This is a genomic window from Leptospira andrefontaineae (assembly GCF_004770105.1).
Taxonomy (GTDB): domain Bacteria; phylum Spirochaetota; class Leptospiria; order Leptospirales; family Leptospiraceae; genus Leptospira_B; species Leptospira_B andrefontaineae.
The window spans coordinates 57,672-232,272 of record NZ_RQEY01000026.1 but is presented as its reverse complement, the minus strand read 5'-3'; the positions used below and the strand labels follow the sequence as shown (position 1 = coordinate 232,272).

166 protein-coding genes, 6 tRNA genes and 1 riboswitch are annotated in these 174,601 nt (G+C 40.0%); of the genes, 74 read left to right on the top strand and 98 right to left on the bottom strand.

What is annotated here, in order from left to right:
- Positions 1-973: 973 nt before the first annotated feature.
- Positions 974-1,630 carry a hypothetical protein gene (locus EHO65_RS19595; protein ID WP_135776224.1) on the bottom strand — a complete coding sequence of 219 codons (657 nt, stop codon included), beginning with the start codon at positions 1,628-1,630 and terminating at the stop codon, positions 974-976.
- 183 nt (positions 1,631-1,813) lie between these two features.
- Positions 1,814-2,518 (bottom strand): DNA-3-methyladenine glycosylase I, encoded by a 705-nt coding sequence (locus EHO65_RS19590; protein WP_135776223.1) that lies wholly within the window; start codon positions 2,516-2,518, stop codon positions 1,814-1,816.
- A 137-nt stretch (positions 2,519-2,655) separates the two neighbouring features.
- Here EHO65_RS19590 and EHO65_RS19585 point away from each other — a divergent pair, with 137 nt between their 5' ends.
- Positions 2,656-3,096: a carboxymuconolactone decarboxylase family protein gene (locus EHO65_RS19585; protein WP_135776222.1), complete on the top strand. Its 441-nt coding sequence runs from the start codon at positions 2,656-2,658 to the stop codon at positions 3,094-3,096.
- Between the two features lie 91 nt (positions 3,097-3,187).
- Here EHO65_RS19585 and EHO65_RS19580 read toward each other — a convergent pair whose 3' ends face one another.
- Both EHO65_RS19580 and EHO65_RS19575 read right to left on the bottom strand, forming a co-directional pair.
- Positions 3,188-4,762: a methyl-accepting chemotaxis protein gene (locus EHO65_RS19580; protein WP_135776221.1), complete on the bottom strand. Its 1,575-nt coding sequence runs from the start codon at positions 4,760-4,762 to the stop codon at positions 3,188-3,190.
- 96 nt (positions 4,763-4,858) lie between these two features.
- A complete protein-coding gene (locus EHO65_RS19575) occupies positions 4,859-5,983 on the bottom strand; it encodes a hypothetical protein (RefSeq protein WP_208744168.1) in 1,125 nt (374 codons plus the stop codon).
- 69 nt (positions 5,984-6,052) lie between these two features.
- Here EHO65_RS19575 and EHO65_RS19570 point away from each other — a divergent pair, with 69 nt between their 5' ends.
- Entirely contained in the window at positions 6,053-6,976 is a 924-nt protein-coding gene (locus EHO65_RS19570; RefSeq protein WP_135776219.1) for a hypothetical protein, read from the top strand.
- Here the strand turns inward: EHO65_RS19570 and EHO65_RS19565 are convergent.
- The 5 genes from EHO65_RS19565 to EHO65_RS19545 form a co-directional block, all read right to left on the bottom strand.
- Positions 6,973-8,199: a hypothetical protein gene (locus EHO65_RS19565; RefSeq protein ID WP_135776218.1), complete on the bottom strand. Its 1,227-nt coding sequence runs from the start codon at positions 8,197-8,199 to the stop codon at positions 6,973-6,975. The two genes, EHO65_RS19570 and EHO65_RS19565, sit on opposite strands and share 4 nt — an antisense overlap.
- 84 nt (positions 8,200-8,283) lie before the next feature.
- The gene (locus tag EHO65_RS19560; protein WP_135776217.1) at positions 8,284-9,207 is read right to left on the bottom strand and encodes a DMT family transporter; all 924 of its coding nucleotides are present in this window, start codon (positions 9,205-9,207) and stop codon (positions 8,284-8,286) included.
- A 1-nt stretch (position 9,208) separates the two neighbouring features.
- Positions 9,209-10,723 carry a M14 family zinc carboxypeptidase gene (locus tag EHO65_RS19555; protein ID WP_135776216.1) on the bottom strand — a complete coding sequence of 505 codons (1,515 nt, stop codon included), beginning with the start codon at positions 10,721-10,723 and terminating at the stop codon, positions 9,209-9,211.
- A gap of 140 nt (positions 10,724-10,863) precedes the next feature.
- Positions 10,864-11,313: a DUF2147 domain-containing protein gene (locus EHO65_RS19550; RefSeq protein WP_135776215.1), complete on the bottom strand. Its 450-nt coding sequence runs from the start codon at positions 11,311-11,313 to the stop codon at positions 10,864-10,866.
- Between the two features lie 59 nt (positions 11,314-11,372).
- Complete coding sequence (locus EHO65_RS19545) at positions 11,373-11,822, bottom strand: DUF2147 domain-containing protein (protein ID WP_135614008.1); 450 nt, start codon at positions 11,820-11,822, stop codon at positions 11,373-11,375.
- A 210-nt stretch (positions 11,823-12,032) separates the two neighbouring features.
- Here EHO65_RS19545 and EHO65_RS19540 point away from each other — a divergent pair, with 210 nt between their 5' ends.
- The 3 genes from EHO65_RS19540 to EHO65_RS19530 all read left to right on the top strand — a co-directional run bounded on the left by EHO65_RS19540 (position 12,033) and on the right by EHO65_RS19530 (position 16,351).
- Positions 12,033-13,190, top strand: coding sequence for a hypothetical protein (locus tag EHO65_RS19540; protein ID WP_135776214.1), 1,158 nt, complete (start codon positions 12,033-12,035; stop codon positions 13,188-13,190).
- Between the two features lie 119 nt (positions 13,191-13,309).
- Entirely contained in the window at positions 13,310-14,200 is an 891-nt protein-coding gene (locus EHO65_RS19535; protein ID WP_135776213.1) for a formylglycine-generating enzyme family protein, read from the top strand.
- Between the two features lie 63 nt (positions 14,201-14,263).
- Complete coding sequence (locus EHO65_RS19530) at positions 14,264-16,351, top strand: PP2C family protein-serine/threonine phosphatase (RefSeq protein WP_135776212.1); 2,088 nt, start codon at positions 14,264-14,266, stop codon at positions 16,349-16,351.
- Position 16,352: 1 nt separating this feature from the next.
- Here the strand turns inward: EHO65_RS19530 and EHO65_RS19525 are convergent, their stop codons facing one another.
- A complete protein-coding gene (locus EHO65_RS19525; RefSeq protein WP_135776211.1) occupies positions 16,353-17,447 on the bottom strand; it encodes a S26 family signal peptidase in 1,095 nt (364 codons plus the stop codon).
- Positions 17,440-18,357 (bottom strand): class 1 isoprenoid biosynthesis enzyme, encoded by a 918-nt coding sequence (locus EHO65_RS19520; protein ID WP_208744167.1) that lies wholly within the window; start codon positions 18,355-18,357, stop codon positions 17,440-17,442. Before EHO65_RS19520 ends, EHO65_RS19525 begins: the two co-directional genes overlap by 8 nt.
- 362 nt (positions 18,358-18,719) lie before the next feature.
- On the opposite strand from EHO65_RS19520, the gene EHO65_RS19515 reads away from it, so the two are divergent.
- Positions 18,720-18,932 carry a hypothetical protein gene (locus EHO65_RS19515; protein ID WP_135776209.1) on the top strand — a complete coding sequence of 71 codons (213 nt, stop codon included), beginning with the start codon at positions 18,720-18,722 and terminating at the stop codon, positions 18,930-18,932.
- 48 nt (positions 18,933-18,980) lie between these two features.
- Here the strand turns inward: EHO65_RS19515 and EHO65_RS19510 are convergent, their stop codons facing one another.
- Complete coding sequence (locus EHO65_RS19510; RefSeq protein ID WP_135776208.1) at positions 18,981-19,715, bottom strand: hypothetical protein; 735 nt, start codon at positions 19,713-19,715, stop codon at positions 18,981-18,983.
- A 51-nt stretch (positions 19,716-19,766) separates the two neighbouring features.
- Positions 19,767-21,356, bottom strand: a complete 1,590-nt coding sequence (gene thiC / locus EHO65_RS19505) for a phosphomethylpyrimidine synthase ThiC (RefSeq protein WP_135776207.1) — start codon at positions 21,354-21,356, stop codon at positions 19,767-19,769.
- Between the two features lie 115 nt (positions 21,357-21,471).
- Positions 21,472-21,564, bottom strand: a riboswitch (TPP riboswitch).
- Between the two features lie 341 nt (positions 21,565-21,905).
- Here thiC and EHO65_RS19500 point away from each other — a divergent pair.
- Positions 21,906-22,799 (top strand): porin OmpL1, encoded by an 894-nt coding sequence (locus tag EHO65_RS19500; RefSeq protein ID WP_135776206.1) that lies wholly within the window; start codon positions 21,906-21,908, stop codon positions 22,797-22,799.
- 256 nt (positions 22,800-23,055) lie between these two features.
- A complete protein-coding gene (locus EHO65_RS19495) occupies positions 23,056-23,949 on the top strand; it encodes a porin OmpL1 (protein WP_135776205.1) in 894 nt (297 codons plus the stop codon).
- A gap of 1 nt (position 23,950) precedes the next feature.
- Here the strand turns inward: EHO65_RS19495 and EHO65_RS19490 are convergent, their stop codons facing one another.
- Positions 23,951-24,652 carry a protein-L-isoaspartate O-methyltransferase family protein gene (locus EHO65_RS19490; RefSeq protein ID WP_135776204.1) on the bottom strand — a complete coding sequence of 234 codons (702 nt, stop codon included), beginning with the start codon at positions 24,650-24,652 and terminating at the stop codon, positions 23,951-23,953.
- A 39-nt stretch (positions 24,653-24,691) separates the two neighbouring features.
- Between EHO65_RS19490 and EHO65_RS19485 the strand changes: the two genes are divergently transcribed.
- A tRNA-Phe gene (locus EHO65_RS19485) sits at positions 24,692-24,764 on the top strand.
- A gap of 8 nt (positions 24,765-24,772) precedes the next feature.
- Here the strand turns inward: EHO65_RS19485 and EHO65_RS19480 are convergent.
- Positions 24,773-25,012: a hypothetical protein gene (locus tag EHO65_RS19480; protein WP_008593308.1), complete on the bottom strand. Its 240-nt coding sequence runs from the start codon at positions 25,010-25,012 to the stop codon at positions 24,773-24,775.
- Between the two features lie 154 nt (positions 25,013-25,166).
- Here EHO65_RS19480 and coaE point away from each other — a divergent pair, with 154 nt between their 5' ends.
- From coaE to EHO65_RS19445, 7 genes are all read left to right on the top strand, one after another.
- Positions 25,167-25,793: a dephospho-CoA kinase gene (gene coaE, locus EHO65_RS19475; protein WP_135776203.1), complete on the top strand. Its 627-nt coding sequence runs from the start codon at positions 25,167-25,169 to the stop codon at positions 25,791-25,793.
- Positions 25,790-26,455 carry an SPOR domain-containing protein gene (locus tag EHO65_RS19470; protein WP_135776202.1) on the top strand — a complete coding sequence of 222 codons (666 nt, stop codon included), beginning with the start codon at positions 25,790-25,792 and terminating at the stop codon, positions 26,453-26,455. Before coaE ends, EHO65_RS19470 begins: the two co-directional genes overlap by 4 nt.
- Before the next feature lie 87 nt (positions 26,456-26,542).
- Positions 26,543-27,193 carry an FFLEELY motif protein gene (locus tag EHO65_RS19465; RefSeq protein WP_135776201.1) on the top strand — a complete coding sequence of 217 codons (651 nt, stop codon included), beginning with the start codon at positions 26,543-26,545 and terminating at the stop codon, positions 27,191-27,193.
- A 95-nt stretch (positions 27,194-27,288) separates the two neighbouring features.
- Positions 27,289-27,972, top strand: coding sequence for a hypothetical protein (locus EHO65_RS19460; protein ID WP_135776200.1), 684 nt, complete (start codon positions 27,289-27,291; stop codon positions 27,970-27,972).
- Positions 27,973-28,002: 30 nt separating this feature from the next.
- The gene (locus tag EHO65_RS19455) at positions 28,003-28,821 is read left to right on the top strand and encodes a CPBP family intramembrane glutamic endopeptidase (RefSeq protein ID WP_135776199.1); all 819 of its coding nucleotides are present in this window, start codon (positions 28,003-28,005) and stop codon (positions 28,819-28,821) included.
- A gap of 145 nt (positions 28,822-28,966) precedes the next feature.
- Entirely contained in the window at positions 28,967-30,538 is a 1,572-nt protein-coding gene (locus EHO65_RS19450; protein ID WP_135776198.1) for a methyl-accepting chemotaxis protein, read from the top strand.
- An 80-nt stretch (positions 30,539-30,618) separates the two neighbouring features.
- Positions 30,619-30,700: transfer RNA gene (locus EHO65_RS19445), tRNA-Leu, on the top strand.
- 388 nt (positions 30,701-31,088) lie between these two features.
- On the opposite strand, the gene EHO65_RS19440 is transcribed toward EHO65_RS19445, so the two are convergent.
- Together EHO65_RS19440 and EHO65_RS19435 are read right to left on the bottom strand one after the other, a co-directional pair.
- Positions 31,089-31,799 carry an IspD/TarI family cytidylyltransferase gene (locus tag EHO65_RS19440; protein WP_135776197.1) on the bottom strand — a complete coding sequence of 237 codons (711 nt, stop codon included), beginning with the start codon at positions 31,797-31,799 and terminating at the stop codon, positions 31,089-31,091.
- Positions 31,774-33,045 carry a diaminopimelate decarboxylase gene (locus tag EHO65_RS19435; protein ID WP_135776196.1) on the bottom strand — a complete coding sequence of 424 codons (1,272 nt, stop codon included), beginning with the start codon at positions 33,043-33,045 and terminating at the stop codon, positions 31,774-31,776. The genes EHO65_RS19440 and EHO65_RS19435 overlap by 26 nt, the downstream gene beginning before the upstream one ends.
- A 77-nt stretch (positions 33,046-33,122) precedes the next feature.
- On the opposite strand from EHO65_RS19435, the gene EHO65_RS19430 reads away from it, so the two are divergent.
- The 7 genes from EHO65_RS19430 to EHO65_RS19400 all read left to right on the top strand — a co-directional run bounded on the left by EHO65_RS19430 (position 33,123) and on the right by EHO65_RS19400 (position 42,037).
- Complete coding sequence (locus EHO65_RS19430) at positions 33,123-34,190, top strand: zinc dependent phospholipase C family protein (protein ID WP_135776195.1); 1,068 nt, start codon at positions 33,123-33,125, stop codon at positions 34,188-34,190.
- Between the two features lie 18 nt (positions 34,191-34,208).
- Positions 34,209-36,683, top strand: a complete 2,475-nt coding sequence (locus tag EHO65_RS19425) for a penicillin-binding protein 1A (RefSeq protein WP_135776194.1) — start codon at positions 34,209-34,211, stop codon at positions 36,681-36,683.
- 73 nt (positions 36,684-36,756) lie between these two features.
- On the top strand, positions 36,757-37,167 hold the full coding sequence (locus tag EHO65_RS19420) for a bactofilin family protein (RefSeq protein ID WP_008593196.1): 411 nt from the start codon (positions 36,757-36,759) through the stop codon (positions 37,165-37,167).
- Positions 37,168-37,259: 92 nt separating this feature from the next.
- Entirely contained in the window at positions 37,260-38,381 is a 1,122-nt protein-coding gene (locus EHO65_RS19415) for a peptidoglycan DD-metalloendopeptidase family protein (RefSeq protein WP_135776193.1), read from the top strand.
- A gap of 9 nt (positions 38,382-38,390) precedes the next feature.
- A complete protein-coding gene (locus tag EHO65_RS19410; protein WP_135776229.1) occupies positions 38,391-39,479 on the top strand; it encodes an alpha/beta hydrolase in 1,089 nt (362 codons plus the stop codon).
- Between the two features lie 307 nt (positions 39,480-39,786).
- Positions 39,787-41,163 carry a histidine kinase dimerization/phosphoacceptor domain -containing protein gene (locus EHO65_RS19405; protein WP_135776192.1) on the top strand — a complete coding sequence of 459 codons (1,377 nt, stop codon included), beginning with the start codon at positions 39,787-39,789 and terminating at the stop codon, positions 41,161-41,163.
- Between the two features lie 43 nt (positions 41,164-41,206).
- Positions 41,207-42,037 carry a crotonase/enoyl-CoA hydratase family protein gene (locus EHO65_RS19400; RefSeq protein ID WP_135776191.1) on the top strand — a complete coding sequence of 277 codons (831 nt, stop codon included), beginning with the start codon at positions 41,207-41,209 and terminating at the stop codon, positions 42,035-42,037.
- Between the two features lie 65 nt (positions 42,038-42,102).
- Here EHO65_RS19400 and EHO65_RS19395 read toward each other — a convergent pair whose 3' ends face one another.
- The gene (locus tag EHO65_RS19395) at positions 42,103-42,282 is read right to left on the bottom strand and encodes a hypothetical protein (protein ID WP_167482067.1); all 180 of its coding nucleotides are present in this window, start codon (positions 42,280-42,282) and stop codon (positions 42,103-42,105) included.
- Between the two features lie 113 nt (positions 42,283-42,395).
- Between EHO65_RS19395 and EHO65_RS19390 the strand changes: the two genes are divergently transcribed.
- Positions 42,396-43,244, top strand: a complete 849-nt coding sequence (locus EHO65_RS19390) for a tetratricopeptide repeat protein (RefSeq protein ID WP_135776189.1) — start codon at positions 42,396-42,398, stop codon at positions 43,242-43,244.
- On the opposite strand, the gene EHO65_RS19385 is transcribed toward EHO65_RS19390, so the two are convergent.
- Complete coding sequence (locus EHO65_RS19385) at positions 43,245-43,940, bottom strand: FecR family protein (protein ID WP_135776188.1); 696 nt, start codon at positions 43,938-43,940, stop codon at positions 43,245-43,247.
- A gap of 112 nt (positions 43,941-44,052) precedes the next feature.
- Positions 44,053-44,436 (bottom strand): TfoX/Sxy family protein, encoded by a 384-nt coding sequence (locus EHO65_RS19380; protein ID WP_135776187.1) that lies wholly within the window; start codon positions 44,434-44,436, stop codon positions 44,053-44,055.
- A gap of 142 nt (positions 44,437-44,578) precedes the next feature.
- Between EHO65_RS19380 and EHO65_RS19375 the strand changes: the two genes are divergently transcribed.
- Complete coding sequence (locus EHO65_RS19375; protein WP_244243592.1) at positions 44,579-45,766, top strand: helix-turn-helix transcriptional regulator; 1,188 nt, start codon at positions 44,579-44,581, stop codon at positions 45,764-45,766.
- Here the strand turns inward: EHO65_RS19375 and EHO65_RS19370 are convergent.
- Positions 45,703-46,245 carry a hypothetical protein gene (locus EHO65_RS19370; protein WP_135776186.1) on the bottom strand — a complete coding sequence of 181 codons (543 nt, stop codon included), beginning with the start codon at positions 46,243-46,245 and terminating at the stop codon, positions 45,703-45,705. The two genes, EHO65_RS19375 and EHO65_RS19370, sit on opposite strands and share 64 nt — an antisense overlap.
- Before the next feature lie 135 nt (positions 46,246-46,380).
- Positions 46,381-46,701, bottom strand: coding sequence for a DUF1330 domain-containing protein (locus tag EHO65_RS19365; protein ID WP_135776185.1), 321 nt, complete (start codon positions 46,699-46,701; stop codon positions 46,381-46,383).
- Between the two features lie 230 nt (positions 46,702-46,931).
- Here EHO65_RS19365 and EHO65_RS19360 point away from each other — a divergent pair, with 230 nt between their 5' ends.
- Positions 46,932-48,383 (top strand): flavin-containing monooxygenase, encoded by a 1,452-nt coding sequence (locus EHO65_RS19360; RefSeq protein ID WP_135776184.1) that lies wholly within the window; start codon positions 46,932-46,934, stop codon positions 48,381-48,383.
- A 27-nt stretch (positions 48,384-48,410) separates the two neighbouring features.
- A complete protein-coding gene (locus EHO65_RS19355) occupies positions 48,411-49,250 on the top strand; it encodes an SDR family NAD(P)-dependent oxidoreductase (protein ID WP_135776183.1) in 840 nt (279 codons plus the stop codon).
- A gap of 102 nt (positions 49,251-49,352) precedes the next feature.
- On the opposite strand, the gene EHO65_RS19350 is transcribed toward EHO65_RS19355, so the two are convergent.
- The 8 genes from EHO65_RS19350 to EHO65_RS19315 form a co-directional block, all read right to left on the bottom strand.
- The gene (locus tag EHO65_RS19350) at positions 49,353-49,715 is read right to left on the bottom strand and encodes a response regulator (RefSeq protein ID WP_135776182.1); all 363 of its coding nucleotides are present in this window, start codon (positions 49,713-49,715) and stop codon (positions 49,353-49,355) included.
- Positions 49,716-49,718: 3 nt separating this feature from the next.
- Positions 49,719-50,561, bottom strand: coding sequence for a CheR family methyltransferase (locus tag EHO65_RS19345; RefSeq protein WP_135776181.1), 843 nt, complete (start codon positions 50,559-50,561; stop codon positions 49,719-49,721).
- 5 nt (positions 50,562-50,566) lie between these two features.
- The gene (locus tag EHO65_RS19340) at positions 50,567-51,655 is read right to left on the bottom strand and encodes a protein-glutamate methylesterase/protein-glutamine glutaminase (protein WP_135776180.1); all 1,089 of its coding nucleotides are present in this window, start codon (positions 51,653-51,655) and stop codon (positions 50,567-50,569) included.
- Positions 51,656-51,658: 3 nt separating this feature from the next.
- The gene (locus EHO65_RS19335; RefSeq protein ID WP_135776179.1) at positions 51,659-53,269 is read right to left on the bottom strand and encodes a methyl-accepting chemotaxis protein; all 1,611 of its coding nucleotides are present in this window, start codon (positions 53,267-53,269) and stop codon (positions 51,659-51,661) included.
- A gap of 9 nt (positions 53,270-53,278) precedes the next feature.
- A complete protein-coding gene (locus tag EHO65_RS19330; RefSeq protein ID WP_135776178.1) occupies positions 53,279-53,722 on the bottom strand; it encodes a chemotaxis protein CheW in 444 nt (147 codons plus the stop codon).
- Between the two features lie 3 nt (positions 53,723-53,725).
- A complete protein-coding gene (locus EHO65_RS19325; protein WP_135776177.1) occupies positions 53,726-56,257 on the bottom strand; it encodes a chemotaxis protein CheW in 2,532 nt (843 codons plus the stop codon).
- Between the two features lie 4 nt (positions 56,258-56,261).
- Positions 56,262-57,554: a response regulator gene (locus tag EHO65_RS19320; RefSeq protein WP_135776176.1), complete on the bottom strand. Its 1,293-nt coding sequence runs from the start codon at positions 57,552-57,554 to the stop codon at positions 56,262-56,264.
- A gap of 494 nt (positions 57,555-58,048) precedes the next feature.
- Positions 58,049-58,225 (bottom strand): YegP family protein, encoded by a 177-nt coding sequence (locus EHO65_RS19315; RefSeq protein ID WP_135776175.1) that lies wholly within the window; start codon positions 58,223-58,225, stop codon positions 58,049-58,051.
- Between the two features lie 188 nt (positions 58,226-58,413).
- Between EHO65_RS19315 and EHO65_RS19310 the strand changes: the two genes are divergently transcribed.
- A complete protein-coding gene (locus tag EHO65_RS19310) occupies positions 58,414-59,493 on the top strand; it encodes an MBL fold metallo-hydrolase (protein ID WP_135776174.1) in 1,080 nt (359 codons plus the stop codon).
- A 16-nt stretch (positions 59,494-59,509) separates the two neighbouring features.
- On the opposite strand, the gene EHO65_RS19305 is transcribed toward EHO65_RS19310, so the two are convergent.
- The 4 genes from EHO65_RS19305 to EHO65_RS19290 form a co-directional block, all read right to left on the bottom strand.
- Positions 59,510-60,331 (bottom strand): hypothetical protein, encoded by an 822-nt coding sequence (locus EHO65_RS19305; RefSeq protein WP_135776173.1) that lies wholly within the window; start codon positions 60,329-60,331, stop codon positions 59,510-59,512.
- Positions 60,332-60,436: 105 nt separating this feature from the next.
- Positions 60,437-61,456 carry a 4-hydroxy-2-oxovalerate aldolase gene (dmpG, locus tag EHO65_RS19300; RefSeq protein ID WP_135776172.1) on the bottom strand — a complete coding sequence of 340 codons (1,020 nt, stop codon included), beginning with the start codon at positions 61,454-61,456 and terminating at the stop codon, positions 60,437-60,439.
- Positions 61,453-62,409: an acetaldehyde dehydrogenase (acetylating) gene (locus EHO65_RS19295; RefSeq protein WP_135776171.1), complete on the bottom strand. Its 957-nt coding sequence runs from the start codon at positions 62,407-62,409 to the stop codon at positions 61,453-61,455. Before EHO65_RS19295 ends, dmpG begins: the two co-directional genes overlap by 4 nt.
- 28 nt (positions 62,410-62,437) lie before the next feature.
- A complete protein-coding gene (locus EHO65_RS19290; RefSeq protein ID WP_244243591.1) occupies positions 62,438-62,620 on the bottom strand; it encodes a fumarylacetoacetate hydrolase family protein in 183 nt (60 codons plus the stop codon).
- A 54-nt stretch (positions 62,621-62,674) separates the two neighbouring features.
- Here EHO65_RS19290 and EHO65_RS19285 point away from each other — a divergent pair, with 54 nt between their 5' ends.
- Positions 62,675-63,550 (top strand): VOC family protein, encoded by an 876-nt coding sequence (locus EHO65_RS19285; protein WP_244243590.1) that lies wholly within the window; start codon positions 62,675-62,677, stop codon positions 63,548-63,550.
- Positions 63,551-63,560: 10 nt separating this feature from the next.
- Entirely contained in the window at positions 63,561-64,514 is a 954-nt protein-coding gene (locus EHO65_RS19280) for a fumarylacetoacetate hydrolase family protein (protein WP_135776169.1), read from the top strand.
- Here EHO65_RS19280 and EHO65_RS19275 read toward each other — a convergent pair.
- On the bottom strand, positions 64,507-65,427 hold the full coding sequence (locus EHO65_RS19275) for a DMT family transporter (protein ID WP_135776168.1): 921 nt from the start codon (positions 65,425-65,427) through the stop codon (positions 64,507-64,509). The genes EHO65_RS19280 and EHO65_RS19275 overlap by 8 nt on opposite strands.
- A 9-nt stretch (positions 65,428-65,436) precedes the next feature.
- On the bottom strand, positions 65,437-65,835 hold the full coding sequence (locus EHO65_RS19270; RefSeq protein WP_135776167.1) for a MerR family transcriptional regulator: 399 nt from the start codon (positions 65,833-65,835) through the stop codon (positions 65,437-65,439).
- Positions 65,836-65,939: 104 nt separating this feature from the next.
- On the opposite strand from EHO65_RS19270, the gene EHO65_RS19265 reads away from it, so the two are divergent.
- Entirely contained in the window at positions 65,940-66,827 is an 888-nt protein-coding gene (locus tag EHO65_RS19265) for a pirin family protein (RefSeq protein WP_135776166.1), read from the top strand.
- Between the two features lie 37 nt (positions 66,828-66,864).
- Here the strand turns inward: EHO65_RS19265 and EHO65_RS19260 are convergent, their stop codons facing one another.
- A complete protein-coding gene (locus tag EHO65_RS19260) occupies positions 66,865-68,142 on the bottom strand; it encodes a PilZ domain-containing protein (RefSeq protein WP_135776165.1) in 1,278 nt (425 codons plus the stop codon).
- Positions 68,143-68,318: 176 nt separating this feature from the next.
- On the opposite strand from EHO65_RS19260, the gene EHO65_RS19255 reads away from it, so the two are divergent.
- Positions 68,319-68,846: a hypothetical protein gene (locus EHO65_RS19255; protein ID WP_135776164.1), complete on the top strand. Its 528-nt coding sequence runs from the start codon at positions 68,319-68,321 to the stop codon at positions 68,844-68,846.
- Positions 68,846-69,634 (top strand): enoyl-CoA hydratase/isomerase family protein, encoded by a 789-nt coding sequence (locus tag EHO65_RS19250; protein WP_100724823.1) that lies wholly within the window; start codon positions 68,846-68,848, stop codon positions 69,632-69,634. Before EHO65_RS19255 ends, EHO65_RS19250 begins: the two co-directional genes overlap by 1 nt.
- Positions 69,635-69,636: 2 nt before the next feature.
- Here the strand turns inward: EHO65_RS19250 and EHO65_RS19245 are convergent, their stop codons facing one another.
- The 5 genes from EHO65_RS19245 to EHO65_RS19225 all read right to left on the bottom strand — a co-directional run bounded on the left by EHO65_RS19245 (position 69,637) and on the right by EHO65_RS19225 (position 75,246).
- Positions 69,637-70,890: a hypothetical protein gene (locus tag EHO65_RS19245; protein ID WP_135776228.1), complete on the bottom strand. Its 1,254-nt coding sequence runs from the start codon at positions 70,888-70,890 to the stop codon at positions 69,637-69,639.
- A gap of 88 nt (positions 70,891-70,978) precedes the next feature.
- Positions 70,979-71,740 carry an LIC_10740 family protein gene (locus tag EHO65_RS19240; protein WP_135776163.1) on the bottom strand — a complete coding sequence of 254 codons (762 nt, stop codon included), beginning with the start codon at positions 71,738-71,740 and terminating at the stop codon, positions 70,979-70,981.
- Positions 71,721-72,812: an N-acetylmuramoyl-L-alanine amidase family protein gene (locus EHO65_RS19235; protein WP_135776162.1), complete on the bottom strand. Its 1,092-nt coding sequence runs from the start codon at positions 72,810-72,812 to the stop codon at positions 71,721-71,723. The genes EHO65_RS19240 and EHO65_RS19235 overlap by 20 nt, the downstream gene beginning before the upstream one ends.
- Entirely contained in the window at positions 72,779-74,449 is a 1,671-nt protein-coding gene (locus EHO65_RS19230; protein WP_135776161.1) for a DEAD/DEAH box helicase, read from the bottom strand. Before EHO65_RS19230 ends, EHO65_RS19235 begins: the two co-directional genes overlap by 34 nt.
- The gene (locus EHO65_RS19225) at positions 74,446-75,246 is read right to left on the bottom strand and encodes a class I SAM-dependent methyltransferase (RefSeq protein ID WP_135776160.1); all 801 of its coding nucleotides are present in this window, start codon (positions 75,244-75,246) and stop codon (positions 74,446-74,448) included. Before EHO65_RS19225 ends, EHO65_RS19230 begins: the two co-directional genes overlap by 4 nt.
- Before the next feature lie 137 nt (positions 75,247-75,383).
- Here EHO65_RS19225 and EHO65_RS19220 point away from each other — a divergent pair, with 137 nt between their 5' ends.
- Genes EHO65_RS19220 through EHO65_RS19200 form a run of 5 tightly spaced genes read left to right on the top strand, consistent with a single transcriptional unit; the run spans position 75,384 to position 78,555 of the window.
- The gene (locus tag EHO65_RS19220) at positions 75,384-75,842 is read left to right on the top strand and encodes a RidA family protein (RefSeq protein WP_135776159.1); all 459 of its coding nucleotides are present in this window, start codon (positions 75,384-75,386) and stop codon (positions 75,840-75,842) included.
- Positions 75,839-76,411 carry a hypothetical protein gene (locus EHO65_RS19215; RefSeq protein ID WP_135776158.1) on the top strand — a complete coding sequence of 191 codons (573 nt, stop codon included), beginning with the start codon at positions 75,839-75,841 and terminating at the stop codon, positions 76,409-76,411. Before EHO65_RS19220 ends, EHO65_RS19215 begins: the two co-directional genes overlap by 4 nt.
- A 9-nt stretch (positions 76,412-76,420) precedes the next feature.
- A complete protein-coding gene (gene modB, locus EHO65_RS19210; RefSeq protein ID WP_135776157.1) occupies positions 76,421-77,101 on the top strand; it encodes a molybdate ABC transporter permease subunit in 681 nt (226 codons plus the stop codon).
- 15 nt (positions 77,102-77,116) lie between these two features.
- Positions 77,117-77,881 carry a molybdate ABC transporter substrate-binding protein gene (gene modA / locus EHO65_RS19205; RefSeq protein WP_135776156.1) on the top strand — a complete coding sequence of 255 codons (765 nt, stop codon included), beginning with the start codon at positions 77,117-77,119 and terminating at the stop codon, positions 77,879-77,881.
- Entirely contained in the window at positions 77,881-78,555 is a 675-nt protein-coding gene (locus EHO65_RS19200) for an ATP-binding cassette domain-containing protein (protein ID WP_135776155.1), read from the top strand. The genes modA and EHO65_RS19200 overlap by 1 nt, the downstream gene beginning before the upstream one ends.
- Here the strand turns inward: EHO65_RS19200 and EHO65_RS19195 are convergent.
- The 11 genes from EHO65_RS19195 to EHO65_RS19145 form a co-directional block, all read right to left on the bottom strand.
- Positions 78,552-78,884 (bottom strand): metal-sulfur cluster assembly factor, encoded by a 333-nt coding sequence (locus tag EHO65_RS19195; RefSeq protein WP_100724813.1) that lies wholly within the window; start codon positions 78,882-78,884, stop codon positions 78,552-78,554. The two genes, EHO65_RS19200 and EHO65_RS19195, sit on opposite strands and share 4 nt — an antisense overlap.
- A gap of 65 nt (positions 78,885-78,949) precedes the next feature.
- Complete coding sequence (gene chrA, locus EHO65_RS19190; protein WP_135776154.1) at positions 78,950-80,104, bottom strand: chromate efflux transporter; 1,155 nt, start codon at positions 80,102-80,104, stop codon at positions 78,950-78,952.
- Between the two features lie 54 nt (positions 80,105-80,158).
- The gene (locus EHO65_RS19185) at positions 80,159-80,989 is read right to left on the bottom strand and encodes an AraC family transcriptional regulator (RefSeq protein ID WP_135776153.1); all 831 of its coding nucleotides are present in this window, start codon (positions 80,987-80,989) and stop codon (positions 80,159-80,161) included.
- Between the two features lie 78 nt (positions 80,990-81,067).
- Positions 81,068-81,505: a PIN domain-containing protein gene (locus EHO65_RS19180; protein ID WP_135776152.1), complete on the bottom strand. Its 438-nt coding sequence runs from the start codon at positions 81,503-81,505 to the stop codon at positions 81,068-81,070.
- Positions 81,506-81,805 (bottom strand): type II toxin-antitoxin system Phd/YefM family antitoxin, encoded by a 300-nt coding sequence (locus EHO65_RS19175; RefSeq protein WP_135776151.1) that lies wholly within the window; start codon positions 81,803-81,805, stop codon positions 81,506-81,508.
- Positions 81,806-81,860: 55 nt separating this feature from the next.
- The gene (gene sufU, locus EHO65_RS19170) at positions 81,861-82,286 is read right to left on the bottom strand and encodes a Fe-S cluster assembly sulfur transfer protein SufU (protein ID WP_135776150.1); all 426 of its coding nucleotides are present in this window, start codon (positions 82,284-82,286) and stop codon (positions 81,861-81,863) included.
- Positions 82,270-83,511, bottom strand: coding sequence for a cysteine desulfurase (locus EHO65_RS19165; protein WP_135776149.1), 1,242 nt, complete (start codon positions 83,509-83,511; stop codon positions 82,270-82,272). Before EHO65_RS19165 ends, sufU begins: the two co-directional genes overlap by 17 nt.
- 27 nt (positions 83,512-83,538) lie before the next feature.
- Entirely contained in the window at positions 83,539-83,853 is a 315-nt protein-coding gene (locus EHO65_RS19160; RefSeq protein WP_135776148.1) for a non-heme iron oxygenase ferredoxin subunit, read from the bottom strand.
- Positions 83,853-85,034 (bottom strand): SufB/SufD family protein, encoded by a 1,182-nt coding sequence (locus EHO65_RS19155; RefSeq protein ID WP_135776147.1) that lies wholly within the window; start codon positions 85,032-85,034, stop codon positions 83,853-83,855. Before EHO65_RS19155 ends, EHO65_RS19160 begins: the two co-directional genes overlap by 1 nt.
- Before the next feature lie 4 nt (positions 85,035-85,038).
- Positions 85,039-85,800, bottom strand: a complete 762-nt coding sequence (gene sufC, locus EHO65_RS19150) for a Fe-S cluster assembly ATPase SufC (RefSeq protein WP_135776146.1) — start codon at positions 85,798-85,800, stop codon at positions 85,039-85,041.
- A gap of 78 nt (positions 85,801-85,878) precedes the next feature.
- On the bottom strand, positions 85,879-87,123 hold the full coding sequence (locus EHO65_RS19145; RefSeq protein WP_135776145.1) for an EAL domain-containing protein: 1,245 nt from the start codon (positions 87,121-87,123) through the stop codon (positions 85,879-85,881).
- Positions 87,124-87,347: 224 nt separating this feature from the next.
- Here EHO65_RS19145 and EHO65_RS19140 point away from each other — a divergent pair, with 224 nt between their 5' ends.
- Positions 87,348-88,313 carry a DUF2804 domain-containing protein gene (locus EHO65_RS19140; RefSeq protein WP_135776144.1) on the top strand — a complete coding sequence of 322 codons (966 nt, stop codon included), beginning with the start codon at positions 87,348-87,350 and terminating at the stop codon, positions 88,311-88,313.
- A gap of 119 nt (positions 88,314-88,432) precedes the next feature.
- Here EHO65_RS19140 and purQ read toward each other — a convergent pair whose 3' ends face one another.
- From purQ to EHO65_RS19105, 7 genes are read right to left on the bottom strand one after another with little or no spacing between them, the layout of a single operon-like run.
- On the bottom strand, positions 88,433-89,092 hold the full coding sequence (purQ, locus tag EHO65_RS19135) for a phosphoribosylformylglycinamidine synthase subunit PurQ (RefSeq protein WP_135776143.1): 660 nt from the start codon (positions 89,090-89,092) through the stop codon (positions 88,433-88,435).
- Complete coding sequence (gene purS / locus EHO65_RS19130) at positions 89,089-89,337, bottom strand: phosphoribosylformylglycinamidine synthase subunit PurS (protein WP_008593368.1); 249 nt, start codon at positions 89,335-89,337, stop codon at positions 89,089-89,091. Before purS ends, purQ begins: the two co-directional genes overlap by 4 nt.
- Positions 89,313-90,182 carry a phosphoribosylaminoimidazolesuccinocarboxamide synthase gene (locus tag EHO65_RS19125; protein WP_135776142.1) on the bottom strand — a complete coding sequence of 290 codons (870 nt, stop codon included), beginning with the start codon at positions 90,180-90,182 and terminating at the stop codon, positions 89,313-89,315. Before EHO65_RS19125 ends, purS begins: the two co-directional genes overlap by 25 nt.
- Complete coding sequence (locus EHO65_RS19120; protein ID WP_135776141.1) at positions 90,179-91,327, bottom strand: PP2C family protein-serine/threonine phosphatase; 1,149 nt, start codon at positions 91,325-91,327, stop codon at positions 90,179-90,181. Before EHO65_RS19120 ends, EHO65_RS19125 begins: the two co-directional genes overlap by 4 nt.
- A 52-nt stretch (positions 91,328-91,379) precedes the next feature.
- Positions 91,380-92,063 carry a cytochrome c biogenesis protein CcsA gene (ccsA, locus tag EHO65_RS19115; protein ID WP_135776140.1) on the bottom strand — a complete coding sequence of 228 codons (684 nt, stop codon included), beginning with the start codon at positions 92,061-92,063 and terminating at the stop codon, positions 91,380-91,382.
- 46 nt (positions 92,064-92,109) lie between these two features.
- Positions 92,110-92,778, bottom strand: a complete 669-nt coding sequence (locus tag EHO65_RS19110) for a heme exporter protein CcmB (RefSeq protein ID WP_135776139.1) — start codon at positions 92,776-92,778, stop codon at positions 92,110-92,112.
- Positions 92,775-93,398, bottom strand: coding sequence for an ABC transporter ATP-binding protein (locus EHO65_RS19105; RefSeq protein WP_135776227.1), 624 nt, complete (start codon positions 93,396-93,398; stop codon positions 92,775-92,777). Before EHO65_RS19105 ends, EHO65_RS19110 begins: the two co-directional genes overlap by 4 nt.
- Here EHO65_RS19105 and EHO65_RS19100 point away from each other — a divergent pair.
- Positions 93,398-94,441, top strand: a complete 1,044-nt coding sequence (locus EHO65_RS19100; protein ID WP_135776138.1) for a tetratricopeptide repeat protein — start codon at positions 93,398-93,400, stop codon at positions 94,439-94,441. The genes EHO65_RS19105 and EHO65_RS19100 overlap by 1 nt on opposite strands.
- Positions 94,442-94,504: 63 nt before the next feature.
- On the top strand, positions 94,505-95,128 hold the full coding sequence (locus EHO65_RS19095) for a hypothetical protein (RefSeq protein WP_100724795.1): 624 nt from the start codon (positions 94,505-94,507) through the stop codon (positions 95,126-95,128).
- 85 nt (positions 95,129-95,213) lie between these two features.
- On the opposite strand, the gene EHO65_RS19090 is transcribed toward EHO65_RS19095, so the two are convergent.
- Positions 95,214-95,900 carry an ATP-binding cassette domain-containing protein gene (locus EHO65_RS19090; RefSeq protein ID WP_135776137.1) on the bottom strand — a complete coding sequence of 229 codons (687 nt, stop codon included), beginning with the start codon at positions 95,898-95,900 and terminating at the stop codon, positions 95,214-95,216.
- A gap of 52 nt (positions 95,901-95,952) precedes the next feature.
- Between EHO65_RS19090 and EHO65_RS19085 the strand changes: the two genes are divergently transcribed.
- Together EHO65_RS19085 and EHO65_RS19080 are read left to right on the top strand one after the other, a co-directional pair.
- On the top strand, positions 95,953-96,849 hold the full coding sequence (locus tag EHO65_RS19085; protein WP_167482066.1) for a hydroxymethylglutaryl-CoA lyase: 897 nt from the start codon (positions 95,953-95,955) through the stop codon (positions 96,847-96,849).
- Between the two features lie 23 nt (positions 96,850-96,872).
- On the top strand, positions 96,873-97,784 hold the full coding sequence (locus EHO65_RS19080) for a TIGR02757 family protein (protein ID WP_135776135.1): 912 nt from the start codon (positions 96,873-96,875) through the stop codon (positions 97,782-97,784).
- Here the strand turns inward: EHO65_RS19080 and EHO65_RS19075 are convergent.
- From EHO65_RS19075 to EHO65_RS19060, 4 genes are all read right to left on the bottom strand, one after another.
- Positions 97,763-97,837 (bottom strand) — tRNA-Glu (locus tag EHO65_RS19075). The two genes, EHO65_RS19080 and EHO65_RS19075, sit on opposite strands and share 22 nt — an antisense overlap.
- A gap of 18 nt (positions 97,838-97,855) precedes the next feature.
- Positions 97,856-97,928 (bottom strand) — tRNA-Lys (locus tag EHO65_RS19070).
- Positions 97,929-98,044: 116 nt separating this feature from the next.
- Positions 98,045-99,319 (bottom strand): adenylosuccinate synthase, encoded by a 1,275-nt coding sequence (locus EHO65_RS19065; protein WP_135776134.1) that lies wholly within the window; start codon positions 99,317-99,319, stop codon positions 98,045-98,047.
- 67 nt (positions 99,320-99,386) lie between these two features.
- The gene (locus EHO65_RS19060; RefSeq protein WP_208744165.1) at positions 99,387-100,418 is read right to left on the bottom strand and encodes an ATP phosphoribosyltransferase regulatory subunit; all 1,032 of its coding nucleotides are present in this window, start codon (positions 100,416-100,418) and stop codon (positions 99,387-99,389) included.
- Between the two features lie 197 nt (positions 100,419-100,615).
- Between EHO65_RS19060 and EHO65_RS19055 the strand changes: the two genes are divergently transcribed.
- Positions 100,616-102,628, top strand: a complete 2,013-nt coding sequence (locus EHO65_RS19055; RefSeq protein ID WP_135776132.1) for a 1-acyl-sn-glycerol-3-phosphate acyltransferase — start codon at positions 100,616-100,618, stop codon at positions 102,626-102,628.
- Between the two features lie 73 nt (positions 102,629-102,701).
- On the opposite strand, the gene EHO65_RS19050 is transcribed toward EHO65_RS19055, so the two are convergent.
- The 3 genes from EHO65_RS19050 to EHO65_RS19040 form a co-directional block, all read right to left on the bottom strand.
- Positions 102,702-103,376 carry a TetR/AcrR family transcriptional regulator gene (locus EHO65_RS19050; protein WP_135776131.1) on the bottom strand — a complete coding sequence of 225 codons (675 nt, stop codon included), beginning with the start codon at positions 103,374-103,376 and terminating at the stop codon, positions 102,702-102,704.
- 74 nt (positions 103,377-103,450) lie between these two features.
- Positions 103,451-105,058: a xylulokinase gene (locus tag EHO65_RS19045; protein WP_135776130.1), complete on the bottom strand. Its 1,608-nt coding sequence runs from the start codon at positions 105,056-105,058 to the stop codon at positions 103,451-103,453.
- Positions 105,059-105,328: 270 nt separating this feature from the next.
- A complete protein-coding gene (locus tag EHO65_RS19040; protein WP_135776129.1) occupies positions 105,329-106,423 on the bottom strand; it encodes an L-dopachrome tautomerase-related protein in 1,095 nt (364 codons plus the stop codon).
- 438 nt (positions 106,424-106,861) lie between these two features.
- Here EHO65_RS19040 and EHO65_RS19035 point away from each other — a divergent pair, with 438 nt between their 5' ends.
- Positions 106,862-108,115, top strand: coding sequence for an MFS transporter (locus EHO65_RS19035; protein WP_135776128.1), 1,254 nt, complete (start codon positions 106,862-106,864; stop codon positions 108,113-108,115).
- Positions 108,116-108,236: 121 nt separating this feature from the next.
- Here EHO65_RS19035 and EHO65_RS19030 read toward each other — a convergent pair whose 3' ends face one another.
- On the bottom strand, positions 108,237-109,508 hold the full coding sequence (locus EHO65_RS19030) for an NADH:flavin oxidoreductase/NADH oxidase family protein (protein WP_135776127.1): 1,272 nt from the start codon (positions 109,506-109,508) through the stop codon (positions 108,237-108,239).
- A 134-nt stretch (positions 109,509-109,642) separates the two neighbouring features.
- Between EHO65_RS19030 and EHO65_RS19025 the strand changes: the two genes are divergently transcribed.
- A complete protein-coding gene (locus tag EHO65_RS19025) occupies positions 109,643-110,275 on the top strand; it encodes a TetR/AcrR family transcriptional regulator (RefSeq protein WP_135776126.1) in 633 nt (210 codons plus the stop codon).
- 385 nt (positions 110,276-110,660) lie between these two features.
- Here EHO65_RS19025 and EHO65_RS19020 read toward each other — a convergent pair whose 3' ends face one another.
- Both EHO65_RS19020 and EHO65_RS19015 read right to left on the bottom strand, forming a co-directional pair.
- Entirely contained in the window at positions 110,661-111,893 is a 1,233-nt protein-coding gene (locus EHO65_RS19020) for a hypothetical protein (protein WP_135776125.1), read from the bottom strand.
- A 107-nt stretch (positions 111,894-112,000) separates the two neighbouring features.
- Entirely contained in the window at positions 112,001-112,441 is a 441-nt protein-coding gene (locus EHO65_RS19015) for a hypothetical protein (RefSeq protein ID WP_135776124.1), read from the bottom strand.
- A gap of 131 nt (positions 112,442-112,572) precedes the next feature.
- Between EHO65_RS19015 and EHO65_RS19010 the strand changes: the two genes are divergently transcribed.
- Positions 112,573-113,187, top strand: a complete 615-nt coding sequence (locus EHO65_RS19010) for a flagellar assembly protein FlaA (RefSeq protein WP_244243589.1) — start codon at positions 112,573-112,575, stop codon at positions 113,185-113,187.
- A gap of 32 nt (positions 113,188-113,219) precedes the next feature.
- Here the strand turns inward: EHO65_RS19010 and EHO65_RS19005 are convergent, their stop codons facing one another.
- Positions 113,220-114,245, bottom strand: coding sequence for an NAD(P)-dependent oxidoreductase (locus tag EHO65_RS19005; RefSeq protein WP_135776122.1), 1,026 nt, complete (start codon positions 114,243-114,245; stop codon positions 113,220-113,222).
- A 112-nt stretch (positions 114,246-114,357) separates the two neighbouring features.
- Here EHO65_RS19005 and EHO65_RS19000 point away from each other — a divergent pair, with 112 nt between their 5' ends.
- The 3 genes from EHO65_RS19000 to EHO65_RS18990 are packed head-to-tail and all read left to right on the top strand — an operon-like array spanning position 114,358 to position 117,973.
- On the top strand, positions 114,358-115,419 hold the full coding sequence (locus EHO65_RS19000) for a lipase secretion chaperone (protein ID WP_135776121.1): 1,062 nt from the start codon (positions 114,358-114,360) through the stop codon (positions 115,417-115,419).
- The gene (locus EHO65_RS18995; protein WP_135776120.1) at positions 115,416-117,185 is read left to right on the top strand and encodes an apolipoprotein N-acyltransferase; all 1,770 of its coding nucleotides are present in this window, start codon (positions 115,416-115,418) and stop codon (positions 117,183-117,185) included. The genes EHO65_RS19000 and EHO65_RS18995 overlap by 4 nt, the downstream gene beginning before the upstream one ends.
- 17 nt (positions 117,186-117,202) lie before the next feature.
- A complete protein-coding gene (locus EHO65_RS18990) occupies positions 117,203-117,973 on the top strand; it encodes a ribonuclease H-like domain-containing protein (RefSeq protein ID WP_135776119.1) in 771 nt (256 codons plus the stop codon).
- On the opposite strand, the gene EHO65_RS18985 is transcribed toward EHO65_RS18990, so the two are convergent.
- Positions 117,970-119,004 (bottom strand): MBL fold metallo-hydrolase, encoded by a 1,035-nt coding sequence (locus tag EHO65_RS18985; protein ID WP_135776118.1) that lies wholly within the window; start codon positions 119,002-119,004, stop codon positions 117,970-117,972. The genes EHO65_RS18990 and EHO65_RS18985 overlap by 4 nt on opposite strands.
- A gap of 44 nt (positions 119,005-119,048) precedes the next feature.
- Positions 119,049-120,191, bottom strand: a complete 1,143-nt coding sequence (locus EHO65_RS18980; RefSeq protein ID WP_135776117.1) for an LBF_2804 family protein — start codon at positions 120,189-120,191, stop codon at positions 119,049-119,051.
- 152 nt (positions 120,192-120,343) lie between these two features.
- On the opposite strand from EHO65_RS18980, the gene EHO65_RS18975 reads away from it, so the two are divergent.
- Both EHO65_RS18975 and EHO65_RS18970 read left to right on the top strand, forming a co-directional pair.
- Positions 120,344-121,090, top strand: coding sequence for an LIC10920 family plasminogen-binding lipoprotein (locus tag EHO65_RS18975; protein WP_135776116.1), 747 nt, complete (start codon positions 120,344-120,346; stop codon positions 121,088-121,090).
- Between the two features lie 209 nt (positions 121,091-121,299).
- A complete protein-coding gene (locus tag EHO65_RS18970; protein ID WP_135776115.1) occupies positions 121,300-121,836 on the top strand; it encodes a hypothetical protein in 537 nt (178 codons plus the stop codon).
- A gap of 62 nt (positions 121,837-121,898) precedes the next feature.
- Here EHO65_RS18970 and EHO65_RS18965 read toward each other — a convergent pair whose 3' ends face one another.
- From EHO65_RS18965 to EHO65_RS18950, 4 genes are all read right to left on the bottom strand, one after another.
- A complete protein-coding gene (locus EHO65_RS18965) occupies positions 121,899-122,858 on the bottom strand; it encodes a polyprenyl synthetase family protein (RefSeq protein WP_135776114.1) in 960 nt (319 codons plus the stop codon).
- Positions 122,859-122,947: 89 nt separating this feature from the next.
- The gene (locus EHO65_RS18960; RefSeq protein ID WP_167482065.1) at positions 122,948-123,847 is read right to left on the bottom strand and encodes a transglutaminase-like domain-containing protein; all 900 of its coding nucleotides are present in this window, start codon (positions 123,845-123,847) and stop codon (positions 122,948-122,950) included.
- Positions 123,848-124,049: 202 nt separating this feature from the next.
- The gene (locus EHO65_RS18955) at positions 124,050-124,874 is read right to left on the bottom strand and encodes a transketolase (RefSeq protein WP_135776112.1); all 825 of its coding nucleotides are present in this window, start codon (positions 124,872-124,874) and stop codon (positions 124,050-124,052) included.
- A gap of 17 nt (positions 124,875-124,891) precedes the next feature.
- On the bottom strand, positions 124,892-125,275 hold the full coding sequence (locus tag EHO65_RS18950) for a hypothetical protein (protein WP_135776111.1): 384 nt from the start codon (positions 125,273-125,275) through the stop codon (positions 124,892-124,894).
- A gap of 87 nt (positions 125,276-125,362) precedes the next feature.
- Between EHO65_RS18950 and EHO65_RS18945 the strand changes: the two genes are divergently transcribed.
- The 4 genes from EHO65_RS18945 to EHO65_RS18930 all read left to right on the top strand — a co-directional run bounded on the left by EHO65_RS18945 (position 125,363) and on the right by EHO65_RS18930 (position 128,125).
- Positions 125,363-125,435 (top strand) — tRNA-Thr (locus EHO65_RS18945).
- A gap of 61 nt (positions 125,436-125,496) precedes the next feature.
- Positions 125,497-125,578: transfer RNA gene (locus tag EHO65_RS18940), tRNA-Tyr, on the top strand.
- Positions 125,579-126,317: 739 nt separating this feature from the next.
- Positions 126,318-126,797, top strand: coding sequence for a DUF4405 domain-containing protein (locus EHO65_RS18935; RefSeq protein WP_135776110.1), 480 nt, complete (start codon positions 126,318-126,320; stop codon positions 126,795-126,797).
- 8 nt (positions 126,798-126,805) lie between these two features.
- On the top strand, positions 126,806-128,125 hold the full coding sequence (locus EHO65_RS18930; protein ID WP_135776109.1) for an amidohydrolase family protein: 1,320 nt from the start codon (positions 126,806-126,808) through the stop codon (positions 128,123-128,125).
- A gap of 15 nt (positions 128,126-128,140) precedes the next feature.
- Here EHO65_RS18930 and EHO65_RS18925 read toward each other — a convergent pair whose 3' ends face one another.
- The 3 genes from EHO65_RS18925 to EHO65_RS18915 are packed head-to-tail and all read right to left on the bottom strand — an operon-like array spanning position 128,141 to position 133,309.
- On the bottom strand, positions 128,141-129,733 hold the full coding sequence (locus EHO65_RS18925; protein WP_135776108.1) for a hypothetical protein: 1,593 nt from the start codon (positions 129,731-129,733) through the stop codon (positions 128,141-128,143).
- Positions 129,723-132,404: a transglycosylase domain-containing protein gene (locus EHO65_RS18920; RefSeq protein ID WP_135776107.1), complete on the bottom strand. Its 2,682-nt coding sequence runs from the start codon at positions 132,402-132,404 to the stop codon at positions 129,723-129,725. Before EHO65_RS18920 ends, EHO65_RS18925 begins: the two co-directional genes overlap by 11 nt.
- Before the next feature lie 47 nt (positions 132,405-132,451).
- On the bottom strand, positions 132,452-133,309 hold the full coding sequence (locus EHO65_RS18915) for a ChaN family lipoprotein (protein WP_135776106.1): 858 nt from the start codon (positions 133,307-133,309) through the stop codon (positions 132,452-132,454).
- A 122-nt stretch (positions 133,310-133,431) separates the two neighbouring features.
- On the opposite strand from EHO65_RS18915, the gene EHO65_RS18910 reads away from it, so the two are divergent.
- Positions 133,432-134,130 carry a dienelactone hydrolase family protein gene (locus EHO65_RS18910; RefSeq protein ID WP_135776105.1) on the top strand — a complete coding sequence of 233 codons (699 nt, stop codon included), beginning with the start codon at positions 133,432-133,434 and terminating at the stop codon, positions 134,128-134,130.
- Between the two features lie 97 nt (positions 134,131-134,227).
- On the opposite strand, the gene EHO65_RS18905 is transcribed toward EHO65_RS18910, so the two are convergent.
- The 6 genes from EHO65_RS18905 to EHO65_RS18880 all read right to left on the bottom strand — a co-directional run bounded on the left by EHO65_RS18905 (position 134,228) and on the right by EHO65_RS18880 (position 141,783).
- Entirely contained in the window at positions 134,228-134,773 is a 546-nt protein-coding gene (locus tag EHO65_RS18905; protein WP_135776104.1) for a glutathione peroxidase, read from the bottom strand.
- A 90-nt stretch (positions 134,774-134,863) separates the two neighbouring features.
- The gene (locus tag EHO65_RS18900; RefSeq protein WP_135776103.1) at positions 134,864-137,164 is read right to left on the bottom strand and encodes a neutral/alkaline non-lysosomal ceramidase N-terminal domain-containing protein; all 2,301 of its coding nucleotides are present in this window, start codon (positions 137,162-137,164) and stop codon (positions 134,864-134,866) included.
- A 294-nt stretch (positions 137,165-137,458) separates the two neighbouring features.
- Positions 137,459-137,890, bottom strand: a complete 432-nt coding sequence (locus tag EHO65_RS18895) for a YiiD C-terminal domain-containing protein (protein ID WP_135776102.1) — start codon at positions 137,888-137,890, stop codon at positions 137,459-137,461.
- A 142-nt stretch (positions 137,891-138,032) separates the two neighbouring features.
- Positions 138,033-139,358: a thiolase family protein gene (locus EHO65_RS18890; RefSeq protein ID WP_135776101.1), complete on the bottom strand. Its 1,326-nt coding sequence runs from the start codon at positions 139,356-139,358 to the stop codon at positions 138,033-138,035.
- Between the two features lie 183 nt (positions 139,359-139,541).
- The gene (locus EHO65_RS18885; protein WP_135776100.1) at positions 139,542-140,867 is read right to left on the bottom strand and encodes a thiolase family protein; all 1,326 of its coding nucleotides are present in this window, start codon (positions 140,865-140,867) and stop codon (positions 139,542-139,544) included.
- Positions 140,868-140,919: 52 nt separating this feature from the next.
- Positions 140,920-141,783 (bottom strand): thioesterase family protein, encoded by an 864-nt coding sequence (locus EHO65_RS18880; protein ID WP_135776099.1) that lies wholly within the window; start codon positions 141,781-141,783, stop codon positions 140,920-140,922.
- 154 nt (positions 141,784-141,937) lie between these two features.
- On the opposite strand from EHO65_RS18880, the gene EHO65_RS18875 reads away from it, so the two are divergent.
- On the top strand, positions 141,938-142,549 hold the full coding sequence (locus EHO65_RS18875; RefSeq protein ID WP_086447102.1) for a TetR/AcrR family transcriptional regulator: 612 nt from the start codon (positions 141,938-141,940) through the stop codon (positions 142,547-142,549).
- 6 nt (positions 142,550-142,555) lie between these two features.
- On the opposite strand, the gene EHO65_RS18870 is transcribed toward EHO65_RS18875, so the two are convergent.
- Positions 142,556-143,428 carry a hypothetical protein gene (locus EHO65_RS18870; protein WP_244243588.1) on the bottom strand — a complete coding sequence of 291 codons (873 nt, stop codon included), beginning with the start codon at positions 143,426-143,428 and terminating at the stop codon, positions 142,556-142,558.
- A 188-nt stretch (positions 143,429-143,616) separates the two neighbouring features.
- Between EHO65_RS18870 and EHO65_RS18865 the strand changes: the two genes are divergently transcribed.
- Both EHO65_RS18865 and EHO65_RS18860 read left to right on the top strand, forming a co-directional pair.
- Positions 143,617-144,228: a hypothetical protein gene (locus tag EHO65_RS18865; RefSeq protein ID WP_135776098.1), complete on the top strand. Its 612-nt coding sequence runs from the start codon at positions 143,617-143,619 to the stop codon at positions 144,226-144,228.
- 125 nt (positions 144,229-144,353) lie between these two features.
- On the top strand, positions 144,354-146,255 hold the full coding sequence (locus tag EHO65_RS18860; protein WP_208744163.1) for a CASTOR/POLLUX-related putative ion channel: 1,902 nt from the start codon (positions 144,354-144,356) through the stop codon (positions 146,253-146,255).
- 1 nt (position 146,256) lies between these two features.
- On the opposite strand, the gene EHO65_RS18855 is transcribed toward EHO65_RS18860, so the two are convergent.
- From EHO65_RS18855 to msrB, 3 genes are all read right to left on the bottom strand, one after another.
- Entirely contained in the window at positions 146,257-147,153 is an 897-nt protein-coding gene (locus tag EHO65_RS18855) for an esterase/lipase family protein (RefSeq protein WP_135776096.1), read from the bottom strand.
- A 108-nt stretch (positions 147,154-147,261) separates the two neighbouring features.
- Positions 147,262-148,107, bottom strand: coding sequence for an isocitrate lyase/PEP mutase family protein (locus tag EHO65_RS18850; RefSeq protein ID WP_135776095.1), 846 nt, complete (start codon positions 148,105-148,107; stop codon positions 147,262-147,264).
- A 15-nt stretch (positions 148,108-148,122) separates the two neighbouring features.
- The gene (msrB, locus tag EHO65_RS18845; RefSeq protein ID WP_208744172.1) at positions 148,123-148,518 is read right to left on the bottom strand and encodes a peptide-methionine (R)-S-oxide reductase MsrB; all 396 of its coding nucleotides are present in this window, start codon (positions 148,516-148,518) and stop codon (positions 148,123-148,125) included.
- A 357-nt stretch (positions 148,519-148,875) separates the two neighbouring features.
- Between msrB and EHO65_RS18840 the strand changes: the two genes are divergently transcribed.
- Positions 148,876-150,639, top strand: a complete 1,764-nt coding sequence (locus tag EHO65_RS18840; protein WP_135776093.1) for an acyl-CoA dehydrogenase family protein — start codon at positions 148,876-148,878, stop codon at positions 150,637-150,639.
- A gap of 34 nt (positions 150,640-150,673) precedes the next feature.
- Here the strand turns inward: EHO65_RS18840 and EHO65_RS18835 are convergent, their stop codons facing one another.
- Both EHO65_RS18835 and EHO65_RS18830 read right to left on the bottom strand, forming a co-directional pair.
- Positions 150,674-152,149, bottom strand: coding sequence for a TolC family protein (locus EHO65_RS18835; RefSeq protein ID WP_135776092.1), 1,476 nt, complete (start codon positions 152,147-152,149; stop codon positions 150,674-150,676).
- Positions 152,127-155,264: an efflux RND transporter permease subunit gene (locus EHO65_RS18830; protein ID WP_244243595.1), complete on the bottom strand. Its 3,138-nt coding sequence runs from the start codon at positions 155,262-155,264 to the stop codon at positions 152,127-152,129. Before EHO65_RS18830 ends, EHO65_RS18835 begins: the two co-directional genes overlap by 23 nt.
- 170 nt (positions 155,265-155,434) lie before the next feature.
- Between EHO65_RS18830 and EHO65_RS18825 the strand changes: the two genes are divergently transcribed.
- Genes EHO65_RS18825 through crcB form a run of 3 tightly spaced genes read left to right on the top strand, consistent with a single transcriptional unit; the run spans position 155,435 to position 157,315 of the window.
- Positions 155,435-156,184, top strand: coding sequence for a biotin--[acetyl-CoA-carboxylase] ligase (locus tag EHO65_RS18825; RefSeq protein ID WP_135776090.1), 750 nt, complete (start codon positions 155,435-155,437; stop codon positions 156,182-156,184).
- Position 156,185: 1 nt separating this feature from the next.
- Positions 156,186-156,962 carry a type III pantothenate kinase gene (locus EHO65_RS18820; protein WP_135776089.1) on the top strand — a complete coding sequence of 259 codons (777 nt, stop codon included), beginning with the start codon at positions 156,186-156,188 and terminating at the stop codon, positions 156,960-156,962.
- Positions 156,959-157,315 (top strand): fluoride efflux transporter CrcB, encoded by a 357-nt coding sequence (crcB, locus tag EHO65_RS18815; RefSeq protein WP_135776088.1) that lies wholly within the window; start codon positions 156,959-156,961, stop codon positions 157,313-157,315. Before EHO65_RS18820 ends, crcB begins: the two co-directional genes overlap by 4 nt.
- A gap of 13 nt (positions 157,316-157,328) precedes the next feature.
- Here the strand turns inward: crcB and EHO65_RS18810 are convergent, their stop codons facing one another.
- The 3 genes from EHO65_RS18810 to EHO65_RS18800 form a co-directional block, all read right to left on the bottom strand.
- The gene (locus tag EHO65_RS18810; protein WP_135776087.1) at positions 157,329-157,919 is read right to left on the bottom strand and encodes a WG repeat-containing protein; all 591 of its coding nucleotides are present in this window, start codon (positions 157,917-157,919) and stop codon (positions 157,329-157,331) included.
- A gap of 15 nt (positions 157,920-157,934) precedes the next feature.
- Positions 157,935-158,420 carry a crossover junction endodeoxyribonuclease RuvC gene (locus tag EHO65_RS18805; RefSeq protein ID WP_008593400.1) on the bottom strand — a complete coding sequence of 162 codons (486 nt, stop codon included), beginning with the start codon at positions 158,418-158,420 and terminating at the stop codon, positions 157,935-157,937.
- A 229-nt stretch (positions 158,421-158,649) separates the two neighbouring features.
- A complete protein-coding gene (locus EHO65_RS18800) occupies positions 158,650-159,399 on the bottom strand; it encodes a YebC/PmpR family DNA-binding transcriptional regulator (RefSeq protein ID WP_135776086.1) in 750 nt (249 codons plus the stop codon).
- A 929-nt stretch (positions 159,400-160,328) separates the two neighbouring features.
- On the opposite strand from EHO65_RS18800, the gene EHO65_RS18795 reads away from it, so the two are divergent.
- Genes EHO65_RS18795 through EHO65_RS18785 form a run of 3 tightly spaced genes read left to right on the top strand, consistent with a single transcriptional unit; the run spans position 160,329 to position 163,897 of the window.
- Positions 160,329-161,057 carry a LytR/AlgR family response regulator transcription factor gene (locus tag EHO65_RS18795; RefSeq protein WP_135776085.1) on the top strand — a complete coding sequence of 243 codons (729 nt, stop codon included), beginning with the start codon at positions 160,329-160,331 and terminating at the stop codon, positions 161,055-161,057.
- Positions 161,054-162,460 carry a sensor histidine kinase gene (locus EHO65_RS18790; RefSeq protein ID WP_135776084.1) on the top strand — a complete coding sequence of 469 codons (1,407 nt, stop codon included), beginning with the start codon at positions 161,054-161,056 and terminating at the stop codon, positions 162,458-162,460. The genes EHO65_RS18795 and EHO65_RS18790 overlap by 4 nt, the downstream gene beginning before the upstream one ends.
- 27 nt (positions 162,461-162,487) lie before the next feature.
- A complete protein-coding gene (locus EHO65_RS18785) occupies positions 162,488-163,897 on the top strand; it encodes a pectin acetylesterase-family hydrolase (protein ID WP_135776083.1) in 1,410 nt (469 codons plus the stop codon).
- A 50-nt stretch (positions 163,898-163,947) separates the two neighbouring features.
- Here the strand turns inward: EHO65_RS18785 and EHO65_RS18780 are convergent, their stop codons facing one another.
- Positions 163,948-164,829 (bottom strand): bile acid:sodium symporter family protein, encoded by an 882-nt coding sequence (locus EHO65_RS18780; protein ID WP_135776082.1) that lies wholly within the window; start codon positions 164,827-164,829, stop codon positions 163,948-163,950.
- A gap of 292 nt (positions 164,830-165,121) precedes the next feature.
- On the opposite strand from EHO65_RS18780, the gene EHO65_RS18775 reads away from it, so the two are divergent.
- Positions 165,122-165,655, top strand: a complete 534-nt coding sequence (locus EHO65_RS18775) for a PaaI family thioesterase (protein WP_135776081.1) — start codon at positions 165,122-165,124, stop codon at positions 165,653-165,655.
- Here EHO65_RS18775 and EHO65_RS18770 read toward each other — a convergent pair.
- Positions 165,612-167,432, bottom strand: coding sequence for a sodium:solute symporter family protein (locus EHO65_RS18770; RefSeq protein ID WP_244243594.1), 1,821 nt, complete (start codon positions 167,430-167,432; stop codon positions 165,612-165,614). The genes EHO65_RS18775 and EHO65_RS18770 overlap by 44 nt on opposite strands.
- Positions 167,433-167,571: 139 nt before the next feature.
- Between EHO65_RS18770 and EHO65_RS18765 the strand changes: the two genes are divergently transcribed.
- The 6 genes from EHO65_RS18765 (at position 167,572) to EHO65_RS18740 (ending at position 174,553) form a co-directional block, all read left to right on the top strand.
- Complete coding sequence (locus EHO65_RS18765; protein ID WP_135776079.1) at positions 167,572-168,795, top strand: aspartate kinase; 1,224 nt, start codon at positions 167,572-167,574, stop codon at positions 168,793-168,795.
- A gap of 40 nt (positions 168,796-168,835) precedes the next feature.
- The gene (locus EHO65_RS18760; protein ID WP_425269366.1) at positions 168,836-169,888 is read left to right on the top strand and encodes a putative peptidyl-prolyl cis-trans isomerase; all 1,053 of its coding nucleotides are present in this window, start codon (positions 168,836-168,838) and stop codon (positions 169,886-169,888) included.
- Positions 169,889-169,924: 36 nt separating this feature from the next.
- Positions 169,925-171,484 carry a spiro-SPASM protein gene (locus EHO65_RS18755; RefSeq protein WP_135776077.1) on the top strand — a complete coding sequence of 520 codons (1,560 nt, stop codon included), beginning with the start codon at positions 169,925-169,927 and terminating at the stop codon, positions 171,482-171,484.
- The gene (locus EHO65_RS18750; RefSeq protein ID WP_135776076.1) at positions 171,459-173,039 is read left to right on the top strand and encodes a cytidylyltransferase domain-containing protein; all 1,581 of its coding nucleotides are present in this window, start codon (positions 171,459-171,461) and stop codon (positions 173,037-173,039) included. The genes EHO65_RS18755 and EHO65_RS18750 overlap by 26 nt, the downstream gene beginning before the upstream one ends.
- Before the next feature lie 362 nt (positions 173,040-173,401).
- The gene (locus EHO65_RS18745; RefSeq protein ID WP_135776075.1) at positions 173,402-174,139 is read left to right on the top strand and encodes a TetR/AcrR family transcriptional regulator; all 738 of its coding nucleotides are present in this window, start codon (positions 173,402-173,404) and stop codon (positions 174,137-174,139) included.
- A gap of 33 nt (positions 174,140-174,172) precedes the next feature.
- Positions 174,173-174,553 carry an iron chaperone gene (locus EHO65_RS18740; protein ID WP_135776074.1) on the top strand — a complete coding sequence of 127 codons (381 nt, stop codon included), beginning with the start codon at positions 174,173-174,175 and terminating at the stop codon, positions 174,551-174,553.
- The last annotated feature ends 48 nt before the right edge of the window (positions 174,554-174,601 follow it).

Genomic DNA, 174,601 nt, shown 5'->3' with positions numbered 1-174,601 from the left:
GTAAACCACGCCAAGCCCTCTAACTTCCAAAAGTTTCTTTGGAATGCCGTTAGAAAGGGCTGCATCTTTCGATATTATTGTAGAATGAGAGTAGCTCTAATTTGTTTTCTTAGTGTTCGAGATTATTAATATTATGGCGAACTCATCACCATAATCTAATCTCAGCTAATAAAAAATTTTAATTTCTCATTCGCAGTTATATTTGTTGTTAAAGAACTGATTATTTGCCGCAGCGAGTTTTTCTTTTTGAGGGAAGAGGACTTCCGTCTTTTTAACTCGTTTGGCTTTGCCGGCGATTTCCCATACGGAAAAGGCCGTAAAAACCAATGTAGAGAATTGATGCGACCGGTCAAGGAAAAACGTAGATAATTCATTCGATTTTTTACGGGGAAAAAACGAGGATTTTCTAAAAAATCCCCTCTGCAATGTAAAGAAAATGCCGAACAAGAGCATACATTAGAAATCTATAAAATATTTCCAAGTAGAGTAAGGGCCAGCTACTCTCCTTCTTTGTAGGAACTCCAACAAGATATCGATCAAAAAAGGGAATTGTGCAAATTACAAAAGTGTGCTAAGGCGGTTTTTGTAAGGAAAACGGGTACCACCGACCCGGCCCCCACCCAAAGAGGGTGGGGATTTTCTTTTCCAACTTTAGAATATGGATTCCGCGTTCAGGAAAGATATTAAATCAAAAGATCCGATCCGTCTAACCGGGGTTATTTAGATTGGTCGGCCAATAAAGCAAGAAGTAGGAACAAGGGAAAAGATAGAGTAAAGTTTTTCATGTGTGTGGATTTCCAATATACAGTTTTATTTTTTAAAACGATTTTTTAATTATCTATGAAGCATTAAGATTCTATAATGCGATAGCGATGCGAAGTGCTTTAGTCCGGGCTTCGCCCGGATGAGCGCGAGCGAACACATAGCAGCGCGACTCCCGCGAAGCGGGAGGATCGCCCAAAACTTGGATCAATCAATCGCAGACCTGTAAAGATCCGCTATTCTGAAAAGAATAGATGTCTCCGTCCTCGAGCCCAATTGCCCATCCATTTGTATCGAAGAACATATTGGTTCCTCCAATACTAATACTACTAGGGCGCTTATTTCCAGGGTCATACGAATAATTCGCACTGATCCCATCTACGTCCAAAGGAAATCCGTTTAAGTCATAATCTCCATAAACTCGATCGTTAGAGTCAATCGCGTTGAAAGCAGATACTAGGCGGTGAGCAAAGTCATACGTGTATATAAAATTATACGAAATGTTGGTCGGGTTGGAAGCACTCACAGTCTTATTCCTAAGAAGTCCTCTTTGAGAAGGGAAAAACCCAAAACCTTGACCCCCACCACCAGGAGGATTTACGACTCCCAATAATGCACCTTCGATAGAAGAATATGTTCTGTATTGAATGCTCGGCCCATCGCTGCAGATATATGTTTTACCCGAGACAGAGCAACTAAACTCTACGAGAGGATCTCCACCGGAATCAAATACGGTGGTATTTTTCGGAAAGTTCATACATTTCTTATTTAATAGCAATGCAAGAACAGCATTCTGATCATCTGATGAGCCATCACAATTTGCGAATATTATAAGAGGGAGAAGTAACCCTAAAGCGTAAATTTTCATATATAGATCCCTGAACAATTTGGTAAAAAACTTTTTTAGTTTCAACCAACCGGGATTCTAACATGGGTGGGCTTAGGGAACAAGATCGGCTTCTACTAGGAATTATTCCATTTCTTAGTAGAAATACCGAAAGGTTATAACCCCCTCACGGATTCTCGTAAAGGAGGATTGTCTATCTTCGGATCAATAGTCTTCCTCCATTTCTGCAGAATAGTTTTCTCCGATCGAAAACGCACAAATACGGGATATATGGGTATATGATAAGCCAGTTTCGTCGGCCCAAGTATTAAATTGTTTTTGGATTGCTGCCAGATCTTTTTTGGATTTTCCAGTCGAAGACAAAGGAAGACCTACATCACGTAAACATAATATAACGTCGGAAGATAGGATAAAAGAATCCCTTCCTATAAAGCGCAGGAAATATTGGCCGGTATTACCTCCTAATCTTGAACCACGTTTGGAAAGAAAATCCAAAAGCCCGACCTGATCCTGGATAGGCCAATCCGCCAGAAATTTTCCGAAACTACCATGTTCCTGGGCAATTTCCACGACAAACTGTGCATTCTTTCTTACCGATGAGATCTTTTGTGCATTACGTATGATTTTTTCATTCGATCCTAAAGCATCCCAAAATCGGTTCGGTTGTTTCAGTAATTTTGTAGGATCGAATCCTAAGAACACTTCTTCAAATCCTGGCCATTTATTTTCCACGACCTTCCAAACAAAACCGGCGGAGAATACTCGTTTTGCCATCTCACTGAGTACACGATCATCGGAGAGACGACTCAGTTTATTTTTCGGATTTACTTTGGGAAGAAGCGATTGCAGGGCTTTTTCTCCACCTTTTCTTTTGGCTGCCCGCTTTTGGATCTTGTCAAAAGAGCTCATTTACACTCCTAAACATAAACGATAAGATCATAAAATAAAATACCGGTGAAAAGTACGAATTTACTCAGCAAAGGAAAAATTCAATCAGCTGTCACATCCCCACACTTCGAGCGTCTTTCTTTTAAAAGAGGAAACAAATGAACGCAAGATTCAATTACGCCAAAGTATATCCCCAAGTTTTGGAAAAAATGATGGAGATGGAAAACTTTGCTAAAAGCTCAGGGATCGACATCAAACTTTATGAGTTAATCAAGATCCGAGCTTCTCAGATCAACGGTTGTGCTTTTTGTATTAATATGCACACAGTGGACGCCAGAAAATTAGGAGAAGAAGAAAGAAGGATCTATCTTCTAAACGCCTGGAAAGAAGCTCCTTATTATACTGAAAAAGAAAGAGTCGCTTTGGAATTAACAGAGTATGTAACTAAAATTTCAGAGAATGGAGTTCCGGATGATCTATATGCAAGAGTTAAAGCTCAGTTCGAAGAAAAAGAGTTTATCGCGTTAATCGTAGTGATTAACACAATCAATTCCTGGAATCGAATCGCCATTTCTACCGGGATGACCGCTCCGAACTAAAACCCTAGTCTGTTTAAAACTTCATACGTACCTTTGGATCGACTTTCAATCGAAGGACGTATGAAATATTTATCAGATTCTAACAAATATTCTAATCTAATTTGGTTGCTTCTAATGTTTTCGTTAAAGATTGGGAAGTAACTTTTAATCTTTCCAAACTAGTTCTGAGTTTTTCAGTAATCTCAGACATCTCCATGGATCTTTTGCTTAAATATTCTATCCCGTTCAGGATCTGCTTTGCTCCATTCGATTGTTCTAATGTAGAATTTTTCATTTCTTTAGCAAGATCGCGGATATGTTTATTCTTATCTTCCACTTCGGTGGAGAGACTTTTTTGTTTATCTACCGAATCCCCTACTTGAGCTAATGCTTCTCCAATGGAACCAATTCCAGAAGTCAATTCACGGAAAGCTTGGACTAATTCTCCGAATTTTTCCGAACTTGTGTCGGAAGCTTCTCCCAAGGCACCGATCTGTTTTACGATCTCTTTTGCATTTCGAGAAGAAGAATCAGCAAGTTTACTCACTTCCTCAGCAACTACTGAGAACCCTTTTCCTGCTTCTCCCGCTCTCGCCGCTTCAATTGCTGCGTTCAAAGAAAGTAGATTTGTCTTTCCAGCGAGATCCTGGATCACTACTAAAATTTTACTAACTTCTTGGACTGTACCTTTAAATTGAGAGAATACATCTAACGCAACTCGTACTGTGCCCTCACCTTCTATCGCTGTGGCTGCTGAACCTTCTCCCAAACTTCTGGCAAAAGAAACTGCCTCGAATACTCGGACCATTTGATCTTTCCACTTGTCTATAGAAGTAGAAGTATCATCTCCAAATTCATCCTGTTGTTCAGCCATTTTTGCAATGGATTCTATACTTGCTCCCATCTCTTCCAAAGTGGCGGATGTTTCCTCTACCATACTCGCCAGATCGCGGCTGCTATCCTCGTTTGCCCTCGCTACATCTTCTACATCTATTAAAGATTTACGAAGTTCTTCTGCTACTGTTTCGGAACTTTGTAGGATTTCCTTTGCAGAAGTATAATTTCTTATGGCTCTTTCTTCTGCGTTTTGGGCTTCTTCCACCAATCTTCTCACAAACTTAGTTGCATAAGAGATAGTAACTCCGAACGCGAATAAAAATACCCCCATCAAAATTACAAGGGGAGATCTCAATCGGATCATTCCATCATAGCCCATGGTAAGGAGTTGTGGGTTTAGAATGGTGAGTGCCATCGCCATCGAAGTGAATTGCACTGCTAAAACTGTAGAGGTGATAAAAGTAAATCTAGGATTGAACCTGAAAATAGTCCCTGCTAAAATTAAAAAATAGATCCCATAGTTAGCCGGACTCAAAATCCCATTCGGTTTCCATTGGTCTTCTGTTCCGAAATATCCGACCTGCACGATCGCATAACCTATAAATTCCATGAATACTGTCGCGTATTTCAGCCAAGGTCTGTAACCGAAAAACTTCATTACAAAAATGGAAAAGAAGATGATGAAGGAATAAGCTATAATCCCGCCTATATAATAACCTAAAACCGCTTGGATCCCGCTTTTCCAAACAAGTCCGAATGCAGTTCCGAAAATAAAAACTATGGTTAAAAAAATCCGCAGATAATTTGCGGCAACTTCCCCTTGGCGCTCCAATTCCAAATTTCTATTCATTATTCCTCGGTTAGGCGGTTTTAGTTTTCCGCCCAAAATCGCTTCAAATCGACCGAGTGTCAAGCAGGGATATTATGCAGATCTAAATTAGAAGAATTAAAAGTCGATTGGGACCATCAAAGCAAGTTCAAGCGTGCTCATGTGGATCGTATATCCTGAATCTTTGAACAACGGTCCATGCCAACTTAGCCTGGCTTTTACAAATCCGAATTTAGGAGTTTCTACATAGATCATATAAGCGAAAACTTGTCTGTCCTTAGCATTGATACTTGTCCTAGACAATGCGCTCAAAGCCAATAACTCCAGAGGAGTATACTTATCTTGCAAATTTGCATAAACTAAAATTGATATTATATCGGTAGAAAAATGAGTGCCCTGGCTTGCGAGATATGCCCCCATCAATTCTAAATTATTTCCTTGGCTTAAATTTAATAAAAGATAATTGAATACGGGATCTCCTCTTCTCATATCCACTAGGCCGGAACTTAATTGTATAAAACTCAATGTGTTAAGAAATGTATCCCTGTCCCCCATTGCTCCATACATTTTCCCGATCGTTTCTCCCGGATCCCTAAAGTCTACATTCCCTCTCATTCTCATATCTGCGAGCCCGAAACCAAAACCCATACGAAATCCATCCACTTCCGGATTTCCCCAATAAAACGTAGGTATTATATAATTATAATCTACTTTTACATTAGTTCCTAAATCTGCTGTAACTGAATTTTTATCATTCTTCCCGGAGCTACTGCTGCTGCTACTCGAAGAAGAGGAACTTGAATCGGAGGATGATCCTGTATCGGGAGCAGGAACAGAATAAGATTGTTTATCGAATTCTTTTCTGGCTGAATGGAAGAGAAATTGAACTCCAAATGCTTCGTTTATCTTATAATCCTTACTTCTGATATCAAAAAAGAAATTCGGCCTCTGAGATTCCGTAGTCATCGCAGCAGATCTTCCTCTTCCACTGATATCTAGATCGGAAATAATATCGTAACTTCCCCCCGGTTGTATGGAGAAAAATTTGGCTTTAGGAGTTTTAGGAACACCTAAGTCCCTATCGAACTTATTTGCCTTTTGTCCAGAATCATAATGGTCCCTGATCTCTTTTAAAACATCCTCATCCAAATCTGTTTTTGAAGGAGAAGCGAAAATGTGGACTGGAAATAAGATACAGAATAAAAGTAAAAAAGAAAATTTTGCCTGGATGTTTCGCTTCATGTATATAAAGAAGAATATTGCTTCTTTCAATCTAATCTGAGTCAACTAACAAAACGGATTGAATAAGTAATGCTATCATTTAAGATGGAACCAATGGATTGGAGATTTAGATCATTAATTATATTTATTATATCCTTCCTAAGCTTAGCTTGCCTAAAAACATTTCCAGTATTGGAAGAACCAGCACCAGGTGAAGAAGGTTTAGTCGCTTTTGGGCTAATCGTCGCCAAAGGTGGTATCTCAAACGGGATATTCAGAGGAATAGAAGAATCCATTTCGAAAGAAACATATATCTCTTCTGTTGCAGGTGCCAACTTTCGCATCAACTTAGAAGATTTAGGCAAGGAAATGGAAGGGGACGGGAATTACAGATTTTTATGGGTCCAAAAATTACAATTGGGCAAATCAGAAGAAGGAGTTCCTAGATATTTCGTAGTCACCAGACTTCCGCAAAATCAATCCCTAGTATTAGACAGCGCCTCTTATACTTACACAACTACCCACACTTATACAACCGTAAACAAATACGGCCATGTGCAGACTCATACATATACAGTTCTTCATTCCAATTCCATCCGAATAGAATACGATCCATTAGAAAAATCTAAATTTTCTTTTTCCAATCCAGGAGGATTAGAGATACGATTTATAGGAAATTTCATCGCCCACCCAAAAGGTATAAATTTATCTTTTGGAGGTCCTTATACAGGCACTTATGTTCTAACAAACGTAGATACATATCTGAAAGAAAATCCTGATTCGGCTTCCGTTTTTAAAAATAGATTTTATGGCAAAGAAGAAGTAAACGAAAAAGGTGCGGAGATCCATTTTCTAAAAAGATTTATCAAAGAAAATCGATCTCGTTATTGGCAGGATATCGCTATCAAAAAACTTTTTAGATTGGATCCGAAAACAAAAGAAGCCGTGATCAAAGCAAAGATCAGAATTCCTGCTCAGGACTTAAGTTCCGAAAATCCTGTCCAACAAAATTAAGGTTTAGAGATCAGAGTATTGATCGTTCCACTAAAACCCGTTAATAAGATCGTCCAAGAAGAAGGTTCTAATCCTGTTTCGGAATACACTATTCTTCCTGACCTCCCAGCACCTACGAATTGTTTTACGTAGGAATTATAAGTCACACTTAAAAAATCAGGCATTCCATTATCATAAGTGCAACTCCCGAGAGATTCGTAAGGATTCCAATTGGTTCCTCCATCCGTGGAGTTCATCCAAGTGCAAGCATCGCCCAACGCAACTATCAGATTTCCTTTATATGCAGCGGAATTTAATAATATGCCATAGGTGCCTAAAATTTCATTTGTGACAACTTCCACCCAATCACCGCCGGACAATTTTCGATTCACATAGTTTGCGCTATCACCTTGTCCGAAAGTAAATCTGGAATGATTTGGTCCCCCATAAAACCAGGATGTATTCGGATTATAATTGGGAGGAGAACTTGGAAACTCTGCATATCCCATATAACCCGGAAGATCAGTATCCGCCACCCAAACCCCGGAAGAAGAATTATATTTTAAGATCGCATCGGAATAAGAACCTGTTTCTCCCGAGCATCTGGCGACTCCATTGTCTATTTCCAAATAACAGGTAGTTATAAGACCACCATCCACCGTTGGAGTCGGTCCTAATTTTCTGAATGCCCAGTTTATTCCATCCAAACTGACTAGTCCGTAATAGTCTTCGTTTGCACCGGTACCCATCTTATGACCGGAAGTGAAGAATAATCCAACACCTCCCACAGCACCGTATACGACAGACCTAAGAGGAGTATTAGAATAACTTGATGGACTCGGAGTCGGGCAAGTATGTCTTACCCAATCCACACCGTTTGCGCTACTCCATAGTCCACAATTATTCGCATTAGTTTGATAAGTGCTTGTCAAAGTCCCGACTGCCACCCATCTTCCATTTCCCTGAGCCAATCCATAGATCACTCCGCCGGAACAACCTGTAAACGGAGTGGAAGCGCCTTGCGAAATATTCCAACTGATCCCATCATCAGAAGTAAAAAGAGAACAATTGTCTCCAGCGGCCATATACTCCGGCCCTGCGTCTCTCCCGCTGTTAATCGCTACGGACAAAGTAATGTCCATGAGAAGGCCGACAGGAGATTTTGCGGAATCTATATCGATTGATTTTGCCTGATTGCAAGCCCAGAAAGAGAAGAAGAATAGAACGAAATAAATACGCTTCATGGCAAGGTACTCCCAGCCTCTATTCTACAAACCAGAGTCTAAAAACTTGCTAAATTTTCACTCAAATGAGGGATAGAACAAGCTCTAAAACTTTTTTTCTCGACCCAATAGTTCAGCTAACAGAACACCTGTGAGCACAAAACTACATCCGATCAAACCGGTTGCATCTAATCTTTCTTCTAACGTAAAATAGGCAAGAATCGCGGAGAAGACCGGCTCTAAAGAAAATATAAGCCCTGCTCTTGTAGGAGAGATCCCTTTTTGGTATTTTGTTTGTAAGAACGTAGTTCCTACGGACGAGATCAAACCATTATAAAATAAAGCCGGCATTACCCTCGAATCCATTTTGATAAACAAAGGTTCGAACTCTGTCCAATGTAAGATGAATGCCAAAAGAAAAGCAAATACACTGGTCACCAATGTTTGGGACAAAAGAAGAATGTCCAAAGGACAGGACTTACTAGCTTTATCCACATAGATAATATAAAGAGAAAAGAAAAACGCTCCGCCTAAAGTAAGAACATCTCCTAGATGATAAGATATTATAAATTTATGATCTTCTCCCACCGACTCGGCAGAAAGGAAAAATAAACCGAACATTACTACGATCACTCCGAGTAAGTTCCCTGAGCTTGGCATACGTTTTAAAAATAAAGTTTGTAAGATCGGAGTGATAACAACCAAGGTCCCGGTCAAAAATCCGGACTTGGTAGCGGTCGTGTATTTTAATCCGATCGTCTCGAAAGCAAATCCCATAAACATCCAGAAGCCCAATAGGAATGCCAAGAAGTATAAAGATTTATTTGTTTTCCAATCCGGATAAGAAACCGGGTTCTTTCTATTTTTAAGAAGAATATAAATTACAAAAACAAATGTTGCGATCGCAAATCGGATCCCTATAAACAAACAGGAAGAAATGGATACTAAACTTAGTTTTGTAGCGGAGAAGGTTCCACCCCAAATCAAGGTACAAAAGATTAAGGCAGCCTCGTTTTTATATCTGTTCATCCTATTGAGCCGGGGCCTTCTTCCTTAAAACTATATCAACCGCTTTCCAAGATCTCCAAGTAGTTCCTTCCCAGTTAACGGTTTCATATCCTTCTTTTTCGACTTTTAACTTAATACCGCGGATACCCGGAAAGGATTGGAAGAACATACCATCTTCTTTACGAGATGTCCTCACTTCTCCATGGTAAAAAAGAAGCTTATCAAATTTGATATTTGCCACTAATGGACTCCCATGTTCGTCCTTGATCTTGAAGTAAAGTTTACTTCCATCCGCAATTTCTTCCAAAAGGATCGTCCAAGCAGGCCTCAAAGATTCTACAATTTTAGGAACATCCGAATAAGGCGGATTCAAATGAGAAGATTCTATTAAATAAGCAAGAGTTCCGTATTTAAAGAAATAATAATCTTGGTCTACTCCATCCACACCGTAGATATTTTTTTTAGCGCTGAAATTGTGATTTGGATTTTTACTCTCTACGGAAGAAGCGATTCTTTTTCCCAAACTCCAAACCAGATCGGGTTCCGGATTAGAAGTCCCATCTATCGTATACGGAACTAAGATACAATTCGCAAATGCATGATAACTGATAGAAGCGGCAAACCTCTCCTTCTCCGCTAAATTCATCATTGCTTGTGTTTCAGGTTCAGAGCCTGCATAAGGTCCTCTGAAAAATACACTATTAGATACGGAAGAAGTTTGATTTGATTTTGTCTTTCCCCAGAAGAATGGATAGTTACGATTGATATCCACTCCTGGATTATCTTTTTCAGTTACCTGTCCCCAACCTGGATATCCGTTCTTTCTTCCCATAGACATATTCTCATGCCAAAACACACGAGAACCGTCCGGGTTCACGATTGGGACTACCCAGATCTTCAACTTTGCAAAAATATCGGAATACTTCTTCTTATGAGCTAAAAGTTCATAGATCACATCATAACAATGTTCCACAGAAACAACTTCGTTGGAATGATGTGCACAATTGAATAGAACTGAAATTTTATCTTCATCCGGGATATTCGTATCAGTGAGTAAGATCGCGGGGATCTCTCTTCCTCTAGCCGATTTTCCGATTATCTTATACTGAGAATGTTTCGGAAAAAGTTTATGCACCCAGAATAGATAATGAGAATTTAATATATTATCCTTATAACCTTTTTTGATATCCGCTAATGCAAAGATGGATTCTGATAATGAATCCTGGTAATTTCCGGAATAATATTTGAAAGGCATCCCTTTCGCGATATTGATCCCTTCTTTAGGAAAACCGTAAGCCTTCAGTTTATCCCTGTGGATCACCGCATAACTATGATCCTTCTCTATAAATGTATAAGGAATTTCCCAAGAGGTGACCTTCTCAAATTCCTCTCTGGCGTTTTTATCAATTTTTAAAAGAATAGAGATAGCCCCATCGTTCAATGGGCGAGAAGGAATGGTTTCCCTAAGAATAGAACAGGAAACTATATAAGAATAAAATAAGAAGCCGAGTAGAAAGACCCGAAAGAAGCCCGTCACAGTTTAAATTTCGGAAAACGAATCGGAAAGAAAAGAAAGAATTCAGTTATTGAAAGGAATAATTATAAACTTAAGGAAAGAAGAAAACGGTTTAAACTCGGGAAAAGGCGAACCCTTCCCCGAATCAAATGATCTGAAGATTATTTTTTCTGCCAGAATTGGGAGCGACCAATCAGAGAGAATCCGATATAACCACGGACTTCTAATTTTTTTCCGCCCTCGGTTGCTTTTAGGCTACATTTATACCAAGTTCCGTCATTTGGATCTAAAATACGTCCGCCGGTCCATTTGTCCCCGTCAGCTCCTAATCCTTTGATGATAACCATTCCTAGGATAGGTTTATCTTTTTCAGGTCCGTCACATTCGGTACAACGAGCAGGTTTTCCATCTTTATCATTTGGATCGATAAGGCTTAGGATCTTTCCGAAAATTTTTCCGTCCTTCTCATAGATCTCAACTGTAGATTCTTCTTTCGTTCCAGCATCGTTGAATGTTCTCCATACTCCCGTAACAGGAGCAGGATCTGCGGAAAGACTGAATGCTCCCGCAAAAAATAATACGAATAAGAATATTGCGCCCGTTCTCTTCATCAAATCACCTCGTTAAAATAGAAATAAAACGGGGAGAATCCTCCCCGCTACTTGGAATTTTATTTTTTAAGCCAAGTTTGAGTTCTACCGATCAATGAAAAACCGATGAACCCTCTAACGTTCAATTTAGCACCACCGTCAGTGGCTTTTAGTTTGCATTTATATGTTTTGCCGTTGTTCGGATCCATGATGGTTCCGCCGGTATACTCGTCATCATCTAGACTCAAACCTTTGATAATAACAAGACCGATAACCGGTTTGTCTTTATCTGCACCTTCACATTTGGTGCAAACTTTTGGTTTGCCATCTTTATCCAAAGGATCTCTTAAGCTAGCAATCTTTCCATAAATTTTGCCACCTTGCTCGTAGAGTTCTACTACGGACTTTTCTTTACCGTCTTCGTCATCTATAGTCTTCCATTTTCCGACTACTGGAAGCGCATCAGCAAATACAGATTCGCCAACTAAAAACGCCGCCAAAACGACAAATAAAACGAGTGATTTTTTCATTTTTGATTAACCCCTTAACGTTTGTATTGAAATCGGTTATATTTAGTCTTCTTTGGAACCTAGCAAGCAAACTATTCTTTGAACCATTTTTTTTGCTCAAAAACCCGAATTTTGTAATAAAGAGATAGGGTTTTACGCAAAAACATGCAGTCTTATAGGTTAATCTAGTAGAGAACCCAGGTTTTTTCCCGTTTTTACAGAGTATTTATTATGATTTTGAATCGTTTTCTCCCCTATTTGAGAGTATTTCTATCTGTCCTTATTTCTGTTTTCTTTCTATTTTATTGCTCTCAGGAAGATAAAAGTTCCAAAGCAAACGATTTGGTCGCATTATCCTTACTTACGAATAGGGACCAAATTGCAGAGGCTTTAAGTTCGGCTATGGATCCAGTATCCGGTTCCATGGAAGGTTTAAGCGGAGAAGGTGCATCAGTTGCAATCCGAGGAAATCAAATCGGTTGGCCGGAAAGGATCAGCTCTTTAGGACATCGACTTTGGAATAAAGGACCTGATTTCGGAGAACTTGAAGCTTATAATTTTTCATTCAACTGTTGGGGAGGAGGAAATTACTCCAGACAAGTAAACTCTACGGATGCAAACGCGTACGACTTCTTAGATTATATTTTGGATGGAAACGATCCTTCTTCTTCTTTCTTAGTTTCTAAAGAATTTGGGAATTGCAGATTTTTACCTTTTAGCAATTGGGTAATCGATGGGCTAACTGAAAATATTTGGAGCAATCTTTCCGCTTCTTCTCCATTCGTACAAAACGGTACGAATCTGAAAATTGGAGTAAATCGTACCATCGAAAACTCATTCCAAGGAGTTTCAGTAAAGGTGACCGGAACAGGCGCACCACTTTCTTATGCTGCGGGAACTCCAACAACCAATCTAGCTTACTCTTTGACTTGGAATAATATTCTCACTGGAACTTCTCCTGGAATTTCTTCTTATTCGCAAGACGTTTCCGTTTTGAGAGAAGGTTACTCCGGATCGAATCTTATCTTTTCTCACCAGGTTTCTTCTTTGAGTTCTCTACAGTACGGAGCGGATAGAAGCGACTCTAATCCTTTATCCTGGTACCGACTCTGGAGTGCGGGTTCCTTACAAGTAGTCCATGTAGAGAAAAATTTCACATTAACACTTTCAGTAGATGAACCTGTGAAATGGAAATACATAGATTGTCTTCCTAGAGCAGGAAAAGTATCCTTCACCTTGGCTGGGGATCTGACTGGGACAGGAACCATCTCCTTCTCCGGTGGCTCCGGCTATTACGTTTACACTATGACTGATTCCAACGGGAACAATTCTACTGAACAAGGAAGTATAGATTTTTCCTCTTGTAGCGTTCCACTTTTTATCCTGTAAAAATTTCCGGTCAAAAACTTTTGAATTAGGGAAGAAGGTCCTTTCTTCCCGATCAATTTTTCTCTTGCATAAGAACCTACCCGGTCGAATCCTCTTGGGAAAGGATTCTTCCAGGTTTGATGAACTCATACTCCTTTCGTCCGATCCATTTTATTATTTTATTTTTATCCATAATCTTTCTAGCAGCTCCTCATGTGCTTGGGTCTCCTGACCCGAGCAAACCCTGCTACGGAAAAAAGATCAAAGGAATGCAGTGTATTCCGGAAGGATATTTTATCAGGGGTAGTAATACTCACGATCCGGACGAAGCACCCGAACAAAAAATTTATATCAGCGACTTCTTCATAGATCTTTACGAAGTCACAAATGAAGACTTTAGCAAATGTATAGAAGAAGGTTCCTGCAAAGACTGCCTCTTTAACGGTACCTGCGATTATATCGGTCCCGCCTACGGTGATCTCTATCTAAAACCAAAACAGCCTGTACTTGGAGTGAGTTGGTATACTGCAAAAGAATATTGTGAATGGGTGGGTAAAAGACTTCCGACAGAAGCGGAATGGGAAAAGGCAGCCAGAGGTCCTAAAGGAAATTTATTTCCTTGGGGGAACAAACCTGCAAATTGTAAGTTAGCCGTCATCGAAGAAGACGAAAGAAAAGGTTGTGTTTATAAAAAAATCAATCCTCCAAATTTAATGCCCACTGCTCCTGTAGGAAGTAGGCCGGCAGGAGTGTATGGATTATTTGATATGGCCGGAAATTCCTGGGAATGGGTCCAAGATTGGTACTCCGAAAATTACAAAGTATGTGGAGAATCTTGCAGCGGGAAAGATCCGAAAGGACCTTGCGAAGGAGAAGATAACTGTCCGGGTTTTGATAAAAAAACCTTAAAAGGCGGATCTTGGTGGTGGCCCTCAAGTTATGCAAGGGGTTCTAAAAGAAGAGCACATGTTCCTCAAAATTATCCGGAATATCATCATTTTGGGTTCCGTTGTGCAAAAGACGCAGGTTAAAAGGCTATACAACGGACCATGCTCTTATAAACAAACGTAAGAAGCCAAAAATGGTTATGCGAAATGAAAATAAAAAATCTAAAGAAACCTATCGTTTCTCTCTTGCTGGCCCTCCTACTGGGATGTGGATCTTCCGGCCCCGACCCAATCTCTGGAACGGAAACCCCATCAACAAATTGGGAACAAGATAAAAGTCCTTATATAATTTCTAATTGGGCATTTTCTGAAATTCCCGCGGGAAATTTTTTCCACGGACATTTCCCTGTTTTACCGGGACAAAATTCTGAAAATCCTTCCGGCCAGGATTCATACAAAATAGAATCTTTCTTAGCCGCACCTTCTAATATCTCGAACTATAATCCAAAACAAAAGGATCCCTCTTTCGTATTCTTCCACTCGGTTAAAAGAAGTAAGAACGATCTGGATATATTACTTTCTGCTTATATACCTTTTTGTCCATCCGGTTGTTATCTAGGAGTAAAATCGGAAGGAAAAGAACAGATGATCGTGCCAGGAGAATCGGAAGATTCCTCCAAACCCAGGATCGTAGTCATTCCTTTCCAAAACGAAGAAGTTACTCTGGCACTACAATTATTTCCTTTCAATGGGCCAAGGAACATGATGGAAGATCCTGTAGTGGGCAGTTTTTCAGAGATACAAACCGTATATCTACTAAAAGCGCTTAGAGTATTATTATTCAGCTCCTTGGAGTTTTTTTCTTTCTTCTTTTTTGCGTTTATTTATATCAGAAGGCCCCAAGATAAATTTAATCTATCCTTTTCTCTTTTAAACTTATCTTTAGCGATCTGGTATCCTGCCTACGAAGGATGGTTCCAATATATAGTGGATTCTCCTTGGACCTGGGTGATTTTCGGATATTCTCTGGGAGCATTTCTCCCCATTTTATTTTATGAATTTACAATTGGGATTTTCCAGGCACCCAGAAATGTTCCCGGAAGAATATTACAATTTCTTTTTATTCTTCTGACTATCTGGCCTTCATTGGAATATGGGATCACAGGAGGGCACCAATACTTCGGAAAAATCGCCTTCCATATATTCTTAGTCATATTAGTATTCTTTTATATGAATACTCTATATATATTTTTCAGATATAGATGGAGTAGCATTCTTTCCTTCAGATGGGTGGTCACAGGTTTAATTTTAGTTGCGGTATCGTCTTTTTATACTGTTCTAAGTTTTGCAGGTTTCGGCCAGGCACAACCCTGGGTGAATGAAAGTTTTTTAGGCCTAACATTATTATTCAGCTTAGCTCTCGCCAAAAGATACGCGGAAGTTTTTAGAGCATTAGAAAAATCGGAAGGTAAACTTAAATCCTTAAACGAATCCTTAGAAACAAAGGTGGAAGAAAGAACTCAAATTATAGAACTCCAAAAAGCGGAACTTGTACAAAAAGGAAGAATTTTAGCGAAAGATCTTTCTATTGCAGGAAAGATCCAGAATGCACTTCTACCTAGAGAACTTCCAGTTATACCGAATGCAAAGATCTCATATAGATACAAACCGATGATGGAGATAGGGGGAGACTTATTGGATGTGATCTATGATCCTTCTACAAGTTCTTTAGGAATGTTCATCGGAGATGTCACCGGCCATGGAGTTTCCGCCGCACTTTTAGCATCCATGTTAAAAATGACCCTGGGAGATTGGTCCATTCTTTTGCAAGATCCATCTTCTCTTCTTTTACATATTCGTAATCAATTCGAAGGAAAACTAGATGGTCATTTTATCACTGCAACCTTAGTGACCGTGGATCTCAGATCAGGCAAAACATTGATCGCGAATGCAGGACATCCGGAGTGTCTTGTTTTAAGAAAAGGTGGAGTAGTGGAATTTTACAGACCTAAAGGTGTCGCAATTTACGAAGCAATCCCAACCACTTACCAAACGGAATCAGTGGATTTGCGACCCGGAGACAAGGTAGTTTTATACACAGATGGAATTCCTGATTCCAGAAATACGGAAGGAGAATTTTTCGGAGAAGATCGTTTGTCTGATTTACTTAGAAAAAATTCCGATCAATCTCCCGAAGATCTCTGTGACTCAGTCATTCATGGTGTGCAAGCATTCCAAGGGGAATTTCAAAACCAAGATGATATGGCTTTATTAGTCGTGGAATACTTAGGTTAATTTAATTGGAGCCTATGTTTTTCCAGCGGATCCGGGCTTTATTAAGTTTCTGAAAAGTTTTTTCACATTCCAGATGCCTAGAAAGTTTAATAGATCCTTCTTCCAGATCCCTACATTCTGAATCTCTCCAATTGATGGAAAATATTCGAATAGAAATTTTTCCGACTATATCCTTTTTTTCTAATGGAGGATAGAAGATAGGGACAATCCCATAGGTCCGATTATCTTCCAAGGCTACATATTGATCGTTGCCCAGAGTGATAACTTTGAATGGAAAATATAAAAAAAGAGAAAAAACAGACTGGGGATTTTCTTGAGAATAAACAGTTTTATAAGTTTTTCCTAAATTCGTTTCATCCAGGGAATGATTCAGATTAGTCCTTTCTCCATTCTCATCCAGATTTACAAAATCACGATTGAATTCTCCGGAGCGGATTGGTATCCCATTCACAAAAATTTCAGTCAAAGCAGGAAGATTTTCCTGGGAATATTTATAAGAAACCGTATCTCGAGGCAAACCAATAATTCGAGAAGGAAGAATTACATTTTCTTCCGTTCTTTTTAAGATTGGCTCTCCTCTTTTCAGTTCAAAACCCGATTTTTGGACTATGACAAAATCTCCTCTTTGAAAATTAGGCTCCATCGAATCCGATCTGATTTCATAAACGTCTATCCAGAATTCTCTTACAAGTTTGGTTCCGAAATACGAAACCGCCATTGAGAACATTAGAAAAGCAGCAAATATGTAAATTTTTCCGTAAGGAAAGAATAAGAAAAAATTTTTCTCTTCTTCGTATTTAAAATAACTCTTTCGGGTGAAATAGAAAAGTGCAAATGGATAAACAAATATTCCTAATACAAAAATCCAAAAGAGTAAATATGATAAAAAACCTCCGCCTAAAAATCGAAAGAGAGATAAAATTAAAATAGGAGAAAAATAAACAACCGAGGTCAAAATAACGGAAGAGCGAATATCTTTTAAGATCCAAAAGCCGGTCGGTGGTAAGAACAGATTTAAAATAAAAGAAAAAGTAAATCTCACTGAAGAAAAGACGGCAAAAGAAGAGAATATCTTCTTCCTAAAAGATTCAGGCACGGCTTGGTTCCGTAATTTTTAAGGAAAGTAAGGAATTTGCATATTTAGGTAAATGTAGATCTTCTGCGAGTTTTGAAGCTTCATTCAAATAAGAATTAATTAGATCGGAGATCTGTCTTTCTAATTGTATCTCTTCTAAAAGTCCTAAAATTTCCCGTTTTTTATCCCTTTTCCAATCTTGCCTTTTGTCTTCCGGAAGGAAATAGATCATAGAAGATATATCTTCATTCTCCAAATCCTCGCTTAGATCCTGATAATCATCCAAAAGTCTCCAAGCCACTCCAAAAAATTCATACATTCTTCTTACATGTTCTGCTTGGTCTTTAGAAAAGAAAGACCTGGCAAGTAAGTAGGGCTGTAAGGACCAAATTCCCATTTGAGAACGAAATCTAGAAAGATGAGCCTCTAAACTTTCTGCAATTCCTAGATCTACGATGGATTTGAAATATCTATCTATGAACTCCTCTGCGATCAAAACACCGTCATGCACTTCTCTACCGAATAATTTGCTGGATTGTGCGTATCTGGTCCATGCCTCTGTCCTAAGTTGCAGAATGATATGATTCGCTCTTAATGAGCCGTCTGTTAAATGATCGTCCAGAGAATGAAGTAATAACGCAGAAGAATGAGATTCTAGAAGTAAGGTGAGCCAAGGATTTTCCCAAGGCAAAGCATGAGCGGATTCGTTAATCCAATATAAAATGGAATAACTTGGACTATAATATTTTCTTAAAAAATTAAATCCTTCCGTTACGCTATTTTGGGAATATTTATATAAGAATAAGACTGCCTCCGTTCTGAGAGAAATTGGCAATCCATAACAAATACTTAAAGCAGAACGATTCAGTAACTTGCAGAATTCTTCCGCCTCTCCGTGGTTATCCGAAAGACCGAAATCAAGCCTTTGCATGGCCACATATTGGAGAATTTTCTTTTTTTTACCATTTATTTAATTTCTTCTAAGAAATTTTTGTGATAAATAAGGTTTTTTGAAGATTCTTTCCCGAAACAATATTCCATTTTAGTATTTTAGAATTTAATAACGGTTTTACCCCAATCCAGGTAAGCAGTTTTTCGAACATTGAATATATTAATGGATTATGTCCCTTATTTTAGCGAGGAGTTCGAAAAACATACGTTATACTCCTTGTTAATCGAAATTCAATATTCTTAAGATTATAAAATCGGAATGCAGATTCCGCAATTTTCATAATATTGTTCTTGCGAATTTTAAATCCAAAACAGATTTTCCTGAGATCGGTGGGAAATAGTTTGAGAACTTTTTTAGATTTTGTTCATACGGAAAAAGCAAATCACCCTCAATTCATGCTTAGCATACAAAAAGAAGATCCGAATCTTTTGCAAAATTGGTTCCAAACGATAGGATATGATGTTTCTACTTGGGAATGTTCCAAGGTGATTGAAACATTTAAGACCACAGCAAGTCATAAAACAAAGGACGCGAGAACTTCCAACATCCATTAAAATTTTATAATAGATGGCCCAAAGGTCATGGAAGCATATAATTGGTTTTCAGATCGCTATCCCGAATAATATCTGTAGCTGAGCTCCATATGGATTCTGATGAGACCGAGCTTCCTTTTCAGGTTCTTGCCAATCTTTTTGTAATTGTCTATAGTCCCAACTTGTATTGGTGCCATAAGAACCTCTTTGTTCATGAGTGGTTCTTTCCGGATAAAATAGGATATTCCCTCCTACATGGATAAAAAATCCGGAAGTAAAAATATATCTAAAGCCTGCCCCCGCAGAAAGGAAAAGTTTTTGTTGGGAAATATTCCAAGAGTAGTCCCTATAATTCCCGCTCGGAACATAGGTCTCCGTTTTTCTTTGTTTTTCAGAATAAGTTTCCAACCCTCCCCCTGCTGCAAAATAATAAGGGCCGGAAAAAGGGAACCATTCCATCTGAAGAGCTAATTGTCTTTGGATCTTTTCCGAATTTGTAAGAGTGAATATTCCGGAAAGATCGGTTTGTACACCATTTACATCCAAATCAAATCTTTGGATCACTCTTTGTTCCTGCCACTGGAAAGAAGTAGCCAATTTAGAAGAAAATTGGATCCCTGAACCGAACCAACTCAGACCGTTTGCAGTAAAACCTCCAATAAAGAATTTTCTCGAACTTCTTCTTCCGGCCTGCTCCAATTCACCTGGAACAGGAGCAAGATCATTATTCCCCTGGGCGAAAGCCGCAGGTGCAATTAATAAGAAGAATACGAAAAAAAGTTTTTGAACGAGTTTTTGTTTCATACGGGTCCGTCCAGCCGAGCCAGGATTCCAAATTTCTTTGGAAAGGTCAAGCTACTCGGAGGAGACGTAAACAGTTCCGCCTTTATTCAAAAATTCTTCCGATTTTTCTTTGAGCCCTTCTTCCATGGCCTTCTCGTCCGAAATCCCTTTCTCTTCCGCGTATTTTCTAAGTTCCTGGGTTAGATGCATGGAGCAGAAATGAGGTCCGCACATTGAACAAAAATGCGCAGTTTTCATTCTATCCTGAGGAAGTGTCTCATCATGAAATGATTGAGCAGTATCCGGATCCAAGGAAAGTGCAAATTGATCATCCCATCTGAATTCAAATCTTGCCTTACTCAACAGATCATCTCTTTCTTTTGCACCGGGATGTCCTTTTGCAAGATCGGCCGCATGCGCAGCGATCTTATAAGCGATCACACCTTGTTTTACATCTTCTTTGTCAGGAAGTCCCAAATGTTCTTTTGGAGTTACATAACAAAGCATAGCAGTTCCATGCCAACCAATCATCGCAGCACCAATTGCAGAAGTGATATGATCATAACCCGGGGCAATATCAGTCACCAGAGGCCCTAATGTATAAAATGGGGCCTCTTTACAAATTTCCATCTGTAAGTCGACATTCTCTTTGATCTTATCCAATGGAACATGTCCAGGACCTTCTATCATTACTTGGATATCTTCTTTCCAAGCAATTTGAGTAAGTTCTCCTAATGTTCTTAATTCCGAGAATTGTGCCTCGTCGTTTGCATCTGCAATACTTCCCGGACGTAAACCGTCACCCAAGGAAAAGGACACTCCATATTTTTTCATCACCTTGCAGATTTCTTCAAAGCCGGTGTATAGGAAATTTTCCTGGTGATGGGCGAGACACCATTTTGCAATGATAGAACCGCCTCTGGAAACAATACCTGTCACTCTTTTAGAAGTCATTGGGATATATCTGAGAAGAACTCCGGAGTGAATGGTGAAATAATCCACACCTTGTTCCGCCTGCTCTTCTAATGTTTCCAAAAATACGGAAAGACTTAAATTTTCGGCCTTACCTTTTACTTTCTCCAAGGCCTGGTAGATCGGAACGGTACCGATCGGAACAGGAGAATTACGAATGATCCATTCTCTGGTCTCGTGGATATTTTTTCCTGTGGAAAGATCCATCACTGTATCGGCTCCCCACTTGATTGACCACCTCAACTTCTCCACTTCTTCTTCAATGGAAGAAGAAAGAGCAGAGTTACCGATATTTGCGTTAATTTTTACTAGGAAGTTTTTGCCGATGATCATTGGTTCTAATTCGGGATGATTTTTATTAGAAGGAATGATCGCTCTTCCTCTCGCGATCTCACTTCTTACAAATTCAGGATCCATTCCTTCCCTAAGCGCCACATATTTCATTTCTTCGGTTATCAATCCCTGTTTTGCGAAATACATTTGAGAATGATTTTGAACCGGAGAAGGACCCGAATTCCTTTTTTGGATCCATTCTCCCCTAAGTTTAGGAATTCCAGCCTTCCAATCGGAAGGATTCCATCCATCTTTCCAAGGACCTTCCGTAGTATAAGCGCTGTAAACGGACCCGTTGCTTAAGCGTATCTCTTTTCGAGGTATTTCGAATGGAGTTGTAGTTTGATTGGATTCCATAATGTTTCTCCCATGTCGGGGGAAATTCCGGAATCTGAAATATGAGGAAAAGAAAAAGGACGCGGGAAGAAGTCCATGCGAAATTTGTAATCTTTCGCGGACCTATATCTCGAACGTTTGTTTTTTTCCGTTTCCCTTCGCAGGCATTATCCTGATCAGGTTCCGGGGACTCTCTCAGAGACTTTTGGTCCCACCCCCAACGGTTCTTCTCCATTGGATTCCTAAATTCTAGTCTTGCAAGGAGTTTTTCCGAAACTTCTCACTTGAATTCGTGAGAAAGAACTCACTGATTTTTCTCAAAGTTTAAAAATCAAAATGAACGAACGGACGTTAAGATTCGCGCGAACGGGGAAGTGAATATTTATTTTTTACAACAAATGTTCAAAATAAAATCCTATATAACGGACTTTTTTATTTTATCCAGAATATCTGTTTGACACCCAGGTCCGCATCGATATTGTCCTGTCCAATGCTTGGGCCCCACTATAGACATAAATGGTCCAGGTGAAAAATCACTCTACTATACGAAAAGTTTAAGGAGCTATTTAAATGGTTCGTAACATCACGAAAGCTTTGCTAGTTTTCGCCGTACTATGTTCTTCATTCGGCTTAAGCGCAAAGTCTTACATCACTGGAGGCCTCGGTCTCCAATTTGACCTTGGATCATTGGGCGATACAATTGCAACCGACGGTTTGGATTCTTCCACTAACTATAGCACTACTGCTACTGATGGAACTCCGGGAGCGCTTCCTCGTCGCGCAATCATCCCTGAAAACCGTCTGTTAAGTTTGCAACACACAACAATGGGATTAATCAGCGCTAAAACCAGTGGAGCAATGACCGGTCTCGTTATGTCCTTAGGATATGAGCAAGACTTCGGAAAAGCTTTTTTCTGGAGAGTGAATGCACACTACACTCGTAAGGTTATGGGTGGAGATACTAATGCAAAATTTTTAGGACAAGGGTTCTATGATATCACTTGGGACTACCATGCAGTTCAAGTTCCAGTTAACGTAGGTATCAAACTTTCTGTAACTGAAGATACATCTTTCTATATTGGAGCAGGGGTTCACTACTTCAACGGTGGATGGAGTTTAGCAGGAAGCAACCGCTTAAGTTCTGTTCATGACGCTCTTGTTGCAGCAGGTGTTAGTAGCACTACCCTCTTGGGACTGGTTGCTGATGGAACTAACCCTCCTGCGAACTGGGAAAAAACAACATTCCAAGTTTCTGGAGTTGCTCCAAACTGGTTGATCGGAGCTCAATCTAGAATTTCCGACAAAGGTCATATCTATATGGAAGTTGAAACTCTATTCTCCTTCAAATATGGTATTGCTCACCCAAGATCAGAAGGTGGAGCACAAGGTTTAGCGCCTTCCGTTGCTTATCCTCAAGTTCTTGGTGGAAACCAGTACAGATTCGGATACAAACACGAGATCTAATCAAAGATCTTTGTTTGGATGCAAAGGCTCTCCAAAAGGAGGGCCTTTTTTATTTTCTCACCTTTTTTAAAACGTTAGTTTTCTTCCTAAATTAATAAGCGAAATATAAGTTTCCCTATCCCCAAGGGAATAAATGCCTTTTGAAAATTTTATCACATAACAATCATGTAATACGTAATAACTAAAAAAAGATGGCTCTTCTGAGGTGTTTCCTTTCCCAGTGAAAATGTATTAAAACTCAGCTTGGAGACAGTTCATGATACAAACCACCAGCAGAATATTTCTGATCCTTCTATTCCTAATACCTGGAATCTATTTAAACGCAAAATCATATGTGATGGGTAGTGCAGGACTACAATTTGATTTGGGGGATTTAGGAGGCACTATCTCCACTGATGGTTTGGATTCTTCCACTAATTACAAAGCTACTGCGACGGATGGAACTCCAGGAGCACTTCCTCGACTTGCCGTCATTCCGGAAAATCGTCTACTTACATTACAACATTCTTCCGCTGGTTTGATCAGTGCTAAAACAAACGGCGCAATGACCGGGCTTACTCTTTCCTTAGGATATGAGAGCGATTTTGGAAAAGCTTTCTTCTGGAGAATAAATGCACATTATACTCGCAAAATCATGGGCGGAGATACTGAAGCGAAATTTGCAGGACAATCTTTCTATCATATGACCTGGGACTATAATGCTATCCAAATTCCAGTAAACGTTGGGATCAAACTTTCCGTTTCAGAAGATGCTGCAATTTATATCGGAGCAGGAGTTCATTACTTCAAAGGTGGATGGAGTTTAGCCGGACATAACCGTTTGAATGATGTACATGAATTTTTGGTAAATGCAGGTATTACGGATACTACTGTTCTAGGCTTAGTTGCAGATGGAACAGCCCCTTCCGCGAATTGGGAAAACACAAAATTTAATGTTTCTGGAATCGCTCCGAACTGGCTCATGGGAGCCCAAGCAAGGATCTCAGACAAGGGGCATATCTATATGGAAATGGAAACGTTATTTTCCTTTCAATATGGAATCGCTCATCCAAGCTCAGAAGGTGGAATTGTAGGCTTAGCACCAAGTGTCGCCTATCCTCAAGTTTTAGGCGGAACCCAATATAGATTCGGTTATAAACACGAGATCTGAGTTAAACTAAATCTGTTCTTCCCAAGAGTGGCACAAACTTCACAGGCAATCGATTCGTTTCTTCAAATCGATTCTGTCTTTTTTTTAGTGTAAGAAGTAGTTGGACTTCTTCTTTCCATTCTACCGGAAGAACTGCGATCCCTTCTTCCGGAAGAGATTCGAAAACCAAACTTCCTGGTCCCGGAATTTTTGGAAAACATGCGGAAGATACAAACTTGGAAAATTTTCCTTTTGTTTTAGTAAGTAGTAACGCGTCTCCGAGTAGGATCTTATTTCTTTTCGTAAATCCAGGAGACCAACTTTCTAAAACTCCCAAGGATCTTTCATATAATTCAGGAACGATCTCCAAAGAGAGAAGTTTCGCTCCGAGCAAATCCAAAATTGCAGCCAAATATCCGGAACCTGTGCCTATTTCTAAAATTGTATCCCCGGATCTTACCTGGAGTTGGTTAGCGATATAAGCTACTATATATGGTTGGGAAATAGTCTGTTCTTCCCCGATCGGAACTGCTTTGTCTTCGTAGGAATATTCTCTGGTTTGTTCAGGAAGGAAAATATGCCTGGGAACTTTTAGAAATGCAGAAAGTAAATTCGGGTCCTTGATCCCTCTTTCAGAGATTTGTGTTCGGACCATTCTCTCTCTTGCAAGAACAGTCCCCGCATCATCAAATTTGGAGACGAAGCCTAAATCAGGATTTTCCATTGACGTATAGGCCCTGCTCAGTATTTTGGTACTGGGTTCGGCTTTGTAGCTCAGTCGGTAGAGCAGAGGACTGAAAATCCTTGTGTCGGCAGTTCGATTCTGCCCGAAGCCAAAACCCTCTTATCCGTTCTTCCTTTCCTCTCCCAGTTTCCATAATTCTGTAAATACCAGATCTTCTACTTGTTTACAAAGTTCGGGCTTATATAATTTTTTCACCGGCGGTTTAGGATATATATGTATCTCATCCGTGTCCGGTATATATGTAAGCATCCGTAAAATCTGGTCCTCCCCTTCGATCTCGTACATCGTGTAGGACATCCCCTTAGCTGGGATGATTTGAGAAGTTTCCAAGTATTTCATGATTCTACTGCTCTATCAAGTATAGATCTTTTGGAAAGAGATTTATTCTTCCTTGCAAAGGGCAATCGCCGTTGGAGTTCCAACATACCTATTCCTCATAAAGCTATATGTTAAAAAGCTTGTACTAAAAAGCCTTTTCATATAATCTTTCCCAATGACTCGGTCCTCTCTTAGAACTGACGGGGCTTTTCTTGTCGGGATCACTGGGATGATCGGTGGTGGGAAATCCACTGCGACCCGTATCCTAGAAGAATTGGGCGGAGTAAGGATCAGCGCTGACGAGATTGCACGTAAATATACGGATCCGGACAGCCCGATCTCTAAGGAACTGATCGATTCCCTGGGACCGGAAATTTTGGATGAGTCCGGCAAGATAGATCGTAAAAGGATCGCAAAGTTGGTGTTCGGAAGCCCCGAAAAACTGAAGATCCTAAACTCTTTGACCCATCCAAGGATACGTAAGGAGTTTTTAGAAGTCCTGGGCAGCCTGAAACAAGGTGACCTGGTATTGTGGGAAGTCCCACTTCTATTCGAAACGGACTCTTACACTCTTTGTGACGCAACGGTTTGTGTGATCTCGGACCCGGAAGTTTCTTTAAACAGAACGGTCGAAAGGGACGGGATCAGCAGAGAAGAAGCGGAAGCCAGGGCAAAAAGCCAGCTTTCACTTCAGGAAAAAGCAAAGAAGGCCGACTATTCCATTAAGAACACAGGGGATTTGCAGGACCTTCGTAAAGAATGCGAATATTTGTACGCTGAGTTAAAAGGAAGAATGAAATGAAGGAAAAAATTTTCTACGTCATCAATCTGGACAATAAAAGGATCTCCCTACTCTCTCTATTTTTAGTGGGACTTCTTTTTTCATTCTTCTTCTTAGGAGTTTCCGTAGGTAGAAAGAGAGGCCAAGTGCAAGACGACCTGGCTCTGAACTCCAATAGAGATAATATACAATCCTTATCTTCTTCCACCGTGAACCAAGCGATGGAAGAATCATCCGTAACTTCTACGATTAAAAAAGAAGAAGAAGTTAAATTTAGAAATCTTCCTCCCGGTGCGGAAGTTGTAGATCTAAGATCTGAAGTTTCTCCTGCAAAAAAAGAAGAACCATCTAAGATAGAAGTAGAAGCTCCATCTTCTTCTCATCCGGAGAAAAAATTAGTCCGGAAAGAAAAGGAATCTAAAAAATCAGTTCACACTTCTCCTCGTAAGGCGACGGTTCACAAGGCTGATAACGATTTTTTTGTTCAAGTAGCTGCATTTAAAACCAAAGAAAAGGCGGATGAACTCAAGTCGTCTTTAGGTGGGAAGTCCTACGTGAAAAAAACCAAAAATGGTTATTTTACTGTTCGTATGGGAAATTTTCCGTCCAAAGAAGACGCTGAAAAATCCATGAAAAAACTTCCTGGTAATTTGAAAGAAAACGCTTTGGTCTCTAAGGAATAATTTTTTTTCCATATTCTGTCGGCCGATCTTCTATATTTTTTCAATTGACCTAGGAACCGTGAAACCTCAAGTTCGTTGTTAACAGAAATGGATCTGAAAGAACTCGAACCAGTTCGTCTTGCCGTCGTCAGATCCACAATCGAAAGATTGCGTCATACATATTCGGATCTTTTAACCTCGATTAAGGGATACGACGGAATCCCAGGCTTCTTCGAAAACAATCTCTACGCTCCCACCAATAAGGAAGAAAGAGACAATGCACTCGAAAGTTTGTACGAAAAATTAAAAACTGTCGCCGGTAAGGCGATGACAGACAATATCCATCAGATTATTCTACTAAACAAACTCACTGACTCTTTGGATTTTGACACCGCAAAAGTGATCATTGAAAACAATCTCATGGAGAACGGAGTGATCCCTCAAGAAAATCTTTACGCTGCATTAGGTGCAGCAGGCAGATTCGAGGATAGAAGGACACAGATCGGAATGGTAGGAGATACTCTAAAGTTTTTCTTCTCTCTTTCCAAACTTCCCATGGTAAAACTCATCATGGCACCGATCAAAGTTGCAGCATCTATGGTAGGAGCCACTTCTTTGGTAGATACTATGGAAGCAGGCTATAATCTATCTTCAAAGATCAAAGATTTACAACCATTCATTGATTCATTTATAGATAGAGAAAACAGACTTTTAGGTAAACTGATCAACGGCGAAAAACACGAGCCGATCCAATTTTAATTTTTCCAAAGAACTCCGTCCGGATTCCCTCTTGCCTTTTTTTAGATTTCCTAGATCCTTTGCTCCGGCCGGATCTTTGGCCTTGGGGCAAACTCATGTTTATAGGACATTATAGTGTTTCTTTCGCTTCTAAAAAAGCGGAACCTAAAACTCCTCTTTGGGCGAGTTTTTTGGGAGTTCAGTTCGTAGATATTCTGTTTATGATCTTTATATTATTCGGGATCGAAGGGATTAGATTCGTTCCCGGTTTTACAGAAGTAAATAATTTCGATCTTTATTATATGCCGATCACTCATAGTTTAGTGGGGGGGATCGGTTGGTCTATCCTATGTTTTCTGATATTTAAATTCGTTTTTTTAAGATCCAAACCATATTCAGATTCTTTAAAGAATAAAATTTCAGGACTTATCGGTTTAACAGTTCTTTCTCATTATTTCCTGGATCTTCCGATGCATACAAAGGATCTGCCGATCCTATTTGATTCAGGTCCTAAGATCGGTTTCGGACTTTGGCATAATAGAACTCTTTCAATCGCCACAGAAGTAACTCTTACATTGATCGGTTTGGTCTTATATTTTAGAGCGACTAAGCCCGGTCCAACATTCGGTGGAAAATACGGAATGCAGATCTTTGGCGGAATACTTTTGGTTTTAGCGATCGCCACCCCATTCTTCCCTCCTCCTCTTACAATTCCTGAATTTTCTATCCAGGCTCTTGTAGGTTATGTTCTTCTTGCTTGGGTTGCCGGTTGGTTAGATGGCAAACGATTGCCGGCATGATCCTGATCTTATTAGGTGATTTTTTAAACTTTGCAAAATAAAAATTATCCATTCTTAGGAGCGCTTGGCCTTTGCTTCTTAGTTATAGTTACAGGTTTCGGAATAGGGATCGTGTTTGCGATCCTTCAATCCGTTACGAAATTGAACTTAGATGCGAAGGTGATCGCAGCAATCGGTAACTCTGCTTCTTTCGGACTAGCGATTTGGTTCGGACTTCAATTTTCTAAAAAAGAATATTCTGAAGTTTTAAGGCTTCGATCTCCAAAAGTTTTAGAAGTAATTAGTTTCGCGATCACTGCCATCGGTTTTTCATTCCTTCTTTCCGAGGCAGATAATCTGTTTTCGATGTTAGTTCCTAAGCCCGACTTCATCATAAACTTATTCCAAGGGTTATTCGATGGGCAGAATATACTTTTATCTGCGATTTTACTTTCTGTAGTAGCTCCACTGACGGAAGAGTTCATGTTTAGAGGAGTGATCTTGGATAAATTTTTAAAACAGTATTCGGTTACTGCTTCTTTCCTTCTCTCTTCTTTCTTATTTGGGCTGATCCATTTGAATCCTTGGCAATTTATCGGATCCAGTATTTTAGGCATCTATATGGCCTGGGTGGTTTATAAAACGGATTCAATATGGAATTCTATTATTATCCATGCAGTCTTTAATGGGATCCCGCTTATAGTTTTGCACGGACTCCAACTTGAGATCCCTGGTTTTTCAGCTCCAATTGTAGGAAAAATTCAGATCCTTCAACCTCTCTGGCTAGACCTTTTGGGTTTACTGATTACTTGTTTTGGATTATCTTTTACATTCTTTTTGTTTAAAAATAGGAATGAAAAAACTGCATAAGCTAACAATCCGAAGGTTTGTTTTTTCTATTCGAATTACAACTGTGTAGTTTTTTCGTTTTTAGAAGTCGAACAATATTGGCCGAAACCTCTTGGCCATTCGTATATTCGGATCACTCCGATAGAATTAGAAAAGGCAAAAAATAATGGCGGCAAACTCCATCCAAACTACAAATTTTTCAGAAAAAGGAGCGGTTAGTATCAATCGGATTCGTATCGGATTCTCGATAGTAATGCTTGCAGTAAACGTTCTAGCTTTATTCTCTCAAGGAACTAGTTCTCAAAACAGCACATTTATAAACTTTTTGATCGAACTTACAATCTTCGGATACGGGGTTGCTCAGATCGTTCTTCTGAAAAAAGGAAAACTAAAAGGCTCCTTCGTAACTTTATGCGTATTCTTGGACATTCTGATGTATTCCTTGATCTTCATTACGGTCACAGTATATGCAGCCAACAAAGAGGCGATGGTTGGAAACCTAAAAATGCCATTCTTTATCATGTTGTATTTTTTTGTGATGATCTATTCCGGACTTCTTCTTTCTCCTAGAACAACTTTGATCGTCGGATATTTGGCATTGATCGGAACATTCTCCATGGATTATTTTGCATGGTTGAACGGAGTAGAATTTAAATATAACACCGATAAAGCCGACGAGATCTCCGTATTTTTCGAGATCATACGATTCGTATTTTTTATTTTAGGAATTCATATCCTAACTTCGGTAGTTAAATTTTTAGTTTCGGTTTCAGACGTAGCGATCAAGTCCACAGTCGATGCAGAAGCTAAAACTGCCGAAGCAGAGAAAACAAAAGACAGAATCACAGACGAAGCAACCACACTGAACAAAAATACTTCAGAGATGAAAAACGAAATGGATACTCTGAACTCTGAGATCCAAAGTCAGGTCTCCAGTATGGAACAAATCAGTGCTTCGCTCGAAGAATTAGCAGCTTCCACAGACAGCGCCGCAGAATTTGTTAAGGCCCAGTTCGGAAAGATAGAAGAATTAAACAAAGAAAGTGATACATTAAACTCTATCTTAAAAGATGTGCGTATTTCCACAGACTCCTTATCCAAAACAACGGAAGAATCCAAAGGTTATAGTAAAGATGTTTCCGGCGCAATGGAAGTATTGGGAAATAATTTCGGAGAAGTAAGTAAATCTTTCCAAAAAGTCCAAGACGTTAACGATATCATGAGAGAGATCGCAGACAGGACCAATTTACTCGCGCTAAACGCTTCTATCGAGGCGGCAAGAGCGGGAGAGCACGGAAAAGGATTCGCGGTAGTTGCACAGGAAGTAGCGAAACTTGCGGATAGTGCTTCTGAAAACGCAGCCACAATCTCCAAAATTATCGGCGAAGCGGCAAAACTTATCACAAACGGAAACACTGCGGCAGAAGAAACAAAACGAAAGGTTTCCGTCCAAGAATCCGGATTTACTTCCGTGGTAGATAACCTGAACCAATTAAGATCCAGAGTGGAAAACCAAGGAAAAATCCATGAGTCCTTCTTAAAATCTTTCCGCGAACTATTCGACTTATCAAGACAAATCGAGTCTATCGCGAGCGAACAGAAGAATGGAACCAAAGAAGTGGTCCAGGCTCTTTCTTCCATTGAACAATCTTCGAATATTATCTCCGAAGGTTCGAATAGAATGAGAGCCAGCTTGGAAGAACTTTCGGAACAGTCCAAGAGATTGGTAGTTCAGTAAAGTTTTGCCGGGCGGTTTTTAGAAGTTCAATATTCTTGACTTCCCGGCATCCGTTGAAACACTGACTTTCGTAACCCGTCGCGAGTGTGGTGAAATTGGTAGACACGCCAGATTTAGGTTCTGGTGCAGTAATGTGTGGGGGTTCGAGTCCCTCCACTCGCAAAAAGTTCTTCTTCAAGAACAAAACAATCCAACTAAATCAATAAAATCCTGAGGGACTCGAACGGCTGAGTCGGAGAGCGAAAATAGCTCGCGTAACGAGCGTACATTTTCGCGTCCGAAGCACAGGATGTGCTGAGGCCGACGAAGCACGCCGCGGAACCAAGTCGAGCAGGATGCGAGACTGTGTAGCGGGCGAGTCCCCTCCGCATTCTACAATGAAAGTTTTACGCAAAAAATCCACATATAAAACATTATAAATTTATAATATTGTATACCAAACTTCGAAGGTAAATTTTTCACCCCCACCCGCGAAGGATCGAGCCGGGGTCAAAAAATCGTGAATGCGATTTTTTGACCGGAGGTGAGAGCCTGGCCCGAAGGGCGCGGCCTATTCTTTCTTCCAGCTTTGAAACAAAGGCAAAATCGCTTCGGCTAAGGCAAGGTCCGACTTTTCTGTAATTTTAAGATTATACGGATTGGATTCCACTAATTTGGACCCGATCCCTTGTCCTTGAGTCCAGGTGCATAGATCTGTAGGCTCTGCTGAATACGTTTTTTCCAGGATCTTCTTCAGTATATCTCCGCGAATTCCTTGGGGAGTTTTCATAAACCAGATCTTATCGCGGTTTAAAAACTTGAGACTGTCTTTTTCTTCTTCCAAAACCGTTTCATGATTTTTGGAAGCAAGTGTTGCCACTCCGAATTCTTCCGTTGCACTTGATAATCTGTCTAGATCATCCGATGAAACAAAAGGTCTAGCTGCGTCGTGAATCAAAATGATATCATTTGCAGAAAATTGAATACTGGATATTCCGGCTAATGTGGATCCGTGTCTAGTATCTCCGCCTTCTACAATTCTATCTCTTTCTCTAAGAAATGGAGAACAGAGTGTTTCCGAATCCAGGATATAATCTTTATGAGATACTAGGACAATACTTTTGGTTTTTCCCCAATCCAAAAAAGTTTCCAGACTATGGAGTAAGATCGATTTTCCGTTTAATTCTAAAAATTGTTTCGGAAGATCAGACTTCATTCGGGAGCCTGTTCCTCCCGAAAGAAGTAATAGATAAATATTACCCGAGGGAAACCAGGAGTTCATTTTCTAGGATTTGTTCCAGAGTTTGTCTTTGTCTTACAAGTTTAGTCGTTCCGTCTGTATCGATCAATACTTCAGAAGTTTCAGGATAAGAATTATAGTTCTTAGTAGACATAGAAGAACAATAAGCTCCCGCTCCTTCCATCACTACTAAGTCTCCGATCTCAGGAGTATGTGTGGTCCTAAGTTGAGGTCCACCGCCTTCTTCCTGTGTGATCAAGTCTCCACTTTCGCAGCAATGTCCTACAAATACAAAGTCTCCAGTCTTTTGTTCGGAGTTTTCTTTCTGTGGAATAACTATTAGCGGATGTTTTGCCGCGTATAACGCAGGTCTTGTATTCACATCCATTCCCATGTCTAGTTTCACAAAAGTATATCCACCATCTCCAGTATAGACGATATCATCCACCTGAGTGAGGATTGCTCCGTTATTCACCATTAAGAAGGAGCCGGGCTCTATTTCCATCTTGAGTTGGATGCCTTTCTCTTTAGCGAAATTTTCAAAGAGTTCTTTTACAGGTTTTCCGATGCTTTGAGGATCGGTAGTTTTTTCACCGATCATTCTTCCTACCTTGAAACCTCCGCCCAGATTCACTGTTCTACAATCCGGAAATTGAGCTGCGATCTCTAAGGTATAATGTGCTACTGCCTTCCAAACTTCCGGATCGGAACCGGAACCTATATGAGTATGGACTCGAACCAGTTTGAGTCCGTATTTAGAAACGATCTCTTTTACTTTTCCGATCTCTTCATGCCAGATACCGAAGGAGGATGTTCTACCTCCTACGTCTGTCTTCTTAGTAGCTCCGGAACCTAAACCTGGATTAAAACGAACGCTTACTTCTTTACCTGGGAAGTTTTTTCCAAATTCTTCCAATTGCCTAAGAGAACATGCGTTGAATTGAACTCCTTGTGGGATCAATTCCTTTAAGGATTTAGCCAATTGTTGGGAAGTGAGTAGAATATCGGAAGGTTTAAATCCAGCAAGTATCGCACGTTTCACTTCGTGCTCTGAAGATGCATCTATATGTATGCCCTTCTTCTTTAATATTTCCAGAACCGTGCGCCCCGGATTGGCTTTCATTGCAAATCGAACGGTCAGACCGAAAGCGTTAGGAAATGCGAGAGCATCATCGCAACTTTTTTCAATTCCTTTACGAGAGTACACAAAAAGTGGGGTCCCGAAATTTGTTGCGATTTTTCTAGCTTCTTCGGGGGTCAAAAATTTAAGATTTTCTATTGATTGCATAGGGTTAGAGGGTTTTCTAGATCCTTCTAGGCCATCTTTTAGAGCGGTCCGGGTTTTTTCAAAGGCAAAATTCCGATATGGCAGGCAAAATCACTCATCTCGAAGCTCTTTCCCAAGTCTGCAAACATCTGGATCACGGAACTGCAGAACAAAGGAAGATCGCAAAACTTTTAAGAGAAGAAGGCACCCGTAAGTTTGCCAATATAGGTGCGATCGCTCCTGACATTTTTTATTTTTATCATGTTCTTTCTCCCGTTCGGACCAAGAAAGCGCTTCCATGGGGAGACTTAAGCCATCACGAAAACGTTTTGGAATTGATCCTCAACTTTTTAGATGGTGTCCTCACTGTTGAGGAAGGGATTTATAGAGATCGTTTTCTAGCATTCACTTTAGGTTATATTATTCACTGCGCTGTGGATATCGTTACTCATCCTTATATCTTTTTTATTTCCGGAGATTATTATAGTCCGGATAAACAGATCAGCTCCAAAGCCCAATACAATCATATGAGAGTAGAGTTCGCTTTGGATTCTTGGCTTCTGGATTTCAGATGGGGAATGACTCCTAAAGCATATGATTTTGTGCAACATGTGGATGTGATCTTCAAAGGAAAAGACGGGAAGAAAAAAATGGATCCTATGCTTTGGAACTTTTGGCTAAAAGGTTTAAAAGCAACCTTCCCGAAAGAATTTAAAGAAAAGTATATTGGCTCCGAAGAAAAGATCATTCCTGGAGATATCCTAAACGAATCTTTCTTAGGTTATTTGTATTTTCATAGATACTTGGATTCCAGAAGTAAGATAATAAGAGCGGCCCTCAGCTTTTTAGATAAGATCACATTGCATAAAGTAAATTCTTCCGTTCTAATGCTTCCTCTAAAGGAACATATAGATAAAAGGATCATGAACGAAGAAAAAAGAGAATGGTCTTATCCTGCAGACCCGAACTTGATCCGTAATGATTCTTTCGTGGAGTTGATCAACAAAGCATGTGACTCTGCAAAAGATGCAGTTACAAATGCTTGGGGTTATGTTCACGACAAAACTTCTCGTTCTTCTATGATCAAAGAATACCAGGGATATAACTTGGATACAGGACTTAGATTCCACGGCATTGATAAGATGCGCCAATTTTCGCCTTTATAAAAAGCAGAAATAAACCAAATGAAACACGAACCCGTAGATTTTTTCACAAGATATTTCGTAGTAATTTTTAGGGACAGGGTCCAATCCCGTTTGGATTCTTCCGATCCTGTCCGTAAACTAATCTATCTTGTTTTGGGACTTATCTTCTTAAACGGATTTTTATTCGTATTCTCTATCAAAGATATTTGGCAGGTCCCTAAGGCGGACCGTTACGAAAAACCTTCCCTACTCTTTGGGCTCAATACGGAAGGGAAATACGAACCTATCGCGGAGTTCTATAGATTTTCGAGAGTAGTGATCACTGACGAAGATCTTCCAGGTGGTTTCGAAGACAATAAGGTCATCCGTTGTTTTGTTTCTACGGAAGATAATAATTTCAGATCTCATAAAGGTCTGGATCTTCGCGGGATTTTCAGAGCAACCATGGTCAACCTTCTTGCGGGAAGAGTGAAAGAAGGTGCATCTACGATCACCCAACAGGTTGCGAGATTAAAATTCTTAAACACAGAAAGATCTTTTTTGCGTAAAGCAAGAGAAGCTTGGCTTGCACTTCTTCTTGAATTGGTATTCGATAAGAAAACCTTAATAGGGATCTATCTAAACGAGATCCCACTCGGTCATGGAACAATCGGTGTCGGAGCCGCGGCAAAATTCTATTTTAGAAAAGATATCAAAGATCTAAGCTGGGGAGAAGCTGCACTTCTCGCAAGTTTAACCACAAGACCAAAGGAATTTTCTCCCTTAGTAAATCCCAATACGTCGGCTTCTAAGGTAAGAGTTGTATTCAAAAAACTGGTAGAAAACGGGATCCTAGATGTAGAGACTGCGGAGAGAGAATTCGAAGCATTCTCCGAATATTATATAACCTTAAATCGTTCCCCTAACGATTCCGCATTCTCCGATCGTCTTAATAAATTCCCTTATTTTACGGAATATGTGCGTAAGAACCTGGCTCGTTATATCCCTTCCCAACAGATATATGAGGGCGGTTTAAAGATCTATACTACCCTAAATATTCAGCACCAATCCCAAGCAGAAAAGGCTATGGCTGCAGGTTTGAAACAGCAGACACAATTGTCCAACCAGAGGGCCTTTACTAAAATTGACTCATTCGAAGATTCTTACGGTTCTACCTATAAACTTTTAGCCGAACTTCATGATCTTCCCGAATTCAAATTTAAGATCTCCCGTTCTTACAGAACATTCAATAGGGCTTGGCAGGAAGAATTCAGAGACGACCTATCCTTCTTAAATTTGATCTCGGGCACGGAGATGTTGGGAGAAGCAATCGACTGGAATTATAAAACCCAAGCAACAGAAGATCATTTACTTCCTGTAGAAGGTGCGTTAATCTCCATTCGTCCGGATACAGGTTATATCACAGCGATGGTAGGAGGTTCCGGATTCAGATCGGATAACCAACAGATCCGCGCATTCCAAGCATACAGACAACCAGGTTCGGCATTCAAACCTTTAGTGTATGCTTCTGCGATGGAATACTATCATGAACATCCGGATGATAAGAAGAATGTTACTGCTGCTTCTCTATTCGATGATTCTCCGCTTCAATACGTTCTGGAAGATGGAGATGAATGGAACCCAAGCAATTATTCTGGAGAATATTCCGGATTCATTCGTTTAAGAGAAGCACTAGAACTTTCCAGAAATAGTGTTGCAGTTCGATTATTGGAACATACAGGTTTAAATAATCTTCTACCAAGACTAGAAAAACTTTTACAGGTAGAAAATAGAAATCTTCCAAGAGACTTTTCAATCGCATTAGGAAGTTTTGAAGTTTCTCCGTATGAACTCGCAAGATCCTACGCAGTTTTTGCTTCCGGAGGAAAACAAGTTTTTCCTCTTAGCGTTTTATATGTGGAAGACGAACAAGGAAATCTGATCAAAGATTTCAGAAAAGAATTCGAATCCAAAGAAAGAAAAAGATTACTCTCTCCTGAAACAAGTTACGTGATCACCTCCATGATGGAAGATGTGATTAAAAAAGGAACCGGAACAGGAGCCAGATCTTACGGACTCACTCGTCCTGCCGCTGGAAAAACAGGAACCACAAATAATTTCAGAGACGCATGGTTCGCAGGATATACTCCCGAACTTGTAGCGGTCGTTTGGGTGGGATACGATACTGGAACACTTTCACTCGGCCGCGGAATGTCAGGTGCAGTTGTTGCCGCTCCTATCTGGGGAAGATTTATGGCGAATGCTCTCTCTCACGAAAAATCGAGATCATTCGATTTCGGAGACGCAAAAATTGTGCGAAGGACCATCTGTTCTATCTCCGGAAAACTTCCTGGTTCTCATTGTTACCAAACGGAAGAAGAAGTATTCGATAAGGACACAGTCCCAAAAGAAGTTTGCGAAGACCATCGTGGAATGACAGAACCGGATCCGACTCCTACCCATACTACAGACCCGGGAACGACTAAAAAGAAAAAACCGAATCTCTTCGAAGGCGATGAAGACGTAATCCGGTAAGTTCTAATACAAAAAGAGTTGTCGATTTCGGAACCGCCCACCAAATAGATGAATCAGCAGTCAGGAGTAACAGATGGCCATCGGTAAGGATAATAATAACAGCGTAATCGGCCCGGGTTCCATATTTGAGGGCAAATTCTATATCGCTGGTTCCCTACGTATCGACGGAAAATTCGAAGGGGAAATTAAAACCGACGACGCATTATTTATTGGAGAAACCGGTAAGGTCCGCACTAACATATCCGCAAGAGAAGTGATTGTAGCAGGAACCTTGATCGGAAACATTAAGGCGGAAACAGAAGTCCGCTTAGAAGAAACTGGACGTCTCTTAGGGGATATTATCGCTCCTGCTCTTTCCCTGGCAAAAGGTGTGGTAGCTAAAGGTAATATTACCGTGACTGGCGGCCAAAAGAAAGACGTTAAAAAGATCGTGGAAGAATCTTTTGGCGGCACAAGGACACTGGACAACGGAAAGGAAGAATAACTCTTAAATCCCGAGTTCTTTTTCCCACCTCTTAGATTTGTTCGAATCAAAAACTCGGGTGGTTCTCCACCCGATCTACCGATACTGATAGTATGATCTTCAAGAAGCCCAGGCAATTGACCGCAGGAAAAGAAATCCTCCGGACAGATAATTTCACCCTGATCTACCTGGGCGCCTTCCATTTCCATTATTCCTTTTATTTTAAAGGAAACTTATATCACGGAAATCTAGACTTCAGAAGACGTAAATTCCGCGTTATTCCTCTTGTGGCATCCGTCATTTTTATGGTCCTATTTTTAGGAATTTGGATGAGCCCATCTAATGCTTCTATGGAATCCGCTTCTACCGAAGTGACTGAAAACGATTCCGAAGACTTAAAGGCCAAAAAAGGCGACGAAAAGTTTCTAGAAGAATCTGAAAAAGCAAAACTCACCATCCTAATGGCAAATGAGATCAAAAGCGCTTCCGATAAAAAGAAACAACTTAAGGTAGTTACCTATAAAGTTAAAAGGAACGAAACTCTTTCGGAGATCGCAACTCGTTATAAAGTCTCCATGGAATCGATCGCAGGTTCTTCCAGCATCAATTTGGAAGATACTTTGTATCCTGGACAAATATTACAAATCCCGAATAAACAAGGTCTATTATATAAATTCAAGGCCGGTGACACGGTCGCAAAGGTAGCCTCTCTCTACAAGGTCAACTTGGATGAAATTTTGGAAGAGAATAAACTGGATGATCTGGATATCCTTCGTCCAGGCCAAAAAGTTTTTCTTCCAGGTGCTGTGATCCCAGATCCTGCTCCTAAATGGGTAGTTCCTGTTACTTCTCATGTAGTAACTTCCAATTACGGATGGAGAACCTTCCCTCAACATAAATTCCACGAAGCATTGGATCTAAAAGCAAACTACGAAGCAGTAATGGCAGCTCGTAATGGTAAGGTAGTATTCTCCGGATGGATGGGTGGCTACGGAAACGCAATCGTGATCGAACATAACGATGATTTCAAAACATTATACGCTCACAATTCCAGACTGAATGTAAAACGAGGGGATTATGTGGTCGCAGGTAAAAAGATCGCAACCTCAGGATGTACAGGCTATTGTTTCGGTCCTCACTTACATTTCGAAGTAATCCACAAAGGAAAATCGGTAAACCCCGGAAAATATCTAAAAGGTCTCAGCTATAAAAGAGGCTCTAAACCAAACCATTAAGATTTTATGATGTTTCAAACTTTCTTTTTTCTTGTTCTCAGCTTTGTACTTTATTGCGGTTGTGGACCTTCTATTTCCGAACATCTGGACAAGAGGACAAATTCCCAATATTCTTCCACTCATGGGATCGAGGTATTTTTTAATACTTCCAGAGCGGTCAATCCAGGATCACAAGTAGCTTGTTCTAATTCTTATTTTCTGAATTTCGGGAATATGGGAACCCAATCCGGTTCTTGTTTAGTCAATGTTCCCGCTGATAGAGAAATAGGTTCCCTCCCCTTCGGCCTGGGAAATAAAGAGAAATCATTTCAATTTTTAGAACATAGAGTTGCATTCCAAGGAACGACCAAAGAGGAACAGGAAAAACTTTGGTGGAAAAGAATAGAAGAAGATCCTTTCGAAGAAGTGATCGTATTCGTTCACGGATTTAACGTAAACTTCGAAGAAGCTATTTTAAGAGCAGCTCAACTCAAATATGATCTGAAATTTCCCGGCAAGGTAGCTTTATATACTTGGCCAGCAGGAGGAGACGGCTCCATGCTCGGGACCTTCTTCCTAAAAAACACCTATGAAAAAAATTTAGTCTCTGCGAGAAGCAGCCGGGATTCTTTCAAAAACTTTCTGAAAAGAATGGTATCTACCAACAAAAAGATCCACCTACTGGTTCATTCTATGGGTCATCAGGTAGCTCTAAATTCAATTTCTGAACTTTCCAAAGAATTAGGAGATCGTCCTTTTCTAAAAGAATTGGTTTTGAATGCTCCTGATTATGATACCGGAGAATTTATACTCATCCTGGACCGCCTGTTAAAATCTTCGGAAAGAATTACATTATACTGTTCTCCCGGAGACTCCGCATTATTTGCCTCTGCCCAAATTCACCAGACAGGAAGATTAGGAGCCTGCTCCAAATTTCCAGGTGTGGATGTGGTCAATGTGAACCCGATCGACGCGTCTTTATTGTCATTGGGTCACGGATATTATTCTTCCCGCCCTATACTGACAGACCTATACCAATTGTTTTTGGGTCTGGGCGCGGAGAAGAGGTTATTCATCCGTAAATCCTACGGAAATGAAAACTATATTCTCCGAAATTAAATCCTTCTAAACCCGGAATCGATCCTCCTGTCCCTGGGACAGAACATCTGCAACACAATACACGTTAGACGATATATCAAAAAATTTCCAATTTTAGTCCGAAAGGATTAGAAAAGTTTTTATATCCGAATGGTTGTTTCAAAAAAGATTACAAGATAATAAACAATCCTTACAAAAATCTCACTTATATTCGATTTTAGTTGCAAAGATCTCCATTAATTTTTCGCCCATATTTCCGCAGATATTTTCAGTAATCATTTTTCATTTATATGGTTGAAACAATCGCTTTTATTCGTAGATTAGAAGTATGCTCACAAAACCCAAGATCCTAGTTGTAGAAGATGAGATCATAGTCGCAGTCAACTTGGGCCAGAAACTTAAAAAATTAGGTTACGATCTTGTGGGTATCACATCCTCCGGAGAGGAGGCCATCCAAAAGGCAGAAGAGAATCACCCTGATCTGGTCCTAATGGATATCAATATTGAAGGGAATCTGGACGGGATACAAACTGCGGAACTTCTCCGAAATAGATTCCAAACACCTGTTATTTATCTTACAGCTTATGCGGATGAGAATACTCTGAACAGAGCCAAAAGGACTCAACCCCTAGGTTATATAGTCAAACCGTTCGAATCGGACCAACTTCGCTCTTCTATCGAAGTTGCTTTGTATAAGAACGAGCTGGAACATAGAAATCGCAAAAACGAAGAATCCCTAAAATCCACTTTGAATCAAATGGAGTCAGGGATCATCACAACTGACGAAAACGGCCTCGTATTATTTTGTAATCCAGTAGCAGAGAAGATCGCGGGGCTAAGCTACGCAGAATCCATAGGACTTTCTTTAACAAAGATCTTAAAATTAGAAGATTCTACTTCTTCCTCTTATACCCTTCCACTTTCGGATGTATTAATATCCAACCAAACGATTGAGAAAAATGGAATATTCGCAGTCGATGGGATTGGAAATAAAACGGCGGTTTCCATCCAGATCTCTCCTATCCTAAACACGGAAGGAAAATCAAGCGGTTCTATCACTGTTCTTAGATTGGGAGAATCGGACAATACCAACCAGTCTTACCTAAAAGAGATCCATCATAGGATCAAAAACAATCTTACCGTTATTTCTTCTTTGCTGAGTATGAATGCCTCTAATCTGAAAGACCAGGAGACCTTGGATATTTTCAAGGATAGCCAGCATAGGATACAAGCAGTTGCACTTCTGCACGAAGTGCTTTATGAAAACCATGATCTATCGTCCATCAGTTTTGATCTTTATGTTCGCAAACTTACCGACCTTCTATTCGAAGTATATAAAGTAGATCGTTCTAAGTTCAAACTAGTGCTGGATATCCAAACTCCAAAGATCCCAAGTGAGATGGGAATGAACTGCGCATTAATCATTAACGAACTTTTAACTAACTCGTTCAAACATGGATTCAAAGGTAGAGAAAGTGGTTCTATACTGATCCGTTTTAGTTTGAATGACGAACAATATTTCTTAGAAGTCAAGGACGATGGAGTTGGTCTATCTGATGATACAATAGCCCAAACGCGCAATTCAGGCTCTTTGGGACTTTCTTTGGTGGATTCTTTCGTGAAACTTCTAAGAGGAAAACTTAAGCTTGAGAACGAAAACGGCTGCAAAGTTACCTTAAGCTTCCCCACAAGACACGAGACCTAAAAAACGTTTTACTCGTCGGCTGAATCGGATAACTCTGATCCCGATGAAGACAAACTTTGAATTCTTTGAAATCGTCGAGAGAGAAGACGGAGTAGCTATCGTCTTCTTAAACCGTCCCGACAAAAGAAACGCGATGAACTGGAGTTTCTGGAGAGATCTTCCGGATGTCGTACACGAAATTAACTCCAATCAAAAAATCAGATCCTTCGTAGTTGCTGCAAGAGGGAAATCATTTTCCACAGGTTTGGACCTGGATTCATTCTTCCAAGAATTTGGATCAGTAGTACAAGGCGCATATGGTGATGATCGTAAAAAATTCTACGAGTTAATCCTCAGAATGCAGAAAGGGATCAACGCAGTTTATGATTCTCCTAAACCTTCCGTTGCTGCGGTCCAAAAACATTGTATCGGTGGTGGACTCGACCTGATCTCCGCTTGTGATATTCGTTATGCAACCTTTGATGCAAGTATCTCATTGAGAGAAGCAAAGGTAGCAATCGTTGCGGACATGGGTTCGATCAACAGGCTTCCTTCTATCATAGGACAAGGAAACACAAGAGAACTCGCCTACACAGGTAAGGACATAGACGGAGAAGAAGCGCTCAGAATGGGACTTGTCTCTAAATTGTTCAAGGACCAAGACCAACTTTTGGAAGGTGCAATCGCAACTGCATCCGAGATTGCTGCTAATCCAAGAATAGTGGTAGAAGGTACTAAGGAAGTAATGAACTACTCCGAAGGGAAACCGTTAGCTGTTGGTTTGAACTATGTCGCGGTTTGGAATTCCAGCTTTATGGATTCCAGAGATTTTAGAGAAGCGATGAAAGCCTTTAAAGACAGAAAAAGGCCGGAATATAATAAAGAACTAACCTAGTGTGCGAGGATGTGGGAACTCCTACAAACGATATGGTTTCGTTTAGGGGAATTCCTGCATCCTAATTAAACGTACAGATCCAAAAGTCTGGATCTTCCTTCAGAAGCTTGGGCATTCACTTGAGCCTCTACGTTCAGCTTCAAAAGTTTAGAATTCATATCTGACTGAGCCTGGAATATTTCTCTAGGCAGATTGGCGATTCTTTCGATCATGAGAGATTGGCTGGTTTGGCTACCGATTTCCATTTTCTTTACCTCGATGGACTGGGGATTTTTTCTTTCCTTTGCCCCCGTTTCAATCATCGGTTGATCTGTGGAAAACTTGATTATTTTAGGAATTTTTTTAGCCTGTCCCAGTCGTGGGTTTTCGGGAACTGATCATAAGCGCCATCCATAGGGAAAGGCAGAGGGAATTTACTAAGGCGTTCAACCTATACAAAGAATCCCTGAATTTTACCAAAAATCCCAAAACAGTCGTGAAGGTGAAAAACCGTCAGGCTTGGTGCCAATATTATATTGGAAATACCAGGGAAACCTTGAATCTTTTCCAAGAATTGCAGGATCGTTTTTCCACTCATCCGGAAAGTAGACTGTATTATGCGAATTACCTGATCAAGGTTCACAATTTTAAATCCGCTAAAAAGTTACTTACTTCTGCTATTGAGATTTTTCCTGACCAATTGGAATTATACCTAACTCTTGCAAGTTTGTTAAAAGATACGGATAGATCCAATGAGGCGATCCAAGTATTAAAACAGGCATTATCTCAGGAAAAACTTTCTAGAGGAAGAGGGATCAAACGAAAAGATATTTGGTCCGAACTCGGGTATTTGTATTATCAGAGAGGAGATTATAACTCAGCCTTAGCTTCTTTAAAAACCGCCATGAGAATGGACGAAGAAGAAACCTTCCTGCACTATGATATGATTGCTCAGTGTTATCTGAAAGTTTCGGATCATAAGAACGCACTTAAGTTTATAGATCTTTATATCAAATATTTCGGAGAATCGGATGCGGACATACTCGTTGTAAAAGCAAGAGCTCATGCCCAATTACAAGAAAGCCACTTGGCCTGCGCTTCTCTGCTACAGGCCTACTCTATGGAAAACGGTCTTAAACTTTCCGCAGAGGATATGGTGGATTTCGGCCCACTTTTGCAAACCGGCTTTTTTGACACATTAGAGAATGTTGAAATAGACGAGGCCTAATTACTTCTCTGTTAATTTTTTCTTAGCAAGTTCCTGGATCTTTAGGAAATCTTCCTGCTTCAGATTGTTTTTTTCTCCGACCGGTGAGTTATCCAATTCGCTATGATTATGAACATAAGGGATCCCGATCTTTGATAGATCATCCTTATCGATCACTATCGTTTTTGTTCCTTTGGTAACTGTAAGATAATCGGACGTAGGTATCATCTTCGAATGGTCTGCACTATTCTCCAGTTCCACCTTACCCTGGCAATGACAGATAAGAGTCACATCATCAACGACAGTAGTATAGAATTTTGTCCCCCTAACTCCTGCTGTAGTTGTAGGAGTTCCTAAGCTTAACCCCTCGCCTTTTACAAGTTTATTCGAGAGAAGCCAAGATCTTCCCTTTTCTTGGAAAAACTTTTTGTCTGATTTTATATCATCAAAGCGGAATCTAGAACCGGATTGGATCTCCAACAAAGAAGCATTTTCTCCAAATGCAATCATTGCAGTGGCTCCTTCATCGGTAACTAATACGTCACCATTTTGGATCTCTTTACTCACTTCTACCTTGGATTTTTCGGAACCTCGTTCCAAGGTCACGTTCCCTACAACAAACGTGATCACTCCCTTACCTAAATCTGCTTCCTTTTTACCGCAAGAAAACAAAACACTTATTAAACCTAGAAGAAATAGAACTGATAACTTTTTCATAGCCGTCGATTTTGAAGGTTCCTTTAAAGGAAGTAAATCGATTTTTGGAAAAGAAGCAGGTCTTTTAATTATTCTAAATGAAGAAAAGAGCAAATAAAAGTCTTATCTGAGCCTATTTTTTCTTAGAAGTTTTCTTGGGAGCTGGGACCTTCCTTTTCAAACTTTTCTTAGCCACTTTCGCAGTTTTATTATAATCCAAAGCAAGCCCAATCCAATATCCAAACTCTTTCTCTGGTTTCACATCTTCTACCTTTACGAATACAAATCCCTTCATCAGATTTCCATTATGGATCATCGGTCTGGCTTTTTTCTTTTCTAAAACTGATTCGTAATCCTTGGGATCTATTCTAAACATAAGCTCTTCATCTCTAACACAGACGCACATCTTTCCGTTCACCATGAAACATAGGCCACCAAACATTTTTTTCTCCTCTACTTCTTTCTGTTTGGTAAGAGCCTTTCGAAGACGTTCAGATGTTTTTTCGTTAATCGCCATATACTTTCCTGAGAAGATAGAATATTCATCTATGATTAACCTAATAAAGAAAAAATTTATTATACTTATAAAAAGAAGATGAAATTTAGTCCTCGGATCAAAAAGTAAATTCTTCTTAAATCTTTATTACGACTGAATACGTTTGGAAATTTTTTTCATAGTACCGATGGTGGCGTCACTCGCCAACCTTAGCTGTTTGATCGAGAATATCGGAAGAGATCATCCTTTCCATAGGCTCATGACTGTATTCTATCTTGCAGTTGGTATCCAAAACGGGGCAACTGCTGCAATGTGTCTCACATCTTCCAATGAACTGGGACTTGCTTGGTGGATCTTTCAATGCCATTCCTTTTTCAGTTTGGCTCCTATCCTTGCTGGTATGGCGGGTTTTTGTACGGGAAGAAGGATCTTAAATCCACTTACTGTGTTTGTCTTAATTACTGCAATCCTCGCAGACTTTTTATGCTCTTCTATACCTAATTACTTTGTGGTTGGGTTTAGCCATTTCTACTTTGGTCATGGCCCTCTTCTTTCTTTATTCGGAGGTTTGATCGGAGCCGGAGTACATGTGCTTGGGATGTGCATTTGTATCTACTTCTTCTTAAAACCCGTAAAATGGAATGTATTCTTCGAGAAAAAATTCTTCATTACGATTTTCTTACTCTGGTGGATGGCTTTATTCTCTAACTTTTTACCCCTTTATGGAATAGAATTACCTCCTCTTCATCCGGTAGCGGATGCGGCACTTTCAGTTACCCTCTCTGTTTATTTGAATCGATACAACCAAGGAAGTCCTGGATTGTTTAGGATCGCTGCAAACATCTTGATCTCAATCGCAGTGGGAATACTGATCGGGATGTTATTCTGGCCGGTTTTTAAATCTCTCCAATTTAGAGAAGTTTATATCACTGCGATCGCAGCCTTGGCAGCCTGTAGTTTTTTATCCTTCTTAGTATTTCATTTATACAAAACTGCAAATGTAATTTCTAAAATAGAATTCAACTTGGAAGAGTATGGATTGTCAAAACAGGAGATCCGTATTTGCGAATTATTGAATGAAGGACATAGCAGATCTTTCATTCAGCTCGTATTAAATGTCTCGAATGGAACTCTTAGAAATCATTTGAAAAATATTTATGCAAAAGTTCTCCCTGAATCAAAGTCCAGTTCTAAAGACCAGCTCCAAAGATTAACTGTAATTTTGACTAAAAGAAAGATAGAAAAAAAATTAACCTTCGTTCGTAGAACACAAACGAAGGTTTGTTTTTACGATTTAGTACAACGAGCCCGGAAAGACATCATCTTCTTATTCGCACCCGCTCCAAATTGATCCGCAATTTGGCAATTTAGTACCTGTAGGTCATAAATTGTAAGAGTATTCTCCATTACATAAGCAGGACAATCGTTTACTACCCCATACGTTTCTCCATCACTATGATCCAAATCCATATGAGATCCGGTTGTAAGTGCTCCAGCTTCTAAAAAGATTCCGGAGTTTTTAGACATGTCTACTTCATGAATATTTAAGATCGGAGTAATAGGCCCTACATTTCGACTGATGATAATCCCTATCCCTCCATCCGTACATTCTTCCTGGTTTAATAGTTCAAAAGTATCGAAATTGAGGAGCAAAGTTGCCGTTCCTAAATTTGGTTCTTCTATTCCGCCGATCACACCACTACCTGGACTCGCCTGCAAGACAGCTATTGACAATAGCGACTGATCATTCTTCTTTTCTTCAGAACAACTTATCAAAACACAGGCAAGGATAAGAAGAAGTGAAACGTGAATCTTATAAATTTTAAACATATTTTCTCCATCAAATATATAGGAGAAAGGATACACTTTTCAAAATGAGTCGGTCAATTTCCCAAACGTAATGAATTTAGATTGGAGCTGTTACATATGTAATGTTTTAGAACGTTTAACCGAGTAGGATCTTTATCACTCAGGAACATTCGCAAGCTGATTCACGTCCTCACCTGGGACCAAAATGAATTCTCCGTTGGAACCTTTGAGTCTACTTTCCAGAAAAGGTTTGTATTCCTCAGAATTATAGAAGTTTTGAACCGCTTCTTTTGACGGCCATTCGATGATCAAGAATAGCTGAGGAAGTTTACGGTCTCCTTCCATTTTCTCCATATTTGTAGTCCTGGAAAGATATCTTCCCCCGAATTTTTCCACCATCTTAGTTACATTACGAACATAGGCTGGGATCCAACGTGCACTGGTAATATTCAATTCCGCAACAGAGTAATACTTCATAACCTTCTCCATTCTTGGATTTTAAGATATAGGCAAGCCTTTTCGGGATTACTTTGACACGTAAACTACTGAAAACCCGGTATATTCTTATCATCTCGAACGAATTTTTGGGAGTGATATTATAAGATCAGTCGAATCTTACTCGGTTTTAGTGCAAAATCCATCGCAGACAAGCTGGATGTAATCGGTTCTTTCAGTGGGACCGATAGAATGTATCCACTGAGGAAAAAATGCAAAAAGAACATTTCGATGTGATCACTGTGGGCGCGGGTTTATCAGGGATCAGTGCCGGCTATCATCTGCAAAAACTTTGCCCAGGCAAAAAATATACAATCTTAGAAAGTAGAGCAGATATCGGCGGGACCTGGAGTTTATTTCGTTATCCGGGAATTCGTTCCGATTCAGATATGTTTACCTTGGGTTATTCTTTCCGACCTTGGAAAGAAGCGAAGGCGATCGCCGACGGACCTTCTATCCTAAATTATGTGAGGGAGACTGCATCTGAGTTTGGAATAGATCGTAATATCAGATTCGAACATAGAGTTACGTCAACTTCTTGGTCCAGTAAGGAAAACTTTTGGACTTTGACTGTAGAAGTAGGTCCTAAAAAAGAAAAGCGCACATACACAGCCGACTTTCTTTATATCTGCAGCGGTTATTATAATTACGATAAAGGATTCACTCCGAACTTTCCGGGATTAAGAAACTTTAAGGGCCAGATCATACATCCACAACATTGGCCGGAGAATTTAAATTACAAAGGCAAAAAGGTTGTGGTGATCGGGAGTGGCGCAACTGCAGTTACATTAGTTCCATCCATGGCGGATGATGCTGCACATGTTACAATGTTGCAAAGATCACCGACTTATATCACAAGTCTTCCGTCCAAAGATATAGTCGCGGATTTTTTAAGATTCATTCTACCTGCGAAGTTAGCTCATCATATCACTCGTATCAAAAATATTCTGATCCAAATTTGGTTTTACCAAGTTTGCAAAAGATCTCCCAACTTTGCGAAGTGGTTAATTAGATTAAGATTAAAAGTATCTCTTCCTAAGGGTTACGATATAGATACTCACTTTAAACCAAATTACCAACCTTGGGACCAAAGGGTATGTCTGGTTCCCGACTCGGATCTTTTTAAATCAATTTCTAAAGGTAAAGCCTCGATCGTTACAGATCATATTGAAACTTTCACATCCAAAGGAATTAAATTAAAATCCGGAAAAGAATTGGAAGCGGATATCATAGTAACTGCGACAGGATTGGAATTACTCGCAATCGGCGGGATCGAACTGAAGGTAGACGGTAAGGAAGTAGATATTTCTAAACAATTTACATTCAAAGGATTAATGTTAAGTGGAGTTCCTAATTTTGCATTCTGTGTAGGTTACACAAATGCATCTTGGACATTAAGAGCGGATCTAACTTCTACGTATGTAGCAAGACTTTTAAACCATATGCAATCGAAAGGTTACAAACAATGTGTTCCGGTTTGTGATCCGACAAAAATGGAGAAGGAACCGATACTTGATCTGAATTCAGGATACATCCAAAGAGCGATAGACCAATTCCCTCAAAGAGGTGCGAATCGCCCTTGGAGGTTCCATCAAAATTACCTAATGGATCTATTCGATATAAATTTCGCAAACGTGAACGATTCCAACTTATCGTTCGGATAAACACAAAATAGGAAGAAGAAAAACCAAATGAAAAGTTTTAAAAATAAAGTCGCAGCTATCACTGGTGCCGGATCGGGAATGGGGAGAGAACTTGCCATTCAACTTGCAGAACAAGAATGTAATCTTGCATTATCGGACGTAAATGAAGCAGGTCTTGCGGAAACAGTACAATTAGCAAAAAAGAAGAATCCGAATATTTCAATCACCAGCCAAAAGTTGGATGTATCGGATCGATCCGCGGTTTTCGATTGGGCATCAAAAGTAGCCAAAGACCATAATAAGGTAAATTTAATATTCAATAATGCAGGTATCGCTTACGGATCGACGATAGAAGGATTCGAGTCCAAAGATTTCCAACGAGTAATGGACATCAACTTCGGTGGAGTAGTAAACGGGACCCAAGCATTCCTACCTTACCTAAAAGAAAGCGGAGAAGGCCATATCGTCAACACTTCCAGTGTATTCGGGATCATCGCAGTTCCGGGGACTTCCGCGTATAATGCTTCCAAATTCGCAGTCAGAGGATTTACGGAGACCTTAAGACAAGAATTAGATTTTACTAAAGCAAAAGTTTCTGCTACCAGCGTTCATCCAGGCGGGATCAAAACAGCAATCGCAAAAAGTTCCAAAACCAATGATAGTGTAAAAGCTCTCGGCTTAGATCCAAATACTGCCGGAGAAAAAATGTCCGCTCAATTTATAACAACTGCGGAACGAGCTGCAAAAGTGATCTTAAAAGGAGTAAAGAAAAACTCTCGCAGAGTTCTTATCGGACCAGATGCAGTGTTTATCGATCTAATGCAAAGATTACTTCCGACTTTTTACCAAGTGATCGTCGGAAAGCTTCTGCTTAAACAAATGAGATAAATACTATTTGCGGGAGCCTTTCAAACGGCTTCCGCAAATAGATTCATGTGATCCTCGGCCAGCTTATCTAAAATATGATTTTCGAAAAGTCTGGATCTCATCTCATTGCAAAACTTGTTTTATTATATCTAGGAACTGCGCAGGACGAAAAGGTTTAACGATCCAGCCGTTTGCCCCTGCTTCGGCTCCTTTCATTTTTATATTCTCTTCAGACTCGGTAGTTAATGTCAGAATAGGTACATCCGTATTCCTCTTTCTGACTTCTCGTATGAAGGCAAGTCCGTCCATCACTGGCATATTTATATCCGTTATGACCAGGTCAAAAATAGAGTCGCCGAATTTGTCTATACCTTCCTTACCATCGGATGCAAGAGTAACTTCATAGCCGCCTATCCCCAAGGTCTGTTGAACTAGACTTCTCATTGTGGCAGAATCATCCACTGCCAGTATTCTTAAATTCCCCATATATTAAGCTCCTTTAATAAATAGCGTGAAGTTGGAAGGATTCAATTCGTAAAAGCGACACAAACCGAATTCTCGGATTATAAAATTTTTCGAATATTCCGAAATAGACTCGGCGGAGCCCAAAATAAGAAAACTATCTTGATTCAAGGATTTCTCTATTTTATTGAATAAGTTCCTTCTCTCGATCTGATCGAAATAGTAAGACACATTCCTACAAAGTATAAGGTCCCAGTCGGAAGGATAAGGATCATAAATCAGATTATGTTGTTTGAATTCGATAATGGATCGGATCTCATCATTCACTCTATATAATCCTTTGGAAAAAGGTTCGAAATATTTGGTTAGATGAGCGTCGGATAAACCCCTGCCGATCTCGAACGCGGAATAAATTCCGCTTTTAGCTTTTTCTATTGTATCCCTCGCAATATCAGTCGCTGTTATACTGACATTATTGAATAATTGAGGATACCTTTCGTGGATTGATATCGCTATGGAATAAGGTTCTTGTCCGGTAGAGCAAGCCGCCGACCATATCCTGATCTTAGGATTTCTTTGCTGTTTTCTTTCCAATATTTCAGGTATGATCCTTTCTAGGATCGCTCCGAATATACTTTCGTCCCTAAAAAATCTGGTTTCATGAGTAGTTACCCTTTCTATAACCTTCTCTTTAAATTCGAGATCGGAACTTTCTTTGAATTTTTTTGACAATTCGGAAAAATTAGATAAATTATAATCTGATAATATATCCGAAAGACGACTTTCCAAAAGGTAAGTTTTCTCTTCGGTCAAGGATATACCTGTCGCCTGTTTTATCATTTCCATCAATTCGAAGGTAGCATCTTGCATTCTAATTATATCCTTTGTAATAAGCTGGAGATCTTCTCGGCGATACCATCTACATCCAACACTTCGTCGACGAGTCCTTCCTGGACTGGACGATTAGGCATTCCGAAAACGGTACATGATTCCCTATCCTGTGCGATCAGATAGGATCCATTCTTCTTTAATTCTTTCATTCCTAGATAACCGTCCTCTCCCATTCCCGTCATAATGATCGCCGCAGTTTCTTTCGGGAAATTTTCGGCTAAAGATTTAAAAAGGATATTTACGGACGGTTTACATAATTCTTCTTCCGGGCCGTTAAAAACTCTTGCTGCAGGACCAGAAATACCATTAACGATCTCAAGTTGTTTTCCTCCGGGAGCAATATAAGCTACTCCTTTCTTCAAAACTTCTCCGTCTTCCGCCTCTTTGATCCGCATGTTCGCAGCTTGTGAAAGACTTTCTGCCAGATAGTTTGTGAACAACGGAGGCATATGCTGAGCAATTACAATACTTCCATTAAGATCCGATGGTAACTTCAGAAATAATTTACGCAAGGCAACAGGTCCTCCGGTAGATATCCCTATTGCGCATATCACACAATTCGTCTCTCTATGAATTTGCATCCTCTTAGTTGGAGGATTTTTCTTTTCGAAGGAGCCTTGAATGGTAGGTCTGTTTGAACGGAGAGCCTTAATTTTGGAAGTTAATAATCCCAATGTTTCGCCTAACGCCACTTCTTGTCCCCCGTTAGGTTTCGGAACGAAATCGATCGCCCCCATCTCTAAGGCTTTCAATGTGATCTTTGCTCCATCCTGAGTAAGGGAACTAAGCATAATCACCTGCGTTTCAGGGAATTTCGATTTAATTTCTCCTAATGTTTGGATACCGTTCATCTGAGGCATTTCTACGTCCAAAATCACGAAGTCCGGTCTCAGTTGAGCGATCTTAGGAAGGGCGAACTTCCCGTCTATCGCCGCTCCTAAAAATTCAATCTCACCGTCTTGGGAAAATGTATTCCGAAGAAGGTTTCGATAAACCAATGAGTCGTCCACGACGAAGACGGATGTCTTTCGAGCCGTTTTATTTTTTTCTAGAGGTAATTCCAACGAGCTCACCTTCTACTTTGAAGCATTAGATATTTTGAATTGATTCACTAACATGGTCAAACCTGCAGCAAGGTCTTGTAGAGATTGAGAAAGTTTAGATACGCTACTTGCATCCTTAGCTCCATCTAAAGAAGCGGTAGAGATCCCGTTAATGTTCTTAGTTACATCGTTAGACGAAAGGGATGTTTGGCTGACATTGGCTGCGATCTCCTTGGTCGTGATGGATTGCTCCTCTACTGCGGAAGCAATACTGCCGCTGATCTCGTTTACTTCGGCAATCACGCTAGTAATTTTACCGATGGATTCAATCACCCTTTCCGTACTCTTCTGTATGGTAGAGATCTTACTTTTGATCTCTTCTGAAGATTCCGCGGATTGGCGAGCAAGTTCTTTCACTTCCGATGCCACTACCGCAAAACCCTTACCGGCCTCTCCGGCTCCCGCCGCTTCGATTGCAGCATTTAAAGCAAGAAGTTTAGTTTGAGCGGCTATATTAGAAATACTTTCGATTACGTTCCCGATCTCATCCGCGTTTTCACCCAGCTCTTTTACGAGCCTACTGGTTTCAATCGCAGTCGAATTCGCTTCTCTCGCTATCTTCGCGGAGTCGGCGGCTTTTTTTGCAACTTCTCCGACAGAAACAGACATCTCTTCAATGGAACTCGAAACCACATTCAAATTCTGATTCATCTGAGTTGCCGCGGCTGCGATTGTTTGAGACTGCTGGGACATTTCTTCAATCCCTGAAGATAAGTTCAGGCTCGCTCCCGATAACTCTTGCGCAGAAGAGAAGAGTATATCCCCGTTCTCCTTTAATCGTGAGATTAAAGCGGCAGTATTGATCAGCATATTCAGGATCGCTTTTCCCAATTCTCCTAATTCGTCGTTACGATTATGAGCGATATTGACGGATAGATCACCTGTCGCTATTTTGTTCGCGATATCTGTGGCCTCTTTTAAAGGTTTTAGAATATAAGAAGTTAGATAGATACCTAGTGCGATCTGGACAGCTGCGAAAATTCCGGCAATGCCGAAAAAAACTTCCGAAATCAATCCCATAAATTCGGATATCGCTAAACTTCCTAATCCCAATATGCTTAAAAAGATAAATGAGAATAACTTTGTTCTGATAGATATCTTTCTCTTCTGAGTAGGTTCTAATTTGCGTTTCCCAGAAAGTATATCCTCATATAATTTGGAAGCAGCTTCAACTTGTTGGCGTGCGGGAGTTCTTCTGACCGACATAAAGCCTACAATATTCCCGTTTTCTATTCTCGGGGCAACGTTTGCATCCACCCAATAATGATCCCCGTTTTTGGATCTGTTTTTAACGATCCCTCTCCAAGGTTTACCACTCTGTATAGTATCCCAAAAATCCTTAAATACACTCTTAGGTATATCGGGGTGTCGCACAACATTATGTGGTTTACCGACTAACTCATCGTTGGTCAAACCCGCTATTTCCAAAAATTCCTTGTTAGCATAAATGACCCGTCCTTTCAGATCGGTCATAGAAACAAGTGTGGTCCCATCCTTAACAAAACGTTCGATGTCAGTTAACGTTACCGACATTTGTTTTTTCTCACTTTCCTTCTCTTTTCCTTGAGAAACAAAACCTAACATATACACTCCTCACTCGTCCTCTAAACGTAGTAATTCTTCTCTATTCAAAATAATCATGGTTTTATCTTTTAAAATAGTTACGTTCCGTATAAATCTGGCCTCTTTCTCATTTAAATGAGAAGGGCAACTCTCCAGATCTCTATTCGCAACTTCTACGATATCCGAAACCGAATCGGAAAGAATAGCGAAGGCTTCTTTCTTTCCTTTTAAACGAATAAGAGAATGTTTTCCTTCTCCTCTTACCTGATCCTTTCCAAATAACGATCTTAAGTTCAGTATGGTAACTAGATCACCGCGTAAGTTTACGATCCCTTCTATGTAATCAGGAGAATGAGGAACTCTTAATATTCTTTTATTATGATCCACTTCTTTACATGCCTCCAAAGGAAGGCCGTAAATTTCAGTTCCGAGGAAAAACGATAAATATTGTTTCTTATCTTCTTGCTCCGCCATACATTACTCCGAAATTGCGCGTTGGCGGATCGGGTCTTTCCCGATCTTTTTTAAAACAACGATCGGATCGATAACTACAACCGTTTGACCGAATACGATCCCATTACCGATAACTCCGGAAGATTGATCTTCGTTCTTAGCAAAAGAGCCTATTTCTCCAATCACATTATGAATTTCTTGTACTAGGATCCCTTTTTTACCCAAGGAAGTCTGCACAAGGATCATAGTTCTCTGTTCATCCTTCCCTTCATCTTTCAAGTTGAAATAACGATCCAATCTACAAAGCTCGACTACTTCTCCTCGGTATTGAACTACTTCCTTGTCCATGATCCTTTCGAAATGTTTTGGATCTACCTGTTCGATCCGAATCACAGATCTCGAATCTAATGCGAACATTTGATCCTCCACAGAAAATAGAAGATAATGCTCCCGATCTTCAATCGTATGCACTGACTTCGAACGAAGTTCTTCTTTTACATTCGTATGCAATTTTAAGAATTTACTGATTCCGGAAATGTCCAATATCAACGCTACATTCCCATCTCCCAATATCGCCGCGCCGGTATAAAGATTGATCTTTGCCAAATCCTTCGAGAGTGGTTTAACAACTATCTCTTCCGGGTTTTCGATCTCTTCTATTAACATTCCGAATTTATGTTTTTCGGTATGAACGACCACGATGTACTTGCCATTCGTTTCTCCCAAATGATCGGAAGATAATCCTAATATTTCCCCTATATCGATCAAAGGAAGAAGGTGACCTCGAAGTTGGTACACCATCTTCTTCTCCAAATACGATACCGATCTTTGATCAAGCAAAATGAGCTCTGAAATATTCTGCTGAGGTATTGCGAAAAGTATTCCGGAAGTTCTAACCATCTGGCAATTGATGATAGAAAGTGTCTGAGGTAAAGTAGCGATAATTGAGGTTCCAACACTTTGCTTGGACGAAACCGATACAGTTCCTCCAGCTTTTTGGAAATTCATCTTTACCACGTCCATCCCGACACCGCGACCAGAAGTGGAAGAAACAGCATGGGCAGTGCTAAATCCTGGAGAGAAAATATACTCGGATAATTCTTCCGGGGATTTTCTTTGCGCTTCCTCTTCCGTTATTAATCCTCTTTCAACTGCCTTACTCTTTATACGATCGACATTTAAACCTCTACCGTCGTCTTCGACCTTTAGGATAACGTTCCCTCCTCGTAAGGACGCTGATAAAAGTATTTTTCCTTTCCTGGGCTTTCCTGCTAAAATGCGCTCCTCGGGGGATTCTATCCCATGATCCATTGAGTTTCGGATCATATGCGTGATCGGATCGGAAATCGAGTCTATTATATTTTTATCAAGTTCGACTTCTCCTCCTTCCAGAGATAGCTCGACTTCCTTTCCAGTAGTTCTTTCAAGATCGTGGATCAACCTAGGAATCCTTTTATAAAGTGATTCCAGTTTTTGGAGCCTAGTTCGCATAACGCTCTCTTGAGAGGAAGTGATCAATTGGCTCAAGTTGCGAACGATTGATAATAAAGAAGGATCATCGTAGTTCTCTATCTTTTGCAGAAGTTGATTCCTTACGATTATCGTTTCTCCTGCAAGATTGATCATATGATCCAAAAGTTGTAGAGGGATCTTCAGATAGTGTTCTGCCGAAACCTCCTTGGATTTATCCTGAACTTCAGGTCCAGGAACAGACTGTTTGGGTCTATCCGGTATTACACGAGATTCCGATGGACTTTTTCTCTTTTCAGGTTCAAAAATTGTAGAAGCAGAAAGTAAAGAGATGGGAGAACATTTTAAAAAACTCTCCTTGTCCGATGAATACATTATAACTACATAATGTATTTCATTCTTGGATCCGTTCGAATGAGTTCCATTCTTCCCGTTCAAATTCCCATGACTCAACACTAGGCCGAAATTAGAGAATTCCTCCACAACCTTTGAACAATTCCTGTCGTCCATATCCTTAGGTTGGAACTTGACTAGAAAAAGAGATAGGCCTTCCTGTTCAGCCTTTGCGATATAACTTTTAGGGATCAGTATTTTTCCGTCTTTGAAGGAAACTCCGTCCGTACTGGGAGGTGTGATTATAGATTTATCTTTTTTAGGCAGAGAATATAATCCGAACCTAGGCTTTTCTTCGGATTCTGATCTCTCATATTCCGCTTTCAGGATATCGTCTATCTTAGAAACCAATTCGGAAACTTTCGAATTCGAAACGGTATCTTTGTGTTCGTTCATTTCCTTAAGAGCATCGATACATTCCAGAAAGAGGCCGATCTCTTGATCGGAAGGTTTGATTTCTTTTTTGCGTAACTGATTTAACAGATTTTCGAAAGAATGAGCCAAGCCCGTGATCAAGGGAAAATCAAAAATCGCAGAGTTCCCCTTTATGGTATGGATCACTCTAAAGAGAGTATTTATCTGCTCCGGATGGTATTCCTTCTCCAATCCGAGAATAGACTCTTCTGCCATATCCAGCAATTCTCGAGTCTCTACCAAATAATCTTTTAATAGACTTTCGTAATCTACTTCCATATATTCAACGTACCGACCTTGATAACACAGGAAAGAAGGCTTCAGCCATTACGCATGGCTCAATCTCTTCCAAAGTATGATCTGATACATTATGAATATTAAATATTCCACGATGTTTGTTTACGATCATATCGACAGCGGTCAAACCAAGACCCATTCCGAACCTTTCCAATTCAGGAAATTCCTCGACAGGAGGGAGAAGACGATAAAAAGGACGAGTCACTAGGACCTCTTTATTTTCTTCATCCACGAGGTGCTGGGCGGAAATGACAACATTCTTAACTGCCAAACAGAAATATCCGTCTATCTTACCGAAATAAACATCGATGAAGGTCGACTTCTTGGAGTATTTCATTGCATTCAAGATCAGCTCATCGAATACGATGCCGATCCAATCCTGTTGAATCTTGACCGATTCTTTCGATTTACTGGACGAAAAACGTATCTTCAGATCTTTTTTATCTAAAAAAGGAAGGAATGCCTCAGATCTCTTGGTTAAAATATTTACCAAGTTACATATTGAAATTACCTCCATCTTCGCTTGCTCTCCAGCCAAAGATAGAATGGTCGACAAAGCACCTAATTGCTTTCTTAAAACATCCTGACTTGAATAAAGAAGATTTAATATTTCATCATTTACTAATGCTCCGTTTTCGGTAGTTTGATGCCCCATCTTCAGTAGATCGATAAGGGAAAGAATAGTACCGATCCCTGAGCCTTGGGAAAAGGAAGTATTCAAGGATTTTATAGTAGAAAGCGATAATGAGTTTTCATCGGATTTCCGGATTGATTCTTTATACGTTAACCAATCCAGCTGTTCTTTCAATACGTCACGATTGGATCTTTCCATATCGGCTTGAAAATCTCTCAGAGTGCTGTATTGCAAAGCTAAGGTGATCGTTCTATCGAAAGTTTCTTTCGTAACCGGCTTGACCAAGTAATCGAAGACGCCTAACTTCATTACCTCAACAATCTTCTCAGGTTCATATAGAGAAGATTGAACTATAATAATTGCATTTGGATCCTTTTCTTTCAGTTCCCGTATAAAGGTTGTTCCATCTTGCTCAGGCATGACCAGATCGACAAGATACACCGAATAAGGCCTTGAAGCAGAAAGGAACTTCTTCATTCCTTCTTTACCGTTCGAGGCAATATCGAAATCCCAATTCATCTTTCTGCAATAATGATCGTAAACTAACGCTATCTCCGGTGAATCATCTATTATCAGAATTTTCCCAGTCCCGGATTGTTCCGAAAGCACCTGCATATCGACAACTTGATCTAAGTCCCGGCTCATATAAGCTTTCTTCTCCTGTTCTTATTACGCTCCTCTGCTGAAGATCAAAGATCGCAATCGAACAAATTTTAGAGACTCGAGATAGAACTAAATTCTTACGTTAGTCTATCACTTTTGAAATTTCTTAACAGAATTAATATAAATGCATTTTGATGCGTGTATGAAGAATATAACTTTGGCCACAAACATTAGGCAATTGTCTTCAGGAAAACACAGTAAAATTGACAAACATCAATTGCGCTCTCGATGAGATTGACTAATATCAATTTTACAGAGAGTGCAATTGACAAATATCCTGCTCAGTAAAAAGAAAAATATTTTAAATTATATAGATGGAAATTTGCACCGACTGGCGCTTGAGGGATCATTACTAAAATTTTTATGGATAGAATAGCTAAATAGAAAATAGATCGAAGAGTATAATATCTACTTCACAAGGAAACAGATACTATACTCTTCTAGTTCCTTTAATGCAGAAGGTAACTTTGTAATAACTACTCTTCTTCGATTGGCGCACCGGGTGCATTTTTCTTAACAGATTCGATCCCATTCTCGCAAGCTTGTTTAGAAGAATATCCTTCACTTGAAGCAATAATCTCTCCGTTTCCAGCCTTTAATCTAAATCTGTATTCTCCTTTAGCATCCTTATAAATTACGAATTTTGCAGACATCTTCAACCTCCAAAGGTGGAAAAAAATATAGTGCGAAGTTAAAGAGAGAGTCAATTTATTTTCGGGATCTTACAACCGAAATTCCATAAGGTAGGATTAGGCAATGATAAGGCAGTATCGAATCTTTACCGTCCCCTCTAATTCCATTATAATCCTAGATATACATCGCCAATTGCAAGAGGATCGAAATGGACCGATTTTTTAAAAAGGATAATCATAGAACCGGCATCACAAGAATAAGATCGAAAAACATAATTGTTCTTCCATATATATTCTTTCTTTTTTCTACCTTATTTACATGTTGTGTGTCTACCAAATACCCAAACTCGGATCATTTCGATGGGAAACGTTTTTACAATCCAACACAGGTTGAAGAAAATGGAATATGGAGAATTTTAAAACTTCTGGCCACGATTGATCTTGAAGAATGGCCAAAGAAGGTTCAAAATGAACAAACTAATCCCATTAAAACTCCATTATATAAAGATCAAATAGCGATCACTTTCATCAATCATGCTACGGTACTGATCCAAACCCGTGAAATAAACATTCTTACTGATCCGGTTTGGTCCGAGAGAATCAGTCCGGTGAGTTGGGCCGGAACAAAAAGAGTAAGAGAACCAGGCATTCAGATGGCGGATCTTCCCCGAATAGATCTGGTAGTTATAAGTCATAACCATTATGATCATCTAGACCTGGAAACTTTGAAAAACCTAAATAGAAAATTCTCACCTAAATTTTTAGTTCCACTGGGAGATAAAGGACTCCTGCAATCTGAAGGAATTTCTAATACAGAAGAAATGGATTGGTGGGAAACGATTAAAATAGAAAAGAAAGCAGAAGTGACATTTGCTCCTACACAACATCTTTCCGCGAGAGGGATATTCGATTGGAATCGCAGTTTATGGGGTAGTTATATGATCAAAATCGGAAATAGAAGAGTATATTTTGGCGGTGATGCCGCGTATTCTTCTCACTATAAGGCAATTAAGAGACGTTTAGGCGAACCTGATATTTCTCTTTTACCAATCGGAGCTTATGAGCCTAGATGGTTTATGAGGTTAGTCCACATGAATCCTTCGGATGCGATTCAAGCTCATAAGGATTTAAGTTCTAAACTTTCTATCGGAATACATTTTGGAACATTTCAACAAACAGAGGAAACAATAAACGCACCTGTTGAAGAATTAAAGAAGGAATTACTTAATGCTGGATTGAATTTAAGTAATTTTATAATACAGAAAGAAGGAATAGGGCAGATCTATTAAATTTTCTAAATCTATTTCAGTTATTCAATGCAAGTCTAATCCCCACCCCAAGCTGTAGGTAAAAAGTATTTAATATTCGTCCTGTAAATTGATCGGAATAGATTCGAGTACTTTGTTTATAAAACTCTACCATATAAAAATACTTAGAGTTAGCATGATAATTCGCGCCAATCCCAATTCCCCACGAATAAGCCCGCCCATTCGTCATTGCCGAATTTCGAGCAAAATAATCATCTCGGGAATTTGCATGTATATTATCGCTCGTTGGAAAACTTATCCCAGCTTTTAATTTAATGTAAGGATCGAATTTGTGTTTAGGAAGAAGATGAGCAGAAAGAAAGGTTAACGCCGATATATCAGAATATACTTGGACGTCTTTCGGCAAAGTTGTTACATCTTCATTCAATGCGAAATGGATTTGTTTCTGAACCCTTTGTCTAACAGCCTGAACAGATTGACCTTGAAAAGTAAATCCGTAGCCGATATAATCGGTCCATCCGGATTCCAACTCGATTCCATATAAACCTGTACTTTGATAAATCGGACGATCGTATGTAGAAATTGCAGGCATTCCTACTATATTCCTTTTCACTTCGCCCATTTGTATCCGGTTTAAAAGATTATGATCATAATCTTTTTCTGCATCTATGAATGAACCGCTTGGAGGTCCGAGTGATCCTCCGTAAAAGAATGAAAAAGAAAAATAATCCTTAGAAAATCCAACTTTAGAATTTGCGTCTTCTGTATAAGTCGAAAAGTCATTTCGAGGAACCATTTCGGCCATTAACAATTCAGGAAATCCGAGAATGAACGAGATTAGAAAAGCAAACCGTTTCATCTTTTACTCCTTCAAAAATCGCTAACGTATTAAAATTATTCGACCTTACCTTGGAATAAATTGGTTCCTTTTTGAATTAACTTATTATCAAAAGATTAACGAGCCTCACCTTTTCAACAAATCCAAAGCCACATCGACAATCATATCTTCTTGGCCACCGACCATTTTACGGTTGCCTAATTCGATTAGGATATCAACCGTTTTGACCCCGAATTTTCGTGAAGCTTCTTCTGCATGGCGCAAGAAACTAGAATAAACGCCTGCGTATCCAAGCGCTAATGTTTCCCTATCTACTCTCACCGGCCTATCTTGTAATGGACGGACTAAATCTTCTGCAGCATCCATTAAGATAAACAGATCAGTTCCATGGTTCCAATTCATACGAGAGGCTGTCGCTATAAATACTTCTAAAGGGGCATTACCAGCACCGGCGCCCATGCCAACCAGGCTAGCATCAATTCTGTCACATCCTTCTTCAACAGCGACAATAGAATTAGCTACTCCTAAGGAAAGATTATGGTGAGCATGAATTCCTGTTTGGGTTTCCGGTTTTAGAATATCCTTCAACGCACGAAAACGATCTCGAATATCGTTCATGTTCATAGCTCCGCCGGAATCCACCACGTAAATACATTCCGCTCCATAACTTTCCATCAGTTTGCCTTGTTCTGCTAACTTTCGAGAGGAGATCATATGACTCATCATCAGAAAACCAACTGTATCTATTCCCAAATGTTTCGCATATTCTATATGTTGCTTAGAAATGTCCGCTTCTGTACAATGAGTCGCTACCCTAACGGAACGGACGCCTGCGTTATACGCATCTTTAAGATCGTGAATAGTTCCTATTCCTGGAAGAAGTAAAGTTGCAATTTTTGCATGTTTTACGATTTTAGAGGCTTCTTCGATCATCTCCAGATCTGTATGAGCCGAAAATCCGTAATTAAAACTGGACCCTTGGAGTCCATCTCCATGCGCAATTTCTATACTATCCACTTTGGCATCATCAAGCGCCTGCACGATATTATTCACATGAGTAAGTGAATATTGATGACGAATTGCATGACTTCCGTCCCGCAAAGTTACGTCTGAAATAAAAAGTTTTTTGTTACCCGGGAGGGTCATTTCACAATCTCCTGTAGATTATAGTTTTTTAATTTAGATATCCTTTCTCCAGTTGCCAAAGCTGCAGAAGTCATTATATCCAGATTCCCTGCGAAAGAAGGCAGATAATGTGCCGCTCCTTCCACTTCTATAAAAATAGTGGTTTTTAATCCGGAAAGTGCACCGATACCAGGAATTTTTAAAGGTCTATCTTCAGGAATAACATCGAATAAAACTTTTTGTTTCAAACGGTAGCCAGGCACATAACTTTGGACTTCTCTCACCATTTCTAAAATCGATGTTTCGATCTTAGATTGATCCTCTAACTTCGAAAGAATATAAATTGTATCTCTCATCATTGGTGGAGGCTCTGCAGGATTCATCACAATGATGGATTTTCCTTTTTTTGCTCCGCCAACCGATTCCAATGCTTTCGAAGTTGTCTCCGTAAACTCGTCTATATTCGCCTTAGTACCAGGCCCTGCAGACATACTACTAATGGAGGCAACAATTTCCGCATAATAGACATCTACTATTCTGGAAACTGTGTATACAATCGGAACAGTTGCCTGGCCGCCACACGTGATCATATTAATATTCTTTTGGTTTATATTCTGCTCCAGGTTTACTACCGGCACACAATAAGGTCCAATTGCAGCGGGAGTTAAGTCGATCATCCGAATATTTTGATTTTCTTTTCTTAATATTCTATCGTTCTCAATATGAGAAGAAGCAGAAGTAGCATCAAATACGATCTCTATTTCACTAAAATTAGGAAGCTCTAATAAGCCCTGAACTCCTTTATAAGTGGTCGGAACTCCTAATCTATTTGCTCTGGCCAATCCATCGGAGTTTTGGTCGATACCGACAAGAGCACTCAGCTCCAGGTCTTTTGAATTTCTCAAAATTTTGATCATTAGATCCGTTCCAATATTTCCGGATCCAATGATAGCTGTTTTTACTTTTCTTTCCATAATAAGAACCTAATTTATAAATATAGAATTAAACCATTTTACAAGTAACTCTTCCAAGTCCCTTAATCTCTACATCCAGATCATCCCCAGATTGAACAGGCACCATAGGACCCAATGCGCCGGATAAAATAATCTCCCCCGCCTTGAGGTTTTGGCCTCTCTCTATTAAATTTTTCGCAAGCCAATAAGCTGCTCTCAGTGGATGATTCAAACAAGCAGCTCCGGATTCCCCTGTTGGTCCATCGAAAAGGCCAATAGGGATTTTTTGCTCGGCTTTGGATTCTTTGTTTCGGATCAGAAACAATTTTCTGCACTACGAAAATTAGATGGGGCGATCTTTCATCCGAAAGGAAGATTTGGAGACATTCCATCAGTCACCTTGTTTGATCCCTCCGGTCTTCCAGTGGAGGCTGTTTATTCTTCTCCTATCCATCATATACCAAGAGCAAATACTAAAAGAGTTTGGAATCATTTTGATACAACCAAACGTATCAATGCACCTCAACCAAGTATCTCCGGCCCTCCGGAAGTAATTAGATTAGGACATTCAGTTTTTCTAAAGCAGGAATTCTTTAAGAATGCACAATGGTATTGTAATACATTCGGACTGATCCCTTCCGATATTCAAATACTTCCAGGATCAAAAGAACCTGTTCTGGCTTTTCTTAGATGTAACAGAGGAGAGGGATTGACCGATCACCATACGATTGTAATTGCTACTGGAGCAGACGATCGTTTAGAACATTGTGCCTTCGAGTTAAGGGACTTAGATGAAATCGCTCAAGGTAGAGAGTGGTTACTCAATAAAGGCTGGAAACCTGCCTGGGGGTTGGGGAGACATTTATTAGGAAGCCAAGTATTCGATTACGAAAGAGACCCCGCTGGTATGTTAGTAGAACATTATACAGATGGGGACAAATTCGATCATTCGGTTCCTGTGGGATTCCATGAGATCAGTCGAAAAAGTTTGTATCAATGGGGGCAGGATATGCCCGAAGATTTTTTAGACACCAGATTGAATTTTCAAACCCTAAAGGAACTGTTCAAGGGACTAGTTGCAGGAAGGGAGATCCGGATCAAAACATTAATACAAATGAAAACAATGGCTTCTAAATCCCCTAGAAAATGGATTAAATACTAAGGAGAAGAGAATGGCGAAGAATTATATCCGATTTGAGAAAAATAATAAAATTGATTGGGGATTTTATAAAGACGGATCAATAACCTCTTTAGGACTCGGAGATATCAACACGAAAGAATTTTTAGGGTCCATTCAAAAGAATGCGAAAATAAAAACCGGAACAAAATATACTTTAGATAAAGTTTCCGTCCTCTCTCCTATTACAGCTCCATGTCAGATCGTATGCCAAGGCGCAAACTATAGACAACATTTGATAGAATCAGGCCTAAACCCAGATGATAAATCCTATAATATGTTTTTTACAAAGTCGGATGCTTCCCTTTCTTCACCTATAGGCAAAGTGATCCGACCAAAACATGTAAAACTCTTGGATTATGAAATTGAATTAGGATTAGTCTTCGGTAAAAGAATTGATTCAAATTCAAGGGTAACTTTAGACAATGCTTCTCAATTTGTAGCTGCATTTTTTATGGCAAACGATATCTCCGCAAGAGATATTCAATTACCGCAACTCCAATGGTATAAAGGAAAATCCTACAGAACATTCTTACCTGCTGGTCCAATGCTTGCAGTATTAGAGCCGGGTGATTTTGAACTTTTAGAAAGTTTAGAACTAACCTTACTAGTAAACGATGAGATCAGACAACATGACACTGCTTCCAATTTAGTTTATAAGCCAGCTGAAACAATTGTAGAACTATCAAAATTCTGTAATATAAATCCGGGAGACATTCTTATTACAGGCACTCCTTCCGGTTGCGCATTAAGAGCTCCGGGGAAATTGGTTCAAAAGATCGCGGGTCTTTTATCTGAGAAGAAAAAATGGGAACTATTCGTAAAAGGCCAATCCAAACGAAAAGATTATCTCCAGCCTAAGGATAAAATCCGATCTTCCATCCGGACTCCAGATCGAAGAATCGATCTAGGCGACCAAATTTTGACTGTAATCCAAGATCCTATTTAGAAACTTCTACCCTTCGATCAAACTTTGCCCATTGCAACTTTGCGTTTACTATGAAGATACCGATAATTACAAGTAAAGCACCACTAAGATCATACACATTAGGAGTTTCTCCTAGGACCCAGGAAGTTAACATTGCAATTACCGGGATCAAGTTACCGAAAATGACAGCTTTATCAGGACCTACTGCTTGGATGCCGAAATTCCAGCATAGATATCCTAAGAAAGTACTTAATCCAGCCATATACAGGATCGCCAACCAAGCTGAATTAGGAATGATCGAAAATTCTGTATTCCAATCTCCATTAATCAAAGTTAAAACCAATAAAGCGATTGTTCCGAATAACGCTGTAAATGCAGTCGTTTGGATTGTAGAAACTCCCGGAATATACTTCTTCATTCCTACTGAGTAAAAACTCCAGCAAGAGGCCGCGATCAAGATAGGCAGTATCCCTTCTCCATGAAATGCATTAACAAGAGCAGATACACTGCCGTCAGAAATTACAAGTGCAACTCCTAGAAAGGAGATCAAAGTTCCAAGATAATGCTGGATCTTAACTTTTGTGTTTAAAAGGAAATAAGAGAGAAAGATTGCAATTGCTGGGCTCGCAGCAATCACAATAGCTGCATTCATAGGAGATGCTTTTTGCATTCCAATAAAAAAGAAAAAATTGAATCCGAAAACCCCAATAATCCCGAGCGAAACAAATACTAATAAAGTTCTTCGATCAACTTTTAACAATTTTCTATTCGTAATGAACACGAACAAAAGTAAGAAGAAGGTCGCAAATATGAAACGAAGTGCTCCAGCCAGACTTGGTGAGAAGTAAGTAAGCGCTTCTTTTGCTACGTGAAATGTGGTCCCTGTAATGAGAGCAAAAAATATTAGAGAAAGGTATGGTTTGAATGATTGCATTTTAAGTTCCTATTCTTTTTTTAAAAGAGTTTCATATTCTTTTAATTTCGATTTTGCGAGCCGGATCATTGATTCCAGATCCTTTTTCTTTTGTTCCAGTTTTTGAAGATGAGTTTCTAAGATGCGGATCCTTTTATTCAAAGGTGGTTTGAAATTTTCCCCACTCTCTACTTTATCCCAAATACATCCTTCGATGAAGAATTCCTTGATATCATCTAAAGACATATTCATCTCTTTTAGGGCTTTAATTCCCATAAGATGCCGGATCTCCTTTTCTGAATATTTTCGATCTTTTCCGTACATCCTTTCAGGTTTGCGCAGAATACCGATTTTTTCGTAATAGCGAAGAGTATAAGGACTGAAATTCGTGATCTCTGAAATTTCGGAAATGCTTAGAAATTTGCTCATTCAGATCCTCCGGATATTTTGAAATCCTAAAGATGAGACTGACCTAGAGTTAGCTCTAAGTGTAAATTTATCTCAGAATTCAGGGAATTTTTAGTCCAATTAGTATGAAAAAAATATTATTCACTCAACGAGCAGATACCCCTCATTGGGTCGGAGATGGTTTTCCTGCAAGATCCATTTTCAGTTATAGAGATATCGCCAAAGATATTTCTCCATTTTTATTAATGGATTATTTAGGCCCTGCCGAATTTGCTCCGTCAAGATCGAGTCATCGTCTTGGAGTTGGTGAGCATCCTCACCGAGGTTTCGAAACAGTTTCAATTATCTTTTCAGGCGAATTGGAGCACAGAGATTCTTCCGGTGGCGGCGGCATTATTAGGGCCGGTGACGTTCAGTGGATGACAGCGGGCTCTGGACTTACTCACGAAGAGTTTCATGGAAAGGAATTCTCGGAAAAAGGCGGGGAATTACACGGCATTCAAATTTGGGTCAACTTACCGAAAGAATTTAAAATGACCAAACCCAAATACCAAGGAATCAGAAAAGAAAATATTCCAGTTGTTCAACTCCCGAATGGAGCAGGACACCTAAGAGTGATTGCTGGTGACTATGACGGAACAAAAGGCCCTGCGTCGACTTTTACCCCGATCAATTTGTGGGATATTCATCTTAAAGCCGACCAACTTGTTGAGTTCAAAGTTCCGATCGGCCAAACAGCCGTTGTATTTGTTGCTCATGGATCCATTGCTATCAACGAAGATCAGTTCCTTGGAGATGCAGAAATTGCAGTCTTAGAGAGAGAAGATGATACCTTTACTCTTAAAGCTACCCAAGATACGAAACTTATGTTTTTGGGAGGCATGACAATAGACGAACCCATCTTCGGATACGGACCATTTGTAATGAACTCGTCAGCCGAAATTGCTGAAGCTTTCAGAGATTATGAAAACGGAAAAATGGGGGTCCTCGAAAAACTTGAGGGCTCGGAATAAGAAGAGAAACTTTAACCTTTACTTAAGGACTTCGTCCCTACTCAAAAAGTATCCGCATCTTCTTGCTAAAAATATAATGCTGCAAGAAGACCATATCATCCGGATTAGAATCAAAAAAGTTCACACCTAATTGGTATTTTCCATTTCCGATTTCCAGGAATCGGACTACTTCTCCCCTTAAGACTAAATTTCTTTCCGAGATCGGGATGAACATCTTAATGATATTATGCTGCTTTAAATAATTGAAAGTCCTTTCGTCTTGTATCTCAAAGAGAAGACCGTTCATACTGATATCCAGGATACGAGTTACTGCTTCTTCATTTCTAAAGTTTTCTTGGCGGATATATACTTTTGTTAAAGCATAAGTAAGAATATCGCCCAATTCTTCTATATATAATGCCTGTTGTTGTACGATAGAAAATTTATCCATCGCAGTAGAAAATACCCTTACATAACCGATCGGATCGTTGAATAAACGAATTGGAGTAACTATATAGGAAATTAAGAAGTTACGAACTTCTTCTTTTTGGAGTTCTCTAAAAAACTCATCCGCCTTTGCCTGGCCTCTAGTTTGGATTAAACGTAGATACTCGTCGCGGAAATTATCTAGATAAGGATCCTTCTCCTCTCCTATATAACTTTTAATTAATGAACAATCCGGAACATAGACGGAACGATTATACTTTTTGACAAAGTCTCCGAAAAATCCTCCGTCTTTTCCTGGTCCGAAAAATACGATCTCGTAATCCTTTGAGATCCCCAGAATATATTCAGTAACCATTAAGTTGATCAACTTAAGACTTGGATTATCCTTTTTGATCTCCTTCATGAGATGAAAAAATCTTTGCTCGACGCTTAAATTCTTTCCAAGTTCTCTTTCTCCTCCGCTCAAGGAGCGATAGAGGATCACATAATTCATAAAAAGATCGTCTACTGCGACCCTGAGATTTTTACGGAATGCGGCAGCTTGCAATTCGGAAGGGATCTTGACCCGAACATGATCTTCCCAAAAATCCAGAAGTACAACTTCGAACTGATAAAGTATATTCAAGATTTCGAAACTGATTTTTGCCCTTAAGATCCCTTTGGGCTGGAGATAAGGAACATATAGAACAAGTGTATCCTCGCTGACTTCTTCAACAACGGAAGTAAGCTTCTCCCCTTCATAATCGAATGGAAATTCTCTTTGGTCCGCTTTCAAACTATAGAAGAGGTGTTTAACTAAATTAATATCCGAACCGATGATTGTTTCTCCAAACATCGTTTCTAAAATCGTAATCAGTTCCTGAAGTGTATCCGATCGTCCTACAGCCATGGCGGTCCGGGTAAAATTCTCCCGTATCTTTATTTTCGACTCCGGGACTTTAGGAATCCAGTCCCACCTTCCGGAAATCGTAGCATTCTTCTTTTTTTCTAAAATGAGACATATACGAGTATTTTCCGGAAGGAAATTGTTCGGGGGATTTTTATGCTTCTGCCGAAAAATAAATCATGGCAGAGAACAAGTCCGAACTGAATCCAGAACTTTTCGATATGATGCGTCGTGGACAACTTTCCGCGAATAAGATCCTCAACTTGATTTCACTCAGAGAACTTGTGGATAAATTCGCTTCCAAACCATTTTTGGAAGGAGAAAAACTCCAAGAGATCAAAGAACGCACAGGAGTTGAGCCGGACATTCTAACTTGGGGTGATTATTTCCAAACTGAGATCGCTTCCCGCTATTTTGATAAAGCTGATTCTGAATTTTCTAAGATTGTGGATACTATTCGTTTCGATCTTATCTCTGCTCATCTGATCTTCTCCGATAAACCTGATTATTTTGTGGACTCCGTTAGAGGCCAAGCTCTTGTTTCCAAGTCCATCGATAGTAGTTTCTGGACTTTAGAAGACGAAGAGAATGTTCATTTAGAAATTTTACTGGATTATTACGACCAAATGGGGATAGGAGAAAAACCTCTTTCTATCTCAGATAGAGTTTGGTACGAAAGTTTTGAATTAAAACAGGAAGCTGTTTAATGGCATTAGTTGATTCAGAAACAGTAGAACTTTCTTCCGAATCTAGAATAGAAATTCTTTATCTGAATAACCCGGAAACCAAAAACTCCATGACCGTTCCTATGGGTCTGGAGTTTAAAGCTCATATTGAAAATTTAAAAAAGAACCCGCCTAGAGCGGTTGTGATTACCGGTAAGAACGATATCTTCTCTGCCGGCGGTAATTTCGAATTATTAAAATCTTTTGCTGAGAAATCTTTCGAACAAAACAAAAAAGAAATGTTCGAATTTTATAATCTATTCTTGAGCGTTAGAGATCTAAACGTTCCGGTAATCTGCGCAGCGAATGGCCATGCGATAGGTGCAGGCCTCTCCATCACTCTTGCTTGCGACCTTAGAGTTTTTGCGGACGAAGGAAAATACCAATTTAATTTTGTGAAATTAGGGATCCACCCAGGAATGGGATCTAGCTATCTTGCGAAAGAATTATTCGGAATGGAAACTGCAAACAGACTTTTATTCTTAGCGGAAACCGTAAGCGGTAAAGAAGCTCTTTCATTAGGGATTTGTTATGATTCGGTCCCGAAAGCGGAAGTTTTACAAAGAGCAACGGAAATCGCGATTTCTCTCAGCGAAAGTGCTCCAATGGCGCTTAGCGAATTAAAGAAGAATATTTACGATCGCGAAAAACTAAACGCTGCTTTGCGTAAAGAAGCGGAGTCTCAGGCTCTTAACTTCCTTTCCCAAGACTTCAGAGAAACTATCAAATCTATTGAAGAAAAGAGAAAACCGGTTTTTAGAGGACTCTAATCCTAGAGGTTCTTTAATAAAGGTTTTAATTCTAAAAGAATCTGTTCTTCAGGAATTGCTAAATCTAGTTTATCAACCTTTTTAGGAATTCTTCCGGAAGATACATCATCCCCCAATGCCTTGATCTTCGTTAGGATAGCTTGATCCGTACAATTTGAGATAGAAATAATATTTGGGACTTCTTTTCCCCAAGAAAATTTTAGTCCAGGCGAATCTACAAAGAAGGATTCAGTGATCCCATCTCCTTCTTTGTCTATCATAGTATAAACTGTGGAGTCTCCGGTAACTACAGTGACTTTTTTCCCTTTTAAAAAACGATCTACTTTGATCCGGGTATTTGTCATATCCCGGTTCCAAATATAATAATACAATTTATCTATCTGAGAATCTATCAGTCGGTCCACTGCGGTCTTGAAAAGTTGTCCGTATTTTTTTCCGACTTCTTCTTCTCCTTTCATGAGACCATCTACTTCTCTTGGAGTGGTAGAATGCAGATAGAAATCAGGAAGTCCATTGGAATGATTCGTATAGAATATTTGCTCTTTTCTATCACCAGGATACGGATTCGAATCTGCAGAAGTATTATGTAAAAAACCTAATAGGAACTTTTTCCTTTCCCGGGTTTTTGATTGGACCTCTTCGAATCTTGCTTTAAGTGAACTTGTTTTAGGAGAATCTTTTCCGTAAATACGTTCAGTTCTGGAATATTCTGCATATGCAGCCTTCTCTGCCGCATACGATTTCAAAAGTTCATCATCGTATTTTAATAGAAGATCGAATTCTTTATTCTTTTCTTCCGGTTCGGATGAGGCACCCGGAACAGCATTCGCCTTACTTGTTTCCGCCTGGTTTGGTTCTGTTTTAGAAGAAGGTTTGGTTCTTTCCGATTCAGGTAATTTATAATATTCCTGTTCCAGGTCTTTTAATCTGGTGAATTTATAAATTTTATTTAAGTAATCCTTTTCCTTATCCTTTACTTGGCTTGGGTCGTCAAACCCATCCTTTAAAAGAGTAAGTTGTCCTCGGTCGATGATAAGTAACGTGGCTTCTGAAGTGTCTCGATTCAGATTTCTTTCAGGAAGGGCCTTGCCTTCCTTATCCACCAATTGGATATAATGAAATGCTACACGATCTGTGCGGAAATCGTTGATGTTTGTTACATCTGGAGAATTTTGCAGATCCGGAGCTGCTGATAATATGACCCCGGAGATCAAAAGTATGAAAACGACTAAGGTTGTACGTTTAGACCCGGACATATCCTTAATACTATCGGCTTTGGAAAGGGCCAAAACAACCCTTTCACACAGTTAATTTAGAGAGAAAACAGCTAATACTGAAGAAATCTTAGGGCTGTCTTGTATGGGAAGAAGATAATAAATAGCTTAAGCCGGGCAAATCCCCCACTTCTCCGCCTAACTTATATTCGATCCGATTTAGATCAGGATAGTTTTCGAATAATGTTTTTTCAGTAGCTAAGAATGCAGAAGACAATAAGCCCAATTTTTTACGCTCTATCTCTGCAGACTTTTGTTCTTCCGTCATCTGACTTGCGTAAGTATAATCGATGCGGAACTTCATATCTGAAAGTAGATTTTCCAATGTGGACTTTCTCAAATCCAAGATTAGCACATCTCCTCTTTTCCAGATAGAGATCACGGAATCTTGCAAGTTCGGAAGTTTTTTCAGATTTCTATACTGCGCAGAAGCATTCGGAACAGTAGGATCGAAATAACTGGATTCTCCAGCTTCTCCCACTAATGTCAAAACATCGTGTCTGAAATTCTCACCGGTTAAGAGGACTTTTCTTTTTACCGGGAATACCTGACCTTCTCCATCCGAACCGTATATTACGATTTCTTTTCTAGGATCTAGATTAGGCAGATCGTATAATGTGAATGGAACAAGTAGTTTTAATGGATTTTTTCCTGCGAGAATGAAACCGGTCAGGAATAATAATACGATGATCCAAGAATAAGTTAAGAATAATATTCTTTTGGATTCTTTGGAATCGGCTGCTCTGGTTGCTAATTCAAAAACCCAAGTATAGAAAGTGTCCAGATGAGTGAGGAAGCGATTCCAAATTTCCTTAATCTTTTGCAAGTTCATACGCTCTCACACCTTCTAATATACTTTTGGCCAATTTCACTTGGTGGGTTTTATCAGCCAATACCTCAGATTCTTTATTATGGGTGAGGTAACCCATTTCGACCAGGATTGCAGGCATCAAACTTCCCCTTAGCACGGAAAAGTCCGCTTTCTTCACTCCTCTAGACAATATCTTTGGACCAAGGTTTTTTTTCATCTCGGATTCGACACTTCTGGCGAGAAGACGACTTCTTCTTTGGATCATAGAGGACATCATTCCTGCCTGGATCTTCCCGTAGGAGGTCCCACTCTTCTTGCCCGAAATGCCATTTTCGAATAAAGAGACTTCTCTTGCGGTTTCCGTGCTGGGGGTCTGGGATAAATAATATACTTCGAAGCCATTCACATCGGAAGAGATAGAGGCATTACAATGTAAACTTACGAATAAAACTGATCCGCCCTTTTGGATCTCTTTATTTGCGATCTCGGACCTTCTTTCCAATTCTATAAATGAATCATTGGATCTGGTCAGGATCACCCTAACTTCCGGATACACCTTATTAAGGAATTTTTTCAGGAAACGAGCCACCTGCAGAGAAACCAATTTTTCCTGGGTCCCTTTATCGGAAGAAGTTCCCGGATCTTTTCCTCCATGTCCCGCATCCACAATGATCGCAGAAAGTTTCAATCTTTCTGCTTTAGGCAATAGATCAAATATAAGTTCGTCTTCTTTAAGTTCGTAACTTACATCTCCGGGTAATAGGCGAACAAAAATTGCTTCTACCAGATCGGGAGGAAGTAAGAAGTCTTTCTCTTTATATACGACCGGTAAATTCGTTTTTTCTAAACTACCATTGATTGCATAAAAGGAAGCACCGATCCTAAAACGGATCTCACCGGAAGCGTGAGAGATGGAGCCTACTAATGTAGCAGACTCGAATTTAGATTGTAGTCCTGGGATCCTTTTATGGATCTCTTCGAAAGAAACGTATCCGTTCTTGCCGATAGTTTGTATTCTTGACTCGGCAAAAACGGGCGCGCTAAATATTAGAAAGAATCCTAACCCCCAAAGAAGGATTTGATCCTTGTCCAAATTGATCCCTTCTTCTTGTCTGAAGATCTTTTAGAATCGTTGATATCGAATAAGTTACGTTTGCTTTTATCGTAATTCGATTTTTGTTTTTTATTCTCCTGATTTTGGTGATTTGGAGAATGTTGTTTTTGGAAATCGGAACGTTGTTTTCCTTTCTTCTGGTTCTGATTTTTCTGGTTTCTATCTTTACGAGCACCATTGGAACCGAATACACTGTCCGCTTTTTGTAAAAACTCTTGTGCTTCTTGGATAGCAGCTTCCGGTCTTTTTTTATGACCGCCGCTTGGCTTACCTGGTTTGGAATCTCTATTGAAATCTTTTTTACGATCTCCTGATTCTCTATTCCAGTTCTTCTCGCCTCTTTGATTTCCGTTACCGTTACGTTGGAAATCTCCTCTTTGTTTTTTAGGACCTCTGTCGCCTCTTCCTTGGTTTCTGTTCCCATTTCTTTCGACAGGTGCATTATCAAATGCATCTCCACCTACAAAAACTTGGAACTCGCCAGCAGGGAATGTTAGCGCTTCCTCATGAACAGGAAGAACATCTATCTTTTGTTTCAGATATTTTTCGATCTTCTCCAATTCAACATAATCGGACTCAGAGCAGAAGCTGATAGATTTACCAACTCTTCCGGCTCTTGCAGTTCTTCCGATCCTATGCACATAGTTCTCGGTGTCCTGAGGAAGATCAAAATTGAAAACTACTTCGATATTCTCTACGTCGATACCGCGACTTGCGACGTCAGTCGCCACCATAAACTTGAACTTTCCGGATTTAAAATCCCTCATAAGTCTAAGTCTTTTTTTCTGGTCTAAGTCCGAAGAAATTCCTGTGATCGGAATTCCGAACTTTCTGAGAGAATGGACTATTTTAGGAATATTCGCTTTAAAATTTGTGAATATGATCCCTTGCCCTTCCAATTCTTCTGCAAGAATGGAGTTCACCATATAAGGTAACTTCTCCTCTCTTCCCAAATGAACAAGCTTCTGATCTATTCTTTCCGTGATCAGTTTATCAGGATTGATCTGTATCTCAACAGGCTCGTTCATAAAACGATATGCAAGACGCATAACTTCTACAGAGAGAGTTGCTGAGAAAAGTAAAGTCTGCTTTCTATTCTTACATTTATGAAGAAGCCAACGTATATCGTAAATGAAACCCATGTCCAACATACGATCCGCTTCATCCAAAATGAAGAACTCAACCTTTTCAAGATCAGCGCTTCCGCTTCTTGCTAAGTCGATCAATCTTCCCGGGGTTGCAACGATAAGACCATTCAGTCCATTCAGATCTCTGTTTTGGACTTTATAATCCGTTCCACCGATGATTGGGACAACTCTATAGTCCGTATGTTTCAGTAACTTTTCGGCTTCTTCCGAAATTTGGATCACTAACTCTCTTGTAGGAGCAAGGATCAAAGTGCTGACCCCTTGTATTCCTCTTGTCAAGATGGAGTGAATGGTTGGCACCAAGAATGCCACAGTTTTACCGGTTCCTGTTTGTGCTAAACCGGTTACATCCCTACCTTCTATTCCGGGAGGGATTGCTTTTTCTTGTATAGGAGTGAGCTCAGTAAATCCTGCGTCTTGGATTGCTTTTTGCAGGTTAGGCTCTAGATTTAATTCTTCGAATTTCATATTTTTTTAATCGCGATTGAGTGGAATGTGTCGGCGTAGCAGGAGAGGTTTGCGTAGCGAACAAAGAGCCGATGTGTCAGGTATTTGCCTTTCCATCCTTTATCTCTACTAGGATGGTATGACATAGGTTTCTTATATACCGTGACGAGACCGTACATTTTCAACATTTTTTTAAGAGAATCAGGTGAGTAATCCCAAAAATGGTCCGACGGATGAGTACGAAACCATTCTTCAGGATTGGTTTGAAAAGAAGGTCCATTCAATGAAGGAAGACCTAAGAATAATAGCCCACCCGGCTTTAACAATTTATTGATCCTCTCGAAAACAAGTTCCGCATTCGGAAAATGTTCTATTACAAAAAACGCACAGACCGCATCGAAAGTTTCTTTGGGAAAAATGGAATCATCCAAGAACGAACCGGAGACAACATCCAAACCTAATTTGTTTTTAGAATACTCCGCTTCTGTGGAAGAAAGTTCCAAACCTTTCACTTTGTATCCCTTCTTCTCCGCTTCGGATAAGAAGAAGCCAGCGGCAGATCCTATCTCGAAAAGAGTTTTACCTTTCGGATTTTGGAATGCGCTCATGATTTCTAAACGTGCCTTGGCTAAATTTCTAAGCTGAGGTTCATCCTCATAATAGGTCTTTTTGTACTGATTCTTGTATTCTTCTTGAAAATAGGAATCTTCGTAATCCCTTTCCTTTGCCAATTTATAGAAATGGACCCCCGTGCGACGGCATACCATATAGGCTTCCGGATATTCTGGATGAGGTTCCAATTCGAGTATTGAGGACATGCTTGCCTACAAGAAGCTTGTCATAAAGTCTTCCCTACGTAAAGGAAAATCCCCGGGCCTGGAACGAAATACGTGCTTGAAAAAACGAGAAACCATCCAGGAATAGAAGAGAAACGGGAAAAGGAAACCCTCACAGAATGAGCATACTCGAAAAAATCAAATCCCTTGGGTTGGAACTCCCACCTGCGCCTAAGGCGATTGCAGCTTATATACCTGCCATACAAACAGGAAATCTGGTATTCACTTCCGGCCAATTGCCCTTAAAAGACGGCAAACTCATGCTTACAGGAACCTTAGGTGCCGGGCTTTCTATCGATGATGTAAAGGCTGCCACAGAACAAGCCGCGTTGAACGGGCTTGCAGCCATCGCAGGAGTGATCGGAGATCTGGATAAAATAAAGAGTATCGTAAAGATCGGAGTGTTCGTTTCTTCCGGCCCTGATTTTATAGAGCAACATTTAGTCGCAAATCATGCATCCAATCTTCTCTTAAGTATTTTTGGAGAAGCGGGACGTCATGCGCGCTTCGCAGTGGGAAATTCCGCACTTCCATTAGGAGCTCCGGTAGAAGTGGAGATGACGGTTTCTTTAGGATGATCAAAAACCTTCTCAGAGATCTAAGCCTGGCATTGCCTGCAACTTCCGTAGTTTTAAACGGTTGGAAAAGATTTCTTTCCCAACTTTTAGGAAGATTTATTGAATTCTATTCCGAAAAAAGTGGAAAGGAAAAATTGATCTTCGTTTTAGCATTGCTTCAACTATTCTTTAGCTTAGGAAGTTGGATTAATTACTCCATCAATTTAGGCGTAGAATCGGGGCAGGATCTAATTTCCAAACTAGGCAGTTTTTTCGGAATTGAACCAAGCCGAAGTGGTATAGAAGAAGTAAACGTAAGAACTGCTTCGAATATATTTTTCATTATTCCTTGTTTTTTAACATTCTTCTTTGGCGGTTTCTGGAGAAGTGAATGGGTAGGAAAGACGATCGTTGTTCTGCAAGGATTTTCAGGAATATTATTGGTGCTTGGGCTCTTATTACCGGATGTATTTTTCGTAAGTTTTATCAGAGACCAAGATTATTATTATAATTTTAATTTTTATGCATTCTGTTCTTTTTGGGCCTTAACAACAATTTCTTCACTAACATTATGGAATTCTAAACTTTAAGTCAGTCTGATGGATACTTTCGATTGGAACTCCATCAGATATCCTCTCTTTCTCACACTTAAGGTAACATTTTTTTCTACATTTTTCGCAGCCTTACTCGGAATATTTTTCGCGTATTGGATGGCCAAGCTTAGATTTTTCGGAAGGACATTTGCGGATGCAATTTTGACCTTACCGATGGTTCTTCCTCCCACAGTGCTTGGGTATTACCTTTTGGTTTTATTCGGCAAAAAAGGAGTGATCGGACATTTTCTCTTAGAGCAATTCCAATATTCTATATTATTTAATTTGCATGGAGCAATTTTAGCCTCTACAATCGTTTCCTTTCCTTTAGTTTATAGATCCGCAAAGGCTGCCTTCGAAGATCTGGATCCTGAATATGAAGAGATAGCACTCACTTTAGGAAAATCTAAATGGGAAACTTTTTTAACAGTTATACTCCCACTTTCTTGGAGAGGAATTTTAGCAGGATCTATGATGGCCTACGCAAGAGGAATGGGAGAGTTCGGTGCAACTTTGATGATCGCAGGAAATATTCCTGAAAAAACACAAACCATCGCACTTGCCATTTATGATTCCGTTCAATCCGGAAAAGATGAATTCTCTTTGTTACTTGTATTCGTTGCATCCATTACTTGTGTATTGGTATTGACAGTTTCCGGGATCTTACTTAAAAAATCCCATTGGTAAGGAATTATTAAACGAATGATCAAAAGACTATATATATTACTTCCTGTTTTACTTTTACTTATACAATCCCCTTCTTTCTCGCAAGAGAAGGAAAAAGAGATCACAATCTCTGCAGCATCTAGCTTAACCGATGTGTTAAAAGAACTCGGAACCACATTCAAACAAAAAACTGGAATCAAAGCTGTATTCAATTTTGGATCTTCCGGAAGTTTATACCAACAAATAGAAAAAGGTGCTCCAGTAGATGTTTTCATTTCCGCAGATCAGGATATAGTAGATAAGGGGATCAAAGCAGAAGTTTTAGAATCTTCTACAAAGACTATTCTACTCAAAAACACTTTAGTTTTAATCCAACCTAAAACAAGTGAACTCAAGATCAAAAAATTAGAAGATCTACAATTGCCTGAGATTAAAAAGATCGCGATAGGAAATCCAAGCTCAGTTCCAGCAGGAAAATATGCGGAAGAAGTCCTTACCAAGAACAACTTAAATATTTCCTTAAAAGAAAAGTTTATCCCTGCTGAAAATGTAAGACAAGTTTTAGATTACGTAGGAAGAGAGGAAGTAGAAGCTGGCTTTGTTTACGTCACAGACGCAGCAATCGCAGAATCTAAAGTTAAGATAGCACTCACATTGAGTGGACACAAACCGATCTTATACCCGGGAATTTTAGTTACCGGTACCAAAAATTCAGAAGAGGCAAAATCCTTCTTGGAATTTCTAAAAAAATCTCCTGAAGCCAAAGAAACATTTCTAAAATATAAGTTCATACTTCCTTAATGTCTTTAACCGTAGATATCCGAAAAAACCTCTCCGATGGAAATCGAAAATTCGAGCTGGATGTTCAGTTCGAATTTTCAGGAGAATTTCAGGTATTGTATGGTCCATCCGGAGCGGGAAAAAGTCTCACATTACGCGCATTAGCCGGCCTACTAAAACCGGATTCGGGAAAAATATCTTTTGCAAACACGGTTTATTTTGACTCTTCTTCCAAAAAATATATCCCGCCTCAGAAAAGAAATCTAGGCTATGTTCCTCAAAGTTACGGGTTATTCCCTCATCTTACCGTCAGAAAGAATATAGAATTCGGGTTAAACAAATTTTTTCGGTTCACTACTAGTCAAAAAGACAAAGAAACAGTTTCTCATCTGATGAATTTATTCGAGATAGAAGAGACTTCCGAAAGTTATCCGAAACATCTTTCAGGTGGGCAAAAACAAAGAGTGGCAATCGCAAGAGCACTTGCAAGAGATCCTAAAATTTTACTTTTAGATGAACCGTTTGCAGCACTTCACACGGATCTAAGACAAAAGATGAGAGAAGAACTAAAAAGTTTAAGGAATAAGATAAGCATGCCTATTCTTCTGATCTCACACGATCCTAAGGACCTGGAGTATTTTGGAACTACTGCTCTTTATATGGAAGACGGTAAAATAATCAGTAACCGTTCTTAATAATCAAAAATCCCAAGATCCATTTTAGCTTCTTCTGAAGCCATTGCACGAGGGTCCCATTTCGGAGTCCAAACTACTTCAACATCTACAGAGTTGATACCCTCAACTCTAAGAGCGTTGTCTTCGATATCCTTTTTCATTTGAGGACCTGCGGGACAAGCCATAGAAGTATAAGTCATTTCGATCCGGGCCTTATCACCTTCTACCTGGATCTTATAGATCAGACCTAACTCCGCCACGGAGATACCGATCTCGGGATCTTCTACCCTATGGATCTCAGCGTAGACCCTTTTTTCGATCTCTTGAGTTGGTTGTTCTAATAATTGCATCTAACAATTAGTCTACCTAAACAGCGACTTCGTGTAAAGAATTTTAAGGACCGTTTTATTTTCCATCAGAACGGATTTAAGAATGGAGCGCTTATACCAATGATCAAGATCAACCAGTTTGGGACTTTTAGAAAAACCATCAAAGAAAATAATCCACAGAATACAAAGAGATCATATGCCGAATATATGGAAGAAGTGAAAACAGGAGTGCAGAATGCGGACAATAAGATTCCTAAAGCGGAAAACTGGATCGCATCAATCACAGTTCGCATTTTTGGATAATTTCTTATTTTCTCCCAAAGAGGGAAAAACCCAAACACCAAAAGAAAAGAAGGAAGAAATATAAAAATCGTAGAGATAGTAGCCCCGCTTAAATCTGAGATCATATAACCTAGATAAGAAGCGAATGTAAATAAAGGACCAGGCATTGCTTGGGCAGCTCCATATCCAGCTAGGAACTCTTCTTTTCCGATCCAACCTTGTCGCACTACTTCGTTTTCCAATAAAGGAAGGACCACATGTCCTCCCCCAAATACCAATGCACCTGATCTATAAAATGAATCGGAGATCGCAAAATACTGTAACCCGAAAAATGATCTGAACAATGGTAATAAGAAAAGAAGAAAGAAGAAAAATCCTAAAGACCAGAATGCGATCTTTTTCGGAATGGAGAAGGAAACGGAAACATAGGGAAGATCCGATTCTTCTTTAAATAAAAAGAATCCAATACCTGCTCCAACTAAAATTACGATCAACTGAGTAAACGCGCCCGAAAACACCAGGGCAATAATTGCAGAACCTAAAATCATATAGATCTTATAAGGATGGTTTTTCGAATTTTTCCACATGGTCAAAATTGCATGAGCTACAACGGCGGCTGCGACCAATTTTAAACCATGGACCCATTTCAAATCCGGAACTATATTCGATTTTAATAAAATTCCAAAACCAACCATCAATAAGATTGAAGGAAGTGTAAATCCGATCCAAGCAACACATCCGGATTTCCAGCCGGACCGAAGAGTTCCTATGCAGATCCCCAATTGGCTGCTTGCAGGACCCGGAAGAAATTGGCATACCGCCAATAATTCTTTATAAACTTCTTCGGAGATCCATTTCTTTTTAATTACAAATTCTTGATAGAAATAAGCTAAATGTGCGGTTGGCCCGCCGAAAGAGATCAGACCTAATTTTAAAAAAGTGAAAAATACTTCTTTCATCCGAAAACACTATTTAGGCCCTGCGTGTCGACTCCGCAAGACCTTTCGGAAAATTTAATCCTCTACTGGGATCCAAATTTCTAATCCACCCATTCCTGTGACTGGATTGAATTCTTTACCGTATTTTTCCAGGTTTGCGCCCTCGAAAGGTTTTACTCCGGAATCAGGAAACCATTTGCCTGCTGCAGCAAAAGTAGCTCTGATCCCAGCGATATGACCCTTATGAGTAAACACTGCATACTTCTGGGCAGGGATTTTTAATACCTGAAACTCTTTCGGTAATCCGGAAGAATTTGAAACTTCTACACCGCACATATAATCAAAATTACCTTCCGCATCGAAATTATAACAAACTCCGTAAGCAGCATCTCCTACTTGAGAAGGAATATTTCCAAGGTACATTCCGAAACTTTGCCATTGGTTTGGAATTCCTGCAGGCATTTGACAATCGTAATGTTGTACAGTACCTGCAAAAAGTCTAGGTGGGATAGTTTCGAATCTGGGTGGATCGATTTTAGGAATTGGTTCTGCGTTCAAGGTGATAGCCTCCACTAAGTTCACATTACCAAGATGACCCTGGGACTTGAGTTGTTCTGGAGTCATCGAAAACTGATCTTTAAAAGCTCTAGTAAATGCCTCGTGAGATCCGTAACCAATATCCAAAGCGAGATCTAAAATATTGGATCCTTTTTCCACCAATATCTTTGCGGCCTCACTCAAACGTCGTCCTCTTAGATATCTCATCAAAGAAATTCCCATAGTCAAAGAGAAGGTTCGTGTGAGATGAAAGGGAGAAACCCCTGCATTCTTTGCTATATCTTCTAGAGAAATATTTTCTTTAGAATGACCTTCTATAAACCAGAGAGCCTTTTGAACGAAATCCATTACAGTCCTTGGTACTGTTTCCAGTATCCTAAACTTTATCTTTTACTTTTGCTTGATAGTTCTTGCGATCCGATTTTTTTATTTTTTCGGATATAGTTTAAAACCTAACTTTTTAGCTACAGATCTGAATTTTTCATCCATAGAACATAGGATCAATTCGTCAGAAATGGACTTTCTAATATGCAATGCTGTAGCAAGATGAGCTGCATCCAAGGATTTAAGTTCTAAAACTTCTTTGTTCTTTCTAATTTCCGTTCGAATGTCATCGTCTAGATTTTTTAAATTGATCTGAGAAATGAATTCGCCCAGGAATCCTTCCGCATCTTTGAACCAATTTTTGGGCAAATGTTTACCCTCTTTTGAATAGGTGAAATATAAACTTCTGAAACTTTCTATCTCAAGTAAGATAGAAGCGAATTTGAGATTCGATTTATTAAAATAGTCCAAATGGTCTTCGTAACCTGCTTCTGCATAAAGAATATTTAATAGAAGACTAGTATCTATATATAAGACCATTTAATCCCTGTCTGCTCGGTAAGCTTCCCTCCAAGCTGTAGAGATTCTGGTTTTGGCTCCAGTACTTAATAGAATTGATTTCGGAATATTGATTCCTTTTAGAGTTTTTGCAGGGATAATGGAGTTCGCGTTAGCCGCTTCTTCTAAATATTGTTTGGTGAGATCCGATTTTTGGTCGAACTTTTTGATCTCTGCAATCGGCTGATTTCTATCCAAAATGAGGACAGTCTCCCCGCTTCGTACAAAATCCAGAAAACTACTTAGATTATTTTTAAGATCTTTGATCCCTACCGCTTTCATGCCAAAATTGTAGCTACCGGGGCTACCTATGTCAAGTCCTTTTGGCCAATAATCCTTACTTCCCGATCGCCTTTTCCAAAGTATTCCAGGCAAGTGTTGCACATTTGATACGGGCCGGGATCTTCTTTACCGCTTCCATAGATTCAAGATCTTCATATTCTTCCGAAAAATTGGGGACCTTATCTTCTAAAAGCATTCCTTTAAATTGATGCAGAAGTGATTTTGCTTCCGAGATTGTTTTTCCATAAAGACTATCCGTCAGCATAGAAGCAGAAGCTTGGGAAATTGAACAACCCTTCCCCACAAAACTGATCTCAGAGATAATATCTCCATCCAGTTTAAGGAAAAGTTCCACTTCGTCACCGCAGAGAGGATTGACTCCTTCTTGGTGAAGATCGGAGTGTTCCATCTTTCCATGATGTCTCGGATTTTGGTAATGATCGAGTAGTACTTCTTGGTAAAGACTATCGCTTAAGGACACGGCCGAAAATCTCCTTCACCTTCTTTAGACCTACCAAAAGAGAATCTACGTCTTCTTTGGTATTATAAAGATAGAAAGAAGCGCGGCAGGTACCTGCGATCCCTTTGAAGTCCATAAACGGTTGGGCGCAATGATGTCCCACGCGGATTGCGATCCCTTCTTCGTCCAGAATAGAACCTACATCGTGAGGGTGGACTCCAGGAAAATTGAAGGAAATCACTCCTCCTCTTTTGCTTAGATCGTTTGTTCCGTACAATTCTAAACCGCCGAAGTCTTCCAATCGATCTAAAGCATACTGTAGGAGTTCCAACTCATGATTTCTGATCTCTTGCATCCCAACAGATTCAAGATATTCTAGAGCAGCTCCAAATCCGATCACTCCGGAAATATTAGGAGTACCTGCTTCTAATCTTGCGGGAAGATCGGCATAAGTGGATTTATCCTTCCAAACTTTGGAGATCATATCCCCTCCTCCCATCCAAGGAGGCATTGTGTCTAAGATCTCTTCCTTAGCATAAAGAATTCCTACACCAGTTGGTCCGAGCATCTTATGAGCAGAGAATGCATAAAAATCAAAATCTTCTTTTTGAACGTTTGTTGGAAGATGGCAAATCCCTTGGGCACCATCTATCAACACTTTTGCTCCAACTTCTCTTGCTCTACGAATAATAGCAGAAAGATCGTGAATAGTTCCAGTTACATTAGACATCTGAGCAAGAGCGACTAACTTCACTCTTTCGGTGATGATCTCATCCAGATTAGTTAGATCCAAAGTAGAATCTTGGTTAAGAGGAATAAATTTTAAGACGGCTTGTTTTTCCTGAGCCAACATCTGCCAAGGAACCAAATTAGAATGGTGCTCTAATTCAGTTAATACGATCTCATCACCTTCGTGGATATTGGTGCGTCCCCAAGATTGAGCGACTAGGTTGATGGATTCAGTAGTATTGCGAGTAAATATAACTACCTTAGCGCAGGCAGCTCCAATAAATCTAGAAGTTTTGATACGAGCCATCTCGTATTTTTCAGTGGCCTTTTGGGAGAGATAATACACTCCGCGGTGAATGTTCGCATTCTCCGCTTCATAATATTTACGGATCGTATCTATAACAGACTTAGGCTTTTGAGAACTGGCGGCGCTGTCCAGAAACACCAAGGGCTTACCGTTCATCTGTGTAGACAGAATCGGAAAATCTTTGCGTATCTTTTCGAGATCAAAACTCAAAACTTCTGCTCTCCTCGGTTCCCCATGTCAATCCTCTAACTCTACTTCGACTTCGTCACCCACGATTCTAGTCTTATAGACTGGCAAATCTTCTACTGCAGGCATACAAAGTACCTTACCTGTGCGAATATTAAACTTTGCAGAATGTCTTGGACAAACGATTACGTCGCCTTCCAATTCTCCTGTAGAAATATCCTCACCGTCATGGGTACAAAGATCCGCGAATGCACAAACTTCGTCCCCCAGTCTAGTCAACCCTACCCTATGGTAACGGGTTTCTGCTACGAATATCTCCCCTTCTTTCAGATCGGAAAGTTTAGCTAGTTTCTGAAATTCACTCATTACTCGCCCAACATCCTAGATTCTATCATAGAGGATAATTCTTCGCGAACAGTTTCGGAAGGAAATTCTCGGACTACTTCGTTCAAGAATCCTTCTACGATCATTTTGCGTGCTTCTTCTTCCGAGATACCTCTGGAAGCTAAATAGAATAATTGTTCTTCGTCTATTTCTCCGACTGTAGCGCCATGCTCACATTTTACACTGTCAGCAAATACTTCCAACTTAGGAATAGATTCTGCTCTTGCAGTTCTGTCTAGAAGAAGATTATTATTGATCTGGATCGCACCCACGTCTTTGCAATGAGAAGGTATATGAAGATTCCCGGTAAATACATGATGAGCCTTCTCTCTTACAACAGTTCTATATAAAATAGAACTTTGAGCATGGCTTTCCGAATGAAGAATTCTGACTTCAGTGTCTTGGAATTCCCTCGCCTTTAAAGGAGAAAGACCCACATAACGTGTCCAACATCCTTTTCCAATAACATTCGTATCATAGAATGATTTACCCTTATATCCGCCCCAAGAAGCAAGACTCGCATGAAACTTAGAGTCCTTTTCCTGAACTCCATAAGTAGCTCTAAAATGAAAGGTAGAATCTCCCAAATTTTCCAAACTGGAATATTGGAAATCTCCATTTGGAGGAGTAAGAAGAATAGTAACTCCACTCATTAACACCAAATCTTTCTGAGAAGGGGATTCCCATCTTTCCAGAAAATTGGATTTAGCTCCTGGGAAAGCATCCACGATCAGAAGAGGAAGAATGATATTTCCGTCCTTACATTCAACCTTGATCTCAGGGAAAGAAGAAGGATCCGAACCTAGTTGCACATAATACGCATGAGTGAACCTGGAAAATACGAAAAGCGGAAACCATTCTTTGGAATAAAATGAAACTGCAGGTTCTAGTTTTTTCAAAACCTCTGAAAGTTTTTCAGGAGGAAGATCTTGTAATTTAGTAACCTTCGCATTTCCGGAAACGGTTACGGAAGAATCAGGACAAACTTTGGTATATTCTGAAATTTTAAAATTAGAAAGACTGATCTTTCTCCAAGATTCCAGAGAAGAATCCGGAAATATAGCCTCGTTCAGAAATTTTTCAGCGTTTGTACGGAATTCAGTAAGAATGGATGGCTCCTTCTTTTCCTTGATATATTCCGAAATTGATTCCGCCAAAAGCATTCCTTTAGTTCGCTCCGTTCAGGATCCAGTCATATCCTTTTTCTTCCAACTCAAGAGCGAGCTCTCTTCCGCCGGTTTTCAGGATCTTACCCTGTGCAAAAACGTGAACAAAATCAGGAGTCACGTAATTCAACATTCTTTGGTAATGTGTGATCAGAAGGATGGACCTTTCTACGGATTTGTTTTTAGTGATCCCTTCGCTGATAATTCTAAGTGCGTCAATGTCCAGACCCGAATCTGTCTCGTCTAGAACTGAAAGTTTAGGTTTGAGAAGAGTCATTTGAAGGATTTCATTCCTCTTTTTCTCTCCACCGGAAAATCCGTCGTTCACGTATCTTCCGATCCAAGTATCAGGAACTTCTAATAAAGCTGTGGCCTCTTTTAGTTCTTTCCGGAATTCTTTTACAGGTAAGTCCTTGCCTCGGACTGATTTTAAGATGGTGCGTAAGAAATTTCCGATGGTTACGCCGGGGATGCTGGTTGGATATTGGAAACAAAGAAAGATGCCGGCTCTTGCTCTTTCGTCAGTCGGTTTTTCAAGAAGGGATTCCCCTCTGAAAAGTATATCCCCAGAGATCACCTTATATTTAGGGTGGCCCATGATGACATTTGATAAGGTACTTTTTCCGGATCCGTTAGGACCCATGATGGCATGGACTTCTCCCTCGTTGATAGTGAGGTCGACTCCTTTTAGGATTTCCTGAACTTCACCGGATTCGGTTTCCACTCCGGCGCGAAGATTTGAAATTTTGAGTAGTTCCGCCACGTATAGGACCCCTGCCTAGGACTATGTTTTTATGCCTGAGGCGGAGATCAATAGGAAAGATGTTTGGAAGCCCGGACTTCAGTAGGATTCCCAGTCCAGGCGGAGAATGAGAACGTGATTCTCTCCCAGATTCAGGGTGAATAAGACATATTGACGTTTGGTTTCTATGTCATGGAAAGGTTCAGTAAACCCGGAAACTCTACTAGAATGGTAGGTTTCTGCCTTATGGCGGATGAAGAAAGGTTTCCAAGCATAGTTATTTCCCACCTCGGTCAACAATCTTGTCCAAGGAAGATCGTAAGCTTCTCTTTTAAAAGTAGGAGTCACCTGATAACCGTGCATATCGGTAACTAGAACAGAAGTAGTTTCCAAAGGAAGTTTGTCTAAGATACCATTCAATGCATCCGTCATCTTTTCTTCGGAAGAAGTTTCCAGATCTTTGAATAAATCCACGAACTGATCCAGGAAGGATTGTTCTTTTCTGAGATTTTCCAGAATTTCCAAGAACCTAAGTCCCGAGAATTTTTCTAGAGAAGTTTTAAGAGTTTTATTAAAACGTTTTTTGTCCTGAAAATCCAAAGCAGGACGAGAGAAATAAAAACCTTGGAGGAGGTTTGCGCCCATGGATAGAGCAAGATATAATTCTTCTTCGTTTTCTACACCTTCGAATAGAAGTTGAGAACCGAGTCTTTGGGACATTTCAGAAATTGCAGAGAGTACATTTTTGAAAGAGCGTCTATTCAAACTCTCTCTCATAATTTTTATGTCCACTTTCATAATATCCGGATGGATATAACCGATCCTTTCCAAATTGGAAAAGCCGACCCCAAGATCATCCACTGCGATCTTGATCCCCCTTTCTCTGAAAAGGCTTACGATATATAAAAGTTTTTCAATATTCCCTTCGAACTTATCTTCAGTGATCTCTAAAACTAGATCGTTCGGGTTAATATCATATTTGTCTATGAGATGAAGAATATGGAGACGTTTGATATCCAACACCTCTCCCGTGTACACCATGGAGAGAAAGTTTGGCATCATGTTCAGGAAAATTTTAGTCTTAAGACCTGTTTCCTTCACATGTTTGATCGCTTTTTCACGAATGATACGATCAATATGAACTAAACGGACAGTATCCGTATCCGGATTATGGAAATGATACCCTAAAGAATGGTACTGATTGGATTCAGGAGAAAATACTCTCCCTAAAACCTCGTAACCTATAATATTACGATTACCGACGTCTAAGATCGGCTGGTAATGAGGGGTATAATAACCTTCTCCCAGAGATAGAATTTGTTGAGACTCGTATTCGGCGAGCATGCAGATTCCTTCACTACTAGAATCCGGTTGAAGTATACACACAAGCATATTTCCCTGAAACGGCGTTAGGAATGAAGACGAAAGCTTGGAAAATTCCCCTTTTTTTCTTATTCTTTTCCTACATTATGGCAAATTATTTGTTTTCTTTTGTAACAAAGCCCCGTCTTAGTCGGGTTTTTTATCAGAGAAAAAAAGGCGACTAATCGCCATTAGATGAACATTCAATGAAAGAACATTTAGGCTCCATTCTTCATCCTTCTACATTAGAACCTTTGTTTGGAAAATATTTCGGTCCTGTGCAGATCGATAATTCCAAAGAATACGACGCGGGAATCTTCTCCAAATTCAGATCTGTAGATTCAGTTCTCGTAGATATACTAGGTGAAAAAGTCTTTTTAGAACTTAGGATCTATGCGACCAAATTCAAATCCGGCGCAAATCTACTTCTCTGGAATCGAGAAACTGGAAATTTGCAAGAGAGCTCTCTTTTAGAGAATGGAACTTCTTCTTTTATCCACCAAGGAAGTTTCAAGAACGGCTATTGGAGTTTTACAAAATCGGACAAAAGATTCAATTTCAGATTAGATGATAATATCCGCCAAGGTTATACACATTCTGCCATCTGGGAAAAAAATCTAAACTTTCAATTGGATGCACTCGCATACACCGGAGATAAGAATAAAGGCAACTGGTTCACTCAAATTTCTCCTTCCGGCAAAGATTGGATTTTTAAAAATCATTCCCCTGACCTAAAGGTAGAAGGCCAACTCTCTTGGAACGATCTATCCGTTTCTTTGGAAAACGGACTCTTGTCTTATACGGTTTTTAAGGGGTACAGCTCCGAAGCTTTCCCCTTGGAAAATCGGATTTATCTGAATATTTCTGCAAAGAAGAAGGTTCATCTTTATTTGGAAGATGAGATCTTAGTTTGGACAAATGGAGAAGTCCTAAACTTTGGCGAACCAGTCTGGTCGAACCAAGGAAAGAAGAAGATCCTAAAAGATCAAAATTCCAAACTGGAATTAGAGTTAGAACCCGAAGTAGAGGCGAGTTTCCTTCGTCCCAAAAACTTCGGGAAAGAGAAATTTATAAAAACATTATATACCGTTTCAGGCTGGATCAAGACCAAAACAAAGAAGGATAAGATTTTAAACGGGATTTCCATTTTGGAGAAAATACAGGGAACTTAGGACTTTCACGCAAAGTCGCTAAGGGGAAAAGGTTTATTATTTTTTAAGGGAGCTCTGCTTTTATATACAGAAACCTTCTAAACTTCGTGCCTTAGCGTGAAAAAATTTCTAAAAATAAATTAAGAAGCGATCAGAAGATCTAAAACGGTTTTGCCGTCCATTTCTCCAGTAATCGGATTCATCGCTCTTTCAGGGTGAGGCATCATACCTGCCACTTTGAAATCAGAAGAACAGATCCCTGCGATATCATCCAAACTTCCATTCGGATTATCTCCCGCATAAAGGAAAAGGATCCGACCTTCTTCCTTCAATTGTTTGCGAATATCAGCAGAAGCAAAATAACACCCGTCCCCATGAGCTACTGGAACTCTTAAGATCTGATCGTCAGCCAAACTACCGCTGATCTTATTTGAGTTAGAAGCTTTTTTAAGACCGATGGTCCTGCAGACATACTTTAGATTTCTATTACGTATTAATGCACCCGGAAGGTAACCTGCTTCCGCTAAAATTTGGAATCCATTGCAGATCCCGAATAGTTTTCCACCACGATCAGTATGTTCTTTTACCGATTTCATTACAGGGGAAAAAGGAGCCATTGCGCCTGATCTTAAATAATCTCCGTAGGAAAATCCTCCTGGAAGAATAACCAGATCGTATTTTTCAGAGAATTGGTCTTTATGCCAGACCTTGTCTACTTTCGCAGAATAGAATTCTGAAAGAACTCTTACGATATCATTATCACAATTTGAGCCTGGAAAAGTGACTACCGCTGCTTTCATTCCGTTACGATCTCCGAACGATAAGTTTCAATCACATGATTTACTAAAAGTTTTTCGCAGAGATTAGCCACTGTCTTCTTTGCAGTTTCCAGATCCGGAGAATCCAATTTAACCTCGATATATTTTCCAACTCGAACATCTTGAACGGATTTTTCGCCCAGTTCTTGTAGAGTGGATTTTACTGTGTTCCCTTGAGGATCGAGAACTGATTCTTTTAGAGTTACATTGATTCTTGCGATAAACATTTTAATAGTCGGTCCTGTATTTCCTTATATGCCGCTTGCAATTCCACAATCAGACTTTCCGGTAGATCCGGCGCCGGAGGAACTTTATTCCAACCGGATTTTTCCAGATAATTCCTTAAGATCTGTTTGTCCATGCTGGGCGGAGTGGTCCCGATAACATAAGATTCTTGCGCCCAGTACCGAGAAGAATCCGGAGTCAAAATCTCGTCGATCAGGATGACCTTATCATCCGAAATTCCGAATTCGAATTTGGTATCGCAGAGCAAAATCCCGGCCCCAGCTACCAGTTCAGAGGCCCTGGTATAAAGGGAAATCGATTTTTCCTTCAAAATAGAGAAGAGTTCGGACCCGATCTCATTTTTCATTCTTTCTTCAGAGATGTTCTCGTCGTGGCCTGTATCGTTTTTGATTGCAGGAGTAAAACTTGGTTCTGGTAATATTTCGGATTCTTTCAAACCTGGAGGAAGTTTTTTAAAAGCAAGGGTGCCATCTTGTTTGTATTCTTTCCAACCGGAACCGGAAAGATAACCGCGAACCACACATTCGAAGTCGATCCGTTTGCATTTTTTAACAAGAACAGAACGATCCTTTAGATCCGGATGATCTTTATACGGAGAAGGGAATTTGGAAACATCAGTCTCAATGATATGATTCGGAATGTCCTTAAAGTAAGAGAACCATTCTGCTGAGATCTTATTTAAAACTTTTCCTTTGCCGGGAACAATCTGGCGAAACACCACATCGAATGCGGAGACCCTATCTGTAGAAGATAATATCAGGGAATTTCCTAAATCGTATACGTCTCTGACTTTGCCAATATAAGAAGGTTTTGGGAGTTCACTCATCCTTGGATAACCATGAGAGCGATATCATCGTCGTGGGTCATGTTCCCTGAATGCGCCAATATCTTTTCCAAAGAGAAATTGAGTATATCTTCTTTGGATTCCACGGCTTCTTTCAGGATCTTCTTCAGACTTTCTTCGCCCAAAATATTATAGTTCTCATCCGTTATTTCAGTGGCCCCGTCTGTGTAAAGTAATAGAGAAACACCTTTTTCCAAGACTACAGATCTAAACTCGTCTTCTGTCCCAAGCTCGATTGGAATGATAAGAGGTCCCATACCAGGCAATTCTTCGACGTTACCTTTATTGTACAATAGCGGAGGTGGATGACCTCCATTTGCGTATTCAAAATTCCCTTTTTTATCTAGGATACCGTAGAAGAATGTGATGGAAAAATCTTCCGGTAGGATTTTTTCCAATTGTTGGCGTAGAGTTTTTACTTTTTCAATAAGAGTATTACTTCTTCCTAAATTGGAAACCTGCATCTTGACCATCGCGGAAAGAAGCGCCGCAGAAGGACCGTGACCGGAACAATCCGCAATAAACACATGAAGTTTATCTTCTTCTATCCATGCGTCTATAAAATCCCCGCCAATCTGCATCAAAGGATGGAAGACTGAGTTCACACTGAAGCCGTTCCACTCCAATTGTTTTTCAGGCACAAGTTCTTGTTGAACTCTTCTCGCCATCACCAATTCTTTTTCGTACTTTTTCTTTTGGTGTAAAAGTTCGTCCTGAAGATTTTTGATACGGATAAATGCTCTGATCTTTGCGACCAATTCTTTAGGTTGGAAAGGTTTATGAAGAAAGTCGTCTCCACCGTGAGTGATCGCCTCGTCGAATCCCAATTCCCTATTATAAGCAGTGATGAATAAAATAGGTAGAAGATTGAATCTATCTATCTCTCTGAGTTCCTTACAGAAAGAAAATCCATCCTGGCCGGGCATACTCACATCTAAAAGCAGTACGTCCACTTGATTGGTAGCAAGAAGTGCACGCGCCTCTTCCGTATTCATCGCCGTTAAAACTTGGAAACCCAGAGGTTTTAAAGTATGAACTAAAAGTTTAAGATTGATATCCGAATCATCCACCGCGAGGATAGAATAGTCGGAATAATTCAATTGGCCCTCTTGCTTCTCTCTATCCACGATCCGTTCCTATCATTACAAAATTCGTATTTTATAAAATTGAGTGAATTTTTCAATCCAACAATTCTTCTCTCACCGCTTTGATCTTATCCAAACGATACACTATCCTGTATAAGATCAAAAATAGTAGGTGATAGGCCAAAATCCCAAACCAAAAAGAGATCCTCATATCAGGATCCATTCCTTTTTTCCCCAGTACGGAAGAAGGATGATTTCCAGGATTATCCATCCAACGAATTGCTCCCCAGGTTAAGACAGCATTCACACTACAGAATAAACTTAAAAAAGCGGAGAAGATATACTTTTTAGTTTGGTCCAGGACTAAAAACCTCAATAGGAAATAAGCCACAAGACTGAGGACCAAAACGAAAAAAGAATTTAAACGAGCATCAGTTGTATCCCAAGGAGTTCCCCAAGCAAGGTATGCCCAGATTGGTCCTGAAAATAAAACACCGATCGCAAACAGAAGAGAGATCTTGTTTGCAGAAAGTGAAAGTGTATCCCAGGTCCTATTTTTAGTTACCAAATATGCAACCGCACAAATGGAAGAAATTCCGGGACCATACAACGCTACCCATGCGACAGGCACATGAAAATAAAAAATCCTGTGAGAGATCCCCTGCTCTAAGATCACATTCGGGTAGTATAAACCCAGAAGCACTGCCAATGGAAAAATCGATAAAAACAAAAGGGAGAGTATCCAGTCCCAGGCGGGATGCAGGAGGCGAATATTCATACGCTTGGAAGTGTGCAGGTATCCGCAAATTGTATCAACAAGAATCCTATTCGTCGGAAGTCATTTCTACCAGAAGTGCACCCATAGAACCGTAAAAAAAAGCAAATGCCAAAATTAGAACAAATGAACCGACCAAGGCAGAAAAAGGTTGGGAGATAAATTTTCTCTCCGCTTCCATTCCATATAAAAATACAGGAATGGAAAGAGGCACGAGTAATAAAGGGAGAAGTATCTCTTTCAGGCGAGAAGACAAACTGATATGCGAAAGACAAACTCCCAAAAAGGAAAGGCACAATAACCCGGGGAAGAAGAATACAATTTGTCTTCCGAACTCGTTTACGTCTGCAGGAAATGCGGAGAACATGAGAGCAAAAAGTCCCATCAAATAAATTGCGGCCGCAGATAAGGCGATAAATACTAAAATCGATTTAGAAAAATATAAAACCCAAGGAGAGATAAAAAGCCTACTCGCAGTTCCGCCACCCGCTTCTCTTTCTTCCCAAGTGAACTGACCAACTAATACGAATGAGGCGACAAATAAAATGGCCCATTTTAATCCGATGAGAGCAACTATATCTATTTTGCCGTTTCTTTCCAAAGCATAATGGAATAAAAATACCATCGCAGAAACTAAAACGAGTAAGGATAAGATCCCATTACTTGCTTTTCCTAAAAGTCGGAACTCTTTTCGGATCAGAGATAAAATCGCTTTCATTTGGAATTTTCTCCCAATTCCAAAAGTCTAGACTTCGCATTTAACCTAAAATTAGGATCGTGAGTCACCAGAATGATAGAAGAAGAATCCAATACATTCTCCAAAACCGATCTTGCCTTGGATTCCCCCTCGCTGTCTAAAGCAGTTAGAGGCTCATCTAAAAGATAAAGATCTACGTTAGGCAAAAGAGCACGTACTAACGCGGCCTTCTGTTTCATTCCTCGAGAAAAAGAAGAAACAGGATCTTTTCTTCTTTGCCAAAGACGAAAATCTTTTAACCAAGAAATGATCTGATCTTCCGGGCGGCAGTCTCCCGCGATACCTCTGAAATATTCCAGATTTTCTTCCAAACTAAGAGTAGTATATAAACCCAGATCATGGCCCAGGTAAGAAAGTTTAGCGGATTTGGAAGAAGGGAATTTGATCTGGTCCTTGAATTTATCGTGTTGCAGAATGGACTTGAGTAATGTAGTCTTTCCGGAACCGTTCATTCCTCTCACAAATAAAATCTCATTCGGAAAAACGGAGAAGGAAACGTTCTTTAAAACCGATTTTCGTCCGATACTGTACGATAGGCCGGAACATTCCAATACTGGAATCGATGTTTGTGATGGGACCAATGAGGACAATTTCCCTTTTAAAAGAGTATTTACAAGGCTTAAATTTTGCCAAGTCACTCTACATATTCTTATTCTTGATATTCCCCAATATTGTGTATGCACAATTCAAGATAGGAGACTCCGAATACGCAGGTATACTCTGGGGAGAGAATGATTTTTTAGATCCTGAGTTTTATCAAGACGGAAGCCTGGCCCGTTCGGAACAGGACTTTATAGTTGCGGCAGGCAGACATTGGAAAGGTGCCCCTCCCCCATCCAAAGCAAGTTTTGAATACGAAGGAAAACAGATCACAAATAGCGGGATCTTCAATGACGAAGCGGTAGCATTACTACAAACTGCGGATCCTAAAAAGAGAGAAAAGGCTATCTCCATGCTGGAAGCAGGAATGAGATTTGATCCTTCCTTCTTCGCTTTTAGATACAACCTAGGCAGGGCATACCATATAGAAAAAAAATACCAGAAGGCAATCTTTCAATACGAATATGCGATCGCAGAAGTCCCAAAATACTACAGAACTTATATGCATTTGGGAGTTCTTTACGAACTTTTGAACGAACAAATACAAGCAGTCATATATTATAAAAAAGCGGTCGAGTTGAATCAGTTCCAAACAGAGGCTCTTGTACTTCTCGCAGAACATTATATCAGAACGGACCTTAAGAATAGAGCCCAGATTTATATTAAAAAAGCATTAACCATAGACCAGAATAGCCCTGATGCCAAACTCGGACTCGCTCGTCTGGAGATCATGGGAGGCCGGGATTACTACGCCTATAAGATCTTCAGGAACACGGACCTATACGATGACCAAGGGAAGAAGAGGCCTTATAATAAAAAATTCCATTTTTATTTCGCGGAGACTGCAAGCAAGATCGGCGATTATGTCACGGCTGCAAAAGAATATGACGAGTTATTAAAGTTCCCTAATGACCCTTTCTTTACTGAATTCTCACTTAAAATTATAGAAAGAAGAAGGGACCTGGCTAAAAGATTCGCGGAGATCAAGGCCGCGGACGAGGAAGCAGAGAAGGAAGGGCAATAGCCAAACCCGAAAAAGACTTGGCAAATCAAAATAATCCGTCCAATCTTACGGACGGAGGATCCAATGAAAAACCAAACCAGGCTTTTCGCTTTGGCGACCCTCTTCTTCTTCGTTCCGTTATTGGCCCAACAAAAACAAAAGGTCAATGAGGCGGACGTATTTCAGGACGAAACCAGCGAGTACACTAAGTCTCTTAAAAAAATCATCGTAGGTCTGGAAGCGACCATCAACGAAAGATTAAAAGACTTGGAGCGCAAACACGATATCCTCGTGGTCCTGATGCCGAAGTATGAGAAACGCCAAACCATTGTCACGGAAGACATTCCTTTCCAAGTTCAGGACGGTTATGAAAGTAACTTATTTAAGTACATAACCTTCCAGTTCAATAGCGGAAAGGTAGCCGACATCACTCTAGCATCCGAAAGTAAAAGGATCTACTACGAGGTGATGTTCGAGAATAAAAAAATCGTCTTCAAACCGACAGATTTAAAATCGAGCGAGGTTACTCACGAAGTTTTTGAAAAAACGGAAGTAACCAGACTCAACGAGATGTCTCTCGAAAACCAGATCAAAGCTCTCAGATTGTTAGAAGCAAGTCTTCGTTCTTCCATTTATAGGATAGACATTCTATTAGCTTTGTATAAGGACAAAAAAGACCGCAAAAACTTGTATCATATAGAGTTCTAAAAAACTCTTTCGATCTAGTTTTGTTGAAACCCCAAGGACTTTCTCCTTGGGGTTTTTTATTTTCAGAAAACTCATCGCAGTAAAATCAATTCAAGGTTGCCGTCGGAGTAGAATTCAACTCTTCCATCTCTACAATACGAGAGCAGAATTTATTTGCAGATTTAATATTATGAGTTACCCAAAGAATTGTAACTCCTTCTTTCTTATTCAGATCGAAAAGAGCCTGCAAAACCTGATGATTCAATATCGGATCTAAAGCGGAAGTCGCTTCATCTAAACATAAAATTTTAGGACTGCAAAGAAGTGCACGAAGAAGAGAGAATCTTTGCAATTCTCCTCCGGAAAAAAAAGAAGGAAGACGATTTCTATCCTTACCTTCTAAGCCCAAAATAGGGATCCAGTTTTCCAATAAAGGTTCGTATAAGTTTTCTTCTTTGAATAATTGTAGAGGTTCTCTTAAACTTTTTTCCAAAGTCCAAATTGGATTAAAACCCAAAACAGGATCTTGGAAAACAGGTTGGATCCATCTGGCTGGGATTTCTTTTTTGGATTTTCCGAAAATACGAATGTTTCCTGTTTTTTTCCAAGAAGAAGGAATAGGAAGGTCTAATAATAGTCGCAATAGAGTGGACTTTCCTGAACCGGAACGGCCCAAAATCCCGAGAAATTCTCCTGCTTCTACTTGTAGGTTTACCTCGGACAAGTAAGTTCTTTGGGAAGAAGATAGGGAAACTTCTTCCATAACGATGATAGTTTCTTTTTTCTCGGGCACGGATACCGGTTTAGTGCTTGCTTAGAATTCTGACAACCAATCCCTTAAAGACATGAGTTTGAAAATTACGGAAGTAGGACCAAGAGATGGACTCCAAAATGAAAAGTCGGAGGTCCCAACAGAGGATAAACTAGTTTATATCCAAAAGCTGGTCGCAGCCGGCCTAAAACATATAGAAGCAACTTCCTTCGTAAGAAAAGAAAACATTCCCCAACTCGGAGATGCAAAAGAACTCTCTGCCTCCTTGGATCTGAAAGGAAATATCCATTTTAGCGCACTCACTCCTAATTTAAAAGGATACCAAGCTGCAATCTCTTCCGGATTTAAAGAAGTAGCGGTATTCACAGCAGCATCGGAATCATTCACCAAAAAAAATATCAATCGGACCATCCAAGAGTCCATAGATGGATTTAAGGAAATTTTTGCGGAAGCAAAAAAAGACGGAGTACTTGTAAGAGGTTACGTTTCTACAGTAGTCGATTGTCCTTATGAAGGAAAAATTGATCCAAAAAAGGTTTTAGAAGTTTCTAAAATACTTTTGGACCAAGGTGCTTATGAAATCTCTTTGGGAGAAACAATCGGCACTGCGGTTCCGGCAGAAGTGGAAAAATTGCTTAATGTCCTTCTGAAAGAAATCCCTGTAGATAAACTTGCAGGACATTTTCATGATACGTACGGAATGGCGATCTCCAATGTGCAAAAATCATATGAGTTAGGAATTCGATCCTTTGATTCTTCTTCAGGAGGACTAGGAGGTTGTCCTTATGCAAAAGGTGCATCCGGAAATTTGGCGACTGAAGACTTGGTCTACTTCTTCCATAAATCAGGGATCCAAACAGGTATTGATCTCTCTAAATTATTAGAAGCTTCCGCATTTATGGAAGGGATCTTACAAAGAAAATTGGCTTCTCGTTCGTATATCGCATTAAAAGCAAAAGCGGCGTCTTAAGTAAAAGTCGCTAAGAGCGAAATATGCCTTCTTCTACCGTACCAAAAGAGAAAGACTTAAAGAAAAGTTTTGATCTTTTATATAAGAATTATACCAAACCGGAATTTTTAGATTCAGATCCATTATTCATATGTTATCTATATGATTCTCCTGAAGATAGAGAATTCGTAGGACTTCTATCCGCGTTATTTGCTTACGGTAATGTGACTGCGATCAGAGGTTTTCTCGCAAGGCTTTTGGAACCGATGGGTAAAAAGCCGAAACAATATTTACTCAATCATGGAACTAAGATCTGGAAAAATAAATTAGGGCCATATCGTTTCCAAAAAGAGAAGGATGTACTTCTATTCTTACAAGCGATCCGATTAGCGTATCTGGAAATTGAAAAAACCGGTGAGAAGTTTTTAGAATCTTGGTTTAGTCCGCTTCATCCAAAAGAAACGGGTTTAGAAAAAAGGATCTCAGGTTTTCAATCCAGGCTTTCTGAAATTTTGAACGACTTGGATCCTGGTTGGAAGTCCTACGGACTAGGCTTTTTGATCGGACTAGGAAATCCTAAATCTGCACATAAACGTTATTGTATGTTCTTAAGATGGATGGTTCGCAAAGAAGAACCCGATCTTGGATTATATAAACAAATCAAAACCTCTGAGTTATTATTTCCTTTAGATACACATATCAATCGTCTTTCTAATATTTTGGGAATTACGGAAAGAAGGACTTCCGATTTCAAAAAATCAAGAGAAGTCACAGACTATTTCCAAAAGTTTTATCCGGAAGATCCATTGAGAATGGACTTTGCACTTTGTAGGCTCGGAATTTTGCGTAAATGCAAAACTGCCTACGTAGCTGAGCTATGTGAGTCTTGCGATCTGAAAGGGGTTTGTAAGATTTATGGAAAAAAGAAGAAGGTTGGTACCGCCACGGAGAATTGAACTCCGGTTACCAGGATGAAAACCTGGTGTCCTAACCACTAGACGATGGCGGCGTTTTAATTAGTTCAGCTTGAGTCGTTTGGGATTCGAACCCAAGACCCTCTCATTAAAAGTGAGATGCTCTACCAGCTGAGCTAACGACTCGAACGTAAGAACACGATATTTTTCGGCCCTCTCTGGTCAAACGAATTTCATATAGTTTTTTACCAGTTTAGAGAAGTTTCCAAACGTAAAAAATTCAGAAAAAACTTTGTCCGATCTTAGAATCCGGAAGCGATTGTGTCCTTTCTGTCCGGTCCTGTAGAGATCAAATCTATACGAACTCCGATCAGTTTTTCCAAAGCACGGATATAATCCTTACATGCAGAAGGAAGTTTGTCGAATTCTCCGATGCCGGTGATGTCCGTTTTCCAACCAGGGAATTCTTCGTAGATTACCTTCACTTGGTCTAGTCCTTGAGAAGGGAAACAATCTAACTTTTTGCCATTCCTTTCGTAAGCTACCGCCACAGGAATTTTATCATAAGCAGAAAGAACATCTATCTTAGTAAGTGCAATGGATGTAAGCCCGTTGATACGAACCGCATGTCTCAGAACTTCCGTATCGAACCAACCGCAACGTCTTGGTCTTCCTGTGGTAGCTCCGTATTCCGCACCAAGGGTTCTGAGTCTTTCTCCCTCTTCCCCGTGAAGTTCTGTAGGGAAAGGGCCTTCTCCCACTCTTGTGGTATAAGCTTTTGTAATTCCGATCACACTTTTTAAATGATGGAATGCAATACCGGAACCAATAAATGCTCCACCAGTAGTAGGATTAGAGCTAGTTACATAAGGATAAGTACCAAAATCAACATCCAGTCCTGTTCCTTGTGCACCTTCCAACAGTATTTTTTTGCCTGCTTTTAATTGGGATTCCAAGTAATAAGGGGTGTTGATGATATTCTTTTGGATCTTAGAATAGAATTTTTTTACATTCTCTAAAATATCTTTGGCGGAGAGTTCTTCTCCATCATAAAGTTTTACGAGTTCTCTATTCTTCTCATCTACTAAATGTTGTAGTCTGGTTTCGAAATCGCTTTCTCTAAGATCTCCGACTCTAAGTCCGATCCTCATCATCTTGTCTGCGTAACAGATACCGATCCCTTTTTTAGTGGTTCCGATCTTACGATCCGGAGTGCAGGAACTTTCTCTAGCAGAATCTATCAATCCATGGAATGGGAAAAGAAGATGACATGCATCGCTGATCAGAAGTTTTTCATACACTGGAAATCCTTCTGCCTGCAGTTTATCACATTCTTCGATAAAGAATGTTGGATCTAAAACGACTCCGTTACCGATCACACAAACTGTTTGGTCGTAGATGATCCCGGATGGCACCAAATGAAAAACGTATTTTTTACCGTGAACCACCACTGTATGTCCAGCGTTGGCTCCGCCCTGGTAACGTACTATGATATCCGTATCTTTGGAAAGGTAATCGATTACTTTTGCTTTCCCTTCGTCACCCCATTGGGTTCCGACCACTAATGTTGCGGGCATGGATTATTCCTTAATTCCTGTTTCTTTTGTATATAATTTCAATTTTTGCACTTTCTTCTTCATAAAATCAAACCGGCCGTGCATCTTCCAATTTCCAAGATTGCTCTATTACCGCTTCCAAGGCATCTACATTGATAGCAAATCCGCAGGCATCTTTTTGGGTTCCGGAGAATAGCTCATATAAATGATCATAAGCTCCTCCGGTTAGAACTGGTTCTGAACTTCCGGATACGTAACCTTGGAAAACGAATCCGGTATAATATTCCAAATCTGGAATAAGAGTATAATCCGAACAAAATTCCAAACCAGGAGTTTTACCAAGTGAACCTATAATTTCACCCGTTTCGGAAATGATCTTTTGGAAAGAATCAGAAAGTCCTAAAGAAGCAAACTTCTTACCTAGATCTTCCTTATGAGAGACAAATCCTAAACATAAGGATTCTAGCACCGGGAAAATCCTAGAAGCGTTTCTAGTTTCCAGAAAGCGACGGATCTCCGGAAGATTCTTCCTATATAATAAAAACGATAATTGCCTTTTTTCGGATCTGGAAAGTTCCAAGGACTCCAAAACGGAATGAAAGACTCCGACATTACCAAGCACAACAGTCAATGGCGAACGCAGTTTAATTCCGGAGAATAATCCAGAAATCTCTTTCAAAATTCCTAAAATAGCCGGGGCACCCGAGCCGCCTATATGCTCAGCACCAACTTGCAGGATCTCTTTTCTAGATCCGCTCTTACGTCCATAGTCTCTGAAAATTTTTCCCTGATAAAAGATACGTTGGTTTTCTTTGCGGTGCGCAAAACCGGCCATACCTTTTACAGCTTGAACAGTCAAATCCGCGCTAGGAGAGATCTCATTTCCATCAGAATCCCTGAATCTATATAAAGCAGAGGAGTCTTCTGCTGACATGGTAAGCAAAAATGAAGAAGAATAATCAAAAGAAGGTAAAAATACCTCAGAGTATTTGAATTCTTTGAGCTTGGAACTTAGGGAATTTAGAAGTTCCCTTCTTTCCGAACTCTCGTTCGGTCCAAAAAAATGGAATCCGTCCGGGATCCATTTTTTCTCGCTAAACTCTGGAGGATTATGTGTCATCTGTTCTGTACGAAAAGCCCCAAAGAACAGTTCCTTTTGGCTAGGGTAGAATTCAAATCGTTTTTCCCAAAAAATAGAATGACAATAAGCCTTCCAAGGATAGAAAGTATTCTCCGGAAATCGCGTATCCAACCTTAAAGTTCGAGCTCTAAGCACCGAAACCAGATTAACCGCAAGACCTTAAATAGAGAAGAAGCATGGCAGAAAAAGAACAATCCGTCGGAAGATGGCAGAAGGAATTCTTCGAGAACATTCACCTATTCAAAAGATCAGGAATGAGCGAAGAAGAAGCTAAAAAGATACTTCAAAAATTTCTTTATCTTTGTTCCGTAACTCCAATGCCTCCGGTCATGGATGTTTTTAAAGATCCATCTTCTTTAGAAAGGATAGGTGTATACACCCCTCCCGAAAAGAAGGCCAGGGAGTTCATGATCGAATTCCTTTCTCCAATCATGAAATTTTTTACCGTAGAAGGTATCGAAAACCTAGCCGCAGTAAAACCTCTGATCGGAAAATACCCGGTCACCTTGATCTCCAATCACCTCAGCCATTTGGATGCTCCTGCAATCTTCCAACTTTTATATCATGCTTCTCCGGAAGGTAGAGAAGTGGCGGAACAATTGGTATTCATCGCAGGACGTTTGGCTTACGAACCTGATTTTACCAGACTAGGATTGTATATGTTCGGAACTCTTTTGGTCTGCTCCAAAAGAGACATGGCGGATAACCCGAGTCTTTCGGACGTGATGACCAAAATTAATATGAGGGCGTTCCGACATTCTCAAAAACTACAACAAGAAGGAAAGATCGCCGCAATTTTCCCGGAAGGAACCAGATCCAGAGACGGAAGACTCATGCCGTTTGTGGACACAGTATATCACTATGTTGCAAATAAGGTCATTCTTCCAATTTCTTTGGAGAAGACCGACAAAATCCTTCCTACCACAAGCCTACTCTTCAATCAGGTAGCAGGAAAACTAACGATCGGTAAACCTGTGTTAGTTGGAGAATTATCTAAAAAGGAAATGGCTCATTTCCCTAAAGATGTAGAACATCTTCCATTCCCGGAACACGGAGACAAAAAACAATTCCTGATCGATAATTTGGCTCTACTCGTAGGACAAAACCTGAACAAACACCAACATGGTATTTATAGGAACTTGTACAGTGCAGATGCTAGGGACGAAAACAAACTCATCAAGGTACCTAAAGAACCTAAAGAGAAGGTTGTAGTAATCGGAAATAGCAGTATGGGAATCGCGATCGCAACCGTACTTGCTAATAAAGATGTTAACGTTTTAGTCTACCATCCTGACAAAGAATATACTTCACAGTCAAATACGGAAAGAAGAGACCTCAGAACTTACTCTCTGTATAAACTCCCTCCAAACTTAGTATTCACTTCCGATCCGGAAGATCTAAAAACTGCAACATTGTTTATCCAAGGAACCAATCCTTGGGAATTGCATACGATCTATCCTGATCTACAACCTTATCTCTCTAAGAACAAAGCTCCATTCTTTAATATCATCAAAGGATTTACTAGTGCAGGTTTGATCCTAGACGATCTGCAACATGGGTTAGGAATTGAAGACGATAGGATAGGAGTGATCTCCGGTGCTTGTTATCCTGATCAGATCATGGAAAGAAAAATTTCCGGATTCGAGATTGCGGCTGTGAACGAAAGTCTAATCCCTCGTATTCAAAAATTATTAACCACAGGTTATATTTTCCCAAGGTCTGCGATTATACCTACGGACGTAAAAGGAGTCCAGTTAGGCGGAGCACTCAAAACAATTTATGCTCTTGTAATGGGAATTGTAGAAGGTTATTTCCAACAGACCCTGGGTGGGAATGTGGACAATTCTCTATTCCATCTTTCCAATCGTTTCTTCAACGAAATGGTAAGTGTGGGAGTGCGTATGGGAGGAAAACCGGAAACATTCCAAGGTTTATCCGGACTCACTGACTTTATGTTGTCTTGTTTCGGAACAGATGCAAAAGACAGAAAAACTGGCTATGATATAGCAAATGGCCATCCTTCTGAAAAGATGTCCAACGGATTCTACGGATTAAAGGTAATGCCAAACCTAATGAAAATAGATCCGAATGAAGTTCCGATTATGTATGCGGCTTACGAAGTGGTCATCAATAAGAAAGACGTTCGCAAAGTTGCTGAAGGAATGGAAGAAAGGCTGTCGAGAGTTTAAGAAAACCGAATATCTTTTTCAAAACCAAAAACGGCGAATGGAGTTTTCCTTTCGCCGTTTTTTTGTGAAAATCTTATCTTCCGTTAACGAAAATTTCCAGTAACCCTTCCGACAGTGCTTCTATTTCAGAGGCTCTTTCTTTCAGAAGTCTAAAAGTTTTTTGTAATGCCACTTCCATTTCTTCTTTAGGAACTCCGAATGTAGTTAGGCCCAATTGGATGACTGTGGTCATCATCCTGAGCCTATCTATTTTTCCGGAATAAACCATTTCTTCCAAAAGACTTTGGAATACTCCTCTGAATGCCAAGGTGCGTATTAAATACTCTTGTTCGTCGAATTCAGGATTATATTTTTCGAATAGGATCTTGCTTCTATGAGAGCCTCGATTTCCTATCATATCGGTCACACCTTGGGTCTTATAAGCCGCTAAGTATGTTTCCGCTATGGTAAGTTTTTTCTGGCAAAGATAGAATTGTAATCCTACTTCCATGGCAAAAACCAAAGGAGGATCCATTTCGCCTACCAGACGTTCGGCGGTCTCACCCGCTTCGTTAAATACTTCGCTCGCGATTGCGAGTAGTATCTCTTCCTTATTCTTGAAAAAATGATAAAGACTTCCCGTAGTGATCTCTGCTTCCTCGATGATCCTACGTATAGTTGCCTTCTCATATCCTTCGCTTACGAAAAGTTTTCGGGATACTTCTAAAATTTTAGCCCGAACTCGGTTGGACTGTTCTATTCTCTTCATCTGTTGACACCCTGCCAGAACCGAGTTCGTATATTTTACATAAGGAGTCCCTTATGGGATACGATCGGTTCTTTTTATTTATATGTATTTAAGATTGCGTAATGCGCCTTGTTAGCCTCATATAATTTTTTGAATACGGAAAAATTCCGATCATAAACTAATTTATTCCCTGGATTCGGATTCCATCTCTCTTTGCTAGGAATTAGATTTTTGATCTCTTCGAAAGAATGAATTTTACCCAATCCTAATGCAGCTATCGCTGCTGCTCCGGTTGCTCCTGCATTTTGAGGATGATCTATCGTCTCAATCGTTCTACCCGTAATATCTGCTAAGATCTGACAAATGATCGGAGAACGTGCCACTCCACCTACAAATCGAATTGTAGAAGAAGCTGGAACCTTTGCATGAGATAATTCTAAAATCCAACGTTTATGAAAAGAAATACCTTCGATCACGGATCGAATCAGTTTTCTCTTTCCAGTATCCAATCCAATATTGAAGAACATCCCTCTTGCTGCCGGATCTTCAAAAGGACAACGATTTCCATGTAACCAAGGAGTGAAGATAACTCCGTCACTTCCTGCAGGAGTGTCCTTGATAGATTCGAATAAGTATGCGAAAAGACTTTCGTGAACCGCGTCTTCTCCTTCCGTTACATTCTTTTTTTCTAAATAAACATCTATCTCATCTAGGGCAAGATGGTCTTTGACCCATTGTAGACATTTACCTGAAGTTTCTTGTTCTCCGAAATAATTATAAAAACCGGCTCTTGCGCCTACGATAGAAGCAATCCTTGCGTTGATATCCACAGTTCTTCTTTTAGTTACTGTGGAAACCCAACCGGAAGTTCCTGCATAAATATGAGTGTCCCCTTCTTCCACCGCGCCTGCACCGATACCGATCAGAGTGGCGTCACCTCCGCCACCGAAAACTGCAGTTCCTTCCTTTAATCCTAATTCTTTAGCGGATATTTCAGTCAGACCACCAATCAAATCTGTGGATTGTATTAGATCGGGAAGATGTTCCGGGCGAACTCCGAACATTTTACAAAGTCCTTTATGCCAACGGCTTTTGCCAGGACGAGAATCATATAAGAAAGTAGCGAATGCGGAATCCAAGGTCATGGTTGCTCTGCCAGTGCATCGAGCAGTCAGATAATCTTTCACATCCAACCACTTGTGGACTCTTGCAAATTTTTCAGCTTCTTTTGCTTCGACCCATTTATATTTCCATAATGGATCTTTTACACTTCCTGCAACTGCGCCTGTGATCTGTAAGGAACGGAGAAGTTTGTAAGCATTCAGACCTTCTATCTTGATCCCATGCTCTATTCCTTTTTTCATTTGTTCACGGGCTCTTTGGTCCATATAACTCATTGCTGGACGAACCGGTTTCAAATCTTTGTCTACAAGAACAAGACCTTGCATTTGAGAGCAGAAGGAAATCCCACGAATTTCTGCAGGATCTAATTTGGTTTCTTTTAAGACTTGGGCAGTGGTATCTCTCATGGAATTCCACCAATCTTGAGGATCCTGCTCCACTCCTCCGCCTTCTAAAAGTGTGAGTCCGTATTCTTGGGTAGCGGAATGTACAAGAGTAAGTCTATCTCCTATTTCAAATAGGCAAGTTTTGGTCCCGGTAGTTCCTATATCGTAAGCCAAAACATAGACTTTTGATTTCATGCAACAGATCCTCCGAAACCCATGGAAATTTCGCTCGATGAGTGAGCACTCACTCATCAGGAGATTGGAAAGCCCCCCAAAAAGGGCAATCATTTTTTCCTAAATGAGAAGGCGGTTATAAGCGATTGTCTTTTCGTGTCAATTGAATCGTGGGAACCAACCGCGACAGCGATGTGCAGGGCTTTAGTCCGGGCCTTGCCCGGATGAGCGTGAATGCGCGAACCCGCAGCAGCGCGGTCCGAGCAAAGCGAGTGAGTCGCCCCTACTCCTTTATCTACCGATGATCCCTTCCGCTTCCGGTTTGAATCTATAGATATAATAAGGTCCTTTGTTTAAGATTACGCTATCCAATTGCAGGAAAACTTCGTTTAACGCACTACAAGTTAGATACATATATCCATCCGGAGCATAACTAAATCCATCAGGCCAACGGAAACTTGGATCCTTGAATAATGTAGTGATCTTTTTATCCATATCGATCAGGTTCACTGCAGAATGTTCCGCGTCGGTTACATAAATATTTCCGCTTTTATCGATGCTGATCCCATCACTCATTGATTTTAAAGAATATTGTTCCACCTGCGCTGCCAACTGAGCTGCGGTCAAAGTAGAATCCCTTAAAACGCTGGTTTTAGCGCGGTATAATTCTCCAGAAGTAAAAGGTGCAAAATATAACCATTCTCTATTTTGGTCCAAAGCAATTGAATCCGCGTTAAATATGATAGAAACTCCCGCCACTTGGAAAGGAGATCCGTTTACTACGATCTCGTTTCTTTCTCCCACCACGGAAACATGATCTTTCAGTAGACGTCTCGCTTTTTTATTCGTGATATCATATACGACGAGTCCAGGATCCGGGATCAGAGGACTTGTATCCGTAATAAAGATCGTCTCTGTTACTGTATCGATCTGCATATCATTGAACAAAGAATCCTTAGGAGCGATAGCAATTGGGAATTCATACTCGTGAATGGTAGCGCCCGTTTCTATATCAAATGCATAAACCTTTGGTCTTGTTAGGCCTAAATTGCCGTAATCCAAGGTCCAGAGCCGATTCTTATCATCCACTCTGACTGAAAGAACTGTATTAAAATTTTTCTGAAAGTTTTGGCTTGGAAATGGAAGAACCTGGCCATTTTTTAATTCGGCAACTTTGATCGGAGGACTTCCTTGCGGGAAGAAGGAGAAGAAGATCCTTCCGGAAGCTGACGCGCTTATATTGCCCGGAGGACGATCCAATTGGATCACTTTTTCTAAAGAAGTATTCGGATACTTCGGTAACGTTGTCCTATCTTCTAAATTTCCTGTTTCACATTTTACAATGGCAGAAACCAATGCAAAGACCATGGCCCATTTTTTTAACATAAAATTTTCTCCACTGCCTTATATCATAAGGCAAAAAAGAAAATGGTCGTCCGCTTTGTTTAAGTCGAACGTCCGAATTTAAGAAGTCGGTCCTTGATCAAAAATCGGAACTTACAACTTTCTTATTTCTTAAAGTACTATAATACAAAGCAAACTTGTACCTATGTAAAAAAGAACGGGATTATAGGACCGAATTACCCTGTACTTATATGCGTCTTACATTTCACAAAATCATTTATTCGCATAATATTGAGATCGTTATAATTAGAATCTAAAATCAAAGGTACTTCCTATTCCAAAATTATAATTTGCTTGGAACTAGAACATATACCTCTTATACTGTCATTGTTACTTCCGAGCATATAAGTGATGACTTCCTCGGACCTAAGTGATGCGAATTATTATCTTTCACTATTAAAATAAAAAACGGGGCTTTCTATGCGAGAAAACCAAGTAAAGGTATACGGCTACAGATGGGTGATTCTTGGTCTATACGCTCTAATTACGGCGATTATCCAAATCCAATGGCTGACTTTTGCGCCTATAGCCAGAGAGGCTAAAGTATTTTACGATGTATCAAGCCTTCAAATAGATCTTCTCTCTCTCATCTTCATGGGAGTATTCGTATTAATGGCAATCCCTGCTTCTTACATAATAGATACTTACGGAATTAAGATCGGAGTCGGAGTTGGTGCCGCTCTCACAGGAATTTTCTCCTTAAGCAAAGGAGTTTATGCAGATAATTTCAGCATAGTGATCGCATCACAAATCGGTTTAGCAATCGCACAACCTTTCATATTAAACGCAGTCACAAAAGTAAGCGTACAATGGTTCCCAATTACCGAAAGGGCTACCGCTGTTGCAATCGGAACATTGGCTCAATTTGTAGGTATTATTTTAGTAATGGCAATCACTCCTAGAATGTTAGGAGAAGCGAATCCGAATCCTCAAGAAATCCCGGGAATTCTTTTGAATTACGGATTAGTAGCTATGGTAGGCGCTGTAATATTCTTGGCATTCTTCAGAGAGAAGCCACCGACTGCTCCGGACAATTCGAAATTACAAGATTCTAAATTTAAAGTATTCGAAGGTTTGAAACATATCTTAAACCAAAAGGACATGAGAAAGTCCTTACTTTTATTCCTGATTGGATTAGGAGTATTTAATGCTGTCAGCACTTGTATAGATCAGATCTGCGAAACAAAACAACTCAACATGACCCAGTCCGGAGAAATTGCTGGAATGATGTTAATGTCGGGAATTATCGCAGGTGTCTTTGTCCCATTGATCTCAGATAAGGTTGGAAAAAGACAACCTTTCTTAGTGATCTCAATGGCTGGATTTTTGCCTGGACTGTTATTATTCTCTTTAGCGAATGATTATACATTAGTTCTAACTGGAGCATTCTTGATCGGATTCTTCTTGCTCGGAATTGGCGCACCAATCGGATTCCAATATTGTGCGGAGATCACCTCCCCTGCGCCTGAATCTTCTTCGCAAGGACTTTTACTTTGGATCGGTCAGATTTCCGGGATCTTCTTTATTTTAGGTCTGAACTTTTTAGGAATAGACCTATTCTTAAAAATATTCATAGGCTTGGCTGTATTGAACTTAGCTCTTTCTTTCTTATTAAAAGAATCTCCTTTGATGTTAGGAGCAAAAGTACAAGAGAATTCTCTCTCCAGAAAATAAATAAAAAAAAGTCCGTCGGATACCCCGACGGACGGTTTAAGGTTTGCTATTCAATGGATCAAGTCGTTTCAGTATACGATCCGCTTTAAAGAAATTCGTTCCAAAAATTTTCTATAGTCTGCTACGCAGGCTTCAAGAGTCTGCGAAGCAGACTCTTATAATTTTTAACGTTACGTCTTCCTCTAACTTGATCGGCGATCATATTCCAAATCAAAGAGCCCGGTAGCCTAGGTTCTTTTCCTTCTCCCATTCTTCTGAACTGAAGACGGATAGCGGACATCTTAGAAAGTGAATTTAATGCTGGGTTTGAAAGTTTAGGTATTTCTACGGAGACCTTTTCTATTTTCCCGGAAAGTAATCCGTTTACGAATGTAGGATGAAATGCAAACGGTGCAGCTATCCCTACTAAGTCTGCCTCTTTAGAAAGTATAGCTTCTTCCATTACGGACTTAGTCCTGAATCCTCCGGTAACTAATAGAGGGATCTTGGTTATCTCTTTTGCCTTCTTAGCAAAATCTAAAAAGTAAGCTTCTCTTTTGTTTGTACCTGTTCCTTGCATTGCAGGAGATTCGTAATTCCCTCCTGAAATTTCCAAAAGATCCAATCCGATCGGCTCGAGCATTTTTATCACTTGGATAGAATCTTCTTCTTGGAAACCTCCACCTTGGAAGTCCGCAGAATTCAATTTAACTCCAATTCCGAAATCGGATCGAACAGCTGCTTTGATCCCTTTCAAAACTTCTAAAAGAAATCTGGCTCGATTTTCTAAAGAGCCACCCCATTCATCTTTTCTAATATTGGTCATTGGGGAAAGGAATTGGTTTAATAAATAACCATGGGCAGAATGGACTTCTACCCCATTGAATCCCGCTTTTTCAGCTATAACTGCAGCATCTATGAACTTTTGGATGAGGACTTTGATCTCTTCTCCGCTTAATGCTCTTGGTTCTCCAAAAACTTTCGCGAACATTCTTCCAGGTATATGCACTTTTATCGGGGAAGGAGCAACAGGCGTTTCATTCACAAAACTGAATGTTTGTCTTCCAGGATGATTGATCTGCATCCAAATTTTGGAACCGCCTGATTGCCCAATCTCTGCCCATTTTTTGAGAGAAGAAAGATCCATATCCTTTCTTAAGATCACATTGCCCGGACCGGTAAGTCCATTCAGGTCCACCATTACGTTTCCAGTAAGAAGAAGGCCCGCACCTGATTTGGACCATCTTTCATAAAGTTTGAATAATCTTTGGCTAGGAAGGAATTCCTTATCCGAAAGACCTTCTTCCATAGATGCTTTAACAATTCTGTTTTTGAGTATTTGGCCGTTTGGAAGTTTTAGTTCGGATGAAATTCCTTCCTTTGATAATGCCTGGATCATAAAATTCTCACTCAATTAATTTCCTACCATTCGGTATTTATTTGACTGGGTGAGTCAATAAAAATTCCTACCGGTTGGTATTTATTTTTAGGAAATTTGGAGAATTCGTTTGACGGGCGAAGGAAATAGATAGAAACAGAGGGCAAGGAATGAAACTCAGCAAAGCAAAACCTGGCTGGAAAAAAATGCCGGAGGAGGTCCGAAAGGAATCCATCCTTCAGGCTGCTATGCAATGTTTCTTTAGTAAGGGTTTCGAAAGGACCTCCGTCCAGGATATTGCGGATGCTGCCGGCCTTACAAAAGGTGGGATCTATTTTCATTTCGAAAGTAAAGAAGAGATCAGAGATACTCTTATCCAAAACTTTTTGTCATGGGAAAGATTCGGATTCGAAGAACCTGAAGTAAAAGCACTTCCTCCTCACCTCCGCTTAGTGGAATATTTAGAAAGACTCGCGAATCGTCTGGCAGTTGAGGGAAATTGTAGCCCTCGTTTGTTTGCGGAAGCAACAGCCTGTGGCGCAATGGAAAAAGAAATATTAAGTTTTTATGATTCTTTGGAAAAACTTTTCGCTAAGACCATTAAAGAATCTCAGGAAAATGGTAAGATCAAAGCGGATCTTTCTCCCGAACTTTCTGCAAGGACTCTACTCGCGCTTTTTGACGGTTTGCAGATACAGTCGGATATTTCTAATAAAAGGGCTTTGCAGACTGTAGGCAGAGAAGTCCTGAAAGTATTTCTTAAATCTATGTTATTCCTTCCTCAGGATAACTGCGAAATTTAAATGAATCTTCTTAGATGAAAATTTTCAAACCTTGATCGGAAGATAAATACTCACTAACAAGAACGCTAATGAAATCAAGATCGCCATCAGCGGTCTGATCATCCGATAGAATTTCCAAAGTTTCAATTCGAATCTTTTGTTCTTCATCTCTATATATTAGAGAACAAACGAATGATCTAGGACTTACATTTTCAAAAAAATTTTATAATCCCTTAAGTGAGGGATGCGGAACTATATCAGATTATTTTAATTCTTTATGTCTTTATGTCTTTTTTTGATCCAGAGTCCGTACACGATCCCTACGAAAAATCCGGATACGATTACTATAATTAGAATTGGGTCCATCTTCTTCCCAGATTTATTTTAGATCTAGGTTTTGCAAATCTTACTTATTTCTGCTAGTTACTGAATTAATTCCAAGAGTGATACCGGGAACTTGCAAGTATGTCCAATCGCTACTTAGAGTCGGAGAAACCCCTGTAGTACCAATAGAACCTGAATCCCCAACTACTACGATCCGATTTAGTTTTGAGCTATACACCGCGGACATCCAGTCATTGTATCCGCTCGAGCCTCCACAAGTATCCAGAGCATTTATTGAAGTCCAAGAAGTTCCTTGGTTAGAAGAATAGGCCCACTTGCAGTTATATCCGAAAGTGTAGATATTTCCGGACTCATCGCTTGCAAAACCGTTTGGTCTATTATTTGTTCCGAAACCTGTAGCTACAGAAGCAGGCCATGTTCCGTTAGAGTTCATTTTGGAACTCACAGATACAGAATCACCTGATCTAGTCCCAACCACATAGAAGTCATTTGAGCGTGATCTGAAAAATTGAAATGTAGTCATTTCGTAAGGAGATGCTGTCGGAGGATTCCACAGCATCGATTCCAGGGAACTACCCGCTGGTGGAAATGATTCCCGAGCATTAATGGAGGCTGCAGGATTATATCTTATAAAAGCGGTATAGGACCCCACTTCCAGGGAACAATACATTATATTATTATGAAATGCAATCAAACAAGAAGCATCAACAGACCCATAATCTGGTCCTGCGACATCTTCCATTACTGTCCATGTAACTCCATCCAAACTTTGGATAAGATAAGCCTTTCCTCCGTCACCGTAGACAAATTTGGAACCTGTTGCGATGAATTTATTCACCCCCCCAACTGAGCCATAAGTAATGGTGCGCAATGGTAGATTTCCTGGGGTAGGATATGTAGCAGAATTCGGACAAGGGATCCTAGTCCAGGTAGCTGCATCTGCGCTAGTCCAAAGTCCGCAATTATTCGTTCTGGTTGTAAAAGCAGCACTAAGTGTACCTACAGCTACAAATAAACCGTTCCCATATGCGACCGAGTATAATTCTCCGCCGGAGCAATCCGGAAAGGCGGAAGAGGTCGCAGTCCAAGTAGTTCCATCTTTACTTGTCCATAAAGAGCAAACAAGACCCACGGCTACAAACTCAGCCCCAGTATCCGTCGGTTGGAGTTGGTTGGAGAATGTCAGATCCAAGCCGAGACCTACTAAGGATTGGGAAGCGTCTATATTCACTTCCTTAGCTTGGTTACAATATAAGATCTGAAAGATACTGAGTAATAGAACGATACGTTTCATGCCCGGGCCTTTTACTTAATAACAAATTTACTCGAAATCTTTCCCATCTTTTTTGGGTCACAAATCGCCTATTTGCCCGAATATTATTGGTTATGTTCCGGATTAGTTTAGAGATCCAACTTATAATCAGGCTCTAGAATTCGGGGGCAATGACTGAAAATAATCCCCAAATAGTGTCTGGCTAAAGAATGAAAGAGCCATTCTCCTGCCATGTTTTGCACTTCTACAGAACCAATCTCAGAAAAACCATTTTTCTGAAAGAAAGAATCCAGACTCCAATCTTCTTCCCCGGGGATCACCTGTACTTTTAACATAGCGTAGAAGGTCCCGGAATCAGGATCGAATCTAAAAACAATAGATCGACCACCTAATGGATTTCGAATGGAGAAGGTAGCCCATTTTGCTTTTGGCCCCGACCCTTCGGATTTTAGATCATACAATTCGTATTGTAAATCTTTTTCATCTCCGAAAAACTCATGAAAAGCAGAACGGAATGCGTCTCCGAAATCTAATTGAGTTGGGAAATAAGAATCTTCCGAAGGATCCATAGTACTAATTCTCGGAAAGAGGGATACACCATCAAGTTTTTAGAGAAATGGATCTTAGGAAAATAAAGGAGATGGTAGTTTTTTTTGAGAATCTGGCCGAAATAAAAAACATGGGACAGATTTTTTCCATAATGATACTCATTTGGATTTTTATCCTAACTGGCCCAATCTTATCCAAAGATCTTTCCGGAATTTATAAAGAATACGTGGTCCAAGATTTTGAAACGGAGATCTTCGGAGAAGAAAACGTAAAAGCAAAACTGGGCCCTGATTTTACTCCTGAAGTAAGGATCTCAACCGTATTTAGAACTCCGGAAAGAGAATCCGAAAAATCTTTATATGTAGAGTTAACTGCGGAAAAAAACCAATCCTTCCAAATCTTATTCAAGAAGCCTTGGTCTTCCAAAGAATTTGTAAAAGAGTTCAAGTTCCATGTATATGCAAATGATGGTGGAGGTTCTCTTTTTATTTTAGTTAGGGATTCTAGCTTGGATCAGAAAAAGATACTACTCACACATTTCAATTTTTCAGGCTGGAAAATTTTATCTTTAGATATCACTCGTAAAGTGAGACAAGATGATCTAGTAACTCATCAAAATTCCGAACTTGTATTCTTAGGATTTTTATATGAAGCACCTTTCGAAAGAAAAAGAGGTACGAGGGAAGTTTTCGTAATCGATGATATTCTTGCTAAAACAAGACCTAAATACCTTTTGTTTCCGAGCGAGAAGGCTTTGGTAAAATAGTTATTTTTTTCCTGAAACACCTGCAGGCTTTTTTAATCTAGATCCGCAAGTCCCAGGTCTTTTCTGGCGGGGTAAGAATTCCTTCTTCTTTCAAAATATTCCCAGTCTGCATTCTTCCAAGACTCTCTCAATTTCAGATCTTCTTCTTTTAAAAAAGTTTCCGTAGAGATTGGTTGATTCGTTTTTAAAAATTCGGAAAGTGGAGGAAGTTTATTCTCTTTATATAGAATGCATAACTTCTCAGCAAGTCTATAGGTACCGAGTAATCTTCCCAGTTGGCTATAACCTGCAATATGAGGAGTGAAAATTGAATTTTCTAAACTCGCCATTTGTTCTGCGATTTTCCCCTTAGGAGGCTCCGGATAAAATACATCCATTACCTTGTGCAGATCGGTCCTATCTAAAATTGTTTGGAATGTTTCTTCCGACCAAACCTCTCCCCTACTTGTATTCTGAAGAAGTGTACCTTCTTTCAATTTAGAAATTTTATCTTTGTCGAGTAGGTTCAATGTAGGATAAGGACCATTGGTAGTAAGAGGAACATGAAGACTTACTATGGAACATTTTAATATTTCATCCAAAGGAACGGAACGATCCTTGATAAATGGGTCGTTATAGATATAGGGGACCTTCTTCTCTTCTAGAATTTTAGCAAATTTTTTGCCCGTATTTCCGAAGCCGATGATACCAACATTCTTCTTTTTAAGTTCTTCTTCCGAAAAAAAATGAAGTAAAGATACCCAACAATATTCAGCAACCGAGCCTGCATTGCTTCCAGGAGAATTAATGAATACTCTGGACTCTTTTTTTAGATCCGAAAAATTCACATGGTCTGTTCCGGAACTCACTGTTGCAAAAATTTTCACACTAGGAAATGTACGACATGTATCTTGATTCACCTTCAGTCTAGTGTTTGCAATTAAGATAGTAGGTTTAAACTTTTCGATCTCTTCCGGAGATTTGGCTGGATAGGATCTAATATCCAAATTCCGGAAATGAGAAAAAATTTCCGAAGCCCCGACGGTTCCTTCCGGATAAAAAAGAATAGGAAGAGACATGAAGGAATCTTTTAAAAAAGGACCTGAATCGCCAATTTATTTTCCGTAAAAACTCTTGCCTTCTCGTGCCCGATCAATACCTTCAATGCTTTCCAACCGGTAAATATTTCAAATGTTAGAACGTTTAAAAGAAATCCCCCCGAAAATCTGGCTTTTTGCCTCTGGTTTTTTAATCCTTATAGTATTGATCGTATTCCTTCTTTGGGAACCCGGCTCGACCGGCAAAGAATTCGGTTTTGATGGAGGAGACTCTCCAGGCTTTACTGTGACCCAAAACGAGAATGGAGAATGGATCATTAATCCGGAGATCATGGCCACTTCTCGCGAATTATATAAAGACGGCCAATGGTTAAGCTACGACGAGATACTGAAATATGCTGCGAATGGTGAATTAGATCTTGTATCTTCTCTTTGGGAATTAAGAAGGAAATGTCCCGCGGATTATACTCCGGAACAGTGTAACGAAATAGTAAAAGCTTTCATCTTGGAACAATATCCCGGAGCAGATGGGGAAAGACTCGTCGGTCTTTTTAGAAAGTATCTTTCTTACGAGATCGTATTAAGAGAATTCGAACAACCTAGAGGCAAAAGCCAGGAAGAAATTTACGAAATCATAAAGAAGAAGAGAAGAGAACTTTTTTCCGACCAAGATGCTAAGCTGATCTTCGGATTGGAAGAAGCGGAGAAGGAGTTCCAATTCGGATACGATCAATTCTTAAACGAAGTCAAAAATCTTTCCGGAGATAAAAAGCTCGCAAGATATGAAGAATATCGTAAGGGAGTTTACGGAAATTATTATAATACGATCTATAAAAGAGAGCCTAAGTTCAATAAATACGAAACTGAACTTTATTTTAAAGAAGCAGACCTGAATAAATTATCTGCCGCAGAAAAAGATCCTCAGGTTCGTGCGATCCGAGAAAAATATTTCGGTAAGGACGGAGCCGATAGGATCGAAAAAGTCCTAAAAGAAATAGACGCGGAAAAGAAGAAGGAAGAGCAAACCGCACAAGAAGAACAGAATTGGCTTAAGGCTCATCCGACTGCAAGACCTGAAGAGAGAGATAAAGCTCTAAATGAGATCAGAGTTAAAATTTTAGGCCAAGAAGAAGCGGAGGCTTACGCAAGAAGAAAGGCCTTAGAAGAAGACCAAAGACGTTTGCAAGGTAAATGATCCGGTTCTCCAGAAATCCGATCCGTCCATTTTTATGCCTGATCGGAATTGCGTCCGGAATCCTTTTCGGAATGGAGCCCTTCGAGTTTTTTCCGGCGGGAGGGCTATCCGCATTCTGTGCATATATTCTATTTTTAGAATTAAGAGAATGGAAACTTAGATCTGCGATTTTCTGGCTTTTAGGGCTTTCTCAGACTATCAATTTAATCGTATTTTTTTGGATTCCTTCCTCTATTTCCGCAATTTCGGGAGCAGGCGCGAGCATTTCCTGGACTTTATTTCTAGTGTATGGGATCTTCTCCCATTTTAAACTGATCATCTTTTACTTGGGATGGAATTTTAGTTTATTCTTATATAATAAATACATTAATTCTCCCGAGAAACTTACTCTATTCGGCTGGGTGATTTTTCCTATTTGGGGAGTTCTATCAGATCTGATTATGCCTCAACTTTTCCCATGGTACTGGGGAAATTTAGCGGAAGGAAATCTTTCTTTTTCGCAAGTAGCATCCTGGACCGGAATATTTGGAGTAGGATTTTTTCTACTCCTAGGAAGTTCTTCCTTAGTATTGATCAAAAACCCTGCATTAAAAAGATACGGGATTGCAGGGATCCTCATTTTCGGAATTGTTTGGACCTTGGGTGGTTTTAGACTTTATTCCGCTCCTGATTATACTGTTCCAAATTCCACTCCTGCCATAGAAGATGGGATCTTAAAACTCTCAGGGGTCCTAATACAACCAAATACATCTCCCGGCAAAAGAGAATTGGCTGAAAATCCGGAATTCGTAGGACAAACGATCAGCACTAGTCTTGAGTTAGGTCTTCGTTCTTCTTTGGAAACTTCTCCACCTCCTGATCTTTTATTCTTACCTGAGTCAGCTGTTCCATTTCACGGAACTATTCCGAATGAAAATCTGGGACAAGGAGTGTATTCTTCTACATTCCATGGCGCTTTAATGTATCTAACGTATAAGACCGGCGCAGATATTTTATACAATGAATTGAATCGTTTCCCAGAAGGTTTAAAAAACCAGGTAACACTTCTTTCTTCTTCCAATGGAGAAGTGGAACGTTATGACAAAAGAAGATTACTCGCGTTCGGAGAATATATTCCTTTCGAATCTACATTCCCTTTTCTAAGAAAATTGTTTAAGGAAACTTCCTTTTATATTACAGGAGGAGATCCTAAACCTCTTCTAGGGATTCGTTCTTTTAGAAGAGAAAGAATTCCTTCTTTGCCTACGGAAGAAGAAACTCCTTTGATCCAAAATCCGGATCATTTTCGTCCAATTTTAACTAGCTCCGGCAAAGAAGAAAATGTTTCGTATCAGATCCTACCTTTGATCTGTTATGAGGCGATGTTTCCCGATTTAGTTAGAGAATCCGTAAAATTTGCATCCAAGGATACGTTTACGTTTTTTGTAAATCCAACCAATGATTCCTGGTTCTCTTCCCAAGTAGAAGCTTGGCAACATGGAGGAGCGGTCCGATTTAGAGCAATAGAATTCGGGCTCACATTTGTGCGCCCGGCAGTCACAGGAATTTCATTTGCGGTAGATCCTTACGGTAGAAGTTTAAATCACGCGACAAGATATGGAGAGAAGGACACCAGATCCTTTTTACTTCCTGCGACAAAATTGAAAAATGGAGGAAATACATTCTATTCAGAATGGGGAAATCTTCCATTTTATCTTTATACTATTCTGGCATTCACGTTATTCTTCCTTGTAGGAAAAAAGGCGTTTTTCAAAACTAAGGGTTAGCACACCAAGGGGGATCTTTGCTAGAACATACATTCTGCCATCTCCCCGGCATCGACGTGATCGAAGAGGGAAAACTCTGGGACCAAGGAATTCTTCATTGGGACGAATTCAGGGAAGTATTAAAAGAAAAAGTAAAATCCCCATCCGATATGCATTCCAGATTACTTTTGGACTCTTTGGATTTTTCCAGAAAGGAAATGAATAGAAAGAATTGGGATTATTTTTTCTTCGCTCTACCAAGCCAACAAAAATGGAGACTATTCCCTATCATCAGGGAAAATCTTCTCTACTTAGATATTGAAACTTCCGGTTTAGGAAGTGGTGACTTTGTAACTGTTGTAGGAACTTACGATGGTAAAGATTTCAAAACATATCTTAGAGGAAGGAATATGGATGATTTTCCGGAAGAACTTTCTTCTTCTCATGTTTTTGTAACTTATAACGGTGCAGCATTCGATGTTCCTTTTTTAGAAAGAGAATTCAGCAAAAAATTCAAGAACCGTCATTTGGATCTAATGTATATTCTTAGGAGTCTCGGGATCAAAGGTGGTTTGAAAGGTTGCGAAAAGGCCTTAGGTATTAAAAGGGATCTTCCTTATGAGGTCAATGGTGCAGACGCAGTTCGATTATGGTGGCAGTATGTTCAGTACGATGACCAAGACGCATTGGATCTTCTTTTAAAATATAATAAAGAAGATGTGGTCAACCTAGAACTTTTGTTTATCAAAGCCTATAATTTAAAGATCAAAGAAACACGATTTTTCGGAGAAGTTATACCTGAAATTTAACTGTGTGCCTCTGACTCCGCGATCCAGCGGTAAGTTTCGTAAGGTGGTTCCGTTTCTATAATTTCCACCCAACCCTTATCTATAAACTTACGAACCATAGAATGTAAGATGGCCATCGCAGTATTATAATATCCTGAATTAGCGACCTTCTCCCCCATTGCTTCCAAAGTTAAGGAAGAAAGATCGTATTCTTTTTCCTTAAGCCTACGGATCACACCTCTTTCTAAGATCTGCAATGTTTTATGAAGAAGTTTAATTGCCTTTTGAGGGGATTCAGGCTCCGGTCCATGGGCAGGTAATAATCTACGAATACTCATCTTTGAAATTCTTTCTAAGGAACGATAATAATCTTCTAGGTTTCCGTCTATCTCAGCATATATGGAAGATATGTTTTGTAGGACGAGATCGCCCGTGAAAAATATATTCTCCTCCAAGATATAAGGAGTAAGATGCCAAAGATTATGGCCTGGAGTATGTAAAAAACCTATATCTCTTCCGCCGGCGTGGATCACGTCTCCTTCTTCTAATTCTATATCAAATTTTAAAACAGGGTCGATACGAGTTCCTCTACTTAATGTATTTCTTAAGTTTAGATTTCCTTCTTCTATCCTTGCTAGTTCCCTTTTGCGATCTTCCGGAACCCTATGACCTTTGTACACCAAACGTTTGGACGCTCTATTGAACATTTCCACATGTTCCAAATAGTTTCCGATCCCGGACGCCATTCCTTTCATCGCATATAGTTTTGCATCAGTATAATAACGGATCGTGAGAACTGCACTAAGATGATCCAAATGATTATGAGTATAAAAGATATGTTTGATCTTATTTAAACTAAGTCCGATTTTACGAAGTGCTCTTTGGAGCATTCCCAAATTAGCAAGATAACCTGAATCTATAAGTGCAGGTTCTCCATCGGGAAGGATATAAATATTATTGGGTGCATAAAACGGCTGAGGGATCTCCGTTTTAAAAATTCCATCTCCTATTTCTTTTACATCTGGAATTGAGTCATAGTGATAAATTTTCAAACTCGAATTCTCCCTTGGCTAAATCGATCTACCTAGTCCGTCTTCTAGGAAAATAAGCGACTCCTTTCTCTGCAAGCTTCTAAATTCCCTTTTCGGATATACTCGGAAAGAATTCGAATTGAGTCTAAATTCTCTTTTGCTTCTTCTCCCAGAATTCGTTTAATATGTTTTGTTTCGAACGAAGAAAGTTTTCCGTCGAAGGAACATGCGATACATAATAACCGCAAGCATGCCTTCTTTTCTTCCTTGGATAATTGGGAGACCAAACTTCCGAATGTATCCAGATCGTCCAAAGATCCATCATGAGAATTTAAACCGAATCCTTTATGCATTTTGATCAACATATATTCCAGATTAGGATGGAATATTTGGGTGAATACTACTGAGTTCCCGACCGCGGCTAAAAATGCAATCTTCCCTTCTTTACTAAGTTTATCCCTATTTTTTAATATTTCGTCTGTGACTTCTTTTGCAATGATCCTGGAAAGTAATCTAATCCTAAGCTCTTTTAAGATCAAATACATGACTACTCCGTCCCAGATCGCAGTGATAGGAGCAGCCACATAGTCTGCATAGACACGTAAAGAATTTCTCGCTAAAATTTTTCGGAGGACTATCTTTGCGATTAAGTTAGAAAGTAAAACTTTTGTTTTATAGAAGAATGTTCTTATCAGCAAACTTCTTTTATCCGTGAGCCTTAGTGGATCTATTCCTAGAAGTTTTAAATCAGGATCCGGAATTTCCAGCGCCATTCTAGAAAGTAGATTTGCGTTTCCAGTTACAAGATCAGGATCTTCTTCCAATTGAATGCCTGAAAGTTTTGTGAGTTTATACGCGGCCCATAGTCCTAATTTATAAAGAAGATAAAATTCTATGATTGTCCCGATAGCGAGTGCCGCTCCTGCATAGCTCCATTTTTCGATAAATTCTGGAGAGAATACTTCAGGCGATTCAGGAAAAAATTTCTCTACTAAGATGATAAAATAGGTAGTCCAAAATCCGATCTGCAATCCTAAGAAAGAAGCCCAACGTATAATCCTAGTACTTTTGGGGAAGAAGTCAGGGCTTGGTCCAAGAGTTTTTTCTTCTTCCTTCTCCTCATTGACATAATTCCGGAGAATTTTAATGCCCCATTTTTCTAAAACACCTGGTTTATAATCTGAATAAGATTCGGCCCTTACGTTCATCAGGAGGACGATCGAAAACTAAAATAGAACGTAAGTCAACTCAATGGCGGAACCTTCCGGATAGTTTTCAGGGTCTAAGGCCCAGCTGGTCGAGTTTTCGTTCCCAAGATTTCATTCTTGACCATGATTTTCCGAAGATAGATATTAGAATTATGGCGTTCTCCAAACCGTTTATTTCCAAATTATTCCCTGCATTTATCGGCCTAATCGCCACGGTCGCAGTGCTCATATCCTGCAATACTGGTGATACTAATAAAGTAGATCTTACTGTTACTGGAACCGACGGTTCCACCTTCCCCATCCAGGGAGAAATTGATAAGGATAAAACTTCGAACTGTGGAACTGCAACTCCGTATTCAAGTTCCGGAACCGGAACTACTACCGGAACCACTACAAGTACAGGTTCCACCACCAATTTATTTACAATCAACTCAAGGATGTATTTTACTACAGGAGCTTTCGTAACCTTGAAATTTGTTTACGATGCTACTCAAAACCAAGGGACAGTGGATGCGCAGCAAGGATTTTCCTTCTCTGGACTTCCTGCTTTGGGAGTGGCACCGGTCGTTGCTAACTACGGAAAAATTTTCTGGGGGGGAAGTGGAGTACCTGTGGATACTGGAACTTCTAGTACCCAAGCCCTCTCCTACTTAACAGTTACCTTGGATTTAGTAGGAAACAAAGTAAATACCGGATCTGCAGGTCTAGCTTTGACCCAATGTTATACTACGGACTTTATCAATTGTACTTCGGCTACTTCCTCCAGTATGTGTTATACACAAGATGGTTTAAAATGTTATAATACGAATACTGCAAATGGTCCTACTGTTTCTATCAAAGGTGATATTAACTGTACAAGTAATGCGATTCCGTCAGGTTCTTCTACTACTAGTCAGTGATCAAAGTTTAGCATAAAGAGCTAAAAGAAAAGCCGCGGGTTCACTCGCGGCTTTTTTATGTTCGTATCTTTCTCCAATTACCCCAAATGGGATAAGGGGAACTTATTTATATACTTATAAAGCAATTCATTCCTTATTTCTAAAATATTTGACCGTTACGTGCTTTAGAAAATTATACTACTCTAAATTAACCCCAATAAGGACAAAAAATGAATCGAGCAATCGTTTTCCTGGGAGCTTTCGCTTTAGTTATCTTCAACTGCGCATTCCCTGCTACAAGAGAAGGGATGTTAGTAACGGACTATAAAGCACCCAAAAAAGTCGGAGATAAAATTTACATTAACGAATCGGTAGGTGGAAAAACCACATTACCTTTCTGGATGTCAAAAGTCTCCGATGAAGAATTTACCGCTGCCGTAAAAGAATCCGTTAAATCGGCCGCTCTTTTCGAAACATTAGAAGAACAATTCGGAAATAACTGGAGCCTTAAAATCGAGATCCTAGACTTAGATCAACCTATGTTTGGAACAACTTTTACAGTAAAAACCAAAATCAAATATACTCTTTCAAAAGGTGCAGACGTAATTAAGGAGTTCTTGATCGACGAGTCCGGTGACGCAACCGTTGGAGACGCAATCATCGGTGTGAAAAGAATGAGATTGGCAAACGAAAATTCTGCAAAAGCGAATATCAAAAAATTCTTGGAAGAAGTTTCCAAAGTCCAAGTAAAACCCGGCAAAAAATAATTATTTATGTGCTAAGGAAGGCGAGAGAGACTCTTTCGCCTTCTATCCCTTTCATAAAAGAATCAGACTTCCATCAATTTGCGGAATTGTTCTTTAACAAGATTTCCTTCGTTAGACTCAGGATAAGATTTCAAGAAACTTAATAAGCCTTCTACATCTGCCACAAATTCTTCATTCAAATTTTTTCGAATATTATATCTGTTTAATAAGGAAAGAATAACCAGATCATCATCTGAATTTCTTTCTTCTTTAGAGAATAAAGAATGAGCCAGCTTTTTATCATTCTTGTCCGCAATTTCCAGCAACTTTAAGATAGGATACGTATATAAACCGTTACGGAAATCTTTTAGAGGGATTTTCCCGGTTTGGTCGCCGGCTTGGAAATAATCGATCGCATCGTCTTGTTTTTGGAATAAAGAACCTAGGCGGATCCCAAACTCATGTAGTTTTTTTCTGGTCTTTTTAGGAACTTCTGCCAAAATCCCTGCCGCTTCGGACACCGCTCCAAATAGAGATGCAGTTTTCCCATATACGACTTTATTATAGATATCTAATGTAATTTTGGGATTTTTTTCCCATTCCATTTGAATGAGCTCACTGACGGAAAGATCTTTGATCACAGTAGTGAACAGGTCCATCAGATCTGGAGAACCTAAACTGTTTAGATGGTCAATCCCGCATGCGAGAAGATAATCTCCCGCCAGAATAGAAGTTTTGTTCCCGAATTTAGAAGGAACACTTGGCATCCCTCTTCTGGTCTGAGCCTCATCTACCACATCGTCATGAAGTAGGCTGGCAGCATGGATCAACTCCGCGATTGCACCAACATCTGAGTATTTATCTCCCTTATAGCCTAGGATTTTACAAAGGCAATAATGTAGAATTGGACGTATCCTCTTTCCACCAGAACGGATCGTGTATTCTTTGATCTCTGCCAGAATGCGTAGATCTTCGTCTATGATATCTTTTAGTTTTTTATCGAACTTACGGACTAAGAGATCCTTCAATCCTTTTGCTTTCACGCGGGTTTCCTGTTACGACAGTATTTAGAAACGAATTTTTGGCTCAAGCAGTAAAGAACGTTAGGAGAGAAGTTCCAGACCAATTTAGGTCAAGGTTTCCACTTATTGTCCAGGGCGAGAAGATGACGGGAAAGGATCTTTTCCATATCTCTGTCCTCTTTTTTGCGGTAGATATGGATCAGGTTACGGAACATTCTTTTGAGAATTGTCAGACTGCTTGCATGAGTGAAATATCTTTCGTGTGCCTGGAATCCATTCGCTTTTAGAAAACGAATGCAGGTAGAACGATCTAACATCACACCACCATGATAAGAATCTATATAGGTCTGGAATTCGGAAGACTCAAAATGTAATAGAAAATGCAGAGGCATATTCACCCCGTATAAGGGCAGCTGCAATCTATGAGCCACTAACAGATAAATAACGGAAAGAGAAATTGGGATCCCCTTTTTAGAAGAGAATACCTTATGAAGATAGGAATTGTTCGGATCTTCGTATTGATCATGGTTTCCGCCGAAACCTTCTTCCTGGGAGAGGACTCTGGTTAAAAAATGCACTTTGACTTCGTCAGAAGCGAGGTCTTCATTCAAGTCGACCAACTCTTCGACCCGGATTGCTATCTTATCCAGATAAGTCCTGAACTCCAAATAAGAAAGGTCCGAATCAATGACGGAAGAAAGCAGGAATACTCCCTCTTCCAAATCATCGTAATGGTTTGGATGGCCCTTCTCCGCTAAGATAGAATAACGATAACTAATCCTTTCGGAATGAACTGCTGCACTTACTGAACGTGCAAACACTCTTAGAGTCGGATCTTTTAGTTCGTCCGCTACTTCTTGGACTCTAACTTGCCAAGGGATCATACTTGCGATCTCTTTTATGATCCTAGATTTATCCTGAAGAGAAGAAAACTCTAATTGATAAAACTTGTCCTCGATCTTATCCGGAGGAAAAGGAACTGTACCGAAGAAAGAATCGGAGGATTGCATATCTATAAAATCTGATTTCAAAAACGAAAGTCAATTCGGATCTGAAATGATTGTGTAAAAAAGGATGAGCAGTATAAATTTACTATGTCTTCCATCTTTTTCGAACGCACTTGTTTAAGTGATCGGAAAAATGGAATGAGACTTTTGTTATGTTAAGAGAAATGTTCGGGTTAGAAAAATTTCTTTCTCTAACCCAAGAGGATTAAGCGATTACTTGTTCTAGTTCTTCTAGTGCTTTCTTTTCTTGCTCTGCATTCGGAGGAGTTCCATGCCATCCTGGATTATTTTCCATGAAGGAGACACCTTTTCCGAGTACCGTTTCGAAAAGAATAATTGTAGGAGAACCTTTATGGGATTTTGCCTTTTCGAAAGCAGAGATAATAGATTCAACATTATGACCATCTGCTTCTAAAACATTCCATCCGAATGCAGCAAACTTTTTGTTTAGAGGCTCCAGATTCATCACGTCTTTGGTAAATCCGTCGATCTGGATCCCGTTCTTATCCATAAACGCGATTAGGTTATCGGTTTTATAGTGAGCTGCGGATTGTGCCGCTTCCCAGGTCATACCTTCTCCACATTCTCCGTCAGAGATACATGCATATACTTTGTAGTCTTTTTTAGAAAGTCTTGCACCTAAAGCGATCCCGACTGCAACAGAAAGACCTTGGCCTAAGGATCCGGAAGAACTTTCGATACCTTTTAAATAACGGGTAGAAGGATGTCCCTGTAATTTAGAATTTATGTTCCTAAAGGTCAGAAGTTCGGACTCAGGAAAAAATCCAGCTTGTGCCATAGCAGCATAACGTACTGCGCATACGTGACCGTTGGAAAGGATAAGTCTGTCTCTATCTTCCCAATCCGGATCGGTTGGTTTATGATTTAGGACCTTTTTATATAATACAGCATAGATATCCGCAAGTCCAAGAGGACCTCCCGGGTGACCGGATTTTGCCGCAGTGACCATTTTGATCACGTTTTTACGGATATTATTGGCGAATATTTTGATTTCTTTAGTGTCTTCCACGTAAGCAAGCTCCGGTATTAATTCGAGCGGAACAAAAACAGTCCCGATAGATAAACAAGTGTGTATAATGGTAGAAAAATAAAATGAAGCTTCCTATGGAATTCTTTTTTTCTAGTTAGTCCGGACCAACCCATGAGTAACATTAAGATCAAGGTAATAGCCGCAATCGCTCTGTGAATATCTATATACATTTTATCAACAGTAGCGATAAGGCCGGACTGCTCTATCCCTTCTCCCAAATATTTTAGGCCGAGCAAATAAATTGCAGTGCTCAAATTGAAAAGGATCCCTACTATATTAAAGGTCCTGTGCAACCGGTTATTTCTAAAACGAAACCAATACCCTGTATAAAAAAATAGGATAGAGAGAGTCATTCCAGTATTGATCAGAAAAAGAGACATCTGTCCAAAAGACAATATCCAAAAGCTGGAGAAAATCCTTTTTAATCGATTGACCCTACAAAATGATTTCGAAAAATGTCTTTGAACGCTGCCTTAGCTCAATTGGTAGAGCATCTGATTTGTAATCAGACGGTTGTGGGTTCGATTCCTATAGGCAGCTCGTTCATTTTCCGAATAAGATTGACCAGCTACCCTGAGCAAAAATAATGGCTCTCAACAACGGGTAGGTACTCAAGCGGTCAACGAGGGCAGACTGTAAATCTGCTGGCCCAGCCTTCGAAGGTTCGAATCCTTCCCTGCCCAAAAGTTTCTCCCTTCCCCCTTAAAACAAAATCCTAATATACGAATCAAGTCCGGAAGGATTCGAAGCTTGCGAGCGAAAGCGTTTGCAGCGATCCGTAGAGAGCGTAAGCAAACGCGTGCCGAGTCCATGGATGGACGAAGGCGCGAGCAAGACGCCGTGGAGCCAACTTTGCCACGATGGCAAAGTGCGTAACGGCGAATCCGTTTTTATCCGTCTTAGATTTTGATCCACCTTGTTTTAGTCATACTTCCAAAATCGCTTGCATTCCTCAGATTTTCCGACGAATTTATCCGCTCCAAATGAAACAAATCTCCCTTGTGCTCATCTTACTAATCATTCCATTTTTCTTATACAATTGCCCTGATTCTCCAGCACATAATTGCAAAGAGAAGTATGACTATATACAAGCAGAAAGGGACATGTACATTTTTTGTTTGTCCGATCCGGAAGTGTCAGATAGTAGGAAAAACTTTTGCGCTCTCTCTTTAGCAGATGCCATCCCCAAATGGGAAAAAAATTATGAGCATTGCAGAGGGCTCTTTAATCGAAATCCTTGTATTGATATAAAATCCTGCAAATTATGAAATGACCCCGCGACAGCGATCGCAGCGGAAATCCGGCAATGCACCGCTTGTGGTGCTTTGCTGATTGAAGCGTAGAGCGCGGCAGTCGCCCAAATGATAATTCTGTGGAACCTTCAGACCAACCAAGGTCTCATGAAGACCAAGAGATCTTCCTATGAAACTCAAAAAAGAATTCATTACACCTTATTTAGTTTTTATCTTCCTTATCGTCGGGACCACCGGTGTCTTGATGTTCTTCCATCTATTGGATGATTATACTAAAGTTGTTCATGAGTTTTTAGGCATAAGTTTTGTTGTGTTTGCGATTTTCCATATTCGAATGAATTGGAGCAGCATCAAAAATTACGCAAAGAAGAAACAACTTCTTCTTCCGAGTATAACAATTCTTATTATTTCAATCGCATTTATCATTGGCGGGAAAATGCACGGGAATCTGGAAGACCAGATTTTGGAAAAATTCGTTAAGTCTCCTGTTTCCGACTCTTTCAAACTTTTGAGTGGGGACTATCAACAAGCAGCAGATATTTTAAAAAAGAATAATATCATTATAGATGACCCTTCAAAGTCTTTGGAAGAGATCTGCGTTCAAAATAATAAATCTCCGGAAGAAATTGTAGAATTGATCTTGAAGTGATGTTGGATATGAACTTTAACTTACGAACTAAAACTTTCCATAACTATGCAATGAAAGCAATTATCGCATCGGTGATAATAGTCGCTGCCTGCTTTTTGGTTGACTGCAAAAAATCTGCCGTCTCCGAAGAGCAGACGTTCGCAATCATCAATGCGAATATTTTCGACGGAGAAAATCTGATCAAAGATCAGACTCTGGTTATCAAAGGAGATCGTATCCATTCTATAGGCGGCGATATTCCTGCAGATGCAATAATTGTAGATGCGAAAAACGGAATGTTGATGCCAGGGTTAATAGATTCTCATGTTCATACCGATATAGATGGTTTACATGATGCACTTCTATTTGGGGTGACGACTGAACTTGAAATGACAGGGCAATGGATGTTTTGGGAACGTTGGCAACTTGCAAATCGAAATGATATTGCAGACATGCGTTCTGCGGGTATGGGGATCACTCCTCCAGGCGGACATCCAACACAATATATGCAGTTGAGTAGCAACTGGTTCTTAAAAACATTTTATCGTTATCCATTTGTTTCCACTCCGGAAGAAGCAATCAAGTTTGTAGACAAACAAGTGGAAGAAGGCTCCGACTTTATTAAGATCATTATAGAAGATGGAGATACTGTCGGTACTCCTGGACTTCCCGTAATTAACGATGCCACTTTAATTGCTTCGGTTAAGGCAGCTCATCGTCGCGGTAAAATGGCAATTGCGCATGTTACTTCTCTTGCTGGAGGACGCAAAGCAATATCTGCGGGAGTAGACGGATTGGCTCATATGTTCTTTGATAAGAAACCTGACAAAGAATTAATTGCTAAGATTAAATCTTCCGGTGCTTTCATTGTGCCTACATTGACTACACTTTCTACAGCTTTCGGCAATAGCCCTCGTACATTAGTTTCGGATAAACGTGTTAGTTCCAAGTTGAGCAGAGAATGGTTAGATGCTCTTTCCAAAAATATGAACGTTTATCCGAAAGGAAAATTGGAAGATTCTTTTGAAAGTGTAATTGCTCTTCATAAAGAAGGTGTCGATATATTGGCGGGAAGTGATGTCTCCGAACCTATCGCAGATCTAGGAGGACTTGCCCACGGTGCAAGTCTTCATCATGAATTACAATTGTTAGTGGCCGCAGGATTCAAACCTATAGAAGCCTTACGTGCTGCAACTTCTGTTCCTGCGCGAAGATTTAGCTTAAATGATCGTGGTAAAATTTTTCCAGGAGCAAGAGCGGATCTATTGTTAATTGATGGAAATCCACTTCTGAATATTTCAGATACTTTATCTATTCGCAATGTTTGGCGCGCGGGAGTCCAACAGTAAGATAGAGATAAATCCTTAATTTTTATTCCAAATCACGTAAGAAGGTTTCACTGAAACTACAAAGTATTTATCCTTCATTCGGATCTCTGCATAAGCACGATTTAGAACTTTACGATATACTATAAATTCTAAGCTCCAAGGACCAGGTTCAGAAGAAGGACCCAAAACTTTTACCGGTGCAGTCTCCCCATTCGATTCGGATTCCGATCCGTTTTTCCAGATCCATTTTATGGAGAGGGGAAGATAAGCGGGATCTGCAAATGCAAAGCTAGCCTCTTCCTCTTCTTCTGCTACGATAGAAAGTAATGTTTCCAAACTCCCTGGAGATACTTCTTTGCAGAATTGCGGTTGGATAGAAGGAGTTCCGAAGAATGGTCTACGTATCACTTTGCACAGATATTTCGCTCTATCTGGAACTACAAGATCCGCTTCTTTGTCGCGAGCATCCCAGAAAGGAAATTTATTCCTGCTATCTGGAGGGATCAGCTTATTCAGGATATCCGCTGATTCAGAATCTTCTTCAGAATCATCATCTTTGTCGGTAGTTTTGGATCCGACTTGTTTTAAGAATAGATCGATCGCTTCTCTACCGCCGCCTTCGAGTGCATATGCAAATACTGGATCGGGATTTTCTCTCATTAAAATTTTAAGAGCGGGTAAATAGTTCTGTATCCAATCCCAATTACCTGACTGACAGATCTTCTTCATCAATATTTCGGATTCATCACCTGAGTTAAAAGAATCTCCGATCATCGTACAGGCTTCTTTTTTTCTATCCATGATCAGCAGATTTTTTGCAGTCTCCCATTTTCCACGTTTAGAAGAAGCATAGGTGCTGCTTGTAAGAAAATATCTGGTGCTGGATTCGAATTTCCCATTATGTCGGAGAAACTTTGCGTATAAAAATAAAAGATCCGATTTTGATTCGTTACTTAACTCTTTGAATCTTCCGGAAAGGAATACTCTTTTATAAGGTGTTCCCTTCCCGGATTGTATAGAAGATCCCACCCAAAGTGGAAGAGCTTCGTCCTTTGTCAGAACATCTTTGGAGAATAGATAAAAGAATACATTATCCCATCCTTCAAAATCCCTTTGTTTCATTTTAAGAGAATAACAAAGACGGATCAAAGAATGATTTTCTTTTTTAGATAATACTCTATAAGGATCAGGAGGAGTCGGTTGTATCAGTTCTCCTGTTTCAGGATGAACGGTAGGCTCAGGAGGTTCCCATACGGGAGTTTCTTTAGAACAAGAATTTATAACTGCTAATAAGGAGAACGGTGTGACTCCCAATCCATCGGATAATGTTTTTACGAGAGATGACCATTCTCCCTTTTTATTTTTTAAACTTCCTGCTCTTGTTTGGTATTGGATAGCAGGAAGGTATTTATTAAATTTTTCGTATAAAAAATAAAGTCTGGAAGATGCAGTTTTTTTAAAGTCTCCTACGCCTGAAGATCTAACTACTTCTTCGTATAATGGAATTGCAAATATAGGCGAAAGTTTTTCTAATTCATAAGCTTCTTCATAAGAAACCGCGAAGCTCAAACTAGGAAAAAAAGAAAATACCAGAAAGAAAAGAGCCGCGTTCTTTCTTTTAGAAAACATTCTTCAAAAGCTCCTGTTTTGCATCCGACTTATGGGTAAGAGGACAGGTTTCCGCAGGAATATGAGAAGGATGAAATAATTCGCTAGTCTTTTTAGGACAATCCGGTCCGGGAAGTTTTCCGGATTCAGGGCAGATTTCCATCGTCACTGCTCTTTGAGAGTATTGGTATTTTTTTCTTTCTTCCTTATCTCCAGACTCCGCAGAATCGAATAGTTTAGCGATGGTTCCCCATAAAGGAGCGGCAATTGTTCCGCCTAACGCAGAACTTCCCATTCCAAAGCCCGGAGAGTCATAACCTAACCAAACTGCCATAGAAATTCCCGGTCTTACGCCCACGAACCAAGCATCTCTGTGCTCGTTTGTGGTTCCTGTTTTTCCGGCGACTTCTCCCCTATAGCCTGTGTTTCGGACTCCCGCATGATTTGCGCTTCCATGTAGAAGATCTACCATGATCTCTGCAGTCGGAGGTGTGATCGCTTTTCTAGTTTGAGGCCATTTCAAATTGAATTCGTCCTGGTCCTTTCTTTGGTAAACTACGTTACCCGCTCTATCTACAACTTTTTCGATCAGATGCGGTCGGACAATATTCCCATCGTTTGCAAAAGCGGAATATGCGGAAGCCATTTCTAAAGGAGAAAGTTCTAAGGAACCTAATGCCAATGAAAGATCTCGTCTAAATCTGTTTTTCAAAACTTTTTCTTCCGGAAAGAAAAATCTTTCGAATGCTGCGGAAATTTCGCCTAATCCTAGTTTTTCGGCGATCTGGACCGCTGCAGTGTTTTTCGATTTTGCAAGCGCAACTCTAAGAGTAATATCCCCGTCGTATTGGTTTCCGATATTCTCAGGCATCCAATTTGAAACTGAATTTTTATAAATTAATGGTGCATCTAAGATATGTGTCGCAGGATTTGCAATCCCGGAATCGATCGCTTCTGAATACAAGATCGGTTTGATCGTAGATCCGGTTTGTCTATACATTCCAGTCGCTCTTGGGAATTGGTTGTCCGATTTAAATTCCGTTCCTCCATGCAAAAGAAGAACATCTCCTGTTTGGGGATCAACTGCTACGACAGCGGCCTGCAATCCGCTATCTCCTCCAGTTACAAATCGATCCGTATCTATAAATAATTCCAATGCGGGAGAAAGTTCTGCTACTAAATTACGGAAAGGATTTACATCAGCGTTTTTACCGATCTCAGTAAGACGATTTCGCCTAACTTGTCCGCTTTTTAAAAGATTTTCAACATGAGTTTTGACTACCTTCTGCAATTCGGCCTGAACCGGTTGAGAAATTGTGGTATAAACTGAAAATCCTCCACTTTCATATATATTCGTATCAGGATACATTGTTTGGAGAAATTTTCTAACATGTTCAGTCACGTAAGGAGAATCATCCTTACGATTTCCATACACTGTCTCTCCGGGAGAACGAGTATTGAATGTTTGGTAGATGTCTTGGATCGTAGGTCTCAGAGCTTCTTTTAATGCACCATCGTTTTCCAAAGACCTTAAGATAGCTTCGACTCTGCCGGAAGATAGATCAGGATTTTTTAATGGAGAAAACCGATTAGGTGCAGATGCTAAGGAAGCAAGGACGATCATCTCAGATACATTTAAGTCTTTCGGTTTTTTCCCAAAATAGAACTCGGAGGCGCTGGCAAATCCAAAAGCACCATGACCCAAATACACATTATTCATATAATGTAATAGGATCTTTTCTTTATCCAAAGAAGATTCCAAAGCATAAGCGAGTTGGGCTTCTTTTAACTTTCTTCCTAAACTTTTTTCACGATCATTCAAAAGAATACGAGCCAACTGTTGAGTGATCGTAGAAGCACCCTGTTTAAATCTAAGACTGATTATATTTACGAAAAAAGCACGTAACACTGAAGAATAATGAATCCCGCCATGTGAGAAAAAACTGCGGTCTTCTACAAGAAGAACCATTCTTTTCAGATTTTCAGGATAGGCTTCCCATTCTAAATTGCTTGTCTTCTTTCCGAAAATTTCGGAAACCTTTCTTCCGTCCCTATCGTAAATGACAGTCGGCTGATGAATATAAAAAATACTTAATAGACCTGGGACTTCTGCTTCTCTTTGGATAACTCCCATCCAGAAAAATATCAAAAATACTAACGCCAAAGGTAGTGGGATCAGAACTAGCCAAATATTCGGGCGAAATTTAGGAAATTGGAACCTTCTACCCTTTTCTAATAATCTTTCCGACAAAGTTTTGATCGGACGATGGAAAGCCGTAGGAGATTCGGTTTCGGTTCTCACCTTTTGGAACCAAGGACGATCTTCAGAAGTATTTTTGGACCAGGACTCTTTCCAATTTTCCCATTTGCTTTGAATACTTTCTAAGAAGCCTGCAATCGGAGAATCCTTTGAGACTTCTTTTTGGGAAGGACGAACAAAAGGTTTTTCTCTTTCCTGATATGTTGGAACTCCAACAGGTGGTGCCGGCATCTCCTCTTTGGGAGATGGTTTTTCTTCTATAATTTCAATTGGAGAAGATACGTATTTGACTAATGCCTTCTGGCCGCAGCGATAACAAGTGAGTTTAAAAACAGTCCCTGTAGGAACTCCTTCCGGCAGCCTGGAAATGGTTCCGCAAGAAAGGCATTCAAACTTGGATTCTGTAAGAGTGCGGACCTTTGTTTCCAACATCTCTATTAATGTCGGAGAGATCCGCTAACCCTACAAGCAAGAAAGTGTTATGGCACCGGTTTTCTTTCGGTGATTACCAGGAAATCCGCCAATTTCCAATCTTCTTCCTGAAAACTTTTGCCTTCTTCGGTTGGGAAAATACTGACCGTCAAAACATTGAGGCCCATCTGTTTCAGCCTATATGTCAGCCCCAAACTTCTATCAGAATGAAATCTTCCGTTCACGTGCACTATCTTTCTTTTTAATAAAAAGTAAGCCTCTGCGATCGAATCGGCCATTGAAGCATCCCAAACATATTGAGCATCTATAAACTTTTGTTTATCCGGAGAAAATCCTGTAGGAGAATGTTCTGCGATCATTGCAGACAAAAGTTCTTCATATTCTTTTTGTCTGAATAAATTATAAGTATATCTTGGCGGAAGGAAAGGAGATCTGATCTTATATAAAGAATCCAATCCTTGGTGAGATACAAGGTTTACGTATTTTCTGGGAGCGTTAGCCGCAAGTACCGGAAGATTTTTTTCTTTTGCAAAAGAAACCATTGGGTGGTAATCCGTTTGGTAGTTCGGCCAAAATTTTCCGGAATTCAAAAATCCTTTTTCAGTGATCTCACCCTTGCAGTATTCATCCACCGATCTTTGCTGATCTTTCTCCAACATCTCCAAGGAAAGAAGTGAAGAATATGTGGAGGCAATTTTTCTGAAAGCCTCTAACTTCCATGCATGTCCGATCTTATCATTATGCTCTTCTCCGAAAATAATTACGTCTGCATCTTTCGCCTTTTCGATGATATACGAAAGTTCCACCTTGGATTTACTTTTCGAATCATAAATTTCAGGATTAAAAGTTTGGGAGAATAAAAAAGAAGGAAAAAGAAGAAGTAACCAAAAAACACGAACCAACATGAAACTTAGTTTGGAAATCGAAAGAAAAAAGAAAAGAACTTAAATATGTATTAGAAGGTTGTAAATCGGTCGACAAAGATCCAACTGATTGGATCATTCTACCTGCTTTTGAAGAGGTGAAAATGAATACGGAAACTATTGCTATCAAAACGGCTAATGGAGAAATGCAAACTTTCGTGGCTTATCCGGATTCTTCCCCTTCTCCTTGCATTTTAGTATTACAAGAAGCTTTTGGAGTTAACGATCATATCAAAGATGTTGCGGTTCGATTTGCTAAAGAAGGTTATCTTGCTGTTGCTCCTGAACTTTATTATAGAACTGCTCCTCCAGGATTCTCAGGAAGTTACGAAGACTTCATGGCACTAAAACCTCATTTCAGCCAATTGACTCCTGAAAATTTGCAATCAGATCTAAACGCTGTCTTGGATTGGATCAAAACAAATCCTAAAAGTATTCCGGATAGAATTGCAAGTATCGGTTATTGTTTAGGAGGATGGGTTTCCTTTTTTGCAAACTCACTTTATACTTTTAAGGCAGCTATTTCGTATTACGGATCTAGGATCGTCCAAACTTCGGAAGAATATTCTCCCAAACAAAACGCGCCATTACTTTTGGTTTGGGCAGGCAAGGATAGAAGCGTAAAACAAACACATATAGCAGCTATCTCAGAACTTCTGAAAAGTTCAGGAAAAGATTTTGTCGAGTTAGTTTTTTCGGAAGCAGAGCATGGATTCTTCTGTGATGCAAGAGCGGCATACCATAAAACTTCTGCCACTCAGGCCTGGGCAATCACATTAGCTTTTTTGAAAGAGCATTTGTAGGAGTTCTTATATTACGATTTGAAACGCTGTTGGAGCTCCTACATCATAATTGAATCGTTGTTGGAACTCCTACAGCGCGCATAAAAAGTGAGATTCTCTACTTCAGAACCTTCTCAATTTGTTCCGTGACTTCTTTGCTATCCGGCTCTGTTCCGGAACGAAATCTCGCCACTATCTTACCCGCGGGAGAAATCAGGAATTTTTCGAAATTCCATTTCACATCGCCTGGGTCGGGAGAACTAGAAGTAAGATAAGTATAAAGAGGATGTTGGTCTTCTCCCTTGACTGAGATCTTGGACATCATGTCGAAGGTTGCACCTTTTTTTACTCTGCAGAATTGTTCTATCTCTGCATCGCTACCAGGTTCCTGGGAAAGAAAATTATTCGCAGGAAAGCCGACGATTTCGAAACCTTTCTCCTTATATTTCTTGTATACCTTTTCCAAGTTTTCGTATTGGTAGGTATACCCACATTTAGAGGCAACGTTTACTATAAGTAAAGTTTTACCTTTGTATTTGGAAAGTGCCACATCCTTTCCCTTGATATCTTTTACTGTAAAATCATACACAGCCTTAGGCGCAGCGTAAAGAGAAGAGGAAACTATCAGTAAGGAAAGTAAGATCAAAACGGATTTGAGAGCCATAGTGGAATCATATCCGAATCCCGGAAACAGGTCTATCCGTTTCCGGGATATTCTTTCGGTCATAAACCGGTTTTTTAAAAGAAGATCGTTTTACTGCAAAACAAACTCTTTAGAAGTGCCGGTGAATTTTTTGTAAGTCCAGAAAATTCCCCAGAACTGTTTCGCCAAACCGTTGTATACGACCCGATAAGTACCAGCTTGTTGACTACGGATCAACCAAGTGATAGTCACTTCGGATGTAGCGGAAAGATCTCCACCTGTTCTTGCCCAATCATAAGCCGTATACGGATTATTGTCGTTAGCAACAGTAGTCCAAGAGCTTCCGTTTTTCTTTTGGATCTCTAAATACGTATAAGTATTCGGATCATAAAAAGAAGAAAGGGATCCATCCAGTTTTTTATCTTGGACCACTCTTGGATGTGAACCTTGGAATTTCACAATAACAGTATCCTTAGTTCTGTTGTAGGAAGAATTTGTATCCGTCAGAACTTTTCCAAAATCCCCTCCATCATTCACGATACCGTTTTGGGATAACCAAGTTTGTATAAACTGTTGGTTTGAAAGATCAGGAGGATTGGGTCCGGCACTCGTAGAACGATTCGCAACTATATCTTTTGCGATCCTATCGAACTCTTGGATCAACGCTGCATTTGCCCACGGTCCGTAAGCAGTGAATCCGCCTTCGAAGTTCTGGGCGGAATATTCTTCACGAGTAGTTAGATACTGAGCATAAGCATTCGCCATTGCTCCCACAACAACATTGGAGATTCCCGCAGGAGCAAGAGTTGTAGTTAACTTTGCTTTCAATCTTCGTCCAGCATTCGTTGTTACTTCGAAAGGAGAAGCCACAATCGCAGTATTGCCTATAGTGATCACTTGCAATGGAAGAACTACTGGAACAAAAGGAACTTGAGGATTTGGAAACCAGAACGTGTCCACTTCTCCCACTGGAAGAAGAGTGAATTTTTCCTTATCACATGCCTCATACTTTGTGGAACCCAATGCCAACTGAGCAAGAGGCCAAAGATATCCTAAAATCTGAGCAGCTCCGCTCAAGTTGGTCAAAGAATAATTCTTTTTAACCCAAGCACCATTCTCGAATACGAAATTGTTTCGGATCTCTCCTTCTTTTGCGAATTCTACAGGAGCTCCTTCTTCATCTCCTGCCAAAAATCCACCACCGATTGTAGCCACACAGGTTGTATTTCCCGAGTTCACATCCCAAGGCATGGAGAAGGTTCCGATATAGGACGGATCTACAGCAACTTTATTATTCCAAACTACATGAGAATGTCTATAACCAATATTCCCGGTAAGTGTGATAGTTGCCGCATTATATAATTCTAATGCTCTACTTCCTTGTTTTGTTCCATGAACAATAGGATTTTCCAGAGCATCCAGGCTTGGATCTATGTCATTCGGTCTTAAAAATGGTTTTGTAATATCGGAAGGATCAGGAGTATTCGGACTCACATCTCCCATCGGCCCCTGAGGGAATGCAGCCACAAAGTTTCCACCAAATGTATTTTCCGCTAAGTAAGAAGCGTAACCTTTATTATCTCCGTGTGCCCTACGATTTGTAATTCCAAGAGAAGTTCCGTGAACCGCAAACCAATTCAGTAATCCTATCGGAGAACCATCCGTGCCTTCGAAACGAAGCAAACTCATTGTTTCATTAATATTCGAAGAATAATTTGCTTTATCCAAGTTCCAGGCATACGCAGCAGAGGATCTATTATTCGCAAAGTTAGAAAGATTTCCCGCTACAAATTTGATCCTTGCCTCTCTTCTATTATTATATGCCGCCTTGATGGAGTCTGCAATTCCATTCACTACTATATTATAGTGAACCTTATCAAAACCGATCACTCCGTTGAACAGATTGAATAATGTGTACCAAGAAATATTAGAAGGAGCGGAATGTGTATGGGTCGCGAATAGAAGAATATTATCATTATTAAACGCAGATCCATAACCGTCGGCCTGTAATTTTTTAACGACACCCATCTTTACACTTTGGTACATATGGATCATATCGTTGGTAACAATGGCAACCCTGGCTCCACCCGGACGTTCAATCACGAAGGTTCTAGAATAAAGTCGCATAGCTAAACCAGACATCTGATCACCAGGACTATTATATCCAGTGCTTGATTGCACAAATGGTCCGGTAATATCAGTCTTTGCCGCACCTACCAAAAACACATCCGCAGGAGTAGATGTAGGTAACGCGAGACTATTCAGAATAGGATTAGAGCCGGATACTTTTACTCCATTAGAAGAAACAGCCAGCTCTAGTAATTTATCGTCGTCCGACTTCTGATCACAACCGGTTAGGATGAATATCAGAGTCATTGCTAGGGTTAAAAATTTCATTTGTTTATTTTTCATTTCCCTTGCCTCCACAGTTCACAAAGTGGGTTAACCGAAATTAAAAGAAGGTCAAACGATTTTTGAAAAAGATGTAATCACACACATACGTTCGAAAAAAGCATTACAAGTTTTGAATTTATTTCGAACATTGAGCATCAGTCATTGGATAATTTTATAATTAAAATATAAGTGATCGGTACATCGATGTAAGTGAGGCTGCGAGATTGGCGGTTCTATAATAAAACAGCCCAAGCAGGAATACATTCTTCGTATCCTTTACTTGGGCCGATATCAGATCTTATTAAAAGGATTTTATTTTTTAGCAATAAACCAATCGAAACTGAAGCTTGCTACATTCGATTGAGTTTCGTCAAAAAGTTCCACTCCTACAGTAAGTCCTGCCCTTCCCTTTTTTTCAAGCTGGGCCATAAACGCGGACCATTCTGCTTCATCAATAACACCTTTGGAAACTACTCTGCCTTGGGCCGGCTTTTTATATTTAACTTCGGACTTGCGAACTACAGGAATAATCTCGAATGGAAGGGAAGCTACTTTGGAAAGTAAATACTCCCCTCCACTTCCTTCTGCGAGAGCGAATAATGCTGCTGCGTGTCCTGAGCCTACATGGTTTTTGTAGATAGGTTTGTCTTCCATGACTAAGAGAGCATCTTCTCCCTGTTTAGGTCTAGAAAGTTGGATATGTACGTTGAATGGTATGGATAAAACGTCGAATTTCTCTGTCATATACCTAGTAAGAAATTTTGTTCGTTTTATATCAAATCGAAAAGAAAGTAGAATATCGATTTATTCTTAGATTCGTTTGTAAAACGAACTTCCAGTAATAGAACCCCGAAAGAGTTCATCCTTCGGGGTCTTCATTTTCGAATTAAGCTTGATACCTTTCGATCAACATGGAGCCGGCTATTCCTCCATGAGCACATGCGGTGAGTAACACCTTATTTGCTTTAGGATCTTCCTGTAGATCCATGATCGCGTTATTCACCAAACGAACTCCTGTGGCTCCGAAAGGGTGTCCAATTGCAATGGATCCGCCGTTAGGATTTATCTTTTTCTCATCAAATCTTTTCTCCCAATCCCAACCTGTATCCATTTTCAGCTGTTCCATAGCTGCAACTGCAGTAGAAGCATAAGCTTCATGGATCTCTACATAATCCATATCTTCTAATTTAAGATGTAGATCTTCCAATAAACCTTCTGTGGCAACTGCTTGTCCAAGTCCCATCAGGTTCGGATGAACACCTTTCATTCTCCATCCGGAGAGTAACCCTTCTATCTTTAATCCAAGAGCCTTAGCTTTCTCCACAGTGGTGATGATCACTCCTGCTGCTCCATCGGAACGAGGACTTGCATTGAAGATAGAAACTGTTGGTCCATGAGTTTTCTTCAGATCTTTGCCGTATTTTTTCTTAAAGTCCTCAAACTTGCTTTGAGGATTATCGAATAGAAGCATTGCTCTTCCCATACGACTTGGATTTTCTACGAGACCTTTTCTGAGTTCAACAGCTTCATCAATTTTCAGCATATTTCCTTCTTGGTCTTTTACAGGGATAATAAAGGGTTCATATCTTCCCTCCATTGAAGCATCGTAAGTTCGTTTGAATGATTCGAATGCCACCTTATCCGTAATCTCACGAGACAATTCGTAATTCTGGGCAAGGATCTCTGCAGTCACCTGCATTCCGTAAGAGTTCTCCCCATCATCTAAACCATCTTCCAGGGTATCTCTAAGTTCAACTCCTTCAGGAAGACTATCAGGCAAGAGTTTATTCAATTTTTCTAATGATCCAGTTTTCTTGTTAAGACGTGCATTTTTTACAATAAAAGGCATGTCAGTCTGGGATTCTTCTCCGATCACAAGAAATACTTCTCCTTCTCCCAAGATAATCCTTCTTGCGGCTTCCGAGATAGCCTCTAATCCGGATACACAATTATTGGAAAGTGTGATAGAAGGAATTTCATCCTTTAGTCCGATCAGATTTGCGATTACTCGAGCGGGATTCGGAGAACTTGGGAAACCCTCTCCAACTACGACACCGTCTATATCTTCTTTTTTGATCCCACTTTTTTGGATAATACTCTCAGCTACGATCTTTCCTAAATGATGAGCTGGATAGGCCCCTAATCCTTTTGCGATCTGTGCGAATGGAGTCCTTAAAGGTGTGCAAATTGCCAGTTTAGTTTCGAGTTTCATCGTTTTTCTCCCGACTATAATTTCGAAAATTTTTCATTGGTGCATATACACTATTTAGACCATAAAACCCGGAAGATTAAAAGCAAAATATTTCGATGCCCACTCATATAAAATATTTAGGTATAAAAAAACCCCGAAGAAGTTTCCTTCTCCAGGGTTTCATTCAATTCAAGAAGTTAAGAATTAACCTTCGAATCTTTCGATGAGCATAGCTCCTGCAATTCCACCGTGAGCACAAGCAGTAAGAACCACTTTCTTAGCTTTAGGGTCTTCTTGAAGGTCCATGATCGCGTTGCTCACCAAACGGATACCAGTAGCTCCGAATGGGTGACCGATAGCGATAGATCCACCGTTAGGGTTGATCTTCTTCTCGTCGAATTTTTGCTCCCATTTCCAACCGGTATCTTTTTCGATTTGAACAAGAGCCGCAACTGCAGTAGCTGCAAATGCTTCGTGGATCTCAACGTAGTCTACGTCTTCGATCTTAACTCCGGTGTCTTTAAGAAGTGCTTCGGTAGCGTAAGCTTGTCCGATTCCCATCAAGTTGGGATCTACACCGTACATTTTCCATCCGGAAAGAACTGCTTCGATCTTTAATCCAAGAGCTTTTGCTTTTTCAACAGTAGTTAAGATAACACCAGCTGCTCCATCAGAACGAGGGCTCGCGTTGAAGATAGAAACGGTTGGTCCGTGAGATTTTTTAAGATATTTGGAATACTTGGTTTTGAACTCATCAAATTTCATTTGAGGGTTTTCAAAAAGAAGCATTGCTCTTCCCATACGGCTTGGATTTTCAACAAGTCCTTCACGAAGTCCAACTGCCTCATCGATAGTAAGCTCAGTTCCGTCTTCGTCTTTCATTGGGATAATGAATGGAGCGTATTTTCCTGCTTTAGAAGCTTCTAATGCTCTTTTGAAAGATTCGAAAGCTAATTTGTCAGTGATCTCGCGAGAAAGTTCGTAATTCTGAGCAAGGATCTCAGCAGTTACTTGCATTCCGTAAGAAGTTTCTCCGTCACCGAGTCCGTCCTCAAGAGTGTCTCTAAGTTCAACACCTTCTGGAAGATTGTCAGGAAGAAGTTTTTTCAGTTTATCCAAAGATCCTGCTTTCTTGTTCAATCTTGCGTTTTTTACAACGAAAGGCATAGAAGTTTGGGACTCTTCTCCGATTACTAGGAAAAGTTCACCTTCTCCAAGAACGATACGGCGAGCAGCTTCGGAAAGAGCTTCAATTCCGGATACACAGTTATTAGAAACAGTGATCGAAGGAACTTCGTCTCTGAGTCCGATTAGGTTAGCGATCACTCTCGCGGAGTTCGGAGCGTTAGAGAAACCTTCTCCAACTACGATTCCGTCGATTTGATCTTTTTTAACTCCACTCTTTGCAATAATGTCTTCAGCCACTATACGACCTAAGTGATGGCCAGGATAGGGTCCTAAAGCTTTCGCAATTTGAGCGAAGGGAGTTCTTCTTGGCGTACAAATCGCCAATTTTTGATCGAGTTTCATTGTCTTTCTCCAGACCTTTTATTTGGTACGTTCATTAGAATAAGATAATATTTCATTTGGAGGCTCCCTCAGGAAACTCGGTGACCCTTGCGAATATTTTCAGCAAATCCTCTCCCGGTTTTTTAGGCCTGGACTTGCTTACGGATACTACGAGTAGATCGTCCATGGATTCTGCCAGGATCTCTCCAGTTTCAGAGTCGCTGACTTCTTGTCTCATGCGGCTCCAAATTTTATCAAAACTATGAATCCAGGTTTGTATCTTGGCTCTTCTTCCTGCAGCAAGAGGTTTACGATAACGTATTTTTCCGCCCATATAGAAAAGTGTGGTGTCCATTGCGACCAGATCTTCCAAGCTCAGTCCACATTCTGCAGTAAAATTCCAGCGACCTTCTTCCAATAGTCTCCAATAATGAGAAGGATTGTAGTCGCCGAACGGATTTCGTTCGCAGAAAAAAAGATCTCTTTCTGCAAGTGTGCGCTCGCAAGATCCGGAAAAGGAAGGTACAGATTCGAATGAAGAGAGAATTTCTTCGGAGGGATCTTGAGCTGCGAGGAGCTGGAATGGTTTCCCATCCTTCTCCGTTCTTGCCAATGTTCTAATCTCTGCGGCAACTTTTCCGTTTGGATCCAAAACTTCTTGGGAGAAGGACAATAGTCCGTCTTGACCGGAACGGTAACTGGTACGTATGGATAATTCTGTATTTTCCATTTGTTGGGCAAGAAAGCGTATATCTGCCCCGACGGTTTGTAATCGAACTGATTCTTCGATCATTCTTTTCCAAGAATAGCCCGCTTCTTCTAAGATACGGTATCTATCCCCTAGACAAGAGTCTTCATAAGTCCTGCTAGTGGTATGCCTTTGTGTATCTAGATCCGAAAATCTTGTTCTGACTTGTTCTTTTTCCGTTACCGACATTTTGAACCGTCCTGACACTAGCTTAGACCCCTGGGAAATCGGGGCAATAAAAAAATACAGAACGTTCGTTCTGGTTTTTTATACGCTAAACCCAAATTCTATTGACGAAACGAGGTTTTTAAGGCAATACTGAAAAAATAACGTATTTAAGCACATGACCGCTCAGAGAAAAAAAAGAGATTCCGGGGCCAGTGTCCGAGAAAGAATTCTAGACACTGCGACAGATCTTTTCTATAAACAGGGATTCTCCAATACCGGAATGAGACAGATTATTCAAGAATCCGGTTCAGTTGCTGCGAGTCTTTACGATCATTTTCCTTCTAAAAAGGAATTGGGCATCGCCTACCTTGCTCGCCAAGAAGAAAAGACTCTTTCTGATTTAGCTTCTCTCATGGAAAGATATCCGGAGGTCCAAGAATTTTTAAGAGCTTGGGTGATCTTGAAAGAAAGGCAGATCCGTCATCATGAATTTTTTGGAGATCCGTTTGCAGGTTTTGCAAATCAAGTTATGGATGCGGATCCTGAATATACAGAATTTCTAAAAGGTATCGCAGAAAAATGGACTAAGATGATCCGAGATTATCTTAGTCGCGCCGTAGCTTCCGGACAATTTTCCAGAACGATGGATATTCAATATGTTTCCAGAAGAGTGTTGATGGCGTATCACGGTTCAATCACTCTATGGAGAATGACCAAAGACCTACGTTATATTCGTGAAATGGAAGATAGTCTCAGAGAGATCTTCGACGAATATACTGCAAAATGATCGCATTCATTTTTTAGCATTAGATCCGAATTTAATTTTAGAGACCGATTTATTTTTTTGAGGCTCCTCTAATACGTCTCTTAATTCCGTTTTTTCGACCTGCAAAAGTTTTAGAGGACTTCCCACACTAACCCTACAATCTTGCATATGAATTGCTGAGAAGTTCGTAACTGCCAACATCATCTGTGTCCAAGCAGTCATCGTTTCTGGATTCCTTTTTGCACTCTGTAATCCGGAAAGAATAGGATCCTTCATCTTATCCATCAAGTTGCAGGAAGGAAAATAAATCCCCCCTCCACTCTTCAAAAATCTAGAAACAGGAATAAAAAGGAAATTTCTGATATGACTCGGCTTACCTTTGGAAGCCTCGGCGAATTTTAGATAGATGATCAGATTTTTTTCTGCAAGAGATTCTGCCTCTCTAATAGAAGCCGGATCCTTTCTTACAATGGAAGAAGATCTCGCAAATCCTCTTTCTATTTCATGTCGGATATGACGAGCGCATAGATGCTGGATCATTTCCCAGCCTCCAAGCACAACCGATTTTGGGCGATGATATATAATCGAGTCGTCACTTTCCAGATAGAAATGTTTTCCTTCTTTCTGGTTTAAATCGTAATACAAATCTCCGATGATCACACTATTAGATGCATGTTCCTCAGCGGAATGTCGCAATTCATCCAAGGCAACTGCATCCGTTAAAGGAACAAAAGAATCGCTTCCCGCTAAGAAATCCAAACAACTACCGATAAATTCGTGATGTTCGCTATGCTCCTGGTATGCGGTTACTTGGGGAGAATTGCAGTAGAATAGAAAAAACAAACTACTTAGAAAAAAGAGCAGGATACGAGCCATAATCTGATCGAGCGAGTATTTCACATTCCTGGGATTTTGTCGGTCAAAATCTTATATCCAGATTCGTAAATATTCGGATTTAGATTGATTATAAATCAGGTTCAGGGATGAACATTTTCTGCGATCAATTCGTCCTTAAAATAATTCTATAATTGGGATATTTTTTTCAAATAGCCCTGTCTGAGAAAAGAAAAGAACGTTATACTTATCGTATGCGCGGAAACAAAACATTTTCCAACTTATTAAGGCCTTTTGAAGACCTTTTCCCATTTTGGGTTTTTTTACTTTTATTCTCCTTGCAATGTTCCCTTTTAAAATTGGATTTTTTGGAAGATGACTCCAATAAAGGAGGGTATAATCCTCTCTGCCTAGCAATGTCTTTTGATGCAAGTACCTGTCCCAATTGTCAATTGAACATTGAAGTGGATGCAGTCAGTTACCTTCTGCATTCCAATGTTTCCATGCGGCACCCTAATTATAATCAGTCTGGAGACATTTCACCGTTTCCTCAGCCTTGGCGTGCGAATTCTTCCGAACGCGTTTATATAGAAATTCCAGATGAGACAGGCATTATGGTTTTAAGCCAAGGACTTGTTTTTGAATTTACCGATTCCAGTTCCAATGTGTATGAAAACTTTGATGATAGCTTCCAATTGGAACAAGCTTATGTCAACGATCCGGATGCAGTGAGTGGTCCACTTACAGGAACCGTTTCCGGACCACTCCGAAACAAATCCAATTTTTCGGAGACGGTGAACGTGACTGGAACGATCCGAAATTACAATTACATATTTAATTCCGCGAGTTGTGTAAACGGGCTTTAGGTTTATAGATTTTCCGGACAAAATATTTTTCCGCTGGAAATAAATAATTCTTTCTTCACTCTTCTCCCCTTATGAGAGAGAAGCCCAGCATTTACAAAAAGTTCCGTTACCATTTCGATAACTTTATGTCCAAGGGAGGAGGTTCCGTATTTGCGGCGCTGATGACCCTATTCTTAGGAGCATTCGTACTTTTATCTTTAGTACGGATCCTTGGGGCATTCTTATTTCCGGATGAATCCATTAAGGAATCAGGTGATTTCTTATGGAGAGTATTCTTGCAGATCTCCGACGCAGGAGCAGTTGCAGAAGATGGAGAATCCAATTGGTTCAATAAGATTACAGGAATCTTAAGTGTATTTTCAGGTTTAGTCTTATTCTCCAGTTTAGTTGCATTTATCACAAACCAATTCGATCAGAAAATACAAGAACTTAGAAAAGGAAAAAGTGAGGTTTTAGAATCGAATCATACTCTAATCTTAGGATTCGGGATTCGTACGATCGAAATATTAAGAGAATTGATAGAAGCGAACTCTTCCGAATCAGGAAGAGCCGCTGTTATACTTGCCGATCAAGACAAAGAAGAAATGGATGATTTCCTATCCGAAAATCTGGAGGATACTAAGACCACAAAAATTATCACAAGATCCGGATTACCTTCTCATCTTAATTCCTTAAAAAAAGTAAATGCTTCCAAAGCAAAAAGTATCATCATACTAAATCCTTCCGGTTCTGAAGAGTCGGAAGAAGGTAAATCGATCGGAGATGCGAAAGTATTAAAGTCCATCATGGCACTTGTTGCATTAAACGGAGAATCCGGACTTCCTCCTATCGTTGCTGAACTTCATGGATTAGAGAATCGAAATATTGCCTCGGACCTTTCCGAATCTGTTCAGGTAATGGATGAAAGAAGTATTCTTTCTAAATTACTTGTTCAAACGTCCAGGACTTCCGGTCTTGCGATCGTATATTCCAATCTAGTAGGTTTTGAAGGAAATGAGATCTATTTTTATAAACCTAAGAATGGTTGGAGAGGTTTAAACTATTCCGAAATTTCATTTAGATTCAAGGAATCGGTCCCATTTGGTTTTAGAAAAAATAATGGAGAGATCGTATTAAATCCAGATCCTGAGTATTCACCTGAAAATGAAGAAGATGCAATCATTCTTGCTGAAGATGATTCTAAGATCAAATTCGATGATAAACCTGTGGCTGTGATTGCGGCACTTTCTTATCCGAATACTACTTTATCCCAGCCAATTGACAAACAATTGATCGTCGGTTGGAATTCTAAAAGTAAGATTATCGTGGATGAATATGCGAAATTTTCATCTCCCGACTCCGAAATTGATCTTTTAATCCATGAATCCAACGAAGAGATCAAGTCCGCTCTCGCAAAACTGAAGACAAAATATCCGCAGATCAAACTTAGATCCTTGATCGCAAACCTTTCCCAAGAAGGTATTTTGGAAAAACTCTCTCCAGAACAGTATGATTCCGTAATATTCCTAGCCGAGGAGAAAGAGAACATCGAAGAAGTAGACGCAAGGACTATTTCTCTTCTTTTAAGGTTTCGCCAATATTTTAAAAAGAAACACCAAGCAGGGGGAAAGAAGGCGGAAACTCAGTTGATCACTGAGATCATGAATTCTGAAAATACTGAATTAGTTTTGGAAACAGGAGTAAAGGATTTCCTGATCTCAAATCAATTCGTTTCTAAAATGATGGCTCAAGTTTCTCAAGAACCGGATGTAATGAGAGTTTACGATAGCTTATTTGATCCGGATGGAAGCGAGATCTATCTTAAACCTGCATTCTTATATTTCGAAGATTTTCCAAAACGTGTAAATTTTGCGGATTGTATGTTAGCTGCACAACAAAGAAAGGAAACCTGTTTTGGAATACGGATCGTCTCAGAAGAAACAGATGAGTCCAAAGGTTATGGAGTATATCTGATCCCCGATAAATTGGAATTTTTTACATTACACGAATCGGATTCTTTGATCGTTTTATCGGAGGATCAAGCTTAGTTTAACGTTTCTTCTTAGGTTTTGCTTTTTTAGGGGCTGGCTTAGCTTTTTTCTTTTTAGCTGGGCTTGCTTTCTTAGTCGCAGCAGTTTTAGAAGATGTTTTTTTAGAAGGAGCAGAGCTAACTGCTTCTTTCTTTACTTCTTCCTTAGCAACTGGCTTTTGTTTGATTGGAAGTGGATCCTTTTTCTCTTCCGAAGTGACTAAGGAACCGAGACACTCTATTCCTAGTGGCCCTAAGTATAAATTCAGATGCCCGTATTCAGGGATCTCTACATCATCAAAATGGCCGAGGGTAGCGCTTTCCCAAGGACGGACAATACCTTCTCCCTTTGTAAAGACTGCTTGTACATTATGAAATTTTGAATAAGTTTCTACAACTTCCTTCACTAATTTGGATCCGGGCATCATCTGCCAAGTGCAAGGGAAGATTGGAGCGAGGTAAGCCATATAAGTTCCATGCATAGGAGATCCTACCACGAAAATTTTTCGGACCCGGTCTCTTCCTTTATAACTTAAACCTGCAGCTATGAGTCCTCCCATAGAGTGACAGATCAGATAACAGTCTTTGATATTCTTCTCTATTAGGAAATTCTCAAGTATCTTACTTTTTTTACGGATATTTCCTGTTTGGAACCCGAGTGGAACCACATATACCGGATGCCCAAGGGAGATTAGATGTTTGCGCATCGCGGTCCAAGTCAGGCCTCTTCCTAAAAATCCGGAAACACATACGATAGGACGTTTATATCCCTCGGTATGATCCGGAAGTTCGATAAAGATCCCCAGGATATGACAGAAAAAATAATATATATGATGATAGATCTCGGCTAAATGTTGTACGATTACAGGACGGATATTCCCTTTTTCAGGAAGGTAAGTAAGATGGTCTCTCTTCATTCTATTTCTGCCGCGGGCGAAAACCCCGCCCTACGGTAGAATCCATTCTCAGCCCCGAGGCGCAAACAGAATTTTATGCCCTTCTACTCGACGAAATGTAGGAGAATGTCATTTTGTTTTGGTCTCGTATTCCGCAAAAAAATCGCATAATTCTTTATGAGAATACTGATGATCGGCATAGGTGAATGTGCCTGAGTTTTTTATTTCAAGCGCAGCCTGTCTGATGAGATGAAAACAGGCTCGCGCAAGACTTCCGCCTATACTAATTCTTCGGACCCCAAGAGATCTCAATTCCTCAACCGTAAGTTGATTATGACTTAAGCCCATGACTACATTCAACGGGCCATTTATAGAATTTACTAATGTACCGATCGTTTTAGGATCTCCGATCCCAGGTATAAAAAGACAATCTGCTCCTGCTTCTCTGTAGGAATTACAACGAACAATCGCTTCTTCCATTGCATTCGGATGATTCGTTAAGAAGGCATCCGTTCTTGCAGTAAGAGTAAATGAAATACCACTTTGATCTGCGGCCTTTCTAATCGTATGAATTCTTTCCGTAGCAAGTTTGATATCCAATAAAGGAGAAGAAGGGTCCCCGCTTAGATCTTCTATATTACATCCAACCACTCCGATGTCTATGGCTTGTTTTACAGTTTCAGCAACTTGAGAAGATTGGATCCCGTAGCCGCCCTCCAGGTCTGCGCTAACAGGAATTCCTACGGAATCCACAATGGATTTTACTTCGGCAAGCATGTCTTCTTTGCTCATGATCTGGTGATCCGGTAGCCCTGCCGCAAAAGCGATACCGGCACTTGTAGTTCCAATCGCAGAATACCCTGCACCTTCCAACATACGAGCGCTTCCTGCGTCCCATGCATTAGGCATTACAAAGATATCTTTAGAATGTAGATTTCGAAATATTTCGCCTAATCTGTTTTGTGCAGAAGACATACTTTCCTTTGAATATTAATCTTTTTTAAATTTTAAAGAAGCGGAATTGATACAATATCTGAGCCCAGTCGGTTCAGGACCATCAGGAAATACATGTCCTAAATGCCCTCCGCATCTGGAGCATAGAACTTCTGTACGGGTCATACCGTGACTTGTATCTGTTTCGGATTGGACGGACTTTTCTGCAGCAGGTTTATAAAAAGAAGGCCATCCGCTTCCGGATTCGTACTTTGTATCCGAGCTAAATAACTCAGCACCGCAGGCAGCACAAAGGTATTTTCCTTTTTCTTTATTATAATAATATTCTCCGGTAAATGCTCTTTCTGTTCCTTTTTCTCTAATGATCCGATATTGGTCAGGGCTTAAGACTTTTTTCCATTCTTCCTCTGACTTCTGTACTTCGTATTTCATCTTACCTCCTTTCTTCTCTTTCGGAGCTCCTACAGATTCGGAACATCCTGACAAAACGATCCCTAATAAATATAAAAAACCGATGCCTAGCCCGATTTTATTCATGGTTCTATTCCTCGCCGGATACTTCGGTTTTTTACCGAAAAGGTTACTTTTAAACCGTGGTCTTAAAGAATTAAATTATGTGTTATTCGAGTTGTAAAGCTCAAACATTGTTCCAAACACCTGTTCGGTTCCTTCTTCTTTGTTCGTATTACAAACCAAAGTTTCTATTCTAAGAAGTAAGTGTGGGTAATACTTGACACAAGCTTAATAAAGCAGTACACCTAAAGGCCTTAAGCGACAGGGAGCATACATATGATTCAAGGAAACTACTTCCAGGATAATACCGACTTACAAACTCATTTTGATAATCTTATAGATTGGAAGGAGATCGTAGCAGCATACGAAGGCGATTTCCACGATGCGGCCAAATACAAGCAGACTAACGACGACAGATTTGCATATGCACCTTCTACAGTGCAAGAAGCGATAGATTATTATAAATCTACTGTGGATGCTTTGGGAGAAATTATGGGAGATTTTGTAGCTCCTCGTAGCAAGGAAATGGACCAAACAGGTTTAAAATACGAGAACGGCAAAGTCACATTCCCAAAAGCACAAGAAGAATGTTATAAAACTTTAAAGGATGCAGGACTTATGCCTATATCCATCTCCAGAAAATATGGAGGTTTAGGTTTACCTGCAACTGTACAATCCATGATGTGCGAGATAGCTGCCAGAGCGGATGCGGCATTCTGCCTAGCATATGGAAATATTAATATAGTCGAGATCATGGAAAGATTCGCATCCGACGAAATGTGCAACGAATGGTTGCCTCAAATCGCCGCAGGAAAATTCAGCGCCGCTATGGCTTTAACCGAGCCTAATTATGGTTCGGATCTTCCCAATGTGCAAACTCGCGCAACTCAAGAGGCTGATGGAACTTGGAAAATTAACGGAGCAAAACGTTTTATCACTCATGCTTGCGGTTATGTGGATTCTCCTTCCGTAATTCTTACGTTAGCCAGAACCGGAAGTCCTGAAAGTGGGGCAAGAGGTCTTTCTTTCTTCTTAGTACAAGGTAAAGACGTTCACGTTGCAGGAATAGAACATAAAATGGGACTACATTGTTCTCCTACCTGCGAAGTTGTTTTTGAAAACTCTCCTGGGGTATTGATCGGAAAAACTGGTTACGGTTTAGTAAAATATTCTATGGGAATGATGAACGCTGCAAGGCTTACGATTGCAACTCAATCTTTAGGAATCGGAACTGCTGCCTATTTCGAAGCAAAAAAATACGCTTCTGAAAGAATACAATTCGGTAAACCGATAGAGAAGATCCCCGCAGTCCGAAAAATTTTGGACAAGATGGAAAGGGAAATTTTAGCCACAAGATGTCTTGTTTCCGAAACAGGAAGAGCAATCGATCTTTATCATTGGAGAAAAGAAAGAATGCTCAAAGAAGAAGGTAAGAGCGAGAGAGATGTAAACCAAGACGAGACAATCCGTCGTTGGGAAAAACTCGCAGACTTATTCACTCCAATGAGTAAATATTACGCTTCCGAAGGTTGTGTGGCTCTTGCATCAGACGCGATCCAGATCCACGGAGGAAGTGGATACACCGAAGATTACGATGTGGCAAGGATCTACAGAGATAGTAGGATCACTACAATTTACGAAGGTACTACTCAATTGCAGATCGTAGCGGCGATCGGCGGTGTAGTTTCCGGAATGGCAACAAGCGGACAACTAAGAGCATATGCGGAAGAAGAAATGTCCAAATTTTCTCCTTCTACAGATATTAGATCTCTTTGGGAAAAATTGGAACAAGCAGTTCATTCTTATAAATCGATAGGAGATGGTTTTACAAAAGACGAACTCGCTTTCGAAACCGTGGAAATCGCTGCAAGATTCGTAGCTGGAATGCTATTAGAAAAATCTATAGGCCAAGTGGACGGGGATCTGAAAAAACAGAGAACCAAACATTCGCAAGATTATAATATAGATTCCTTAGCTATCGCAGAAGGAAATCTATTACGTCTTGAAAGAGCAAATAGGCAAACTGCAGCAGCAGTTTAAAAAGTGGAACGGCCGGCAATCGTCGGCCGTTTGTTTATTCTTCCTTTTTTTCTCCAGGAAGATGTGGAATTTCTCCAATCGCAACTCCAAGAGCAATACGATTCAAAGAATGTTGGTGTAACATTTTGCGATAAGTGATCTCCGCATTCAACATCGCAATTCTGGAGGCAATCGCTTCGATCCTGCTATTTCTACCGGAACGATATCCGCTTGCCTGGCTTTGAGAAGTTTCTTGGGCGGATACAAATGCCTTTTGGTAGATCGCTAAAATCTTTTGAGAATTTTTAAAACTTTCAAAAGCATTACGGATTTCCTGAGTTGCAGTTCTTCTCGTTTGAGAAGCGGTTAATTTCGCCTGTTTTTTTGCGGAGTCTGCTGCTTTTAGGTCTGCCATTTGCGAAAACGGGGTCAAAGGCATTGTAATCTGCAACTGAGCCGTGACATCCTTGGAGTGTGTTTGGCCTGGATAAGGAAAAGAATAATAATTATTTAATGCGATTGTAGGAGCAAAACCCACCCAGGCCTTGTCCTTTTGCGCATCCGCAACCTTAACACTTTGATACGCAGAAAGAACATCATATCTTTTTGCTAAATATTCTTCCGGTTCCATACCAGTTGGGATCGGTTCCAATTCTGCTTTGAATCCTGCGACAGAGATCGGTTTTTCATAACCCACCATGGTAGCTAATGTGATACGCACCTGTTCTAATTGGAATTTTGCATCTGCAAGAACTGCTTCGGCATTAGAAAGGCTCGTCTCTGAATTCAGAAGATCGGATCTCATGATCCTTCCTACCGCATACATTCTTTTTCTTTCCTGTAAGGAGTCTTGGTTCAACTCGTATGCTTCTTGGGAAATTTTAACACTTTCTTCCAATTGTAAAAAGTTGAAGTATGCCTGTGCAATTTCCAGATACATTCTTCCTGCTTCATGTTTTGCTTCTAACCTTCTCTGCTCTGCCAAACTTTTAGAGGCTCTATAATCTTGGTAAGAAGAAAGTCCCGCAGAGATCGGAATGCTAAGTAGCAAACGAGAACCCGCCCCCACTGTAGGAGGAAGATTACTTCCGGAACTGGAAGACGGTAATAAAGAAAGAGGGTCTCCGCTTTGGATCGCCTTATATGTTTTATAATTATCTACAATAGAAGGCTGCTGTGTATGACCAGGAACCGAATAGAATTTGTTAAACACATAGGAAAGAGTAGGCATAAAACCGGCGAATGCTTTATCCTTCTGAGCTAATGCCTGCTCGGTAGCTTCGTTCTTTAAGGCAATTCTTTCCGTTCGTTCTACCGCGAGAATATACAGATCGTCCAGACCGAATGTATCCTTTGCGATTGTTTTCTCCACATCTTGAGTGGTGATCCCGGTAATATTTTTTAAACTATCTTCGACTACTCCATCTGCAACCTTCACTTCCGGACTGGAAGCACATTCCCAGACTAAGAAACAGGCAAGAATAGAGAATATTATTTTTTTATAATTATTAAGAGTATCTACGAACTTCATCTTTCTCATTTTCCATAAGATAATAAGCGGCAGGGACGACCACCAAAGTGATCAATGTAGAAACGATCAGGCCACCCAAGATTGTAATCGCCATTGGGATCCTAGTTTCCGCTCCCGGCCCCAACGCCAAAGCAGGAGGAATAGCCGCCGCAATCGAAGAGAATGTCGTCATCAGCACCGGCCTTAAACGGACAGGGCAACCGATCCTGATAGCATCCGCAATATTCTTCCCTTCACTTCTGACATGATTTACAAATTCCACTAAGAGAATTGAGTTCTTCTTCACAAGTCCCAATAGCAAAATTAATCCTATAAAACTATACATATTGAAGGACTGACCAGCTATCCAAAGAGCGATTAACGCACCTGAAAAACTAAACGGCATGGAAAGAAGAATGTAGAAAGGTTGTTTCAAACTATTGAACTGGCTTGCCAAGATCATAAAAGACATGATGATCCCTAAAATTAGAGCACCCGACAAACTGGACTGCGAATCGGAAGCGGTCTTTGCAGAACCTGTAACTTCTACATGATAACCTTCAGGAAGCATTTCAGTTGCGATACGAATTGCTTCGCTTGTCGCCCAGGTTTGCCCTTTTTCCTTAGGAGGGTTTCCAAAAATTTTAATAGATCTGTCTCGATTCACTCTGGTGATATTTTTAAGAGTGTTTGTTGCCTGAAGGACTAAGACGTCTTTCAAACGGACGATCTCTCCGTAAGTGTTCCTAACACCGATATTAGGAATAATATCCGTACTTTCTCCTTTGTCCTTGTCTATTTTGACTCTTACATCGAAACTTCTACCATTCTCAGTAAAACGACTTACGTTACGTCCTCCCATCAAAGGTCCGATGGTATTACCGATATTCGCCATACTCACACCGCGAACTGCGGCTGCTTCTCTATTCGGAAGGATTTTCACTTCCGGTTGTCCGGAAACGTAATCGGTATCTATATCCAAAATCGTTTTAGAAGAATCTAATTTTTCTCGGATAGAATCCGAAAGTTTTGCGAGTGTTGCCCAATCGGGTCCGGTCAAAACCAACTCGACCGGATAACCTCTTCCCGCGCTAAAACCTCTTTGAGAAAGATCTTGGACGGAGAATTTTGCTTCGGGCACAAGTTCTTTCAGGTTCTTTCTGAATTCCCCAAACACTTCCGATTGAGTGATCTCTCTTCCCGTCTTTTTACTCTTAGGACGTTTCCCCATATCCTTCATGGTGACGAAGAACATACCTGTATTGGATTCTGTTCCTCCCATTCCACCTACGTTGCTCATGTATTTTTCCACGATTGGGCGAGAACTGAGATAACCTTCCACCTTCTTCATTGCTTCATCTGTACGAATGATAGAAGAACCTATAGGCATTTTTGCTCTGACAATAAATCTTCCCATGTCTTGGGGAGGAATGAACTCCTTCTTCAATAAAAACAAAAATATAAGGGAGAATGCGAAAAATAGAATAGAAGAAACGATCACTGTTCCAGGTTTACGAATTACAAATTCCAAAACTTTCCCATAGATCCTTTCCGAAAATTGTAAAAAGTTTTCTATGACTGGATCCATTCTTTTGAAAAAGGAAAAACGATCCGCGACATTCTTAAGTTTAGAAAAGAAAGTATCCGCAGGTAAGGTGAACGGTGATTTGGATTTTTGTTTTTTCTGGGCCTCCTTACTCTCTCTATAACGAGAAGCCCTCATAGGAGTAAAACTTAATGCTTCAAAAAGAGAAAGAGCCACCGCTACTGAAACTGTAACTCCGAACTCCAAAAAGTAACGGCCTATAATCCCAGACATAAACGCAACGGGAAGGAATATTGCAATGATTGCAAGTGTTGCGGCTAATGCAGCGAATCTGATCTCCGATGCTCCATCCAACGACGCCTGAAACCAAGTTTTTCCGGATTCTCTATGCCTACTGATATTTTCCAGTACCATAATTGCATCATCCACAACTATACCTGTCGCTAAAGAGAGTCCGAGTAATGTGAATGTGTTTAATGTAAAACCTGCAAAATATAGGATCAAAAAAGTTCCCATCACAGAAGTAGGAATTGCAAGAAGAACGTTCCAAGTACTACTCCAATTTCCTAAGAACAATCTACATACAATTCCTGTAAGCACCGCAGAAAGTATAAGAGTAAAAACTAATTCGTGAACCGAGTCTCTGATAAAAGTGGTATTATCATTGGAAATATTCAGCTCGAATCCGGGAGGAAGAGTCGGCTTAAGTTCTTCTACCTTCTCCTTTACAAGATCCCCGACATCTACAGCGTTTGCACCCTTGATCTTTTTGATCCCAAGGCCGACTGAAGAAACTCCGTTAAATCTGGAAATTCTTCTGATCTCATCCAAACCATCTTCGATCTTGGCGACTTCTCTTAAACGAATCGGGCGGAACATAGCGGCGCCACTTCTGGAGTTGATATATATATTAGAAAATTGTTCTACAGTTGGAACATCTCCCACCGCCCTTAAGGAAACTTCAGAAAGTTTATTTTGTACTCTTCCGGAAGGAACTTCTATATTCTGTTCCGTTAATGTATTGATGATATCGTTTACTGTAAGTTCAGCTCTCAAGAGACGGATCGGATCCAAGAACACATTGATTGTACGGTCCACATAACCGCCGAGTATGATCTCCCCTACTCCAGGAATTTCTTGGAACTTATCCTTGAGCCTGGTCTTTACGAAGATCATCTTCTCTTGGTCACTTCTGTTTGGAGCAGTTAATGCAACCCAGATAATCGGCTGGTCATCCGGATTAGATTTCATGATGATCGCGGGATCCAGATCATCCGGAAGTTTATTACTTACCTGAGCGATCTTAGTTTGGATCTCTTGGACGGCAACATCCACGTCTCGTTTAAGTTCCAACTCCACAGTGATGGTCGCCGAACCGTCGGTAGAAACGGAACGAACTTCTACAACACCTTGGACAGTCATTAGAACTTCTTCGATAGGATCGACAACGTCAGTCTCCATAACCTGAGCGTTTGCCCCCGTCAAGTTAAGGGTAACGTTTACGATCGGGAAGTCCACATCTGGCATCTGGGAAAGACCCATACGGGAGAAGCCGATACTTCCTAACAGGATGATAGCTGCCATCATCATCCATGCGAAAATTGGATTGCGAATAGAAACCTCAGAAAGTTTCAAAGGAACCTCTTTCTATATATATTTGTAGGGAGGAATTTTTGTTTAGTAATAGGACCTGTCTTTTTCGTGCAAGTGCCAGATTTTTTCTTGTCCGAAGGATCGGAAAAGTGTACTAAACAGAACTCATGTCGTTTCAATTATTGGATCCCGAAAAAGGAATATTTCTCTCGGAAGCAGGTTCTACGAATACTATCCTAAAAGGTAAGGAATTCCCACCAGGGTCTTGGATCCTAGCGGATTTTCAATCTTCCGGAAGGGGCAGAAAAGGAAAAACCTGGAGCATATTGGGAGAAGAACCTTTTATTTTTTCAGGCAAATTTTCCTCTGATTCCAACCTATCTTCTCCCGGACTATTCTCCCTATATATTGGAGTCGCGGTAGCAAAGGCAATTTTGTCCGTATATCCTTCTGCCAGCAAAAAAGATCTTAGGATCAAATGGCCGAACGATATCTATTTAAATGGAAAGAAAGTCTGCGGTATATTGATAGAAACGGAAAAAGAAGGAGAAGTTTGGGATTGGATCTTGGGTATTGGAGCCAATCTGTATGGCACTGAAATTCCGGATTATCTGAGCGACGCAGGATTTGTCACTAGGGACCAAAACGAAAAAGGAAGAAGGACCCGATTTTTAGAAACATTACTTCCACTTCTAAACGATGCAGTATTAGCAATTTCAGACGGAGACAAAAGAATAGAATTCATCAATGAAAAACTTCTTTGGAAGGGAGAAACGATTGCCTGGACAGAAAGTGGAGAACAAAAAACCGCAACCTTGTTAGGAGTGAATGAAGAAGGAAAATTATTAGCCCGGACCTCGGTCGGAAACATGGTCGAATTCATTGACAGCCCCGAGGATTTTAGGTCCTTGGGATAGAATGATCCTAGTAATCGACGTTGGGAATACCAACACTGTCTTTGGTATTTATAAGAACGGTTCCAAAGAGCCGATTTTTCATAGAAGAACAGTTACTCGAAGAGATAGAACTTCCGATGAAATGGGACTTTATCTCAAAGGTTTCCTCCGAGAATTCGAAATAGATAGCAGCCAAATTGTAGGCGGAATCTATTCTTCTGTGGTTCCTCAGTTGAATCCTATCATAGAAAGAATGATACAGGATTGGTTTCAGATAGAACCGATCAGAGTTCAGTATCAGATGAAGTTGCCTTTCGGGATCAAGTATCCCCGACCTTTTGAGATAGGCGCTGATAGATTAGTAAACGCAGCCGCCGCGGTAAAGGATCATCCCGGCAAATCAATCATCATAGATTTAGGAACTGCTACCACATTCTGTGTTGTAGATGATACTCCTGATTATTTGGGAGGAGTGATCGCCCCAGGACTTAAAGGTTCTATGGATGCTCTGACCAGAAACACTGCACAATTACCTCCGATCGTATTCCAAGCTCCTTCTAAAATATTAGGAGATTCTACTATAGAATCTATACAGGCAGGATTTTTCTTTGGATGGATCGGTCTTTTAGAAGGGATCATCAAAGAAGTTAGAGCAGCGCATGGAAATGATTATAGAGTGATCGGGACCGGTGGACTAGTAACCACCATCCATGCGGCGAATCCTAAAATTTTTGATAGAATAGAGCCTCTGCTTACTTTAAGAGGACTACAAATCTTATACGAAGATAATGCAAAATGAATCTCCTAATCGTAGGGCTAGGAGGATTTTTAGGATCAGTTTGTAGATACATGATATCTCAAACGATCCCTAAAGATTTCGGCATATTCCCTCTTTCTACATTTGTAGTAAATATAGCAGGTTCACTGCTGATCGGAATATTTTTCGGATTATCCCAAGGAAAAATCTCTGAAGAAATCAGATTATTTGCAACAGTAGGATTTTGCGGAGGATTTACGACCTTCTCGGCTTTTGCTTTAGAAAACCTGAAACTACTCCAATCAGGAAGTTATTTTAGTTTTTTTGCATATATACTTCTTAGCACGACAGTTTGTATCGCCGCCGTGCTCATAGGAGTATATTTAAGTAAATAAGAAGTGATCGATCTTAAGGAAGGCGGATCTCTTGTTTAGAGCCGCCCTTAGATCCGAGTAATGTTTTAGTCTCCGGATTGATTTCCGAAAGGAAATCATATTCGACTTGAACTACAATCTTTCCAGCTTTATCGATCAAACCGTATTTTCCACCTTCGATCGTAGAATGTTCTCCGTCGCTCACCGACTTACAACCGTTACAAACGATTGAAAAACCTTCTCGGATCGGAAAAGCAAAATCATAATTCGCTGAGATCACCTTCTTACAAGAAGCATCAAAAAAACCGAATTTAGAATTTTCAACAAATCGAGCCAGACCTTCTGAAAAATAATCGGGGCCATTGTCGAAGGTAAAGGTATTCAATAAGACCTTGTTTTGAGAATCTATACAGATCCATCCATCTTTACTAAAAGAAAAACCCACACCATTCTCATTAAAATCGTAAGCGAGCGAATATTGAGGAGAGATCTGGACTTTTCCATTCTGGTCCTTATAACCATAAACACCATTCTCTTCGAAAGCGGTTAATTGTATTTTTTTAGAGCAGAAAGCAAGCAAAGGCAAAAAAGCCAAGATCACTAAAGGGTAAATTTTTCGATCCATAGATCCTCCAATATATCATTTATTTCTAAAGGAGCCGCTCATCGCGAAACCTACATAAGCAGACGCAATAGCATCCCAGGAATCATCATGCCCAGTCAAATTTTCGAGGCCCAAAAGAAGTTTTAAAGCGGCTTTAATATCTTTTTTGTCTGCAGTTCCACTACCTGTAGTACCTTTCTTGATCTGGGAAGCGGTCGGTTCGACTAAAGGAATATTATGCTCTCCTAATGTTAGAAGAACAACCCCTCTCGCCTCATAAACTCTTGCAGCAGTAGTTCTATTCTTGGCAAAAAATAACTCTTCCACAGAAGCAAGATCAGGATGATACTCATCCAAAATTGCGTCCAACTGTCTGCGAATAGCGATTAAATTAACGGGACTTTTCGTTCCGCTCGGAACCTCTATCGTGCCGTAAGTGAGAACACGAATTACAGACTTATCTTTTTGGAGAACGGAATAACCTAGACGATGGGACCCAGGATCTATTCCTAAAATTTTCACCAAAAAGACTCCCGAGTAAAATTTCTAAGTAAGTTGTAGGAGTTCCTACATGGGTTTAAGGGGCGCCCCCGCCCGGCTTCGGGTGGGGGGAGTGGCCTGTGGGAGAGCCAATTTCCCTCTATCACAAATCCTTTAAATCGGCAACCCGATTTCCTCTAACAAAATCTTGTTGGAATTCCAACAAGATTCCGCCGATCACCGATCTCGGAAAAAAAGCAGAAGAAAAATTCTAGCCGAATTCTTTTTCTAATTCAGGAGAAAGTTCGAAGTTGGAGTTTACACCCTGAACATCATCATGACCTTCTAAGTTGTCGATGAGCTTCATTACTTTTTCTGCAACTTCCTTATCGGAAACTTCTGCACCTACTAAGGCGACGAACTTGATCTCAGATTCTTCCGATTTAATCCCTTTATCATTCAAAGCAGTTTGAACAGGCTCATAATCATCTGGAGAAGTCACTACTCTGAAAACCTCTCCTTCATTCTGAACATCTTCTGCGCCTGCACCAACTGCTAATTCAAATAATTCCTCTTCGGAAATTTGATCGGAAGGGATCACGATAATACCTTTTCTTTCAAAAAGACGACTAACGCTACCGGTAGTCGCCAAAGAACCGCCCAACTTGGTAAGAATACTTTTGATCTCAGGCGTAGTCCTGGTTTTTTTATCAGTTACTGCTTCCACCATGATCGCGGTTCCACCAGGTCCGAAACATTCATAAAGGCATTCTTCATACACAACGCCTTCTAATTCTCCAGTTCCTTTTTTGATCGCCCTGTCTATATTGTCTTTGGGCATATTGCTGGCCTTCGCCTTCAATACCGCAAGTCGAAGCCTTGGGTTAGTGTTAATATCCCCTCCACCCATACGCGCCGCAACTGTGATCTCCTTGACCACCTTAGTGAAAATCGCCCCTCTTTTAGAATCGATAGCGTCCTTTTTGCGTTTAATCGTTGCCCATTTACTATGCCCGGACATCAGATTTCCCCTTATATTTAAGAATAGATCGGTTTAAAAAATATATAAGATCAGAAATAGAAAAATCGGTCCCAAAACCGGTCCTACTTTTTCAACAAAACCCGGTTTTTCCAGTCTGTCCATCCTTTTTGGCCCCCCGCGTCCTCGGAGAAATCCAAGCTAAAAGCCAAATCATTTTGGCAAATCCTAAACCTGCCTACCTAATAAAAATCTCCAACTCCCAACTTATTCAAAACTATAAAAAGACCAATAGAATATTATAAATTCTTAAAACTCTTTACAAGAATGATCAGGGCGGCTCCCTCGCCTAGCTCGGGCCGCGCTGCTACGGGTTCGCGCATTAGCGCTCATCCGGGCAAGCCCGGACTAAAGCCCTGCGCATCGCTGCCGCGACTACTAGTTTAGGATGAACTGTGTAATGGGGTCATTTTTTAAAAAAAAGATCTCCCCACCCTGCTTTGGGTGGGGGCCGGTACGGTGGTACACGTAAAAACTTTCGATCAAACGGATCGCGCTCATTTCATCTGTAAGCTCGCATGACCTCGATTCTCTCCGTCACCGACTCGTTGGAACGGTCGTCTTCTCGCTCCCTACGGGTCGCTGCGAAGGGGGGGCCGGTACGGTGGTACACGTAAAAACTTTCGATACATCGCCCGTATCACAAATCTCAACAAAAAGCAACCGATTTTTACACCTGCAATCTATGTTGGAATTCCAACATGATTTCTACTTGCAAAATAATTTCATTACCTTCTTCGATCTCCATCTATTTCGCATAACGTATAACAATCTGTCGCTGAATTTGTACAAAAAATCCAGCTGTTATTAATAACATTCGTTTTACATAAAACGATCCATTCGTCCCCCAATGCGACCTCTTTGTCCCTAATAAATTGACTAGTTTTAAAACCTGGAGTAAACTCCCGCATATGCGAATCCTAATCGTAGAAGATGATGATTTATCCTCTCGCTGTTTGGAAATTTTAGCGAAAGAATTTTTAAATGAAAGGATACAAAGTATCCATGCGGTTTCCGATCCGGAATCCGCCGCTGAGTTCATACGCAAAAATCCGCTCGATCTATTATTCTTGGATATAAATCTCCAAGGAGAAACCGGCTTTAAACTTTTAGAAATCGAGAGCAGAAGTTTTTTCCAAACGATTATTGTATCTTCTGAAAGAGACAATGCTGTAAAAGCATTCGAATTTTCAGTGTTGGACTTCCTACCAAAACCTATCACGAGAGAAAGATTCGGAATTTCTATCCAAAGATACCTTTCCTCTCATCCGAATCTATTTTCTCCAAAAGGAATTCCACTCAAAAGAGAAGAAGGGATCAATCTTATCGAACCTGAGAAGATACTATTCGCAAGATCTGAAAGGAACTACGCTAGACTATTCACCAAAGACGGAAATGTAGAGAAGGTTAGAAAAACATTAGACCAACTTCAAAAAGATCTGGAAGCTCACGGATTTTTCAGAGCTCACAGAAGTTATTTGGTCCGATTAGAAGAAGTCAAAAAGATCTTATTCAAAACACCCACTACTTACCGACTCCTACTTCATACAGATCACAGTATTCCCGTTAGTCGATCCCAAGGAAGTAAACTTCTCTCATTATTCAAAAATTCAAATCATAAGATTTTAGGTCTGCCGTGAAACATTTCTATGTTGCCATTCGATTTAGGACCAAGAACTTTATATTATTTATAAAGAAACATTTTCAGATCCTGAGAGAAGTAAGGAGTAACGAAGAATTTATCCGCTCCGCTTACTTCGAAGTCTATCTGATACTCAGATATCTTTTCCCATTTTTATTCGTAGTTTATATCCCCTTTGCAGTTCTCGACTGGACTGACTTTCTAAAAAACTCCGGATACTTTCCTCTCTTAATATATAATTCTATTTTCATTCCAGGTTGTTTTCTTTTTACAGCTCTACTGAATTTTCCCATCCTTAAAAGTGAAAATAGTAGAAGATGGATCACTGTTGCAGGAACATTATTTTTAACTTCTGCAGGAACAGCAATGAACCTGCTGATCTTCCAGTTCGGGACGGATATTTCTCTATTCGCATTTACTCAATTAGGCATCGCAGTACTTCTCCGTTATCCTGATAAAACGAAGAAGGTTATCTATTTCACAAATTACGCAGTGTTCTTCGCAGCTATGTTTTGGTTGGGAAAGAATTCGTCCTTTTTGATCCAGAATTTTTTCTTCACTATGGTCATGACCATTTTATTGGATCTGATCAGCTTTCTGACTAAGGTAAATTCTTTTCATAAAGAACAATCCATCCGTGATCTGAACAGAAAATTGGTAATGGAATCCATTAAAAAATCTGAAATTTTAAGGATAGCGATCCATGATCTGAAAAGCCCTGTCACAGGGATTTTAAGTTTAGTAGGGCTTTATACAAGAGAGCCAAGTTATATTCCTACAAATCGGGTCATCTCCTCTTATGCAGATCCTCCTGAAATTTTGGATCATATAGATAGGACTTCCCGTAAAATTTTAGAATCTATTGAAGATGTTTTATATCTCGCAAGTTCGGGAGACACAGAAACGATCGAGAACCAAACCCAAAAATTAAATCCGGAATTATTATTAAAATCCGTAACCTGCAATCTAAACTTCTTATTCTCCTCGAAGAACATAAGAGTAGAAGATAAACTCTCAGAGTATAATTTCTATTTCCAAGCAAATCCGCAGATACTGTATAGAGTATTCGATAATTTATTAAGTAACGCCGCCAAATTCTCTCCTGAAAATTCGGAGATCTCTCTCAAAAGTGAACTTATCTCAGAAACATATGAGAAAATTCTAATTATTAAAATAGAAGATTCAGGACCAGGATTCCAACCCCAAGACGAAAAAGACATGTTTAGGGAATTTTCTATTCTCTCCGCAAAACCAACAGGTTCCGAATCCTCCAGCGGGATCGGGCTCGCATTGGCTAAAAAGTTATTAGATAGAATGGGAATACGTATCCGCCTAGGTAACTCCGAAACACTCGGAGGGGCCCAGGTAGTATTAGAATTTCCGCAATCAAAAGCGAAATAGGGAGTTAAGAACTGGAGGCAAATCAAAATGAAAGATGTGAAGAGAATTTGGTTGGGAGGAATAGTACTAGCGTTATCCGTAACGTCATTCTACTGTAGTCCGGACCAAAATACGAACAATACACAAGACCTGGCTTTATTAGGAGGACTTTTAGAAACCTCTGAAAAAGGAGCTGGTAATCTGGCAGGATTAGATAACACGGATCCGAAAGCCCAAAATATTTTGGACGATCTCACAAGTGTTGTCTATGGATCATATGATGTGGTGTATATTCCAGGCGCAGTTTGTAGTAATGGAACACCTTACAAAATATTCGTGGATCGTGCAGACGGGATACTTGACTGGATCTTAGGCTATTCCAGTCGACTTCTAGTCTATATGGAGCCGGGAGGAGCTTGTTGGGATTACGAAAGTTGCACAGGACAAACAGGCATCAGAGGAGCTGCAAATCCAAACGGGGTTCCTGATAACCATATGAATTTCGGAGCGTTTATAGATCCGAATGTTCCTGGCGGAAGTCCGAATGCAGTGATCTCTCCGATCATATTGAGAAACCATCCTACGGGACAAAATGTTAAAACTTCTAATTGGAACAAAGTTTTCCTTCCCTATTGCACTGGAGACGTGTATGCGGGAAACAAGGTAGTGACTTATTCGGATCCAACCGGGCAGAATCCACCGATCACCTATCGACACGTAGGCGCTAAGAATATGGAGCTCGTCATCAATTGGCTGAAGAATAATTTTAATAAACCGAAAGAGATGCTCGTTTCCGGATGTAGCGCAGGTGGTGCAGGATCTCTGATCAATTATCATTTCATTAGAAAAGCTTTAAGTCCTTCTAAAAGTTATCTATTGAATGATTCGGGTCCTATCTTCCCCGCTCCTGGATTTGGGAACCAATTTCCTTTGCACCAAAAGATCAAAGATGCTTGGAATACAGAATATTTTATCGGCAAGGCTCAACCTGATTTCCCTTCCGTGGATATTCGTGCGGATTATGGAAAGATCAGCGAAGCTCTTGCTCAAAAATATCCGAATGATAAATTAGCGATCACTCTATTCAGAAGGGATGCTAATTATTCCATGTATTCTTATGCAAGATTCTATGGGTTGGACGAAAACAATCCTGCGGATAAGGAATATATCATTTCCACTCTCTGGGCCCAGGATATTGAGAATTTAAAAGCTCAATACGATAGATATCCGAATCTAGAATATTTCATTCCGTATTACAGAAGTATAAACGAAAGTCATTGTACTTCTATCGTGGAATTTACCGGAACGGAGATTGAAAATACCGGAATTACGCTCGGAACCTTCATCAATGATTATTTGTTGGGAAGTTCTACTTTCAGAAGTTTCTTTGAAAGTGTGAATCCGAATGATGCAAACGTAACGAATTTCTGGTTCGCGTTAGTTAATCTTCTACTATGATCTCTCGGAGAAGGCGGTGATATTGCCGCCTTCTTTTTTTCATTCTACCTTTAAGCCGCTTTTTCTTCTTTAACCGGCACCACATAGCCCCAGAAAAGTGCAATCATGATCCCTGCAATATACATCCAAATACTAAAGATAGCGGATGGAAGAGCAACCTTGGAACCGAAAAATTGGATCGCGAGAGTCATACCCAAAGTAGTGTTCTGGATCCCGACTTCGATAGAGATTGTTCTAGACTGCTTCTCCGCAATCCCTAATAATTTAGGGAAAAAATAACCTGCTATAAAACCGAAAGTATTATGAAGAATAACAGCAAGTCCCACTAAAAGGATCATCTCTACCAAATTGTCCCAGTTCTTGTAGGCTACGAAAGCAATTACAAACACCAAAAACAAAATGGAAAAAATCTTATAAGGAAGTTCTATCTTCTTAGCAAAATTCGGAAACTTATAATTTACCGCCATACCTATGGAGATTGGAAGAACTATAATCACTACGACAGTTTTAAGCATCTCCACAAAAGAGATCTGCATTAAACTTGAACCGGTCGGATCCAATAAGGAACCAAAAAATGTAACAATCACTGGAGTCAGCAAAGGACAAAGAAGTGTAGAAAGTGCAGTGATCACAACTGCGAGAGCAACATCACCCTTCGCTAAATAATTGATCAAATTAGAAGTAGTTCCGCTCGGACAAGATCCTACCAGAATGACGCCTAACGCGATTTCGTATTCCAAACCTAAAATCAATACGACTGCATATGCTGCTAAAGGCATGATCACAAAATGACCCAAGGTACCGACCAAAGTTTGGAGAGGAGTTGTAAAAATCCGTTTAAAGTCCCCGATTGCCAGCCCGAAACCCATTCCGAGCATTACGATTGCCAAAAGAGCCGGAAGTAGCCCCTTTTCAACTGCACCTAGTTGCATGATTCTCTCCTTAACATAACACCTGTTTTATTATTTTTATCTCCGAGAAAGATCTCGGATTTTCTTTCCGGAAACGTATCTTACTGACCGGAAAGCCCTGAGCTGAAAAGCTTTTTTTCTCCTCGATCCGAACAGGTTTCTAACCCTAAAACCTTAGGATTTTCATCAAATCGTCAAAAGGATTCAATCTACTAGATTGATCCTGGAAAAGTTCTGAATCCAAACAGACCCATTTAGTTTGACATAAAACTAAATATTTTCAGAAAAGGACATTATCATACAGGAGGAAAGTATGTATCAATTATCCCTCTCCACTTTGGAAGCCGGTCCTTTCAAAAGAATATTAAAAAAATGGAAACTATTTAGATTTAATAGGATGATCCGAAAAAATTGGCCAGTCTATCATAGACTTGGTCCGAGATTTGAATTTGTATCCGAAGATCTTCTAAAACTAAAAGTCCGATTCCCATTTAATAATAAGACCAAAGGTTATAATGGACTTCATTTTGGCGGAGCAATCTATGCATTCGTAGATCCTCTGTATGTATATTCCATTTCTGAAAATTTGGGCTCCGAATACCTTGTTTTAGATACTAACGCAGAGATTGATTTCCTAAAAGCAAGTAACCAAGACCTCATAGTAGAAATAGAAGTTTCTCCCGAAGATATAAAATCCATCCAAGAAGAATGTAGAGCTAAAAGAAAAACGATCCGGATCTATTCTATAGAAGTATTCGATCCGGACGGACAGAAAATCGCGATCGTCAAAAAGACAATTTATATCAGGAAACTGAATCCTTCTTTTCCCATAACTTCAAAACTATAAGTCCTGAAACTATTCCGCAGATAAGGAAAATACCGCCTAATACATATTTCAATTGTAGAATATACCCTATTCCAAAAAGCCAAGCGTATAAGGAGAAGATCGCCAATAACCAGATCCGGATCCTGGAATAGAATTTTTTGCGAGCGGAAACTCCACCCCATTTTCCCCAGAAACCGAAAGGTTGTAATTTGGTTACAAATGCATCCAATACTTTATCCGGAACTGGAGCGGTCAAAAAAGTCACTAAAATAGAAACGATCACACTTCCTAAGGCGGTAAAGAATAGAAGGTAATCTGCATTTACATCCGGATATACTTTATACAAAATTAATGAAAGGACCAAGGCGGTTCCCATTCCGGATAATTCTGTCCAAGCATTAACTCGCCACCAGATCCATCTTAAGATTTGTGGCAGACCCAAGCCTGAGGCCATTGCTAAGAAAAATTTCCAAGCAGATGCAATTGAATTCATTTGAGTCGCAACTAAGATAGCGATCCCCGCCATCAAGACCACTGCGATCCTTCCAGCGATAACGGTTTGTTTATTTCCTGCATCCGGTTTTAGAAATCTTAAATATAGATCGTTAACTAAATAGCTGGCTCCCCAGTTGATATGAGTATCTGCAGTCGACATAAATGCTGCCATCAAGCTTACAAATACAAATCCCAAACATCCGGCAGGCAAAACGATCTTCATAAGCATCGGATATGCAATCTCTCTATCGGATTGAACGATTCCTCCTTCTGCTTGGAATAAGTCTGCATCATGCAACGGGAATACAACCAAACATACGAGTCCTGTTAAAACCCATGGCCAGGTGCGTAAGATAAAGTTTGCAATATTAAACCAAAGAGAACCTAGTTCCGCATCTTTAGGAGTTTTTGCAGTATGTAATCTTTGTGCTAAGTATCCGGATCCGTCCGAGTGATATTGTATCCACCATTGAACTCCGATGAATATTAGGAAAACTTGAAGAGGAAGTCCATGTTCTTCTTCTCCTATCCTTGGCCAAAAAGAAATAATGGATTCTGACTTTCCAGGATACAAAGTTTCTAATTTGGAATAAAGACCTTCTAATCCGCCTACATATTGGATCGCAAAGATCGCAAATAGAATTGCACCGCCAATCCCTAAAGCAAATTGGAATAAGTCCGTCAGGATCACACCTTGGATCCCGCCCATACTGCTATAGAAAACTACAACAGAGAAAAGAATAAGAACGGTAAGAGTAGTATTCAAATCTCCTAATAATAAAAAACTCGGCCAAACATCAGAGATAGATCCGAATACTTCTGCGCCAAGTAATACATTCCAATCTAAAAAAGGAGCGGTGATCTTGGACATTGCCTTAAAGACCCAGCCCAATATGATGGAATTAAATAGAATACTTAAGAAGAATGCTTTTGCAGCTCTTAGAATTACTGCTCCTGTTCCAGAGTAACGTAATTCTACAAATTCAACATCCGTAAGAACTTCTGCCTTTCGCCAAGAAGCTGCAAAGAATACGGTAATGATCAAATAACCGATCGCCCAACTCCACCAGAGCCAGTTCCCGCCAACCCCATCGAGTGCAACCATTCCTGTGATGACCAAAGGAGTATCTGCGGCAAAGGTCGTCGCCACCATAGAAGTTCCGAGCCACCACCAAGGAAGTTTTCTGTCCGCTACAAAGTAGGAACTCAAACTTTCTCCTGCCTTAGAGGAAAGAAGAAGCCCGACCGAAAAAGCAAAAATAATATAAGCTAAGATTAGATACCAATCGATAGGAGAAAAAATGGGGGCCCCCTTCTCCCAAAGATGGGAGAACTCTCCATAAAGATCGGCCAACTTTCCTTGAAAACAAGGATTCTTTCCAGCCTTCCGGATTTGATTTATCTTGATCCCCGCTCCAAGCCCAAAAAGATGGTAGGCAGCGATGGCAAACATAATCGTCCAAAAGTACGGGGGAACATCTGTTGGATCTCCTGATCGCATCCGGAATGTAGCCGGAAGAATCAAACGTTATCATGAAGAAGGCAACCATGTTGTCGTAGTCGTTTCCGCAATGGGGCATACGACGGATGAGCTGGTGGATCTAGCCGATAAGATCACCAAAAATCCTCCAAAGAGAGAGATGGACATGCTATTGTCCACAGGAGAACAAGTTTCTATTTCTCTACTTGCAATGGCTCTTTGGGACGCAGGAGTTCCTGCAAAATCATTCACAGGTTCCCAGATCAAAATGATCACCGACGGAAACTTCTCCAATGCAAAGATCCAAGGAGTGGATCGTTCTAGAATAGATGCAGCGTTAAACGAAGGGAACGTTGTGATCGTAGCAGGTTTCCAAGGAATAGACCAAAACGAAAATATCACTACCTTAGGAAGAGGCGGTTCGGATACTTCTGCGGTAGCGTTAGCTGCTGTACTTGGCGCAAAAGAATGTGAAATTTATACGGATGTGGACGGTGTTTATACCGCCGATCCAAGAGTGGTTCCCCAAGCCACTAAACATTCTCAAATCACTTATGAGGAAATGTTGGAACTCGCAAGCCTAGGTGCCGGCGTTCTTCATTCCAGAAGTGTTGAGTTGGGAATGAACTACGACGTGGTAATCCATGTGCGTTCCAGTTTTAATAATAATCCGGGGACTTTGGTTGTAAACGAGGACAAAATTATGGAAAAATTGAAAGTAAGCGGAGTTACCGCAAAAAACGACCAAGCCAGAATTACAATCGCGGATGTTCCTGACAAACCTGGTCTTGCCGCAGTTCTATTCGGAGACTTAAGCTCCAAAGATATTCTTGTGGATGTGATCGTTCAATCTTCTCCTTATAATGGAAGAAACACTATATCTTTCACAGTTCCTAAAAAAGACCTGGTTCAGGCTCTTCCTATCTTGGAATCCTTCTCTAATTCTCAAGGAGCTAATAAGCCTGAGATCAACGAGGAGATTTCTATCGTTTCCGCAGTTGGGATCGGAATGAAATCCCATGTAGGTGTGGCTGCTCAAATGTTCAAAGCTTTGGCAGAAAAAGAGATCAATATCGAAATGATCTCCACTTCAGAGATCAAAATATCCTGCGTAATCCCAAGAATTCATGCAGAAACTGCCGTAAACAAGATCCACGAGACGTTCGGGCTTTCGAAAAACGGTTGAACAAGAGAGGATCGGGAGCATCCTTTTCCCTGTGTTAGGAATTTTTCCCGGATCCTCTGCCTCATTTTCGCGTAAACTCGCCTTATTCTCCGGTATAGTTTCTCTAAGTGTATTCACTTCAGAGATCCGTCCCGCCGAGTCCTTAAATAAGATCATTGCAACCGTTGGAAACCAATCCATCAGCGAATTGGATTTCGACGATGCCCAAGATAAATACCAAAAACTTTCCAATACTAAGTATCTCAAAAACGAGGACATGAGAAAATCTCTACGTACTCGTATCATAGATTTTTTGATCGATAGAGCTGTAGTGGATTCAATCGCAGAAGACGAATCCATCCAAGTGAATGAAAAAAGATTAGAAAGCGAGATCGAAAAAAGAATGGAGTTTATGGGGGTCACTTCTCGTAAACAATTCGAAAAGGCGGTCGAGTCTAGCGCCGGAATGTCTTATGAACTTTGGTATACGGAACTTCCTTACCAGATCAAAAAAACTCAGTTAATGCAATACAAGGTGCCGAACCATCCACCTTCTGATAAAGATATCCGATCCTGGTATGCCCAAAATAGAGAGAAGGTAGGATTCGAAGTCCAATATAGACAGATCGCAATCTCTCCTAATAATGATTCCATCACGGAAGAATCCAGGATACATAAAGAAGCAAGCGAGATCAAAAAGAATGTCTTATCCGATCCGGCTTCTTTCGGCCTGATCGCAGGTTCCCCAAGAAATACGGATGCAAACTTAAGAGCCAGAAAAGGGCTTATGGATTGGGTTTCTTCTTTCGAATTATATAAAACGAATCGTTCCGTTGCAGTAGCATTATCAACTATACCTGTTGGTTCAGTTTCGGAAGTATTCAGAGACGAAAGAAAGCGTTATTGTATCGTTAAGGTAGAAGGTAAAAGGCCTACTCCTTTAGAAAACGTTCGCCAAGGTATCGTGAATCTTCTCAGCCGCGAAAAAGAAGATGAAAATTTTATGAAATGGGTAAGAGAATCCAGATCCACCGTGCCGATACAGATCTTCGACGAAGCTTATAAAAAAGAGAATAAGATCCCGGACCAACAAGAAACCTTGAACTTGGATTAAGTTCGGAAATCTTAAGCGAAACAAATTCCTTATAATATGAAATATCCTCCCCAAGCTATCGTATTTTATCTAAAAGAAGATCTTATATCCGTAAAAGGAAATATAGATCAGGGGAACCAGCTTCGTTATTTAGAACTTACGCTTAAAAAATTATCTTCTGTCCTAAAAGGGATCCGAGTTTATTCCAATCGTAAACTCGGACCGGCCGAAGAATCCAAAAAGATAATCAGTCAATTAGAATATTCTGATTTTATAATTATAGAATCAAGATCAGAAGCCGAATTTTTCTCTAAGATCTGTGATTCACTCCCAGATTCCAGAACTGGAGATCCGGAATGGGACGAAACCTGTTTCCTGGTTTTTGATGGATTTGCACCTATATTAGACCCGGCTCTTACGGAAGAATTAATTCTTCGTCATGAAAAGTATCTGGCCCAGTATTCTTATTCTGAAAATCTTCCTCCGGGCATCGTGCCTAGAATTCTTTCCAGAGAATTTGTAAGAAGTTTACCTGCGGAATACTCAGGTGGAACCCAAGATTTCTTAGCTAAAAATATAAACCAATTTGATACTGAAATTTTTTATACTTCTCCTGACTTGAGGCAATGGAGATTAGACTTCTCCGCAAACAATCCCAGATCTTTCAGACTCTTATCTTCTTTTTTAAAGGAGAAGGAAAACTGGAAGTATGATGAGATCCAATCCTTCCTAATCTCCCGTCCTGAAATATTCCGCTCTGCTCCGAGTTACTACGAAGTAGAATTGTACAGAGGCTGCGAATACGAATGCAATTTCTGTCCAAGACAAAATCTAAAACCGGAAGACGACAATATAATATTAGATCCTCAAGTTTTAGAGAAACTTTTATCTCAGGCAGAAAATCTAGGTCTTCCATATAGTGTATGTTTTGGTGGATTGGGCGAACCTACACTTCATCCAAAGTTTTCAGAGCTTGTCCAAAAAACTTTAGCTTCTGCAAATCTAAAGGAACTGTTCATAGAGTCGGCTTTATATGGGGATCTTTCCGGTTTTATCAAATTACTTTCTTCTTTAAAAGAAGAAGAAAAGAAGAAGGTCAGTTTGATCGTAAACATGACTACCAGAGATAAAAAAGCGTATTCTCTACTTTATGGAAAGGATAACCTAGACAAGGTTTTACAAAATCTTACGGCGATTTCCCAAGTGCTGCCCAAATCCTCTATCCACCTACAATTCCTGAAAATCCAAGAAGTGGATCCTGAATTGGATTCCTGGTATGAGCAGGCGCAAAAAGAAGGATACGAAATCATTTTACAAAAATATAATTCTTATTCGGATGTTCTTCCTCAGCGTAGAGCCTCGGATCTCACACCTTTAGGAAGAGACTTCTGCTGGCATATTTCCAGAGATATATATTTGAACGCAGACGGCCAAGTTTCCATCTGCAAACAAACTCCCGGCTCTAAAAAACATTCGATAGGAAATCTAAATCAGGATTCCTTAGAACAAATTTGGGCAAAAGGAAATCCTTTCTTCACTTCTTCCGCGAAAGGAGCACACGAATCTATTCCTGCCCCTTGCCTTTCCTGCGATGAGTGGTATACATTCAACGCCTAAACCTAAGATCCGTTCTTTATTCGCTTTTATACAAGCGAGGACCGGATCTACAAGATTCCCTAAAAAAGTAATCCGTCCGATACCTTCCAATTCGGATAAGACGATCTTAGATCATATCCATTCCAGAGTTCTAAAAATTTTACCGAATTCCAGGATTATTTACCTGATCCCGGAAGGAGATTCGGAACTGGGATCCTTTTTGAAAAAGAATGGAATGAATCATTTCTTCGGACCATTGGAAGATGTTCGTCAAAGGTATATTCTTGCTTCTGAAAAATTCGGTGCCGATGCGATCCTGAGGCTGACAGGTGATAATCCTTTTTATGATACAACCCACTTAGATCTACTCATCCAAACATTTATAGAATCGGATTCGGATTTAGCTTATTTTAAAGGATTACCTCTCGGAACAGGAGGAGAAGTTTTTAGGACTTCTGCACTTCTGGATCTTTCCGCCTCACAACAAGAAGAAAGACATAAAGAGCATGTAAGCATCCATATAAAAGAAGATCCTACTCAATACAAGATCACTGCAATACGAAGCCTATTAACAAAAGAAGAAGGTTCCAGATTAGCAAATTTCAGACTGACAGTGGACACCCCCGAAGATTTTGAAACGATCTCCGACCTAATCTCTCAAAATTCTTTTGAGACTATTAATAATTTTAATACAAAAGAATTTTTAGAATGGGAGAAAGAAACACCTTCTCTATTCCAAAAAAATTTAGATGTTCCTCAGGTAAAATTTGATCTTCCTTCTCCGAACCGAAAGATCAAAGGTAAAATTGGAGTGCTGGTTGCCCCCTCAAAAGAATTCGGTTCCGGACATTTTTCCAGGACTTCCCTTTTATATTCTTTTCTTCCTTATAGAGATTGGGAGCCTGAATGGTTATCAATTTTTCCAAAAGATGGAGAATATAATATTCTTCTAATAGATTATAGGGATATAGAGATCCCGATTTCTTATCAAAAAACAAAAGTCCTACTTTTGGATCATTTCGGAGAAGATAAAGAGAAGTATGATTTTTGGGATCTTCTTCCGCATCCGGGGAATGATCCGAATTTCAATTGGGAACAGATCTTAATTCCTCCGAATTTGATCTCTTCTGCAATCAGTGAAGATAAAATCCCAACCAAAGAATACAGGATTTTTTGTTACGCAGGAAACTTAGGAAAGGAAGAATCCGAAAATCTGGATAAATTCCTGATCCAAAATTCTTCTAAAAAAAGGATCCGGATCGGAGGAACTCCTCCTGGGACAAATGAGATAGAATATTTTCCTAGACTTTCAAGAGTCCAATATCTGCAAACATTGAGATCTTCCGAAAAGTTCTTAGGATATTTCGGTCAAAGTGTATTCGAAGCTCTTTATTTAAAAATCCCTTCTGCGACTTTTTCTATTTCCCCTATTCACAGAGAACTTTCTTCTATTTTAGAAAAATATAAAATTCCATTTACTGACCTCGACCAAAAAACCGAGTTTTCCTTAGGAACAAAGACAGTCGGGGAAAATGGATATAAACTGTTGCTTGATAAAATAGATTCTCTCCTTTAAAGACAAAAAACTCTTTGTGCCTCTGTGCGAAATTAAAAAATCATAAAATTTAGCGCAGAGTTCAAGGAGCACGCGAAGCCGCGAAGGACGCGGCCAAGATATAATGACAACTAACGTGCCTACACGCCGGCAGTGGTAATCCGCGGAATTTAGATTCCGCACAAACTCCTCTCCCAAATGTATCTCGACCGACTGTCGGTTTTTCCGCCAGAAAGTCAGGAAACATTTTTCATTTTATTTGTTTCCTTTGTTGATTTTTTTGACCGTTGTTTTGAAATATGTTTGACCGACGCATAGTCGGATGTATTGTCAAAACCGACTAACGGTCTATACCGACCGTCGGTTTAGCAGGAGGAACCACAATGATCCCAGCAAAAATCTCCACAAAAGAAAGAATTCTCAACGAATCCAGAAGGCTATTCTTCGAAAAAGGGTACGAAACCACATCCATTCAGGACATTCTATCCGCTTTAGATATAGCTAAAGGAACCTTTTACCACCATTTTCAATCCAAAGAAGAACTTTTAGAAGAGATCGCAGTGCAATTTGCAAAAGAAGCACATGCGGCTATGCAAGCAGAGATTGGAGATTTGGGATCAGAAGGCACCGGCCTGGATAAACTCCGCAGAGCACTCATTGTTGCAAGAAACTGGAAAAAAGGTAAATCGGAAGAAGTTCGCTTCCTTCTCGAATCCCTTTTCTCAGCAAGCAATCTTCAATTGAGAGATAAGATACGACGCAAATCGGTAGATTTAAGTTTTCCGTTATTTGCTTCTTTGATAGTAGAAGGCCAGCAGGACGGATCGCTTAAAAGTGAATTGAGAGCAGATCACCTAACTTCGATCATTTTTGACCTAAGTGATGCTTTGGGTGAAAAAGTTGCTTTCTATCTTTTGGGAAGAAGTAAAGAATCCGAGGCCAATCTATACGACTTGATGCTTTCTTATCACAAAACGATAGAAGATCTGCTCGGATGCCCAGATGGCGGATTAGATTATTTTAGCAGAGAAGATTGGAGCGAGCTCGCTCAACTTTTCAAAGGTGGTGCGGTTTCTGCTCCAAGCTTGGAACCTTTACCATTGGTTGCGAACGCAGGTTAAGTGAAATAAGGGTCCTGCCCCTAGGACAAAGATATGCTACTTTATGCATTAGTTCCCACACTCCCTAGATTGGATTCAAATTCAAATCCAGATGTAGAGGACTATTTAGAAAAAACTCCTTCCGTAAGGAGTGAAAAATTACAGGATTTGGTGGATTCGATCCGCGAAGAATTTTCGGATCTTAGAGAAAGTCTTAAATATGGTATGCCTACTTTCGAAAGGAATGGGCGATGGGTCGCATTCTCGAACCATAAAAACCATCTTTCAGTCTATTTCTGTGAAGAGTCTTTTGTACGTGCATTTCGTGCTAAGTTTCCAAAATCGGAAAGCGGCAAGAACTGTGTGTTGATCAAGGATAAGGAAAAGTTTCCTTCTTCTTATCTCAAAACGTTGCTCAAAAAGACCTTACATTAAGGAAAGATATCTCTCTAACTATCTCGTTATAAAACAGATCTTTAGGTT

Coding starts and splice junctions, on each gene's coding strand:
- EHO65_RS19020 (WP_135776125.1), bottom strand. CDS start 111,893: ATGAAACGTATCGTTCTATTACTCAGTATCTTTCAGATCTTATATTGT.
- EHO65_RS19370 (WP_135776186.1), bottom strand. CDS start 46,245: ATGTTTAAAATTTATAAGATTCACGTTTCACTTCTTCTTATCCTTGCC.
- EHO65_RS18860 (WP_208744163.1), top strand. CDS start 144,354: ATGTCCAAGGGAGGAGGTTCCGTATTTGCGGCGCTGATGACCCTATTC.
- EHO65_RS19010 (WP_244243589.1), top strand. CDS start 112,573: ATGATACTCATTTGGATTTTTATCCTAACTGGCCCAATCTTATCCAAA.
- EHO65_RS19050 (WP_135776131.1), bottom strand. CDS start 103,376: ATGAAGAGAATAGAACAGTCCAACCGAGTTCGGGCTAAAATTTTAGAA.
- EHO65_RS18785 (WP_135776083.1), top strand. CDS start 162,488: ATGAAAGATGTGAAGAGAATTTGGTTGGGAGGAATAGTACTAGCGTTA.
- ccsA (WP_135776140.1), bottom strand. CDS start 92,063: ATGAATATTCGCCTCCTGCATCCCGCCTGGGACTGGATACTCTCCCTT.
- EHO65_RS19195 (WP_100724813.1), bottom strand. CDS start 78,884: ATGCAATTATTAGAACAACCAACTCAAGAGATCGAAAAAAGGGTCTAC.
- EHO65_RS19575 (WP_208744168.1), bottom strand. CDS start 5,983: ATGAAGCGAAACATCCAGGCAAAATTTTCTTTTTTACTTTTATTCTGT.
- EHO65_RS19595 (WP_135776224.1), bottom strand. CDS start 1,630: ATGAAAATTTACGCTTTAGGGTTACTTCTCCCTCTTATAATATTCGCA.
- EHO65_RS18830 (WP_244243595.1), bottom strand. CDS start 155,264: ATGATGATGGCAGCTATCATCCTGTTAGGAAGTATCGGCTTCTCCCGT.
- EHO65_RS18890 (WP_135776101.1), bottom strand. CDS start 139,358: ATGAAACTCGAAACTAAACTGGCAATTTGCACACCTTTAAGGACTCCA.
- EHO65_RS18995 (WP_135776120.1), top strand. CDS start 115,416: ATGATCCGGTTCTCCAGAAATCCGATCCGTCCATTTTTATGCCTGATC.
- EHO65_RS19160 (WP_135776148.1), bottom strand. CDS start 83,853: ATGAGTGAATTTCAGAAACTAGCTAAACTTTCCGATCTGAAAGAAGGG.
- EHO65_RS19360 (WP_135776184.1), top strand. CDS start 46,932: ATGCAAAAAGAACATTTCGATGTGATCACTGTGGGCGCGGGTTTATCA.
- EHO65_RS18930 (WP_135776109.1), top strand. CDS start 126,806: ATGAACTTTAACTTACGAACTAAAACTTTCCATAACTATGCAATGAAA.
- EHO65_RS19325 (WP_135776177.1), bottom strand. CDS start 56,257: ATGGAAGTAGATTACGAAAGTCTATTAAAAGATTATTTGGTAGAGACT.
- EHO65_RS18840 (WP_135776093.1), top strand. CDS start 148,876: ATGATTCAAGGAAACTACTTCCAGGATAATACCGACTTACAAACTCAT.
- EHO65_RS19500 (WP_135776206.1), top strand. CDS start 21,906: ATGGTTCGTAACATCACGAAAGCTTTGCTAGTTTTCGCCGTACTATGT.
- EHO65_RS19570 (WP_135776219.1), top strand. CDS start 6,053: ATGCTATCATTTAAGATGGAACCAATGGATTGGAGATTTAGATCATTA.
- EHO65_RS19470 (WP_135776202.1), top strand. CDS start 25,790: ATGAAGGAAAAAATTTTCTACGTCATCAATCTGGACAATAAAAGGATC.
- EHO65_RS18810 (WP_135776087.1), bottom strand. CDS start 157,919: ATGGATCGAAAAATTTACCCTTTAGTGATCTTGGCTTTTTTGCCTTTG.
- thiC (WP_135776207.1), bottom strand. CDS start 21,356: ATGGAATCCAATCAAACTACAACTCCATTCGAAATACCTCGAAAAGAG.
- EHO65_RS19385 (WP_135776188.1), bottom strand. CDS start 43,940: ATGAAAAAGTTATCAGTTCTATTTCTTCTAGGTTTAATAAGTGTTTTG.
- EHO65_RS19520 (WP_208744167.1), bottom strand. CDS start 18,357: ATGCAAAGGCTTGATTTCGGTCTTTCGGATAACCACGGAGAGGCGGAA.
- EHO65_RS19180 (WP_135776152.1), bottom strand. CDS start 81,505: ATGGTCTTATATATAGATACTAGTCTTCTATTAAATATTCTTTATGCA.
- EHO65_RS19545 (WP_135614008.1), bottom strand. CDS start 11,822: ATGAAAAAATCACTCGTTTTATTTGTCGTTTTGGCGGCGTTTTTAGTT.
- EHO65_RS19255 (WP_135776164.1), top strand. CDS start 68,319: ATGGCAGAGAACAAGTCCGAACTGAATCCAGAACTTTTCGATATGATG.
- EHO65_RS19510 (WP_135776208.1), bottom strand. CDS start 19,715: ATGAAACAAAAACTCGTTCAAAAACTTTTTTTCGTATTCTTCTTATTA.
- EHO65_RS19055 (WP_135776132.1), top strand. CDS start 100,616: ATGGCAGAAAAAGAACAATCCGTCGGAAGATGGCAGAAGGAATTCTTC.
- EHO65_RS19225 (WP_135776160.1), bottom strand. CDS start 75,246: ATGTCCTCAATACTCGAATTGGAACCTCATCCAGAATATCCGGAAGCC.
- EHO65_RS19415 (WP_135776193.1), top strand. CDS start 37,260: ATGATCTTCAAGAAGCCCAGGCAATTGACCGCAGGAAAAGAAATCCTC.
- EHO65_RS18800 (WP_135776086.1), bottom strand. CDS start 159,399: ATGTCCGGGCATAGTAAATGGGCAACGATTAAACGCAAAAAGGACGCT.
- EHO65_RS19265 (WP_135776166.1), top strand. CDS start 65,940: ATGAAAAAAATATTATTCACTCAACGAGCAGATACCCCTCATTGGGTC.
- EHO65_RS18980 (WP_135776117.1), bottom strand. CDS start 120,191: ATGAACGTAAGGGCCGAATCTTATTCAGATTATAAACCAGGTGTTTTA.
- EHO65_RS19295 (WP_135776171.1), bottom strand. CDS start 62,409: ATGGAAAGAAAAGTAAAAACAGCTATCATTGGATCCGGAAATATTGGA.
- dmpG (WP_135776172.1), bottom strand. CDS start 61,456: ATGACCCTCCCGGGTAACAAAAAACTTTTTATTTCAGACGTAACTTTG.
- modA (WP_135776156.1), top strand. CDS start 77,117: ATGATCAAAAGACTATATATATTACTTCCTGTTTTACTTTTACTTATA.
- EHO65_RS19560 (WP_135776217.1), bottom strand. CDS start 9,207: ATGAACAGATATAAAAACGAGGCTGCCTTAATCTTTTGTACCTTGATT.
- EHO65_RS18950 (WP_135776111.1), bottom strand. CDS start 125,275: ATGTCTCTTTTTCTGATCAATACTGGAATGACTCTCTCTATCCTATTT.
- EHO65_RS18745 (WP_135776075.1), top strand. CDS start 173,402: ATGATCCCAGCAAAAATCTCCACAAAAGAAAGAATTCTCAACGAATCC.
- EHO65_RS18775 (WP_135776081.1), top strand. CDS start 165,122: ATGTATCAATTATCCCTCTCCACTTTGGAAGCCGGTCCTTTCAAAAGA.
- EHO65_RS18960 (WP_167482065.1), bottom strand. CDS start 123,847: ATGCAATCCTCCGATTCTTTCTTCGGTACAGTTCCTTTTCCTCCGGAT.
- EHO65_RS18835 (WP_135776092.1), bottom strand. CDS start 152,149: ATGAAGTTCGTAGATACTCTTAATAATTATAAAAAAATAATATTCTCT.
- EHO65_RS19460 (WP_135776200.1), top strand. CDS start 27,289: ATGTTTATAGGACATTATAGTGTTTCTTTCGCTTCTAAAAAAGCGGAA.
- EHO65_RS19350 (WP_135776182.1), bottom strand. CDS start 49,715: ATGGGGAATTTAAGAATACTGGCAGTGGATGATTCTGCCACAATGAGA.
- EHO65_RS19110 (WP_135776139.1), bottom strand. CDS start 92,778: ATGAAAGCGATTTTATCTCTGATCCGAAAAGAGTTCCGACTTTTAGGA.
- EHO65_RS19240 (WP_135776163.1), bottom strand. CDS start 71,740: ATGAACTTGCAAAAGATTAAGGAAATTTGGAATCGCTTCCTCACTCAT.
- EHO65_RS19270 (WP_135776167.1), bottom strand. CDS start 65,835: ATGAGCAAATTTCTAAGCATTTCCGAAATTTCAGAGATCACGAATTTC.
- EHO65_RS19145 (WP_135776145.1), bottom strand. CDS start 87,123: ATGCTCGCCGAATACGAGTCTCAACAAATTCTATCTCTGGGAGAAGGT.
- EHO65_RS19080 (WP_135776135.1), top strand. CDS start 96,873: ATGCCTTCTTCTACCGTACCAAAAGAGAAAGACTTAAAGAAAAGTTTT.
- EHO65_RS19000 (WP_135776121.1), top strand. CDS start 114,358: ATGTTAGAACGTTTAAAAGAAATCCCCCCGAAAATCTGGCTTTTTGCC.
- EHO65_RS19315 (WP_135776175.1), bottom strand. CDS start 58,225: ATGTCTGCAAAATTCGTAATTTATAAGGATGCTAAAGGAGAATACAGA.
- EHO65_RS19400 (WP_135776191.1), top strand. CDS start 41,207: ATGAAGACAAACTTTGAATTCTTTGAAATCGTCGAGAGAGAAGACGGA.
- EHO65_RS18865 (WP_135776098.1), top strand. CDS start 143,617: ATGCGCGGAAACAAAACATTTTCCAACTTATTAAGGCCTTTTGAAGAC.
- EHO65_RS19095 (WP_100724795.1), top strand. CDS start 94,505: ATGAAAAACCAAACCAGGCTTTTCGCTTTGGCGACCCTCTTCTTCTTC.
- EHO65_RS19335 (WP_135776179.1), bottom strand. CDS start 53,269: ATGTTAGGTTTTGTTTCTCAAGGAAAAGAGAAGGAAAGTGAGAAAAAA.
- EHO65_RS18880 (WP_135776099.1), bottom strand. CDS start 141,783: ATGTCGGTAACGGAAAAAGAACAAGTCAGAACAAGATTTTCGGATCTA.
- purS (WP_008593368.1), bottom strand. CDS start 89,337: ATGTTTATCGCAAGAATCAATGTAACTCTAAAAGAATCAGTTCTCGAT.
- EHO65_RS19405 (WP_135776192.1), top strand. CDS start 39,787: ATGCTCACAAAACCCAAGATCCTAGTTGTAGAAGATGAGATCATAGTC.
- EHO65_RS19420 (WP_008593196.1), top strand. CDS start 36,757: ATGGCCATCGGTAAGGATAATAATAACAGCGTAATCGGCCCGGGTTCC.
- purQ (WP_135776143.1), bottom strand. CDS start 89,092: ATGAAAGCAGCGGTAGTCACTTTTCCAGGCTCAAATTGTGATAATGAT.
- EHO65_RS18755 (WP_135776077.1), top strand. CDS start 169,925: ATGAAATATCCTCCCCAAGCTATCGTATTTTATCTAAAAGAAGATCTT.
- EHO65_RS19530 (WP_135776212.1), top strand. CDS start 14,264: ATGAAAATAAAAAATCTAAAGAAACCTATCGTTTCTCTCTTGCTGGCC.
- EHO65_RS19450 (WP_135776198.1), top strand. CDS start 28,967: ATGGCGGCAAACTCCATCCAAACTACAAATTTTTCAGAAAAAGGAGCG.
- EHO65_RS19550 (WP_135776215.1), bottom strand. CDS start 11,313: ATGAAGAGAACGGGCGCAATATTCTTATTCGTATTATTTTTTGCGGGA.
- EHO65_RS19005 (WP_135776122.1), bottom strand. CDS start 114,245: ATGTCTCTTCCTATTCTTTTTTATCCGGAAGGAACCGTCGGGGCTTCG.
- EHO65_RS18910 (WP_135776105.1), top strand. CDS start 133,432: ATGAATACGGAAACTATTGCTATCAAAACGGCTAATGGAGAAATGCAA.
- EHO65_RS19060 (WP_208744165.1), bottom strand. CDS start 100,418: ATGACACATAATCCTCCAGAGTTTAGCGAGAAAAAATGGATCCCGGAC.
- EHO65_RS19260 (WP_135776165.1), bottom strand. CDS start 68,142: ATGGCTGTAGGACGATCGGATACACTTCAGGAACTGATTACGATTTTA.
- EHO65_RS19565 (WP_135776218.1), bottom strand. CDS start 8,199: ATGAAGCGTATTTATTTCGTTCTATTCTTCTTCTCTTTCTGGGCTTGC.
- EHO65_RS19045 (WP_135776130.1), bottom strand. CDS start 105,058: ATGAAATCAAAAGTCTATGTTTTGGCTTACGATATAGGAACTACCGGG.
- EHO65_RS19100 (WP_135776138.1), top strand. CDS start 93,398: ATGAGGACAATTTCCCTTTTAAAAGAGTATTTACAAGGCTTAAATTTT.
- EHO65_RS19310 (WP_135776174.1), top strand. CDS start 58,414: ATGGACCGATTTTTTAAAAAGGATAATCATAGAACCGGCATCACAAGA.
- EHO65_RS18970 (WP_135776115.1), top strand. CDS start 121,300: ATGAATCGAGCAATCGTTTTCCTGGGAGCTTTCGCTTTAGTTATCTTC.
- EHO65_RS19480 (WP_008593308.1), bottom strand. CDS start 25,012: ATGAAATACTTGGAAACTTCTCAAATCATCCCAGCTAAGGGGATGTCC.
- EHO65_RS19040 (WP_135776129.1), bottom strand. CDS start 106,423: ATGTTAAAAAAATGGGCCATGGTCTTTGCATTGGTTTCTGCCATTGTA.
- EHO65_RS18780 (WP_135776082.1), bottom strand. CDS start 164,829: ATGCAACTAGGTGCAGTTGAAAAGGGGCTACTTCCGGCTCTTTTGGCA.
- EHO65_RS19410 (WP_135776229.1), top strand. CDS start 38,391: ATGTTTCAAACTTTCTTTTTTCTTGTTCTCAGCTTTGTACTTTATTGC.
- EHO65_RS19540 (WP_135776214.1), top strand. CDS start 12,033: ATGATTTTGAATCGTTTTCTCCCCTATTTGAGAGTATTTCTATCTGTC.
- EHO65_RS19435 (WP_135776196.1), bottom strand. CDS start 33,045: ATGCAATCAATAGAAAATCTTAAATTTTTGACCCCCGAAGAAGCTAGA.
- EHO65_RS19495 (WP_135776205.1), top strand. CDS start 23,056: ATGATACAAACCACCAGCAGAATATTTCTGATCCTTCTATTCCTAATA.
- EHO65_RS19440 (WP_135776197.1), bottom strand. CDS start 31,799: ATGAACTCCTGGTTTCCCTCGGGTAATATTTATCTATTACTTCTTTCG.
- EHO65_RS19065 (WP_135776134.1), bottom strand. CDS start 99,319: ATGCCCGCAACATTAGTGGTCGGAACCCAATGGGGTGACGAAGGGAAA.
- EHO65_RS19175 (WP_135776151.1), bottom strand. CDS start 81,805: ATGAAAGCGGTAGGGATCAAAGATCTTAAAAATAATCTAAGTAGTTTT.
- msrB (WP_208744172.1), bottom strand. CDS start 148,518: ATGAAATACGAAGTACAGAAGTCAGAGGAAGAATGGAAAAAAGTCTTA.
- EHO65_RS19590 (WP_135776223.1), bottom strand. CDS start 2,518: ATGAGCTCTTTTGACAAGATCCAAAAGCGGGCAGCCAAAAGAAAAGGT.
- EHO65_RS18820 (WP_135776089.1), top strand. CDS start 156,186: ATGATCCTAGTAATCGACGTTGGGAATACCAACACTGTCTTTGGTATT.
- EHO65_RS19490 (WP_135776204.1), bottom strand. CDS start 24,652: ATGGAAAATCCTGATTTAGGCTTCGTCTCCAAATTTGATGATGCGGGG.
- EHO65_RS19380 (WP_135776187.1), bottom strand. CDS start 44,436: ATGGCGATTAACGAAAAAACATCTGAACGTCTTCGAAAGGCTCTTACC.
- EHO65_RS18875 (WP_086447102.1), top strand. CDS start 141,938: ATGACCGCTCAGAGAAAAAAAAGAGATTCCGGGGCCAGTGTCCGAGAA.
- EHO65_RS19085 (WP_167482066.1), top strand. CDS start 95,953: ATGAGTTTGAAAATTACGGAAGTAGGACCAAGAGATGGACTCCAAAAT.
- EHO65_RS19365 (WP_135776185.1), bottom strand. CDS start 46,701: ATGAAGTATTACTCTGTTGCGGAATTGAATATTACCAGTGCACGTTGG.
- EHO65_RS18975 (WP_135776116.1), top strand. CDS start 120,344: ATGGCGTTCTCCAAACCGTTTATTTCCAAATTATTCCCTGCATTTATC.
- EHO65_RS19015 (WP_135776124.1), bottom strand. CDS start 112,441: ATGGATCCTTCGGAAGATTCTTATTTCCCAACTCAATTAGATTTCGGA.
- EHO65_RS19215 (WP_135776158.1), top strand. CDS start 75,839: ATGATCAAAAACCTTCTCAGAGATCTAAGCCTGGCATTGCCTGCAACT.
- EHO65_RS19355 (WP_135776183.1), top strand. CDS start 48,411: ATGAAAAGTTTTAAAAATAAAGTCGCAGCTATCACTGGTGCCGGATCG.
- EHO65_RS19275 (WP_135776168.1), bottom strand. CDS start 65,427: ATGCAATCATTCAAACCATACCTTTCTCTAATATTTTTTGCTCTCATT.
- EHO65_RS19330 (WP_135776178.1), bottom strand. CDS start 53,722: ATGGCGGAGCAAGAAGATAAGAAACAATATTTATCGTTTTTCCTCGGA.
- EHO65_RS19465 (WP_135776201.1), top strand. CDS start 26,543: ATGGATCTGAAAGAACTCGAACCAGTTCGTCTTGCCGTCGTCAGATCC.
- EHO65_RS18900 (WP_135776103.1), bottom strand. CDS start 137,164: ATGAAAAATAAACAAATGAAATTTTTAACCCTAGCAATGACTCTGATA.
- EHO65_RS19250 (WP_100724823.1), top strand. CDS start 68,846: ATGGCATTAGTTGATTCAGAAACAGTAGAACTTTCTTCCGAATCTAGA.
- EHO65_RS18825 (WP_135776090.1), top strand. CDS start 155,435: ATGTCGTTTCAATTATTGGATCCCGAAAAAGGAATATTTCTCTCGGAA.
- EHO65_RS18855 (WP_135776096.1), bottom strand. CDS start 147,153: ATGAAGAGAGACCATCTTACTTACCTTCCTGAAAAAGGGAATATCCGT.
- chrA (WP_135776154.1), bottom strand. CDS start 80,104: ATGAAAGAAGTATTTTTCACTTTTTTAAAATTAGGTCTGATCTCTTTC.
- EHO65_RS19155 (WP_135776147.1), bottom strand. CDS start 85,034: ATGCTTTTGGCGGAATCAATTTCGGAATATATCAAGGAAAAGAAGGAG.
- EHO65_RS19140 (WP_135776144.1), top strand. CDS start 87,348: ATGAAAGAACATTTAGGCTCCATTCTTCATCCTTCTACATTAGAACCT.
- EHO65_RS18750 (WP_135776076.1), top strand. CDS start 171,459: ATGAGTGGTATACATTCAACGCCTAAACCTAAGATCCGTTCTTTATTC.
- EHO65_RS19320 (WP_135776176.1), bottom strand. CDS start 57,554: ATGAGCCGGGACTTAGATCAAGTTGTCGATATGCAGGTGCTTTCGGAA.
- EHO65_RS19220 (WP_135776159.1), top strand. CDS start 75,384: ATGAGCATACTCGAAAAAATCAAATCCCTTGGGTTGGAACTCCCACCT.
- EHO65_RS18895 (WP_135776102.1), bottom strand. CDS start 137,890: ATGACAGAGAAATTCGACGTTTTATCCATACCATTCAACGTACATATC.
- EHO65_RS18765 (WP_135776079.1), top strand. CDS start 167,572: ATGGCAAACATAATCGTCCAAAAGTACGGGGGAACATCTGTTGGATCT.
- EHO65_RS19025 (WP_135776126.1), top strand. CDS start 109,643: ATGAAACTCAGCAAAGCAAAACCTGGCTGGAAAAAAATGCCGGAGGAG.
- crcB (WP_135776088.1), top strand. CDS start 156,959: ATGAATCTCCTAATCGTAGGGCTAGGAGGATTTTTAGGATCAGTTTGT.
- coaE (WP_135776203.1), top strand. CDS start 25,167: ATGACTCGGTCCTCTCTTAGAACTGACGGGGCTTTTCTTGTCGGGATC.
- EHO65_RS18740 (WP_135776074.1), top strand. CDS start 174,173: ATGCTACTTTATGCATTAGTTCCCACACTCCCTAGATTGGATTCAAAT.
- EHO65_RS19305 (WP_135776173.1), bottom strand. CDS start 60,331: ATGAAACGGTTTGCTTTTCTAATCTCGTTCATTCTCGGATTTCCTGAA.
- EHO65_RS19585 (WP_135776222.1), top strand. CDS start 2,656: ATGAACGCAAGATTCAATTACGCCAAAGTATATCCCCAAGTTTTGGAA.
- EHO65_RS19430 (WP_135776195.1), top strand. CDS start 33,123: ATGGCAGGCAAAATCACTCATCTCGAAGCTCTTTCCCAAGTCTGCAAA.
- EHO65_RS19395 (WP_167482067.1), bottom strand. CDS start 42,282: ATGGAAATCGGTAGCCAAACCAGCCAATCTCTCATGATCGAAAGAATC.
- EHO65_RS19425 (WP_135776194.1), top strand. CDS start 34,209: ATGAAACACGAACCCGTAGATTTTTTCACAAGATATTTCGTAGTAATT.
- EHO65_RS18905 (WP_135776104.1), bottom strand. CDS start 134,773: ATGGCTCTCAAATCCGTTTTGATCTTACTTTCCTTACTGATAGTTTCC.
- EHO65_RS19535 (WP_135776213.1), top strand. CDS start 13,310: ATGAACTCATACTCCTTTCGTCCGATCCATTTTATTATTTTATTTTTA.
- EHO65_RS19580 (WP_135776221.1), bottom strand. CDS start 4,762: ATGAATAGAAATTTGGAATTGGAGCGCCAAGGGGAAGTTGCCGCAAAT.
- EHO65_RS18925 (WP_135776108.1), bottom strand. CDS start 129,733: ATGTTTTCTAAAAGAAAGAACGCGGCTCTTTTCTTTCTGGTATTTTCT.
- EHO65_RS18850 (WP_135776095.1), bottom strand. CDS start 148,107: ATGTCTTCTGCACAAAACAGATTAGGCGAAATATTTCGAAATCTACAT.
- EHO65_RS19125 (WP_135776142.1), bottom strand. CDS start 90,182: ATGAGTGAACTCCCAAAACCTTCTTATATTGGCAAAGTCAGAGACGTA.
- EHO65_RS19200 (WP_135776155.1), top strand. CDS start 77,881: ATGTCTTTAACCGTAGATATCCGAAAAAACCTCTCCGATGGAAATCGA.
- EHO65_RS18915 (WP_135776106.1), bottom strand. CDS start 133,309: ATGTTGGTTCGTGTTTTTTGGTTACTTCTTCTTTTTCCTTCTTTTTTA.
- modB (WP_135776157.1), top strand. CDS start 76,421: ATGGATACTTTCGATTGGAACTCCATCAGATATCCTCTCTTTCTCACA.
- EHO65_RS18920 (WP_135776107.1), bottom strand. CDS start 132,404: ATGTTGGAAACAAAGGTCCGCACTCTTACAGAATCCAAGTTTGAATGC.
- EHO65_RS19245 (WP_135776228.1), bottom strand. CDS start 70,890: ATGTCCGGGTCTAAACGTACAACCTTAGTCGTTTTCATACTTTTGATC.
- EHO65_RS19035 (WP_135776128.1), top strand. CDS start 106,862: ATGCGAGAAAACCAAGTAAAGGTATACGGCTACAGATGGGTGATTCTT.
- EHO65_RS18795 (WP_135776085.1), top strand. CDS start 160,329: ATGCGAATCCTAATCGTAGAAGATGATGATTTATCCTCTCGCTGTTTG.
- EHO65_RS19345 (WP_135776181.1), bottom strand. CDS start 50,561: ATGCAAGATGCTACCTTCGAATTGATGGAAATGATAAAACAGGCGACA.
- EHO65_RS18885 (WP_135776100.1), bottom strand. CDS start 140,867: ATGAAACTCGATCAAAAATTGGCGATTTGTACGCCAAGAAGAACTCCC.
- EHO65_RS19185 (WP_135776153.1), bottom strand. CDS start 80,989: ATGGATTTCGTTCAAAAGGCTCTCTGGTTTATAGAAGGTCATTCTAAA.
- EHO65_RS19280 (WP_135776169.1), top strand. CDS start 63,561: ATGGCGAAGAATTATATCCGATTTGAGAAAAATAATAAAATTGATTGG.
- EHO65_RS18935 (WP_135776110.1), top strand. CDS start 126,318: ATGAAACTCAAAAAAGAATTCATTACACCTTATTTAGTTTTTATCTTC.
- EHO65_RS19230 (WP_135776161.1), bottom strand. CDS start 74,449: ATGAAATTCGAAGAATTAAATCTAGAGCCTAACCTGCAAAAAGCAATC.